Annotated in this window: 184 protein-coding genes, 1 tRNA gene, 1 pseudogene and 1 riboswitch; of the genes and pseudogenes, 45 read left to right on the top strand and 141 right to left on the bottom strand. The window is 69.9% G+C overall.

Annotation, left to right across the window (positions count from 1 at the left end; translation table 11 throughout):
* The 35 genes from VM938_08455 to queA all read right to left on the bottom strand — a co-directional run.
* Positions 1–738: 3-dehydroquinate synthase family protein (locus VM938_08455; protein HVF75067.1), on the bottom strand; the 738-nt coding region annotated here is incomplete at its 3' end.
* A complete protein-coding gene (locus VM938_08450; protein ID HVF75066.1) occupies positions 735–1244 on the bottom strand; it encodes a shikimate kinase in 510 nt (169 codons plus the stop codon). The genes VM938_08450 and VM938_08455, both read right to left, overlap by 4 nt.
* The gene (gene aroC / locus VM938_08445; GenBank protein ID HVF75065.1) at positions 1237–2391 is read right to left on the bottom strand and encodes a chorismate synthase; all 1155 of its coding nucleotides are present in this window, start codon (positions 2389–2391) and stop codon (positions 1237–1239) included. The genes VM938_08450 and aroC overlap by 8 nt, the downstream gene beginning before the upstream one ends.
* Positions 2392–2430: 39 nt before the next feature.
* The gene (locus VM938_08440; GenBank protein ID HVF75064.1) at positions 2431–3648 is read right to left on the bottom strand and encodes a hypothetical protein; all 1218 of its coding nucleotides are present in this window, start codon (positions 3646–3648) and stop codon (positions 2431–2433) included.
* 105 nt (positions 3649–3753) lie between these two features.
* A complete protein-coding gene (locus VM938_08435) occupies positions 3754–4392 on the bottom strand; it encodes a hypothetical protein (protein ID HVF75063.1) in 639 nt (212 codons plus the stop codon).
* A gap of 41 nt (positions 4393–4433) precedes the next feature.
* Positions 4434–5978: a prepilin-type N-terminal cleavage/methylation domain-containing protein gene (locus VM938_08430; protein ID HVF75062.1), complete on the bottom strand. Its 1545-nt coding sequence runs from the start codon at positions 5976–5978 to the stop codon at positions 4434–4436.
* Between the two features lie 121 nt (positions 5979–6099).
* On the bottom strand, positions 6100–6792 hold the full coding sequence (locus VM938_08425; protein ID HVF75061.1) for a hypothetical protein: 693 nt from the start codon (positions 6790–6792) through the stop codon (positions 6100–6102).
* Positions 6789–7562, bottom strand: coding sequence for a type 4a pilus biogenesis protein PilO (gene pilO, locus VM938_08420; protein HVF75060.1), 774 nt, complete (start codon positions 7560–7562; stop codon positions 6789–6791). Before pilO ends, VM938_08425 begins: the two co-directional genes overlap by 4 nt.
* Positions 7559–9217 (bottom strand): type IV pilus assembly protein PilM, encoded by a 1659-nt coding sequence (gene pilM, locus VM938_08415; GenBank protein ID HVF75059.1) that lies wholly within the window; start codon positions 9215–9217, stop codon positions 7559–7561. The genes pilO and pilM overlap by 4 nt, the downstream gene beginning before the upstream one ends.
* Positions 9217–9372 (bottom strand): helix-turn-helix domain-containing protein, encoded by a 156-nt coding sequence (locus VM938_08410; GenBank protein ID HVF75058.1) that lies wholly within the window; start codon positions 9370–9372, stop codon positions 9217–9219. Before VM938_08410 ends, pilM begins: the two co-directional genes overlap by 1 nt.
* 140 nt (positions 9373–9512) lie before the next feature.
* Positions 9513–10286, bottom strand: coding sequence for a prepilin peptidase (locus tag VM938_08405; protein ID HVF75057.1), 774 nt, complete (start codon positions 10284–10286; stop codon positions 9513–9515).
* 86 nt (positions 10287–10372) lie between these two features.
* On the bottom strand, positions 10373–10891 hold the full coding sequence (locus VM938_08400) for a prepilin-type N-terminal cleavage/methylation domain-containing protein (protein ID HVF75056.1): 519 nt from the start codon (positions 10889–10891) through the stop codon (positions 10373–10375).
* 91 nt (positions 10892–10982) lie between these two features.
* Positions 10983–11074, bottom strand: a riboswitch (cyclic di-GMP riboswitch).
* A 62-nt stretch (positions 11075–11136) separates the two neighbouring features.
* Complete coding sequence (locus tag VM938_08395) at positions 11137–11667, bottom strand: type II secretion system protein (GenBank protein ID HVF75055.1); 531 nt, start codon at positions 11665–11667, stop codon at positions 11137–11139.
* Positions 11668–11844: 177 nt separating this feature from the next.
* Positions 11845–13062, bottom strand: a complete 1218-nt coding sequence (locus VM938_08390; protein ID HVF75054.1) for a type II secretion system F family protein — start codon at positions 13060–13062, stop codon at positions 11845–11847.
* 12 nt (positions 13063–13074) lie between these two features.
* A complete protein-coding gene (locus tag VM938_08385) occupies positions 13075–14691 on the bottom strand; it encodes a PilT/PilU family type 4a pilus ATPase (GenBank protein ID HVF75053.1) in 1617 nt (538 codons plus the stop codon).
* A gap of 19 nt (positions 14692–14710) precedes the next feature.
* Positions 14711–16387 carry an ATPase, T2SS/T4P/T4SS family gene (locus VM938_08380; GenBank protein ID HVF75052.1) on the bottom strand — a complete coding sequence of 559 codons (1677 nt, stop codon included), beginning with the start codon at positions 16385–16387 and terminating at the stop codon, positions 14711–14713.
* Between the two features lie 83 nt (positions 16388–16470).
* Complete coding sequence (locus tag VM938_08375) at positions 16471–17493, bottom strand: DUF4388 domain-containing protein (protein HVF75051.1); 1023 nt, start codon at positions 17491–17493, stop codon at positions 16471–16473.
* Positions 17494–17547: 54 nt separating this feature from the next.
* A complete protein-coding gene (locus tag VM938_08370) occupies positions 17548–18468 on the bottom strand; it encodes a shikimate dehydrogenase (protein ID HVF75050.1) in 921 nt (306 codons plus the stop codon).
* Complete coding sequence (mltG, locus tag VM938_08365) at positions 18360–19436, bottom strand: endolytic transglycosylase MltG (GenBank protein HVF75049.1); 1077 nt, start codon at positions 19434–19436, stop codon at positions 18360–18362. Before mltG ends, VM938_08370 begins: the two co-directional genes overlap by 109 nt.
* Entirely contained in the window at positions 19433–19849 is a 417-nt protein-coding gene (gene ruvX / locus VM938_08360) for a Holliday junction resolvase RuvX (GenBank protein ID HVF75048.1), read from the bottom strand. The genes mltG and ruvX overlap by 4 nt, the downstream gene beginning before the upstream one ends.
* Positions 19846–22425 carry an alanine--tRNA ligase gene (gene alaS / locus VM938_08355; protein ID HVF75047.1) on the bottom strand — a complete coding sequence of 860 codons (2580 nt, stop codon included), beginning with the start codon at positions 22423–22425 and terminating at the stop codon, positions 19846–19848. Before alaS ends, ruvX begins: the two co-directional genes overlap by 4 nt.
* A gap of 28 nt (positions 22426–22453) precedes the next feature.
* Positions 22454–22693: a hypothetical protein gene (locus VM938_08350; protein ID HVF75046.1), complete on the bottom strand. Its 240-nt coding sequence runs from the start codon at positions 22691–22693 to the stop codon at positions 22454–22456.
* Position 22694: 1 nt separating this feature from the next.
* Positions 22695–23057, bottom strand: a complete 363-nt coding sequence (locus VM938_08345; GenBank protein ID HVF75045.1) for a DUF948 domain-containing protein — start codon at positions 23055–23057, stop codon at positions 22695–22697.
* 70 nt (positions 23058–23127) lie between these two features.
* Complete coding sequence (locus VM938_08340) at positions 23128–24420, bottom strand: replication-associated recombination protein A (GenBank protein HVF75044.1); 1293 nt, start codon at positions 24418–24420, stop codon at positions 23128–23130.
* 10 nt (positions 24421–24430) lie between these two features.
* Positions 24431–25942 carry an ATP-binding protein gene (locus VM938_08335; GenBank protein HVF75043.1) on the bottom strand — a complete coding sequence of 504 codons (1512 nt, stop codon included), beginning with the start codon at positions 25940–25942 and terminating at the stop codon, positions 24431–24433.
* Between the two features lie 36 nt (positions 25943–25978).
* Positions 25979–27703: an aspartate--tRNA ligase gene (aspS, locus tag VM938_08330; protein ID HVF75042.1), complete on the bottom strand. Its 1725-nt coding sequence runs from the start codon at positions 27701–27703 to the stop codon at positions 25979–25981.
* On the bottom strand, positions 27700–28923 hold the full coding sequence (hisS, locus tag VM938_08325; protein ID HVF75041.1) for a histidine--tRNA ligase: 1224 nt from the start codon (positions 28921–28923) through the stop codon (positions 27700–27702). Before hisS ends, aspS begins: the two co-directional genes overlap by 4 nt.
* Positions 28924–28973: 50 nt before the next feature.
* Positions 28974–29372: a hypothetical protein gene (locus VM938_08320; GenBank protein ID HVF75040.1), complete on the bottom strand. Its 399-nt coding sequence runs from the start codon at positions 29370–29372 to the stop codon at positions 28974–28976.
* Positions 29373–29637: 265 nt separating this feature from the next.
* The gene (locus VM938_08315) at positions 29638–31824 is read right to left on the bottom strand and encodes a bifunctional (p)ppGpp synthetase/guanosine-3',5'-bis(diphosphate) 3'-pyrophosphohydrolase (GenBank protein HVF75039.1); all 2187 of its coding nucleotides are present in this window, start codon (positions 31822–31824) and stop codon (positions 29638–29640) included.
* A gap of 6 nt (positions 31825–31830) precedes the next feature.
* Positions 31831–32361, bottom strand: a complete 531-nt coding sequence (locus VM938_08310) for an adenine phosphoribosyltransferase (protein ID HVF75038.1) — start codon at positions 32359–32361, stop codon at positions 31831–31833.
* 22 nt (positions 32362–32383) lie between these two features.
* Positions 32384–33475 carry a protein translocase subunit SecF gene (gene secF, locus VM938_08305; protein ID HVF75037.1) on the bottom strand — a complete coding sequence of 364 codons (1092 nt, stop codon included), beginning with the start codon at positions 33473–33475 and terminating at the stop codon, positions 32384–32386.
* On the bottom strand, positions 33472–34905 hold the full coding sequence (secD, locus tag VM938_08300) for a protein translocase subunit SecD (protein HVF75036.1): 1434 nt from the start codon (positions 34903–34905) through the stop codon (positions 33472–33474). The genes secF and secD overlap by 4 nt, the downstream gene beginning before the upstream one ends.
* Complete coding sequence (yajC, locus tag VM938_08295; protein HVF75035.1) at positions 34905–35186, bottom strand: preprotein translocase subunit YajC; 282 nt, start codon at positions 35184–35186, stop codon at positions 34905–34907. The genes secD and yajC overlap by 1 nt, the downstream gene beginning before the upstream one ends.
* A gap of 33 nt (positions 35187–35219) precedes the next feature.
* Positions 35220–36329 (bottom strand): tRNA guanosine(34) transglycosylase Tgt, encoded by a 1110-nt coding sequence (gene tgt, locus VM938_08290; GenBank protein HVF75034.1) that lies wholly within the window; start codon positions 36327–36329, stop codon positions 35220–35222.
* Positions 36326–37324, bottom strand: coding sequence for a tRNA preQ1(34) S-adenosylmethionine ribosyltransferase-isomerase QueA (gene queA / locus VM938_08285; GenBank protein ID HVF75033.1), 999 nt, complete (start codon positions 37322–37324; stop codon positions 36326–36328). Before queA ends, tgt begins: the two co-directional genes overlap by 4 nt.
* A gap of 90 nt (positions 37325–37414) precedes the next feature.
* Here queA and VM938_08280 point away from each other — a divergent pair, with 90 nt between their 5' ends.
* The gene (locus VM938_08280; protein HVF75032.1) at positions 37415–38509 is read left to right on the top strand and encodes an RNA polymerase sigma factor; all 1095 of its coding nucleotides are present in this window, start codon (positions 37415–37417) and stop codon (positions 38507–38509) included.
* A complete protein-coding gene (locus VM938_08275) occupies positions 38506–38715 on the top strand; it encodes a hypothetical protein (GenBank protein HVF75031.1) in 210 nt (69 codons plus the stop codon). The genes VM938_08280 and VM938_08275 overlap by 4 nt, the downstream gene beginning before the upstream one ends.
* Before the next feature lies 1 nt (position 38716).
* Here VM938_08275 and ruvB read toward each other — a convergent pair whose 3' ends face one another.
* From ruvB to VM938_08220, 11 genes are read right to left on the bottom strand one after another with little or no spacing between them, the layout of a single operon-like run.
* Positions 38717–39757, bottom strand: coding sequence for a Holliday junction branch migration DNA helicase RuvB (gene ruvB / locus VM938_08270; protein HVF75030.1), 1041 nt, complete (start codon positions 39755–39757; stop codon positions 38717–38719).
* On the bottom strand, positions 39754–40347 hold the full coding sequence (gene ruvA / locus VM938_08265; protein HVF75029.1) for a Holliday junction branch migration protein RuvA: 594 nt from the start codon (positions 40345–40347) through the stop codon (positions 39754–39756). The genes ruvB and ruvA overlap by 4 nt, the downstream gene beginning before the upstream one ends.
* On the bottom strand, positions 40344–40850 hold the full coding sequence (gene ruvC / locus VM938_08260) for a crossover junction endodeoxyribonuclease RuvC (protein HVF75028.1): 507 nt from the start codon (positions 40848–40850) through the stop codon (positions 40344–40346). The genes ruvA and ruvC overlap by 4 nt, the downstream gene beginning before the upstream one ends.
* A 42-nt stretch (positions 40851–40892) precedes the next feature.
* Positions 40893–41360 (bottom strand): peroxiredoxin, encoded by a 468-nt coding sequence (locus VM938_08255; GenBank protein HVF75027.1) that lies wholly within the window; start codon positions 41358–41360, stop codon positions 40893–40895.
* A 5-nt stretch (positions 41361–41365) separates the two neighbouring features.
* Positions 41366–42115 (bottom strand): YebC/PmpR family DNA-binding transcriptional regulator, encoded by a 750-nt coding sequence (locus tag VM938_08250; GenBank protein HVF75026.1) that lies wholly within the window; start codon positions 42113–42115, stop codon positions 41366–41368.
* Positions 42116–42117: 2 nt separating this feature from the next.
* A complete protein-coding gene (gene pdxT / locus VM938_08245) occupies positions 42118–42693 on the bottom strand; it encodes a pyridoxal 5'-phosphate synthase glutaminase subunit PdxT (GenBank protein HVF75025.1) in 576 nt (191 codons plus the stop codon).
* A gap of 41 nt (positions 42694–42734) precedes the next feature.
* Positions 42735–43619 carry a pyridoxal 5'-phosphate synthase lyase subunit PdxS gene (pdxS, locus tag VM938_08240; GenBank protein ID HVF75024.1) on the bottom strand — a complete coding sequence of 295 codons (885 nt, stop codon included), beginning with the start codon at positions 43617–43619 and terminating at the stop codon, positions 42735–42737.
* A 27-nt stretch (positions 43620–43646) separates the two neighbouring features.
* On the bottom strand, positions 43647–44675 hold the full coding sequence (locus VM938_08235; protein ID HVF75023.1) for a DUF3048 domain-containing protein: 1029 nt from the start codon (positions 44673–44675) through the stop codon (positions 43647–43649).
* A 13-nt stretch (positions 44676–44688) separates the two neighbouring features.
* Entirely contained in the window at positions 44689–45717 is a 1029-nt protein-coding gene (locus VM938_08230) for a DUF3048 domain-containing protein (protein HVF75022.1), read from the bottom strand.
* Entirely contained in the window at positions 45717–46631 is a 915-nt protein-coding gene (locus VM938_08225) for a M48 family metalloprotease (GenBank protein HVF75021.1), read from the bottom strand. The genes VM938_08230 and VM938_08225 overlap by 1 nt, the downstream gene beginning before the upstream one ends.
* 5 nt (positions 46632–46636) lie before the next feature.
* A complete protein-coding gene (locus tag VM938_08220) occupies positions 46637–47188 on the bottom strand; it encodes a LemA family protein (protein HVF75020.1) in 552 nt (183 codons plus the stop codon).
* A gap of 152 nt (positions 47189–47340) precedes the next feature.
* Between VM938_08220 and VM938_08215 the strand changes: the two genes are divergently transcribed.
* Together VM938_08215 and VM938_08210 are read left to right on the top strand one after the other, a co-directional pair.
* Positions 47341–49053, top strand: coding sequence for a hypothetical protein (locus tag VM938_08215; protein HVF75019.1), 1713 nt, complete (start codon positions 47341–47343; stop codon positions 49051–49053).
* 97 nt (positions 49054–49150) lie between these two features.
* Positions 49151–49750 (top strand): hypothetical protein, encoded by a 600-nt coding sequence (locus VM938_08210; GenBank protein HVF75018.1) that lies wholly within the window; start codon positions 49151–49153, stop codon positions 49748–49750.
* Here the strand turns inward: VM938_08210 and VM938_08205 are convergent.
* The 5 genes from VM938_08205 to VM938_08185 form a co-directional block, all read right to left on the bottom strand.
* Positions 49716–50810 (bottom strand): glycosyltransferase family 4 protein, encoded by a 1095-nt coding sequence (locus VM938_08205; GenBank protein ID HVF75017.1) that lies wholly within the window; start codon positions 50808–50810, stop codon positions 49716–49718. The two genes, VM938_08210 and VM938_08205, sit on opposite strands and share 35 nt — an antisense overlap.
* Before the next feature lie 76 nt (positions 50811–50886).
* Positions 50887–51213: a hypothetical protein gene (locus VM938_08200; GenBank protein ID HVF75016.1), complete on the bottom strand. Its 327-nt coding sequence runs from the start codon at positions 51211–51213 to the stop codon at positions 50887–50889.
* A complete protein-coding gene (locus VM938_08195; protein HVF75015.1) occupies positions 51213–51533 on the bottom strand; it encodes a hypothetical protein in 321 nt (106 codons plus the stop codon). The genes VM938_08200 and VM938_08195 overlap by 1 nt, the downstream gene beginning before the upstream one ends.
* Positions 51534–51627: 94 nt before the next feature.
* Positions 51628–52497: a phosphatidylinositol mannoside acyltransferase gene (locus VM938_08190; protein HVF75014.1), complete on the bottom strand. Its 870-nt coding sequence runs from the start codon at positions 52495–52497 to the stop codon at positions 51628–51630.
* Positions 52498–52509: 12 nt separating this feature from the next.
* Positions 52510–53142: a CDP-alcohol phosphatidyltransferase family protein gene (locus VM938_08185; GenBank protein HVF75013.1), complete on the bottom strand. Its 633-nt coding sequence runs from the start codon at positions 53140–53142 to the stop codon at positions 52510–52512.
* A 149-nt stretch (positions 53143–53291) separates the two neighbouring features.
* Between VM938_08185 and fusA the strand changes: the two genes are divergently transcribed.
* On the top strand, positions 53292–55349 hold the full coding sequence (fusA, locus tag VM938_08180) for an elongation factor G (protein ID HVF75012.1): 2058 nt from the start codon (positions 53292–53294) through the stop codon (positions 55347–55349).
* Here fusA and VM938_08175 read toward each other — a convergent pair.
* The 4 genes from VM938_08175 to VM938_08160 all read right to left on the bottom strand — a co-directional run bounded on the left by VM938_08175 (position 55346) and on the right by VM938_08160 (position 59816).
* Positions 55346–55666 carry an STAS domain-containing protein gene (locus VM938_08175; protein ID HVF75011.1) on the bottom strand — a complete coding sequence of 107 codons (321 nt, stop codon included), beginning with the start codon at positions 55664–55666 and terminating at the stop codon, positions 55346–55348. The genes fusA and VM938_08175 overlap by 4 nt on opposite strands.
* A gap of 77 nt (positions 55667–55743) precedes the next feature.
* On the bottom strand, positions 55744–57174 hold the full coding sequence (locus VM938_08170; GenBank protein HVF75010.1) for an NAD(P)/FAD-dependent oxidoreductase: 1431 nt from the start codon (positions 57172–57174) through the stop codon (positions 55744–55746).
* Between the two features lie 30 nt (positions 57175–57204).
* Positions 57205–58311 carry a hypothetical protein gene (locus VM938_08165; GenBank protein ID HVF75009.1) on the bottom strand — a complete coding sequence of 369 codons (1107 nt, stop codon included), beginning with the start codon at positions 58309–58311 and terminating at the stop codon, positions 57205–57207.
* Positions 58308–59816, bottom strand: a complete 1509-nt coding sequence (locus VM938_08160) for a glycosyltransferase family 39 protein (protein HVF75008.1) — start codon at positions 59814–59816, stop codon at positions 58308–58310. The genes VM938_08165 and VM938_08160 overlap by 4 nt, the downstream gene beginning before the upstream one ends.
* Before the next feature lie 30 nt (positions 59817–59846).
* Between VM938_08160 and VM938_08155 the strand changes: the two genes are divergently transcribed.
* A complete protein-coding gene (locus tag VM938_08155) occupies positions 59847–60692 on the top strand; it encodes a pyridoxamine 5'-phosphate oxidase family protein (GenBank protein HVF75007.1) in 846 nt (281 codons plus the stop codon).
* Between the two features lie 21 nt (positions 60693–60713).
* Here the strand turns inward: VM938_08155 and cysC are convergent, their stop codons facing one another.
* On the bottom strand, positions 60714–61295 hold the full coding sequence (cysC, locus tag VM938_08150; protein HVF75006.1) for an adenylyl-sulfate kinase: 582 nt from the start codon (positions 61293–61295) through the stop codon (positions 60714–60716).
* Between the two features lie 152 nt (positions 61296–61447).
* Here cysC and VM938_08145 point away from each other — a divergent pair, with 152 nt between their 5' ends.
* Genes VM938_08145 through VM938_08115 form a run of 7 tightly spaced genes read left to right on the top strand, consistent with a single transcriptional unit; the run spans position 61448 to position 68190 of the window.
* The gene (locus VM938_08145) at positions 61448–62140 is read left to right on the top strand and encodes a 2OG-Fe dioxygenase family protein (protein HVF75005.1); all 693 of its coding nucleotides are present in this window, start codon (positions 61448–61450) and stop codon (positions 62138–62140) included.
* The gene (locus VM938_08140; GenBank protein HVF75004.1) at positions 62137–63450 is read left to right on the top strand and encodes a hypothetical protein; all 1314 of its coding nucleotides are present in this window, start codon (positions 62137–62139) and stop codon (positions 63448–63450) included. The genes VM938_08145 and VM938_08140 overlap by 4 nt, the downstream gene beginning before the upstream one ends.
* Positions 63447–64175 (top strand): hypothetical protein, encoded by a 729-nt coding sequence (locus tag VM938_08135; GenBank protein ID HVF75003.1) that lies wholly within the window; start codon positions 63447–63449, stop codon positions 64173–64175. Before VM938_08140 ends, VM938_08135 begins: the two co-directional genes overlap by 4 nt.
* Entirely contained in the window at positions 64132–65049 is a 918-nt protein-coding gene (locus VM938_08130) for an N-acetyltransferase (GenBank protein ID HVF75002.1), read from the top strand. The genes VM938_08135 and VM938_08130 overlap by 44 nt, the downstream gene beginning before the upstream one ends.
* A complete protein-coding gene (locus tag VM938_08125; GenBank protein ID HVF75001.1) occupies positions 65046–66428 on the top strand; it encodes an amidase in 1383 nt (460 codons plus the stop codon). Before VM938_08130 ends, VM938_08125 begins: the two co-directional genes overlap by 4 nt.
* On the top strand, positions 66425–67369 hold the full coding sequence (locus VM938_08120; protein HVF75000.1) for an ABC transporter ATP-binding protein: 945 nt from the start codon (positions 66425–66427) through the stop codon (positions 67367–67369). Before VM938_08125 ends, VM938_08120 begins: the two co-directional genes overlap by 4 nt.
* Positions 67366–68190 carry an ABC transporter permease gene (locus VM938_08115; GenBank protein ID HVF74999.1) on the top strand — a complete coding sequence of 275 codons (825 nt, stop codon included), beginning with the start codon at positions 67366–67368 and terminating at the stop codon, positions 68188–68190. Before VM938_08120 ends, VM938_08115 begins: the two co-directional genes overlap by 4 nt.
* Positions 68191–68261: 71 nt before the next feature.
* Here the strand turns inward: VM938_08115 and VM938_08110 are convergent, their stop codons facing one another.
* Positions 68262–68723: an Lrp/AsnC family transcriptional regulator gene (locus VM938_08110; GenBank protein HVF74998.1), complete on the bottom strand. Its 462-nt coding sequence runs from the start codon at positions 68721–68723 to the stop codon at positions 68262–68264.
* On the bottom strand, positions 68699–69571 hold the full coding sequence (locus VM938_08105; GenBank protein ID HVF74997.1) for a phenylalanine 4-monooxygenase: 873 nt from the start codon (positions 69569–69571) through the stop codon (positions 68699–68701). Before VM938_08105 ends, VM938_08110 begins: the two co-directional genes overlap by 25 nt.
* A gap of 118 nt (positions 69572–69689) precedes the next feature.
* On the opposite strand from VM938_08105, the gene hppD reads away from it, so the two are divergent.
* From hppD to VM938_08090, 3 genes are read left to right on the top strand one after another with little or no spacing between them, the layout of a single operon-like run.
* Positions 69690–70802: a 4-hydroxyphenylpyruvate dioxygenase gene (hppD, locus tag VM938_08100; protein ID HVF74996.1), complete on the top strand. Its 1113-nt coding sequence runs from the start codon at positions 69690–69692 to the stop codon at positions 70800–70802.
* A gap of 4 nt (positions 70803–70806) precedes the next feature.
* Positions 70807–72288, top strand: a complete 1482-nt coding sequence (locus VM938_08095; protein ID HVF74995.1) for a histidinol-phosphate transaminase — start codon at positions 70807–70809, stop codon at positions 72286–72288.
* Complete coding sequence (locus tag VM938_08090) at positions 72278–73378, top strand: fumarylacetoacetate hydrolase family protein (GenBank protein HVF74994.1); 1101 nt, start codon at positions 72278–72280, stop codon at positions 73376–73378. Before VM938_08095 ends, VM938_08090 begins: the two co-directional genes overlap by 11 nt.
* On the opposite strand, the gene VM938_08085 is transcribed toward VM938_08090, so the two are convergent.
* Positions 73323–74129, bottom strand: coding sequence for an MEDS domain-containing protein (locus VM938_08085; GenBank protein ID HVF74993.1), 807 nt, complete (start codon positions 74127–74129; stop codon positions 73323–73325). The genes VM938_08090 and VM938_08085 overlap by 56 nt on opposite strands.
* Before the next feature lie 449 nt (positions 74130–74578).
* Here VM938_08085 and VM938_08080 point away from each other — a divergent pair, with 449 nt between their 5' ends.
* A complete protein-coding gene (locus tag VM938_08080; protein HVF74992.1) occupies positions 74579–75253 on the top strand; it encodes a TetR/AcrR family transcriptional regulator in 675 nt (224 codons plus the stop codon).
* Here VM938_08080 and VM938_08075 read toward each other — a convergent pair.
* Positions 75250–75879 carry a TetR/AcrR family transcriptional regulator gene (locus VM938_08075; GenBank protein HVF74991.1) on the bottom strand — a complete coding sequence of 210 codons (630 nt, stop codon included), beginning with the start codon at positions 75877–75879 and terminating at the stop codon, positions 75250–75252. The two genes, VM938_08080 and VM938_08075, sit on opposite strands and share 4 nt — an antisense overlap.
* An 89-nt stretch (positions 75880–75968) precedes the next feature.
* Here VM938_08075 and menC point away from each other — a divergent pair, with 89 nt between their 5' ends.
* Both menC and VM938_08065 read left to right on the top strand, forming a co-directional pair.
* Entirely contained in the window at positions 75969–77051 is a 1083-nt protein-coding gene (menC, locus tag VM938_08070) for an o-succinylbenzoate synthase (GenBank protein ID HVF74990.1), read from the top strand.
* Between the two features lie 73 nt (positions 77052–77124).
* A complete protein-coding gene (locus VM938_08065; GenBank protein HVF74989.1) occupies positions 77125–78249 on the top strand; it encodes a DUF222 domain-containing protein in 1125 nt (374 codons plus the stop codon).
* 15 nt (positions 78250–78264) lie between these two features.
* Here the strand turns inward: VM938_08065 and VM938_08060 are convergent, their stop codons facing one another.
* Positions 78265–78912 (bottom strand): hypothetical protein, encoded by a 648-nt coding sequence (locus VM938_08060; GenBank protein HVF74988.1) that lies wholly within the window; start codon positions 78910–78912, stop codon positions 78265–78267.
* A gap of 42 nt (positions 78913–78954) precedes the next feature.
* Here VM938_08060 and VM938_08055 point away from each other — a divergent pair, with 42 nt between their 5' ends.
* Positions 78955–79527, top strand: coding sequence for a TIGR03086 family metal-binding protein (locus VM938_08055; GenBank protein ID HVF74987.1), 573 nt, complete (start codon positions 78955–78957; stop codon positions 79525–79527).
* Between the two features lie 2 nt (positions 79528–79529).
* Here the strand turns inward: VM938_08055 and VM938_08050 are convergent, their stop codons facing one another.
* The 5 genes from VM938_08050 to VM938_08030 are packed head-to-tail and all read right to left on the bottom strand — an operon-like array spanning position 79530 to position 84870.
* Positions 79530–80486: a sensor histidine kinase gene (locus VM938_08050; GenBank protein HVF74986.1), complete on the bottom strand. Its 957-nt coding sequence runs from the start codon at positions 80484–80486 to the stop codon at positions 79530–79532.
* Positions 80483–81310: an MEDS domain-containing protein gene (locus VM938_08045; GenBank protein HVF74985.1), complete on the bottom strand. Its 828-nt coding sequence runs from the start codon at positions 81308–81310 to the stop codon at positions 80483–80485. Before VM938_08045 ends, VM938_08050 begins: the two co-directional genes overlap by 4 nt.
* Positions 81307–83553 carry an FdhF/YdeP family oxidoreductase gene (locus tag VM938_08040; protein ID HVF74984.1) on the bottom strand — a complete coding sequence of 749 codons (2247 nt, stop codon included), beginning with the start codon at positions 83551–83553 and terminating at the stop codon, positions 81307–81309. Before VM938_08040 ends, VM938_08045 begins: the two co-directional genes overlap by 4 nt.
* A gap of 7 nt (positions 83554–83560) precedes the next feature.
* The gene (locus VM938_08035) at positions 83561–83707 is read right to left on the bottom strand and encodes a hypothetical protein (protein HVF74983.1); all 147 of its coding nucleotides are present in this window, start codon (positions 83705–83707) and stop codon (positions 83561–83563) included.
* A 20-nt stretch (positions 83708–83727) separates the two neighbouring features.
* Positions 83728–84870 carry a helix-turn-helix domain-containing protein gene (locus VM938_08030; protein HVF74982.1) on the bottom strand — a complete coding sequence of 381 codons (1143 nt, stop codon included), beginning with the start codon at positions 84868–84870 and terminating at the stop codon, positions 83728–83730.
* A 67-nt stretch (positions 84871–84937) separates the two neighbouring features.
* Between VM938_08030 and VM938_08025 the strand changes: the two genes are divergently transcribed.
* Positions 84938–85186, top strand: a complete 249-nt coding sequence (locus VM938_08025) for a DUF2277 domain-containing protein (GenBank protein ID HVF74981.1) — start codon at positions 84938–84940, stop codon at positions 85184–85186.
* Positions 85187–85191: 5 nt separating this feature from the next.
* Here VM938_08025 and VM938_08020 read toward each other — a convergent pair whose 3' ends face one another.
* The 3 genes from VM938_08020 to VM938_08010 form a co-directional block, all read right to left on the bottom strand.
* The gene (locus VM938_08020; GenBank protein ID HVF74980.1) at positions 85192–85707 is read right to left on the bottom strand and encodes a hypothetical protein; all 516 of its coding nucleotides are present in this window, start codon (positions 85705–85707) and stop codon (positions 85192–85194) included.
* A 155-nt stretch (positions 85708–85862) separates the two neighbouring features.
* Positions 85863–87035: a zinc-dependent alcohol dehydrogenase gene (locus tag VM938_08015; GenBank protein HVF74979.1), complete on the bottom strand. Its 1173-nt coding sequence runs from the start codon at positions 87033–87035 to the stop codon at positions 85863–85865.
* Positions 87032–87961, bottom strand: a complete 930-nt coding sequence (locus tag VM938_08010) for an SRPBCC family protein (protein ID HVF74978.1) — start codon at positions 87959–87961, stop codon at positions 87032–87034. Before VM938_08010 ends, VM938_08015 begins: the two co-directional genes overlap by 4 nt.
* A gap of 88 nt (positions 87962–88049) precedes the next feature.
* On the opposite strand from VM938_08010, the gene VM938_08005 reads away from it, so the two are divergent.
* Complete coding sequence (locus tag VM938_08005; protein ID HVF74977.1) at positions 88050–88490, top strand: GAF domain-containing protein; 441 nt, start codon at positions 88050–88052, stop codon at positions 88488–88490.
* Positions 88491–88504: 14 nt separating this feature from the next.
* Here VM938_08005 and VM938_08000 read toward each other — a convergent pair whose 3' ends face one another.
* The gene (locus VM938_08000) at positions 88505–89662 is read right to left on the bottom strand and encodes an acyl-CoA dehydrogenase family protein (GenBank protein ID HVF74976.1); all 1158 of its coding nucleotides are present in this window, start codon (positions 89660–89662) and stop codon (positions 88505–88507) included.
* 20 nt (positions 89663–89682) lie between these two features.
* Here VM938_08000 and VM938_07995 point away from each other — a divergent pair, with 20 nt between their 5' ends.
* A complete protein-coding gene (locus VM938_07995) occupies positions 89683–91557 on the top strand; it encodes a cyclic nucleotide-binding domain-containing protein (GenBank protein ID HVF74975.1) in 1875 nt (624 codons plus the stop codon).
* 195 nt (positions 91558–91752) lie between these two features.
* Here VM938_07995 and VM938_07990 read toward each other — a convergent pair whose 3' ends face one another.
* The 4 genes from VM938_07990 to VM938_07975 are packed head-to-tail and all read right to left on the bottom strand — an operon-like array spanning position 91753 to position 96091.
* Entirely contained in the window at positions 91753–92787 is a 1035-nt protein-coding gene (locus VM938_07990; GenBank protein ID HVF74974.1) for a lanthionine synthetase LanC family protein, read from the bottom strand.
* Between the two features lie 19 nt (positions 92788–92806).
* Positions 92807–92974, bottom strand: coding sequence for a hypothetical protein (locus VM938_07985; GenBank protein HVF74973.1), 168 nt, complete (start codon positions 92972–92974; stop codon positions 92807–92809).
* Entirely contained in the window at positions 92959–93102 is a 144-nt protein-coding gene (locus VM938_07980) for a hypothetical protein (GenBank protein ID HVF74972.1), read from the bottom strand. The genes VM938_07985 and VM938_07980 overlap by 16 nt, the downstream gene beginning before the upstream one ends.
* Positions 93103–93106: 4 nt before the next feature.
* A complete protein-coding gene (locus VM938_07975) occupies positions 93107–96091 on the bottom strand; it encodes a lantibiotic dehydratase (GenBank protein HVF74971.1) in 2985 nt (994 codons plus the stop codon).
* A gap of 289 nt (positions 96092–96380) precedes the next feature.
* On the opposite strand from VM938_07975, the gene VM938_07970 reads away from it, so the two are divergent.
* Positions 96381–96938, top strand: a complete 558-nt coding sequence (locus tag VM938_07970) for a dihydrofolate reductase family protein (protein ID HVF74970.1) — start codon at positions 96381–96383, stop codon at positions 96936–96938.
* A 147-nt stretch (positions 96939–97085) separates the two neighbouring features.
* Here VM938_07970 and VM938_07965 read toward each other — a convergent pair whose 3' ends face one another.
* From VM938_07965 to VM938_07945, 5 genes are read right to left on the bottom strand one after another with little or no spacing between them, the layout of a single operon-like run.
* Positions 97086–97697: a hypothetical protein gene (locus VM938_07965; protein HVF74969.1), complete on the bottom strand. Its 612-nt coding sequence runs from the start codon at positions 97695–97697 to the stop codon at positions 97086–97088.
* Positions 97697–99481, bottom strand: a complete 1785-nt coding sequence (locus VM938_07960) for a hypothetical protein (GenBank protein ID HVF74968.1) — start codon at positions 99479–99481, stop codon at positions 97697–97699. Before VM938_07960 ends, VM938_07965 begins: the two co-directional genes overlap by 1 nt.
* A complete protein-coding gene (locus VM938_07955) occupies positions 99478–100350 on the bottom strand; it encodes an ATP-binding cassette domain-containing protein (protein ID HVF74967.1) in 873 nt (290 codons plus the stop codon). Before VM938_07955 ends, VM938_07960 begins: the two co-directional genes overlap by 4 nt.
* The gene (locus VM938_07950; GenBank protein HVF74966.1) at positions 100347–101192 is read right to left on the bottom strand and encodes a hypothetical protein; all 846 of its coding nucleotides are present in this window, start codon (positions 101190–101192) and stop codon (positions 100347–100349) included. The genes VM938_07955 and VM938_07950 overlap by 4 nt, the downstream gene beginning before the upstream one ends.
* Positions 101189–101719 (bottom strand): RNA polymerase sigma factor, encoded by a 531-nt coding sequence (locus VM938_07945; protein ID HVF74965.1) that lies wholly within the window; start codon positions 101717–101719, stop codon positions 101189–101191. The genes VM938_07950 and VM938_07945 overlap by 4 nt, the downstream gene beginning before the upstream one ends.
* Before the next feature lie 121 nt (positions 101720–101840).
* Between VM938_07945 and VM938_07940 the strand changes: the two genes are divergently transcribed.
* A complete protein-coding gene (locus VM938_07940; protein ID HVF74964.1) occupies positions 101841–102374 on the top strand; it encodes a superoxide dismutase family protein in 534 nt (177 codons plus the stop codon).
* A gap of 504 nt (positions 102375–102878) precedes the next feature.
* Here the strand turns inward: VM938_07940 and VM938_07935 are convergent.
* From VM938_07935 to VM938_07915, 5 genes are all read right to left on the bottom strand, one after another.
* Entirely contained in the window at positions 102879–103715 is an 837-nt protein-coding gene (locus VM938_07935) for a hypothetical protein (protein HVF74963.1), read from the bottom strand.
* Entirely contained in the window at positions 103712–104782 is a 1071-nt protein-coding gene (locus VM938_07930; GenBank protein ID HVF74962.1) for a hypothetical protein, read from the bottom strand. Before VM938_07930 ends, VM938_07935 begins: the two co-directional genes overlap by 4 nt.
* Before the next feature lie 704 nt (positions 104783–105486).
* Positions 105487–105570: transfer RNA gene (locus tag VM938_07925), tRNA-Leu, on the bottom strand.
* A gap of 4 nt (positions 105571–105574) precedes the next feature.
* Positions 105575–107032: an ATP-binding protein gene (locus VM938_07920; protein HVF74961.1), complete on the bottom strand. Its 1458-nt coding sequence runs from the start codon at positions 107030–107032 to the stop codon at positions 105575–105577.
* Positions 107029–107688, bottom strand: a complete 660-nt coding sequence (locus VM938_07915; protein ID HVF74960.1) for a response regulator transcription factor — start codon at positions 107686–107688, stop codon at positions 107029–107031. The genes VM938_07920 and VM938_07915 overlap by 4 nt, the downstream gene beginning before the upstream one ends.
* A gap of 102 nt (positions 107689–107790) precedes the next feature.
* Between VM938_07915 and VM938_07910 the strand changes: the two genes are divergently transcribed.
* From VM938_07910 to VM938_07895, 4 genes and pseudogenes are all read left to right on the top strand, one after another.
* Positions 107791–108252 (top strand): hypothetical protein, encoded by a 462-nt coding sequence (locus VM938_07910; GenBank protein HVF74959.1) that lies wholly within the window; start codon positions 107791–107793, stop codon positions 108250–108252.
* Positions 108242–108757, top strand: coding sequence for a hypothetical protein (locus tag VM938_07905; protein HVF74958.1), 516 nt, complete (start codon positions 108242–108244; stop codon positions 108755–108757). The genes VM938_07910 and VM938_07905 overlap by 11 nt, the downstream gene beginning before the upstream one ends.
* Positions 108747–109505, top strand: a complete 759-nt coding sequence (locus VM938_07900; GenBank protein HVF74957.1) for an FAD:protein FMN transferase — start codon at positions 108747–108749, stop codon at positions 109503–109505. Before VM938_07905 ends, VM938_07900 begins: the two co-directional genes overlap by 11 nt.
* A pseudogene (locus VM938_07895) lies at positions 109502–109894 on the top strand (ferric reductase-like transmembrane domain-containing protein). Before VM938_07900 ends, VM938_07895 begins: the two are co-directional and overlap by 4 nt.
* 114 nt (positions 109895–110008) lie before the next feature.
* On the opposite strand, the gene VM938_07890 reads toward VM938_07895, so the two are convergent.
* From VM938_07890 to VM938_07830, 13 genes are all read right to left on the bottom strand, one after another.
* Positions 110009–111601, bottom strand: a complete 1593-nt coding sequence (locus VM938_07890) for an ABC transporter substrate-binding protein (GenBank protein ID HVF74956.1) — start codon at positions 111599–111601, stop codon at positions 110009–110011.
* Positions 111602–112630, bottom strand: a complete 1029-nt coding sequence (locus tag VM938_07885; GenBank protein ID HVF74955.1) for a dipeptide ABC transporter ATP-binding protein — start codon at positions 112628–112630, stop codon at positions 111602–111604.
* Positions 112627–113676, bottom strand: coding sequence for an ABC transporter ATP-binding protein (locus VM938_07880; GenBank protein HVF74954.1), 1050 nt, complete (start codon positions 113674–113676; stop codon positions 112627–112629). Before VM938_07880 ends, VM938_07885 begins: the two co-directional genes overlap by 4 nt.
* Positions 113677–113678: 2 nt before the next feature.
* Positions 113679–114656, bottom strand: a complete 978-nt coding sequence (locus VM938_07875; protein HVF74953.1) for an ABC transporter permease — start codon at positions 114654–114656, stop codon at positions 113679–113681.
* Positions 114649–115629, bottom strand: a complete 981-nt coding sequence (locus VM938_07870; GenBank protein HVF74952.1) for an ABC transporter permease — start codon at positions 115627–115629, stop codon at positions 114649–114651. The genes VM938_07875 and VM938_07870 overlap by 8 nt, the downstream gene beginning before the upstream one ends.
* A gap of 99 nt (positions 115630–115728) precedes the next feature.
* On the bottom strand, positions 115729–117393 hold the full coding sequence (locus tag VM938_07865) for an ABC transporter family substrate-binding protein (protein ID HVF74951.1): 1665 nt from the start codon (positions 117391–117393) through the stop codon (positions 115729–115731).
* A gap of 63 nt (positions 117394–117456) precedes the next feature.
* Positions 117457–117675: a preprotein translocase subunit SecG gene (secG, locus tag VM938_07860; GenBank protein ID HVF74950.1), complete on the bottom strand. Its 219-nt coding sequence runs from the start codon at positions 117673–117675 to the stop codon at positions 117457–117459.
* A gap of 71 nt (positions 117676–117746) precedes the next feature.
* Positions 117747–118523 (bottom strand): triose-phosphate isomerase, encoded by a 777-nt coding sequence (tpiA, locus tag VM938_07855; GenBank protein ID HVF74949.1) that lies wholly within the window; start codon positions 118521–118523, stop codon positions 117747–117749.
* Positions 118510–119646, bottom strand: coding sequence for a phosphoglycerate kinase (locus tag VM938_07850; protein ID HVF74948.1), 1137 nt, complete (start codon positions 119644–119646; stop codon positions 118510–118512). The genes tpiA and VM938_07850 overlap by 14 nt, the downstream gene beginning before the upstream one ends.
* The gene (gap, locus tag VM938_07845; GenBank protein ID HVF74947.1) at positions 119646–120653 is read right to left on the bottom strand and encodes a type I glyceraldehyde-3-phosphate dehydrogenase; all 1008 of its coding nucleotides are present in this window, start codon (positions 120651–120653) and stop codon (positions 119646–119648) included. The genes VM938_07850 and gap overlap by 1 nt, the downstream gene beginning before the upstream one ends.
* Before the next feature lie 30 nt (positions 120654–120683).
* Positions 120684–121568 (bottom strand): uridine diphosphate-N-acetylglucosamine-binding protein YvcK, encoded by an 885-nt coding sequence (gene yvcK, locus VM938_07840; protein HVF74946.1) that lies wholly within the window; start codon positions 121566–121568, stop codon positions 120684–120686.
* Positions 121565–122419 (bottom strand): RNase adapter RapZ, encoded by an 855-nt coding sequence (gene rapZ, locus VM938_07835; protein HVF74945.1) that lies wholly within the window; start codon positions 122417–122419, stop codon positions 121565–121567. The genes yvcK and rapZ overlap by 4 nt, the downstream gene beginning before the upstream one ends.
* A gap of 28 nt (positions 122420–122447) precedes the next feature.
* Positions 122448–122867, bottom strand: a complete 420-nt coding sequence (locus VM938_07830; protein ID HVF74944.1) for a hypothetical protein — start codon at positions 122865–122867, stop codon at positions 122448–122450.
* A 117-nt stretch (positions 122868–122984) separates the two neighbouring features.
* Between VM938_07830 and VM938_07825 the strand changes: the two genes are divergently transcribed.
* Positions 122985–123263 (top strand): hypothetical protein, encoded by a 279-nt coding sequence (locus tag VM938_07825; protein HVF74943.1) that lies wholly within the window; start codon positions 122985–122987, stop codon positions 123261–123263.
* On the opposite strand, the gene VM938_07820 is transcribed toward VM938_07825, so the two are convergent.
* From VM938_07820 to uvrC, 7 genes are all read right to left on the bottom strand, one after another.
* Entirely contained in the window at positions 123249–124277 is a 1029-nt protein-coding gene (locus tag VM938_07820; protein ID HVF74942.1) for a sigma-70 family RNA polymerase sigma factor, read from the bottom strand. The genes VM938_07825 and VM938_07820 overlap by 15 nt on opposite strands.
* 58 nt (positions 124278–124335) lie before the next feature.
* The gene (locus tag VM938_07815; protein HVF74941.1) at positions 124336–125679 is read right to left on the bottom strand and encodes a helix-turn-helix domain-containing protein; all 1344 of its coding nucleotides are present in this window, start codon (positions 125677–125679) and stop codon (positions 124336–124338) included.
* Between the two features lie 42 nt (positions 125680–125721).
* On the bottom strand, positions 125722–127017 hold the full coding sequence (locus VM938_07810; GenBank protein HVF74940.1) for a helix-turn-helix domain-containing protein: 1296 nt from the start codon (positions 127015–127017) through the stop codon (positions 125722–125724).
* A 114-nt stretch (positions 127018–127131) separates the two neighbouring features.
* The gene (locus tag VM938_07805; GenBank protein HVF74939.1) at positions 127132–127875 is read right to left on the bottom strand and encodes a class I SAM-dependent methyltransferase; all 744 of its coding nucleotides are present in this window, start codon (positions 127873–127875) and stop codon (positions 127132–127134) included.
* A gap of 4 nt (positions 127876–127879) precedes the next feature.
* Entirely contained in the window at positions 127880–128617 is a 738-nt protein-coding gene (locus VM938_07800; protein ID HVF74938.1) for a hypothetical protein, read from the bottom strand.
* A 38-nt stretch (positions 128618–128655) separates the two neighbouring features.
* Positions 128656–129108, bottom strand: a complete 453-nt coding sequence (locus VM938_07795; protein HVF74937.1) for a hypothetical protein — start codon at positions 129106–129108, stop codon at positions 128656–128658.
* Positions 129109–129338: 230 nt separating this feature from the next.
* On the bottom strand, positions 129339–131198 hold the full coding sequence (gene uvrC / locus VM938_07790) for an excinuclease ABC subunit UvrC (GenBank protein HVF74936.1): 1860 nt from the start codon (positions 131196–131198) through the stop codon (positions 129339–129341).
* 155 nt (positions 131199–131353) lie between these two features.
* Between uvrC and nadA the strand changes: the two genes are divergently transcribed.
* Positions 131354–132448, top strand: coding sequence for a quinolinate synthase NadA (gene nadA, locus VM938_07785; protein ID HVF74935.1), 1095 nt, complete (start codon positions 131354–131356; stop codon positions 132446–132448).
* Between the two features lie 10 nt (positions 132449–132458).
* Here the strand turns inward: nadA and VM938_07780 are convergent, their stop codons facing one another.
* Genes VM938_07780 through uvrA form a run of 3 tightly spaced genes read right to left on the bottom strand, consistent with a single transcriptional unit; the run spans position 132459 to position 136584 of the window.
* Positions 132459–132809, bottom strand: a complete 351-nt coding sequence (locus tag VM938_07780; GenBank protein ID HVF74934.1) for a hypothetical protein — start codon at positions 132807–132809, stop codon at positions 132459–132461.
* Positions 132803–133741, bottom strand: coding sequence for an MBL fold metallo-hydrolase (locus tag VM938_07775; protein HVF74933.1), 939 nt, complete (start codon positions 133739–133741; stop codon positions 132803–132805). Before VM938_07775 ends, VM938_07780 begins: the two co-directional genes overlap by 7 nt.
* A complete protein-coding gene (uvrA, locus tag VM938_07770) occupies positions 133738–136584 on the bottom strand; it encodes an excinuclease ABC subunit UvrA (GenBank protein HVF74932.1) in 2847 nt (948 codons plus the stop codon). Before uvrA ends, VM938_07775 begins: the two co-directional genes overlap by 4 nt.
* A 90-nt stretch (positions 136585–136674) precedes the next feature.
* Here uvrA and VM938_07765 point away from each other — a divergent pair, with 90 nt between their 5' ends.
* A complete protein-coding gene (locus tag VM938_07765; GenBank protein ID HVF74931.1) occupies positions 136675–137448 on the top strand; it encodes a VOC family protein in 774 nt (257 codons plus the stop codon).
* A 365-nt stretch (positions 137449–137813) separates the two neighbouring features.
* Here the strand turns inward: VM938_07765 and VM938_07760 are convergent, their stop codons facing one another.
* The 3 genes from VM938_07760 to uvrB form a co-directional block, all read right to left on the bottom strand.
* Complete coding sequence (locus tag VM938_07760; protein ID HVF74930.1) at positions 137814–138473, bottom strand: Crp/Fnr family transcriptional regulator; 660 nt, start codon at positions 138471–138473, stop codon at positions 137814–137816.
* Between the two features lie 441 nt (positions 138474–138914).
* On the bottom strand, positions 138915–139124 hold the full coding sequence (locus VM938_07755) for a hypothetical protein (GenBank protein ID HVF74929.1): 210 nt from the start codon (positions 139122–139124) through the stop codon (positions 138915–138917).
* Complete coding sequence (gene uvrB / locus VM938_07750; protein ID HVF74928.1) at positions 139121–141136, bottom strand: excinuclease ABC subunit UvrB; 2016 nt, start codon at positions 141134–141136, stop codon at positions 139121–139123. The genes VM938_07755 and uvrB overlap by 4 nt, the downstream gene beginning before the upstream one ends.
* A gap of 199 nt (positions 141137–141335) precedes the next feature.
* On the opposite strand from uvrB, the gene VM938_07745 reads away from it, so the two are divergent.
* Positions 141336–142298, top strand: a complete 963-nt coding sequence (locus tag VM938_07745; GenBank protein HVF74927.1) for an endonuclease/exonuclease/phosphatase family protein — start codon at positions 141336–141338, stop codon at positions 142296–142298.
* Positions 142299–142308: 10 nt separating this feature from the next.
* Here VM938_07745 and VM938_07740 read toward each other — a convergent pair whose 3' ends face one another.
* The 11 genes from VM938_07740 to VM938_07690 all read right to left on the bottom strand — a co-directional run bounded on the left by VM938_07740 (position 142309) and on the right by VM938_07690 (position 156350).
* A complete protein-coding gene (locus VM938_07740; GenBank protein HVF74926.1) occupies positions 142309–143121 on the bottom strand; it encodes a methyltransferase domain-containing protein in 813 nt (270 codons plus the stop codon).
* A 28-nt stretch (positions 143122–143149) separates the two neighbouring features.
* Positions 143150–143716 carry a LemA family protein gene (locus VM938_07735; protein HVF74925.1) on the bottom strand — a complete coding sequence of 189 codons (567 nt, stop codon included), beginning with the start codon at positions 143714–143716 and terminating at the stop codon, positions 143150–143152.
* Positions 143713–144420, bottom strand: coding sequence for a DUF3137 domain-containing protein (locus VM938_07730; protein HVF74924.1), 708 nt, complete (start codon positions 144418–144420; stop codon positions 143713–143715). Before VM938_07730 ends, VM938_07735 begins: the two co-directional genes overlap by 4 nt.
* Entirely contained in the window at positions 144402–144971 is a 570-nt protein-coding gene (gene coaE, locus VM938_07725; protein ID HVF74923.1) for a dephospho-CoA kinase, read from the bottom strand. Before coaE ends, VM938_07730 begins: the two co-directional genes overlap by 19 nt.
* A gap of 6 nt (positions 144972–144977) precedes the next feature.
* Positions 144978–146384 (bottom strand): 30S ribosomal protein S1, encoded by a 1407-nt coding sequence (gene rpsA, locus VM938_07720; GenBank protein HVF74922.1) that lies wholly within the window; start codon positions 146382–146384, stop codon positions 144978–144980.
* A gap of 55 nt (positions 146385–146439) precedes the next feature.
* Entirely contained in the window at positions 146440–147153 is a 714-nt protein-coding gene (locus tag VM938_07715) for a methyltransferase domain-containing protein (protein HVF74921.1), read from the bottom strand.
* A 76-nt stretch (positions 147154–147229) separates the two neighbouring features.
* Positions 147230–150694 carry an EAL domain-containing protein gene (locus VM938_07710; protein ID HVF74920.1) on the bottom strand — a complete coding sequence of 1155 codons (3465 nt, stop codon included), beginning with the start codon at positions 150692–150694 and terminating at the stop codon, positions 147230–147232.
* Positions 150691–151140: a response regulator gene (locus VM938_07705; protein HVF74919.1), complete on the bottom strand. Its 450-nt coding sequence runs from the start codon at positions 151138–151140 to the stop codon at positions 150691–150693. Before VM938_07705 ends, VM938_07710 begins: the two co-directional genes overlap by 4 nt.
* Positions 151137–152312 (bottom strand): ATP-binding protein, encoded by a 1176-nt coding sequence (locus tag VM938_07700; GenBank protein ID HVF74918.1) that lies wholly within the window; start codon positions 152310–152312, stop codon positions 151137–151139. Before VM938_07700 ends, VM938_07705 begins: the two co-directional genes overlap by 4 nt.
* Positions 152313–152466: 154 nt before the next feature.
* Positions 152467–155091, bottom strand: coding sequence for a DNA polymerase I (gene polA / locus VM938_07695; protein HVF74917.1), 2625 nt, complete (start codon positions 155089–155091; stop codon positions 152467–152469).
* A complete protein-coding gene (locus VM938_07690) occupies positions 154998–156350 on the bottom strand; it encodes a hypothetical protein (GenBank protein ID HVF74916.1) in 1353 nt (450 codons plus the stop codon). The genes polA and VM938_07690 overlap by 94 nt, the downstream gene beginning before the upstream one ends.
* Positions 156351–156396: 46 nt before the next feature.
* On the opposite strand from VM938_07690, the gene VM938_07685 reads away from it, so the two are divergent.
* Genes VM938_07685 through VM938_07670 form a run of 4 tightly spaced genes read left to right on the top strand, consistent with a single transcriptional unit; the run spans position 156397 to position 159389 of the window.
* The gene (locus VM938_07685) at positions 156397–157056 is read left to right on the top strand and encodes a metal-dependent transcriptional regulator (protein HVF74915.1); all 660 of its coding nucleotides are present in this window, start codon (positions 156397–156399) and stop codon (positions 157054–157056) included.
* A gap of 54 nt (positions 157057–157110) precedes the next feature.
* Complete coding sequence (locus VM938_07680; GenBank protein HVF74914.1) at positions 157111–157617, top strand: sigma-70 family RNA polymerase sigma factor; 507 nt, start codon at positions 157111–157113, stop codon at positions 157615–157617.
* Complete coding sequence (locus tag VM938_07675) at positions 157614–158759, top strand: hypothetical protein (protein HVF74913.1); 1146 nt, start codon at positions 157614–157616, stop codon at positions 158757–158759. Before VM938_07680 ends, VM938_07675 begins: the two co-directional genes overlap by 4 nt.
* Positions 158760–158795: 36 nt before the next feature.
* Positions 158796–159389 (top strand): hypothetical protein, encoded by a 594-nt coding sequence (locus VM938_07670; GenBank protein ID HVF74912.1) that lies wholly within the window; start codon positions 158796–158798, stop codon positions 159387–159389.
* A gap of 7 nt (positions 159390–159396) precedes the next feature.
* Here VM938_07670 and VM938_07665 read toward each other — a convergent pair whose 3' ends face one another.
* The 4 genes from VM938_07665 to VM938_07650 form a co-directional block, all read right to left on the bottom strand.
* Positions 159397–161448 carry an alkaline phosphatase family protein gene (locus VM938_07665; GenBank protein HVF74911.1) on the bottom strand — a complete coding sequence of 684 codons (2052 nt, stop codon included), beginning with the start codon at positions 161446–161448 and terminating at the stop codon, positions 159397–159399.
* A gap of 97 nt (positions 161449–161545) precedes the next feature.
* Entirely contained in the window at positions 161546–162013 is a 468-nt protein-coding gene (locus VM938_07660; GenBank protein HVF74910.1) for a cupredoxin domain-containing protein, read from the bottom strand.
* A 41-nt stretch (positions 162014–162054) separates the two neighbouring features.
* Positions 162055–162630, bottom strand: a complete 576-nt coding sequence (locus tag VM938_07655) for a response regulator (GenBank protein HVF74909.1) — start codon at positions 162628–162630, stop codon at positions 162055–162057.
* A 24-nt stretch (positions 162631–162654) separates the two neighbouring features.
* The gene (locus tag VM938_07650) at positions 162655–162948 is read right to left on the bottom strand and encodes a hypothetical protein (GenBank protein ID HVF74908.1); all 294 of its coding nucleotides are present in this window, start codon (positions 162946–162948) and stop codon (positions 162655–162657) included.
* Positions 162949–163038: 90 nt separating this feature from the next.
* Here VM938_07650 and VM938_07645 point away from each other — a divergent pair, with 90 nt between their 5' ends.
* The gene (locus VM938_07645) at positions 163039–164391 is read left to right on the top strand and encodes an EamA family transporter (protein ID HVF74907.1); all 1353 of its coding nucleotides are present in this window, start codon (positions 163039–163041) and stop codon (positions 164389–164391) included.
* An 8-nt stretch (positions 164392–164399) separates the two neighbouring features.
* Here VM938_07645 and VM938_07640 read toward each other — a convergent pair whose 3' ends face one another.
* From VM938_07640 to VM938_07630, 3 genes are read right to left on the bottom strand one after another with little or no spacing between them, the layout of a single operon-like run.
* Positions 164400–167822 (bottom strand): UvrD-helicase domain-containing protein, encoded by a 3423-nt coding sequence (locus VM938_07640; GenBank protein HVF74906.1) that lies wholly within the window; start codon positions 167820–167822, stop codon positions 164400–164402.
* Positions 167819–170923: a PD-(D/E)XK nuclease family protein gene (locus VM938_07635; protein ID HVF74905.1), complete on the bottom strand. Its 3105-nt coding sequence runs from the start codon at positions 170921–170923 to the stop codon at positions 167819–167821. The genes VM938_07640 and VM938_07635 overlap by 4 nt, the downstream gene beginning before the upstream one ends.
* A 51-nt stretch (positions 170924–170974) precedes the next feature.
* On the bottom strand, positions 170975–171907 hold the full coding sequence (locus VM938_07630) for a mechanosensitive ion channel family protein (protein ID HVF74904.1): 933 nt from the start codon (positions 171905–171907) through the stop codon (positions 170975–170977).
* Here VM938_07630 and VM938_07625 point away from each other — a divergent pair.
* Complete coding sequence (locus VM938_07625) at positions 171906–172958, top strand: patatin-like phospholipase family protein (protein HVF74903.1); 1053 nt, start codon at positions 171906–171908, stop codon at positions 172956–172958. The genes VM938_07630 and VM938_07625 overlap by 2 nt on opposite strands.
* On the opposite strand, the gene VM938_07620 is transcribed toward VM938_07625, so the two are convergent.
* The 8 genes from VM938_07620 to VM938_07585 form a co-directional block, all read right to left on the bottom strand.
* Positions 172955–174058: a type IV pilus twitching motility protein PilT gene (locus VM938_07620; GenBank protein HVF74902.1), complete on the bottom strand. Its 1104-nt coding sequence runs from the start codon at positions 174056–174058 to the stop codon at positions 172955–172957. The genes VM938_07625 and VM938_07620 overlap by 4 nt on opposite strands.
* 199 nt (positions 174059–174257) lie before the next feature.
* A complete protein-coding gene (locus VM938_07615; GenBank protein HVF74901.1) occupies positions 174258–174686 on the bottom strand; it encodes a type II secretion system protein in 429 nt (142 codons plus the stop codon).
* A gap of 110 nt (positions 174687–174796) precedes the next feature.
* A complete protein-coding gene (locus VM938_07610; GenBank protein ID HVF74900.1) occupies positions 174797–176824 on the bottom strand; it encodes a hypothetical protein in 2028 nt (675 codons plus the stop codon).
* Between the two features lies 1 nt (position 176825).
* On the bottom strand, positions 176826–177419 hold the full coding sequence (locus VM938_07605) for a prepilin-type N-terminal cleavage/methylation domain-containing protein (GenBank protein HVF74899.1): 594 nt from the start codon (positions 177417–177419) through the stop codon (positions 176826–176828).
* On the bottom strand, positions 177416–177814 hold the full coding sequence (locus tag VM938_07600) for a prepilin-type N-terminal cleavage/methylation domain-containing protein (protein ID HVF74898.1): 399 nt from the start codon (positions 177812–177814) through the stop codon (positions 177416–177418). Before VM938_07600 ends, VM938_07605 begins: the two co-directional genes overlap by 4 nt.
* Positions 177811–179022 (bottom strand): type II secretion system F family protein, encoded by a 1212-nt coding sequence (locus tag VM938_07595; GenBank protein HVF74897.1) that lies wholly within the window; start codon positions 179020–179022, stop codon positions 177811–177813. Before VM938_07595 ends, VM938_07600 begins: the two co-directional genes overlap by 4 nt.
* Positions 179023–179077: 55 nt before the next feature.
* A complete protein-coding gene (locus VM938_07590) occupies positions 179078–180838 on the bottom strand; it encodes a GspE/PulE family protein (GenBank protein HVF74896.1) in 1761 nt (586 codons plus the stop codon).
* Positions 180839–180875: 37 nt separating this feature from the next.
* Positions 180876–181382 carry a hypothetical protein gene (locus tag VM938_07585; protein HVF74895.1) on the bottom strand — a complete coding sequence of 169 codons (507 nt, stop codon included), beginning with the start codon at positions 181380–181382 and terminating at the stop codon, positions 180876–180878.
* Between the two features lie 25 nt (positions 181383–181407).
* On the opposite strand from VM938_07585, the gene VM938_07580 reads away from it, so the two are divergent.
* Positions 181408–183000 (top strand): FAD-binding oxidoreductase, encoded by a 1593-nt coding sequence (locus VM938_07580; GenBank protein ID HVF74894.1) that lies wholly within the window; start codon positions 181408–181410, stop codon positions 182998–183000.
* Positions 183001–183068: 68 nt separating this feature from the next.
* Here the strand turns inward: VM938_07580 and VM938_07575 are convergent, their stop codons facing one another.
* From VM938_07575 to VM938_07560, 4 genes are read right to left on the bottom strand one after another with little or no spacing between them, the layout of a single operon-like run.
* Positions 183069–183473 carry a TPM domain-containing protein gene (locus VM938_07575; GenBank protein HVF74893.1) on the bottom strand — a complete coding sequence of 135 codons (405 nt, stop codon included), beginning with the start codon at positions 183471–183473 and terminating at the stop codon, positions 183069–183071.
* A complete protein-coding gene (locus VM938_07570; GenBank protein HVF74892.1) occupies positions 183451–184161 on the bottom strand; it encodes a TPM domain-containing protein in 711 nt (236 codons plus the stop codon). The genes VM938_07575 and VM938_07570 overlap by 23 nt, the downstream gene beginning before the upstream one ends.
* Positions 184158–184778 carry a LemA family protein gene (locus VM938_07565; protein ID HVF74891.1) on the bottom strand — a complete coding sequence of 207 codons (621 nt, stop codon included), beginning with the start codon at positions 184776–184778 and terminating at the stop codon, positions 184158–184160. The genes VM938_07570 and VM938_07565 overlap by 4 nt, the downstream gene beginning before the upstream one ends.
* A gap of 55 nt (positions 184779–184833) precedes the next feature.
* The gene (locus VM938_07560; GenBank protein ID HVF74890.1) at positions 184834–185496 is read right to left on the bottom strand and encodes a maleylpyruvate isomerase family mycothiol-dependent enzyme; all 663 of its coding nucleotides are present in this window, start codon (positions 185494–185496) and stop codon (positions 184834–184836) included.
* A 48-nt stretch (positions 185497–185544) separates the two neighbouring features.
* Here VM938_07560 and VM938_07555 point away from each other — a divergent pair, with 48 nt between their 5' ends.
* From VM938_07555 to VM938_07545, 3 genes are read left to right on the top strand one after another with little or no spacing between them, the layout of a single operon-like run.
* Positions 185545–186162 carry a helix-turn-helix domain-containing protein gene (locus VM938_07555; protein HVF74889.1) on the top strand — a complete coding sequence of 206 codons (618 nt, stop codon included), beginning with the start codon at positions 185545–185547 and terminating at the stop codon, positions 186160–186162.
* A 20-nt stretch (positions 186163–186182) separates the two neighbouring features.
* Positions 186183–186395 (top strand): hypothetical protein, encoded by a 213-nt coding sequence (locus tag VM938_07550; GenBank protein HVF74888.1) that lies wholly within the window; start codon positions 186183–186185, stop codon positions 186393–186395.
* Entirely contained in the window at positions 186380–186802 is a 423-nt protein-coding gene (locus tag VM938_07545) for a hypothetical protein (GenBank protein HVF74887.1), read from the top strand. Before VM938_07550 ends, VM938_07545 begins: the two co-directional genes overlap by 16 nt.
* Here the strand turns inward: VM938_07545 and VM938_07540 are convergent.
* Positions 186799–187392, bottom strand: a complete 594-nt coding sequence (locus VM938_07540; GenBank protein HVF74886.1) for a TetR/AcrR family transcriptional regulator — start codon at positions 187390–187392, stop codon at positions 186799–186801. The two genes, VM938_07545 and VM938_07540, sit on opposite strands and share 4 nt — an antisense overlap.
* Positions 187393–187417: 25 nt before the next feature.
* Here VM938_07540 and VM938_07535 point away from each other — a divergent pair, with 25 nt between their 5' ends.
* On the top strand, positions 187418–189790 hold the full coding sequence (locus tag VM938_07535; protein ID HVF74885.1) for an HAD-IB family hydrolase: 2373 nt from the start codon (positions 187418–187420) through the stop codon (positions 189788–189790).
* On the top strand, positions 189787–190389 hold a 603-nt coding region (locus VM938_07530; GenBank protein ID HVF74884.1), incomplete at its 3' end, for an alcohol dehydrogenase catalytic domain-containing protein. The genes VM938_07535 and VM938_07530, both read left to right, overlap by 4 nt.

Here is a 190389-nt window from a genome sequence, read left to right as displayed (position 1 = left end):
GCCGATGGCGACGGCCTCGCCGTGTCGGAGGTCGTACGCATTGGCGGTCTCGAGGGCGTGGGCCAGAGTGTGGCCGTAGTTGAGGAGCGCCCGTTTGCCGCCTTCCCGCTCGTCGCCGGCGACCACTTCCGCCTTGAGGGCGACGCAACGGGCGACCTTCTCCTCGAGGTTGCAGTCGGCGAGGTCCTCGGCACCGAGGAAGTGGTACTTGGCGATCTCCCCGAGGCCGCTGCGGTACTCCCGGGCCGGCAAGGTCTGCAGCGTCTCGGTGTCGCAGAGGACGGCCGCCGGCTGCCAGAAGGCGCCGACGAGGTTCTTGCCCTCGGGGAGGTTCACGCCCGTCTTGCCGCCGATGGCGGCGTCGACCTGTCCGAGCAAGGTGGTCGGCACGTGCACCACCGGCACGCCCCGGTGGTAGACGGCGGCGGCGAAGCCTGCGGTGTCGGTCACCACTCCCCCGCCCACGGCCACCACCACGTCGCCCCGGGTGAGCCCCCAGCGGGCGAAGCCGCGGCACAGCTCCTCCACCGTCTCCATGCACTTGGCGTCCTCACCCTCGTCGACGAGGAACGTGTGGTGCTCGACGCCGGGATCGACGGGCACGCCCACGTTCTCCTGGGTGACGATGGCCGCCCGCTTCACGCCGACGGGCAGGACCTCGAGGAGGCGGTGGCGGGCTCCCGCGCCGACGAGCACGTTGTAGGAGCGGTCGCCCAGAAAGACGGGGACGGTGATCACGGCAGGGCCTCGACGATGCGTTCGACCACTTCCTGCGGGCTCAGGTCGTCGACGTCGACGACCAGGTCGGCCACCTCGCGGTACAGCGGCTCGCGCTCGGGATAGAGGCGGCGGATGGCCGCCTCGGGGTCGTCGCCCAGCAACGGCCGGCCCGCGCCGGTGCCCACGCGGGCGGCCATCGTCTCGACCTCGGCCCGCAGCCACACGGTGAAGCCGTGGTCGCGCAGGCACTTGCGGTTGTCGGGGTCGAGCACCACGCCGCCGCCTGCGGAGACGACAAGCGGGCCTTCACTGGTAGCGCCTTCGATCAAGGCCCGCTTCTCCTCGGCCCGGAAAGCCGACACCCCGTCGGTAGCCATGATCTCGGGCACGGTGCGCCCGGTGTTGCGCACGACCTGTTCGTCGTTGTCGAGGTAGGGACGGCCGAGGCGGCGCGCCAAGAGGCGGCCGACCGTGGTCTTCCCGGCGCCCATCATCCCGACCAAGAAGACCTTCTCGCTAGGCAAGCGAGTCGAGGTAGGAACGGTGGTTGCGGACGAGCTCGCCGACCGAATCGCCGCCGAACTTGCGCAGCACCTCGCCTGCCAGCACGAGGGCCACCATGGTCTCGGCCACCACGCCCATGGCGGGAACGGCGGTGACGTCGGTGCGCTCCTTGAACGAGACCGTCTCCTCTTTCGTCTCGACGTCGACCGTCTTGAGGGTGGGCCGGTTCAGGGTGGCGAGCGGCTTCATGTACGCCTTGCAGGTGAGCAGGGCGCCCGTGGAGATGCCGCCTTCCACGCCACCAGCGAGGTCGGAGTCGCGGCGGTACTCGTTCGACGCCGCGTCCCAACTGATGGGGTCGTGGGCGGCCGAGCCACGACGGCCCGCCACGTCGACGCCTTCGCCGATCTCCACGGCCTTCACCGCCTGGATCGACATGAGCGCCTGGGCCAGCAGGGCGTCGAGCTTGCGGTCCCAGTGCACGTGGCTCCCCAACCCGACGGGCACGCCGTAGGCCAGCACTTCGGCGGCGCCGCCCAGCGAGTCGCCGTCCTTGGCTGCCGCCTTGACCTCGGCCACCATGGCGTCTTCGGCCTCGGCGTCGAAGCAGCGCACGGGCGACTCGTCGATGGCGAGCAGGTCAGCGAAGGTGGGACGCAGGGTCGACTTCGACACCACGGCGCCCATCTGCACGATGTGGCTCAGGATCGAGATGTCGAGCTGCGAGAGCAGCGCCTTGGCGCAGGTGCCCGCCGCCACGCGCGCCGCCGTCTCACGGGCGGACGCTCGTTCCAGCACGTCGCGGGCGTCGGTGAAGCCGTACTTCTGCATGCCTGCCAGGTCGGCGTGGCCAGGGCGGGGCTGGGTGAGGGGCTTCTCGGTGACGCCGGGGGCGGGCGACATCTCCTGCTCCCACTTGGGCCATTCGGTGTTGCCGATCTCGATGGCGACCGGGGACCCGAGCGTGCGGCCGTGGCGCACGCCGCCCAGCAGCGTCACCTCGTCCTGCTCGAAGCGCATACGAGGGCCGCGGCCGTAGCCCAGCCGACGACGGGTGAGTTCCCCCTGCACCTCCTCAACCGTAAGTGGCAGCCCTGCGGGCAGGCCCTCGACGATGACGACGAGGGCACGGCCGTGGGACTCGCCGGCGGTCAGGAAGCGAAGCACGCCCTCATCGTAGTGGGCGCCACTCCGACCTCCCCGGAGCTATTGCAGCGGCTCTTCCCGCCAGTTGCGGCCGAAGAAGCGCCCGGTGGTGAGGCCACCGAGGTTCTCGTCATAGTGCCACTTGGCTTGGACGCCGCCACTGACGCTCTGCGCCACCATGGAGCCGAAGATCTCGTACTGCGCTCCGCCGCCGCCCGACCACGTCGCCGAGCCGCTGGGGGCCTTGATGACGCCCCAGAACACGGAGTGGTTCCCCGAGAACGTCACCGTGCCGTTGCCGATCACGTAGATCTGCAACGCGCCGGGCCATCCCGGGCAATACCAGGCGTTGGCTCCCGCAGCACCATGGGTCGCCCCACATACGGCGGAGGAGTTCGGCGGAGGGTTGATCGCGTTGGTGACTGAGTTGCCGTTGCCGCCCGCAATCGTGAGCGCGGTCGTGTAGATGATGGTGGGACTGGCCATCGACGGGTGCGGGCCCGCGGCGGGGAAGCCGCACCCGACGCCGAGGGTGACGGCGTTGTAGAAGTACGTCTTGCCGGCGACGAGGTTCGGTTGGGTGCACGAGAAGTTGGCGTTGCTCTGCCCGGATGCCGGATAGTCGTAGGTGGTCGGCGGGTCAGGCGTCGCCATCGAGAACTCTGGCGACGCTGTGGTCGTCGTCGCAGGCGGGCACTGCCCAGAGCCGGTTTTCGAGGCGGGGATCGTCGCCGTGCCGTTGATCGAGTAGGCGACACAACCGTCGGGCGGATGCGGGAAGGTCCCGTTCGGATTGTTCTGGCAGTTGTCGGAACTGTTGAGGCCGTTGTTCCCGAAGCTGAACGTGCTTGGGCTGTTGGTCCCGATCACACCCTTCTTCGTGCACCGATTCACCTCGTCCTTGTAGCTGTCGACGCTGAAGCCCGACGAGAAGCTGCCGCTGGCGATGACGTTGATTGCATTGGGGAACAGCGGTTCGGCGACGGCCTCGCTGCGCACGCGCCGCTCCACACCCGTTGCGTCGGTGCCGGTGGCGTCGATGTACCACACGGAGCGGCCGGTGGAGTCCTGGGTCTCCGCCGCGCAATACGTGTAGGCGCCGCTGGCCAGGCTCGCCGTGCGGGTAAAGCCTGCAAGGGCCGGGTACTGCGGGCACGCGCCGACAACGGGCACTGCGTTGCGTACTGACTTGATGGCGTCGTTGATGCCCGCGTCGGCCACCTGCAGTGCGTTGGCCGCATCGCCGGAGCGGCGCGTGACACGCAGGTCGCGCCACACCGTGGTGAGCATGGCGGCGATGACGGCGGTCGCGATGAACGAGACCATGGCAGTGATGACCATGCTCCCCTCTTCGCTTCGTTGGATTCGCATCTCGTTTCGCTCCTAGCGACTGATGTTGTTGCGCAACGCGGCCACGCTCGACGACGACAGCGGCGGCGCTTGCGTGCTGTAGCGGACGGCAACGGCGACGCGTACGGAACTCGCCTTGGGAACATCTGTGGAAGCGGCTGCCGACGTCGTCGGGATGACGCTGCCGTCGCCGCGGAGCCACGTGAACAGCGCGCCGCCTCCGGTCACAACCTTGTCGAGCAGGACGCGGCGAGACGCCTCGACGGTGCCCGGACAGGTGGCGCCTGTCCCTGTTCCTGCGTAACGGGTGCGGTTCTCGACGAGTTGGCCGACGCCGTTGTCCGTCGGTACGAGGGCGAAGACGTGGACGGTCCGCGAGCACGGATCGAGGCCACTCGAGGTGCGCTGAACGGTGAACTGCACACAGTTGTCGTAACCGGCAGGTAGCGACGGGCTGGCAGTGTCGGTGGCGGCGGTGCACGGCGCGCCGACCGGGGTCGCAGCGCGAAGTTCCTGCGTCACCCGTCGCAAAGCCTGCTGCGTCGCGTCTTCGGCGCTGGCGTGCGAGTCGGTGCGGATGGTGAGGATCGACGCCCGATCGAGGAAGTTCAGCGCGCCGGCCATTGCAATACCCAGGATCAGGAGGGCGAGCGAGACCTCGATCACCGTCATGCCCGCCTCGTCGCGGCTCCGGATCACCTTGCGGAGAACCGTCACTGGAACCTCACCTGGACGGGCGGCGCAGCCCCGGTCGATCCGTCGTCGATGGTTGCGGGATCGCCGTCGCTCACTTGCTGGGCGCCGAAGTAGAAGAACTGGTCGCCACTGGGGAAGCGATAGCCCGAATCTCTGGTGATTGTGCCCACCCAGAAGCAGTCGTCCTCGGCCACGGCGGTGGCGGGCGGTGCGCACGGCGCGGTGTCGGGATCTGCGCTGAGGTTGATGGTCACGGAGCCCGCCTGCGTAAGGAAGGTGAGCGTCACGGTGTCCGCCGAGGTGACGTTCTTCGTCGTTGCCCGAACGGTCACGTCGTTCGCCAACGAGCCGCTGGTCCCGATCGACACCGGGCTCGGAGCGGTGATCCCCACGAAGCGCGGCATGGAGATGTCGGCGCAGGTCGGGTCCTCGCTGGGGCAGAACTGGACGGCGGGTGTTGCCACCGCCGACGTCGACTTTCCGTCGGCGGCACGCAAGATGCCGAACGTCACGTATTGCGAGCCGTTGCCGAACACGAAGCCGTCGGCGGCCGACACGGTTGCGGACCAGTACAACGCGGTGGCGGTCTCCGAGGTGAGCGACAACGTCACGGTGGAAGCCTGCGGGCTTCCATTGGCGCCGATGGTGCGGAACATGGCGAAGACTCGGTCGCCCGCAAAGCTCACAGCGGCGCCACTGCTGATCGCGGTGGTGCCCGAGGCTGTGGCTGTCCACGTCGTGCTGCCTGCGCCGGCCACGACCTTGAACGTCTCACCGTTGATCGTCACGGGGAACCCGTTGTAGGTGGGGAAGCCGGCGGCGCTGCTCACCTGCACGTTGACGTTCTGGTTCGGTTGGTGCGTGGGGACGGCGTTGGCAAGCGTGGTCGCCGCAGCACCGTTCAAGTTCTTGTTCGTATATGCCTGGAACGTCAGCGACGACCCCAGCACCCCGCCGTTGAGTGAAACGTTGGACGGCGACACCGTCGGGGCCGGAGTCGCGGCAAACGCCGGCGGGGCCAGCCCGGTGATGGCCGCTTGGTCGGGTGCCCGCAAGGAGCTCTGCTGCGAGACCTGATGACGACCGGTGAGGTCGTCCCACTCGACGAAGACAGCCAACCGCTTCGTCGTCTGCGCGGAATCACTCCAGGCGACGTAGCGCTTCACGGTGTAGGTGACGTTGTTGCGGACGCAGGCGTACTCCTCGTCCGGAACGGTGCCCGTCGCTCCAGAGCAGGGTTCGACGTACGGAACCGCAGCGGGAGGCGTAGGGCAGTTCGAGAGGAAGACCGTGTTGTCGAGCCCCGTCGGGGCCGTGCCCGTCGGAGCAGCGCACAGCCCGAGGTTGTTGAAGGAGAAGCGCTGGAGGTCTTCGATGCCCTGGGTGGCGATCTCGTTGCCCTGCGACCGTGCCTTCGATGCAGCCAGAGCGCGGAGCCCCGACTCGAGCACGCCGGCCAGGGCCACGGCTACCACGGCCATGACGGAAAGCGCGACCACAACCTCGATCAGGGTGAACCCCGCCTCGGGCGCCGCCTCGTCGCGTCGGAATCGCAGTGTCATCCTGAGCTATGTCGGCATTGCGAGCATGCCGACTGAGTCCTTTTTGCCTGCAGTCGCGCCGGACCCCGGACGCGACGAAGGCGGCCGAAGGGCCGCCTTCGTGATCGGTTGTGGCGTGCAGCTACTTGAGAGCTTGCTCGCCCCTGCAGAGCCGGAACGTGTCGTCGCCAAAGGCAAACCGGCCGCAGTCGTCGGACTGCGACAACGACAACACCTTGTAGCTCGTGGCGAACGTGTCACCGACGGCCACCTTGTAGACGGTCTCGTTCACCCGGACGTTGGCGACCACTCGCCCACCCTCGGCAAAGACGTCGACCAGCGTTACCCGGTCGCTTCGGCGGGGCTGGGAGGTGCCTCCCGATGTCGTTCCCCCGGTCGTACCGCCGGACGTTCCACCAGTGGTCCCCCCAGTGCCGCCGGTGGTGCCGCCCGATGTGGTCCCTACGGTCGTGCCCCCGGTGGTGCCCCCGGTGCTACCGCCGGTGGTGCCGCCCGTCGTGCCCCCGGTGGTGCCGCCCGTAGTTCCGCCGGTCGTGCCCCCGGCGGTAGCACCGCCAACTGTCCGGAGCGGCAGGAAGGGGTTCTTCTGCGAGAAGACCTCGAAGCTCTCGACCGGCGCTGTCGGCCGAGCGGTCGTCGACGTGGTGCGGGGAACGGTGGAGGACGTGGAACGAGGCGTGGCGTCCTCATCGTCGCCGCCGCCTCCCACCACCCGCGACAACAGAAAGACGAGAAGCAGCGCAGCAGCACCGGCCCCCAGGATGACGGGGACGCGGCTGCGCTCGGCTGTGGCGATCTCGGTCGGCTGCGTCATGGCCTCACTCCCGCAGTCGTGGTGGTGGCCCCTGCGGCCGTCGTGGTGGTTGCTCCGCCGACGGCCGTCGTCGTGGTGGCGCCACCCGGAGCGGTCGTGGTGGTGGTCGTCGGAGTTGCCACACCCCCGAACTCGGGCGGCACGGCCCGGGTGAACATGCGGGCAGTGAGGGCGACGGTCAGCCTCCCCGTCGCCGATCCGGTGACGTTCAACGAATCGATCACCACGATCCGAGGCATGTCGGTGATTCGGTTCAGGAAATCGAGCACTTGGTAGTACCCGCCCTGGACCTGGAGGGCGAGGCGGATCTCGGCCGGCCCGGAGGCGGGCGCAACGGCCCCGGTGCCGGTGGCACCCACGGCGGTGGTGGCGGTCGTCACGGGCGGAGCCGTCGTTGCCGTCGTCCCGCCAGCAGCGGTGGGCGCCGCCGCGGCAGCGGCAGTCGGCACGCTCGGCGCGACGCTTATGAAGTCGATGGCAGAACGAACGGCGGCGTCGTTCGTGTCGAGGATGAACTGGCCGAGGTCGGGAGAGTCAGGGATGCCCGCCTTCAGGTTCACCAGCCGCGCCCGCTGCGTCGCCTCGCTGCTCGCGGCGGCCTTCAGGCGCTGGATTTCGGTCCGCAGCTGCGTGGCTTGCTCTTCTGCGGCTTCGCGGCGTTCCTTCGCTTCCGAGACCTTGCTGTTGGCCGGGCTCCAGAGCACCATGTACCAGAGCAGCATCAACACGAGGGCCCCGACCACTGCGAGCATGACCACACGCCGGTTCATGACGGTTCGTTCCTCAGTCGGGTGTCGAGACGATTGGATCGGGCGCTGGGAGTCAAGTTCGCCTGTGAGGTGAAGTTCACGATCGTGTTGCGACCAGTGCCGCTCACGGTGGAGTTTGCAACCCACACCCCAGAGAACGACTTGATGTCGGCGGCCCGGAGGAGCCAGCGCGCCGTGGACGTGTGGTCGAAGCCTTGTCCCGTCACGTTGACCGTTCCCGAAGCGCCCTTCTGCCCGACGAAGCTGACGAGCCAGACGTCGTCGGGGATGACGGAGGCCACCTCGTTGAAGATCTTCGTCCAAGCGACGTCGTCGGCCAGCACCTGTCGGAACTGCGCCTCCCGCTGGGTCACCTCGGCCTGCAGGCCGGTCGCGCCGGCATGCTGGGCTCGCTCGCGCTGCAGGTCGACGACCTCGGCCTCGGCATCGTCAGCTTTCTCCTGCTCGTCGTTGCCTTGGGCTGAACGTGCAGCCCACAGCGCCAAGAGAATCACCGCCAACGCCCCGACACCCACGAGCGCAGCACCCGTCTGTCGGCGCTGGACCCGAACTGCGGCGATCTCGCGCGGCAGGAGCGAGATGCGACGTACGCCCTTCTGCACCTCGCCTGCCAGGGCAAGGCCGACAGGCACGGCCAAGAGCGGTTCGAGCTCGGCCAGCTGGGACTCGTCGATGCCAATCGGACCGACCCGCAGGCCTGCCAACGGATGCGCGGGCTCGACCCGAGAGCCCAACTGGGCCTGCAAGCGTTCCATGAGGCCCGGGGTGCGGCTGGCCCCACCGGTGACGAGGACCCGGGTGATGGGGGCCGACTGCGTCTGCGCCGAGTAGTAGTCGATCGAGCCGCGGATCTCCTCGACAAGAGGATTGAGTCGCGACGACACGATTTGGCCGGCCCGGGCAACGGCGTCGTCGCCACCGCCCGCCGCGGCGCGACGCTTCAGGTCCTCGGCGATGTCGAGGTCGACGTTGAGTTCGCGGGCGATGGCCTCGGTGATGTCGTCACCGCCGACCAACAGCACTCGGACAAAACGCGGCACGCCTTGCTCGTGGACGACCACGTTGGTCACTCCGCCGCCGATGCAGACCACTGCTTCGGCGCCGCCGTCGCTCTCGAAGTACGAGGAACCAAGTGTCGCCGATCGCACCAGCGCGAAGGGGATGACGTCGACCGCGGCCGTCGCCAAGCCCGCGCCTTCGACGGCGGCGACGTGCGATCGCACCATGTCGCGCTGCGCAGCAGCGAGCAGCACCCGCATCCGCGGCTCGCCGTCGGCGCCGACGGTGTCGCCGAGGATCTGGAAATCGAGGATGGCGTCCTCGATCGGGATGGGGATGAGCTCCTGGGCCTCGAAGCGCAATGCCGACTCGAGGTCGGCCTCGCTCATGGAGGGGAGTTCCGCTTGGCGGACCACGACGCGCTGGTTGGCCACGCCGACGATGACCCGCTTCGACTTGAACCCGCCTTCGCTCCACAGCCTGCGGATCGACGACGCCACAGCGGCGGCGTCGACTACCTCGCCGTTGCGAACGGCACCGGGTGGCAACGTCACCTGCGCGAAGCGCTCCAACGTGGGCTGGTTGCCACCGAGCGCCAATTCTGCGGCGCGCACGGCATAGCTACCGATGTCGAGGCCCACCACGCGGGTCGCCATCAGGCGGTCCCCCTTGCCAGATACGCCTCCACGTCACGCTCCCTGATCCGGTAGCTGCGGCCCACTCGCATGGCCGACAGTTCTCCGGACTGGATGAGGCGGTACACGGTCATGTTGGACACCCGCATGGCGTCGGCGACCTCTTGTACTCGCAACAGACGATGTTCAGTGTCCAGAGACATGCTCGGCCTCGATCTCCGACGAGCCGCCCCGCTCAACTAACACTCTACGCACAGTTGGCTACATCGTCAACAATTTCAACAGGCTTGAACAGTTTCACCATCAGGCACAGGAGTCACACGCCGTACCAGCGCAGGATCGGCTCTCCGACCAGCAGAGCCAGGAAGGCGCCGACGGCCAGAAACGGACCGAACGGCACCCGGTCCTTCCGCGTCCGGCGCTTGGACGCAATCAGGGCCACGCTCACCACCGACGCCGTGAGGAAGCCGAGGAACAGGCCGAGCAGGACGTGGCCGAGATCGAGCCAACCGAGGGCGACGCCGAGCAGCCCGGCCAGGCGCACGTCACCGAAGCCCATGCCGCGCGGGCTGATCACGTGGATGACGAAGAGGATGCCGAAGCCGAGCACGCCACCGAGGGCGGCCCCTCTGAGCGAGCTCCAGTCGCCGTCGACGACCGCGGCGGCCAGGAACAGAGGGGCCATGAGGAACAGCGTCGGGTAGACGATGCGGTTCGGCACGATGAAGTGCTCGAAGTCGATCAGCGAGATAGCGAGGCACGCAGCGGCCAGGACGAGGAAGGCCGGCAGTGCGGCGGCATCGTCGTGCAGGCGAGCGGCGACCACGGCGAAGAGCACACCCGTGCCGGCTTCCACCAGTGGGTACCGGGGAGCAATCGCTGTGCGGCACGTGCGGCACCGACCGCGAAGCAGCAGCCACGAGAGCACGGGCACGTTGTCGCGCGCTGCGAGCTGGGTGCCGCAGTGCGGGCATCGCGAGCGGGGTGTGGAGACGGACTCCTTCCGCGGGACCCGGTAGATCACCACGTTGAGGAAGGAACCGACGACCAGGCCGAACAGAGCGGCGGTCACAACGAGGAACGCAGTCATCGTGGCGGAGGCTAGAGCGGAACGTGAACGCGAAAGTGGGCGGGGCCGAAGCCCCGCCCACCTCCGCAATGCTCAGGTTCAGCTGGTTACCACTTGGCGGTGCTGGTGCTGGAGCCGAAGTCGTAGTCGGCAGCCACGAAGGTTGCGCTCGTGGTGGCCGTGCACGTGGCGGCTGTCGCCTTCGACTTGGCGTAGGTGGTACCGCCGGATCCGCTCGTGGTGTTGTCCACGATGAAGTAGCAGTAGCCCGCCTTGGAACGGTTGGCCAGGCCCATGATGTTGCCGCTTGTGTCCACTGCGAACGAGATCTGCTCGGGCGTCGTGGAAGCGCCGGTCGTCCAGTCCAGCGAGGGCTCGACACCCTTGAGGAGGAGAACGGTGGCACCGGCGTAGGACTGGTTCTCGGTGAAGAAGGTCTTGGAACCGCTCAGGCCGGACCGCAGGTTCGAGGTCGCAGCCTTGCTCTTCGCATTGTCCTGAGCCTTCAGGAAGGTCGGGACGGCGATGGCGACGAGGATGCCGATGATCAGGACAACGACCATCAGTTCGATGAGGGTGAAGCCCTCTTCGTCCTTGGCCAAGCGCCGACGAATGGCGTCAATCATGTGGAAGCTCTCTTTCCGGTGATGTGCAATGGATTGCGAACCGTGAACCCCTCCCATCGGGCCCGATCCGTAACTCACCGGAATCGGTCCTCCAGGTAGCCCGGCTGGCCTTCCCACCACGCTGTGGGGATCGGCTCCGTGGCATTGCGCCCCCGCCTCCCGACGGGTTTGCCTTTTTCAAGAGCACCTGCTCGCACTAGATGTATCGCCGGATTCGCTGCCCGACTTGAGCGGGTTTTCCAGGCTCAGGCGCTGGGGCCGGTGTTCGGCCACCCGGCGGCCTGCGAACTCTTCCACACCGGGCCTGCGCCGTCGGCTTCGCACGGTGTTGCCGAGCTCACCACGGTCTTCCCGTACGACGTGCCCGCCTCGGGGTTGTCGGGATCGGTGATGTCACGGACGTAGAAGCAGTGGCCGTCGGCAGAGCGCACGGCTACGACGACCTGGGTGGCGGTAGAGGTCCAGCTCACCTCGTCGGACGTGCCGGAGGGACTGCCCATTGTCGCCACCCACTGCAACGAGGGCTCAGCCGCCTGGAGCAGCCCCAGCGTGGTTGTCTCCGTGTCCACCCAGTACGCGTGGTGTTCGACGGGGAGCGTCTTGACTGCACTCAGCGCCGAGCGGACGTTCGACTGCGCAGACGCTTTCTTGGCGCTGCCCTGGGCCCGCAGGAGCGTCGGAACGGCGATCGCACTGAGGATGCCGATGATGGCGACGACTGCCAGTAGTTCGACCAGGGTGAACCCGTCCTCCCCGCCCCTCCGGTTGTGGTCCATCCCCGCACCCCTTTCGCAGTTGTGCGCCAGATCACGCACACGGGAAAGATCGGCAACGGCCACTGGCCGTGTTAATCGTCCATCCGAAAATGACTCTTCGACGACGGCACGAACTAGTCACCGGACGCGCAGCAGCCCGCCTCGGTCGAGGCGGGCTGCTGCGAACGTCCGGGGGGACTACTTGATCAGGTTGATCACGTTGAACATCGGCATGTAGAGGGCGATCACCATGCCGCCGACCGCACCACCAAGGAACATGATGAGCAGCGGCTCGAGGAGTGAGGTCAGCGCGTTGACCGTCGACTCCACTTCCTGCTCGTAGAACTCGCCCACCTTGTCGAGCATGGTGTCGACGGCGCCGGTCTCTTCACCGACGGCGAGCATCTGGGTGACCATGGGCGGGAAGATCTTGTCGTGCTCCGCCATGCGCTTGGCGATCGGCTCGCCCTGCTTGACGCCCTCCTGCATGTCTTTCACAGCCTTGGCGACGACGGTGTTCCCCACGGTCTCGGAGGTGATCTCCAGCGATTCCAGGATCGGCACACCGGAACGCAGCAGGCTGGCCAAGGTGCGGGAGAAGCGGGTGACCGCCGTCTTGTGCACGAGGCCGCCGAACACCGGGACCTTCAGCTTGAAGGCGTCCCAGGCACCACGTCCGGTCTCCGTCTCGATCCACCGCTTGAAGGCGAAGAGTCCGGCGATCTGGGCGACCACCACGAGCGGGAACCACTTCTTCAACGCCTCGGAGACGAGCATGAGGATGCGGGTCGGGAGCGGCAGGGTGCCGCCGAGGTCGCCGTAGATGCCCTTGAAGGTGGGCACCACGAACAGGAGCATCGCGGTGACGATGAGCATGACCAAGGCGAGCACCGCGACCGGGTAGGTCAAGGCCGCCTTGATCTTCTGCTTCAGTTCCACCTGCTTCTCGATGGTGTCGGAAAGCTGCAGCAGCACGGAGTCGAGGACGCCGCCCGTCTCGCCCGCTCGCACCATGGCGACGTAGAGCCGGTTAAACGCCTTCGGGTGTCGGGCCAGCGCCTGCGACAACGACGCGCCCTTCTCGACGTCGGTGCGGACCTCGTGGAGGATCGGCTTGAGCGCCTTGCTCTCCGTCTGCTCCTCCAGGATGCTCAGCGAGCGCAGGAGCGACAGGCCCGAGTTGATCATGGTGGCGAACTGGCGGCTGAAGACCGCAAGGTCCTTCATCTTGACCTTGGGCTTGAAGAGCGAGAGCTCCTTGTTGACGCCGCCCGTGGCCTTCTTGTCGATGGCCAGGGGCACGTAGCCCATCTGCCGCAGCTTGTTGGCGACCAGGGTGGTGCTGTCGGCCTCGATGGAGCCCGACAGCATCTTTCCTGCCTTGTCGCGAACCTTGTAGGTGTAGGTCTCGGCCATCCCCTTGTCCCCTTACTGTCCGCCGCCGATGAGGCGTCGGAGGTCTTGTTCGTTGGCGCACCGCTCCAGCGCGGTCTCCAGTGAGATCTTCCCGGCCTTGACCAGGCCGGCCAGCGACATGTCCATGGTCTGCATGCCGTACTTCCCGCCTGCCTGCATGGCGGAGTAGATCTGGTGCGTCTTGCCCTCACGGATGAGGTTGCGGACCGCCGGCGTGGCCACCAGCACCTCGGAGGCGACGACCCGGCCTCGGCCGGTGGGCGTCGGAACCAGCTGCTGGGTCACGATGCCCTGCAGGGCGGCGGCCAGCTGCACCCGCACCTGCTGCTGCTGGTGCGCCGGGAACACGTCGATCACGCGGTCGACCGACTGCGGGGCGTCCTGGGTGTGGAGGGTGGCGAAGACCAGGTGGCCGGTTTCGGCCGCGGTCAGCGCCGTCGAAATGGTCTCCAGGTCGCGCATTTCACCCACGAGGATCACGTCGGGGTCCTGGCGCAGCACGTGCTTGAGGGCAGCGGCGAACGAGTAGGTGTCCTCGCCGACTTCACGCTGGTTGATGACGGCGGTCTTGTGGTGGTGGAGGAACTCGATGGGGTCCTCGACCGTCATGATGTGGCACGGCTTGCCGGCATTGATGATGTCGACCATCGACGCCAAGGTCGTCGACTTGCCCGAGCCGGTCGGCCCGGTGACCAGGATCAGGCCACGGGGCAACCCGGCGAACTGCTGGGCCGCGGCGGGCAATCCCAGCTGGTCGAAGGGCACGACCTCCGAGGGGATCACGCGCATGACCGAGCCGACCGAGTCGCGCTGCAGGAAGACGTTGACGCGGAAGCGGCCCAGGCCGGGCACCGAGTGCGAGGTGTCGAGCTCGAGGTCGTTCTCGAAGCGCTCCCGCTGCTTCTGGGTGAGGATGGCGTAGATCATCCGGCGGATCTCCGACGGCGTCATCACCGGGAACTCGGTGAGGTGCTTGATCTCGCCGTGCACCCGCACTGCGGGCGGCACGCCTGCGGTCATGTGGAGGTCGGAACCGCCGAGGTCGACGACCCGCTCCAGCAGCTCGTTGACGTGGAGCTCTTGGGCGGCGATCTCGCTGGCCGGGGCCATGGCGGCGGTCGAGCCGCCTGCTTCGTCGACGGCGATCTCGATGTCGCCTGCCACGCCCGCACCGACGGGGCCGGCTGCGCCGGCGGCCGGACCGTACATGGCGTTGACCACCCGCTCCAGCTCGCTGCGCACGGCGATGGCGGGCAGCACGGTCCAGCTCGTCGCCTTCTCGATCTGGCCGATGGCGTCGCGGTCGGACGGGTCGACCATGGCGACCAGGAGGTCGGAGCCTTCGAGGTCGACGGCCACGGCGACATGCGCCCGGGCCAGCTCGGCCGGGATCAGCGAGTCCAGGGTCGGGTTGACGGCGGTGTGGTCGAAGTCGACGAACCGGATGCCCACCTGCGCCGCCACCGCGGCGACCATGTCCTTCTCCCCCACATGTCCGTCGGACATGAGGAGCTTGGACAACGGAACCCGCTCGTTCTGCTCCCTGACGAGGAGCTGTTCGAGCACGTCTCGTGAAAGGACCTTGCGGTCTACGAGGAACTCGCCCAATCGGCGCGATGCGGCCTGCATGAACAGGTGTATCGGCTGGTCAGGCGACGACCCTGAGAATCTCCTCGATCGACGTCATGCCCTCGCGGACATGGACCAGGCCGGCACCACGGAGCGTGAGCATTCCCTGCGCAATGGCCATCTTCTTGATGTCCTCGGAGTGCTCACGGTCGACGATCATGCGCTCGATGTCCTCGGTCACGGTGAGGACCTCGTGGATGGCGAAACGGCCGTGGTAGCCGGTCTTGCCGCACTGGGTGCAGCCCACCGGGCGGTACACGACGGGGGGCTCTTCTTCGCCCTCCATGTCCCAGCCCGCCGTCTGCAGCTCGGCCATGGTCGCCTGGTACGGCTCCTTGCACTTCTCGCACAGGCGTCGGGCCAAGCGCTGGGCCACGATGCAGTCGAGGGCCGAGGCCACCAGGAACGGCTCCACGCCCATCTCCACCAAGCGGGTGGGGGTGGTGGCGGCGTCGTTGGTGTGCAGGGTGGAGAGCACGAGGTGGCCGGTGAGGGCGGCCTCGATGGCGATGGTGGCGGTCTCGCGGTCGCGAATCTCGCCTACCAGCACGATGTCGGGGTCGGAGCGCAGGATCGAGCGCAGGGCAGCGGCAAAGGTCATGCCTGCCTTGTTGTTGACCTGCACCTGGTTGATGCCGGGCAGGCGGTACTCCACCGGGTCCTCGACGGTGATGACGTTCTTCGACTCGTCGTTGAGGATGTTGAGGGTGGCGTACAGGGTGGTCGACTTGCCCGAGCCGGTGGGCCCGGTGACCAGGATGGTGCCGTAGGGCTTGCGGTACGACTTCTCGAAGCGGTCCATGCTCGACGGCAGGAAGCCGAGGTCGCTCAGCTTCAACAGCGCGGTCGACTTGTCGAGGATGCGCATGACGATCTTCTCGCCGTACACGGTGGGCAGGGTCGCCACCCGGAGGTCGACCTGCTTGCCCTGCAGTGTCACCGACACCCGGCCGTCCTGGGGAACCCGGCGCTCGGCGATGTTGATGTCGGCCATGATCTTGAGCCGGGAGATGATCCCCGACTGGATGCTCTTGTGGGGCCGCATCACCTCGTGGAGCACGCCGTCGATGCGGTAGCGCACCCGCACGTCGCGCTCGGTGGGCTCGATGTGGATGTCGGACGCCCGGTCGTTGACCGCCTGGGTGATGAGCAGGTTGACCAGCTTGACGATGGGGGCGTCTTCGACGACCTCCCGCACGTTGGAGATGTCGTCGAGGTCGTCGAACTCGCTGGCCGCCTGGGCCGAGATGTCCTCGGCCTCGCTGTCCATGCGGTGGTACTTGTCGATCGCCGCGTTGACCGACGCAGGCGTGGTGACGACGACCTTGATCTCGCTCTTGGTCATCGTGCGGATGTCGTCGACGGCGAACACGTTGCCGGGATCGGCCATGGCCAGCACCAGGCGGCCGTTGTCCCAGCCGATGGGCAGCGCCTGGTAGCGGCGGGCCAGGGCGTCGCTGATGAGGCCGGCGGCGCTGGCGTCGATCTGGGTCTCGTCGAGGTCGACGAACTCCAGCCCCAGCTGGGCGGCCAGCACCGACACCAGGTCGGACTCCTTCAGGAGCCGGTTGTCGATGAGGATGCGGCCCAGCGACTTGCTGGTGTCGGCTTGCTCGGCGATGGCAGCATCGAGCTGCTCCTGGCTCAGGAGCTTGCTTGCCACGAGGAGTGCGCCGAGCTGGTTCTCTTCAGACATAGGGCTACGTCTCAGATCGGCACGCGCGTGCCGGTTTCAAGAGGGAATTCTCCCACTTGCCACCGGCGGGCAACCGCGATGTCCTAGGTACGCACCGACGAGAGGAACTTGAGCAGGAGGCCGCGGTTGATCGGCTCCTCGGCCTCGGCCGCAGCTGCAGCCGCAGGAACAGGCGTCTCCGCCTCGGGTTCCGGGGCGGGCTGGGGCTCGGGCTCGGCGGCCTGCACCTCGGGTTCGGGCGCCTCGGCGGGCGCTTCCATGGCTGCCACCTGGCGCACGAGCTCGTCGGCTTCGGTGGCGGGCGTCGACTCCAACTGCGCCGCATCGGCGGCAGGCGAGCTGGTCAGGGCCTGGATCTTGGGGCGCTCGCCCGCGGGCGTGGGGTCGAGTTGGACGGGCACGACCGGTGCTTCGGCCACGGGCTCGGGCTCCGGGACGACCTCGGGCTCGGGCTCGGGTTCGGCCGCCACCACAGGCGCAGGCTCAGGTTCCGGCGCAGATTCGGGCTCGACGGCCACGACAGGCGCAGGCTCGGGTTCCGGGGCGGGCGCAGGCGCAGGGGCGGCGGCCCGCTCCTCCACCGTGAGCAGCCCGGCATCGACCAGTTCCTTGAGGGTGCGGCAGGTGTCGAACTCGCCGGTGCCCAGGCGGTCGATGACGGCGCTGACGGTCGGCGACGACGACACGCCGACCAGGGCCCGCCATTGCGGTCCGGTCACCATGACGTGGGGGTGGCTGATGTCGGCAGCCAGCACCACGGCGTGGTCGACCGAGGGGATGATCGCTTCGATCGAACGCCATTCGGCCAGCCGGGCCTGGGCTTCGGCCAGCAGCGGCTCGATGCTCGAAGGCTCAGCGGGGGCGTCGGCCGTCTTCTCGGCGTCGAAGGAGAACTTGCCGGTCTCCAGGCGCAACAGCTCGAAGACGGCATCGACGTAGCCCACGGCTCGGCCCACGTCGGCACCCACCACGGCGCCCGCGTCGAACCACACCCGTCCATCGGTCTTCCCCCCGACCACGCGCAGCTCGCCACTCTTCTTGGTGGCAGCAAGCAGCGCCAGTACGTCGGGGAGAGCAAAGGTTTCCAGCGTTCCGTGCAGTGACACGGGGACCTCCGGCAGCGTTGATCACTGGTTCTTCGGCATTTCCCTTCCCGAACTTCAGCGGGACAGCGCACGAACCGCAGCGGCCGACATGACTTCCAACGGCGGGTCCTCCCCCGTCCACAGCCGGAACGCGTGCGCCGCCTGGTGGATGAGCATGCCCAAGCCGTTGACGGCCACCGCGCCCCGGGCGCGGGCCTCGCTCAGCAGTGGCGTGTGCAGGGGGTGGTACACCAGGTCGGCCACCACCTGGCCTGCCCCCAGGTTGGCGGGGTCGAGCGGCAGGGCGGCGTCGTCGCCCATGCCCACGGGGGTGGCGTTGACCACCAAGTCGGCGCCCGCCGCTTCATCGGCCGTGCCCACCCGGCCGCCCAAGGCGGCGCAGGCGGCCACCCGCTCGGGCGTGCGCCCGACGACCACGACCTCGGCGCCCGCCTCGGCCAGGGCCAGCACCACGGCACGGGCCGCGCCCCCTGCGCCGATCACCAGGCAGCGCTTGCCCGCCGGGTCGAAGCCCTCGTCGAGGCGCAGGGCATCGACGAAGCCGGCTCCGTCGGTGGACTCCCCCACCAGCACCCCGCCCCGCCGTACCACGGTGTTCACCGCGCCGAGGCGTTCGGCCACCGGCGAGAGGCGGTCGACGGCGGCAGCGACGTCCGCTTTGTGGGGCATCGTCACGTTCAGCCCGTCGATGCCGAGGGCTCGCATGCCCTCGACGGCGGCGGCCGCCGACCCCGCGGGCACCTCGAAGGCCAGGTACACCCAGTCGAGGTCCAAGGCCGCGAACGCCGCGTTGTGGAGCGAGGGCGACAGCGAGTGCCGCACGGGGTCGCCGATGACCCCGGCCACCCGAGTGGCCGACGAGACCGTCAGAGGAGCCCCTTGGCCTGGGCCTCGGCCTTGTAGCGGTTGAACTCTGTGATGGTGACGGCGAAGGCGTGGCGGCCGTCGCGGTCGGCCAGGACGTAGAACAGCCACGGCCCCGGCGTCGGGTTGAGCGCCGCTTCCAGCGACGACCGGCCCGGCGAGGCGATCGGCGTGGGCGGCAGGCCCTTGAGCTTGCGGGTGTTGTAGGGGTTGTCGGAGGCCAAGTCGCTCTGGCGCAGCGGCTCCGTGGGACGGTTGAGCCCGTAGCGCAGGGTGGCGTCGATGCCCAGGGTCTCGCCCTTCTTGATGCGGTTGTAGATGACGGTGGCCACCTTGCCCCGCTCCTCGGCGATCTTGGCCTCCTCCTCGATCATGGAGGCGACGATGATCGTCTGGTACGGGGTCAGGCCCACCTTCGACTGCGACTGGTCGAGGCCCAGCTGCGAGGCGGCCGCGTCGAAGGCCTCCACCATGCGGCGCAGGATGACCAGTTCGTCGTCCTTGGGGTCGAACTCGTAGGTTTCCGGCCACAGGAAGCCTTCGAGGTTGGTGCCGTTGTCGGGCTGGAACTGCGAACGCACCTGGCCGCCCTTGGCCAGCTCCAGGAAGCGGTCGCGGCTGCGGCCTTGCAGCTTGCCCACCCGCTCGGCGATCTGGTTGAGGGTGAGCCCCTCGGGGATGGTGAGGCGCACCACCTGCGCCTCGGGGCCTGTGTCGAGGGCGTCGACCACCTTGCTGTAGGGCGAGTTGCGCTGGAGGGTGTAGTCGCCCGCCTTGAAGGGGCCGCCCCCTGTGAAGCGCACGTAGACGGAGAACAGGCGGGCGCTCGACACCACGCCCTTGTCGTCGAGGATGGCGGCGATGCGCTGGGTCGACGAGCCCATGGGGATGCTGACGGCCACGTCCTCGCCGCCGGAGGAGCCGTTGACCTGGTTGAGCACGTAAGCGCCCGCGGCGCCCGCGAGGAGAACAGCGATGACGGCCAAGGCGAGCACCACGCGCAGCACCTTGCGCCCGCCGCCGCGCCGCTCGGGGGGCATGGGCTCGTAGACGGCTTCGTCGTCGTAGAGGGTCGTCATCGGTGGGCGTCCAGCCACGCTTGGAGCAGGATTGCAGCGGCCACCTTGTCGACGACGCGGCGGCGGGCGTCGGCCTTCATGCGCATCTCCATCATCGACCTGTCCGCGCTCACCGTAGTCAGCCGCTCGTCCCAGGTCTCAACCGGCACACCGACGACGGCGGCCAGTTCGTCCACCTCGGCCTCGGCCGCCTGGGCAGCGGGGCCCTTCTCGCCCGACAGCGACAGCGGCAGGCCGACGACGACCCGTTCGGCCTCGGTCTCGGCCACGATGGCCGCGATGGCCCGGTGGTCGGCCTGGCGGTCGCGGCCCTGGCGTTGGAGGACGGTGTAGGGCGAGGCGATGGTGCCGGTGGCGTCGCTGGTGGCCACGCCGATTCGCTTGCTCCCGAGGTCGATTCCGACGACCCTCACCCGATGCCGAGGGCGCTGCGCACGACCTCGAGGGCGCGGTCGATGCCCGAGACGTCCTTGCCACCCGCCACGGCCACGTCGCCCTTGCCACCGCCACCGCCACCGACCGCCTTGGCCGCCTCGGCCAGGAGGGGGCCGGCCTGCAGGCCGGAGTCCTTGGCCGTGGCAGCCACCAATGCCACCCGTTCGCCGTCGGGCGTGCCCACGAGGACGACGGCCCGCACGCCCGGCTGCTCGCGGATGGCGAGGGCGAGGTCGCGCAGTTGGTCCTGGGCCAAGCCGTCGCGCCGTAGCACCACGCACCCGTCGACGGCGTCGGCCGCCAGCGCACCCGATTCGGCCTTGGCCACCTGGGCGCGCAACGCCTTGAGCTCGTCCTCCAGTGACTTCTGGCGCTGGATGGTGCGCAGCACGGCATCGGGCAGCTCTTCGGGCTTGGCCCGGAGCAGGTCGGCCGCCTGTTCGATCAGCCGCTCTTCTTGGCGGAAGTGCTCCAGGGTGGCCTCGCCGGTGAGGGCGAAGATGCGGCGCATGTTGGACCCGATCGAGCTCTCGGAGAGGACCTTGACCGGGCCGATCATGCCCAAGGCGCCGACATGGGTGCCGCCGCACAGTTCCATGGAACGGGTGCCCGCCTCGACGATGCGCACGAAGTCGCCGTACTTGTCGCCGAAGAAGGCGATGGCGCCGAGCTGCTCGGCCTGTTCCTTGGAGGTCTCGTAGGACCGCACCGGCTCGTTGGCCAGGATGCGCTGGTTCACCATGTGCTCGATCTGCGCCAGGTCGTCGTCGCTCACCGGCGAGTGGTGGCTGAAGTCGAAGCGCAGGTAGTCGGGCGCCACCAGCGAGCCCTGCTGCTTCACGTGGCTGCCCAACACCTCGCGTAGCGCCCAGTGCAGGAGGTGGGTGCCGGTGTGGTTGCGGCGGATCGACTCACGGCGCTCGGTGTCGATGCAGGCGGTGGCCTCCTGGCCCGCGGTGATCTCGCCCTCGATCAGTTCGGCGGTGTGGCGGTGGAGGCCGGGCAGGGCGTAGGTGGTGTCGAGCACCCGGGCCGTGCCGGTGGGCGTGGTGACGGTGCCGGTGTCGCCCACCTGGCCGCCGCCTTCGGCGTAGAACGGGGTGCGGTCGAGGAAGACCTCGACTTGGTCGCCGTTGGGGATGACGGCCAGGACGCGGGCCTTCGACTCGTGCTCCGCGTAGCCGGTGAACTCGGTGGTGCCGAACTCCTCCACGATGTCGCGGTAGAGCTCGACGGCCACGTCATTGCCGCCGCCCGCCGCCTTGCGGTCCTCCTTGGCCCGGCGCCGCTGCTCCTGCATCGAGTCCTCGAACCCAGGCAGGTCGACCTCGACGCCCCGCTCCTCGGCGATCTCCTTGGTCAGCTCGATGGGGAAGCCGAAGGTGTCGTGCAGGCGGAAGGCCGCTTCGCCCGAGACCCGGCGGGCCTTGGCGATCTCCTCGTCGAGGATGGCCGAGCCCGACTTCAGGGTCTGACGGAAGCGCTCTTCCTCCCGGGTCACCACGTCGAGCACGAAGTCGTGGTTGCGCGACAGCTCGGGCCACGCCTCGCCCAGGGTGTCGACGGTGGCGTCGACCAGGGTGGGCGTCACCAGCTTGTCGACGCCCAGTTGGAAGGCGTGGCGCACGGCCCGACGGATGATGCGGCGCAGCACGTAGCCCCGGTCCTCGTTGGAGGGGAACACCCCGTCGCTGACCAGGAAGCTCATGGCCCGGGCGTGGTCGCCCATGATGCGCAGGCTGATGTCGGTGCGCTCGTCGTCGCCGTAGCGGCGGCCGGTGATGCCCTCGGCGGCGGCCACCATGGGCCGCATGAGCTCGGTCTCGAACACCGAGTAGCCGCCTTGCAGGATCGGCAGGATGCGCTCGAAGCCTGCGCCGGTGTCGATGTTCTTCTTGGGCAACTCGACCAGGCTCTTGTCGGGCATGCGGTTGTACTGCATGAAGACCAGGTTCCAGATCTCCACGAAGCGGTCTTCGCCGCCGTGGAGGGGGCCGCCGTCGGGGCCGTAGTCGGGGCCGAGGTCGTAGTAGATCTCCGAGCACGGGCCGCACGGGCCGGGGCCGTACTTGTCGCCCATGGCCCACCAGTTGTCCTCGTCGCCGAGGCGCTGGATGCGCTCTTGGGGGACGCCGACCAAGCGGAGCCACATGTCGGCCGCCTCGTCGTCGCTCTCGTGGACGGTGACCCACAGGCGGTCGGGGTGGAAGCCGAGCACCTCGGTCACCAGCTCCCAGGCGAACGGGAGGGCGCCTTCCTTGAAGTAGTCGCCGAAGCTGAAGTTGCCCAGCATCTCGAAGAACGTGCAGTGCCGGGCGGTGGTGCCGATGATGTCGATGTCGAGGGTGCGGAAGCACTTCTGCACGGTGGTGGCCCGAGGGAACGGCGCCGCCTCGTCGCCCAGGAAGTAGGGCTTGAACTGCACCATGCCTGCCACGGTGAACAGCACCGTCTTGTCGTGCGGGATCAGGCTCGACGAGGGGACGTGCGTGTGCCCGCGCTCCACGAAGAAGTCGACGAAGGCCTTGCGGAGGGCGGAGGCGGTGGCGTCCATGGCGAACACCGAGCCTACCGGGGGGTGGTTACCTGTTCGGCTCTATTCGGGCCCGCAGGTCGGCTTCGGCCTCCCGCATGCCCTCCACCGCCTCTGTGGCCGCCGCCCGCAGGTCTGTGCCGAACTCCTTGAGGGCGCTGCCCAGGTCCGCGCTGACCCGCTCCGGGGAGTACCGGTTGACGGTCTCCTTGACGAAGCGGGTGAGCCAGAAGCTGACCCCGAAGCCGAAGCCCGCGCCGACCACCAGCCAGAACAGTCGCTTGAACATTTCAGCGCGGGGTGGTGCGGCGGAGGCGGCGGGCGGCCCGGCCGGTGCCGCTGGCCAGGGCGAGGACCTTGATGACCGGGTTGGAGAAGGCCAGGTAGGCCAGCCTGCTGGCCGAGTCGACGGTGGCGCCCACGGACTCGGCCGTGGTGAGCAGGGAGTCGACCCGGGTGAGTTCGGCGTTGGCCGTGCCCACCGTGGTGCGCAGGTCGTGGAGGACAGGAAGGGTCTCCCGCCGCAGGTCCTCGACCGCGGTGCGCAGGGTGCCCAGGGTGCGGGTCAGCGCCACCAAGGCGAACAGGAGGGCGACGACGGCGACCACCAGTGCCACCGACGCGATAACGGCTGCGACTTCCCCACCGCTCATAGCCGGGTGACACTAATCGCCCGGCGCTGAGCCGCCAGTTGTGCGCGGCGTACCGCGCACAACTGGCAAGTCAGTCGGTGATGCCGCGGCGCTCCTGCCAGCGGCGGGCGATGTCGGCCTCCCGCCCGTGGGGTGACGGCTCGTAGTAGGTGCGGTCGGCCACCTCGTCGGGCCGGTACTCCTGCTCCACCCACCCGCGGGGGTCGTCGTGGGGGTAGCGATAGCCCACGCCGTGGCCGAGCTTCTTGGCGCTCTTGTAGTGGGAGTCGCGCAACTGGGGAGGCACCGGCCCGGCGGGCCGTTCGCGCACGTCGGCCTGGGCGGCGCCCAGGGCGGTGATGACCGAGTTCGACTTGGGCGCCGTGGCCAAGTGGATGACCGCCTGCGCCAGGTTCAGCTGCGCCTCGGGCAGCCCCACGAACTCCACGGCCCGGGCGGCGGCGTCGGCCACCAGCAGCGACATGGGGTCGGCCATGCCCACGTCCTCCGACGCCAGGATCACCAGCCGGCGGGCGATGAACCGGGCGTCCTCACCGGCGGCCAGCATGCGGGCCAGCCAGTAGAGGCCGCCGTCGACGTCGGAGCCGCGGATGCTCTTGATGAAGGCGGAAACGATGTCGTAGTGGTCGTCGCGTTCGTAGCGCAGGGCGCGGGCCGACCGGGCCGCTTCCACGTCGGCCAACGACACGGCGCCGTCGGCCAGGGCCAACGCCACCTCCAGGGTGGTGAGCGCGGCCCGGGCGTCGCCGTCGACCAGGTTCACGATGAAGTCGAGCGCGTCGTCGTCGGCCGTCGCCCCCTCGGCGGCCAGCGCCCGGTCGAGGATCGACCGCAGTGCCTCTGGCGACAGCGGCTCCAGCCGGAACAAGGTCGAGCGGCTCAGCAGCGGGGCGTTCACCTCGAAGTACGGGTTCTCGGTGGTGGCCCCCACCAGCGTCAGCGTGCCGTCCTCCACCGATGGCAGGAGCGCGTCCTGCTGCGACTTGTTGAAGCGGTGGACCTCGTCGAGGAACAAGATCGTGCCCCGTCCGTTCTCGGCCAGGCGGCGACGAGCGGCCTCCACCACCTCGCGCACGTCCTTCACCCCTGCGGTGACCGCCGACAGCGGCACGAACACCCGGCTGGTGGCATCGGCGATGAGCCGGGCCAGGGTGGTCTTGCCGGTGCCCGGCGGGCCCCACAGGATGATCGACGACAGGCGGTCCGACTCGATGAGCGCCCGCAAGGGGGCGCCGGCCCCGAGCAGGTGCTCCTGGCCCGCCACCTCGTCGATCGACCGGGGGCGCATGCGGGCGGCCAGCGGCGCCTGCTGGGCCAGGCGTTCGTCGAGGGCGGCAGCAAAGAGGTCGTCGGGCGCCGTCACGGCGCCGACGCTACGCCTCCTGCGCGGTGCAGGGCAGCAGCACCCGGAAGGCAGCGCCGCCGCCGTCCCGAGGCGTCACCCACACGCGGCCGCCTTGGGCCTCGACCAACGAGCGCACCATGTAGAGGCCGAGCCCCATGCCCGGCGAGAACGCCCCGGGGCCTCGCTTGAAGCGCTCGAAGATGCGCTCGGCGTCGTCGGGGTCGACGCCGCGCCCACGGTCGAGCACCGAGACAAGGGCCGACGGCATGTCGCCGTCGAGCACGGCGGCCACCTCGATGGTCACGTTGCCCCCGCCATGCGTGTGGGCGTTGTCGACCAGGTTGGTGAACACCCGCTCCAGGCTGGGGCGGTCGCCCAGCACCACCAGGTGGGGCACCACGCCGAGGCGGACCTCTCGCTCGGCCGCCGCCTGCACGCGCTGCACCTCTTCGAGCAGGAGCCGCACGTCGAGGGGGACGATGCCGACCTCGTCGACGGCGCCCGCCCGCTGCACGTCGAGCACGTCTTCGATGAGGGCGAGCAGGCGCTGGCCTTGGCGTTCGATCATCTGCAGGAACTCGGCCGTCACTTCGGCGGGCAGTTCCTTGCGCTGCATGGTGCGGGTGCAGCCCATGATCGAGGTCAGCGGCGTGCGCAGTTCGTGGCTGACGGTGGCGATGAACTCCGACTTCATGCGGTCGAGCTCGAGCAGTTCGGCCACGTGCACCCGTTCCGCCTCGTACAGGCGGGCGTTGGCGATGGCGACCGCCGCGTGGTCGGCGAAGAGCGTCAGCGCCCGCAGGTCGTACTCAGTGAACACCCGCTCACGGCTGCCGTTGACGTTGAGCACGCCCAGCAGTTCGTCCCGGTTGAGCAGGGGGACGCTCATGGCGCTCTCCACCGCGATTCGGCGCGACGACTCCACCCGTCCGTTGATCAGCATGGGTTCGCGCAGCAGCGCCACCTGGCCGGAGATGCCGTCGCCCATGGCTACGTGCGCGTCGAAGGCCGACGGGTTGCCCTGCTCGGACACCACTCGCAGCTGGTCGCCGTCGAAGAGCATGACCGAACCGCTGGAGCCTTCGAGCAGCTCGGTGGCGCTCGACAGGATGATCCCGAGCACCTGGTCGAGGTCGAGGACGGAGTTCACCGCCTTGCCCACCTCGCAGAGCATGGCCAGCTCCTTGAGGCGGTTCGACAGGGCGGCAGTCAGCACCCGTTCGTCCATGAGCAGGCGGGTCAGCTTGCGGAGGTGGCGTTCCTTCTCCAGCACGTAGGCGGCGAGCACCACGGTGACGCCGAGCACGGCGACTCGGAAGGCGGGTTGCTTGACGACATCGGCCGCCTCCTTGTTGATGCTCAGGAGGATGACGGCGATGGCCATGCACACCATGGCCAGGAAGGCGACCGTCCACAGTTCGGAGCGGCGGCGCTCGACGGCCTCCAACGAGGGCGTGGTGAAGTTGCGGATGCCGACGATGCGCGCCTCGTGGGCGAAGCGCTCGTCGCGCAGGCGCGTCGCCACCTCGTCGGTTGTCACACAAGGGCTATCGGAACGATGGCCCCTCGCGTTGACCTAGTTCTGCGGCGGGGGCAGCAAGCGGATGCCCAACTCGGTGAGCTGCTTGGGGTCGATCTCGCTGGGCGCGCCGGTAAGGGGGTCGAGGCCCGACTGGGTCTTGGGGAAGGCGATGACCTCCCGGATGTTCTCCTCGCCGCAGAGGATGGCGACCAAGCGGTCGATGCCGAAGGCGAAGCCCGCGTGCGGCGGGGCGCCGTAGCGGAAGGCGTCGAGCAGGAAGCCGAACTTGGCCTGGGCCTCTTCGGCGCCGATGCCCAGTAGGCCGAAGATGCGCTGCTGCACGTCGCCCCGGTGGATCCGCACGCTGCCCGAGCCCAGTTCCCAGCCGTTGACGACGAGGTCGTAGGCCTGGCTGCGCACGGCCAGCGGGTCGGTGTCGAGCTTCTCCATGTCGTCGGGGTGCGGCATGGTGAACGGGTGGTGGGCGGGGACGGGCTTGCCCGTGGCCTCGTCGACGGCCTCGAACAGGGGGAAGTCGGTCACCCAAAGAAAGTGGAAACCGCCTTCGTTGACGGGGGGCTTGCCCAGTTCCAGGCGGAGCAGGCCGAGCACGTGCTGGGCGGTGCGGCGCTCGTCGGCCACCAGCAGCAGGAGGTCGCCGGGCTGGGCTTCAAGGGTCGAGGCGATGCCCTGCAGCTCGTCGTCGCTGAGGAACTTGGCCACCGGCGAGTCGAGGGTGTTGCCGTCGGCCACGCGCATCCAGACCAGGCCCTTGGCGCCGAAGCGCTTGGCCATGTCGGTGAGGGCGTCGAGGCGGTTGCGGGTGGCCTGCCCTTCGCCGGGCACGCGGATGCCCTTGACGCAGGCGGCCTTGAAGGCGTTGAACTCGGTGGCGGCGAAGACCGGCGTGAGCTCGACCAGTTCCATGCCGAAACGCACGTCGGGCTTGTCGCTGCCGAAGCGCTCGGCCGCCTCCGCATGCGTCATGCGGGGCACTTCGGACGGGCGTGTGCCGGTGGCTGCCTCGGTGGCGTCGGCCACCGCCTCGGAGATGGCGGCGAAGACGTCCTCCTGGGTGGCGAAGCTCATTTCGGCGTCGAGCTGCATGAACTCGAACTGCCGATCGGCGCGCAGGTCCTCGTCCCTGAGGCAGCGGGCGATCTGGTAGTACCGATCGATGCCGCCCACCATGCTGAGCTGCTTGAACAGCTGCGGGCTCTGGGGCAGGGCGTAGAAGCTGCCGGGCTTGAGGCGGCTGGGCACCACGAAGTCGCGGGCGCCTTCCGGGGTGGAGGCGATGAGCATGGGCGTCTCGATCTCCACGAAGCCCTGGCGCTCCATGGCCTTGCGGATGGCGCTGTTCACCTTGGCCCGGGTGCGCAGGTTGCGCTGCATGCGGTCGCGGCGCAGGTCGAGGTAGCGGTGGCGCAGGCGGACGGTCTCGTCGGCCTCGATGCGGTCGGTGATGGGGAACGGGGGCGGCTCGGCGGTCGACAGCACCTCGACGTCGCAGTCGCCGACCTCGACCTCGCCGGTGGGCAGGTTGGGGTTGGTGGTGCCTTCGGGGCGGTGGCGGACGGTGCCGGTGACCTTGAGGACGTACTCGTTGCGGATGTCGTGGGCGCCGTCGACCACGCACTGCACGAGGCCGGTGTGATCGCGCAGGTCGACGAAGGCCAGGTGCTCGCCGTGCTCCCGGCGCCGGCCTACCCAGCCGCACAGGGTGACGGTGCGCCCGACGTGCTCGGGAGTCAGGGTGCCGCAGTAGTCGGTCCTCATAGTCGCTTTCTCACGTGGTCGACGACAGTCTCGGCGGTGACGGGCTCGCGCTCGCCGTCGCTGGTGCGCAGGGTCCAGCCGTCGGGCTCGATGTTCAAGGTCAGGGGCGCGCCGCTGCGGGTGGCTGCTTTCATCTGCGACTTCCAGCTGCGGTTGTCGAAGGCGCGGTCGGCCCGGATGCCGTGCTGCCGGAGGGCGGAGGTGGCGTCGCGGGCGGCGTCGCCCCCGGTGGTGTCGACCACGAAGACGTCGAGGGTGGTGGCCGGGGTCGGGAAGACGCCTTCGGCGTCGCAGGCCAGCAGGATGCGCTCGATGCCCGCGCCGAAGCCGATGCCCGGCGTGGGCGGGCCGCCGAGGGATTCGGCCAGGCCGTCATAGCGCCCGCCGCCGCCGACGGCGTCCTGGGCGCTGTCGAGCGCGGTGGCGGCGAACTCGAAGGTGGTGCGGGTGTAGTAGTCGAGGCCTCGCACCAGGCGGGGGTCGGGCGTGTAGGCGATGGCAAGGGCGCTGAGCCCGCGCTGCACTCGGTCGTAGTGGGCCTTGCACGGGTCACACAGGTGGTCGACCTGGAGGGGGGCGTCGGCCGAGGCGGCGCGGCAGGGGTCGCGCTTGCAGTCGAGGATGCGCAGCGGGTTGTCGTCGATGCGGTCCTTGTGCTCGTCGCACAAGGACTGGGTGCGGAAGTGGGCGGCGAGGGCGTCGCGGTAGGCGGGGCGGCAGATGGCGTCGCCCAGGCTGTTCAGCTTGAGGGTGACCTGCTGCAGGCCGAGCCGGGCGTAGAAGCCCGACAGCAGGGCGACGACCTCGACATCGAGGTCGGGGTCCTCGGTGCCAAGGACCTCGACGCCGACTTGGTGGTGCTGGCGGTAGCGGCCCGCCTGCGGGCGCTCGTAGCGGAAGTTGGGGCCGGCGTACCAGGCCTTGAACGGCGGGGTGGGCCGGTGCTGCACGTAGGCCCGCACCACGCTGGCCGTGCCCTCGGGGCGCAAGGCGATGCGGCGGCCGCCTTTGTCGTCGAAGTCGTACATCTCCTTGCGGACGACGTCGGTGGACTCCCCCACCCGCTGGAAGACGCCGATGTCCTCGAACATGGGGCTGACCACGAGGCCGTAGCCCGCCCGGCCGACGTGGTCGGCAAAGGCAGCCACGAGCCGCTCGTAGCGAGCGGACTGGGGCGGCAACACGTCGAAGGTGCCAGGCGGCGCCTGGAAGTCGGGCACGGCCGGAGGTTAGTTGCCCGGCCGTGCCGTCCTTCGTGGGTAAAGCGTCGTTACACGCCGCTGGTCAGCGTCACACAGGGTGCGTCGTACCGGCCGCCGGGGATGTCGCCCGGGTAGTAGGTCATGATCCCGACGCACAGCTCGTAGCCGTGGCTCTGGGTGACGACGAAGCTTCCTGCAGCCGCCGCCGTGCCGCGGTTCTGGAGCGTCGTCAACTGGTAGTGACGGCCGGTGCTCTTGTCGCGGATCGAGCACAGGGGGTCCATCCGGCGAGGTTGGACCTCGATGAGCACCAGTGTTACGTTGCACGTGGCGCTGATCGTCGTAGCGAGCCCGTTTGTGACGTCGGTCTCGACTGCCTCGCCCGCCAGCACGTAGTACGCGCCGATGCCGAGCAGGGTGTTTGTGACTGTCGCTTTGCGCGGGCCTGCCCCGGCATCACTGGCCATGGCCGGAGAGACCAAACCGACTACCGCCGCGAGCGTCGTAGCCGCGACCCCAAGCTTGCGAAACATGTTGAGCCCTTTCATCGCTGTCGTCACGCCGATTGGCTGACGAGCGATACACGCTCCTCGGAGGAAATGATTTCAGGGCTGGGCTTAGGAGCCGAGCCGATAGGCGAGGCGACAAAACGAGCACAGCGCCTGTCTCGGCGGCCGTAGGCCGTCGAGAACGACCTACGGCGAGCGGCGGGCGACCTATCCGCGCAACTCCTTATGCGCCCTTCCCGGGGACGATGCGGTAGGCGTCGTAGACCGAGTCGATGCGCTTGACCGATGTGATCATCGAGTCGAGGTGCGACGGGTCGGCCAGCTCGAAGTCGAAGCGCATGCGGCTCACCCGGTCGGCGCCCACGTGGGTGGACGAACCCAGGATGTTCACGTGGTGCTCGGACAGCACCCTGGTCACATCCGCCAGCAGGCGGGCCCGGTCGAGCGCCTTCACCTCGATCGACGCCACGAACACGCCGCCCCGGTCGCGGTCCCACTCCACCTCGATGATGCGATCGGTCAGCGCCAGCGCGTTGGCGCAGTCGGACCGGTGCACCGACACACCCCGCCCTCGGGTCACGAAGCCGATGATCTCGTCGCCCGGCACCGGGGTGCAGCAGCGCGACAGCCGCACCATCACGTCGTCGAGCCCCTCGACGTGCACGCCCACCGACTTGCGCCGCGACGGCCGGCGGGGCGAGCGCGCCGTCGTGGGCAGCTGTTCTTCGTGGTCGCCGCCCCGCAGCTCGCGAGCGACCCGCTGGGCGATCGACTTGGCCGAGGCGTGGCCGTCGCCGATCGCCGCGTGCAGCGCGTCGATGTCGACGTAGTTCATCGTCTCGGCCAGCTTCAGCAGCACCGGTGACGACGCCAGCTTCTGGACCGGCAATCCTTCCTTGCGCAACGCCTTCGACAGCTCGTCGCGGCCCATCTCGATGGCGTCCTCGCGGCGCTCACGGGAGAACCACTGGCGGATCTTGTTGCGGGCCCGGGGCGTGACGACGATCTTCAACCAGTCGCGCGACGGCCCGGCCGACGGCACCTTGGAGGTGAAGATCTCGACGGTGTCGCCCGAGTGCAGCTTGGAGTCGAGGGGCGCCAGCCGGCCGTTCACCCGGGCGCCGATGCAGCGGTGCCCCACGTCGGTGTGAATGGAGTAGGCGAAGTCGACGGGCGTGGCGCCCGCGGGCATCGTCACCACGTCGCCCTTGGGGGTGAAGACGAAGACCTCGTCCTGCTCCAGGTCGAGCTTCAGCGTCTCCAAGAACTCCGCCGGGTTGTTGGTCTCGGACTGCCAGTCGACGATCCGCTGCAGCCAGGCCACGTCGGCGGGCGCCTGCTCCTTGTAGCCCCAGTGGGCGGCGATGCCGAACTCGGCCCGGTGGTGCATCTCCCGGGTGCGGATCTGCACCTCCAGCGGCTTGCCCTGGGGCCCCACCACCGTGGTGTGCAACGACTGGTAGAGGTTGAACTTGGGCATGGCGATGTAGTCCTTGAACCGCCCCTGCACCGGCTTCCACGTGGCGTGGATGGAGCCCAGCGCGGCGTAACAGTCCTTGACCGAGTCGACCAGCACCCGGATGCCGACGAGGTCGTAGATCTCGTCGAACTCCTTGCCCTTGACGACCATCTTCTCGTAGATGGACCACAGGTGCTTGGGCCGGCCGGTGACTTCCCCGTCGATGCGCAGCTCTGACAGGCGGTCGCGCACCTGCTCCAACACCTGAGCCAGGTAGATCTCGCGCTCCGGCGCCCGCATGGCCACCATCTGCTCGATCTCGGCGTAGCGCTTGGGGTACAGGGCGGCGAAGGCCAGGTCCTCCAACTGCCACTTCATCTCCTGGATGCCGAGGCGGTGCGCCAGCGGCGCGTAGATGTCGATGGTCTCCTGGGCCGTGCGCCGCTGCTTGAACTCCGGCATGGCGGCGATCGTCCGCATGTTGTGGAGGCGGTCGGCCAGCTTGATGATCAGGACTCGCCAGTCCTTGGCCATCGCCACCAGCATCTTGCGCATGGAGGCGGCCTGCTGGGCTTCCTTGGAGTCGAAGCGCACCCGGTCGAGCTTGGTCACGCCGTCGACGATGGCGGCCACCACCGAGCCGAACTCCGCCGACACGTCGTCGACGGTGACGCCGGTGTCCTCCACGGCGTCGTGCAGCAGGGCCGAGGCGATCGTCACGTCGTCGAGGCCGAGCTCGGCCACGATGGTCGCCACCGCGATGGGGTGGTGGATGTAGGGCTCGCCCGACTTGCGCACCTGGGTGGCGTGCGCCCGGTCGGCGGCCTCGAAGGCCCGCAGGATGAGGCTGACGTCGGCCTTGGGGTGACGGGACCGGTAGGCGTGCAGCAGCGGCCCGAGGATGCCTTCGTCGGGGGCCGCCTGTCGGCGCCAGGGCAGGACCGTTGCCACCGCCTGTTACCCGAAATCCATCAGGGACACGATCTCGTGCCCTGCCAGCTTGGACCGGCCGCCGAGGAAGCCCAGTTCGATGGCGAAGCCGAGCCCGACCACCTCGCCGCCCAACTTCTCGACCAGCCGCACAGTGGCCTCGGCGGTGCCGCCGGTGGCCAACACGTCGTCGATGACCAATGCCCGCTCCCCCGGCGCCACGGCGTCGGAGTGGACCTCCAGCGAGTCGGTGCCGTACTCGAGCACGTACTCCTGCTTCTCCACCGACCACGGCAGCTTGCCTGCCTTGCGCACGGGCACGAACCCGGCGCCCAACCGGTAGGCGACGGGGGCGGCGATGATGAAGCCGCGGGCCTCGACGCCGAGCACCTTGTCGACCTGCGACTCGGCAAAGGCGTCGGCCAGCTCGTCGACCGTGGCCTGGAATGCTTCGGCGTCGCCCAGCAGGGGCGTGATGTCCTTGAACACCACGCCGGGCTTGGGGAAATCAGGGATGTCGCGGATGTGCTCCTTGAGCCAGCCGGCGTCGTATCCCATCGCCCCAAGGTACTACCGGCTGCTACCGACGCTTGCCCTTCTTGCGGGGCCGCGGCGGGGTGCGAGGCGCAGCTGTGGTGGGCCGCAAGGGCGTGTCGCCGCCGTCGCCGCCCAAGGCGGCGGCTGCCGCCGCCGGGGTCAACGGCGCACCTGTGCCGCCGCGGGCCAACACCCGCTCCTTGATCGAGGCATACCGCGGCTCGCGCTCCTTGAGCAGGGCCAGCAGCGGCGAAGCGATGAAGATCGACGAGTACGCCGAGGCGGTGAGGCCGATGAGCAGCGCCAGGGCAAAGTCCTGCAGGGTGGTGGCGCCGAGGACGAAGCCGCCCACGACCAGCAACGACAGGATCGGCAGCAAGGCGGTGATCGAGGTGTTGAGCGAGCGCATCAGCACCTGGTTGAGCGACAGGTTCACCATGTCGCCGTAGGTCATGCGGCCCGACGCCGCCAGCCCGCGGGTGTTCTCATCGACCTTGTCGAACACCACGATGCCGTCGTAGATCGAGTAGCCGAGGATGGTCAGGCCCGCGATGACGGTGGCCGGGGTGACCTCGAAGCCCGACAGGGAGTACGCCCCGACGGTGACCAGGATGTCGTGCACGAGCGCGACAAGGGTGGCCACCGCCATCTTCCACTCGAAGCGCAACGAGATGTAGATGGTGATGGCGATGAGGAAGACGATCAGGGCCTGTCGGGCCTTGTTGGTGATCTCCTCGCCCCACGAGGGGCCCACCTCGTTGAGGTTGACCTGGTTGGTCGGGACCTTGGCGAGGTCCGCCAAGGCCTGGGTCACCTGGGCCGACTTGGCCGGGTCGCTGGCGGACTCCTGCACCCGGATCAGGTCGTCGCCGATGATCTGGATCTTGGCGTCGCCCATGCCGACGGGCCGCAGTGCATCGCGAGCCTCCGACACCGACACGCCAGGTGCCCGTACCTCCCAGGCCGTGCCGCCTTCGAAGTCGATGCCGAAGTTGAGCCCGCGGGTGAACAACGAGACCATGCCGATGGCGATGACGGCCAGCGAGAGCAGGAACCACAGCTTCATGCGGCTGACGAAGCGGATGGACGTCTCGCCGTTGTAGAGACGGGACCAGATGCTGCGCTGCTGGCTCACGATGCACCTCCGGCCGGCGTGGCCGCCAAGCCCCGCGCCACCCCGAGCCATCGAGCCTCGGTGAACAGCCGGTTACGGCCGAGCAGGACGACGAGGGGACGGGTGAAGAACCAGGCCACCACCACGTCGAGCAGGGTGGACAGGCCGAGGAAGAAGGCGAAGCCGCGCACCGACCCGACGGTGAGGATGAACAGCAGGGCGGCGCCGATGAACGAGGCGATGTCGGCGGCCAGGATGGTGCGGAAGGCCCGGGAGAACCCACGGTCGACCGACGATCGGATCGTCTTGCCGGAACGGATCTCGTCTTTCAACCGTTCGAAATAGACGACGTAGCTGTCGACGGTCACGCCCACCGAGATGATGATGCCGACGGCGCCCGAAAGGCTCAGCGCCAGGCCACTGGTCTCGCCCAGGAACGACACGATCGTCCACATCAAGGTGCCCCAGATGGTGAGGCCGAACAGCACGACGAGGCCGAGCGCCCGGTAGTACAGGACCATGTAGAGCAGCACCAGGGCCAGGCCCGCCAACCCCGCGATGATGCCCGCCCGCAGGGAGTCCTTGCCCAGGCTGGCCGAGACCCGCTGGGTGGACTGCGGCTCCAATTCGACGGGCAAGGCGCCGTAGCGCAGCACCAGGGCGAGGTCTTTGGCCTCGCGCTCGGTGAAGTCGCCGCTGATCTGGCCCTTGCCGTTGAAGTCGGCCTGCTGGATGACCGGCGCCGACTGCACCACCCCGTCGAGCACGATGGCGATCTGGCGCTGCAGGTACTTGGCGGCCATGGCGTCGAACTGCTCGGCGCCCTCGCCGGTGAGCTCGAAGTCGACCGCCCACTGGCCCGCCTCGGCGGTGAAGTTGGCTCGGGCCGTCGCCACCGCCCGACCGGTCATCTCGGCAGCGCCGAGCTGGTAGCGCCGGACCACGCGGCCCTCGTCGAGCTCGGGCAGGACGACCGGCTTGTCGGGCAGGTCCTCCTCGCGCGTCGTGGTCGGCACTGTGGCCGGGTTCATCGTCGTGGTGGTGGTAGCCGCCGGGTCGGCCGGGGCCGTGCTCGACGTGGTGGGCGGCGGTGCGTTCTCCGGCGGCAGTTCGCCCACCACCGGGCGGAACCGCAGCTCGGCCGTCTGGCCCACGATCTCCAAGGCCCGGTCGGCATCCTTTACGCCGGGGAGCTGCACGACGATGTTGTCGCCCAGGCGGCTGATGTCGGGCTCGGCCACGCCGAGGGCGTCGACCCGGTTGCGAATGATCTCGATCGACTGGTTGAGGACCCCACGGGTGGCCGGGTCCTTGGGCTGGAGCACCACGGAGGTGCCGCCCTGCAGGTCGAGGCCCAACTGCGGCGAGTTACCCACCGCCAGGGTGGCCACGAACGCCCCCAGCGCGATCACCACGATGGCGATCAGCGATCCAACCGTCCCCCGACGCATCAGCCTTCGTCCCCTTCGTAGCCCCGCGTTTCGCCCGCCTCGGCCTTACGGCTCACCGCGGGCCGAACCAGGGTGAGCACCGTACCCGGTGCCACCTCGATGCGGGCCTCTTCCTCGTCGAGCCCGACGATGGTGCCTTTGATGCCGCCGATGGTGACCACGCGGTCGCCCACCGCCAGGGTGGCGACCAGGTCTCGCTGGCGGCGAACTCGCTGCTGTTGCGGCCGGATCAAGAGCAGCCACATCAGCGCGACAAGGATGAGAAGAGGAAGGGCTTCCACGGCGCGGGGCAGGTTAGCAGTGGGGTGTGACAGTTAAGCGGTGGGCGCCGCGTCCCACACGGCGGCGACGCCTGCACGAAATGTCGGGAACGTGCCCGCGACCACGGCATCCCGGGCCGCTCGCACCAGGCCGATGGTCCACGCCAGGTTGTGCACGGTGAGCAGGTGCAGGGCCGTCAGCTCACCCACTTGCAGCAGGTGGCGGAGATAGGCGCGGGACCAGCGGGCGCACACCCGGCACCCGCACGCGGGGTCGAGGGGGCCGTCGTCGCGGGCGAACGCGGCGTTGCGCAACTGCAGCCGCCCGGCCGAGGTCAACACGCTGCCGTGCCGGGCGAGGCGGGTGGGCAGCACGCAGTCGAACATGTCGACGCCCATCCCGATGGCGTCGACCAGGTTCAAGGCGTCCCCCACCCCCATGAGGTAGCGCGGCCGGTCACGCGGCAGCTCGGCCAGGGCGGCATCCAACGCCGGCAGCATCTCCGCCCGGGGCTCCCCCACCGACAACCCGCCGATGCCGTACCCGTCGAAGTCGAGTTCGACCGTGCGCTGGGCGCTCTCGCCCCGCAGCACCGGGTCGACGCCACCCTGCACGATGCCGAACAGCGCCTGCCCTTCGCGGCGAGGCGCGGTGCGGGCCCGGGCCGCCCACGCCGCCGTGCGCTCCACGGCCAGCCGCACCACCCCGGGCGGCGACGGCAACGGCGGGCACACGTCGAGCACCATCTGGATGTCGGCGCCGATCTGCGACTGCACCCGCACTGCGTCCTCCGGGGTGAGCCGGTGCGACGACCCGTCGTACGTCGAGCGGAACGTCACGCCGTCGTCGTCGACCTTGGGCTTGAGGGAGAAGACCTGGAAGCCGCCGGAGTCGGTCAGCGTGTGGCCCGTCCACCCCGAGAAGGCGCCGAGGCCGCCCAGCGACTCCACCAACTCGGCGCCGGGCCGCAGCATGAGGTGGTAGGTGTTGCCCAGCACCACCTCTACGCCGAGGTCGTCGAGGTCGGCCGACGAGACCGCCCGCACCGAGCCCTTGGTGCCCACCGGCATGAAGCACGGGGTGTGGAACGTCCCCCGGGCCGTGGTGACGACGCCCGCCCGGGCCGCGCCGTCGAGCGCCTCGATGTCGATGGCGAGGGTCACGGGCGGCGGCTCACAAGCATGGCGTCGCCGAAGGAGAGGAACCGGTAGCCCTCGGCCAGCGCCTCGTCGTACAGCGTCCGCCACCCGGGGCCGCAGAAGGCCTCGAGCAGGACGAGCAGGGTCGAACGGGGCAGGTGGAAGTTGGTGAGCAGCACGTCGACCACCTTGAACGGGTAGTCGCCCGAGATGAACAGGTCGGTGCGCCCTTCCATCTCGCCCCGGGCGGCGGCCGACTCCAGCGCCCGCACCGACGTGGTGCCCACGGCCACCACCCGCCGAGCCGCGGCGCAGGCGTCCAGAGTCTCGGCGGGCACCGTGTAGCGCTCGGAGTGCATGACGTGGTCCTCGACCGCCTCGGTGGCGATGGGCCGGAAGGTGTCGAGGCCGACCACCAGCTCGACCCGGGCCAGTCCGACCCCCTTGGCCGCGCACCGGTCGAGCACGTCGCGGCTCAGGTGGAGGCCCGCCGTGGGCGCCGCCACCGAGCCCGGCCGGGCGGCGTACACCGTCTGGTAGCGCTCGGGGTCGGCCAACGCCTCGGTGATGTACGGGGGCAGCGGCACGGTGCCGTGGCGGTCGGGGTCGTCGAGCAGGGTGACGAGCCGCCTGCCGTCGTCGCCCACGGGCTCACCCACCTCCACCACAGCAGTGCCGTCGTTGCCGAACAGGCGGGTGCCGGGCGGCAGGCGTCGCCCCGGCCGCACCAGGGCCTCCCACGCCAGCGACGAGGGGCCGGCCGGTTCGAGCAGCAGCACCTCGGCCGCACCGCCGGTCTCCTTGTGCAGGTGGAGGCGGGCCGGGCGCACCCGGGTGTCGTTGACGACGAGCAGGTCGCCGGGCTCCAGCAGGTCGGGCAGGTCGCGCACGTGGCGGTGCTGGGGCGGGGCGCCGGCGTCGAGCGACACCAGTAGGCGCGCCGCATCCCGGGGCTCGACGGGTTGCTGGGCAATTGCCTCCGGGGGCAACTGGTACTCGAAAGCATCGACGCGGGTCACGGCATGAGCGAGACTAGAGAGGAACTACCACCCTCTGCGGCGAACCAAGCTCGCAGGGGTCAGCTCGAGCAGCAGTACTGGGGTGAGGCGATGGCACTTCGCGCCGATGATGTGGACCTCTGCCGCGACCGCGACCTCGTCGTTCGTTCGCAAGCAGGAGACGACGGCGCGTTCGAAGACCTGTACCGCCGGTACTTCGGACGCCTGTACCGCTCCTGCGTGCGCCGACTGCACGACCCGCACGCTGCGGAGGAAGTGGCGCAAGAGGCATTTGCGCGGGCCTACCGAGCGCTGCCTCGCCTGGGGGGCGAGCGCAAGTTCTACCCCTGGCTGAGCGTGATCGCTGCTCGCCTCTGCACCGACGAGTTCCGCCGCCGGGCGCGCAGCGAGCCCGCCGCGGTCATCGACCTGGGCGCCTGGGAGGGCGACCACGACCGGGTTATCCGCGCCGTCGATGCCGAGATGCTCAACCAGGCCATGGCCCGGTTGACGCCGCGCCACCGCGACGTCCTGTCGCTGCGCGAACACCACGGGTGGTCGTACCAGCACATCGCCGAGCACCTCGGCGTGAACCTGGGGACGGTCGAAGCCTTGCTGCACCGGGCCCGCAAGGCCCTCAAACGAGAGTTCGACGTGCTGGCCGGCCCCGACGCCGTGCCCGTGGCTGCCGGTATCGGCCTCGGCTGGTTCGGGCGGAAGATGGCGGCCCTGCGGCTCAAGCTGCGGGTCGACGAGTGGAGCGTGCCGTCGTGGGCGCCCACCGTGGGCAACGCCATGGCGGCTGCTGCCGTGGTGGTGGGGTCGACGACCATGCTCACCGGCGGAGGCAACACGCAGGCGTCTGCCGTGACCATGTCACCGGCGGCCGCCGTCGCCGTCGCCCCCACCGCCGCCTCCTCGCCTGCGGCGGTCCCGTCGGCACCTGCGACGACGTCGCGGGCCGACGTCCCGGCCGCCACGCCCAAGCAACCCGGCAAGGAACGGGGTGGGTCGGCCGTGCCCCCTGTCGGACTGGGCACACAGGACGTCGGTGTCGACAACGGCATCGAACGCACACAGGAACAAGAGGTGAACAACGGCGCCGACGGCGTCGCCTACCTCGGAGCGAACCCCACAGGCGCCGCCGACGAAGTTGTGCTGACGGCAGGCGACTACGTGGACGACCTCAGAAAGGACTCCGAATGACCAAGCGTGTGGTCTTCATCCTGGGCGCCGCCTTCGCCGCCCTTTCCGCAGGCGTGGTGCCCGCTCTGGCCGACACCGCCGGGCGCTCCGGCACAGACTGGGCCTGCGTCGTGGTGGTCGAAGCCGACCTGGGCATCTGCCAGCAGAACCCGCTGCCCGACGAGCTCTCGGTGCCCAAAGAGGCCCGGGTACTGCCGCCCAAGTAGCTCAGTCGTCGAACAGGACGGGGGCGTCGACCGTTCGGGGGGCGGCCAAGCCGAGGTGCTGCCAGGCCGCGGGGGTGGCCACCCGGCCCCGGGGGGTGCGCTTGAGCATGCCCAGTTGCAACAGGAACGGCTCGTAGACGTCTTCGACGGTCTCGGTCTCCTCCCCCACACTGACGGCCAGGGTCGACAGGCCGACAGGTCCGCCGCCGAATCGGCGGCACACCGTGTCGAGGATGGCCCGGTCGACCTTGTCGAGGCCCGCTTCGTCGACGCCGAACAGGGTCAGGCCCTGGGAGGCGATGGCCGCGGTGACCACGCCGTCGCCCCGGACCTCGGCGAAGTCGCGCACCCGCTTCAGCAGGCGGTTGGCGATGCGGGGGGTGCCTCGGCTGCGGCCCGCGATCTCACGGGCACCCTCGCGATCGAGGGTGACACCGAGGATGCGGGCGGCCCGGTGCACGATCTCCTGCAGGTCGTCGACCGGGTAGTGGTCGAGGCGGGCCACGAAGCCGAAGCGGTCGCGCAGCGGCCCCGTCATGAGGCCGGTGCGGGTGGTGGCCGCCACCAGGGTGAACTTGGGCAGGTCGAGGCGGATGGACCGGGCGGCGGGGCCCTTGCCCAGCACGATGTCGAGCTGGAAGTCCTCCATGGCCGGGTAGAGGATTTCTTCGACGGCCCGGCCCAGCCGGTGGATCTCGTCGATGAAGAGGATGTCGCCCTCGTGGAGGTCGGTGAGGATGGCGGCCAGGTCGCCCGCCCGCACCAGGGCGGGGCCTGAGGTGATGCGCAGGCCCACACCCATCTCGGTGGCCACGATGCCCGCCAGGCTGGTCTTGCCCAGGCCGGGCGGGCCGGCGAACAGCAGGTGGTCGGCGGGGTGGCCGCGGCGGCGGGCGGCCTCCAGCACGATGTCGAGGTGCTCCTTGAGCTGGGGCTGGCCCACGAACTCGCTCAGCCGCCGAGGCCGGAGCGTGACCTCCTCGGCCACCTCCACCGGATCGGCCACCGCCGGGCTGGTGAGCACTTCTTCGCGCGGGCTCAACGCACCGTGGCCAGTTGCTTGAGAGCGGACTTGAGCAGGTCCTCGACCGAGCCGTCGTCGGGCAGGTCGCGCACGATGTCGCGCACCTCGTCGGGGCCGTAGCCGAGGCCTGCGAGGGCGGCGCGCACCTCGGAGCGGGTGCTGTCGGTGCCGTTGCCGCCGACCACCGCCAGCTCCAGGTCGGGCAGGTCGAGGCGGGCTTTGAGTTCGATGAGGAGGCGGGCGGCCGTCTTCTTGCCCACGCCGGGGACGGTGGTGAGGGCGTCGACGTCGTCGATGGCGACGGCCCGCTGCAAGGCGTTGGGGCTGAGGGCGGCCAGGATGGCCATGGCCAGGGCAGGGCCGACGCCGTGGGCGCCCAGCAGCGCTTCGAAGCACGCCCGTTCCTGGCGGGTCACGAAGCCGTAGAGGACGAGGGCGTCTTCGCGAACGTGGGTGTGGATGTGGAGGAACGTCGGCCCGTCGAGCTCGACGGTGGCCAGCACCGCGGGCGTGACCGTGACCCGGTAGCCGACCCCGGCCACCTCGACCAACAGCTCGTTGCCGTCGGCCGACCGGTCGAGCACGACGCCCCGCAGCGACCCGATCACTGCGCACCTCCGGCGGCGGCCACCCGGGCCAGCCGGGGGGCGAGCGTGAGGTGGCAGAGCGCCAGCGCCAAGGCGTCGGCGGCGTCGGGCGGGCGGGGCGGCTCGGGCAGGCCGAGCAACGACTGGACCATGCGCTGCACCTGTTCCTTGGTGGCGGCGCCGTACCCGGCCACCGCCAGCTTCACCTCGTTCGACGTGTACTGCGCCACCGTGCAGCCCGCCTCCGAGGCCGCGGCCAAGGCCAGCCCGCTGGCTTGGGCCACCGACATGGCGGTACGCACGTTGGTCTGGAAGAAGACCCGCTCGACCACCACCGCCTCGGGGTTGAACTCGGCGATCAGCGCCCGCAGTTCGCGGTTCAGCGAGGCCAGCCGGTCGGGCAACGGGTCGTCTTTCGGCGTGGTCAGCACGCCCGCGGCGACTGCGGCCATGCCGGCACGGTTGCGGGAGGCGACGCCGTAGCCACACCGGGACACCCCCGGGTCGATGCCCAACACGAACATGCGTTCGAGGGTAACCGGGGTTAGGCCGCCGGTGGTGGACCCTCAGACGGTGGCGGCGGCGGCCTTGACGGCGGCGAGGAGCTCGTCGGTCTTCTTGTAGGTCAGCCCGTGGGCGGATCGGTGGGCGTAGCGGATGACGCCGTCGCCGTCGACCACGAACACCGACCGTTTGTAGAAGCCCAGCGGCCCCACCACGGCATAGGCCCGGCCGACCGACTTGTCGCAGTCGGCCAGCAACGGGAACTTGAACCCGCCCTGCTTGCACGAAAACTGCTCGTGGGAGTCCACGTCCTGGGGGCTGATGCCCAGCACCTGCGCGCCGAGTCCCTCGAACTGGTCGATGTTCGACGAGTAGGTGTTGAGCTGCGTCGTACACACCGGCGTGTTGTCGCCCGGGTAGAACACCAGCAGCACTGGCTGGCCCCGGTAGTCGGACAGCGAGTACGACCGCCCGCCCGTGCCGGGCAAGGTGAAGTCGGGAGCGGCCTCCCCGCTCTTGACGCCGGCCACGGCCGCTACGCCTCGACCAGTTCGATGATGGCGTCGGGGATGTCGAAGTTGGCGTAGACGTTCTGCACGTCGTCGTGGTCCTCCAGCGCGTCGATCAGCTTGAGCACCTTGCGGGCGTCGCCCTCGCTGTCGAGAGGCACCGACGTCGACGCCAGCATGGTCACGTCGGCCGAGTCGAAGGCCATCCCCGCCTCCTCCAGCGCCGTGCGCAGCCCGTTCAGGTCGGTGGGGGCGCACGTGAGCTGCCACGAATCGCCTTGGTCCTGCAAGTCCTCGGCCCCCGCCTCCAGGGCCACGTCCATGAGCTCGTCCTCGGTGACCTTCTTGGGCAGGATCACCACGCCCTTGCGCTCGAACTGCCACGACACGGCGCCAGGCTCGGCCGTCGACCCGCCGTTCTTGGTGAAGATCGAGCGGATGTCGGCACCGGTGCGGTTGCGGTTGTCGGACAGCGTCTCCACGATGACGGCCACGCCGTTGGGGGCGTAGCCCTCGTAGGTGATGGGCTCGTACTTGACGCCCTCCAACTCGCCCGTGCCCCGCTTGATGGCCCGCTCGATGGTGTCGATCGGCACCGAGGCGTCACGGGCCTTGGTGAACATGGTGCGCAGGGTGGCGTTGGCGTTGATGTCGCCCCCGCCCTCCCGGGCCGCCACCTCGACCTGGCGGATCAGCTTGGCGAACAGCTTCCCCCGCGCCTTGTCCTGGGCGCCCTTCTTGTGCTTGATCGTCGCCCATTTGGAGTGACCGCTCATGATTACCAGCCTCCCAGGAACAGCTCGTGCATGCGCAAGTCGCCCGACAGCTCGGGGTGGAACGACGCCACCAGCACGGCGCCGGAACGGCACACCACCGGGTGCCCGTCCACCGCGGCCAGCACCTCGACGCCGTCGGCCACCCGCTCCACGAAGGGCGCCCGGATGAACACCGCGGGCACCGAGCCCACGCCGTCGACGTCGAGCACCGCCTCGAACGAGTCGACCTGGCGACCGAAGGCGTTGCGCCGAACGGCGATGTCGACGGCGCCGAACGTGCGCTGGTCGGGACGGCCGTCGACCACCTCGGACGCCAGCAGGATCATCCCGGCGCACGTGCCGAACGCCGGCATGCCCTCGCGCAAGCGGTCGGCGATGGGCTCGAACAGCCCGGACGACTGCAACAGCAGCGAGATGGTGGTGGACTCGCCACCCGGCAGCACCAGCGCCTCGACCGCCGCCAGGTCTTCCGGCGTGCGCACCTCGACCACATGCGCCCCCAACTCGGACAGCACGGCCGAGTGCTCCCGCACGTCGCCCTGCAACGCCAGCACCCCGACCTTCCGTCCCGAGTACATCGCCGGCGAATTTCGCCGGCTATGTACTCGGGACGCGGGGTCTACCACCCGCGGTCGGCGAGCTTCGTCTCCAACCCGCCGATCTCCAGGCCGCGCATGGCCTCGCCCAGCCCCCGCGAGACCTTGGCCACCATCGAGGCGTCACGGAAGTGGGTGGTGGCCTCCACGATGGCCCGGGCCATGCGGGGCGGGTCGGCCGACTTGAAGATGCCCGACCCCACGAACACCGCCTCGGCGCCCAACTGCATCACCAGCGACGCATCGGCCGGCGTGGCAATGCCCCCGGCGCAGAACATGGGCACCGGCAGCCGCCCCGTCTCGGCGACCTCCTGCACCAGCGACACCGGCGCCTGCAGCTCCTTGGCCCAGCCGTAGAGCTCGGCCGAATCGGCCTGGGTGATCTTGCGGATGTCGCCCAGGATCGAGCGCAGGTGGCGCACTGCCTCCACGATGTTGCCGGTACCCGCCTCGCCCTTCGACCGGATCATCGCCGCCCCCTCCGACAGCCGGCGCAACGCCTCGCCCAGGTTGGTGGCGCCGCACACGAAGGGCGCGGTGAACGCCCACTTGTCGATGTGGTGGGCCTCGTCGGCCGGGGTCAGCACCTCGGACTCGTCGATGTAGTCGACGCCGAGCGACTCCAGCACTTGGGCCTCGGCGAAGTGGCCGATGCGGGCCTTGGCCATCACCGGGATGGTCACGGCCTCCTTGATGCCCTCGATCATCGACGGGTCGCTCATGCGGGCCACGCCGCCGTCGCGCCGGATGTCGGCGGGCACCCGCTCGAGCGCCATCACCGACACCGCACCTGCGTCCTCGGCGATCTTCGCCTGCTCCGGCGTGACGACGTCCATGATCACGCCGCCTCGGAGCATCTCGGCCAAGCCTCGCTTGACGCGTGCGGTTCCCGTTTCCCGTTCAGCCATGGCCGCCATTCTACGGCCCGGCCTCCCCTACCTCACTGTCGTTTGCGCACCGATCGGCGCCAACGCCACCCACGTCGTGCCCGGCGTGAGCTTCACCGGCAGGTTCGACGAATCGGTGTACGACGTGATGGCGGCGGCCGACGCCTTGTCCCACTTGGCCTTCACCAGGCGGCCGTCCGACAGGATCCACGCCTCGCCCTTGCCGATGACCTTGGCCGTCGGCACGGCGAAGCCCGCGGTGTCGCGGGAACCGGTGTCGACGTAGCGCACGAACTGGATGATCACGTTGGTGAACCCCAGCTGCTGGCCGTTGTCGAGCTTGTGCTCGGTGCCGTTGGTGACGCGCCGCCACACGCCGACCCCGTCGTCCCAGTTCCACTCGGCCTTGGTGGGCCCGCCCATCTGGACCGCCAGCGATGTCAGCGGCGAACCGCCCGCCACTGCGAAGGGCTGCCCGGTGGGAAGGAAGGTGAACAGGGGCGGTGGCGGCGTGGCCGCCTTCTTGGCCCCCTTGTAGAGCTCGGTGGTCGACGTGAACAGGTTGTGCGGCGCCGGACGGCCCTTGCGCTGTGTGTAGGCCTTGGGCAGGTCGTCCCAGCCGACCAATGTCACCGGCGCCTTCTTGATGAGCCGCTCGAACTGCGGCGCCCCGCCCGAGGAGGCGAACAAGCCCTTGATCGGGGTGACGATCTCGGGGTCGACGGGACGCACCGACCGCACCGGGCCGACCACGTCGGCGTCCTTGGAGTGGAACACGGCCAGGAAGCGCACGACCCCGCCCTCCACCACTTCCTCGAAGACCACGTCGGCGGCGTCGAGGCCCGCTTGCGGACGGGCGAGTGGCGCGTTGTCGACCTTGATGGTCAGCGCAGGCCGGTCCTGCTTCTTGCCGTCGGGCTGCGGCACCCCGGTGAGGAAGGCAGCCTCGGGCGGGATCGTCGACGTGGTGGCCTGGGGGACGATCGTCGTGGTGGTCGACGCGAGCTTCTGGTCGCCGCCTCCGCAGGCGGTGGTGATCAGCGCGAGGGCGACGACGGCAACGGTGGTACGGCGCATGCCGTCCAGGGTGTCAGCCGAGTGTGGCGTTGCCGGGGATGGGCAGCTCCACCCACGTGCGCCCCGGCGTGAGGCGGATCGGCTGGCCGGCGCCGTCGAGGTACTGGGTGACCTCGCCTGCCGCACCCCGCTTCCAGCGGCCCTTCACCACCTTGCCGTCGGACAGCACCCACGCCTCGCCTTCGCCCACCAGGTCGGCTTCGGGCACCTCGGCGCCTGACTGATCCCGGTAACCGGTGTCGTGGTAGGTGACGAGTTGCACGACGACGTTGTGGGCCGTTACCGGCGCGCCCGCGGCGTCGACGTGGGGGCCACCGTCCTGGCTGCGCTTCCACAGCCCGACACCGGCGTCCCACGCCCACTGCACGGCGGTGACGATCTTGCCCCGGTACTCCATGCGCACCCCGCCCATGGCGTCACCCACAGACGGCTGGCCGGGGTGCCGGTACCAGAACAGCGGCGGCGGCGGGCCGGAACCGGCGGGCGCCAGCCCGTGCAGGCGGGGCGTGGCCGAGAACACGTTGTAGAGGGCGGGGCGGCCCCGCTCCCGGGTGTACTGGGCGGTCTGGGCCTCGTAGCCGACGTCGACCACCGGCGACTCGCGGATGAGCTTGTCGAAGCCTGCGTTGGCGCCGGAGTACGCGAACAGGGGCCGGTTGAGCGGCGCCGCCAGCAACATGTCGGTGGACCGGGCCGAACGCACCGGCCCCACGGGGTCGGCGTCCTGCGAATGGAACATGGTGACGAAACGGGTGACCCCGCCCTCGACCGCCTCCTCCACCACCACGTCGGCCTGGTTCAGCCCGGCCTGCGGACGAGCCTTCGGCGCGTTGTCGATCTTCACGATCAGCAACGGCCGGGCCGTCTTGGCGGCATCGGCAACCAACCCCGTCAGCGGCGCGCCGCCGGGCGGCAACTGGCTCAGCATGGTGGTGGTCGTCGTCTCCACCACGCTCGTCGTCGTGGTAGCAGCTTCCTTCTTGCCGCCGCCGCACGCAGCAGTGGCGAGGACCAGGGCAACAGCCAAGGCAATGCGTCGCATCACAACTCCCTGAGCGCTTGGATCCGCTCCTCCAAGGGTGGGTGGGTGTCGAACAGCCGGCCCAGTTTGGCCAGCTTGCCCTCCGACTCCTCCCGGGGAACGGGAGACTCGATCCAGAGGTGCGCCGTGGCCCGGGAGCCGCTGTGCACCACGGTACGGTCATCGCGCAGCTTTTCCAGCGCGGCGATGAGCCCCGGCGGGTAGCGGGTCAGCGACACGCCGGTGATGTCGGCCAGCGCCTCCCGCCGACGGCTGACGGCGAACTGCATGAGCTTGGCGCTGAGCGGGGCCAGCAGCAGGAAGCCGAAGGCCAGGCCCGCCATGATCCACCCGCCCGCTCCCCCCCCGCCGTCGCTGCTGTCGTCCTTGTGGCGCGGCCCGCCCCACCACAGGAAGCGCAAGCCCCAGTCGCCCAGCAAGGCGACGATGCCCACCATGGTGACGGCGAGCGTCGAGACCAACACGTCGTAGTTCTTGATGTGGCTGAGCTCATGCGCCAGCACGCCTTCGAGCTCCACCCGGTTCAGCTTGGCCAGCAGGCCCGTGGTCACCGCCACGGCGGCGTGCTTGGGGTCGCGGCCGGTGGCGAAGGCGTTGGGGGCGTCGTCCTCCACGATGTAGAGGCGAGGCTTGGGCAGGCCCGCAGCGATGCAGAGCCCCTCGACCAGGTTGTGCAGCCGGGCATGCTCGGCAGGGTCGGCGGGCCGGGCGTGGCTCATGGCCAAGGCGATGGCGTCGGCCTTGAAGTACGCGCCCGCCGACATGCCCAGCACGATGACCGTGGCGATCACCAGTCCGGTGATGCCGCCGCCGATGAGGACGTTGAAGGCCCACCCGGCGGCCGCCACCACCAGGAAGAAGGAGGCGACGAGCAGCGTGGAGCGTCGCTTGTTGTGCGTGATCTGGTCGAACAAGGCGATCAGAACTGCACGGACACCGGCCCGCGGGTGGTGTCGTCGGCCTCGAAGTAGTCGCGGGGCGTGAAGGAGAAGGCGCCGGCCACCAGGTTCCCGGGGAACGACTGGATCTTGGTGTTGTAGTCGCGCACGGCGTCGTTGTAGTACTGGCGGGCGTAGGCGATGCGGCCCTCGGTGCCCGACAGCTCCTCCTGCAGGGCGAGGAAGTTCTGGTTGGCCTTGAGGTCGGGGTAGGCCTCGGCCACCGCGAACAGCGAACGCAGCGCGTTGGTGACGACGTTCTCGGCCTCGGCTTGGGCGGGCACGCCTTGGGCGCCGATGGCCGCGGTGCGGGCCCGGGTCACCTCTTCGAACACCCCTTGTTCGTGCTCGACGTAGCCCTTGACCGTCTCCACCAAGTTGGGGATGAGGTCGTAGCGGCGCTGCAGTTGCACGTCGATCTGGGCCCAGCCCTCGTCGATGCGGTTCCGACGACGGATCAAGCCGTTGTAGACGGCGATCACGTAGATCACGGCGAGGACGAGGACCGCGACGACGATCCAGAGGGCGCTCATCAGGGGGCGATGGTAGGCGATGGGCCGCTGCCCACCCGGTGACTAGTCCTTTCGCGCGGGACTAAATGACCTGATCGGGCGATAGGCGCGGAAGCGTCCGGAGGTCAAAGTGCTCAACAGGTATGAGTCCGACCCGACCTGGGGGAACTTTGATGCGAAACGTCCGAGCGGCAGTCGCCGCAGTCACCACCGTCGTCCTTGTCGGCGCGGCCTCGTCGTTCGGTTCGGCTTCGGCCGCCACCGCCGGCGTAGGCACCGCCGACGTGACCACCACCGTCGTAGGCGTGGCCCTCGGCACCGACGGCTCCGTCCTCGGGGTTCGCCTGTTGGGCGACGACGCCCGGGCCACCATCGACCCCGCCGTCTCGGCCCCTGAAGCGTTCTCCCGCCTGACCGGCGTGGAGGTCTCCTCCGAGCTTGTCGATGCGCTCAACCTGAGCTCCGGCGCCGCCGAGTCGAAGCAGCCCGGCGGTGACGAGTCGGTGACCATCGGCTCGCTCAACCTCTCCGAGCCTGCGACCGGCGTGACAATCCCTGAAGCGGTGCTGTCCGGCACCCTCGGCGCTGCCAGCCTCAGCTCGGCTGCGTCGGCCGCCTCCTCGACGGCAGGCCTCGACGCCGCCCTGACCGACGCCGCCGTCGCCGGTGGCCTGGCCACCCTGGAAGGCGTGACCTCCGACGTCGAGACGGCAGCCACCTCGGCAGCCTCCACCGGCACCCGCGCCGTGAAGATCGACCAAGTGGTCGTGCTCGACCTCGGTTCGTTGCTGGCCGGCCTCAACATCTCGTTGGGCGACCTCCCCCTCGACCTGCTGACCGACCTGCTCGACGAGCTCGGCGTGCCGGTTGGCGACCTCGCCACCGGTGAGGCCGTCGACACCGCCGTCGCTGCGCTCAATGCGCAGATCGACGAGCTGCAGGCCGCAGCCGCTGCCACGACGCCGGCGCTGCCGACCGGCGAGACCGTGCAGACGATCGTCGGGACCGTCAACGGCATCGGCTTGGGCGAAGTCATCAACGACGACGTCGAGACTGCGATCACCGACCTGACCGACGTCACCGCACAGCTCGACACCCTTATCGAGCACGTGCAGGGCACCCTCACCACGCTCATCGACGACGTGCTCGCCGTGCTCGACGGTGTGGCCCTGCTCGAGGTGAACGGCGTCGAAGTAGGCGTCACCACCAAGGCGGCTGACACCGTGGAGAACAGCGTTGCCGAAGTGACCGCCAAGCTGGGCGGCCTGAAGGTCGGCGGCGTGGCAGTCGACGGCATCGACCTCGCTTCGCACCTGGCCGACATCAACGCCGCCGTCAACACGGTCAACGACACCATCGGCGGCGTCCTCGGCGTGGTGCACGCCGACCTGGCCGACCTGGTCGACGTCAAGGTCTTCGAGCGGGCGGCCGACCACGGCGTCACCTCGGCGGGCGGCTACGTCGAGGCAGTCGACGGCATCACCGCCCTGTCGGCCACCATCACGCCTCCTGAGGCACTGGCCGACATCGTCGCCACAGTGACGGGCCTGGCCGGCAGCGTGGAAGAGACCCTCGAAGGCCTGGGTGCCTCCGCAGTCCTCGACGGCCTCGACGCCGCCATGGGCCTGCTCGGCGCCGAGGTGGACGCCACTGAGGCCGGAGCGCTGGCCGACGGCGGCAACGTCACCCTCGCTTCGATCACCAGCACGTCGAACTTCGCCCCGTCGGCGCCGATCATCCCCGGCACCGGCACGGAGAACGACCGCAGCCTGGCCGCCACCGGGACGAACGCAGTCCCCCTGACGGCACTGGCCATGCTTCTCATCGCCCTTGGCCTCGGCTTCCGTGAATGGGTGCGGATGCCGGTGCGCCGGGCGACGAGGTAAGTCCGCCCTCCACCACCACATCACAGCCTGGCGGGCTTGCAATGCAGAAGGGGCCTCTCCCCCAGTGGAGGCCCCTTCTGCGCGCATACTGGCCTTCGTGAAACGCTTCGTCGTGGTCGCTGCGCTCGTCCTGCTCGCCTCGTGCAACCGCGGCGACGACCCCACGGTCGACACCGCTGACGCCTCGACGAGCTCGTCGTCGTCCACCTCGTCGTCGGTGGCGGAGACGACGTCGCCCAGCACGGCGTTCGTGCCCGGCGCCCTGCCCGCGGCGCGGCCCGCGTCGGCCACCCGGGCGTACCTCGCCGCCGTACGGGTTGCGGCCCATGACGGCTTCGACCGGGTGGTGTTCGAGTTCGAAGACGCGGTGCCCGGCTATCGCGTCGACATCACCACGCGGCCGGTGACCGAGGACGGTTCAGGCGACGCCGTCGAGGTGAAGGGCGAGGTGCTCTACGAGGTGCGCTTCGAGAACGCCGCCACCGCCCGCTTCCAGGGCGAGCGCGTCGTGCCCGTCTACCAAGGCGAGCGGCGCATCACCACGCGGGGCGAGGTGGTGGAGGAAGCGGTGCGCACGGGCGACTTCGAGGGTGTCGTCACCTGGGTGATCGGGGCCCGGCCCCGGCCCGAGGGCGTGCGGGTCACCACACTGGCCTCGCCCTTCAGGGTCGTCGTCGACCTGGGCTCGCCGCGATGACCGACTGGTAGAGCTCGACGTAGCGCTCGGCCAGTTGCTCGATGGAGAACTCGGCGGCCCGCGGTTCGCCGGCGGCGACGAGGCGGGCGGCCAGGTCGGTGTCTGTGAGCACTCGTTCGAGCCCCTTGGCCAGGGCCGGCGCGTCACCCGGGGGCACGAGCACGGCGTGTTCGTCGGGGCGAGCCACGTTGCGGTAGCCGGGCAGGTCGCCCGCCACGATGGCCGTGCGTGCGGCCATGGCTTCGAGCAGGACGACGCCGAACGACTCGCCGTGCAAGCTCGGCGCGCAGAACACGTCGGCGCCCCGCAGTCGGGAGGCCACCTCTTGGTCGCCGATCCGACCCAGCCACTCGATGCGGGAGTCGTTGCGGGTGCGTTCCTTCAGTTCCACCGTTTGGGGTCCGTCGCCCGCCACCCACAGGTGCACGTCGGCGGGCAGGTGGGCCATGGCTTCGAGCAGGACGTCGAGGCCCTTGCGGGGCTCGTGGCGACCGAGGAAGAAGATGGTGGGGCCGTTGGTGGGCGTCGGCGTCGCCGTGGCGAACCGCTCCACCTCGATGGCGTTGAACAGCAGGACGTAGTCGCCCGGGTGGGCGTCGGTGGCGGTGCGGCGGGCGTCTGCGGAGACAGCGACCTTGAGGTCGATGCGGTCGGCGATCTGGCGCACGAGAGGCCGGAAGCGTCGGTAGGCCCGGCTGGCGCCGGAGCGGTGGAAGGTGCCGACGATGGGGTGGTCGGCGGCCAGCAGCGCCGTCAGGGTGGGGCCGGGGCAGAGCGGCTCGTGCAGGTGCACGACGTCGAACTCCTCGTCGCGCAAGGCCCGGATGGTGCGCAGCGCGCACGGCAGGTCGAGGGCCAACGGGGCGATGCTGCCGTTGGAGGCGAAGGGGATCGAATTGCCCAGCGGGGTGACGAACCCGTCAGGCGGCGGCCCGTCGCACGGCGCCAACACCCGCGCCTCGTGGCCCTGTCGACGCAGGGCCCGAGCCAGTGAGAGCACTTGCCCCTGCACCCCGCCCGGGACGGTGAGGCTGTAGGGGCACACCAAGCCGATGCGCACCCCGCGAGGCTACCGGCGGCGCGTCGGATGCGTTGACTTCGCAGTTGTGCACACCAGGGGGTGCACTACTGCGAACTCAACGACTGAACAGGTAACCGAGGACGACGAACAGCGGCACCAACGCCAGCGTCATCGCCCCGAGCCGCCGAAGTGTGGCAGAGGCCGGCTCGCCCTGAGGAGCGTGCAGGAACAGCCCGTACACAGCGATTGCGCCCGCACCCAGGCCGCTCAGTGACATGGCGGGCCAGGTGTCTCCGCCGAGACGATCGCTGAGGAATGTCCGAAGCCCGAAGGCGGCCACGATGCCCACCCACCACAGGAGGTGCTCCCACCACGACAGCCGACGAGGCTCCCCGAATGCTGCGCTACGCGAAGCGGACCAGGCGAAGAGGCGCGCCATCATCAGCGGCTCAACAGGTAACCGAAGGCGACCGTCACGACGACGTAGACGGGAAGCGCCCGGAGCAGCCAGCGCGCTGTCGCACCGGCAGGTTCGCCACGCGGCGTCAGTAGCACCACCGTGTAGGAAACCATCGGTGCGGCCCACAACCCTTCGAACGACTCGCCCGCCCACGTGCCTCGGCCGATGACCTGGGCGAGCAACTCACCCACGCCGGCCGCGGCGGCAATCGCTCCCCACCACGCCATCCGTTCGCGCTGCGAAAGCTCTCGTCGGGCGAGTCGACGCCGACTGCGTACCTGCACCTCGGTCCCCCCTCCCACGCCGAACACGCTACCGCCGAAGTTGCGTACCAAATGGCTCGGAAAACGGCGCGATTCCTACGCAACTTCGTAGCGGGGCGGGGCGGGGCAGGGGTCAGGGGCGGTCGGAGGGCCAGTTGGGCTGGAGCAGGTGCCACTGCTCCGGCGCCTGGCGGATGAAGTCCTCCAACTCCCGGGCCAGGGCCTGGGTGACCCGCACCACGTCTTCCCGGAACGAGCCTGTGCGCACGGTGTCGACCGGCGGACGGATCACGCCGCGGTGGCCGTCGCCGTCGAAGTACACGGCGGTGGGCAAGATCGCCGCACCCGTGCGCAACGCCAGCGTGGCCGGCCCCGACGGCAGCGTGGTGCGCTCCCCGAAGAACTCCACCTCCACGCCCGTACCGCCGATGTCGCGGTCGCACACCAGCCCGACGATCCCCCCGTCGCGCAAGATGCGCAGCAACGCCCCCGCGGCCTCCGGTCCCAGCGGCACCACGTCGACCCCCAGCTGCGAGCGGAAGCGGGCGAACCAGTCGAATAGCTCGGGAGGCTCCAGCAGTTCCACCACCACCGTCGTCTTGTAGCCCCGCCCGGCGAACCAGGCACCGCCGAAGTCCCAGCCGCCCAGGTGCGGCATGGCCATGATCACGCCGTGGCCCGCCGCCTTGGCCGCCTCCAGATGTTCGAGGCCTTCGGCCTCCAGCCCCCGCTCCAAGTCGGCGGGCGAGACGTCGGGCAGGCGGAACGACTCCAGCCAGTACCGGGCATACGAGCGGAACACCTCGCGCCCGGCGCCAGGCCTGCCCACCCGGGCCATGTGCCGCTCCACCATGGCCCGCCGCCCCGGCAAGGCGGCGGCAGCAACCACGGCTGCGCCGGAAGCCAACCGCGACGCCACCGGCATGGGCAGCGTGCGCGCCACCTTCGACGCGGCCAGGTAACCGAAGTACGGAGCCCGGCGGCGGAGGTCGTCGAGCAACAAGGCCGAGCGCGCTTAGGGCCGGGTGCGGGCCCGGTCGAACCGCCGGCCCCGGCGGGCCAGCCGCTGGCGGCGCCGCTCGGCCATGCGCATGGCCACCGCGCCGGAACGCCACGGCGTGCGCTCCGGGGGACGGGGCGGGGCGTCGGCCTGCTTCCACACCTTGAAGAACCGCTGCACGGCGGTCAGCGAGGTCAGCGCCAGCATCAGCCACAGCACCGGCACCAACAGCGACGGCACCAACAACCCGAGGCACAGGGCCACGATGCGCTCGGCCCGCTCCATCAGCCCGCCCTTGGCCGAGTAGCCCAGCGACTCCGCCTTGGCCCGCTCGTAGGAGATCAACGTGGAGGTGCCCAGCACCGCCATGGGCAGCAGCATCAGGCGCCCACCAGGATCGGTCGCCGCCAGGTGCCAGGCGATGCCACCGAGGACCAGCGAGTCGGTCACCCGGTCGGCCACCGAGTCGAAGAACGCGCCGCGCTTTGAAGCGGTGCCCGACGCCTTGGCCACGGCACCGTCGAGCAGGTCGGGAACGGCCGAGGCGATCAACAGCACGAACCCCAGGCGCAGGCGCCCCGAACCGATGACGACCGCGGTCACGCCCGCCATGGCAAGGCCCAAGGCGGTGAACTGGTCGGCCGTCACCCCGGAACGTCGTATCGAGGCGCCGACGGGGGCCGTGACTCGGTCAACGCTGGTCCGCCAGCGTCCGTCGAACACCCCGTCAGGGTACCAGTGCCGTTCGCTAATCTGACGAATCCGACACCACCGATGAGTGGAAGTGAGGTTGCCTCGTGAAGAGCTTCCCGCCCGCCAAGATCAGGAACGTCGCCCTGGTGGGGCACGGTGGTGCCGGAAAGACCACGCTGGCCGAGGCCCTCTTGTACTGCGCGGGCGCCATCTCCCGCCAAGGCCGCGTCGAAGACGGCAACACCACCACCGACTTCGACGCCGAAGAGGTCAAGCGCCACATCTCCCTCTCCGCGTCGCTGGCGCCCTTCGAGTTCGAGGGCCACAAGATCAACCTGATCGACTGCCCCGGCTACGCCGATTTCATGGGCGAGGTGGAAGCCGCCCTGCGGGTGGCCGACCTCGCCGTGTTCGTGGTCAGCGCCGTGGAAGGCGTGGAGGTGCAGACCGAGATCGCCTGGAAGCTGGCCGCTTCGCTCGACGTGCCCCGCATGATCTTCGTCAACAAGCTCGACCGGGAACGGGCCGACTTCGAGCGTACCCTCGACCAACTGCGGGACATCTTCGGCGCAGGCGTCGCTCCCCTCGAACTGCCCATCGGGGCCGAGGCCGCCTTCCACGGCGTGGCCGACCTGCTCACCGACACCGCCATCACCTACGACAGCGGCGGCCCTGTCGAAGGCCCCATCCCCGACGAGATGGAGGCGCTGGAGCACCAGGTCCACGACAACCTCGTGGAAGGCATCGTGGTGGCCGACGACGAGCTCACCGAGCGCTACCTCGAAGGCGACATCCCCAGCCCCAAGGAGCTGGAGGACACCCTCGCCCACGGCGTGGCCGCGGCGTCGGTCTTCCCCGTCGTCTGCGGCTCGGCGGCCAAGGGCGTGGCCATCGACCGCCTGGCCAAGTTCATCTGCGAAATCGGCCCCGCACCCACCGACCGACCGCCCGTCGCCGTGGAAGCGGGCGACACCATGGAGGAGGTGGCCTGCGACCCCACAGGCCAGCCGCTGGCCTACGTATTCAAGACGCTGGCCGACCGCCACGTGGGCAAGGTGTCGATGTTCAAGGTGCTGTCGGGCACCATCCGCCCCGACACCGTGCTGGCCAACACCCGCACCCACGGCGACGAGAAGCTGCACTCCCTGTTCACCCTGCGGGGCAAGGAGCAGGACCAGGTGTCCGAGGTGCCCGCGGGCGACATCGCCGCGGTGGCCAAGCTGGGCGACACCCGCACCGGCGACACCCTCGCCCCCAAGAACATGCCGGTGGTCGTGCCTCCGCCGCCCGCCGCCGAGCCGGTGCTGTCGATCGCCATCAGCCCTAAGTCGAAGGGCGACGAGGACAAGCTCATGACCGCCCTGCACAAGCTGCAGGACGAAGACCCTGCGCTGTTCGTGCGCCGCGACGACGAAACGCACCAGACCCTGCTCTCCGGCATGGGTGAGACCCACCTGGCCATCGTCACCGAACGCCTGTCGCGCAAGTTCGGCGTCGAGGTGGAAACCCAGCCGGTCAAGGTCCCCTACCGCGAGACGATCACCGGGTCGGCCGAAGCCGAGGGCAAGTACAAGAAGCAGTCGGGCGGCCACGGCCAGTTCGGCGTGGCCGACATCCGCATCGAGCCGCTGGAGCGGGGCGCGGGCTTCGAGTTCGCCGACCAGATCGTGGGCGGCGCCATCCCCCGCCAGTTCATCCCCGCGGTGGAGAAAGGCATCCGCGAGGCCATGGCCTCAGGCGGCCACTACGGCTTTCCCGTCGTCGACCTCAAGGTCACCCTCTACGACGGCAAGTACCACGCCGTCGACAGCTCGGAGATGAGCTTCAAGATGGCGGGCTCGTTGGCCCTGCAGGAGGCCATGGCCAAGGCAGGCCCGGTCATCCTCGAACCCGTCTCACTGCTCGAAGTCACCGTGCCCGCCGCCTACCAAGGCGACGTCATGGGTGACCTCAACGCCCGCCGCGGCCGGGTCCAAGGCACCGAGAGCGGCAACGACGGCGAGCAGATCGTGGTGGCCCACGTGCCCACCTCCGAGCTTCTGCGCTACGCCATCGACCTGCGCTCGCTCACCGGTGGCCGGGGCCGCTTCACCACCCGCCACGACCACTACGACGTGCTGCCCCAGCAGTTCTACGACAAGGTCGCCACCAAGCAGCACTAGTCGGGTTCGACGCCGAGGATCTCGTTCAGCCCGGCGATCTCGAACAGGCGCCGCACGCTCGCGTCGGCACGCGTCACTTTCAGCGAGGCGCCGTGGCTGCGGGCTTGCTTGGCCCCGCCGATGAGCGCGGCCAGTCCGGAGGAGTCGATGAAGGTCACCTCGGCCACGTCGACCACCACCTCGGATGCGCCGGCCCGCACGACCTCGTCGAGGGCGCGCACCAACTCGGGCGAGGTGTAGGTATCGACATCACCGCCGACGGCGACCGTGGTACAGGTCGCATCGGCGACAGGGCGAACGAAGAATTCGCCTGGCATCCGGCCCCCTGCGAGAAGCAGTGCGGGCCCGCCTACCGCCTTGAAGCGGGCTCCGCCGCAGATGATACGCCGAATCGTCAGGCGCTCTTGGCCTTCTCCTCGTGATACTCCTCTTCCACGTTCACCGACCAGATGTCGTGGGAGGCGCCCAGGATGTTCTCCACCGACAGCATGGCCGTCAGCATGGAGTGGTCCTGGTTGTTGTACTTGTGCATCCCGTTACGGCCGACCGGGAAGACGTTGGGCGTGTTCTGCTGAATCCAGTCGCGGATGACGCCCACGCGAGCCTTGTACTTGTCGTCGTACATGGGGTACGCCTTGGGCATCCGCACCACGTAGCCCGACTCGATCTTCGACGGGTCGACGAGCCCGAGCTTGCCCAGCTCCACCTTGCCCTGCTCGACCAGCTTCTCGTCGGGCCACGACCACATGTCGTCGCTCTCGAAGATGAAGTACTCGAGGCCGAGGCAGGTGCGCCCGTCCTTGACCAGGTACGGCGACCACGACCCGAAGTTCTGGATGCGGCCCACCTTCACGTCGGGCGAGTGGATGTAGATCCAGTTGTCGGGGAAGCCCGCCTCGAGCGGCACCACCAAGGCCACGGTGAGGAAGTCGCGGTAGGCCAGGCCGTTGGCGGCGTCGATGACCTCGGCCGGCGGCTGGGGCTGCATGATCTTGACCAGCGTGGAGATCGGCATCGACGAGACCACGTCGGTGGCCTCGTAGCGGGTGCCGCCCGCGTGCACGGCCACGGCCTTGCCGCCCTCGTGCTCGATGGCCGTCACCGGCGTCTCCATGAGCACCTTGGTGCCCTCGGCCTGCACCAGTTCGGTGCAGCGCTCCCACATCATCCCGGGGCCGTACTTGGGGTACTGGAATTCCTCGATGAGGCTGGTGATGTCCTTCTGGTTGCGCTTGGGCAGCAGCGCGTTGAGCACGGCCTTGAACAGCGACAAGTTCTTGATGCGCTGCGCCGCCCAGTCGGCCTGGATCTCGGTGGCGGGCACGCCCCACACCTTCTCCGTGTAGGTCTTGAAGAAGATTGTGTAGAGGCGCTTGCCGAACCGGGCCGTGGTCCAGCCCTCGAAGGTGGTCTGGTCCTTGGGCGGGCGGATGCGGGCCCAGACGTAGGACACGACGCACAGGAAGGCCTCGATCAGGCCGAGCCCCTTGAGGGCGTTCATGGCCTTCAGGGGGTAGTCGAAGAGCTTGCCCCGGTAGTAGATGCGGCTGAGGCGGGGACGGGTGAGGAAGTCCTCGTCGGGGAGGATCTCGTGCCACAGCTCCTCGACCGCCTTCACCTTGGTGAAGAACCGGTGGCCCCCGATGTCGAAGCGCCAACCGTCACGTTCGGCGGTCTGGCTGATGCCGCCCACCACGTTCTCGGATTCCAGCACCGTGGTGCTCGCCCCATGGCCTGCCTTGGCCAACTGGTAGGCGGCGGTCAGGCCTGCGGGGCCGGCCCCGATGATGGCGACCTGCGGCGACTTCTCGTTCTTGTTCGGCATGTGGCTGCGCGCTCTACCCTCGTCTGTCGTTCACGGCACGTAGGAGCCGAGCAAGGCCAAGACGTTGTACGTCCCCATGGCCGCGGCTCCGACTACCAGCATCGCTCGTTCGCGCCACTTCGTGCGACTCGCGCTCGCCGCCGCCAGCACGATCGGCACCGTGCTGAACACGTAGCGCTCGAACGATCCCCACCAATCGGCGCTCAGCGCCACCACCACGGTAACGGCCGCGAACGCCGCGTAGGGCAGCGGCCAGTGCTTGAAGCAGACGACCACGAGCACGACGGCCACGGCGATCCACGGCAGGTGGCGCACGTTGTCCTGCCATGTGCCGGCGAAGGCGTCGCCGATGGCGGCGGCCAACGGGCCGAGGGGGCTGATCACCGGCCCCCGGAAGTTGTCCTGCTGCTGGATCTGGAACGGGATCATGGGGTCGCCGAAGGCCCGCCACACCCAGGCGCAGTACATCGCCGCGCCCGCCACCGGTGCGAGCAGGGCGGCGGCCATGCGGCCGAGCTGGCGTATGCGGAACTCGCGCAAGGCCACGAGGGCGACCGGCACCATGAAGAGCAGGCCGACCGGGCGGGTCAGGCCGAGGAAAACGCCGATGCCCGCCACCCACCACCACGCCCGCTTCTTGAGGGCGAGGAACCCGGCGGCGGTGAGGGCGCCGGCCAGCGACTCGCTGTAGCCCCATACGAAGACGAAGGCGGCAGGGGCAAGGGCCACGAACCATGTGGCGCGCCGGGCCATGGCGCTGTCGTTGGCCTCGCTGAGGACGAGGCGGTGCATGAGGGCGCCGAAGGCGAGGGCCGAGACGCTGGAGATGACGAGCAGGGCCACGCCGTGGTGGCCGCCGAAGAGGAAGCCGAGGCCGCGGGCCAGCATGGGCAGCAGCGGGAAGAAGCGCAGCTCCTGCTGGGGCAGCGCCTCGTAGCCGAAGCGGGCGATCTGCTCGTAGCGCACGGCGTCCCAGCCGAGGAGGCCCTCCTGCAGGTGGCGCACGCTCCACAGCGGCGGGTCTGTGCGGTCGGCGAACCAGTGGGCGAAGGCGAAGGTGGCGGCGACGACGACCCGGGCGGCGACCCAGCCGGGCAGCGCCGCCCGCAGGTCACGGACGACGTCCTTGCGCTTCACGACCCGGGGAAGCGGTACAGCATCATCTTCTCGAAGTAGCGGCCCATGCGCTTAACGCTGCGTGTCTCGCCCCGCGCCACCAACAGCGTGTCACGCAGTGTCTGGCAGTCCTCGGAAAACGTGCGGTAGCCGTTGGCCCACACCAGCCAGACGGTGTTGTCGCCCGCTTGCCGGAGGACGTCGGCGGCGAACGCCTCGGGCACGGCGGCCCGGTTGCGCTCCCGGTAGTCGACCCAGTCGACGAACTTCGGCGTGCCCTTGGTGGGGTAGACGAGCTGCGTCATGTCGTCGGGCAGGTGGCGGCTGACGGCGGGGCCGAGCTGGTCGGGGCAGTAGACGACGAGGTCGCCGGGCGCCGCTCGCTCGGTGATGGCGCCGGCCACCAGGCGGGCCTGCGAACGGGGGTTGTGCACCAGGGGGATGGCGCCGAGGAAGCCGAGCACGACGCAGACGGCGGCCACAACGGCCTGGGTCTTGGGCGAGGGCAGCTTGCGGATGCCGAAGGCCACGAGGAGGAGGAACGGCACGAGGGCGATGGCTGCGTAGCGGGCGGCGAACCCGCTGCGCAGGAGCACCGATGCCACCACGCCGACGGCAAGGCCGCCGAGGCTGAGGGCGGCCAGCGCGGTGGGGCGGCGTTCGCCGGGCAGGCGCAGGGTGACGGCCTTCGGTCCCGCGGGGCGGCCGAACAGGGCGACCACGGCGAGGCCGAGCATGAGCAGGCTGAGGAAGGCCCCCGTCTGGCTGTAGCCGCCCGCGTAGTCGGTGACGGCGGCCAGGGCCACGTGCAGGCCGGGGGCGGCGGCCCACGGGGTGCCCGTGTGCTTCACCTGGTAGAGGAGGACGGGCAGCCACGGCAGGACGGCGGCGGCGGCGCCCGCCAGGGTGGCGGCGGCCACGCGACGGGCACGGCGGAACAGCAGCACGACGCCCGCGGTGGCCACCAGGACGAACGACGTCCAGTAGTGCGTCATCACCAAGGCGGCGCTGATGGCGGCCAACGGGAGCAGGCGGGCCACGGTGGGACGTTCCAGCGCCCGGTCGACCACGATGATGCCGACGGTCGTGAGCAGCATGATCAGCGCGTACATGCGCGCCTCGGTGGCGAAGCGGATGGCGAACGGCGAGGCGGCCAGCAGGGCCAGGCCGTAGAAGGCGGTGCGGCGGTCGCCCCGGGCCATGCGCAGCCCGGCGACGTAGGCCACGGGCAGGGTGGCGAGGGCGAACACCGTCGACATCGAGCGCACGGCGAGGTCGCTGTCGCCGAACACCCGCATCCACAGGTGCAGGAGGGCGTAGTAGAGCGGCGGCGAGCCGTCGTGGCGAAGCCGGTCGGGCAGGTCGGCCAGCGGCACCGAGGCGATGTTGACGGTGAGGGCTTCGTCGAGCCACAGGGCCGAACCGCTGTGCAGGCGGAAGGCGATGCCCGCCACCAGGGTGGCGACCAGGGCAGGGGCGGCCCAGCGCGGCAGGGCCGCGTCGAGAGAGGGGGGAGCGTCCGACATGCGGGGTGGCAGCATGCCATGTGCCCCCCGATGGGTAGCAATCGCCCCATCGACCCGCTCACTCACCCCCTGGTCGCCGGCGTCCTCGCTGAGGGTCGCCAGGCGTACGTCACCGTGGCTGCTTCCGGCGGTCCCCACGTCACCCCCGAGCTCTACGCCGTCGACGGCGGGCGGCTGTGGTTCTTCGCCGCCGCGGGTACCTTGAAGGCCCGGCTCCTCCCCCGCCGGCCGTCGGTCGCCGTCCTGGTGCGGGCGGGCGGGCGGGCTGTCGCCATGGTCGGGGAGGTCGCCGCCTTCCATCCCGCCGCCCTCCCCCCGATGGCCGACGTGCTGCGGGCGCCCGCCGCCGTGGCCCGGTACTCGTTGCGCAATGCGGTCGACTTGGCGGGCTTCGCCTCCGACCTGGCGCGGGGACGGCTGGGGTGGCGGGTGCCGCAGGTACGAGTGCTGTTCTCTGTGCGGCCCACGGGAGTGGCGCTGCTCGACGGGTTCGCCGTGCGGGAGCAGTGGGGCTCGTGGCCGGGCTCGTGCGGATCGGCGGCGTCGACCGACGTGGCCCAGTCGTCGGCCGCGGTGGGTGCCGTGGTGGCGTTGGGTTGGGGCGACGGGTCGTTGCTGGCATTGCCGGGGCGGTGGCACCAGGACGACAGCCGGGCGCAAGTGCCCACTGACCTGCTGGCGTTGGCAGCCGCGCCCTCTCCGGTGGACGCCGCCGTGGTCGTCGACGACTACGGCGCCCCCGGCCCCGCGGCCAAGCGGGGCGTGATGTTGCGGGGCTCCGCCGTGGTCGAAGACGACGGCTGGTTGACGGTCGACGCCGACCGCACCGTCCTCTGGGACGGCATCGAGACCGGCACCGTCAAGGCCACCGGCTGACCGAGCGCAACACAGGGTTTGTCAGCGACTCTCCGTAGCCCGCGCCTGTCGCATCGTCCCATACGAGGCAAGGGCGTCCACGATGAGGTCGGTACACGCTTCGACCGACTGCTCTTCCGTCGAGACCACGACATCGGGCCGCTCCGGCACTTCGTAAGGATCATCGACGCCGGTCAGGTTGCGCACCTCGCCGATGTCACTTCGCGCGTAGAGGCCTTTCACGTCGCGCTGGCGACACACGAACAGCGACGTCGACACGTAGACCTCGAAGAAGTCACCGCGATGGAGCACTCGTACCTCTTCCCGTGTTGCCGAGTAAGGCGCTATGACGGGGCAGAGCGCGACCACGCCGTTGCGAGCAAGCAACGAGGCGACGAACCCAATACGACGCACGTTCTCAGAGCGTCCGTCATGGTCGAAGCCCAGTTCCTTTCCCAAGTGCCATCGCATCTCGTCGCCGTCGAGAACCTCGACCCGATGTCCGGAGGCCAGCAGCCGAGCTTGAAGCGAGCCTGCCAACGTGCTCTTGCCGGCGGAAGGAAGCCCCGTGAACCACACGGTCAGACCACTGGGGATCAGCAGGGTTCCTGGGGAAGACAGCACGGACGAACAAGGGCTTCGTGACACTGACATCCCCCCAACTGTCGACGCTCCCGAAGGGAGCATTCACTTGCAAGGTGCATTTCGACGTGCGAAGGTAAAACCCTCGCAGTCTGGAGAACTGAGACAGGGGCGGTCTCAGAAGGGGGGCTTCAATGGCATTCGCGAGCGCAGGCTTTCAGATCATCTCGTTGCCGCGTCCGTCGGCCTCCGTACTGGAGGAGTTCGACGCTCTTCCCGTCGATCCTTACTGCGGAGGCAACCACCGCTTCCGAAGGTTTTCTCAGTACAAATTGGAATGGATGGGGCACTCGTGGCTTCTAACGTTGTTGCCCCATCGCCCGTTTATACAGTCAAAGCAGTATAATTCTTTCGCAGGTGGCATTCCCCGCCACCTCGAACCACTGCGAATCGATCCGTTCCCGCAGATCCAGGCTGCCGCCGAGATAATCGACCTTGACCGAACGCGGGCCTGGCAACTGAACGTCCACCAATGCCGAGTCGTTGCTACGGCAGACACGCCGGGCATCTCCGTCCCCGAAGGCCCTCATCGCGACGGCCACGAGATCGGCATGGTCGCGGTCTTTCGAAGGCACAACATCGCAGGCGGCGAGACGCACCTGTTGGCGAACGGCGGCACAGGCGAGCCTTTCTTCACCCATGTGCTACGTGAGAACGAGGCCGTCGTCTACCGCGACGAGGAGATGTTTCACTTCGCCACCGACGTGCGCGCCCTCGACGACACAGGGGGGTACCGCGACCTGTGGATCGTGGCCGTCAACTCGTGGGAGAACCGGCGGTACGGCGATGACTTCGAGGCGGGCGCGTTGGCCAAGGCCTCGCAATGACGGTAGGGACCGCACCTTCTTGGAGCGAACTGGCGGGCCGGTACGGAACGCCGGTCCATGTGCTCGACTTGGCCAAGCTGGCGGACAACGCGTCGGCATTCCGGCGCGCCTGGCAGCGGTGCGTAGCGCCCGTCGACGTCTACTACTCGGTGAAGACGAACTACCTGCCGCTGGTGTGCGCTCGCTTGGCCGCCGACGGCTGGGGCGCCGACGTGGTGGCCGGCCACGAACTGGAGTTGGCGTTGGCCAGCGGGTTCGAGCCGTCTCGGATCGTGTTCAACGGGCCGATGAAGACGGTCGACGAGATCCGGCGGGCGGTCGACCTCGGGATCCGGGTAAACGTCGATTCACCCGCTGATATCACGCTGCTCGAGAAGTTCGCCTCGTCCGAGCGCGTGGGCGTCGGCCTGCGAGTGCACCCGGGCCACAACGTTTACCGAAGCGACGACGCGGCCTATGCGCAGGCGGCCGAGTGGAGAGCGGCCCGCTCAAAGTTCGGTTGGGCACTGGGCGACCCGGCCACCGACGCTCTCACCGCGCGCGTCGCTGCGTCGGACTCGCTCGAATTGCGCGGCGTCCACTGCCACCTCGGCAGTCAGATCACCGACGAAGCCGCGTTCCTCGACGCGTTGCGCCCCGTCATGGCGTTCACCGCCCGCATGCGGCGGGACCACCCGATCGATTCACTCAACATCGGCGGGGGTTTCGGCGTGCCCGGCATAGACCGGCCGAGGGTTTCGAGTGCTGCGCCCGCCGAGGCCTCGGCGCTGCGGCGTCCCGGGCGCAGCTTCGACATGGAGCACTTCGTAGCGGGCGTGAACGACCTCCTCGACGAGCACAGCCTGACGGACCTGCGGCTGGCCTGCGAGCCCGGGCGCTACGTGGTGTCGGACGCCATGGTCCTCCTGAGCACAGTGGTGGGCGTGAAGCGCCAGGCACTCGGCGCCTGGGCTGTCCTCGACGGCGGCCTGAACCTGCTCCCCACCGCGGGGGTCGGGGAGGTGCGAGCGATGACCGTGGTCGGCGAGGCCCGGCCCGCTGCGCCTTACTTCGTCGGCGGGCCTCTCTGCTACGAGGGCGACGTCCTCAGCTATCGGGCCCTGCTCCCAGAAGACCTCTCCGAGGGTGAGTTGGTCGTCCTCCACGACACGGGGGCGTACTCGGTGTCACGGGCAACCAACTTCATCCGCCCTCGCGCCGGCGTGGTAGCCGTACACGGAGATCGCCATGAACTGTGTTGGCGGCCGGAGTCGTACGACGACATCTTCAGTTTCCACTGCACGACCAGCTTCGAGCCGACGGCGCGATGACGAGCCCTCGGATCATCGTCTTGTGGAGCACGCCGAGATCGGTGTCTACGGCCTTCGAGAAGGCGTTCGCCCAGCATCCGCAAGTGACGGTGCTGCACGAACCGTTCACCGACTGTTATTACTTCGGTCCTGCCCGCCGGTCGCGCCGCTACGGCGACTGCCCCGGGCTGGGAACTGCCGAGGGCAAGGACGTCGTCGCGGCCATCGAGGCGACGGCGTCCCCGATCGTGTTCGTCAAGGAGCTGGCCTTCCAAGGGCTCCCCTACGTCGACGACGACTTCCTGGCCCGCATCACGAACACGTTCATCGTGCGACACCCGGCTGCGGTCATCGCATCGTTGTCGCGCCTCAAGCCGGACGCCACCTCCGACGAGTTCGGCTTCCGCCCGTTGAAGCAACTCTTCGATCGCACGACGGGCGATCTTCAACAGGCGCCGATCGTGGTCGACGGCGACCGCTTTCGAGCCGACCCCGCCCGGGTGCTGCGCTCTTTCTGCGCCGTAATCGGCGTGGACTTCTGCGACGACATGCTCACATGGGACACCGGCGCCATACGGCCTTGGCTGCCCCATGAGGCGGAATCGCAGGCGAAGTGGCATCAAACGCTGGAATCGAGCACCCACATCCTTCCCCCCGTCGCTCCCCCCGACATCCCGGCGGAGTACGAGCACCTCCGAGCTGATGGGTTCGCGGCGTACCGCGACCTCGTCGCACACGCCTTGTAGGGAGAGACGAGTGGACCAGGCATCTGTAGATGTGCGTCAGGCGACGCGAGACGATCTCGCATGCGTCATGGCCATAGCTGAGGCTGCGTACAAGAAATACGTCGAGCGCCTCGGTCGACCTCCGGCACCCATGTACGAGGACTACGGCGAGGCCGTGCAGCGCGGCACCTTGCACGTGCTCGTGGCGGACGGCACGACCGTCGGCCTGCTGGAGGTCAAGGTGGCCGACGACCATGTGTACATCGAGAACGCGGCGATCACGCCCACGTACCAGAAGCGGGGGCTGGGCGTGCATTTTCTCATGCACGCAGAGGCGCAGGCGCGGGCTGCCGGCGTGAGCGAGCTTCGACTTCACACCAACGTGCGCATGACAGAGAACATCGCCCTGTATCAAGCAGCTGGTTTCACGGTCTTCGACCAACGCGAAGAGGACGGATTCGAGCGCGTGTACATGCGCAAGCCGGTCTGGGACGAGGATCGTTTCTTAGCCGTGCTCGACACCCACCATCGGTCCGCGATGTTGGCGTTGTTCGAGCACATCCAGGCATGCGGGCTGGACATCGAGTGGTCCTTCAGCGGCGCCGAGATCAGCTTCCGCCATGGTGACATGCCCTTGCCCGTCGGATGGGCCATCCCGCCCGGCACGGTGGGGTGGCTGTACGTCACCGACCTCACGCTGGGCTACGAGGAGGCGATTGCGCAGTCGGCCCCGTCGCTGACCGGCGCGCTCGAGGCCTACGTGGAACGCCTGCTCCGCGTCGAGGGAGGGACCCGGCCGGCGCGGCCGGAGTTCAACGGAGCCACGTTCGCGCCGTCGAGCGTCATCGGTGCGACAACCGCGTTCTTCGATGCGTTCACCCAGCTCGCCCGATGACGCTGCTCGACGAGGTCCAGGGCGCCGACGCCACCGGATTTGCCGAGGCCATCCGGCGCGGCGACCTCGACCCGGTGGAAGCGGTCACCGAAGCAGTCGAGCGGACGCGCGAGGCCCACGAACGGTTCAACTGCCTTTCCGCCGACCTCGGTGACGAAGCCGTCGATGCCGCCCGCCGAAGCGACCGCTCCGGCCCCTTCGCCTGCGTCCCCTTCCTCCTCAAGGACCTGGGGGCGACCCAGGCGGGCATGCCCTTCACCATGGGCAACCGCGTGCTGCGGAACGCGGGCTACCGGTCGCCTGCCGATACGCCGCTCGGGCAGCGCCTACGCGCCAGTGGGCTTATCGCCGTGGGCCGAGGCGCGACGTCTGAGCTGGGGCTCCAGACCACCACCCAGCCACTCGCCAACGGCCCGACCCGCAACCCTTGGGCCCCCGAGCGCTCCCCCGGCGGATCCTCGGGCGGCTCGGCAGTCGCCGTCGCCGTGGGTGCGGTGCCCTTTGCCCACGGCAACGACTTGGCGGGCAGCCTCCGCATCCCCGCCGCTTGGTGTGGCGTGTACGGGCTCAAGCCGTCCCGGGGACGCATGCCGTTGCCCTCCGACTTCGTCGACCCCTATGCGGTCGAGTTCGGCCTTGCCCGCTCGGTGCGCGACATGGGCGGCCTCCTCGACGCGCTGGCCGGAGCCGTGCCGGGCCAGCTCTATCACCCGGCCGCCACGCCGCCCTCGTTCATCGAGGCCGTCACACGCCCGCCGCACACCTTGCGCATCGGCGTGTTGGAAGCCGGCCCCATCGCGCCCTCGTGCGCTGCGGCGGTGGATCGCACCGTCGAAGCGCTCCGCCACGCCGGGCATCGCCTTGACGTGGTCGCCGGCGTGTTCGAGGGGGCACCCCTCGACGCCCTGCGTACTCTTGCCCGGGTCGGTGCACGGGCGCGCATGGCTCGCATCGCCCAGGCACTGGGGCGCGAGCTCGGCGAAGCCGACGTCGAGCCCTACACCTGGGCCTTGGCTGCGCCGACCGAGCCCGTCGGGGCCGAGGCCTACGAAGCAGCCCGCACCCGTGTGCACGTCTGGGGTGCAGCCGTGATCGAGCGTCAGGGTGACATCGACATCCTCCTCACGCCCACCGTGCCGGAGCCGGCGGTGCCGTTGGCCGACTACGACCCCCCGCCGGGCGACCCGCTCGCCGTGACCCGCCTGGTGGCACGCCACATCGCGTTCACCCAGCCCTTCAACGTCACCGGCCAACCCGCCCTCAGCATGCCCGCAGGCAGAGATGCCACGGGCTTGCCGGTAGGTGTGCAACTGGTGGGCCCGCCGGGCCGCGAAGACCTCTTGCTGTCTCTCGCCGCGTCGATCGAGGGGGCGCTGTGAACGACTACGTCATCGAGGCGGCGGCGTTGACCAAGGTGTACTCCAACGGGCTTCGAGCCGTGGACTCACTCGACCTCGCCGTGCGACGAGGGTGCATCTTCGGCTTGCTCGGCCCCAACGGCGCGGGGAAGACGACGACGGCAGGCATGCTGACCACCCGGGTGGCACCGACGTCGGGAACCGTGTCGATCTGCGGGATCGACACCGCCCGTCGGCCCGCCGAGGTGCGACGACGCATCGGCGTGGTACCCCAGGAGAACACCCTCGACCGCTCGCTGAACGTGCGCGACAACCTCGTGTTCCATGGCAGGTACTTCGGCATGGGCCGACGCGACTCGCAGCGGGCGGCCGACCGGTTGCTGGAGCAGTTCAAGCTGACCGAACGGGCGGGCGGCGACGTGCACCTCCTGTCCGGCGGCATGGTGCAACGGCTGATGATCGCCCGGGCTGCGTTGCACGACCCCGAGGTCCTGTTCCTCGACGAGCCGACGGCCGGGCTCGACCCGCAGAGCAGGCTGGCCTTGTGGGACGTCCTGCAGACTCTTCGCTCGGAAGGCCACACGATCGTCCTGACCACCCATTACATGGAGGAAGCCGACCTGCTCTGTGACGAAGTGGCCATCATCGACGCAGGCCGGATACTCGTACGGGGGACGCCGTCGGAGCTGAAGGACGGCGGCGGCCGCGTCGAGGCTCGTGTGGCGGTAGAAGGCGACGCCGACCTGTTCGCCTCCGTACTGGGCGACGATCCTCGGGTGGCCGCGGCGTCCTCGGTGAACGGCAGCAGCGTGGTGTTCTCCTTCGTCCGCGATGGTTCGCCTCTCGCCTTGGTGGGCGCCGTGGCAGAGCGCACGGCAACGGTCGTCACCGACTTCTCCGTGGTCGAGCGAACGCTGGAAAGCGTCTTTGTCGAACTGACGGGAAGGGAGTTGCGGGAGTGATCCTCTTGAGCCCGGAGCCTCGACGGGCGGGATTGCCGACCTACGCCCGGTCGTGCGCAGCCCTGTTCGCTCGCGACCTGTTCGTCGTGCGGCGCACGTTCGTCCCCTTCCTGCTGCGCACGGTGATGCAGCCGCTCATGCTCATGTTCGTGTTCACCTACCTGTTCCCGCGGATCGGGCAGGCAGTCGGGGGCGCGGCGGGAGCAGAGGCGTTCTCGGCCATGCTTCTGTCCGGAGTCGTCGGGCTGGCCATGGTCATGCAAGGCATTCAGTCCGTCGCCCTCCAACTGGTTCAGGAGATCGGCTTCACCCGGGAGATCGACGACCGGGCCATGGCGCCGGTGCCGCTGACCGGGGTCGTCGTGGCGCGTGCCCTGTCGGGGGCGTCGCAGTCGCTTATCGCCGCCCTCGTGGTCTTTCCCCTGGCATACGTCGTGCCCGCTACGCCGGTGCACCTCGACGTCGACTTCGCGTTGCTCGTTCCCACGCTGCTGCTGGGATCGCTCCTGGCCGCCTCCCTGGGGCTGGCCATCGGGACGATGTTCGACGCCCGGCACGTGATGCTGTTCTTCACCATCATCGTGTTGCCGCTGACGTTCCTGGGCGCCGTGTTCTACACCTGGAGCTCGCTGTCGACCGTCAGGTGGGTCCAGTTGCTCGTGCTCCTCAACCCGCTCATGTACCTGAACGAAGGCCTGCGGGCATCACTTACGGACGTCCCCCACCTCTCGCCCGCCGCCGTCTTCCCGGCGTTGGCCGCCATGTTGGTCGTCTCCTTGGTCGCCGGGGCCCGCGGCTTCGCCCGCCACGTCCGCTCCTAGCTGCGAAGCCGCCCGCTCTGGCACCCCGTTTTGCTGCGCAGGCGCCGCAAAACGGGGTGCCAGAACGAGGGTCAGGGGTCGGCGGTGGCTTGGATGGCGGGGAGCGTGCGGGTGGGGATGGGGGTCGACAGGGCCAGCAGCGTCGTCGTGCGGTTGATGCCGGCGATCTCCAGGATGCGGTTGATCACCCGGGCCAGGTCTTCGTTCGACCGGGCCACCACCCGCAAGAACAGGTCGCCCATGCCCGTGACCATGTGGGCCTCGACCACCTCGGGGATGTCGCGCAGGTGGTCGAGCACGTCGGGCGTACGGCCTTGGGCGATCTCCAGCGTGACAAAGGCCAGCACGTCGTAGCCGACCGCCTTGAGCGACACGTCGGGCCCGAAGCCGGTGATGATCCCCCGGGCCACCAGCTTGTCGAGCCGGGCTTGCACGGTGTTGCGGTTCACGCCCATCATCCGCGCCAGCGTGAGCACCCCCGCCCGGGGCTGCGCCGCCAGCGTGGCGATCAGGCGGCGGTCGAGGTCGTCCACCGCAACGCCGTCTCGTCGTCGAAGCCTTCGAGGAACCCCCGCAGCTCCTCCACCAACGCCGGGATCGACGGCGCCGCGAACAGCACCGGCTGGTAGTGGGTGATGTCGTAGTCGAGTGTCCCCATGGCGCCCCAGTCGAGGGGCCGGATCTCGGCCTTGCGGAAGTTGTCGAGCTCGCCGTACGACGACAGGACCCCCGCCCCGTACGTCCGCAGCTCGCTCCCCTCCCACGCCACGCCGAACTCGAAGGTGAACCAGAACACCTTCGACAGGAACAGCAGCGCCTCGGGCGTCTCCAGCCGCCGCACCACCTGCCCCACCACCCGACACAACGCCGCGAACTCAGGGTGGGCCAACTGGTTGGCGTGGCCCAGCACCTCGTGCACGATGTCGGGCTCGGGCGTGTAGAGCGGGACCGAGTGGTGGCGGATGTACTGCGTGGAGTGGAAGGTGCCGTCGGCGAACGAGCCGTAGAAGTCGCACAGCGGGGCCAACCCGGCCACGGGCAGGTACTTCCACCCGGTGAGCGGCGCCAGCCGCTCGGTCACCTCGTGCAACTGGGGAATGCGGTCTCGGGGCAAGGCCAGCGCCTCGACCGCCTCCAGGAACTCCCGGTTGGCGTACTCCCGGTGCTTGACCGCCAGCTCCCGGCTGACGATGCGCCACACCTCGTGCTCCGTCTCGGTGTAGGTCGGCGTGGGGATGGGGTCGCCGGGCTGGTAGTCGAGGGCCAACGCCGCCAGGTCGTCGCGCCGGCGCCGATAGGCCGGATCGGCAAAGCCGGGGTGGTCCTCGCTGAGCTCGACCCGCACTGCTCCGTCGAGCGCCGTCACCGGCGAGTAGGCCATAGCCCTGTCGTACCCCGACGGACGCAGTTCGTCTACCTCTCTCGGGAGAACTGGGCAATCTGCCTAACGAACGGCGGCTGATGTTGACAGTTCGGGGATCGAGGGGCATACCGGAGACATGACGCTCACCGCTGCGACTGTCGCCCCCGCAGAGTTGCTGACGGGATGGGACGCCGTCGAGATGTGGGTGGGCAACGCCCGAGCCTCCGCCCACTGGTTGGCCACCGGCTTCGGCTTCGACGTCGTCGGCTACGCAGGCCCCGAGACCGGCGTGCGCGACCGCACCAGCTGGCTCCTCCAGCAGGGCGACATCCGTTTCGTCGTCACCGCCGGCCTCACGCCCGACTCCGAGGTCATGGCCCACGTGCGCACCCACGGCGACGGCGTGAAGCGCCTGTGCTTCGAGGTGCCCGACGTGGAGCACGCCTTCCGGGCCGCCGTCGAGCGGGGCGCCGAGCCGGTCACGCCGCCGCACGAGCACCGGGGCGACGGCGGCATCGTGGTCACCGCCGAGGTCGCCACTTACGGCGACACCGTGCACGCCTTCGTCGACCGAAGCGCCTACGACGGCTTCGGCCCCGGCTTCACCACCGAGCGGCTGTTCGAGCCCCGCATCGGCGACCCGGCGCGGCTGCGCACCATCGACCACATCGTCGGCAACGTGGAAGAGGGCGTGCTGGAGGGGTGGGTGCGCTTCTACGAGGACACCTTCGGGTTCCGGCAGATGACGCACTTCGATCGCGACCAGATCTCGACGGAGTACTCGGCCTTGCGCTCGACCGTGGTACACAACGGCGGCCGCATCGTCATGCCCATCAACGAGCCTGCCGAGGGCCGGCGCAAGAGCCAGATTCAGGAGTACCTCGACGCCTACGGCGGCCCCGGCGTGCAGCACATCGCCATGGCCACCGACGACATCGTGGGCTCGGTGGCGTCGTTGCGCGACCGGGGCGTGCGCTTCCTCACTCCCCCGCCCAGCTACTACGAGGACGCCCGCCGCCGCCTCGACGGCATCGACCTCCCGTGGCACGACCTGTCGCGCCTCGGCATCCTCGTCGACCGCGAGTCGGGCGGCTACCTGCTCCAGGTCTTCACCGAGACGTTCGGCGACCGGCCCACGTTGTTCTTCGAGGTCATCCAGCGCGAAGGCGCCGGCGGCTTCGGCGAGGGCAACTTCAAGGCCTTGTTCGAAGCCATCGAGCGCGAGCAGGAGCGCCGCGGCAATCTCTGAGGCCATGCCTCGCCCCGCCATCGCCGACCTCCCCTCGTACCGGCCCGGCCGGAGCGTCGAGGGCTCGGCCAAGCTCTCGTCGAACGAGCAGCCCTTCGACCCGCTGCCGTCGGTGCGAGCCGCCCTGGCCGACGCCGGCGCCCGCATCAACCGGTACCCCGACCACCACGCCACCGCCGTGCGCGAAGCAGTGGCGGCGCGGCTGCACGTGCCGGCGGAGTGCATTGCGGTGGGGTGCGGCAGCGTGGGTCTGCTGCAACAGCTGTGCCTGGCCTACGCCGGCCCCGGTGACGAGGTCGCCTTCGGGTGGCGGTCGTTCGAGGCGTACCCGATCATGACGACGATCGCCGGGGCCGAGGCGGTGACCGCGCCGCTGGTGCGAGACACCATCGACGTCGGTGCGCTGCGCATCACCGAGCGGACCAAGCTGGTGCTGCTGGCCAACCCCAACAACCCGACCGGCACGGCGCTCGACGACAGCGGGCTCACCGCCTTCCTGGGCGACGTGCCGCCCACGTGCCTGGTCGTGCTCGACGAGGCCTACCGCGAGTTCGTCACCCGCGACGACGTCGTCGACGGCCTCGCCCGGGTGAAGGCACATCCCAACGTCGTCGTCCTGCGCACCTTCTCCAAGGCCTACGGACTGGCCGGACTGCGCATCGGCTACATGGTTGCCGACCCCGAAGTGGTGGCCGTGGTCGACAAGGTGCTGATCCCCTTCGCCGTCAACGCCGTGGCGCAGGCCGCCGCCCTGGCCTCGCTCGCGGCCGACGACGAGCTGCACGAGCGGGTGGCCGCCGTGGTGGCCGAACGCACTCGGGTGCGGCGGGCGCTGTTCGAGCTGGGCTACGCCACGCCCGACTCGCAGGCCAACTTCGTGTGGATGCCCACTGTGGACGTGCCCGGCGTGGTGACCCGCCCGTTCCCGGAAGGCATGCGCGTCACCATCGGCACGCCCGAGGAGAACGACCGCTTCCTGGCCGGCTTGCCGCCGGCCGACGACCCCACGCACGCCTCCCGGGTGGCGGCCGTGCTCGACCGCATCGACGGCGTGCGGGCGCGCTTGCCGCGCTTGGCCGACACTCCCCGGCGGGGGCTGACCGATCCCGACCCAGGCGGCACCGAACGGTGGGACGAGGGGCAGGCGTGGGCGCACATCGGCGAGTTCGGCCGCTACTGGTTGGTCGAGCTCGACAAGGTGCTGGCGTCCGACGGGGCGCCGTTCGGCCGGGTGAAGTCCGACCCAGCGCGGGTGCGATGGATCGACGGGCACCGACACGACGAGCGGCGGGCGCACCTGACGGCGGCCATGCGCGCGCTCGACCGCTTGGCCCACGTGGTGTCGTCGTTGTCGCCCGAGGACTGGCGGCGCCACGGCGTGCACTCGAAGCTGGGCGCCATGGACGTGCCCCGCATCCTCGACGAGTTCCTCGTCGGCCACTACGAAGAGCACGCCGACCAGTTGGAGAAGCTCGATGCGGGTTAGCTCCTACGGGGTCACCCGCACAACAGGTTGCGTCGGGCGCGTCGGCGACCACGTGGTCGACCTGGCCCGAGCGCTCGACGACCCCGTGTTCGCCGAGCCCGCCCTCAACGCCTTCATGGCCGCAGGCCCCACGGCGTGGCGGGAGGCCTACAACCGCCTGGCCGACATGGAGCCACGCGAGGAACTGCTGACGCCGCTGGCCGAAGTGACACTCGTGCTCCCGTGGCGGCCCGCCGACTACGTCGACTTCTACGCCTCGGAGTCGCACGCCACCAACCTGGGTCGCATGTTCCGGCCCGACAGCGAGCCGCTGCTCCCCAACTGGCGCCACCTGCCGGTCGGCTACCACGGCCGGGCTGCCACCCTGGTCGTCAGCGGCGAGCCTGTCTACCGCCCACAGGGACTAACGGTACGACCGGGCGACGAACGCCCGACGCTGCGGCCCACCGCCATGCTCGACGTCGAGGTCGAACTGGGGGTGATCGTGGGTGTGGGCTCCGAACGCGGGCACCCGGTTCCCACAGAGCAGGCCTGGGACCACATCTTCGGCTTCGTCGTCGTGAACGACTGGTCGGCCCGCGACATCCAGTCGTTCGAGTACCAGCCGCTCGGGCCGCACCTGGGCAAGTCGTTCGCCACGTCGGTCTCGGCGTGGGTCACCCCCGCCGCAGCAGTCCCCTTGGTAGAGGGGCCGCCCCAGGACGTCGACCCCTACCTGCGCGTCGACGGCCCGCGGGTGCCCGACCTCGACCTCGCCCTGGAGCTCAACGGCACCGTGGTCTCTCGCACCAACGCCCGCGAGCTGACGTGGGGCCCAGCCCAGCTGGTCGCCAATGCCACCGTCAACGGCGCCGCCATGCGCACCGGCGACCTCTACGCCAGCGGCACCATCTCGGGCTGGGAGCCCGACTCGTTCGGCAGCCTCATCGAACTGACGTGGCGGGGCGAGCGGCCGCTGACGCTCGACGACGGCTCCACCCGCACGTTCCTCCAGGACGGCGACGTGGCCACCATCCGCTCCTCGATCGGCGAGGTCAGCGGGCGAGTCGAACCTCTGCCCGAAGCTGCGGGGTGGCGCCCCAGCCGGTGAGGGCCAACAGCCGCTCGACCACGGGCGGCACGTTGCGCAGCACCAGGGCGGCACCGGCGGGCAGGCGGCGCGCCGCCGATACGAGGGCGCGCACGGCTGCGATGTCGACGAAGGCGACGTCGGCCAGGTCGACGTCGAGGTCGCCGGCGGCGATGCAGGCGGCCAGGACGTCGCTGTCGTTGAAGTCGACCTCGCCCGCCACGCGCATGGTGCCGTTGCGCCGACTGGCGACGAAGCCCGCCGAGCCGCACACCTCGTGATGACACGCCAGCGCCACCGCGGCGCTGTCGAAGACACGACGGTCGTACTGGCACAAGCCGACCAGGGAGCCTTCGTCGAACAGCGCGTTGACGTCGCGCTCGTACTCGTCCAAGCGCTCGGTGCCGGGCGCGCCGCGGGTCGCCCAACCCATCTCGGCGGTGACCCGCAAGCCGGCGTAGCCCGCAGCCAAGGCGTCGTGCACCCGTACGCGCACCAGGTCCTTGACGTCGTCGGGGTCGAAGGTGCCCCCCGCCAGGTACGCGGTCGCAGCCGGCTCCACGGCCAAGCCACCGGAGCGCAGCAAGGCGGCGCTGTCGATGCCACGGGCGTCGAGCAGGCGGGCCACGACCTCGGGCGCCGTGCCGTCGGAGAGGTACAGCAGCCGCTGATGCCGAGCCACGCCGTCGGCCAGGAACTGCCCCACGACGACGTCGCGCTGAGCGTCGTCGTCGTAGTAGCAGCAAGCGTGACGCCCGTCGTCGACCTGCATCGTGCCCACCGACCTTTCGCCCCCGCGGCCGCGTCCGAAGGGAGGATACCTTCTGTCTTCATGCGAAGAAATGGGGTACCGCCTGCGTAGACCGCAAAACAGCGTTACCGTTACCAGGAGAAGAGCGACGCGACCCCCGGGCGATTGGGGTGCGCGGTTCGCGGGCAAAGATATGATAGAAGTGTCTCAAAGCAGAGTGTCCCGATCAGAATTTCCTTCTTGATTGGACATGAACGGTCGTGAGACGTAGTATTCAACTAACTTGAGTTCCAAGCTTCCGAGCTTGGTGCTCGGACAGGTTTCTGCGACGTGCCCCCCGCGTCGCAGAAATAGGCCGGTCGGCGTCGCTTCCCGCGTAGCCGGCGTCGACCGGCCGCCTTTTTCGGCTGCCGTAGAGCGCCCCCTCCGTAGTACCCTGCCTTCGTCGCAATCGACGAAGGCAGGTTCTATTGACCAGCACCGACGCGGGCACCGGTGCAGACGATGCAGCTGAAAACCGGTGGCCACGAGCGTCGGCCGCCCGAGCTACTCGGGAGCGGGGGCGCCGCACCCTGGTGAAGCTGCTCGATGCTGCTGTAGCCGAGCTCACGGCCTACGGGTACGCCGGGGCGCGAGTGGCGCGGGTCGCCAAACGAGCAGGCACCTCGCACGGGACGTTCTACGTGTACTTCGAGGACAAGGACGACCTGCTCGTCGCCATCCTCCAAGAGATCGAGGTCGAGGTGAACTCGGTGCTCACTTCGGTCCCCGCCTTCGAACCTGGCCCCGAAGGCGCGGCCGCCGTGCGCCAGTGGGTCGAGCAGGTGTGCAGCGTCTTGCAACGCCACGGGCCTGTGCTCGCCGCCATCACCGACGCCATGACGAGCCTCGACAACCCCAAGGTGGCGTCGTTCGCCATGAGCAACCTGGGAGCGTGGACGACGTCACTGGCCGACCGCATTCGGGCGGCGAGGCCGGAGGGCGTCGACCCCAACGTGGCCGCCCTGGCCGTGCACGCCATGATCGAGGCGGCCAACCGGGCCGTGTTCATCGGCGACCTCATGGTCGGCTTCGACGAACTGGTCAACGGGCTGAGCGAGTTCCTCTATCGGTCGCTGTTCGGCGCTGCGGCCGAATCGTCCTAACGCCGGCCGACGCGGAGGCGGGTGGTGGGAGCCTCTGGTGTGGCGCCGTAGTAGGCCCGGTGCACCATGGCCGCCAGCGTCGAGGGCAGCCGGCCGGGGTCGATCGTGGAGTACCGGGATGTGGCGTACTCGAACGAGCGGCTCAGCAAGAGGAAGAGCATGGCCGCCTGCAGCTCGGGGTCGACGGCCGACGGCGCGGCGTTCTCCTTGATGGAAGCGGCCACGGCCTCGACGAAGGAGCCGAGCACGTTGGCCGCCTCGGCTTGCAGCGGGGAGTCGGGCTCCACCCGTCGTTCGAAGTAGGCCCGGATGACACCGCCGTGGCGGGCGAACACTTCCCCAAAACGGGCGAACAGCTCTTCGAGCGCCCGGCGCCCGTCGGGGCCGGCATCGACGGTGCGCAGCTCGCCGATCACCGTCTTGAGATCAGCGAAACAGGAGCCGGTGAGCACCCAGAACAAGTCTTCCTTGCTCTTGAAGTAGCGGTAGAACGTGGCACGGGAGGCAGCGGCGCGGTCGATGATGTCGTCGACGGTGGCGGCTGCGTAGCCGACATCGGCGAACACCGATCGGCCTGCGTCGAGAAGCCGATCCCGAAGCGTGGGCTGCTGCGTGTCTACGGTCATGACGTTCGTGTCGCATGATAGGAGCCGATGACGCCACTCCTTTGCATCACGTTGCTTTTCCTGTCATCGCGAGCCTCCATAGAGGCGCCGTGAGGGTCGAGGAAGTCGAACTGCGCCGCGTCGCGCTCCCGTTGGCGACCCCGTTCCGCACCGCGGCGGGCACGACGTCGGTGCGCGACCTGTTACTGGTGCGGGTGGGCACCGACGAAGGCGACGGGTGGGGCGAGTGCGCAGCGTTGGGCGAGCCCGGTTATACGGCCGAGTACGTCGAGGGTGCGCACGCGGTGATCGAGCGCTACTTCGCGCCTGCGTTGCTGGCGGGCGCTGCGGGCGTGCGGGTCGTGGGCCACCACATGGCCAGGGCGGCAGTGGAGGGCGCCGTGCTCGACGTGTCGTTGCGGGCCGAGGGGCGGTCGCTGGCCGAGTTCTTGGGAGCGACCCAGCAGCGGGTGGCAGTGGGGGCGGCCATCGGGTTCACGGGGTCGGTGCCCGACCTGCTCGACCGGATGGGCACCGCGGTGGCCTCGGGGTACCGGCGGGTGAAGCTGAAGATCGAGCCGGGGTGGGACGTCGAGCCGTTGGCGGCCGTGCGCGACCGCTTCGGTGACGGGGTTCAGGTGCAGGTCGACGCCAACGGGTCGTACACCCGTGACCACGTCGAGCACCTGGCGAGCCTCGACCGCTTCGGGCTGGTGCTGGTCGAACAGCCCCTGCCCGCTCGTGACCTGCTGGGGCACGCCGCGCTGGCGCGGCGCATAGCGACGCCGGTGTGCCTCGACGAGTCGATCGAGTCGGCCGACGACGCGTTGGTGGCCTTGGAGTTGGGCGCGTGCTCGGTGGTGAACATCAAGCCCGGTCGGGTCGGTGGCTACCGGGAGGCCCGGCGGGTGCACGACGTGTGCGTGGAGCGGGGGGTGCCCGCGTGGTGCGGCGGGATGCTGGAGAGCGGCATCGGGCGGGCGGCGGCGCTGGCCGTGGCCGCGCTCCCCGGCTTCACGTTGCCTGCCGACCTGGCGGCGTCGGACCGCTATTACGCCGAGGACCTCACCGAGCCGTTCGTGCTCGATGCCGAAGGGAACTTGGCGGTGCCGACGGGGCCGGGCATCGGGGTCACGCCGCGGCTCGACGTGCTCGATGCGGTGACGACGTCTGTGGTGCGCATCCAGCCCTAAAGACGGGCAGAATTCCCTTTGTTTACAAGGGTTTTTGCTTGATTTGCTGATCGAACGTGTGTACGATCAGAGCGTGGTTGGAGAACTGCGGGACGTCGTCGAAAAGCTGGAAGTTCCGCTCGACGGCGACGCCCTGGCAGAGGTCTTGAAGGTGGCGGACCTGCTCAACGCGAAGCTGGCGGCGGCGGTCGGCGAGTTCGACGCCGAGGCGATGTGGGAGCTCGACGGAGCGACGTCGATGACGGCCTGGCTGCGGCACCACGCGGGCATGACGTCGAGCACCGCCAAGTCAGCGGCGTCCACTGCGAAGAAGCTCCGCACCCTGCCGATGACGGCGGCGTGCTGGTTGTCAGGGGCTCTGTCGGGCGGCCAAGTGCAAGCGATCGTGCGCAACGCCACGCCGGAGTTCGCAGAGCACGAGGCGGCGGTCGTGCCCGCGTTGGTCGACCTGTCGGTGGCCGACACGGCGGTGGCCATGCAGCAGTGGAAGGCGACGCTCGACATCGAGCCCACGTTCGACCAAGGCGTGCACCTCTCGCAGACCTTGGACGGCCAGTGGGACCTCACGGGTTCGTTGGACCCGCTGGGCGGCGAGACGGTGGCCACGGCGTTGCGCTTGGCAATGGTCGACGACCCCGACGTGCTGCCGTCGCAGCGGCGGGCGGACGCGCTGGTCGATGTCTGCAGGTTCTTCCTCGACCACCAGAGCGGTCGGCGCGGTGGCAGGCACCGGCCGCACCTCAACGTGGTGGTCGACTACGACGCCCTGGTGCGGGGCAAGGGCGGCAGCTTCGTCGGCGGCGGGCTGCTCGACGCCTCGGCGGTGCAGGCGCTGGCGTGCGACGCAGCGATCCACCGAGTGGTGACCGACGGCCGGAGCACGATCCTCGACTACGGCACCTCCACCCGCACGATCCCGGCCCCGCTGTGGTCGGCGCTGGTCCTGCGTGATCGGCACTGCCGCTTCGAGGGGTGCGACCGCCCGTCGCAGTGGTGCGAGGCCCATCACGTGGTCCCGTGGCACGACGGCGGCACCACCAGCCTCGACAACCTGGTGCTCAAGTGCAGCAGGCACCACCACCTCGGCCACCAGCCGGGTTGGTCCGAAAAGCTCAAGCCCGACGGCACCCTGGTGATCACCGACCCACGGGGCCGAACCCGCACCACCCGACCACCGGGCACGTTGACTTCGCGGTAGCTACACGTCGCACTCTCAGCCGGTGGTGGTGGTCTGGTGTTCGGCGCGGGCGCGTTGGCTGGCGCGGTAGGCGGCGTCGCGGAGGCGGTTCAGGGGGCCGACGGGCTCGATGCCGCCACCGCTGTTGGCGGGGTTGAAGTGCAGTTCCTGCGACACCTCGTCGGGCAGCGGGTCGTGCAGCTCGACGAAACCGGCCGCGCGCCACGGGCCGGTGGCCGTGGCCGCCGTCAAGCGGAACGTGCGCTCCTCGGTCAGCTCGCCGCCGAACACGACCGTCTCGCAGCCGGCCCGGAAGAACAGGATCGACGAGTACGGCCGGGCGCAGGCGTCGGCCGCGGGCCACAGCAGGTGGCGGGCGCCGGGGGCGCTGCCAGAGGTGACGAGCAGGAAGTCCTGCTCGGGCTCGAGGATCTTCACGGCGAAGCCGAGCACGTCGGGCAGGCGGCCGGGCAACCCGATCCCTTTCGACATGCGCACCACCGCCCGCCGGGGCTCGCCGTCGGCGAACAACGGGGCGTCGAAGGCACCGGCCACCGGGTTGAACGTCGCCTCGAAGCCGCCGCCGACCGGGTGGAAGACTCGCTTGCGCCTGCCTGCGGTCAGTGCGCCGAACAGCGCGGCGGCGCCCGCCCGCGCCACGGCACCAGGAAGAGACGTCGACATGGGCCTCGCTGTACCCCGCGACGCCCAAAGTACGCTCCGCCCATGGACTTCTTCGAGGCTCTCGACCGGTCGGCGGCGGACTTCGAACGGCGCCTGCGGGCGGTGCGGGCCGACCAGTGGGAGGCGCCGACGCCGTGTGAGCAGTGGTCGGTGCGCGCCCTCGTCAACCACGTGGTCGGGGCCAACCGCATGTCGGTCGCCCTCCTGCACGGGGCCACGTCCGAAGAGGTCGTGGCCGCGTGGGGCAGCGACTTCCTCGGCGACAACCCTTTGGCCTCGTTCCTCGACAGCGTGGCCGCACAACGGGCGGCCTTCGCCGAAGACGGCGCCCTCGAGCGCACGTGCGCCCACCCCACCGCAGGCCCTATCCCCGGCTTCCAGCTCTTCGGCTTCCGCATCGCCGACCAGGCGCTGCACGCATGGGACCTGGCCCGCGCCATCGGCGCCGGCGAGCAACTCGATGCCGAGGTCGTGGAACTGCTCTACGGCGGCATGGAACCGATGGCCGACGACCTGGCCACAGGCGGCATCTTCGGCAAGGGTCGCAGCGGCACCGTGCCCGACGACGCGCCCCTCCAGGCCAAGCTGCTCGACCTGGCGGGTCGACGCCCCTAGAACTAGACGTTCATGCGGAGGCGGACGATGCTGCCCGCCGCCGAAGACCGCACCTGCACGAGGTCGCAGAGCTGGTTCACCAGCCACAGGCCGCGGCCGCCCTCTTGCTCTGCGGCAGGACGGTAACGGCCGATCATGGGCTCGTTGATCACGCCGGTGTCGCGCACCTCGCACACCACGGCGCTGCCGTCGCGCCACAAGCGCACGGTGCCCTCGCCGCCGCCGTGGCGGAGGCTGTTGGTGGCCAACTCGTGCACAGCCAGCACCAGGTCGTCGATGCGCAGCGGTGCGAGGCCGCAGGCCATGGCGTGGCGCGACACGAACCCGCGCACCTCGTCGAGGCGCCGCGGTTGGAACGACAGTTCCTGCGGCGTGAACGGCGGCTCGGGCAAAGGCTGGGCCAGCGAGTGCAGCGTGCCCTCGGTGTCGAAGCAGTCGCTGCCTGCGCATGTGCCGCCCGACATCACGTAGGGATGGGTGCGACGGGCGTCGGCCACCACCGCGGGGTCGAGCGTGGTCGTGTCGTACGGGCACAAGAGCCACCAGCCGGGGCTCTCGGCGAACGCCACGTTCAGCAGCGACTCGTGGCTGCGGCATTCGACCATCTCGTCGGCCGTGCGTTCGGCATAGGCGGGCTCGCCTACGCCACGCATGGGGCGGCCCTCGCCGCCGTGGGTGGCCACGAAGTCGCGCCACACGGGGATGATACGAGCGGGGTTCTGGCCGACGTCGGCCATGTCGGCGAACTGCACGCCTGCGGCCTTGGGGCCGAGGGCGGCGGTGAGCATGGCCACCTTGGCCGCATTCACCACGACCAGCACCGGCTCGCCCGCATCGACGCCTTCGCCGATGAACTCGACCATGCGGTCACGGAACTCGTCGAGGCCTGCGTAGAACAGCGCCTCGTGCCGGAAGGCGCTCTCGTAGCCGGTGGATCCCAGCGCGGACGTCGTCGTCATCGGACCACTTCCACGACCGGCGCCAGGGCGTCGTAGCCGAGCAGCGTCCAGCACCGCACGAACGTTTCCGACGGGCCTTCGAGTTGGATGCGAACGGTCGGGACCGACGCGGCGGCGGTGGCGATGGCACGCATGCCCGCCACGTCGATGAAGGCCAAGCCCGTGAGCCGCACCCGGACGGGGCCGGACGCAGCCGCCGAGGCCAAGGCGAAGCCGAAGGCGTCGGCATTGAAGCAGTCGACCTCGCCGGCGACGTCCCAGCATTGCGGGCCGCCACTCCAGACGCGGAAGCCGAGGTTGTCGGGGGGTCGGCCGAACTCCTGCGGGTGCACGGTGTTCACCTGCGCGACCTCCTCGGCCGAGTACGTAGTGGTGCGGTAGGCACAGATCACGACGGCACCGAGTTGGTGGACGACGGCGTCGAGGTTCAATTCGAAAGCAGTCAGCTCTTCAGGGGTGACCCGCCTGGCCACCCAGTCCATGTCGGCGACAACTCGAAGGGCCCGATAGCCCTCCTTGGCCGCCGAGGCGGCTTCACGATGGAACATCTCCAGCATGACGCTGGGCACCAGCGCGCCGCCACCCAGGACGGTGACGGCCGGGTCGAGGGCCGCTGTGGCTGCGGCAGGCCCGGGCGAGGCCGCCAACGTCGCTTCGGGCCCGAAATAGAAGACCTTGTCGCCGTCGTTCGTGCCTGCAGCCATGCACGAGGTCGCCAGCCGGTGGTAGTCGTCGTCGGTGTCGACCGCCCAGCACACGTGCTCGCCGGGAGCGAGCGCGCCGATATCGGCCACCGCGCCGGTCGTCCTCGTCCCACTGGTCATCGAACAAATGGTACGTGGCCCGAGGGCTCAAGCCGAACGACGACCGACTTCGACGTCGGCGTGTTGCTGCCCTCGGCGGTGCTGTCGAGGGGCACCAGCACGTTGGCTTCGGGGAAGTAGGCCGCGCAGGTGCCCGGCGTCACCGGGTAGGACACGATGCGGAAGCGCTCGGCCCGGCGCTCGCCGTCGTGGTGCTCCCCCACCAGGTCCACCACGGTGCCGTCGGACAAGCCGAGCGGGCGGAGGTCGTCGGGGCTGACGAACACCACGCGGCGGTCGTTGCGGATGCCGCGGTAGCGGTCGTCGAGGCCGTAGATGGTGGTGTTGAACTGGTCGTGCGACCGGACGGTCATGAGCATGAGGCGCCCTGGCGGCGCACTGGCCACGGTGAGCGGGTTGACGCTGAAGCGGGCTCGCCCAGTCGGCGTGTCGAACCGGCGGGCGTCGCGAGGGCCGTTGGGGAGGGCGAAGCCGCCCGGTTCGCGCACCCGATGGTTGAAGTCGTCGAAGCCGGGCACCACCCGGGCGACGGCGTCGCGCACGGCGTCGTAGTCGGCTTCGAAGCGGGTCCAGTCGACAGTGGAGCGGCCGCCGAGGGTGCGGGCCGCCAGTCGGGCCACGATCGCCACTTCGGAGAGCAGGTGCGGCGAGGCGGGGGCCAGCCGTCCCGTCGATGCGTGCACCAAGCCCATGGAGTCCTCGACGGTGACGAACTGGCCGCGGTCGCGTTCGGTGCGACCGAGGCACGGCAGGATCAGGGCCTCCTCGCCGGTGACGAGGTGCGAGCGGTTCAACTTGGTGGAGACGTGCACGGTGAGGCGGCACCGGCGCAGGGCCGCGGTGGTCGCCGCGGTGTCGGGCGCGGCGGCCACGAAGTTGCCGCCCAGGCCGAAGAACACCTTGGCGCGGCCCTCGGCCATGGCGTTAATGGCGTCGACCGTGTCGAAGCCCGAGCGGGTGGGCGGGTCGAAGGCGAACTCTGTCCTCAGCGCCGCGAGGAAGGCGGGGCCAGGTTGCTCGGTGATGCCCATGGTGCGGTCGCCTTGCACGTTGGAGTGGCCTCGCACCGGGCACAGCCCGGCGCCCGGACGGCCGATGTTTCCCCGCAGGAGGCAGAAGTTCACGAGCTCGCGGATGGTGGCCACCGAGTTGCGGTGCTGGGTCAGGCCCATGGCCCAGCACACGATCACCTTGTCGGCGGCCAGCACCTCGTCGCGCAAGGCTTCGACGTCGGCCCGCCCGATGCCCGACGCCGCCTCCAGTTCGGCCCAGTCGAGCTCTTTGAGGGCGGCGGCGTAGTCGTCGAAGCCGGTGGTGTGCTGGTCGACGAAGGCGCGGTCGACGGCATCGGCTTCGATCAGCAGCCGATTGAGCCCGAGGAACAACGCCAGGTCGCCGTTGACCCGAACCTGCACGAAGCGGTCGGCCAGTTGCGTGCCCTTGCCGATCCAGCCCCGGGCTTTTTGCGGGTTCCGGAAACGGGTGAGGCCTGCCTCGGGGAGGGGGTTGACGGCCACGATGCGGCCGCCGTTGCGCTTGGTGCCTTCGAGGGCGCCGAGCATGCGGGGGTGGTTGGTGCCGGGGTTCTGGCCCACCACGAGCACGAGGTCGGCGACGGCGAAGTCGGCCAGGGTGACGGTGCCTTTGCCGATCCCGATGGTCTCGCCCAAGGCGACGCCGCTCGACTCGTGGCACATGTTGGAGCAGTCGGGCAGGTTGTTGGTGCCGAACTGGCGCACGAAGAGTTGGTAGAGGAAGGCCGCCTCGTTGTTGGTGCGGCCCGACGTGTAGAAGACGGCTTCGTCGGGCGACGCCAACTCGTTGAGTCGGTCGGCCACCAAGGCGAAGGCGTCGTCCCAGCCGATGGGCTCGTAGCGTTCGCTGCCTGCCCGCCGGACCATGGGCTCGGTCAGGCGGCCCTGTTGGCCCAGCCAGAAGTCGTCATGGGCCGACAGGTCGGCGACGGTGTGTGCGGCGAAGAACTCCGGCCCGATGCGCTTGGTGGTCGCTTCCTCGGCCAGCGCCTTGGCCCCGTTCTCACAGAACTCCGCATGGCTGCGCTCGCCCGGCGGCGGCTCGGGCCACGCGCAGCCCGGGCAGTCGAAGCCGTCAGGCTGGTTGATGCGCAGCATGGTGGCCGCCGTGCGCCGCACCCCCATGGCAGGCAGCGCGTGGCGCAGGGCAGACACGACCGCCGTCGGCCCCGCCGCTTCGTCCTCGGGCCCGGTCTGCCGCCCTGTCATACGACGATCAAACCGTGGCGGCGGCCAGCCGTCCACTCACGAGGGGCACCCGGGCGGTCAGCGGTCGCTCCAACGTGTAAGGCCGCACCCCGTAGGACGGGCCACTCGTCGTCGTCGGGTGGCCGATGACGACGAGGCCGCAGCAGGCGACCATCGCCAAACTCTCGGCCCATGTCATCGAGGTAGAGCCCGGCCACGTTGTAGCCAATTTCCGCCGGGGGCGAGCGGGCCACATGCAACGTCGTGTGGAAGGCGCCGGGTTCCTTCCGCTCCACGAGCCGAGGCGACAGATGGACCCTCGGTTGTGTCATCGATGCGAGTTCTGCACGTCGAGCGGCGTGGGCCGCGCATGAAGTCGCCGCGGTTGCGGCGACGGGTGTTGTAGCGGTGGACCCAGCCCTGGAGCTGGCCGTCGAGCTGGGCCGCAGTGTCGAAGCGCTGCCGGTGGAACGCAGGCCGGTAGAACTCCTCGAGCACCGTGCCCTGGAATCGCTCGCACACTGCGTTGTGGTTGAGCGAACGGGGCGGGATGCGGTGGTGGTCGAGGCCACGGTCGGCCATGGCGTGGCGGAAGGCGAGACCGAAGAACTCCGGCCCGTTGTCGCTGAGGACGCGGTGCAGTTCGACGCCGACGGCCGCCAGGCGCTCCACGACGTGGTCGACGAAGGCGACGGCGCGCTCGGCGGTCTTATCACCCACGAAGAGATGCACGACGGCCCAGCGCGTGGCGGTGTCGACGGCGGTGAGCTGCCACACCTGGCCTACGCCCTTCAGGCGCCCCACGTAGAAGGTGTCGAGGGCCACGGGGTCGCCCGGGCGGGCAGCGAAAGGGCAGAAGCCGAACGGCCCCGAGCGGGCGTCGTCGGTCATTAGGCCGCTGTCCGCCGCGGTGATCTGGGCCAGCGCCCGCACCCGCTGGGCCCGGCGCCCCAGGCAGTGGCGCACGAGCAGCTTCTGCACGCCCGAGGCCGACAGCACGATGCCGCGCTCGGCCAGGTGCTCGACGAGGCGACCCGCGCCGAGCGTCGGCCGCGCCACCGCCTCGGCCAGCACCGCCTCCACGACGTCGGGCGGCGTGGCGTTGGGCATCACGGGCGGGCGGCGGTCCTTGGGCATCAGCCCGGCGAGGCCGTAGCGGCGGGCACGGCCTGCCCAGCGGTAGTAGGTCGTGCGGCTGATGCCGTGGTCGCGGCAGACCTCGGCCACGGGCTTGTGGCCCGCCTGGTGCAGGACGACAAGGCGTCGATGGTGGATGATCTGTTCCGGCGTCACGGCGGTGGGCTCCTCTGTCTCTGTGGAAGGAAACAAAGGGTCCACCGCCGGGACCGCTCGATGGCGGACCTGCAACGTCAACCCGTGAAGTGGAAGGCCTAGCGTGGGCGCCATGTGCCGCAATATCACGACCCTTCGAGGGCTGGCGCCTGCGGCGACGGCCGAAGAGATCGAGGCCGCTGCTCGGCAGTATGTGCGCAAGGTAAGCGGCGTGCAAAGTGTCTCGCCTCGCACGGTCGAGCCATTCGAACGAGCCGTTCGCCAGGTGGCCGAGGCCACGACTGCGTTGCTGACGGAGCTCCCGCCCCGCCAGCAAGCACCCCGCACGGTGCCGCCCCTGCGACGGCGCCGTTCAGGCTGACATCGCTACGCCAGCGGCCAGCATGTCTCGACGTAGACCCCGACGCCATTGATTGTCTGCTCGCGGAATACGTACGCATAACCGGGTGGACAAGGGGGATCTTTCGTGAACACCGCCCCGACGACGAACCGCCTGGCGCTTCCAGTCGTGCAGGAGCCTGCATCAGTCGGATCCTCGACGACCGTCATGACTCCCGTCACGCGGCCGGTCAGCACGACGACTGCCCCCATGCTCGTGAGCGCGAACCGCTGCCCGAAGTTCGAGATGCCACTGCCTGTGAAGTGACCGCAGGCCCCTGTCAGCGTGCCGGAGGCTGCAAACCCGAGACCGAGGGCACACGTGCCAGCGGTGAAAGTGATTGAGAACGTGGTGGTGACTTGCGTGGGTAGCTCGCCAAGCCCAGATCCCGTGGACATGTTTCCGGTGCCGGTGCACACGTCCTCCTGGGCCGACGCGGGCTGCACTCCAAGGCTGGCGAGTGCAATCAGGATTGGCAATACCAGTACGGCTGGACGCTTCATCTACGGTTTCCCTTTCGATTAAGAAGCGGGCGCGAGCGCGCTCCGCTGGATGCACGAAAGGCCGAGATCCCCCCCCAAGGGAGCGCCGTTGCGTGGTGTGTGTACCTCTCGGTGTTGCGGTCACGAACGTAGTCGCGTGGCGCCGCTGCCGCGGCTCAAGCGCTGAGCACGACCTTGACGCAGTCCTCCTGCTTCTTCTTGAAGATCTGGTAGCCGTGCGCCGCCTCCGCCAGCGGGAGGCGGTGGGTGATCACGAAGGTGGGGTCGATCTCGCCCTTCTCGATGCGCTCCAGCAGCGGCCGCATGTAGCGGTGCACGTGGCACTGGCCGGCCTTGATGGTGAGTCCCCTGTTCACCACCGCACCCATCGGGAACTTGTCGACCATCCCGCCGTAGACCCCGATGACCGACACGATGCCGCCGTTGCGGCAACAGGTGATGGCCTGGCGCAAAGCGTGGGCCCGCTCCGTCTCCATGCGGGCCGCCTGCTTCACCCGGTCGTAGGCATGGATGGGGGCGAAGCCGTGGTGGGCTTCGAGGCCCACGGCGTCGATGCAGGCGTCGGGGCCGCGGCCGCCGGTCATGTCCTTCAGCGCCTCGTTGACGTCGACCTGGTCGTAGTTGATCGTCTCGGCTCCGGCCTTCTCACGCGCCATTTCGAGGCGGTAGTCGAAACGGTCGATGGCGATGACCTGCGACGCCCCCAGCAGGTGGGCCGAGACCATGGCGAAGAGGCCCACAGGCCCCGCGCCCCACACGGCGATGACGTCGCCGGGCTTGATGTCGCAGAACTCGGCGCCCATGTAGCCCGTGGGGAGGATGTCGGAGAGGAACAGCACCTGCTCGTCGGTGAGGTCGCTCTCGATCTTCAGAGGCCCCACGTCGGCGAACGGCACCCGCACGTACTCGGCCTGGCCGCCTGCGTAGCCGCCGGTGAGGTGCGAGTAGCCGAAGATGCCCGCCGAGGGATGCCCGAACAGCTTCTCGGCCATGCCCGCGTTGGGGTTGGAGTTCTCACACGCGGCGTACAGCCCCTTCTCGCACATGAGGCAGGCGCCGCAGGCGATGGGGAACGGCACCACCACCCGGTCGCCCTCGCGCAGGTTGTCGACGCCGGAACCCACCTCGACCACCTCGCCCATGAACTCGTGGCCGAGGATGTCGCCCTTCTCCATGGTCGGCACGTAACCGTCGTAGAGGTGGAGGTCGGAGCCGCAGATGGCCGTGGACGTGACACGCACGACGGCGTCACGGCGGTTGAGGATCTTGGGGTCGTCGACCTCACGCACCTCGACGCGGTTGATCCCCATCCAGCAGTTCGCCTTCATCGGGCCTCCCCTGGCTGGGCGTCGCGCTGGCGCACCTGGTTGAGGGTCTTGGTGCCGTCGCGGCTGGCGTCCGACACCACGATCTCGCCCGTCTCCATGATCTGCTTGAAGCGCCGGAGGTCGTCGGCGATCTGCTGGTCGGGGTGCTCGCCGAAGAGCTTGGCCGCCACCGCGCCGAGCGGCCCGCCGGGCGGCTCGAAAGCCAGTTCCACCAGCACCTCGGTGCCGCGCCCGCCTGGGGCGTCGCGGAAGCCGACCACGCCGCGGTTGTCGACGTCGGAGCCGGGCAGCGCCCGCCAGGCGATGTGCTGCTCGGGGATGTCCTCCACGATCTCGGCGTCCCACTCGACGGTGCGGCCGAAGGGCGCCTTGGCCTTCCAGTGCGACCGCCCGTCGGCGTGTTCGTCGACCGCCTCGAGGTGGTGCATGAACTGCGGCAGGTTCTCGAACTGCCGCCAGAACTTGTAGACCTCGGCCCGGGGCCGGTTCACGGTCACCGCGCTACGGGCCCGTGTGGTAGCCGTCGCCCCTTCCGCCTTGGCAGCACGATTGCGCTGGAGCCCGGCCACGATGTCGAGGGCGGTGATGCCCACCACGGCAGCCGTCGCCGGCGTCAGGCGACGAGGGGATGTGCCTGCGCCCCGCAGCGCCCGGCCCAGCAGGGCCAGGTCCATGGCATCACCCGCCACCCGAGCCCACAGCCAGGCGCCCTGCTTGGGCTTGCTCAGAAGCCCGGCGGCGGCGCCGAGCTCACGGACGCCCACCAACCGCACCAGCGAGGCGCTCGCCGTCCCGGGGTGCACCCCGGCCAGCCGCAGGACCTTTTTGGGCGTGACGAGCTGGGGGACGGCCAGCGCCAGGCTCGCCCACCCGAGCACGCGGGCCATGCCCTCGCCTTGTTCGTCTGGTTGCGTCGTCGCCGTCATCGGCGCCACCGTGCCCGGCCGGCAGGGCCGACAAACGTCCGCTCCACCCGGGCAGAACAAACGGTTGCGCGAGTGCAAGACTGGACGAATGTCGGTCGACCTGACGGCACTGCTCACCTCGGTCACCGAGGTCGCCCGCACCGCCTTCGGCGCGACCACGTCGTCGCTCGTGGTCCTCGTCGGCGACGAACTCGTGTTCCGCGGCGTGTCGGGTGTCGGTGCCGACGTGCTGATCGGCACCCGCATGCCGCGAGAGGAAGGGATCCTCGGACGGGCCGCAGCCACCCGCCAGACGTTGGTGGTGACCGGCGCGGTACGCGAGCCCGGCTACAGCCACGGGACGGCGGCGCGGGCCGGCTACAGTCCCGACGTGATCCTGGCTGCGCCGATCGTGCACGAAGGCGAGGTGCTCGGCACCCTGGCTGTGCTCGACCCCACGCGTACCGCGACCGACCACCAACGCGGCGTCGACCTGCTCGAACGGCTGGCCGACCACGCCGCGCTCGTCCTCGCCGCCTTCGACGGCTGACCGCAATGCGCGGGCTACACGAACAGGGCCTCGGGCTCCAACCCGAGCAGGGCACGGCCGAAGGCGGCGGTGTTCTTGCGCTGCAGCACGATGTGCTGGCACGCCGTGGTCACGTCGCGCAGGCATCGGTCGAAGATGCCCGGCTTGTAGACGGCGCCACCCCCCGCCAGTTCGTAGACGAGGCCGGCCACGTCCTTCGACGTGTGGGCAGCGTGGGTGACGGCCATGCGCAGGCGGCCTCGCAGCGCCAACGAGGGCTGCTCCCCTGTCGACACTGCGGCGTACACCTCGCCGGTCACCTGCCGCAGCCACGCCCGCGCCGCGCCCAAGCGGGCGTCGGCGTCGGCCACGGAGACCTGCACGAAGGGCTCGTCGCGCAGGTGGTTCATGGCGGGCATCTGCACCTTGGTGCCCGCCAAGGTGACGAACTCCTCCAAGGCCCGGCGGGCGATGCCGAGGGGCACGGCCCCCATCTTGGAGAGGAAGAAGTTCCCGACGGCGTACAGCGGCTCGCTGCGCTGCGACGTACCTCGCAGGTCGCAGGTGCGTTCCTGGGCCACGAACACGCCGTCGAGGGTGAAGTCGTTGCTGGCGGTGCCGGCCAGCCCGGTGGTGTGCCAGGTGTCGACGGTTGTCGACTCCGCCACGGGCACGAAGGCGATGCGCCACACGGGCATGCCGTCGTCGCCGAGCACGAAACCCCCGTCGGCCCCGGTGACGAGGAAGCCCGCTCCCACCACGTCGCAATGGGCCCGGCCGCTGCCGAAGGGCCACCGCCCGCTCACCCGGTAGCCGCCGTCGACGGCCACGCCCGTGCCGCCGGGCGCCAGCACGATGGCGCTCGGTCCCAACGGGTTGTCGGCCCACAGGCCGTCGGCCGCGTCGTCGGAGACCCACGCCGACCAGTAGCCGGTGTCGCAGCCGATCATCAGGCACCACCCGGTCGAGCCGTCGGAGAACGCCACCTCCTCGATCACGTCGATCTGGCCCACCGGGTCGAGCTCGGGGCCACCACGCGCTGCAGCCACGGCCATGCCGAACAGGCCGGCCTCGGTCATGGCCTGCACCACCTCGGCGGGCAGGCACCGCTGCTGCTCGGTCTGCTCGGCCGCCGCCCGAATGGTGGGCCCCAGGCCCCGAGCGGCTGCCAACAGGGGGTTCTCCGTCGCCATGGCGGAACGGTAACGCAGCCGTGAACGCGACGACGTGCCGGATCGTGCGCTTCGTGCCCGGACGGCGGCCCACCGACGAAGCCATGCACCCAGGGCTCGGTTCCAGCGACTGCGCAGCGTTGGTGACGGGCGCGGCCGACGGCTCGAACCAGGCCATCGTCCTCTTCGACGTGGCCGGGTTGGCGTCGGGCGACGACGTCGACGCCACCGTGGAAGTGGGCGGCAGGCCAGTGCCCGGCTGGCACCACCGGCCGCTCGCCGTCGACAGCGACGGACGCCATCGCCTCACGGTGGCGCCCGACGACGACATGGCCGGCGTCGACCTCGGCTTCTCAGTGGGCTTTCTGCAACAGGTGCATGTGCGAGTGCGCGTCGTCCGCGACGGCCACGAGGTGGCAGCCGACGCCACCGCGCTCGACCTGTGCGAGGTGAGCCGGCTGGGGCTGCTGTACGAACGCATCATCGAGCGGCTGCTGACCGCCGACACCGCCCGCCAAGCCGCCGCCGCGGGCGTGGACGACCCGGGCGTGGAGTACCACCCGTGGTTCCCCGTCCTGCGCATCGGGGGCGACAAGGCCGCGCTCTACACCCGCGCCCTCGTCGCCGACATCGTCGGCAAGCAGCGCCACCTCACCGACCCCGCCTGGTTGTTGCGGGTGGGCGTTTACCTCGAACTGCTCACGTGCCTCGGCGTGTTCGAAGCGGTGCGCGACGAAGCAGGCGACCTGCTCGACCCCGCCGAGCGCGCCGCCTTCGAGACGAACGAGGCGTACCGCGACATCCGAGGCCGCCTCGACCCCGACGCCTGGCGGCGCGTGTGGGCGTTGCGCACCATCGAGTTCCCCCGGATGGGCCGACCGCGCACGGGACCGGTGTCGGCCATGAACCTGCTCCAGAAGAAGCGGGCGACGTTGCAGTTCCTCCACGTGCACCACGACGACCTCAAGCACGCCATCGAACTGGCGGGGGCCAACCACCACAACGCCCAGGAGACCTGGCAACGGGTGTTCCGCGACGCCGAGCGGGCCGTGCTGCGCCAAACGGCGGCCGCCTTCCCCGAGCTCGGCTTCTTCCCCCGTTCGGTGCGCGAGCGGGTCCTGTGGCAGCGGTGGTCGGTCGCCGGCCACGAGGGGCTCTACGCCACCGCGTGCCACCAGTACCGGGCGTCGATGAACGCGGTGGCGGAGTGGGCCAAAGTCCGTGGCCTCATGGACCACGCGGGCGATGAGAGCGTGCCCGTGCAGGTGAGCCTGCTGGAGGCCCACATGCACCGCCCCGAGGGCGTTGCCGTCCTGCAGCGGCGCGACGGCTACAGCGAGCGCCTCGACGTGACGGAGCCCGTCGACCAGACGACGCCCACCACTGCGGAGATCGAGGCGCTGCTCACCGAGGTGGCCATCCTGCGCATGCTCTCCCCTGACGACTTGCGCGACCTGGCCGCCGCCGTGCGGCCCTTGTTGCTGGGCCCGACCGAGCGGTTTGTGGTGCAAGGCGACGCGGGCGACTCGCTGTTCGTCGTCGGCGACGGCGAGGTCGAGATCCTCCTGCGGCGCGACGACGGCGACGACGTGCTGGTGGAGACGATGGGGCGCGGCGCGGTGGTGGGCGAGATGTCGTTGCTGACCGGCGAACGGCGCAGCGCCACCGTGCGCGCCGTCGGCGGGGCACTGGTGCTGGAGATCGGCTTCCGCCAGTACCAGCCGCTTCTGCAGGCGCACCCGGAGTGGCTCGACGAGTTGGCGACGATCATGGAAGAGCGGCTGCAGCGGCGAGAGGTGCGACTAGCGGCGCACGACGCCGCCCGCACCGGTGGTCCTCTGCGCGAGCGCATCCGACGGCGGTTCTTCGGCAGCGAGGGACCGGCCGTCAGGTGGTCACCGTCGCCCGCCGTGTAGGTCAGCCCGCAGGCAGCGGCTCCAGCCGAGCGGTGAAATGGCGCAGCCACGGTGCCTGCTCCACAAATGCGGAAGCCCCGCAGCTTGTCGGCCTCCGTGTAGACCCGCCGAGGCCGGGCCAGGCGCACCACCTCGGCTCGACGGCTTTGATGCGGAACGGCTCGATAATCGTGCGGAACGCCATCGGCGCCGTGCCTACGAGGACGGCCTGAGGCTGCGGTACAGCGGCAGTGCCGCTGCGTCGGGGTAGGCGAGCTCGACGGCCAGGAGCGACGCACCGAGGGTCCCACCCCACAGGCTGTGCTCAGGGAACCGATCGCCGGCCGGTTCGACCGCAGCCCGCTCGGCAGCGCGGTGGGCCTGCGCCAACCACGCCCGCTCCCCGGTGGCCCGGTAGACGGCGAGGGCGGCGTAGGCATGGCCGCCGGCGCCGCAGCACAGGCTCGCTCCTCCGCCGCCGTGGGCGAGCGCGTAGGCGGCGGCTCGTTCGGCGGGTGCCACGAACGAGTCGTCACCGGTGACCTCGGCGGCCAAGGTCCACAGCTGTGCCCACCCGGCGCTGCCGTGGCACCACCCGGGCCATGCCTCGTCGGTGTCGGAGCGGCGGGGCCATCGTCCTTTGCCCACCTCGGCGGCCAACAGCCGGCCGAGCTCGTCGCGCACGTGCTCGTCGGGTTGCGCCCCCGTCGCCTGGCACCACCGCAACCGGGCGTGGACGATGCCCGCCCGCCCGTGGGCGGCGCCCAGCAACGGCAAGGTGGGTGCCGGCGCCAACCGAACCACCAGTCGTTCGCCTGCCGATCGAGCCGCGGGCGCGTGGAGCTGCTCCACGAGGAGGGCGAGCCCGAGGAGGAGCCCGGCGGCGCCGCCGACCACGTCGACGGACTGCTCGGGACAGCGCTCGGCGATGTCGACGAAGCGCTCGACGCCGCCGGCTCCGAGCAAGGCGGAAACGCACCACACGCCGGCCTCGCCGAAGTACAACGACGTCGTCAACGGGAACGCCCCGTCGGGGAAGACCGGGGGCGGGCCGACAAAGGCGTCGGGCTCGTGCACGGCCGACTGCGCTTCGGCCGCCCAGGCGAGGGCGGCCCGCCCTGCGTCGTCGTCGCCCGTCAGCGTGGCGCAGCGCCACAACGCGTAGGCCACGCCTGCCGCCCCGTGGCCGAACGAACGCAAAGGCGGGCGCCCCAACCCGGCGAGGTGCTGGTAGGGCTCGACTACCTCCACGCCGGCGACGCCGGGGCGTTCACCAGGTGCCGGCGTAACAGCCGCCGCCAGGCGTGGTGGCACCGCCGGCGACGTCGTCGCCCTCGTCCGGCGAGACCGTCAGGTCCTTGAGCGCATCAGGCACGAGGTCGCGGTCGAGGTCGCCGGTCCCCTCCGGCGAGTCGCCGCCCATCAAGCCGTCCCGCACTCGCAGTTTCTCCCGGGGGTGGCGGCGCCCCCGCGCACGTCGTCCTCGCCCGGCACCGTCAGGTCCTTCAATGCGTCGGGCACCAGGTCGAGATCGTCGGCCTCGTCGATGTTCCGGTCGTCGCTCATAGGGTCAGTATGAACCGGTTTTCGGCGGCGTGCTCGTGTTGCGGGCCATCCGGGCGAGCAGGGCATAGGTGACGTATTCGTGGAACCGGTTCTGCGAGCGGCACAGGCGATCGAGCCACATGTGCACGAACGATTCCGCCAGTTGCTCGACGGGCGCGCCGAGGGCGTGCAACTGGGCCGCCAACGGGGCGATGCGGCTCGATCGTTCCGCCACTACGGCGATGCCCGGGGCCAACGCATGCTCGCTGTCGGGCGTGGCGGCCAGCAGCAGGGTGACGGCGTTGCGTTCGGCTCGCGCTCGGGCGGACACAGCGGTGCGCAGTGCGGCGTCGGCTCTGAACTCGTGCTCGAACGCCTTCTCCATGCGACGGGCGAAACGGGTGCGGGCGGCAGCGTCGAGGCCGAAGTCGCGCAACAACATGTCGGTGCCGAACACACCGATCCGCCAACGGGCGTCGTGGCCAGGGGCGCCCGGCTCGAACAAGGCGAGCAGGTCGACGGCGGCGTCGGAGTCGGCGTGGAAGACCTGTTCGGCGATGGCGATGCCCTCGGGCCCGCCGTAGCGCTCGACCTCGCGCCGGTACGTCGCCACCTCGGCGTCGGAGGCCAGCCCTTCTTCGACGGCCCGAGTGGCGAGCGGTTCCAAGGACGCACCCCGTGCACGCACGCGCAGCTGGTTGTCATAGCGCACGAAGAACCAGCAGTCGGCCTGCCCCGATGTCATCAGGTCGCGCACGAACGGACGCACGTGGTCGCGCAGCAGGCGGTCGGCCGTGGCCGGACCGGTGTGCAGCTTCACGTAGCTCCATTCCGAGCCCGGCGGGAACACCCGGCGCACGGGTGCCGCAGGCCGCGACACGGGGGCCGGGACGACGGGCTGCGACTGCACCAAGGGGATCACCAGTTCCACGGCGCGATCGCCGTCGGCTGCCGTTGCCACCAACTCGTCGGGGCCGGGGAACAGCTCCTCGAAGGTGGCGGTGGCGCGGCGGCGTGCGGCGCGCACCAACACGTCGACGCTCAGCGCGTTGTCGAGGTCGAAGGGCAACACGTTGTCGCCCTCGATCAGGCAGGCCCAGCGAGGAAGTCGCCGCTCGGCCCGCCACGCCTGCACCGCCTCCCACCCGTCGAGCGCCTGCAACTCGCCGCCGGTGGCCGACCACCGCGCTCGGGCCAGGACGACCTGGCCCCACCTGACCCTGGGCGTGAACGGCGCGCCCCCGAAGGGCTGCCACGACCAGTTGGTCCACTCGGCCACGCCGTCGGCCTGGAGCGCGGCGAGGAACCGGTAGACGCCGGGCGACCGGCGATGGACGTTGTGGGCATTGGTGAGCCGCGGCACGACCCGGCAGTCGAGCGAGCGCGAGCGCAGCACGAAGCGGCCGCCGCGCAAGGACAGCAGCAAGTCGGCAGCGGCCAGGCGACGTTCGGGCGGCGCGCCGGAACGACCGAGCCACTCGACCTCGTAGGCACGCAGCACGGGCCGAGCCGACACGTTGAGCATGCGCCCCGACGGCAGGTGCACGATCTCGGCGAACACGGCGTCGGGGTCGAGCGCTTCTTCGTCGGCCACATGGGCGCGCACGTGCGCTTCGAGCGCGGGATCGGCGTGGCAGAAGCGGCCGAGCAGGCGCGCACCCGACGGGCCGACCGCAGCATGCAGCACGTACTGCACGCCGCCGTCGACGCGGGCGGGCACGACGACTGCGGCCAGTGCGGCGGGCAGCGGGAGGGCGTCGGGGCGGGCCATGGCCTCGACGTCGTCAGGGCCGAGCGTCACCTCCAAGGCGCCGGTTGCCCAGGCGCGGTGCAACAGCGCCAACAAGGTTTCCTCACGAGCGCCGTAGGCGACCGACGGTTTCGGCGACGGCGGGAGACGGAGGTCGCGCAACAACGGCGCCGGGTCGGCATCGGCGCCGAAGCCGATGCCCGTCTCCTCGTCGAGGGCGTCGAGCAGCGGCACCTCGGCTTCTTCGTACCGTTCGGCGAACGCCTCCTTGAAGCGGTCGAACGCAGTGGCGGCGGGTACCGGCGCGATGCGTCGCAACACCTCGACGGCGCGTGCGATCTCGTCGACGGCGGCACGAGGCAGCACCGCTTCGTCGGCGGGGGTGACGGTGTCGACTTGGATCGAGCGGGCGGAGACGCTGGGGTCGTCGGCCAGGCTCCGCACGGTGGCGGCCGTCTCGGCGTCGCCCAGTGCTTCGAGGTCGTCGGCCAGGGTGGCGGCCGGGTCGCCCCCGGTGACGCGCACCGCCAACTCGGCGACGACGACCTGCGCGTCGAGCAGTTGGTCGACGTAACGCGCCGCCCGGTCGCGTTCCACCCCGCCGCCGACGACCGCGTCGACCACGGCGTCGAGCGGTGCGCCGTGGCGGCAGGCATCCAGGGCGCGCCTGAGGTGGTCGGAGTCGGCCACCTCCACCAGGGTGAAGCTGCGTTCGTCGCCGTCGGGCCGCGTGCTCACGTACCGCCACCGACCGACGTCGGCATGGAGGCTGTCGTTGGGGCGCACGGTGATACGGGGGCGCAGGGCCTCGACCCGCGACCGCGCCAACGCGTCGAGGTAGTCGCCGTCGAGCCGGCGATGCTGCTGCCACGAGTCGGGCGCAGCCAACCGCACCGCCAGGCGGTCGCCCACCACTCCGACTCCGCATCCCGCGAATGCGCCGAAGGGCGTGCAGCGGGCGGCCATGCGCGCCAGGTACCGCACGAAGGCAGCGATCGTGCCGGGGTCGTCGGGCCGATGGCGAACGGCGTCCATGAGGTCGGGGGAGGCCAAGGCCACGGCGTCGGCGATCTCCGGCCGTTGGGCCAGTGCGGCCAAGCGCCCCCGCAGCAGGGCGCGGTCGCGCTCGAGGGCGGCAGCGAGATCGCCAGGAGCGGCCGTGGGTGCCTGTACGCCGTCGGCCCAGTCGACGAGGGTCGACAACGGCAGCGCCGGAGCGCGGAAGGCGAAGAAGCCGCTCGGCCGCAGCGCACTGCCCATCGGGCAATGATCGCTGAAATGCCGGCGGGCGGCGGCTACCGCGCCGAGGACGCCGCTCGGTGGAGCCACCTCACCGCTTCGAGTGCCACCGCGGTGGCGAGCGCGCCGGTGCTGTTGGCCAACAGGTCCCAGGGGCCGTCGGCGCTGGACAACGTCGAAGACGACGACGCCGATCCCTTCGAGGATCTTCTATTCATACCGTTCGTCAAAGATGCGGGGCCGAGCGAGCCGACTACTACCGTCGGACGACAAGCTCGTCGAGTGAGTCGGTGGAGACTGGGAGCATACGATGGCCAAGCTGATCTACGCGTCGAACATGTCGCTCGACGGCTGGACCGAAGACGCACGGGGTGCTTTCGACTGGGCGCCCCGCGACAACGAGGTGTTCGTGTCGATCACCGAAATCATGCGCTCGGCGGGCACGTACCTCTACGGGCGGCGCATGTACGAGACCATGGCCGTCTGGGAGACCGACCCGGCCCTGGCTGCGCAGTCCGACATGACGAGGGAGTTCGCCGACGCCTGGCAGGCCGCGGACAAAGTCGTCTACTCCACCACCCTGTCGACCGTACCCACCGCCAACAGCCGGTTGGAGCGCCACTTCGACGCCGGCGCGGTGCTCGACTTGAAGGCAGAGGCGGGCCGTGACCTCCTCGTGGGCGGCCCGAACCTGGCGGCCCAGGCGTTCAAGGCCGGGCTGGTCGACGAGTGCCACCTCTTCGTCTGGCCCGTCGTCCTCGGTGGGCGCAACCCGGCGCTCCAGGCCGACACGCGCGCCGACCTCGTCCTCCTCGACGAGCACCGATTCAGCAGCGGCGTCGTACGCCTCCGCTACCGCGCGCTGTAGGCGTCGTCCCCAGTGTGGGCGAAGGTGACAATCGCTACCGTGCCTCACCACCTTTCGCACGATGAGCATGGTCCGCCTCGACCTGACCGACGAGCACGAGCCGTTCCCGCACTTCGCGGTTGCGGCCACGCAACGGGCGTGACGCCCCTAGCGACGGGCGGGATCTCGTCCACTGCGCGTGACCACCACCACTCCGGCGGCAGCGAGAAGCCACCAACGACTGTGCAGCGGCCCGGAGCCGAACGTGGGAAACGAGCTCGGCCATCGCATGGCGAGCGCGGCAACTGCGACGGGGACGAGCAGCCCCACGCTCACGCCGGTGGCGCCGGATGTCCTCTCGCCGCGCCGAGCGGCAGCGAATGCCACCGCCAGGGCGATGGCCGCGGCGGCCGTGCCCTCGGGCACGCGATCGGCGAGGTCGGAGGGAAGGCCGGGGCCGGCAGCGACGACGCCGAGTCCGGCGCCGGTGACGAGCGCGGCGACGACAGCGGCGGCGAGCACCCGCACCGCGGCGCGAACGGGCGCGCTCACGGGCATGGCGATCAGCGAGTCGCGGCCCGCATCGTCGACGGCCCACGCCAGGCTGGCACCGGCTCCGAGCACGAGGGCCACGACGGCGGTTCCCACCTCGGTGCCGCCACGTCCGACCGTCACCACCGCAGGCAAGGCGGCCAGGGCGACGGTGGCGGCTGTGGAGCCGAGGTGCGCCGCCTTCGCAGTCGGCCACGCGGCGCGAGCCAGGACCGACACGCTCGGCATCAGCAGTGGCTCTCGGTTCGGCTGGTGATCCTCGAGGCCGGGCCGACCGTCGGGAGGCCGAGCGCAGCCAGCAAGTCGTCGGTCGTGGTCGTGGGCTGCGACCAGCGGGCGAACCCGGCATCGACGATCGCCGCGACCTCGGCCTCGGGGGCGCGCATCAGCGCCCGGGCCGCGGCAAGGTCCTGTGGCGCCCACACGACGGGACCGCACATCTCGGGCCAGGCCAGGCCCAGTTCGAACGCGTCCGATCCTGCGCCCCCGCGGAGGTTGTTGTCGGAGACGCCGGGTTGCTCGACCGTGGCAAGGCCGACGGCGTCGCCCGGGTCGAGGCCGCGGGCGGCGAGCCACAAGGCGACGACCCCCCGCGCTTCGCCGGCGATCACCAACGGCCCGTGGTCGAGGGCGTCGCTCCGTAAGCGAAGGCCAAGCGCGGCAAACGCCACGAGCAACCGGTACTCGAGAAGGGCGTTGTCGGCAGAGGCAAAGCCGATTTCAACCTCGCCCTCGCCGGGCGAAGGCACCCCGGCCGGGAGCAGACGGCGGACCTCGACGGGCAGGTCGCCTTCGGTGCCCCCGAAGCCCTGACGCAGCGTGATCGGCTGCGCCCGAGCGGGGAGCGCCCGGGCCACGGGAGCGACCGCCGCCACGATGCTCGCATGCAGCTCGTTGTAGTCGCGGTACGTGCAGACGTCGACGAGCGCACCGACCCGGTCGCACGCCTGATGCGACGCGGGCCGGGCGATGAGGTCGGCGACATGCCGAGCCGTCTCGGCGTCGGGGCCGGCCGTGCCGAACAAAGCGGCCACCATGGCCACCACGACGCCCACGGCGGCGGCGAGGCGAACCGGCCGGTCGAGTCGATAGCGCGCCATCGCCACCACGGCGACGAGCGCGACAAGCGCCACCAGCCACAGCAGGTACCACCAGGTGGGCGACAGGGAATGGAGCAGTGGCGAGCCGCTGTCGGGGCCGAAGGTCGACAACGCCGACGAGCCGTTCCACCCCGGATCGCCCGCCGTGGCCAGCTTGAGGGAGAGCAGGCCGACACCGACGACGGCGACGACCGGCGCCAGCCCGAACCGCACCCACAACCCCAGCGCGACGCCAAGGCCCACCGCGCCCGCCACGAGCACAGGCCCGGCCAGCAGGAGAGGCAGCGTGTTGATCGAGACGGGGCCGTGGAGGTTGGGGCTGCCCACCACGACAGCGACCCCGTAGACGACGAGGAAGCCGACGAAGATCGTGACCGGCACGATCGCAGTGCGCAGGAGTCCCATGGCGCGCACGACAGGCTCGGTCGGGCACGACTTGAACAGCTCGTCCGACCCGTCTCGCACAGGCCGCGTCACCGCCCGGTGTACGGCGAGGATGGTCATCCCGGCGACGGGGTGGGCGAACCACGGCGTCATGGCGGCCGCCTGATGCCAGACGTCGCCGTTTTCACCGGCGTAGACGACACCGAACATCACGAGGAAGATGGCGAGGAAACCGAGTGCGACGCCGAACCACGGGCTGACGGCGAGTTGGCGCGACTCGGCGCGGCCGAGGGCGGCCGCCACCTGCCATGAGCTACCGGGCGTGCAGAGCACCGGCGCGGCGACCACCGGCGGCGACCACGGCAGCTCGGCGACCGCCGACCGGCGGCCGGAGATGGCGGCGTACAAGAGGAGCGCCCCGATCGGTCCGACGGAGACGAGCGGGAGCACCAGTGAACCGGTGAGGACGCCGCCGACGACCGTCGTCGCCAACACGCCCGCCAGCACGGGAACGAGGCGTTGGGTCACGCCGCGCTTGCTTGCTCGATGGCGCTCCGGCCCGCCAACAGCAGGTAACCGTCTTCGACCGTGGGTTCGACGAGCTGCGCCCCTGCCGGTGGGTCGCCGATGTGGCGAACCTGTCCGTCGGCGGCGATCCACGCCAACTGTGCACCGGCGTCTCGATCTCGTGCGAGCCACACCCGCCCTTCGGCCATCGCTGCCAGTCCTGTCGGGGCACCGGCGTAGCGGATCTTTCCTTCGAGGAGCACGACCACTCGCTGGCAGAGGGCGGCGACATCGTCGGTCTGATGCGTCGACAGCAACACCGTGGCCCCCGCCGCTTGGGTCCCGAGCAGCTCCCGGAAGCGGAGTCGCTGCTCGGGGTCGAGCCCGGCGGTGGGCTCGTCCAGGACCAAGAGCTTCGGGCACCCGATGAACGACTGGGCGATTGCCAAGCGTCGGCGCATGCCTCCCGAAAGCTCGCGGATGCGCTTGTGCATGACCGCGTCGAGGCCGACGAGGGAGAGGACTCGACGCACCTCGTCGTGTCGGGCCTTGCGGTCGGCCCACTCCTTGAGGATGGCGACGTAGTCCACGAACTCGAAGGCGGTGAAGTGATCGTGGAACCCGGGTTCCTGCGGGAGGTACCCGAGCTGCCGCCGCAGCGCCAAGCGATCGTTCCCTGTCGACGGGTCGAGGCCGAACGCATCGACGGTCCCGCCGTCGGCGCGCAGGACGGTGGCGAGGATGCGCAGCAGCGTGGTCTTCCCGGCGCCGTTGGGGCCGAGCAGGCCGTTGACCCCAGGGGCGAAGGCGGCGTCGACGCCGTCGAGGGCGACGGTGGAGCCGAAGCGCTTGCGCAACCCGGTCACGGACACGCCGAGAGATGCGTTCACAGCCTTGCCTCCAAGGTCGAATAACGATCGGCCCGGGCGGCCAAGACGATGCCTGCCCCCACGGTGAGGGCGAGGGCGATCACCTGCCCGGCCGGGGTGAAGAACACTGTGTCGGCGAAGGGGCGGTCGAAGCCGTCGATGTAGCGGACGGCGCCCACCCCGAGCACCCAGGTGGCGGCAAGCGCGCCCACGGCCGCTTCGAGGCGAACCCACGTGCCGAGGGCAAGGCTGCCGAGGGCGACGGCGCAGGCCGGAAGGACCCATCCGAGCGGCGCCGACCCCAACGAGGGCACCGCAATTGCTCCGATGGCGAGGACGGTGAAGGCCAGGACGAGGACGGCCGTGGCCCGACGTAGCGCCAGGCCGGCACCGTGCATGGCGGTGGCCAGTCCGCTCTCGCCCGCGGGGTCGGCGGCGGCGGCAAAGGTGAGGACGACGCCGGCGAGCGGGGCGAGCGGGGCCAGCATGAGGAAGGGGCCTCCGGCGTCGAGGTGGCGGGCGGCCGTCACCGCGAGAGCAGTAAGCCCCACGACTGCCGTGAGGCCGGAGAGGCGAAGTCCGGGCGTCGCCGCCGCCAGCCGGGCCGGGCCGCTCTGGAAGCCGAGAAGCTGGAGGACCGCTTGCAGCAGGGGGACCCGCGGCCGGTCGATGCGATCGGCCACCGCGTCCCAGCTTGCTGCCGTCGACGCCGGCTCGGCGAGGCGCGCCACCTCGGCCCGGCAGCGATCGCAGGAGAGGAGGTGGACCTCGACCGATGCCGCGGTTGCGTCGTCGACGGCGGTTGGATCGTTGGCGAACCGGGCCAGTACCGCGGGGGTGGCGTGCCAGGTGGCGTTGGTCATGCGAGCGCTCCTCGAAGCTCGGCGCGGGCGCGCATCATGCGCGTCTTCACGGTTCCTTGGGGGATGCCCAGGAGGCGGGCGGCCTCGCGGGTCGACAGTCCGTCGAGGACCGTTGCCTGTACGACCACCCGTAGCTCGGGCGACAGGCGCAGCAGGGCTCCCCCGAGATCGCCGTGCTCCACGCCGTACAACACCTGCTCTTCGGCCGCTACGACGACCTCGTCGGACCGGGCGCCGAGCGGCCTGCGGGGCCGGGACCACCGTTGGCGGGTGCGCAACACGGCGACGAGGCGGCGGATGGCGATGCCCCACATCCAGGCCGCGGGCTCGCCTCGCCCGTCCCACCTCGACGCGCCTTTCCATATGGCGACGAAGGTGTCCTGCACGGCCTCGGCGATCACCTCATGATCGGCACAGCGGCGGGCGAGGCGCGAAGTCACCCAGGGGACGTGGCGGTCGTGCAGCTCCCGAAACGCGCCGCGGTCGTTGTCGGCGACCGCCAGCAGGAGTTCCGCGTCCGTCCTCATCACCCTCACTGTCGCGCCGGGCGGCCTCAGCGGTTCTCCCATGGGCGGAGAACCGTTCGGGTGGGAGGACGCGACAGCACCGGTGACCGATCGAAAACCGACCCGGAGGACCGACTACCCAATGGCATCCAACCCGCTGATCCGAACCGCATCGTGCATCGTTGCGGTCGCCGCTGCGATCTTCGTCACCGCAGCATCACCGAGTGGCGCCCTGGCGCCCACCAGCGCCCGCGCCGCGGGCGAGCTCCGCGACCTGCAGACCGCGACTGCCCAGCCCACCGACAACGCCACCGCGCAGGTCACCGCCACCGAGTCCGCCGGGTCGACGACCGTCACCCTCAAGGTGCAGGGCATCGACCACGCCGCAGCAGGCAGCGTCCTCGGCGCGCACGTGCATAGCGGTACGTGCATCGAAGGCAACGGCGCAGCCGCCGGGCCCCACTACAACACCACCGGTGGCCAAGACATCTCCGACGAGACCGAGGTCTGGCTCGACATCACCGTGCAGCCGAACGGCACCGGCTACGCCTCGGCCACCGTGCCGTTCACCATCCCGTCGGGAGCCGCCGGCTCAGTCGTCATCCACGCATTGCACACCGACCACGTCACCGGTGCCGCCGGATCACGCTGGGCCTGCCTCCCCGTCGCCTTCTGAAAACATCGGCGAGGGGTCGCGCCCGGAGCCGCCGCGACCCCTCGCGACATCCGGGCGCAGTCACACCCGACCCCGAACCGAAGTCACCGCGCTTCGACATCGCCTGCAATTCCCACTCTCTTTCCCTGCCCGGGTCGGCCATGACCGCTCACGAGCGCGGCGCATGGGGCGTATGCCACGTCCTGTCCACGGCCAGCGCCCGGTAGGGGATGTCATTACCAACGCCACGCTTTGCCGGTGTCGAGGACTTTCTCATACGCATCTTCGATCGTACGACCGCGAGCATCAGACTCGGCACGGGCGGCCGCCACCGTCGCGTCCTCGGCGGTAGTGCGCCGGTGGCCGCGTCAGCGAGCGGGATAGCGCGAAAGGGGGGTGCTTCGTCGCTGTCGCGGTCCGGCCATGGTTACGCCTTGCCTAAACCTGAGAACAGACAGAAGGACACGCCGGCATACGACCTCGACCAGGCTCACTGGTCAGTGAATCGGGGCGTCCCGTCACCGCCTACGACAGGCTTGCGATGAAGTTGACGCAGACAGCGCGAACGCGTTCCTCCGGAACGCCAAGGCGGAGCGCGCGGACGGCCATCACCACGCCTGGCGCGCGCCGCGCGCCGAACTGGGCCCGCAGGAACTCGAGCCCTCGCTGTGCCGACCCTGCGACCCGTCGGTCGTCGCGCAGCGTCGCTGCGACTTCGTTGATCCGCTCCGCCGGCGTGGTCAGCATGAGGCGGTAGACATCGGAGGCGTCCTTGTCGATCAGCCGGTCCGGTCTCGTCGACTGCTCGAGGCGATCCTGGATCTTGTGCGCCTTTGCGATCAAGAGTGCGGTCGGTCCGGCAACTCGGCTGTCGATGGCCCGGGCATCCTTCGGCTCTAGTGCCTTTATCGTGAGCACGTCGTTGTCGAGGATCGCCGCTTCGAGACCCACCGCCTTGCGCGCTGCCCGCTTGCCGTGGAGCCCGAGGCGCGCCCCTCGGCTGCCTCCGGGCGGCGCGATGCCCTCGGGAACGATGAGGTCGACGGGGATGTCGATCACCTCGCCGTCGACTTCCACGGTTCGAGTCCAGACGCCGGGCTGCTCTACTCCCATCGGCCCCAGCGCGTGACCGAACCGAACCCCCATGACGTCTTCGAGCAGCGGAATGTCGGTGAGGCGATCGCTGTCGACGGCCAGGTCGCCGTCGGTCGTGTACTCCGCAACGCCGACGTTCGTTGCCCCGGATCGGAGATAGACAGCTTGCGCGCCGACGACGACGATCGCATCGCGGTGCTCAGCGAGGTCTTCAAGAGCGTCGAGCAACACTCGCCGGGCCGCGACGTAATAGGGATCGGCACTCATCGGCGACGCTCCCGGTAGGCCGCCAGCGAGGGATACTGCCAGGCGTCGGTGTTCGCCTGCATCCACTCAAGCAGCGCGTCGCCTTCAGACGGCATCCGTCCGCTCCCCCCGAGGCAGTCGACAGCGAGCTGCGGCAGGTTGACGAACTGAACGCCGTCGGCGGCCCACGTGTCCTCGACGACTCGATCGTTGGACGGCCAGAGCAATGCGACTTCGGCGGCTTCGTCGGCGGGGAGCAGCCCCAGTTCCTTCTCGATGTCTTCGAACTTCGGAAGCGCCCCGCCCGGGACGAGGTACATCACGAGTAGCGCAGGGGCGGCGATCGGTGCCTTTCGGACGGCAGCGAATGATCCGGTGACAACGACCGTGTTGCCAACCGTCGAGCGAGGCAGCGACTCGAACACGGCCCGGGCACCGTTCGGAGCGAAATACGTCCGGGTAGTGTTTGCGCGGAACAAGTCGACCGACTGGCCCCGCTGTCGCAGCATCGCCAGCCACTCGACCGCTTCGACCGGTCCTCGCGGGTCCCGGCGGATCAGCGCCTCGTCAGCGAGGCGGTCAAGGACCCGGCTCACGTAACCACGACTGATCCCGGTCGCCTCCTCGATGTCGTTGACGCCATAGGGCGGGACCACCTCGGCGACGAAGCGGACGACTCGACCGACCTTCACGCCGGAGAGCCCTACGACCCGCTTGGACGTCTTGTCCGACGGCCGTCGATCCGCGCCCGCCGTCTCCACGAAAATCGGTGGCTGCTGCATCACGAGGCGAATGTTGCCGGTGAGGTCGAGGTAGCTGATGTCCTCCTCAGCCAGCCGCTGGCGGGTTCGGGGTGAGAGGAAGTCGCTGACGAGCAGGATGGCGCGGGAGCCAGCTGCTTCTCGGAGCCGGCGGGTCAGGCCCCCGAGCAGACGCTCGACATCGGCTGCAGCGAAGCCGGGTTTGGCCTCGACGATGGCGCTGCCCATCCCCATCCCGCCTTGGGTGCTGAACGCGAACAGGGCGTCGCCTTCCCCCGTGCCCGCGCCCTGGCCCGCAGCGCGCTCAACCGTCCAGCCCGGCGGCAAGCGCGAGGCCAGTAGTTTCAGGGCCGCTTCAACTAGGTCGGCTGCTTGTCTCACAACCACGCTCTGAGTTTACAGGCAACTCAGATGAGTTTCGCAAGATTCTTAGTTTCCCGCTTTGAGAAAGTGGCCGTCCTGCGAAACAACAGCGGTCCGGCCACCACGAAGTACGCCACCACCAATCGGCAGGCACCCGAAGACGGTCGACGTGCGTGAAGACGTGATCCTCGACAGTGCAGCCCTGGCTGGAGAGGATGTTCGATGCAGACCACATCGACACCACGCTGGCCGCGCTCGTGGCTGCGATTGAGGAGGGCAGCGACGACTAGCAGGACGCGGAGGCCGATCAGCGGGCGCGGGACACCATCGACCGCTGCAACGCGCGGCTGGTGAGCTACAAGGCCGCGTGAGACGAGGGTGGGGACGCAGCCGTCATCGGCAAGTGGATCGCGGAACGTCGGCGGAACGGGCCATCGCCACCCAATTGCTCGCCGCTGTAGTCGGACGGCCCGCTCGTAGCGACCTGTCCGCAGCGGGCGAAGCCGGTAGCCCTGATCGGTCATTGCGGGCTGCTGCGGCCGCCTTGGGGGGATGCTGACGCCGCAGAGCGCAACCGCCTGCTGGAGCAACTTGGCATCCACATGCGGTTCGATCCCGACGCCAGGTGCGTGCGGGTTACAGGCGAGGTTCCATGTAGGAAACCGTCGTGTCGGAGGGGGGACTTGAACCCCCACGCCCTTGCGGGCACTAGCCCCTCAAGCTAGCGCGTCTGCCTATTCCGCCACTCCGACGTGGTCACACCGGCGGACCGGCGCGGTCGGTCACTTTAGCGCGGTCGGCTTCGTCCTCTGCTGGCGTCGGGCGCTTCGCCGAACGGCGGGCGGGGCGCAGTCGAACGCAGGCGTCGAGGCCGCCGCCGGGCGCCTCCAAGAGTTCCACCTCTCCCCCGTCGGCCACCACCAGTTGCCGCACGATCGCCAACCCGATGCCGAAGCCGCCGATCGACGAACCGGCGTCGCCAGCTGCGTGCCAGAACCGGTCGAACGCCGCCGCCCGCCGCTCGGGCGCCATGCCGGGGCCTTCGTCGACCACGTGCACCTCGATCCACTCGTCGACAACCTTTGCCGTCAGCGTCACCGTCCGGCCCGCGGGTGAGACCTCGACGGCGTTGGCGATCAGGTTGTCGAGCACCTGCTCCAGGTTGCCCGGCGCTGCCGAGGCGACGACGCCGTCGGCGGCTCGGTCGACCAGCGACACCTCCCGCTCCTCGGCCAACGGCGCCCAGGTTGTGCGCCGGTCGTGGAGCACGCCAGCCACATCGACAGGCACGCAGTTCGACGGCCGGTGCTCGGCTCGGGCCAACTCCAACAATCCGTTCACCAACCTCGACAGCCGGTGCACCTCCGCCAACGCGCCCTCGACGTCCTCGCGTGCCCGTTCCGGCACATCCCCTTGCAACACCTCCAACCGCAACCGCAACGCGGCCAGCGGCGTGCGCAACTGGTGCGACGCGTCGGCCACGAACGCCCGCTGGGCATCGACCAAGCGTTCCAACTTGGCCGCGGTGGCGTTGAACTCCTCGGCCAACAACCGCAGCTCCGACGGCCCGTCGGGCACCGGTGCCCGGGCGTCGAGCTCGCCCTCCCCCAAGCGCGACGCCGCCGCTTCGAGCTCTCGCAACGGCTGGGTCACCGCCCGCGCCAACCGCAACGACAACAAGGTTACGAACCCCAACACCACCAGCCCCACGCCCGCCAACACTGCCCACGTGCGCACGATGCGCTGCTGCATCACCGACGCCGGGTACGTGATGCGGACCACGCCACGCAGCTCGTTGCCGCTGACCACCGGCACGGCGACGTACAGCAGCTCGGTGTCGAGCGTGTCGGACCGTCGGAACCCCCGCACCTGCTTGCCTTCCAACGCCCCGGCCACCTCCGGCCTGCCGGCGAAGTCACGGGGACCGGGTGCGAGCGGGTCGGAGTCGGCCAGCAGGGTGCCTTGGCGGTCGACCACCACCGCCCGCCCACCGGTCGTCGCCTCGTAGCGGTCGACCACCCCTTGCAACTCGGCGTGGCGCCCCTCCTCCAACGACTCCTCCACGTGCAGGGCGATCGTCAGCGCGTCGCGTTCCACACCGGCGATGAGGTTGCTGCGCTCGAAGCGGGCGAAGGTGGCGCCCAGCGGCACCTCGAGGATCACCAGCATGAAGGCGGTGACCGACAGGTAGCCGATCAGCAGGCGCCGGGTCACGGCACCGCTTGCAGCCGGAAGCCCACGCCCCGCACCGTCTCGATCCAGCGCGGGTCACCGAGCTTCTTGCGGATGGCGGCCACGTGCACGTCGAGCGTCTTCGTCGGCCCGTAAGACGGCTGGCCCCACACCTGCTCCATGATCTGCTGACGCTCGTACAACGCCCCCGGGTCCTGGGCCAGCAACGACACCAGGTCGTATTCCTTGGGCGTGAGGTCGACGACCTCGCCGTTCACGGCGATGCGCCGGGTGCGCCGGTCGATCGTCATCGACCCGATCGACATCGGCCCGTCGGCGCGCTCGCGCGGCGCCCGCCGTCGGGTGACCGCTCGCATCCGGGCCACGAGCTCACGGAACCCGAAGGGCTTGACCACGTAGTCATCCGCGCCGAGCTCCAGCCCCACCACCCGATCCACCTCTTCCGATCGAGCCGTCAGCACGATGATCGGCACGTCGGACCGCGCCCGCATGCGCCGGCACACCTCGTAGCCGTCGATGTCGGGCAGCCCGAGGTCGAGCAGCACGACATCGGGCTCCTCGGCGTCCAGCGCCGCGCCGCCGGTGGCCACCCGCTCGACCGAAAAACCCTCTCGTTCGAGGCCCTTTGCCAACGGTTCGGCAATGGCGTCGTCGTCTTCGACGATGAGCACCCGCACCTCACTACGGTCGCACATCCCGACGGGGGTGCCGTGCGACCTTTGCCAAGGCTTTGCCGTTCCTTGGTTCCATTTCCCCGGCGAGAAGCCGACGATGAAGCCATGACTCGCGAACGGCCCCTCAACCGCCGGACCGCACTGGCGACTGCCGGTGCCGTCGCGGCAACGGCGCTGACTGCCGCCCTGGCCGTGGGCGCCAACTTCGGGCTCTTCGGCATGGCAGGCAACAGCGACAACGTCGGCACCTTCACGCCGCTCTCGTCGGAGGACACCACCTCGACCACCGAGCCCGAGGTCGAAGTCGAGACACGGGTCGTCGAAGTCGGCGAGTCGACGGCGACCACCACCCTGACGCCGACCACGATCGACGACGGCAACGGCGCAGGCACGACGCCGACCACCGCGCCACGCCGCACGAGGACGACGACGTCGACCACCATCGACGACCACGGCGGTGACGACGCCCGCAGCGACAACTCCGGGCCCGGCAGCACGAACAGCGGCCGCAGGAGCGGAGACGACGACCGCAGCGGCTCGGGCGGCGGCGGGTCGGATGACGACTGACGACGTCGAACGGCAACGCCCGTCGGCCGAAGACCGGCGGGCACAATTGGCTCGGCTGCGGGCGGAGCGGGCCGAGCCGACACCCACCGGCGCTGAGACGAATTCCGCCGACGATGTCGCAGAAGTCGCGCGCCGCCGCGCGACTTCTGCGAAACCGACGAAGCGGCGGCATGCCGCGGCGGCGGCGCGGATCGTGGTGGCGGGAGCCAGCGCGTCGGCGACGTTCGGGTTGATGACGGCGATGGCCGCCGCCGAGCGTCCCCAGCAGGAAGTGCACCTGGTGGAGGCGGAACCTGCCCCGGCACCGGCGCCGCCGCCCCGCCGCAAGATCGTCGAGATCGTGATCGTGCAACGCACACAAGTGCCGTCGGCCGCCGCTGCTCCCGCCACGACGGCGCGGCCGGCGGCGCGGCCGTCCGCTTCGGCACCCGCCAAAACGGCCGCCGCGCCCAAGCCCAAGCCTGCCCCCAAGCCCAAGGCGGTCACTCGTTCCGGTGGTAGCTGAACGCACCTTCCGCGCCATGGGCACGACCTGCCACGTGATCGTCCGCTCCGGCGGCGAGCGCCACCTCGACCGCGCCCAGCAGCACATCGAAGACCTGGAAGCCAAGTGGAGCCGCTTCCGGCCCACCAGCGAGCTCTGCCGCCTCAACGCCAACGCGGGCCGCACCTGCGTCGTCTCCAAAGCGACCCGCGACGTCGTCGCCAAGGCCGTCAACGCGTGGCACATCACGGACGGCCTCTACGACCCCACCGTGCTCCCCGCCCTCCGCGCCGCGGGCTACACCCGCTCGTTCGACCCCGGCCTCCCCGCCCCCGACTACGAACCCACGCCCTCGCCCGGTTGCGCCGACATCGCCGTCGGCACCACAACCGTCACCCTCCCCCCGCACGTCGCCCTCGACCTCGGCGGCATCGGCAAGGGCTATGCCGCCGACCTCGTGGCCGCCGACTTCGACGACGACTGCTGCATCAACATCGGCGGCGACATCCGCGTACGAGGTACCGACTGGGTCGTCGCCGTCGAAGACCCCGACGACCTGAGCAACGACCTCACCACCGTCACCCTCGACGACAACGCCGTCGCCACCACCAGCCGGGCCAAGCGGCACTGGGGCGACGGCACGCGGCACCACCTCATCGATCCCCGTACCGGCGCGCCCGCGGCAACCGACACCGTGGCGGTCACCGTCACCGCACCGGAAGCGTGGCAAGCCGAGACACAGGCGAAAGCGGCCTTCCTTCGATCATGAACGACAAGCTCTGGTGGTACGTCGCCCGCGCCGGCGGGCTCACCTCGTGGTGGTTGCTCACCGCGGCCATTCTGTGGGGACTGCTCCTGTCCACTCGCATCACCACGGGCAAGCCGACCAAGCCGTGGCTGCTCGACCTCCACCGCTTCCTCGGCGCCCTCTCGCTCGTCTTCACCGGCGTGCACGTGCTCGGCCTGGTGGCCGACAGTTGGGCGCAGTTCGGCTGGGCCGAGACGTTCGTGCCCATGGCCTCGCAGTGGCGGCCGGGGCCGGTGGCCTGGGGTGTGGCCAGCCTCTACGTGCTCGTCGCCGTCGAAGTCACCAGCCTGTTCATGCGCCGCATCCCCCGCCGGTGGTGGCGGCGCATCCACGCCACCAGCTTCCTGCTGTTCGTCACGGCGACCATCCACGTCTTCACCGCGGGCACCGAGGCCCGCAACCCCGCCGTGCAAGGCACCGGCCTGCTCATCGCCGCCTGCTTCGTCTTCCTCGCCGTCTACCGACTACTCGGGCCGCGCCAGCCACACCGCGGCGCCGTCGAACGTGCCGGCCGCGGTGAGCGCCAGCCCCCGCACCCGCGACGAGACGACCGTGTGCAAGTGGAACTGGGCCACGGGGATGACGGGCAGCGTCTCCATCACGGCGCGCTCGGCGGCCCGGAACAACTCGGCGCGCCGAGCGGCGTCGGGCTCGGCCCGAGCGGCCCGCAGCTGCTCGTCGACGGCGGGGACGGAGAACCCGGTGAGGTTGTTGGGCGACCCGCTGAGGAACAGCGGCGGCAGGAAGTCGTCGGCTGAGGGGTAGCGGGCGATCCACCCCAAGCGGAACAGCTCCTGCTGCCCGCTCACGGCGTAGTCCTTGTAGTCCTTGAGCGACTTGGGGGCCAACACCAGGTTGATGCCGATCTCGGCCAGCCCCGCCTGCATGGCCTTGGCCACCGCCGCCTGGGCCTCGTCCTCGTCGTAGCCCAGTTGCACTTCGGGCGGCGGCGCCTCACCGAAGACCTCTGTGACCAACGCCTTGGCTCGGGTGGGGTTGTACTTGCACCGCTCGCCGCAGGCGTCCTCCTGCGAGCCCGCCACCCCGGCCACCACCACGCCCTCGGTCGGCGTCACCGTCGAGCCGTACACCGCCCGCACGATCGAGCGCCGGTCGATGCCTCGTACGATCGCCTCACGGAAGCGGGGGTCGGCCAGCTTGGGCGACTTGAGGTTGAACCCGTAGAACAACTCGGCCAGGTAAGGACGGAAGGCGTCTCGGCCGTAGCGCCGGGCCGCGGTGTCGACCTGCTCGGGCGGGACTGACGCCACGTCGAGCTCGCCGTCGACGAAGTCGCTGTAGCCGCCCGCCACGTCGGGCACCTGCACGAAGTCGATGCCGTCCAACAAGGCCCGCCCGCCCGGCACCGCAGCCAACGACACCACGTCGTCGCGCCGTGCCTTCATGGCGAAGGGGCCGCTGCCCACGGGCGCATCGGCGAACGCTGGCGCGGGCGCGGGCGCTTCCACCGCTTCCCTGGGCACCACGCCGAACACCGGGCTGCTCAACACCAGCGGCAACGCCGACCACGGCTGGTCGAGCGAGATGTGCACCACGTCGGCCGCCGGTGCCGTCACGCCGGCCAACTCGGGCGTGGTGGCCTGCACGGCAAACGCCGAGTAGCCGGTCACCAACGACAACAGGTCGGAGCCGGGGGAACCTGAGCCCGGCTTGGCGATGCGCTCCAACGTGTACTTCACGTCGGCTGCCGTCAGCGCCCGTCCGTTGGCGAACGTGGCACCCGGTCGCAGGAAGAAGTCCCACTGGCGCAGGTCGGCCGATGCCTGCCAGCGGGCGGCCAAGGCAGGAGCCGCATCCGTGGTGGCGGGGTCGAACACGGTGAGGCTGTCGAAGAGCTGGTCGGCCACCAGGAGCTGGTCGACCGAGCGGGCCTGGGCCGGGTCGAGCGATCCCAGCGTGGCCACGCCGACCCGCAGCACGCCCCCACGCTGGGGCGGTGCAGGAACGTCAGGCCCCGAGCCGCCCTTGTCGTCGTCGCCCGTGCACGCACCCGACACCAGCACAGCCGCCAACACGGCGGCGACCCACGTTCGCACCTAGACGACTTGGGCGATCTCGGCGAAGTGGCACGCGGACGGGTGCCCTTGCCCGCGGTCGACCAGCGGCGGCTCTTCCACGGCACAGATCTCCTGCGCCTTCCAGCACCGGGTGCGGAACCGGCAGCCCGACGGCGGATCGACCGGGCTCGGCACGTCGCCCTGCAACACGATGCGCTTGCGCCGCCGTTCCGCCTTGGGGTCGGGCAGCGGCACGGCGGAAAGCAGTGCCTGGGTGTAGGGGTGCGAGGGCCGTTCGTAGATGTCTTCGCGGGTGCCGATCTCCATGACCTTGCCCAGGTACATGACCGCCACCCGGTCGGAGATGTGGCGCACCACGGAGAGGTCGTGGGCGATGAACAGGTAGGCCAGACCCAGCCGCCCCTGCAGCTCTTCGAGCAGGTTGACCACGCCCGCCTGGATCGACACGTCGAGCGCGGAAACCGGCTCGTCGAGCACGATCACCTTGGGCTCCAAGGCCAGGGCGCGAGCCACGCCCACGCGCTGGCGCTGGCCACCGGAGAACTCGTGCGGGTAGCGGTTGCCGTGCTCGGGGTTGAGGCCCACCAGCCCCAGCAGGTCGCGCACCTTGGCGGCCCGGTTGCCCTTGTGCAGCCCGTGGATCACCAGCGGCTCGGCCACGATGTCGTTGACCGTCATGCGCGGATTGAGCGAGGCGTAGGGATCCTGGAAGACAATCTGGATGTCGCGGCGCGCCCGGCGCAGGTCACGGGCCGACATCGCGGCCATGTCGGTGCCCTGGAAGCGAACGGTGCCCGACGTCGGGTCGTGGAGGCGGAGGATGGCCCGGCCCGTGGTGGACTTGCCGCACCCCGACTCGCCCACGATGCCCAACGTCTCGCCCGGGTAGAGGTCGAACGACACCCCGCACACGGCGTGCACCTGGCCGGTGACGCGGCGCAGGATGCCCCTGCTCGTCACCGGGAAGTGCTTGACCAGGTCGCGCACCTCGAGGATGGGCTCGCCCGTGCGAGCCTCGCCCGACGATGCCGCTTCGGTGGCAGTCATGCGCCCTCACTCGAGCCGGTGACCACGTCGTCGACGGTGGCGACCTCGAACACGGAGTCGGCCCGCACGTCGCCCGCCAGTTCCTCGGCGTAGTGGCAGGCCGCCCGATGGCCTGCACCCTCGATCGGCCGCAGCAGGGGCTCCACGTCGTCGCAGTTGGCCCGGGCCATGGGGCAGCGCGGCGTGAACGGGCAGCCCGGCGGCAGGTTGATCAACGACGGCGGCGCCCCCTTGATCGGCGTCAAGGTGTCGCCCTCCACGTCGAGGCGGGGCAACGAACCCAACAGGCCGAGCGTGTAGGGCATGCGCGGCGAGTAGTAGATGTCGTCGACGGTGCCGATCTCGACGGGCTTGCCCGCGTACATCACCAGCACTTCGTCGGCCATGCCCGCCACGACGCCGAGGTCGTGGGTGATGAGCACGATGGCGGCGCCCGTCTCGTCCTGCGCCTTTTCCAACGTCTCCAAGATCTGCGCCTGCACGGTCACGTCGAGGGCGGTGGTGGGCTCGTCGGCGATGATCACGTCGGGGTCGTTGGCCATGGCCATGGCGATGACGGCCCGCTGGCGCATGCCGCCCGAGAACTCGTGCGGGTAGTTGTCGACCCGTTCCTTGGCGTTGGGGATGCCCACCAGTTGCAACAGGTCGACGGCACGGTCCCTGGCCGCCTGCTTGTCGACGTCGTGGTGGGCCCGGACCGCCTCGGCCAGCTGCCACCCCACCGTGTAGACCGGGTTGAGCGACGTCATGGGGTCTTGGAAGATCATGGCGATCTCCTTGCCCCGCACCGACGTGAGGTCCTTGTCGCGCAGGCCCAGCAGCTCCTTGCCCTTGTAACGGACCGAGCCGCCAATGCGGGCCGTCTTGGGCAGGAGGCCCATGACGGCAAGGGAGGTGACGGACTTGCCCGAGCCCGACTCCCCCACGATGGCCAGCACTTCGCCGGGGTCGAGCTCGAAGGTCACGCCGCGCACGGCCTGCACCACCCCGTCGTGGGTGGCGAACTCGACGGTGAGGTCCTCGACCTCCAGAACGGGGGTGGTCACGGCTAGGCCCGCACTTGGTTCTGCGTCGGGTCGAAGGCATCACGAAGGCCGTCACCGACGAAGTTCACGGTGAGGGCGATGATGATGATGAACAAGCCCGGGAAGTAGAACAGCCACGGCCGGGTCTCGGCCGCCTGCGCGCCTTCCGACACCAACAGGCCCAGCGACGTGTCGGGCAGGCGTACGCCGAGGCCGAGGTACGACAGCGCCGTCTCGGTGAGGATGGCCAAGGCGACCGAGATGGTGGCGTTGACGATGATCGGCCCCACCGCGTTGGGCAGCAGGTGGCGGAAGATGATGCGCCGGTTCCCCGCCCCCAGCGCCCGCGCCGCTTCCACGAACTCCTTCTCCCGCAACGACAAGAACACGCCGCGCACCACCCGGGCTATCTGGGTCCACACCAGCCCGGCGATGACGATGGAGAGGAACACCCAGCCGTTGGCCCGGTTGGCGAAGCGGTTCGACAGCAGGGCGTAGATGGCGAACGACGGCACGGTGAGCACCAGGTCGGTGAAGCGCATGAGCACGTTGTCGACCAGGCCGCCGTAGTAGCCCGCGATGGCCCCCATGAGGGTGCCGAAGGTGGTGGAGAGGAAGGCGACCAACAAGGCGATCGTCACCGAGCGCTGGGCTCCGCGCAGCACCTGGGCGAAGGTGTCGTGGCCGATGCCGTCGGTGCCGAACGGGTGCTTCCACGACGGCGCCGAGGAGTACTCGTCGCTGATCTCGGCGAACCCGTAGGTCCAGAACCGGCCGCCGAACAACGACAGCAGGATCACGAAGACCAGCACCAAGAGGCTGGCCACGGCCAGCTTGTGCGAGAGGAAGCGGCGCAAGACCATCTTCCACTGGCTGCGGGCTTCGACGGTGAACTCGCGCTCGGGCCTCGCCGTGGGCTGCACCCCGCCGCCCACGCCGGCCGGGGCGGGAACGCCGCCGCCGAGGCCCTCGCCCGTGGTGACGTCGGAAGCGTCAGGCATATCGAATCCTCGGGTCGAGGACGCCGTAGAGCACGTCGGCGATCAGGTTGAACAACACGACCGCCACCGCCGTGACCATGAGCCAGGCCAGCACGATGTTGGGGTCGTAGGTGCGGATGCCTTCGATGAGCATGTCGCCCATGCCCTTCCAGGCGAAGACCTCTTCGGTGATCACCGCCCCGCCGATGAGCTGGCCGAAGTCGATGGCCACGACGGTGGTGATGGGGATCAGGGCGTTGCGCAAGGCATGCCGGACCATGACCCGGCGGGGCCGCAACCCCTTGGCCCGGGCCAAGCGCAGGTAGTCGCTGTTGAGCACGTCGAGCATCGACGAGCGCTGGAAACGGGACCAGCCGGCGAAGTAGATCAGCGCCAGGGTCAGCACGGGCAGGACCATGTGCCCGGCCGAGTCGCTGAGGCGGTCGAAGAAGTTGCCCTGCAGGTTCGGCGTCTCGTGCCCCACCGTGTAGATGTAGGTGTCGCCGAGGAGCCGGTTGAGCCGGATGGCCAGGAACAGCTTCAGTAGCAAGGCCAACCAGAACACGGGCATGGATAAGAAAAGGAACCCCGTGAAGGTCGCTGCGTAATCACCCGCCGAGTACTGCTTCACGGCGCTGAACACGCCCACGGTGATGGCGAGGACCAGCGCCAGCGCGATGGCCGCCAGGACCATGCGCAGGGTGATCTTCAGCCGGTCCCACAGCATGGGGCGCACTTCGCGACCGTCGATGGCCCGGCCCATGTCGCCCTTGACGAAGCCCTTGAGCCAGATGGTGTAGCGCTCCGGCGCGGATTTGTGGAGGTTGAGCTGTGTGCGGCGCAACTCGATGACCTCGGGCGGGGGCGGAGGGTTGCGCCCCTGGAGGTCGGACAACGGGTTGCCTGAGTTGGCCACCAGCGTGAAGACGATCACGGACGACAGTGCAAGGACGAGCACCGAGCCCAACAGCCGTCGAACTACGAATCCGAGCATCTGCACCCCGAGTGTAGGCACTCACGGACGAAACGAGGGGCCGGCGAACCGGCCCCTCGTTCAGCTTGCTTCAGTGCTGTGCTACGACCCGTCCGGAGACTAGGCCGCCTGCTTCTTGCCGATTTCGACGGCGTTCCAGAGCGGACCCTCGGTCGTCGCGTTGTCGCGAATGTTGCCGTAGGTATCGCGGTAGGGCAGGAACGTCGGCTTGGCGTACAGCGGGATGGTGGCCAGGTCGGCCCACACCTGCTTGTCGATCTCCTGCGACAACCGGATGCTCTCCTTCGAGTCCGGGGTCGAGATCGCCTTGTTGAACATCTCGCCGACCTGGGCGTTCTCGTACTTGCCGTAGTTGGAGTCGCCACCAGGCGAGAAGATCGCCTTGTTGGAGCTCACGGTGAACGGCGTGCCGACCCAGGCGAACAGCGCGATGTCGAAGTTGCCGGCCGAGATCTCGTCGAACACCGCCGAGCCGGGGACGTTGGCAATTGTGATGTCGATGCCGACTTCCTTCAGCTGGGCCTGGATCAACTGCTCGGTCTGCTCACGGAGGGCGTTGCCGCCGGTGGTCGAGATCCGCAGGGACAGCTTCTTGCCGCCCTTTGCGTAGATCCCGTCCGTACCCTTGGTGTAGCCCGCCTTCTCTAGGGCCCCGGTGGCCTTGGTGACGTCACGCTTGTGGTACTCCTGGCCGTGGGCCTCGTAGTCCGGCTGGCCGGTGAGCCAGATGCGGTTGTCGAGGCGCTGGCCCCGCTCGTCGAACTGCTTGACGGTGCGGGTCACGATGTCGTCGCGGTTGAGGCCCCAGGCGATGGCCTGGCGCACTTCCTTGACGCCCAGGTGCTCGTTCTTGAAGTTGAAGTCGATGTGCTCGTAGCTCAGGCCGTAGTTGATCTCGCTCTTGATGCCGGGGATGGCCTTCACCCGCTGCACGAGGTCGATCTGCGGCTGCGGATAGGCGAGGTCGATCTCCTTGTTCTCCAGCGCCTGCGGCACGGTGGCGGCGGTGAGGCCGAATCGCACGAGGATGCTGTCGAGGTTCGGCTTCGGGCCCCACCACTTCTCGTTGGGCACGAGCGTCAGGCTCTGGTCCTTTGTGTAGGACGCGATCTTGAAGGGACCGCCCGACCAGGTCGGGGGGTTGGCCAGGCCGGTGTTCCAACCACCGGGGACCGTCTTCATGATGTGAGCCGGAAGCATGTTGGCGAACAGCGACTTCCACTCGGCAAAGGGTGTGGTGAACACGACGGTGACGGTCTTGCCGCCGTCGGAGCCGGTGACCGACTCGACGTTCTCGTAGCCCGTCTTCGACGCGATGTCGATTGTGGCGTCCTTGCCGTTCTGGTTCTGCCACATGTAGATGAAGTCGTCGGCCGAGATCGGGGTGCCGTCGGACCACACGGCTTCCTTCTTGATCTTGTAGACGACCGTCTGCGGCGTGTCCTTGGTCTGCTCGGCGGAATCGAGCAGGTTCTTGTCCATCACCACTTCGAAGTTCGGCAGGGCGCGGAAGGCCTGCGGGTACACGTTGATCACGATGTACTGCAGCGACGCCTTGTTGTCCTTCGAGGTGAGGTTGTTGAATCCGCCCACCTGCTGGTCGGACGCGTAGGTGATCGTGCCGCCCTTCACGACCTCGGCTTGATCACCGCCGCCCTGCCCCGCGCCGTTGTCGTCGTCGTCGCCCCCGCCACAGGCCGCTGCGACCAGGGCCAGACAGCTGACCAGGACGAGCAGCCGGGCTTTCGCTCCTCTGCGTTGCACGAGTGGAACCTCCTTGTCCCGGGGGCTTGGGTCCCTACCGGGTGGGTGTAGTCGCCGATGTGGTCATTGCAGCCGTATCGCCAGTAGCACGGTGGTGAAAGCGAAGATGACAGCGGTTGCCACCGTGATCCGGTCGAGGTTGCGTTCCACCACGGTGGAGCCGGCCGCAGCACTTCCGACCCCGCCGCCGAACATGTCGGACAAGCCGCCGCCTCGCCCGCTGTGAAGCAGGATCAAGAGGATCAGCAGCAAAGACACGATGACATGGATGACGACGATCACAGCCGTAAGCACTAGGTCCGCTCTCCTTCCCCTGGCGGGACCGGTCGGAATGTAGCAGCAGCGACGCGCGATTAGGCGTCGCGGTACTGCACGATTGGTGCGAACTCCGCGGGATCGAGGCTGGCGCCGCCCACCAAAGCGCCGTCGATGTCGGGCTGCGCCATCAGTTCGGCGATGTTGGAGGGCTTCACGGAACCGCCGTACTGCACCCGCACGGCGGCCGCCGCAGCGTCGCCGAAGGCCCCCTGCACGACCGTGCGAACCCGGGCGCACATGGCCTGGGCGTCCTCCGCCGTGGCCGTGCGGCCGGTGCCGATGGCCCAGATGGGCTCGTAGGCCACCACGAGCCCGGCCACCTGGTCGGCCGACAGCCCGGCCAGGCCCGCTTCCACCTGCGCCGCGACCTTCTCCTCGGCGCCGCCTGCCTCGCGTTCTTCCAACGTCTCGCCTACGCAGAGGATGGGCGTCATGCCGTTGGCCAGGACCGCCTTCACCTTCTTGTTGGCCGTCTCGTCGGTCTCGCCGAAGAGCTGGCGCCGTTCGGAGTGGCCCACGATGACGAGCACCACGTTGAGCTTGGCCAACATGCCCGGGCTGACCTCGCCGGTGAAGGCGCCCTTGTCTTCCCAGTGGCAGGTCTGGGCGCCCAGCAGGACGGGGATGCGATCGGCGTCGAGCACCGTCTGCACCGAGCGGATGTCGGTGAACGGCGGGTGCACCGACACGTCGACCGCTTCGTAGTCGTCCTTGGTCAAGGCGTACGACAGCTTCTGCACCATCTGGATGGCTTCGAAGTGGTTGTGGTGCATCTTCCAGTTGCCGCTGATGATCGGCTTACGACCGGGCATTGGGTGCTCCTCGCAGTGCGGCCAGGCCGGGCAGGTCGCCCTGCTCCAGGAACTCCAGCGACGCGCCGCCGCCGGTCGACACGTGGCCCACTTCGTCGTCGAGGCCGAACTTGGCCAGCGCCGCCGCGCTGTCGCCGCCGCCCACGATGGTGAAGCCCGAGCAGTCGGCCACCGCTTGGGCCACCGCCGCGGTGCCCGCCGCGAAGCGGGGATCTTCGAACACGCCCATGGGCCCGTTCCAGAACACCGTGCGCGCCTCGTTGACCTCGTCGCCGAACTCCGCCGCGGTACCCGGGCCGATGTCGAGGGCCTTCCACCCGGCCGGGATGGAGCGGCCGAACTGGCGCACCTCGCCGCCTGCGCCGGGGTTGCCGATCTCGCCGCCGGGGCCGAGGGCCACCACGTCGGACGGCAGCAGGATGCGAGCGCCCGTGTCGAGCAGCTTGCGGCACGTCTCGACCTGGTCCTCTTCGAGCAGCGAGTCGCCCACCTCGTGGCCCAGGGCCTTGAGGAAGGTGAAGCACATGCCGCCGCCGATGACGAGGGCGTCGCAGCGTTCGAGCAGGGCCGTGATCACCCCGAGCTTGTCGGACACCTTGGAGCCGCCGAGCACGGTGACGAACGGGCGCTTGGGGTTGTCGAGCAGGCCGCCGAGGATCTCGACTTCTTTGGCCAACAGGCGCCCGGCCGCGCTGGGCAAGCGGGCGGGCGGGCCGACGATCGAGGCATGCGCCCGGTGGGCGGCGCCGAAGGCATCGTCGACGTAGGCGTCCATGCCTTCGCAGAGCGTGTCGACGAAGGCGGGGTCGTTGCCCTCTTCGCCGGCGTCGAAGCGCAGGTTCTCCACGAGCTCCACGCCCGGGGCCAGCTCGGCCAAGCGAGCGCGCACCGGGTCTATGGCGTACTTGGGATTGGCTGTGCCCTTGGGACGGCCCAGGTGGCTGCACGCCGTGACCTGTGCCCCGCGCTCCTGCAGCCATGTGATGGTCGGCAGGGCAGCGCGGATGCGCAGGTCGTCGTCGATGCGCCCGTCGGTCAGCGGGACGTTGAAGTCGGCCCGGAGGAGGACTCGCTTGCCGCTGACGTCGGGAAGGTCTTCGAGTTGCGGGACCGGGGCGACCACTACTTGTTGGCGCCGCCGACGATCACGGCGAGGTCGACCAAGCGGTTGGAGTAGCCCCACTCGTTGTCGTACCAGCCGAAGACCTTGACCATGTTGCCCAACGCCATTGTGAGCTTGGCGTCGTAGGTGCAGCTGGCGGGCGAGCCCACGATGTCGGAGCTGACGATCTCGTCCTCGGTGTAGACGAGCACCTTGGAGAGCGGCCCGTCGGCGGCCGCGGCCCGGAAGGCCTCGTTGACCTCGTCGACGGTGACCTCGCGGCCGAGGATGCCGGTGAAGTCGGTGATCGACCCGTCCTGCACGGGCACCCGCAACGACTGGCCGTCGAGGCGGCCCTTCATGGCTTCGAGCACCAGGCTGGTGGCGCGCGCCGCGCCGGTGGAGCTGGGCACGATGTTCGCCGCGCTGGCCCGGGCCCGGCGCAGGTCCTTGTGGGCCAGGTCGAGCAGGTTCTGGTCGTTGGTGTAGGCGTGCACCGTCGTCATCAGGCCCTTCTCCACGCCGAAGGCGTCGTCGAGGACCTTGACCATGGGCACGAAGCAGTTCGTCGTGCACGAAGCGTTGGAGACGATCTTCATGTCGGCGTTGAAGGCGTCGTCGTTCACGCCGACCACGAAGGTGCCGTCGACGTTGGTGGCCGGGGCGCTGATGATCACACGGGGGGCACCGGCGTCGATGTGGGCCACGGCCTTGGCGCCGTCGGTGAAGATGCCGGTCGACTCGATGACCACGTCGACGCCGAGGTCGCCCCACGGCAGGGCCTTGGGGTCGCGCTCGGCGAACACCTTGAACTCGTCGCCGCCGACGGCGATGCCGTCGCCCGTCACGCGCACGTCCTCTTCGAGGCGGCCGTGGGTCGAGTCGTACTTCAGGAGGTGCGCATTGGTCTCGGGCGAGGTGAGGTCGTTGACGGCGACCAGGTCGATGTCGGCCCCTGCCTTCTTCGCCGCTCGGTAGAAGTTGCGCCCGATGCGACCGAACCCGTTGATCCCGACGCGTACCGCCATGAATGGCCTCCTCGTAATCCTTCGACAGTCCTATCCGACCAGATCGGTCGGCAGCCCTGCCAGTTCCGACAGTGCGGCGGCCAGGGCCGCCGGGTCGTGCCCGGGGCCGTCGCGGCGGGCCAGCAGCCGCTCGATGCACGGTGTGCGCATGGCCCCGACGGCCAGTTCGGTGGGGTCGCAGACGACCACGTCGACCTCCACCCCGTGCGCCGTCAGCGCCTCCACGTGGGCGGCCACGTCGTAGCCCGCCGTCTCGGGAACCTGGGGCCGCAGGTTGCAGACGTAGACCTTGCGGGCTGGGGTCGCCTGCAGGGCGTCGCGGATGCCGGGCACAACGACGGCGGCCAGGATGCTGGTGAACAACGAACCGGGGCCGAGCACCACCTGGTCGGCCTCGGCGATGGCCTCGAGCGCCTCGTCGGGCGGGCGGGGGTCGGGAGGGACCAAGCCGACGCGGGAGATGCGGCCCGACTGCGCCACGTTCACCTGCCCCTGCACCTCGCCGCCCGCCGCTTCGGCCTTGAGCACGACGGGGGCGGTGGTGGCGGGCAGCACCCGGCCCACGGCGCCGATGGCCCGGCCCGCCTCGGCCAACGCCGAGGTGAAGTCGCCGGTCGCCGCCGCCAGTCCTGCGATCACCAGGTTGCCCACGGCGTGGCCCTGCAGCTCGCCCGCCTCGAAGCGGTGCTCGAAGGCCTTGGCCCACACCGACTCCGGTTCGCTCAGGGCGACCAGGCAGCGGCGGATGTCGCCAGGGGCGGAGATGCCCAGGGCCTCGCGCAAGCGACCCGACGAGCCGCCGTCGTCGGCCACCGACACGATGGCCGTGATGTCGGAGGCGTAGCGGCGCACGGCTTGGAGGGTGGCCGCCAGCCCGTGCCCGCCTCCCAGGGCCACGACGCGCACGGCGCTCACCGGTTCACGTCCCGGTGCGAGACAGAGGGCTTGAACCCGTGGGCTTCCACCCGCTTGGCCAGTTCCTCGGCCAGCACCACGCTGCGATGGCGGCCCCCCGTGCAGCCCACGGCTATCGACAGGTAGGCCTTGCCCTCCTTGCGGTAGGCGGGCAGCAGGAGCTCCAGCAGGTGGTCGAGCCGTTCGAGGAAGTCGTCGGTCTCGGGTTGGCCGAGCACGTAGTCGCGCACCGGCTCGTCGAGGCCGGTCAACGGGCGCAGCTCGTCGACCCAGTGCGGGTTGGGCAGGAAGCGGCAGTCGAACACGAGGTCCACGTCGAGGGGCAGGCCGTGCTTGTAGCCGAACGACACCACCGAGGTCTGCATGCCGAGGCCGCGCTCGTCGCGCTCGAACAGGTCGAGCAACCGGTCACGCAGTTGGTGGACGTTGAGGTCGCTGGTGTCGACCACGATGTCGGCCTGGGTCTTGATGGCCTCCAGCACTTCGCGCTCTTTGGTGATGCCTGCGAACACGCCCTCGGTGGCCAGCGGGTGGCGGCGCCTGGTGTTCTCGAAGCGCCGCACCAGCACGTCGTCGGCGGCGTCGAGGAACAGCACCCGCACGATGGCCCCCGACTCGCGCAGGTGGCCGACGGCTTCCGACAGCTCGGCCACGTACTCGCCGCCGCCCCGCCCGCTGACCAGCGCCACCCGCTCGGTCTCGGAGTCGGGCCGCCCCACGAGCTCGGCCACCTTGCCGATGAGCGACGGCGGCAGGTTGTCGATGACGAACCAGCCCGCGTCCTCCAGGGTGTCGGCTGCCGTCGAACGCCCCGCGCCCGACATGCCGGTGATGACGACGTATTCGCTCATGGCCGTCGCCATTCTCACACCTGCCGCGCTACCGGCTCGGGCAGACCTCCACCTGCGTGGCCAGCAGGCGCCGGATGCGCGGGTAGTGCACGAGCTCGTCGGGCGGGAAGTACAGGGTGAGCACCTGGTCGTACACGGCGCTGAACGTGTCGAGCGTGCCCAGCAGGACGCCGAAGAGGCGGTCGGGCGTCCCTTCGAAGCGGATGTGGGGGTCGAACCCGTACGAGCCCGCCAGCTCCACGTGGCCCGCCGCCGTGAACACCAGGCGATAGGTGTGCCGCCGCTCGCCGACGATGACGACCTCTACGCGCAGCGACCGCCCGTCGAGCACCGTGGCAATGTCGCCGCGCCGGTTGCGGAGCGCGCTGAGGAAGGGCAACACCATCCCGTCAGGCGCCCGGCGCAACTCTTCGATGAGCAGCCGAAGGCTGCCGTCCTTCTCTTCCACCTCGACCTGTGAACCTCCGTCGCGTTCTCGGGCTGTATATCGCTGAATGGCCTCTGTTCCTTCCGGTGGGCAAGACCTATTTTCCGAGGCCTTGTCGGCTGGGAAGGGGTCCCCGTAATGAACCGAATTGCCTTGACATGGCGCGTCGCCCTCGGCGTCGTCGTGCTGCTTGCTGCGCTCGCGCCGAGCAGTCCGGCGGCGGCCGACTGCGTGACTGCGGAGGTCGCCGTGCACCGCGCCGGCCAGTCGAACATCACCGTGGTGCCCGCGGGCACCTGCGTGGTTCCGACGCCGTGGCCGCAGGTGCTCGGCCTCGGCGGCGACCACACCCGCCATGAAGCACCCAACGGCGCCCCCAACGGCGTCACCGTGCGGGTCTGGCTACCTGTTCCCTGACGGGACCTCGCGGTAGAGCGGGCATGTCGGCGCCAGGAGGCCGCTGCGCGAGCACTTGAAGGTCACTGTGGCCCGGGTCGTGCTGGGACCAGTGGCATCGGCGGTGTCGACGGTGAGGTCGACGGCGCTCTCGTCGGGCGCCAGCGTCACGTCGGCACCCGCCTCGACGGCGGGTGCCGGGCGTTCGGGCGTGCCCGGGCCGGGCTTCGGTGCCGTCGCCCCTGGAGCGGGCCGCGCGGCCAAGGCTGCGGGGGCGGGGGCGGGCGCGGGCGCGGCGGCGCCATCGGTCGCCGTCGCTGCGGCAGGAGGCGAGGCGGCCGCCACCGTGGCCCGCCCGCCGCTCGGGGCCAACGAGGCCACCGCCACCAAGCCGATGGCCACCGAGGTGCCCGCCAATTCGGCGAGCGGCAGGTGCCCGAGCATCGCGTGGGTGCGGGCCACGCGCATGCGGAGCCGGGTGCCGAGGCCGGCGAAGACGGCGAGCCCGCCGCGTTCGTAGGCCTGCATGCCGGCCCGGAGGCGTTCTCGGGCCCGGTTCAATGCCGAGGTCAAGGCCTCGGGCGTGACCCCTTCGGACCGGGCCATCTCGTCGTAGGTGAGCTCGTGCACGCCGCGCAGGACCAGCAGGCGCCGGTGCCGGGGCGACAGGCGCGAGAAGGCCCAGCGCACGGCTTGGCGCGACGCCAGCGCGGCCACGTGCTCGTCGGACCCGGGCACCTCGCCGTTGTCGGCCGCCGCCCACTCGGCCACCAACGACAGCGGGTCGACCTCGGGGCCGGGGGGCGGCTCGCGCCGGTAGACGTCGACCGAGGCCCGCCGGGCCAGGGCGCGCAGCCACTTGCCGTCGGGCTCGTACGGCGAGCGAATGGCCCGGAGGTAGGTCTCCTGCAGTGCGTCGTCGACCAAGTGCCGGTTCGCCATGCGCCGGCCGATGAAACGGCGAAGCGCAGGCTCGTGCTGTTCGACGATGTCGTGCCAGTCGTCGCCAGCACCCTCAGCCGTTGTGATGCTCACAGAAATCCCCCCACTGCGTCCGCCGTTTGCCTGTAAGGGTAACCCCGGGCCGGGCGGTTCAAGCAGGCCGGGCGCGCACCCGCGGCGGGGGGCCGTCGTCGAGGGTGGCCAGTTCCGCCTTGGCCACCCACCGCAGCCGCATGGCGAGCTCGAGGTGCATGCGTTCGGCAGGCACGTCGAGGCGCAGCCCGGTCAACTGCTCGATGCGGTTGAGCCGGTAGCGGATGGAGTTCTGGTGCAGGTGCAGGTCGCCTGCGGCCTCGGCGATACGGCCGCGGCGGCGGTACACGACGTCGAGCGTCTCGAGCAGTTCGTGGGCCTTGTGGGGAGGCAGGTCGAGGACGGGGCCGAGCATGTCGCGCACGAACTCCAACCGCTCGGCCAGGGGAATGCCCGCCAGGACGGCGTAGAGCCGCAGGTCTTTCACGGTGACGACGCCGCTCTCCGCGCCCGCCGAGTGGGCCAGCGACAGGTAGCGCTGGGCGCGCCGGTAGAGGTGGGCGAGGGCGTTGGTGTGCGGCGTGGGGTCGACGGGCACGACCACCAGCCGGTGGCGCACGGCCACCTCGGTCACCGTGGCCATGGCCGCTGTCCACGCCGTGGTGGAGGCAACGGGCAGGACCGTCACCACGTGCAGGACAGGCAGGGTGCGCATGGGGCCTTCCACGGCACCGGGCACGCTCGCCGCCAGGTCGGACGCCGCGGCGCGCAGGCCCTCGGTGTCGGACGGGCCGCCGGGCAGGAGCATGAGGAGGCCGCACAGTCGCCCCAAGTCGTGGCCGAGGGCGCCCGCCTGCGAACGGATCTCGGCGTCGGCCTCCCACTGCCCCTCGAGCAGGCGGTCGACAAAGGCGGCTTGAGCCCGGACCTGGCCACTCACCCGCTGCTCGCGTTCGGTGGCGTAGCCGGTCTCCAGCGCGTCGAGCACGTCGTGCATGAACTGCATGTGCCGCAGCGACAGGTCGCGCACGAGGGCCAGGCCGGCGTCGTCGTCGTCGGCCGCCAGGTCGAGGAGGCGCTCCCATGCCACTCGCAGGGCGGCGCGCACACGGTCGACCATGTGGTCGGCAGGCACGCCTTGGCGGGCTCGTTGGGCGCCGATGACGTGGACGGTGACGAGCTCGTCGGGACGAAGGTCACGGCGTTCTTCGAGCACGCGGACGAACAGAGCGGCCACTCGGCGGAAGTCGGCTCGGACCTCGGCCAAGTCGGGGCGGCCGTAGGAGGGCCATCGCTCCTCGGCGGCCGCGTGCATGTCGTCGACGAGGTCGGACAGCACGTCGCCCAATCGTTCGACGACGGACGTCACCAGCACGGCACTTCGGTGCTGCTGCAACGGCTGCTCCTCCGGTACGGGGGGACGGTGGGTGCCGCCGGCGCCGCCCCGGGGAGGACGACGCATCGGCGTCACTTTGGCAAGAACCGGCGCCCGTTACCAGTGGGCTCAGGCATTCCCTGCTTCATCGGGCTGCGCTTCGTCGTCGTAGACGGCCAGTTCTTGGCGCATGAGCTCGTACAGCGCCAGCGCAACTTCCACCCGGAGACGGTCGGCCGCGTCGCGGAAGTTCAGCCCCAACAGGGCCTGTGTGCGGTCGAGGCGATAGCGCACCGAGTTGCGGTGGAGCTGGAGGTCGGCGGCCCGCTCGTCGAGGCGGCCCGCCGCTCGGCCCCGGAAGTAGGCCTGCATGGTGGCGACGGCGTCGCGGGCTTTGCCGCTGGGGAGGTCGAGCACCGGCCCCAGGACGCGGCGTGTGTAGCCCATGCGAGCCTCGAGCGGCAGCTCGCGTAGGAGTCGGAAGAGCTCGGTCTCGCCCGTGGTGACGACTGCGCCCGGTCCCCTGCCCAAGGCCCGGGCGGGGGCGACCTCCGCCTCCAGGGTTCGCGCCGCAGCAGCCAACCCTCGGTGGTCGTGCGTCGACTGGTCGACCAGCACCAGCACGTCGAGCCCGGCGGCGATCTCCGCCACCCTGGCGCGGGCGGCGGCCGGGTCGACGTGGGAGGCGATGACGGGCACGTACCGGAAGGCCTCACCGCGAAGCCGCCCGGCGCACGCGTTGGGCACGGCGGCCGCCACCTGCCGGGCCGCTTCGTCAAGGCAGCGGTAGCCGTCGGGGCTCACGGGGACGACGAACAGCAGGGCGAGCGGGTCGCTCACCTCCACCCCGAGGGCGTCGGCCGTGCGCAGCACGTCGCGGCGGTTCACCCACCGGCCGTCGACGAGCATGTCGACGATGTCGGCGACGCCGTAGATGCGGCCGATCTCCCCGTGGCGCCGCTCGAGGGCGAAGCCGGAGAGCACGGCGTCGCGTACGGCCGCCGCGAAGGTGTGGGCCTGGCTGCCGATGTCGGCCACCACGGCGGCAGCGATCGGCGGGACGGGGGGCTGCTGGACGACTTCGCGGACGAAGCGCCACAGCACCTCCATGGTGATGTCGACGGTGTCGCTGACGGCCTCCAGCGACACGCCGTGGCGCGCCCGTTCCGCACCCATCCGGTGCAGCGCTTCGCGTTCGGCCCCGCTCAGCGGGGTGCCGTTGGCGATGAAGCCGATGAAGCCGTCCACTGTGCCTCGGATGCGGGCGCGCAGCTTCTCGACGTCGGCGAACCCTGCGGCTTCGTGCAGGGCGCCGACTTCGGCGTACAGGTTCGACGTGATGGCGTCCACCGATTCGTCTGCTCGCGCCCGCAAGCGGGACGCCAGCTCAGATCGGAAGGCGACGATGGAAAGCAGCTCAGCCATGACCACGTTGTGGGTTCTCCTCCGTTCCGTGAGCGCGTAGGCATAACCAAATAACGTGCGACTAGGCACCACGTCGCGTTATTTCTTTAAAAAGCTTTCCCCGAAGGGCGCGTTTCAGTCTGATTTGTGCGCGCGCACGAAGAGAAGGCGAGGTATAGCTGCCGCCTGTTCGTACTCTGCCGCCCGCGCCAAGAAGCCGGGCGGCGGGGCGGGCTCGTCCATGCGGACGATCGACAGGCCGTTCTCGGCGAGGGCGTTCACGTACCGCGACAGCGGGCGGTGGATGAAGGGGATGAAGACGCCCTTCTCGACCTCTTCGACCGTCTTGTCCTCGTGGAGGTAGAGGCCGATGCGCCAGTACTGCTCCTCCAGAATGCGATCGTCGATCCAGCCACTTCCAGGCGTCTGGAGCAGGGGGTGGTTGAGGAAGAACAGGAAGCGGCCGCCCGGTTGCAGGACGCGGGCCACCTCGGCGATGGCTTGGTCGACGTCGTCGATGTGCTCGAAGACGAGGCAGGCCACGACGGCGTCGAACGACTGGGCTGCGAACGGGAGCTGGGCGGCGCCGGCGCGGGCGTAGTCGGGGCCGTGGGCGCGTTGCTTGGCCGTCGCGATCTGGGCCCAGGTGGGGTCGACGCCCACGACGGTGGTGGCGTCGGCCCGGTTGACGGCGAGGCGGGCGATCTGGCCCTCACCGGTGCCGACGTCGAGGACCCGGGTGGTCCCTGCCAGGTGGGCGGCCGCCATGGGGAGGATCTGCTCCTCGTACTCGGCGTCGGCTCCTTCGGTGAAGCCTGCTTGCCACCAGTCGGCGTGGCTCTCCCAGAGGTCGTCGGTGTCGGGTGCGTCGTCGGTCACCCGGTCAACGATTGCGGACCGGCTGCACCTGCTCCACTCGGAGGGTCAACGTGCTGCCCGTCTGCAGGTCGTCGAGGGTGCCGCCCGGGCTGCCTCCGCCTGCCGTCCAGGTGGCCGACCACCGTTGCGTGACCCGGATGGTGACGGCCGTGGTGGCGCGGTCGTAGACGTGGGTGACGTCGCCGTCGGGCCAAGCGCCGCCCTGCGAGGTGGTCGTCGTCGGCGGGCTGCCGTCGCCCCAGTCGACGACGTAGCGAGAGGTGGCGTTGATGTCGACGGCGGGGCCGAGCGGGTTGTCGACGTGGAAGGTTGTCGCCTTGGCGCCGGCGATCTGGAGGAACACCCGCTTGCCCGCCACCGCGTAGTCGGGGGTGACGTCGAGCGTGGGAGCCGGGAGTTGCCGACTGGCCCAGAAGTCACGAGCCAGTTGCTCAGGGGTCGGCGGCGCCGGCGCCCCCGCCCCAGTGGGGCAGGGCGGCAGGGATGCGAGGCCGTCTCCTGCCACTGCGTTAGGGCTGTAGACGGAGTTGTAAGCCGCCGCTTCGGCCGCGTCGGTGGTCGAGTGGTATGCCCAGCACAGCCCGTCGGGGCCGACATCGACGGAGCGATACGAGTACCACTGCTCACTACTCCCACCGCCGCCGCCTCCCCCTCCTGAAGCGCCAGGTGCGCTGTCTGTAACAGCAATTCCTCCGGAGCCGTAGTTATCTGCCACCGGCAATGCTGCGGCAACTCCAGGCATCAACAAGGTGCCTAAGCAGGCCGCCTTTACCACAGTGATCAGTTTGCGGAACATGGCTCGCTTGGCTCGACACCGGTTGAGGTCCACCCGTCATAAGATAAGACCCATGGCGTCGGATTTAATCCGTTAGTGGCGCCACCTTTCGGGATGAGTGCAATATATCGCTGAGGCGTCGTTGCAGGGATTCCATTGCGTACGAGGCTAAAGTCTCGAATGACGGCCGCGATAACACACTCTCGATCGTGTTTCACTAGTGATGTGACCGTCACCGTGGGGTCACCTGGCGTAGACGCCAGGGTCGCGAAGCCGTCGAGTGCCTCCCGGCTCCAAGACTGCTGCGCTAGTCGGAAGAAGCGATCGCCGTAGATGGCGGCGAGGCGATCCAGGAAGTCCTGGGTGATCTTTCGTTCGCGGGCGAGGATGCGGATGGCGTCGCCGTAGACGTGGTCGAGGGCGGCCATCACCTTCTCCACGTAGGCCGCGTCGATCACGGCAGGCACCGAATAGTCAGGCAGCGTGGAGGCCGTCGTGGAGACGCGCGGCGGCAAGGTCGTGTTGGCACCACTTCCCCCTCCCCCGTCGCACGCCCCCAGCAGCAGAGCGGCTACGAGGGCCACCCTCGCACCCCGCATGGCGCCATCCAAACGCGCCATGTCATCTCATGTCAAGCGGTTCTGTGTGCAGAAAGTGTCGCCAGGCGACCTTTTTTGCACAGAGAAGGTCAGGTGGGGCCGTGAAGCTTGGCATGCACGGCGTCGGCGACGGCGTCGGGGAGCCAGGGCAGCGCTCGCAGCGTCTCCAGCGACGCCGCCTTGACGGCGCCGACCCCGCCGAGCTCCTTGAGCAGCCGCTTCCGCCGGGTCGGTCCCAGCCCGGGGATGTCGTCGAGCACCGATGTCGTCATGCGCTTGCCCCGCAGCTGCCGGTGGTACGAGATGGCGAACCGGTGGGCCTCGTCGCGCACCCGTTGCAACAGGTACAGGGCCTCCGACTGGCGAGGGATGCGCACCGGGTCGGCCCGCCCCGGCAGGTACACCTCCTCGAACTGCTTGGCCAGGGCGGCCACGGGGATCTCGTCCTCCAACCCCAGCTCCTCCACCACCTTGAGGGCCACCCCCAACTGGCCCTTGCCCCCGTCGACCAGCAACAACTGCGGCGGGTAGGCGAACTTTCGAGGCCGTTCCGACAGCGGGTTGTCGCGCTCGGCCAACAGCGCAGTGAGACGCCGAGTCAGCACCTCTTCCATGGCCGCGTAGTCGTCGTTCCCGGCCACCGCTTTCACCTTGAACCGGCGGTACTCCGACTTCTTCGCCAACCCGTCTTCCATGACGACCATGGATCCCACATAGTCGGTGCCTTGGATATGCGACATGTCAAAGCACTCAATTCGTAGCGGAGCTTCCGGCAGTCCAAGCGCCTCTTGCAGCGCATTCAATGCACGGGCCCGGGCGTTGTGGTCGGCCGACCGACGCAGGCGATGCCGTGTGAACTCCTCGGCCGCATTTCGGGTGACCGTCTCGTGCAGCGCCCGCTTGTCGCCCCGCTGCGGCACCCGCACCGTCACCCGCGACCCCCGCAGCGACGACAGCCACGACTCGTAGAACCCGGGGTCGTCGGGCAGGTCGGGCACCAGCACCTCCCGGGGGATGCCCAACGTGGGGTCGCCTGCGTAGAGCTGCTCAAGGATCTCGGCCACCAACTGCGGCCGGTCGAGGTCCTCCACCTTGTCGATCACGAACCCCTTGCGGCCGCTCACCCGCCCCTTGCGCACCCAGAAGACCTGGACGGCCGCCTCCAGCTCGTCCTCCACCAGCCCGATGACGTCGATGTCCTCCGACCGGTCGAGCACCATCTGCTGCTTCTCGATGGCCCGGCGCACGGTGGTGAGCCGGTCGCGCAGCCGGGCCGCCCGTTCGAACTCCAGCTCGCTCGCCGCCTCCCGCATCGACGATTCAAGCCGCTGCACCACCTCGGCGGTGTCGCCGTCGAGGAACGAGATGAGCTCGCCCACCAGCCGGTCGTACTCCTCCCGCCCCACCTCCCCCACGCACGGCCCGCTGCACTTCTCGATGTGGAACAGCAGGCACGGCCGGCCCTGGCGCTCGTGGCGCCCGAACTTGTTGTCGGAACACGTGCGCACCGGAAACGTGCGCAGCAGCAGGTCGAGCGTCTCGCGGATGGCGTAGGCGTGGGCGTAGGGGCCGAAGTACCGCACCCCCTTGCGCTTCTGCCCCCGCATGACCATGGCCCGGGGCCACTCGTCGTCGAGGGTGACGGCCAGGAACGGGTAGCTCTTGTCGTCGCGCAGCCGCACGTTGAAGCGGGGTTGGTGCTGCTGGATGAGGTTGTACTCCAGGTGCAGCGCCTCGACCTCGTTGCGCACCTCGATCCACTCGACGGAGGCGGCGGCGGCCACCATCTGGGCCGTTCGGGGCGGCAGCGACGTCTGGAAGTAGTTCGACAGGCGGGACCGCAGCGACTTGGCCTTGCCCACGTAGACCACGCGCCCGTCCCGGTCCTTGAACTGGTAGGACCCAGGGCAGTCGGGGATGGTCCCGGCGGGGGGGCGGACAACGGCCACCTGTCAGGAATAGCAGCCCGGCGCGTACACTTGTACTCAGTGCCGGCCTGGTATCCGGCGACATATCGAGCTCCGAGGCCGACAACCCCGCGGATGGGCGACCAGGCTGTCCCCGCCGGCCGTTAATCGGAGCTGTTCCCACGAAGGGACTCAACATGCTCCGGCTCCAGACGCCCCTCCCCGAGGGGTTCACCGACGCAACCGAAGACGACCTTGCCCGACGCATCGCCGCGGCCAAGGAAACCCTGGGTGACCGCCTGCTCGTGCTCGGCCACCACTACCAGCGCGACGAGGTCATGCGCTGGGCCGACCTGCGAGGCGACTCCTTCGGCCTCAGCCGGATGGCCGCCGACAACCGGGCCGCCGAGTACATCGTGTTCTGCGGCGTGCATTTCATGGCCGAGTCGGCCGACATCCTCACCGCCGACCACCAGCAGGTCGTCCTCCCCGACCTCAACGCCGGGTGCTCGATGGCCGACATGGCCGACCTGGAGTCGGTGGAAGAGGCGTGGGACGCCCTGGCCGACGTCACCGACGTCGAGCGCATCGTGCCCATCACCTACATGAACTCGTCGGCGGCGCTCAAGGCGTTCGTGGGCCGCAAGGGCGGGGCGGTGTGCACGTCGTCGAACGCCCGCGCCGTGCTCACCTGGGCGCTCGAGCGGGGTGACAAGGTGCTGTTCTTCCCCGACCAGCACCTGGGGCGCAACACCGGCTACCAGCTGGGCTTCACCGAGGCCGACATGCGGGTGTGGAACCCCCGCCTCGACCTGGGCGGCCTGGCCGAGAAGGACGTCAAGGAAGCCACCTTCCTGCTGTGGAAGGGGCACTGCTCGGTGCACCAGCGCTTCCGGCCCGAGCACGTGGCCGCCTTCCGCGCCGAACACCCCGACGGCATCGTGCTGGCCCACCCCGAGTGCGCCCGCGACGTGGTGGAGCTGGCCGACGAGGTGGGCTCGACCGACGCCATCATCAAGGCCGTGGCCGCCGCCCCGGTGGGCTCGACCATCGCCGTGGCCACCGAGATCCACCTGGTGCAGCGCCTCGCCGCCGACACGCCCGACAAGACCGTGGTGTCGCTCGACCCGCTCATCTGCCCGTGCTCGACCATGTTCCGCATCGACGCCGCCCACCTGGCCTGGGTGCTGGAGAACCTGGTCGAGGGACGAGTGGTGAACCGCATCACCGTCGACCCCGACACCACCGAGTGGGCCAAGGTGGCGCTGGAGCGAATGCTGTCGATCGTCTGACGAGGGCTCGTCAGGGGCCCGTTGGATTGAGGCCGCACCACTTCCAGGTCGTGCCCTCGCGAACGATGACCGCTTCGTATGTGTGCGTCTGCCCGCCGCGGGTGGCGTCGAACACCACCCGGCCGTCCCGGTTGTCGAGTGTGGTCGTGCGCACGATCCGATAGCCGTCCACGCCGCTGAAGTCGTCGGGCGAGGTGGAGAGCTGCTTGCACGTGGCCGGCGTCTCGCCCCGGCGCACGGCGTCGAGGTAGGTGCTCACCGCGGCGCCGGGGTCGACCCTGGGCTCGAACAGGCGGTTGACGAACACGCCCACCACCACGAGGGCCAGGACGACGCCGACGACGCGCAGGAACTTCAGCAACAGCCGCCGGCGATGCGACGTTGCTGTGCCGCAGTGGCCATGGCACCGAACGCGGTGAAGGCGTCGACGCCCGGCTCTTCGCCGTCGATCTCCTTGTAGACGGCGAGCAGGTTGAGGGCGGTGCGTTCGTAGTCGACCCACGTGGTGTAGCGGCCCAGATCGAGGCGGGCGTAGGCCTCCTCCACCGGAAGGCCCTCGTCGTGCAGGGCCTGGCCTTGGTCGGTAAGTGCCCGGAAGTAGCCGGCCATCTCGCGCAGCGCCTCGGGGCCGGCGACGGGGCCGTGCCCGGGCACCACCACGGCGGGGTCGAGCGACAGCATGTCGTCGAGGGCGGCCAACCACGTGGTGATGGTGCCGTCCCACACCAGCGGGCACACCCGGTAGAACACCAGGTCGCCGGTGAACAGCACCCGTTCGTCGGGCACCCACGCCACGCAGTCGCCCAAGGTGTGGGCGGGGCCGTAGTGGCGCAGCACCGCCTGGCGGCCACCGACGTCGACGGCCTGTTCGGCCTCGAACGTCTCGGTGGGCGGCGTGAGCGTGATGCCGTTGAAGTCGAAGGGCGCGAAGGCGCGCTGGAGGTACTCGATCGTCGGGTCGCCTCCGCTGTCGCCCTCGACGATCCCGGCCAGGAAGGCGGGCGACGGGCCGTTGACCATCTGGTCGCGGCACATGGCGTGGGAGACGAGGCGGGCGTCGGCCACCAACTCGTTGCCCCAGCAGTGATCGCCGTTGAAGTGGGTGTTGACCACGACGGTCGGCCGCTGCGGCAGGGCGTCGAGCAGCGCCCGGGTGCGAGGCAGGTCGAAGAAGGTGTCGACCAAGAGGGCCTGGCCGTCGTCGCCCACCACCAGTCCGGCGTTGCTGAGCCCCCATCCCCCGTCGCCTTGCACGTAGGCGTAGGTGCGGGGCGCGACCTCAGACAGGCTCATGAGATCCCGAGCAGCGGGGCCAGGAACCGGCCCGTATGGCTGTCGGGCGTCTTGGCCACCTGCTCCGGCGTTCCTTCGACCACCACGCGTCCTCCCCCGTCGCCGCCTTCCGGCCCCATGTCGACGATCCAGTCTGCCGTCTTGATGACGTCGAGGTTGTGTTCGATGACCAAGACGGTGTTGCCCTGGTCGACCAGGCGCGACAACACGTTGAGCAGCTTGCGGATGTCCTCGAAGTGCAGGCCCGTGGTGGGCTCGTCGAGGATGTAGATGGTGTGGCCGGTGGAGCGCTTCGACAATTCGGAAGCCAGCTTCACCCGCTGGGCCTCGCCGCCGCTGAGGGTCGGCGCGGGCTGGCCCAGGCGCACGTAGCCGAGGCCGACGTCGACCAGCGTCTGCATGTGGCGGGCGATCGACGGCTGGTTGGCGAAGAACTCCAACGCCTCCTCGCACGGCATGTCGAGGACCTCGGAGATGTTCTTGCCCTTGAACTCGATGTCGAGGGTGTCGCGGTTGTAGCGGGCGCCCTTGCACACCTCGCACGGCACGTAGACGTCGGGCAGGAAGTGCATCTCGATCTTGATGGTGCCGTCGCCTGCGCACGCCTCGCACCGGCCGCCCTTGACGTTGAAGGAGAAGCGGCCGGGCAGGTACCCCCGGACCTTGGCCTCCTGCGTCTGGCTGAACAGCTTGCGGATGGAGTCGAACACGCCGGTGTAGGTGGCGGCGTTGGAGCGGGGCGTGCGGCCGATGGGCGACTGGTCGATGTTGATGACCTTGTCGAGGTACTCCCCGCCCTCGATCTTGGTGTGGCGGCCGGGCACCATCTTCGAGCGGTAGATGCGCTGCATCAGCGACCGGTAGAGGATGTCGTTGACGAGGGTCGACTTGCCGCTGCCCGACACGCCGGTGACGGTGACGAAGCAGCCCAGCGGGAACTCCACGTCGATGCCCTTGAGGTTGTGCTCGCGGGCGCCCCGCACGGTGAGCCACTCGTTGCCCGGTTGGCGGCGGATGGCGGGCACGGGGATCGACCGCTTGCCCGACACGTACTGGCCGGTGAGCGACTTGCGGCTCTTGAGCAGTCCTGCGAGCGCGCCGGAGTAGACGACCTCGCCGCCGTGCTCGCCCGCCCCGGGGCCGATGTCGACGATGTGGTCGGCGATGCGGATGGTGTCCTCGTCGTGTTCGACGACGATGACGGTGTTGCCCAGTTCCCGCAGGCGGATGAGGGTGTCGATGAGGCGGCGGTTGTCGCGCTGGTGGAGGCCGATAGACGGCTCGTCGAGCACGTAGAGCACGCCGACCAGGCCGCTGCCGATCTGGCTGGCCAGGCGGATGCGCTGGGCCTCGCCGCCCGCCAGGGTGCCCGCGCTGCGGTTGAGGGTGAGGTAGTCGAGGCCGACGTCGAGCAGGAACTGCATGCGGGCCCGGATCTCGCGCAGCACCCGCTCGGCGATGAGCGAGTCGCGCTCCGACAGCTCCATCTCGTTGAGGACCTTGGCCGCCTTGCCGATCGACAGGTCGCACAGCTCGAAGATGTTGCGGCCGTCGACCGTCACCGCCAACGACTCGGGCTTGAGCCGGGCACCGCCGCACGTGGGGCACGGCACCTCGCGCATGTAGCCCTCGATCTGCTCGCGCATGAAGTCGGACTCGGCCTCGCTGTGCCGGCGCTGCAGGTAAGGGACGACGCCTTCGTAGTGGGTGAAGTAGGAGCGGGTGCGGCCGTAGCGGTTGCGGTACTGGACGTGCACCTGCTTGGTGCCCGAGCCGTACAGCAGGACTTTCTGGTCGGCCTTCTTGAGCTTCTGCCACGGGGTGGTGGTCTTGAAGCCGAAGGTGTCGGCCACCGCGCTCAGCACGCGGCCGAAGTATTCGGTGCGGTTTCCCGACCAGGGGGCGATGGCGCCGTCGTCGATGGTGAGCTCGGGGTTGGGCACGACGAGGTCGGGGTCGACCTCGTACTTGGTGCCGAGGCCGACGCAGGCGGGGCAGGCGCCGTAGGGCGAGTTGAAGCTGAAGTTGCGGGGAGCCAGCTCGTCGAAGCTGAGGCCGCAGTTGGGGCAGGCCAGGTGCTGGCTGAAGGTGAGGATCTCGTCCTCGTTGCGCTCGTCCTCGTCCCTGGGGACGAGCTGCACCTCGGCCACGCCTTCGGCCAGCCGAAGCGCCGTCTCCAGGGAGTCGGTGAGGCGGCGCTCGATGCCGTCGCGTTTGACCAAGCGGTCGACGACGACCTCGATGGTGTGCTGCTCGTAGCGGGCCAGCTTGGGGGGGTCGGCCAGCTCGTGGATCTCGCCGTCGATGCGGGCCCGGACATAACCCGACTTGGCCAGTTCCTCCAGCAGGCCCTCGTACTCGCCCTTGCGGCCCCGCACCACGGGGGCGAGGACCTGGAAGCGGGTGCCCTCCGGGAGCTCGAGGATGCGGTCGACGATCTGCTGGGGGGTCTGGCGGCTGACGGCGGCGCCGCAGTTGGGGCAGTGGGGCTGGCCGATGCGCGCCCACAAGAGGCGGAGGTAGTCGTAGACCTCGGTGATGGTGCCGACGGTCGAACGGGGGTTGCGGGAGGCCGACTTCTGGTCGATGGAGATGGCGGGGCTGAGGCCCTCGATGAAGTCGACGTCGGGCTTGTCCATCTGCCCGAGGAACTGGCGGGCGTAGGCGCTCAGCGACTCGACGTAGCGGCGCTGGCCCTCGGCGTAGATGGTGTCGAAGGCGAGGGAGGACTTCCCCGAGCCGGACAACCCCGTGAACACGATGAGCTTGTCACGAGGCAGATCCAGCGAGACGTTCTTGAGGTTGTGCTCCCGGGCGCCGCGGATGACCAGGCGGTCGGACATTGCCTCCCAGGATATCCGCGATATCCCTTGATCGAACGCACGTTCGAGGATTAGGGTCTGGCCGTTGCTCGAAAAAGGGGAGGAAATCCAATGCCTGCGTTCACCGAGTACGCCCCGGGTACGCCCTCGTGGGTTGACCTGGCCAGCACCGACCTGCCGGGGTCGATCGCCTTCTACGGCGCGCTGTTCGGGTGGGAAGCGGCCGACCAGGGGCCGGAGGCGGGGGGCTACACCATCTTCATGAAGGACGGGAAGGCGGTGGCCGGGTTGGGGCCGCAGTTTGCCGAGGGGGCGCCGCCCAACTGGGCCACCTACGTGTCGGTGGCTGATGTCGAGGCCGCCGTGGGGTTGGTACGCGAGGCGGGCGGCACGGTGTTCGTGGAGCCGATGGACGTGCTCGATGCCGGGCGCATGGCGGTGTGCGCGGACCCCACCGGAGCCGGGTTCTCGTTGTGGCAGCCGGGGGCGCACATTGGGGCGGAGCTGGCCAACGAGCCGGGGGCGTTTTGCTGGAACGAGCTCAACACCCGCGACTCGGAGACGGCGGCGGCCTTCTACGGGGCGGTCTTCGGGTGGAAGGGCAAGACAAGCGAGGGCGGGGGCGGCTACACCGAGCTCCAGCTCGAGGGGAAGTCGATCGCCGGGATGGTCGACATCACCGAGCGGGTACCGGCCGAGGTGCCTGCGCACTGGATGACCTACTTCGGCGTCGAGTCGTGCGACGCCGCCGTGGCCACGGTGCAGGAGCTGGGCGGGTCGTTGACGGTGGGGCCGATCGACATGGCCGGCGTGGGCCGCTTCGCGGTGGTCACCGACCCGCAGGGGGCGCACTTCGCCGTGTTCGAGATGCCACCGGGCGGCTGAGGTCCGGCGGTCGGGCGGGGGGCGCCGGGTTTCCGTGAGCCGTTGTGCCCGCTGAGCGGGCGTTTCGGCTCACGGAAACCTGCCCCGGGCGCGCCGAAGGCGCCGACCACGCTGTCGGCGCCTTCGGTTACAGCCCCCTGGTGCCCCACTGGATGGGGATCAGATGGACACGACGCTCAGCGCCGGGTGCTCCCGTTGTCGCCCCAGCTGACTCCTGCCCGGGCTGCGGTCGTCGTGTCCATATCTCTGACGGTACGGACAGAGGGCCGCGGCGTCCGTCACGCAGGCGACGCTCGAACTGTCACGGGCGTGACAGTTCGCCGGCGGGTTCTGGTCCGGATCACGGCATGGCGCTGGGCCGTTGGTCAGCGGGCGCGGCGGGCGAGGACGCCGTCGTCGACGACGGTGATTCGGCCGCGGCTGACGGCGAGAGCGCCTGCCTGCTCCAACTCCCCTACCACTCGGTTCGCCGTGGCACGCGACGTTCCCGCCAGCGACGCCAGGTCTTCTTGGGTGACGGTGATCTCGGTGCCCTCGCTTGAGCCGTCCTCGTAGACCGCGGTGAGGTCGACCAGCCTGCGCGCCACCCGCTTGTCGGCCGGCACGTACAGCGCTTCGACCAAGAGCCCCGACAGCCGCGCCACTTGGGCCGACAACGCCGCCACCAGCAGCCCCTCGACGGAGGGGTGCTTGCGCCGCAGTTCCTCGAACTCGTCGCGGTGCACGGCCAACGTCTCGGTCTTCTCCAACGCCACTGCGCTGGCCGTGCGGCGGCCACCGCCTCCGACCAAGGCCAACTCGCCAAAGACGTCGCCCGGGCCGAGCACGACCATCGTCGCCACCTCGCCCAACGGGGTGGTAATGCGCACGGCCACCCGCCCCGAGTCGATGAGGTGCAACGTGTCGCCTGGGTCGCCCTCGTGGAACACGACCTCACGCCGGCCGTAGCGCCGGCGCTGCGCCGCCGACAACACCCGACGGCGGTCGTCGTCGGACAAACCGCTCAAAAGCTCCCACTTGGCCACGCCGCAGAAACTACCGGCCCGCCCTGGCGCCCGTCTCGCATGGCGGACCGCTGCTGCCACTGGCCACGCCGGACGGCGCCGTGGACTGCGGCTGCGGCGGCGCAGTCGCTCGGGACAGCGGTCGGGCAGGCCGACCGCACGTGCGCACACCGCCTACAGAGCACCCTCGGCATGGGTGAGCGACCGACTGAGGGGCGGCATGTGCGGCGGCCACCCGGCGCCCGCATGCGGGCGGACCAACGCGCGGCGTCTGCGCACGCCACGCGCGACGGGCTGCGGCATCGCCGTGCGCGAGGGCCTTTCACCGGGATGCGGGCAGATTTGGCGCGGCGCGCTCGCACCGCCCGCGTGGCGGCTGTCTCGGCATCGGCCGTGCGCGAGCGCCGCTCGGCGCTCGCCCTGCGGCGGGCAATCGCCGTGCATGTGTGCCGGGTCGGCTGCTCACTCCCTGCCCAAGAGCACCCCCCATGTGGTGCGGCGCCAAGCGCCCATCCCGATCCAGTAGGCGGCGAACAGCCCCGCTACGCCGCTGAGCGCCTGCAACACGTCGCCTCGGCCCCCGGCAGCGACGACGCCGACCACGTTGCCCACGAGGGCGACGGCCATGACGGCGGCAAGGGCACCCCACCCGACATCGCGCGCCCCGGTCACACCACCTCCCGTAGCTCTCGTTTCAAGTCGTTGATCTCGTCGCGCAGGCGGGCGGCGTACTCGAAGCGGAGGTCGCCGGCCGCTTCGTGCATCTCCTCCTCCAGGGTGCGGATGAGCCTGCCCAGTTCGTCGCGGGGAAGCTCGGCGAAGTCGCTGCGGTCCTTGTCGCGCTTGCGGGAGCGCTTGTCGGAGCCCGGCACCGGCGCCCCCTGGGCCGGGCGCAGGTGGGCGAGGATGTCGGTGACCGCCTTGCGGATCGTCTCCGGGTTGATCCCGTGCTCGGCGTTGTAGGCGATCTGCAGCTTGCGGCGCCGGTGGGTCTCCGAGATGGCCCGCTGCATGGAGTCGGTCACCTTGTCGGCGTACATGACCACTTGGCCGTCGACGTTGCGGGCCGCTCGTCCGATCGTCTGGATGAGCGACGTCTCGCTGCGCAGGAAGCCTTCCTTGTCGGCGTCGAGGATGGCCACCAGCGACACCTCGGGCAGGTCGAGCCCCTCCCGCAGCAAGTTGATGCCGACGAGCACGTCGAACTCACCCAGCCGCAGGTCGCGCAGGATCTCGATGCGCTGGATGGTGTCGATGTTGGAGTGCAGGTAGCGCACCCGCAGCCCCATCTCCAGCAGGTAGTCGGTCAGGTCCTCGGCCATCTTCTTGGTCAACGTGGTGACCAGCACCCGGTCGCCCTTGGCGATGCGGGCGTTGACTTCCTCGATGAGGTCGTCGATCTGCCCCTTGGTGGGCTTCACCACGATCTCGGGGTCGACCAGCCCGGTCGGCCGCACGATCTGCTCGACCACCTGCGCAGACTGGGAGATCTCGTACTTGGACGGGGTCGCCGACAGGAACACGCACTGGTTGACCTTCTCGTAGAACTCGTCGAAGCGCAGCGGCCGGTTGTCCTTGGCCGACGGCAGCCGGAAGCCGTGGTCGACCAACGTCTCCTTGCGCGACCGGTCGCCCTCGTACTGGCCGTGGAGCTGCGGCACGGTCACATGCGACTCGTCGAGGATGAGCAGGTAGTCCTTGGGGAAGTAGTCGAGCAACGTGTAGGGCGCCTCGCCGGGGGCCCGGCCGTCGAGGTGGCGGGAGTAGTTCTCGATGCCGTTGCAGTAGCCCAGCTCCTGCATCATCTCCAGGTCGTACTGCGTGCGCATGCGCAGCCGTTGTGCTTCGAGGAGCTTGCCCTCCTTCTCGAACCACGCCAGCCGCTCTTGCAGCTCCTGCTCGATGGTTGTGATGGCCTTGCGCATGCGGTCTTCGCCGGTCACGTAGTGGGTGGCCGAGAAGATCGTCAGGTCGTCGATGTCGCCCAGGTGCTCGCCCGTGAGCGTGTCGATACGGGAGATGCGCTCGACGTCGTCGCCGAACAGTTCGACTCGCACCGCATGTTCCTCGTAAGCCGGATGCACCTCGATGGTGTCGCCCCGCACCCGGAACTTCCCCCGCACCAGGTTCATGTCGTTGCGCTCGTAGCGCATGTCGACCAGCTTGGACAGGATGTAGCGCTGGTCGTGGCGCGCCCCGGTCTTGAGCCGCAGGATCTGGCGCTCGTACTCCTCGGGCGAGCCCAAGCCGTAGATGCACGACACCGAGGCGACCACGATCACGTCGCGCCTGCCCAGCAGCGCCGAGGTGGCCGAGTGGCGCAGCCGGTCGATCTCGTCGTTGACGGAGCTGTCCTTCTCGATGTAGGTGTCGCTGGCGGCCATGTAGGCCTCGGGCTGGTAGTAGTCGTAGTAGGAGACGAAGTACTCGACCCGGTTCTCGGGGAAGAACTCGCGGAACTCGTTGGCCAGCTGGGCGGCCAGCGACTTGTTGGGGGCGATGACCAGGGTGGGCCGCTGCACCTCCTGAATGGTCCACGCCATGGTCGCCGACTTCCCCGAGCCGGTGATGCCGAGCAGCGTCTGGAACCGGTCGCCGCGGCGGATGCCATGGGCCAACTGCTCGATGGCCTTGGGTTGGTCGCCTGCGGGGGCGAAATCGGATACGACCTTGAACGGCGGCACGGGGACCAGGCTACCGAGGGGGTGCGACAATTTCGGAGGGTGCCGCCGGGTGGTGGGCCGGCCGCCGAACTTGCCCTGAAAACGTTGCGGATTCCGCAACGTTTCGGGCGCAACTTCGGTGCGGGGGACGGGCGGGCGACAGGAGATTCACCCGGATGGAGGTCGCACGGCGCTCGGCCCCGTCCGTACCGTCCGAGCCGTGCCCGAGCCCTTCGACCTGTCGCGCCCGCCCAAGGCGGTCACCGACGACGTGGCCCGCCTGGGCGCCGCCCTCGACGAGAAGGTCCCCCGCAAGCGACTCGACCACAACCTGCTGATCGCCACCTGGAACATCAGGGCCTTCGGTGACCTCACCGAGGCCTGGCAGGCCCCGCCCGACGCCAGCCCCAAGCGCGACTACCACGCCTTGGCGTGCATCGCCGAAATCGTCTCGCGCTTCGACGTCATCGGCATCCAGGAGGTGCGCGGCAACCTCAAGGCGCTGCGCCACCTGCTGAAGCTGCTCGGCCCCGACTGGTCGTTCGTGCTCACCGACGTCACCCGCGGCAAGCCCGGCAACGACGAGCGCATGGCCTTCCTTTTCGACACACGGCGAGCGCGCATGTCGGGGCTGGCCTGCGAACTGGTGCTGCCCGCCGACTACGCCGAGGGCGTCGAGCAGTTCGCCCGCACCCCGTACGCCGTCAGCTTCCTGTCGGCAGGCCGCGACTTCAAGGCCACCTTCATCCTCGTCACGCTCCACGTCCTCTACGGCAAGCGCAAACAGGACCGCACGCCGGAGTTGGCTGCCATCGCCAAGTGGGTGGAGGACATGGCCCTCGACGTCAACGCCTACGACCAGAACCTGCTGGTGCTCGGCGACTTCAACACCGACCGCCGCGACGACCCCAACTACCAGGCGCTGATGTCGACCGACCTCTGGGTGCCGCCCGAGCTGCACGAGGTGCCTCGCACCATCTCGTCGAACGACCCGACAGCCAACCACTACGACCAGATCGCCTGGTTCAACGGCGAGGGCAAGGCGCCCGCGCTCTCGCTCACCTACGCAGGCCAGGCCGGCTGCGTGAACTTCGTCGACGTGGTCTTCGCCGACCTCGACACCAACGACCTGTCGTGGAAGATGTCGGACCACCTTCCCCTGTGGGTCGAGTTCCTCGTCTGAGGTCCGAGGGCTACGGGAAGGCGTGGACGACGATGCGGTAGTTCAACTTCTTCAGCATCGGGTTGCCCTTGGCCAGTCGCTTGGCCTGCGTGCGGGGGCCGATGTGGGGCGGGCCGATGGTGGTCTCCACCCGTGAGAACCCGGCGGCCCGGCACAAGCCGTGCAGTGCCCTCTCGTTGGGCACGTACCAGTTGCCGAAGTCGTTGTTGAGCTCGGTGCCCGGATAGAAGAGCATCAGCTCGGTGTCCTCGAGCCCTCGCAGCCACACCGCCTCGGTCTCGATGACGGCCACCTCGCGGGTCACCTTGCGCACCCGCTCCATGGCGGTCAGGGGTTCCTTGATGTGGTACAGCACCCCGAGGTAGAGCACGACGTCGAACACGCCCAACTCGTCGAGGTCGATTTTCATGAAGTCGCCCACCTTGGGCTCGACCTTGCTGCCCAGCACCTCACGGGCCAGGTTGAAGCCGGACTGGCCCGGCAGGTCGGGCAGCCAGAAGTCGGTGTCGTCACGGTCGTGCTCGGGCAGCGTGCCTTGCGCCCGGCACTGGTCCCAGTAGACGTCGCGAGCCTTGAGGTCGACGCCCCAGGCGTAGTGGTCGAGCGCAGTGATCGACGTGGCGCCGCCCCGCTCGGCAGCGAAGGAGTAGTAGCCGTCCCACGCACCGATGTCGAGCACGCTGCGCTCGCTGAAATCGGGCAGTGTGCCGAGCGGCATCCCTGCCGCCAGCCCCGCCCTGCCGGGGGTGACGATGCCGTTGCCCAAGTCGATGGCGTGATGCCACGTGATGGCGTTGACGCGCTCGCGCAGTGCTTCTTCCACGAGGAGGAGACGCTAGTCGGCGTGCTGCCTAGAACTCGATCCGGGGCGGTCGGGCCACGTCGTCGCGCACGGCCGCCTCGATCTCGAAGTATTGCGCCTCGGTAAAGCCGAACTGGCGGGCGATGAGGTTCGACGGGAACGCCTGCACCCGCCGGTTCAGCTCCTGCACGTTGGCGTTGTAGAAGCGCCTGGCCGCTTGCAACCGGTCCTCGGTGACGGCCAGCTCCTGCTGCAGTTGCACGAAGTTCTCGTTGGCCCGCAGTGCCGGGTACGCCTCGGCCACTGCGAACAGTTGGCGCAGCGCCCCCACCAACGGCCCTTCCGCCGCGGCCTGTTGCGCGGGCGGCCCTTCCGTCGCCTGCGCGGTGGCCCGTGCGCGCACCACGGCGTCGAGCGTCTCGCGCTCGTGGCCCGCGTAGCCCTTGACCGTCTCCACCAAGTTGGGCACCAGGTCGTAGCGGCGTTGCAACTCGGTGTCGATGTTGGCCCACGAACTGCGGACCAGGTTCCGCTGGCTCACGAAGCGGTTGTAGGAGACGACCACCGCCAGCACGAGGACGACGATGGCCCCGAGGACGACCCACACTCCGGTCACGACGACGCCTTTCCGTAGTCGGCCCACACGAGCCGAGGGATGTGCGAGACGAACGCCTGCGCCGACGACAGCAGTGTCGGCACCTGCTCGACTGGCAACTGCTCGCTGTAAGCAAGCAACCAGGGCCCGCTCACCTCGTAGCAATGCTTGTGCGTGGCCGCCAGCAGCCACTCGATGAACCGTGCGTCGAGCAGCTTGAAGGCGAACTGCCGGTCGTCGGCCCGCACGTCGAAGCGGCGGTTGAAGTCCTCCGACTCGAACTCGATATCGCGAAAGCCCACGTGGTCTGCCAACCGGGAGAACGCCGTCTCGCGCTCGATGCGCACATGGGGGACCATTGCGTCGATGCGCAACAGCACCACGGAGAAGCGCCGGTAGTTGCGTGACCGGCCGCCCTTGCTGTCGCTCGACTCCTCGTAGAACCAGTAGTCGGCGACGTGGACGTCGAAGCCCTCCCATGTGCCGGATGCGACGTTGTCGCACCCTCGCCCGTCGCCCCGTTCGAACAGGGCGAAGTCGAACCGGGTGGGCATCGACTTGTCGACGGGCACGAACGTCATCGCCCGGGTCAGGGCCCAGGTGGCCAGGGCTTCGCGCCGGCGGTTCTTGGCCTGCCACTGGTGCACGGCGACAGCGATGACGAGCGCGAAGACGCCGGCGACCACGAAGAAGAAGGCGAACGGGGTCAGAGCGAACGGATCCATGCCCAACACCGATCGACCTCGGCCCGCAGCTCGTCGAGCGATCCCCTGTTGTCGATCACGAAGTCGGCGGCGGCCAGCCGCTGTTCCCGCGTGGCCTGGGCCGCCATGCGTGCCCGGGCATCGGCTTCGTCCATGCCCCGCTGCTGCACCAGCCGCTGCACCGCCACGTCAGGCGGCACGTCGACCACGATCAACCCCGCGACCGGATAGGGGTTGATCGACTCGACCAGCAGCGGCACGTCGAGCACGACGACATGGTCGGTGTCGGCCTCGGCCGCCAACCGCTCGACGATCACCTCGCCGATGGCGGGGTGCGTCAGCGCGTTGAGGTCGCGCAGGGCGTCGGGGTCGTTGAACACGATGGCGGCCAAGGCGGGTCGGTCGACGGTCCCGAAACGGCCGAGGACCGCGTCGTGGACGCGGCCCCCGGGTGCCATGTTCTCTCGATGGACGGCGTCGGCGTCGATGATCACCGCGCCGCGCTCGGCCAGCAGCGCCGAGACCGTCGACTTGCCGGAACCGATGCCGCCGGTAAGCCCGACGACGAGCACCGCCTGCTACTCGGCCGGCGTGGCTTCGCCGCCCTCCTCGACGGGCGCCTCCGCGGGTGCCTCGGCCGACGCCTCGGCGGGCGCCTCGGCGGCAGCCGTGCCTTCCAGCGCCTCGCCCGTCTTGGGGTCGAGCCCGTACTCCGCCGCATAGTCGGCCCAGGCCGCCTGCGCCTCGTTGTCGGGCGTGAACTCGGTGACGCCGATGTAGTTGCCCTGCTCGTCGTAGGCGTGCTCGCCGAAGTGCTCGCGGTACTCGGCGGCCACTTCACCGCCTTCGGCGGCCTGCTTGATCGATAGGCTGATGCGGCGGCGGGCCAGGTCGATGTCGATGATCTTGACCCACAGCTCTTCGCCGGGGGTGACGACCTGCTCGGGGAGGTCGACGTGGTGCACGGCCATCTCGGAGATGTGCACGAGGCCCTCGATCCCTTCGCCCACCTGGACGAAGGCGCCGAACGGCACCAGCTTGGTGACCCGGCCGTAGACCAGTTCGCCGACGCGGTGGGCGTTGGCGAACTCCTGCCACGGGTCTTGCTGGGTGGCCTTGAGCGAGAGGGAGATGCGCTCCTTGTCGAGGTCGACGTCGAGCACCTGCACGTCGATCTCGTCGCCCACGTTGACGACCGACGAGGGGTGGTCGACGTGCTTCCACGACAGCTCGGAGACGTGCACGAGGCCGTCCATGCCGCCGAGGTCGACGAAGGCGCCGAAGTTCACCACCGAGCTCACCACGCCGCGGCGAACCTCGCCGGGCTTGAGGTTGGTGAGGAAGTCCTCGCGCTGTTCCTTCTGCGTCTCTTCCAGCCACGCCCGGCGGCTGAGCACGACGTTGTTGCGGTTCTTGTCGAGCTCGATGATCTTGGCCTCGAGCGTCTTGCCCACATAGGGCTGGAGGTCGCGCACCCGGCGCAGCTCGACCAGCGACGCGGGGAGGAAGCCGCGCAGGCCGATGTCGAGGATGAGGCCGCCCTTGACGACCTCGATGACCGGGCCTGTGACGACGCCGTCGTTTTCCTTGATCTGCTCGATCGTGCCCCAGGCCCGCTCGTACTGGGCCCGCTTCTTGGACAGGACGAGGCGGCCTTCCTTGTCCTCCTTCTGGAGGACGAGCGCCTCGATCTCCTCGCCCATGCTGACGATCTCTGAGGGATCGACGTCGTGGCGGATCGACAGCTCACGGGCGGGGATCACGCCCTCGGACTTGAAGCCGATGTCGAGCAGGACCTCGTCCTTGTCGACTTTGACCACGGTGCCCTTGACGATGTCGCCGTCGTCGAACTCGACGATGGTGCCGGCGATGGCGTCTTCGAGGGACATGCCCCCAAGGTCGTCCTCGGTGATCTGCTTGGGGACGTACTCGTCTGCGTCGTCGACAGCAGTGGGCACTTCGGTGGTCTGGGTGACGTCGGACATGGAGGTAGGTCGCTTTCGGTTCGGACAGGAATCGCGTCGACCTGGTGCCGACGGCTCAAGAAAGGGTACTACCGCCGGCTTTACGAGCCACCACGAGCCACTCGGGATGGTCGAGGTCGGGCTGGTTGCGGCCGTAGGCGCCGGGGGTGACGGCCCACAGGTGCTCGACGGCAAGGCCGCTGCGGGCGCACAGAAAGCGGAGCTCTCGCGGGGTGAAGCACGAGGTCCACAGGTCGAACTTGGCCTCTTCCCCCGCCTCGTTCTTCACCGTCGTGTGCTCGTGGTTGACGCCCGCGGCGGCGTCGAAGCTGTCGGTCTCTTCGAGGAAGCGCACGGCGAAGTAGGCGGAGAACGCCGAGAGGGCGACGACATCGCGGGTGGCGCGGGCCATGCCGTCGAGCACGGCAGGGTCGTCCTCCCCCACCAGGCCGAAGCCGCCCTGGCACAAGGAGATGACCGCGTCGAAGTCGCCGTCGTAGGGCAGGGCGCGGGCGTCGCCCACCTCGAAGGTGGCGCCGGTCGGCGCGTCGCGCCGGGCCAGTTCCACGAAACGCTCGGAGATGTCGACGCCGTGGGCCTCGATGCCCCGGCGGGCCAGCGCGTGCGCGTGGCGTCCCGGGCCGCAGCCCACGTCGAGCACGCGGGCACCGGGGCGCAGGCCGAGCGCCTCGACGAGGAAGTCGATCTCCTGCTCGGTCCCTTTGGTGAACGAGTACCGCAAGTACGCCTCGCCCAGGTGGTCGGCCACCGGCTCGAACCAATGCCGCATGGCTGAATCCTGCCGGCGCCCGACAACACGAGTACATGGCCGGCGAATTTCACCGGCTATGTACTCGGGACGGGGGTCACCGTCTGAGGGCGGCTTCGGCTTCTTCCACCATCACCGGCAGCAGGCGGATCAGGTGCATGCGGGCCACGGAGAACGAGTCGCACGCAGGCAGCAGGGGCTCGCCCAACCCGAACGACAGATCGACCGGGATGGCTCGCGGATCGCCGGCCGAGGCCTTGACCACGGTGCCGCCCAGGTTGTGCACCAGCGCGGACAGCGCGGCGACGGCGTCGGCCTTGGTGCGGGCCGATGCCAGGGCGGCGCGGGCCTCGCCTGCCGCTTGCAGCACCGAAGCTTCCGACCCCGCCGCGGCGGCCAGCGTGCGGGCTCGCGAGTTGTCGTGGCCGAGGGCGCCGGGCGTGGCCCACGAGGTGCCGTTGGCGCTCATCCACTGTTCGAACTCGGAGGCGGGCAGCGGCGCGCTCCAGTGGAAGCCTTGGGCCAGGTCGCACTCGGTGGCCCGCAGGGCAGCAAGTTGCTCGGGCCGCTCCACCCCTTCGGCCACCGCCTCCAGCCCCAAGGCATGGGCCAGGCTGACCACGCCCGCCACGATGGCGGCGTCGTCGGGGTCGTGGCCCAAGCCGTCCACGAAACGACGGTCGACCTTCAACCGCCGCACCGGGAACCGCTTCAGGTACACGAGCGACGAATAGCCGGTGCCGAAGTCGTCGACGGCCACGCGCACGCCGAGGCGGCGCAAGGCGTCGAGGGCCACCGACACCACTTCGACGTCGTCCATGAGGACGGTCTCGGTGATCTCCAAGCACAGGGCCGCGGGCGGCACGCCGTGACGAGCGAGTACGGCGGCCACTTGTTCGGGCAGCTCGCTCCCGGCCAACTGGCGGGCCGAGATGTTGACGGAGATGCCGAGCGCCGGCCACTCCGGATGGGCGTCGGTCCACGCCCGCCGTTGCCGACAGGCCTCCTCCAGCACCCACATGCCGAGCGGCACGATGAGCCCGGTCTCTTCGGCCACGGGGATGAACGCCCCCGGCAGCAGCAGCCCCTGTTCCGGGTGCTGCCAGCGCACCAGCCCTTCGGCTCCCGTCACCACGCCGGTTATGAGGTCGACCTCGGGCTGGTAGTGCACCCGCAGCTCGTTGCCGTCGACGGCGCGTCGCAGGGCGTTCTCGATGTCGAGGCGCCGCATGGCCTGGGTGCGCAACGCCTGGTCGAACACCTCGTAACGAGCGCGGCCGCGGTCCTTGGCGCGGTACATGGCGGCGTCGGCGTCACGCAGCAACGACTCGGGCGTGGCGTCCGGGTCGGTGGCCAAGGCGATGCCGATGCTGCCGCTCACGTGTACTTCGGCCCCGTCGATGACGAACGACTGGTCGAGCACCCGCTGCACGCGGTTGGCCACTTCGGCCACCTGCCGTTGGTCGGAGAGGTCTTCGCACAGCACGGCGAACTCGTCGCCGCCGAGGCGGGCGATGGTGTCGCCCGGCCGAAGGACCCGCCGCAACCGTTCGCCCACCTGTTGCAGGAGGGTGTCGCCCGCAGCGTGGCCCAGGCTGTCGTTGACCACCTTGAACCGGTCGAGGTCGAGGAACAACACCGCCGTGGCCACGCCGCCGCGCACGCCGCGCGCCAGCGCGTTGCGCAACCGGTCCATGAACAACGTGCGGTTGGGAAGCGCCGTCAGCGCGTCGTGCAGGGCTTGGTGGACCAGCCTCTCCTCGAAGCGCGTCCTTTCGACGGCGATGGCCACCAGGCGAGCGCCGAGCTCGGCGCGGGCCATGACCACCGACGACGGTGCTTCGTCGCCGGCGTGGCGGACGGTGATGGCGCCCAGCACACGGTTCTCGCGTTCGCCGCGCACAGCCACCGACCAACCGGTGCCGTCGCCCTCGTCGGCCGTGCGGCCTTCGTCGTCGAGCGTGATCTCGCATGTGTACTCCGACAGCTCGCCTTCGACGATGCCGATGACCGCGTCGAGCGTCTCGCGCAACGGCCGGCCCTGGGCCACCATGGCGAGGACTTCGGTCTGCACGGCGAGCGCCGTCATGGCCCGCTTGCGTTCGGTGATGTCGCGGGCGATGACGGAGACGCCGACCAAGGTGCCGTCGGCGTCGCGGGTGGGCGATGCGGTGATCGACGCGTCGAGCTTGCGGCCGTCACTACGCAACTGCACGGTCTCGAGGTGCTCGACGCTGCGGCCCCGCCGCACTTCGCTGAGCACGTAGTCGAGCTCGTGGGCCCGCTCCGGCGGAATGATGGCCTGCACGGAGCGGCCGATCATGGCATCGGCCTCGAAGCCGAAGGTGCGCTCCGCAGCCGAGTTCCAGCTCAGCACGTTGCCGTCGAGGTCGAGGCTCAAGATGGCGTCGTTGGAGTGCTCCACGATGGCCGCCAGCCGGCGCAGCCCTTGCTCGGCCTGCCGGCGCGCGGTGATGTCGGAGACCATGGCGAGGATGCCGGTCCGCTCCCCCGCTTCGTCGTAGGTGGGACTGGTAGCCAGGAACGCCCACACCTCTTCGCCGTCGCCGCGCATCAGGCGGGCTTCGACGCGTTGTTCGTCCCAGCCGATCGTGGCCGAACCCAGGTACTCGGCGGCCGGCGTGCCCACGATCTCGGACGGGTCGCGGCCGAGGATGAGCGCCATGGTCGTGTTGACGAAGGTGGTGACGCCTTGGTTGTCGAGCAGCCAGATGCCTTCCTCGGCGGTCTCCACGATGGTGCGGTAGCGGGCCTCGCTGGCGCGCAATGCGTCTTCCACTTGCAGGCGAGCCGTGACGTCGGAGAACGACACCACGGCGCCCTTGATGCTGCCGTTGTCGGCCAGCGGCGCGCAGGAGAGCTCGGCCTCGAACGGCGGCCCGTCCTTGGGGTAGAGCAGCTCGTGGTCGATGCGCAATTCCTGGCCGTCGAGCATGGCCTGGTGGATGCGGCACTCCCCGCGCGGGTACGGCGTGCCATCGCGTTTGGTGTGATGCACCAGGTCGTGAAGGGAGCGCCCGAGGATCTCCGCAGGCTTGTAGCCGAGCATGTCGCAGGCGGCCCGGTTCACGAACGTGCAGACGCCATCGATGTCGGTGGCGAAGACGCCCTCGCCTGCCGAGTCGAGCAGCAGTTGCAATTCGCGTCCCAACCGGTGCCGCTCGACGGCGTACTCGACGGCGCGCACGACGAGGGCAGGCGACACCTGGCCTTTGACGAGGTAGTCCTGGGCGCCCGCGGCCACGGCCGCGTGGCCTGCCGCTTCGTCGTCGTTGCCGGTGAGCACGACGACCGGGGTGTCGACCGCGGCAGACAGCGCCACGTCGAGCGCTTCGACGCCTGTGCCGTCGGGCAAGCCGAGGTCGAGCAGGACGCACGACCACGGCGCGGTGTGCAGCAGGGCGTCGGCTTGGGCCAGCGTCGGTACCCAACGCAGGTAGGCGTGCGGGGCTCCTTCGGCCAATGCCGCTTTTACCAAGGCGGCATCCCCCGGCGAATCCTCTACGAGAAGGACGCGCAAGGCTTCCGGAGCGGCGTTCACAACTCGTCCTTCGGCAGTCGCACGATCGAGAGCCAGAAGCCTTCGATGGACTGCACGACGCCGAGGAACTCGGTGAAGTCCACGGGCTTGCTGATGTAGCAGTTGGCGTGCAGGTCGTAGCTCTTGAGGATGTCGACCTCGGCCGTCGAGGTGGTCAACACGACTACCGGGATGCGGCGGAGCGCTTCGTCCGACTTGATCTCGGCCAGCACCTCGCGCCCGTCCTTGCGGGGCAGGTTGAGGTCGAGCAGCACGAGGTCGGGGCGCGGCGACTCGGCGTAGTCGCCCTCGCCTCGCAAAAAGGCGATGGCTGACTCGCCGTCGCCCACGACGTGCAGGTCGTTGGCGATGCGGGCGTCGCGCAACGCCTCGGTGGTGAGGGCGACGTCGCCCGGGCTGTCCTCTACCAAGAGGATCTGGATGGGGCTGATGGCCGCGGTGGTCATCCGAAAACCTTTCGTGAAGCCGGCAGGGTGAAAACGAGGGTGGCGCCACCGCCGGGCGTGTCTTCCACCTCGATGCGACCGCCGTGGCGCTCGACGATGCGCCGGCAGATGGCGAGGCCGATGCCGGTGCCTTCGTAGTCCTCACGGGCATGGAGTCGCTGGAACATTCGGAAGATGCGCTCGCGGTGCCGCTCGGGCACGCCGATGCCGTGGTCCGCAACGGCGAAACGTACGTAGCGGCCGTCGGGGACCCCGGCGACGGTGACCACCGGCACCTCGCCGGGCACCGTGAACTTCACGGCGTTGGCGACGAGGTTGGCGAACAGCTCCCGGAGTTGGCCGGGGTCGCCGTGCACCTCGGGAAGCACGCCCACCTGCACGTCGGCGCCGCCGTCGGCGATGGCCGACGACAGCCCGATCATCACCTCGTCCATCACCCGGTTGCAGTCGACGTCCTTGGTCGCCAGCGGCGACTGGCCCACCCGCGCGTACTCCAGCAGGTCTTTGATCAACGACTGCATGCGGTTGCACCCGTCGACGGCGAAGGCGATGTAACGGTCGGCGTCGTCGCCCAGCTTGCCTTCGTAACGGCGGGCCAGGAGCTGCACGTGGCCGGAGATGACCCGGAGCGGCTCCGACAAGTCGTGGGATGCCACGTAGGCGAACTCCACCAAGTCGGCGTTGGAGCGTCGCAGGTCCTCGTTGGCCGCTTCGAGCTCCCGGTTGTAGCGGGCGAGCTCGTGCTGCACGGCGGCCACGCGGTCTTCGAGCTGGCGGCGTCGGATCTGGCTGCCGAGGTGGGCGGTCACCAAGGCCACGACGTCGACCATGGCGTCGTCGTGCACGGTGCGCACGCCGACGTTGAAGCAGAACACGGCGACAAGCTCGTCGGCCGCCAGCACCGGCACAGCCACGTTGTTGTAGCCCCACGCCACACGGTTGTGGCGCCATGCCGTCGTGGCCACGTCCACGTCGAGGGCACCGACGTCACCACTGGGCAGCAGGGCGTCGGCCTCGCAGAGCCAGGCGGCAGCAGCCAGCCACCCGGTGCGCTGCATCACCAGGTGCAGGACGTCGCGCAAAGCGTCCGCCAGGTCGCCCGCATTGGCCACTGCGCTGGTTGCCCGCCGCAGCAGGAGCAACTCCTCCGGCACGCCCGTACTACCCGTCACGGCCTGCGTGTCCGTTTCCCCCGTCATATCCCCCTCATCGGTCATAGAACAGACGATCAAAGCCGATAGCAAGGACCTGGGGGCAGGATGATGCTTTCAGGTAGTCATGTACATAGTCCGCGGGTGACGCGAAACGCACGCAGCGGGAGCTTTGTCAGCCCTTGGCGTCGGCCCAGCTTTTGCCCCACGACAGGTTGACTTCGAGGTCGACGCGAAGCTCGCACGCTCCCCGCATGGCGGCGAGGGTCAATTCGGCGGCCTTGTCGTGCTCTTCGGGCGGCACTTCGAGGATTACCTCGTCGTGTACCTGGAGGATCAATCGACTGCGCAGTTGCTCTCGTTCCAACGCATCGTCGAGGCGCACCAACGCCACCTTGAAGATGTCGGCCGCCAAGCCTTGGATGCCTGCGTTCATGGCCTGGCGTTCACCTGCTTGGCGGATGCGGAAGTTCGACGACGACAGCTCGGGGATGAGGCGGCGGCGGCCGAACAAGGTCTCGGTGTAGCCCTTCTTGCGGGCTTCCTGCACCGTCCGCTCCATGTAGGCCTTCACGTTGGGGAAGGCAACGAAGTAGGCGTTGAGGATCTCGGCCGCTTCGTCGACGGGGATGCCGAGTCGCTGGGCCAATCCGTACGACTCCATGCCGTAGGCCAAGCCGTACGAGACCATCTTGGCCTTCGAACGCTGCGCCATGGTCACCTCGCCCGGGTCGACGGCGAAGATCCGCGAGGCGGTCGCATTGTGGATGTCGCTCTTCGACGTGAAGGCCTCGATGAGCCCCGGGTCTTCGGCCAAATGGGCGATGACTCGCAGCTCGATCTGGTTGTAATCGGCCACCAACAGGTCCCAACCCTCTTCGGGGATGAAGGCCCGGCGGAACTGGCGCCCTTCCTCGGTTCGGATTGGGATGTTGTGGAGGTTGGGCCGGTCCGACGACAGTCGGCCGGTGCGGGCCACCGTCTGCTGGAAGGTGGCGTGAATGCGGCCGTCGGCGGGGTCGACTTCGTTGAGCAGGCTTTCGCCGTAGGTGGAGCGCAGCTTCTCCACTTCCCGATAGCGCAACAGCTTGTCGACAATGGGATGGACGCCCTTCAACTTCTCAAGGGTGGCGGCGTCGGTGGAGAACCCCGTCTTGGTCTTCTTCTGCGGCTGGAGGCCGAGCTCGTCGTAGAGGACTGTGCGCAGTTGCTTGGTGGAGTTCACCACGAACGGGTGGCCCGCCAGCTCTTGGATCTCGGTGTCGAGGGCACGGGCTTCCTCGGTCAGCGTGGCCACCAGGCTGCGCAGGTAGTCGGCATCGACGCGGACGCCGATGTCCTCCATGCGGGCCAAGGCGCGCACCAGGGGGCGTTCGATGTCGTCGTAGAGCGGGCGCAGGGCGCGGGCTTCCAACGCCGCGGTGAGCGGCGGGACCAGGCGGGCGATCGCCGCGGCGCGGCGCCCTGCTTCTTCGGCCGGGTCGGTGGCGGTGCCGTCGAGGTCGAGCTGGCCCGCGGGCGGGGCGTCGGGCGATCGGACCTCGATCTGGGCATAGCGGGTGCAGAGCTCTTCCAGCAGGTACTGGGTCTCGGCCGGGTCGACCAGGTAGGCGGCGATGGCGGTGTCGACCTCCAGCGTGCGCACGTCGATGCCGTGCTGGCGGCGCAGCGCACGCATCAGCTCCTTGGCCTGGTGGGCGTGCACGGGCCGGTCGAGCAGCGCGGCGGTGATCTCCTCGGCCGACACCCAGGCCGCCACCTCGCCGTCGGAAAGGGCGACGCCGGCCAAGGGCGAACGCCCCTCGATGCCGGTCCACGCCGCGGTGACGGCCACCGGGCCGTCGGCCAGTTCGTCCACTGCGGCGGCCCCTCGGCGCACCTCGACCTCGAAGGCCTCGACGGCGATCTCTTCGCCCGGTGCGGGGGCGGTGCCCACCGCTTCGAGCAAGCGGTCCCACAGCGTGCGGAACTCGAGGAAGTTGAAGAGGTTGCGCACCTCCTCGGTGTCCCAGCCGCCCATCTTCAACTGGTCGATGTCGCAGTCGATGGCGATGTCGCGCATCAGCGGCGTGGCCCGGGCGTTGAGGCGCACCCGTTCCTCGTAGGCACCCAGGTTCTCCCGCAGCTTCGGCGTGCACTTGGCCAGGTTGGCGAACACGCCGTCGAGGTTGCCGTAGTCGTTGAGCAGCTTGGCCGCCGTCTTCTCCCCCACCCCGGGCACGCCGGGCAGGTTGTCGGACGGGTCGCCCCGCAGCGCCGCGTACTCCGGGTACATGGCCGGGGTGACGCCGGTGCGCTCCTTGATGCCGGCTTCGTCGTAGAGCACGTAGTCGCTCACGCCGCGCCGGTTGTAGAGGACCTTCACGTGCGGGTCCTCGACGAGCTGGTAGGCATCGCGGTCGCCGGTGACGACGATGACGTCGTCGCCCCGGTCGCGGGCCTGGGTGGCCAGGGTGGCGATGATGTCGTCGGCTTCGACGCCGGGCTGCTCCAGCAGGGGAATGCGCAGGGCTTCCACCACTTGGCGCACCAGGCCCATCTGCTGTCGCAGGATGTCGGGGGCTTCGGCTCGGCCCGCTTTGTAGTCGGGCACCATCTCGTGGCGGAAGGTGGGCTCGGGCCGGTCGAAAGCCACGGCGATGCTGTCGGGCCGGTGGTCCTTCAGCAGGTTGACGAGCATGGAGGTGAACCCGAAGACGGCGTTGGTCACCTGGCCCGAAGCGGTCGCCATATCGGTGGGAAGGGCGAAGAAGGCCCGGTAGGCGAGGGAGTTGCCGTCGAGGAGGAGGAGCTTCGCCACAGCAGCATCGTAAGCGCCGCGCCCCAGGCAATCGTGAGGGTGACCTGGCGGGCACCGAAGGCCCGGAAGTCGGGGAACACCTGGTGCGGCGGGAGCGGGAAGCCCACTGTGAACGGGTCGACGGCCAAGCGGATGGCTTCTGTGTGGGCGGCTAGGGCGACGGCGGCGGCGACGGCCAGCGACCAAGCGGCGAGCACGGCGGCGGTGCGGGGCAGGCGGGCGGCGCCGTGGGCGATCAGCACCACGAGCACGGGCAGGCCGGCGATGAGCATGCGGCCCGGGAACCACCACCCCATGATGGTGATCGACACGAACGTGCCCATGAGCACGCACACGGCGAGGGGTGCCAGGTACGCCGCCGTGCGGCGGGTGATGCCCCACAGGGCGAGCGGGGCAAGGGGCAGCCAGCGGAAGAGGCCGAAGCGGGCGTCGAGGAACAGGCCGTAGAGGCGATAGGAACGGCCGCCCCAGTCGACGTGGTCGGCCAGGATCGAACTGTCGCCTTCGCCCGACCACACGATGTTGGTGGAGTACGGGGTGAGGCCGCCAAAGGTGTGCTGGTGCCACCACACGAAGTGCACCGCGCCCAGGGCCAGCAGGGCCACCGCTCGCCTGTCGACGGGATGGCGGCGGGCGTAGCCGACGGCGAGCACCGTGCCGAGGGGCACGTACTTCACGCCCAACCAGGCGAGGGCGAACAACACCGCGGCGAAGAGGAACGGGCGAGCCCGCTCGTCGGTGACCAGCAACAGGGCGAGGCTGAGGAGCAGCGCGGCGGTGGCCTCGGGGTAGACCTGCGAGCCGTAGACCAGGCCGGGCACGCCCGCCCCCACGGCCACGGCGGCGAGCACGGCCGCCCACTGCGGGGCCTTGGTGCGCAGGGCGACGACGGCCATGGCCGCCATGGCCAGCGCCCACAGCAACACGAGGAACCGCTGCACGCCGCGCAGCCCTCCGAGCGCGTAGGCGGGCACCAGCAGCAACGGCAGGCCCGGGTCGTGCGGCGCCAGCAATCGCCCGTCGGGTGCGGGCGTCATCTGCTTCCACAACGGGACGGTGCCGTCCCAGAAGGAGCGCATCTCTTCGTTGGCGTACTCGTCGCGCAGGTCGAGGTCGCCGTCGCTCACCAGCGACTGCACGGTCAAGAGGTAGAAGGGCTCGTCGCCGGTTGTGGCCGCCGTGCGCGAGGCCCGCATCCCCACTGCGGCCTGCCCGGCCAGGAACACGACGAGGAAGACGACGAGGGCGGGCCGGCGCATGGTCGGGCCGATGTTAGGCGCACCTAAGGGCGTAGACTTCGACGCTATGTCCGACGGGTTCCACCCTCCGCTCGAGGAGTACCTCGAAGCCATCCACGAGTTGGAGGAGGAAGGCACGCAGGTCATCCAGGCGCGCTTGGCGGAACGGCTCGGGCACTCGGCGCCCTCGGTCTCGGAGATGATCCGGCGCCTGCGGGGCGAGGGCTACCTCGACGTGCGTGACCGGGCCGTCACCCTCACCGACAAGGGGCGCACGCTGGCCGAGAGCGTGGTGCGCAAGCACCGCCTGGCCGAACGGCTGTTGACCGACGTCATCGGCCTGCCGTGGCACAAGGCCCATGTGGAAGCGTGCCGCTGGGAGCACGTCATCTCCGACGAGGTGGAAGAGCGCTTGGTGGCGCTGCTCGGCAACCCCAGCACCTGCCCCCACGGCAACCCCATCCCCGGCACAGCGGGCGTGGCCCCCGACGTGGTGCCGCTGTCGGACGCCGAGCCCGGTGCGCAGGTGCGCCTGGAGCGGGTCATGGAACAGGTCGAGCTCGACTTGGAGACGCTGACCTACCTGTCGACCCACGGCTTCACGCCCGGCGCCGACGCCAAGGTGCGCTCGAAGGCGCCCGACGGCACGCTCACCTTGGAGCTGTCCGACGGCACCATCGCCCTCGGCCCCTCGCTGGCCGAGCAGCTGTACGTCTCCAGCACCTAGAAATACCCGCCGGCCCCTGTCACTCAAACCGCCAGCCCGCTCGTTGAGCGGGAGATGGTTGTCACCGCCGCCGATCTCCGAGCGATCGCCCCACCAGTGGTGGTGGCCGCCGACTTCGACGAGGCCTTCCGGCCGCTGTTCCTGCTGGCCTTCCGCGCCGCCCATCGCATCCTGCGTGACACCGCGGCGGCCGAAGACGTGGCCGCCGACGTGCTCGGCCGCCTCCACGACCGCTGGGGCCGGCTCGGTTCGGCGGCGCACCGCGACGCCTGGGTGGTGCGGGTAGCGACCAACCGAGCCCTCGACGTCGTGCGCCGAGGACCGGCGCCCGCCCCCGCCGCGCCGCCGAGCTCGTTCGAGGACGAGGTGGCGTCGCGCCTGGTGCTCACCTCGGCGTTGCGGCGCCTTTCGAGGCGCCAGCGGGAAGCCGTCGCCTTGCGCTTCCTGCTCGGCCTCCCCGAACACGAGGTCGCCCGCGTGCTCGGCATCGCCGAGGGCAGCGTGCGCCGTCATGTCGACCGGGGGCTTCGCCGACTACGGGCCGGCATGGAGGAACGATGATCGACAGCCTCGTCCTGCCCGAACGGCCGTTTGCCGACTTGCACGACGACGTGCTGCGGCGCTCGGCCCGCCTGCGCAGTGCGCGTCGGCGACGGTTCGGACTGGCGACGACTGCGCTTGCTTCGGCGGTGGCCGTGGCGGTCGCCATGGCCGGCGGGCCGATCGGGTACGACGTCTCGACTCCCGCTGGCCCGGCGGTTGAAGGCTCTCCGGTCGACACCAGCGTTGTCGCAACGCCGCCGCCGCCCACAGCGGGGGGCGCCACCGTCGTCGCACCACAGGCGCCCCGCCTGTCGGATTCCGTTCCGGGCGTACGGCCACTGGCTCCGGCCTTCGCGCCACGCACGTGGGTGCTCGTCAACGACGGCGGCCTCTCCGAGGTCGACGGGCTGGATCGCACCGTGCGCCCTGTGGAGTCCCCCACCGGCATGGAGATGCGGTGGTCGCCCGACGGCACGTCGTTGGTGCGCGGCGACGACGACGACCTGTGGGTGGCCGACCGGCGCATCTTCGACGGTTCCGACCGCGATGCCGCCGCTGCCCCGGTGTGGCTGCCCGACAACCGCACGGTCGTGTTCGTGCGCAGGCAGGGATTGGTGGAGCCCACGCACGCGTTGTGGGCGGTCGACGTCCGCGCCGGGGCGCTCAAGCGGGTGCGCGACCTCGACGGCGGTGGCGTCACCCCCACGGTGGCCCCCGACGGGCGCATCGCCTACCAGTGCGCGGCAGGCGGCTATGCCCGCGTGTGCCTGACCGACCGCACCGGAGCCGACCTCGGCGTCGTCCCCGGGAGCGACTGGTACGGGCACCTCTCGTGGTCACCCGACGGGGCCTGGATCGCCGTCACCGTCGGGTTCGGGGGGCCGTCGTCCGGCGTCATGCTGCTGCGTCCCGACGGCTCGGCTCGCCATGCCGTCGTGCGCGAGCGGGTCACACGTCGACCGGTGTGGTTCGCCGACAGCACCCGCCTCGTCGTCGACCTGCTCCCGCCCGACTCGGTGTTGCCCGACAACCAGCCGTGCACGCAGGCGCCCTGCCCCGACGACACCGGCATCTGGTCGGTGGCCCTCGACGGGAGCGATGCCCGACTGGTGGTCGACGCCCACCTCGGCGCCCTGCTCGATGCCCGATCGGGCACCTGACTCGCACCAACGCGAACCCCAACCAGGAGGAACACCATGTTGCCCATCAAGACCCTTGCCGCCGTTGCCGCCATTGCCGCGGCCCTCGCCCCCGGCATTGCCCATGCCGACGACCCCCTCATCTCCGACACCGCAGGCGACGCCACCCCACTGGCCGTCTGCGTCACCTGGGCCGAGCAAGGCATCGACACATGTGGGGCTCGGCCGCTGTCGGACCCCACGCTCGACATCGTGTCGGGTGACCTCGACACCACCGGCAGCAAGCTGGTGTGGTCGACGACACTGCTCGACCTCGACGACACCGCGGGGCGCACGTACGGCATGTCGGCGCGCAGCGGCGGCGCCGACCTGGGCGTCCGCTTGGCCGCCGACGGAACCGCCTTGGTCGAGGTGTACAAGATGCACGTCGGCTATGCCTCCGCGCCGGCCGACGTCGTCGTCGACACGGCCACCGACACCGTGACGTGGTCGGTCCCCCTCGCCACGCTCGACGCGCTGCGGGCCCAGGCCTGCCCGGCGTGCGCGCCGATCGGCAGGGGCTCGGTGCTGGGCGACGTCGCCGCTTCCACGTCGGACGGCCGCTGGGGCGACGGTGCCACCGCCGGCCGGACCTACACCATCGGCGGGTAGTCGAAACTCAGCGGGTGCGGGCGGCCCGCACCATGGCAGGCAGCACCCGGCGCACGTACCGGCCCAGCGTGACAAAGCTGCGGCCGGTACGGCGCCGTTCGTAGGTGATCGGGACTTCGCGGTAGCGGAAGCCCTTGCGCAACAGGTCGAGGGTGAGGACCTGGGCGTAGTTGTAGTCGTGGTTGATGCGGGCGACGGCGAGGGCATCGGCGCCGAGCGCTCGCATCCCCGACTGGCCGTCGCTGATGCGGTGCCGGGCCACCGCGGCGGTGAGCAGGGTGAGCAACCGGTTGCCCAGGCGGCGGTGCGGGAGCATCGAGCGGATGGTGCCGTTGAAGCGGGAACCGACCACGTAGTCCGCCTCGCCGTCGATGATGGGCCGGGCCAGCGTCGGCAGTTCGGCGGGGTCGTACTCGCCGTCGGCGTCGAGGAAGGCGGCCACCGAGGCACCCATGGCATGCGCCGTTTCCAGGCCGGTGCGCACGGCGGCGCCGAGGCCCAGGTTGCGGTCGTGGGCCACGACCTTGGCGCCCGCGGCGACAGCGATCGCCGCGCTGTCGTCAGTGGAGCCGTCGTCGACCACCACGGTCTCCCAGTCGGCAGGGACGCGCTCGATGACCGAGGCCACGGTGGCTGCTTCGTTGCGCACGGGAAGGATCGCCACCTTTGGCCCGGTGGCCGGGGTGGGATCGGCGTTGCAGAGCAGGCACGTGCCCACCGAACGCTCGGGGGTGCGCACGCCCATGCGGTGGGCCAACGTGGCGGTGACGTCGAGCAGCGACACCTCGTCGCGCAGCGGTCGCGGCGGCACCCCGGCGCCCCACCAGATGCAGGGCACGTAGCGCTCGGTCGGGGTCCAGTGGCCGTGGCCGCCGATGCCGATGCCTTGGCCGTGGTCGGAGAGCACGCCGATGGTCACGCCATCGAGGCCGCCCCACCGGTCCGCCAGCCAGTCGACCAGGCGCTCCAGTTCTGTGTCGGTCGACTCGATGTGGGCCAGGTACTCGTCGTAGTAGGAGCCCCGGAAGTGGCCGGTCTGGTCGACGCTGAGGGTCTGCACCACCAGCAAATCGGGGTCGTCGGCCTCCACCACTTCACGGGCCTTGTTGCACAGGGCCCAGTCGATCTCGTCGTTGGGCATGACCGCGGTGACCGTGCTCACGTCGTCGCCGAAGGCGTCGACCAGGTGGGCGATGCCGACCATGTGGGCGCTGGGCACGACGTCGAAGATCGACTCGCATTTCACGCCCAGCGAGGGCACGAAGTTGGAGTGCATGCCGTGGACTGCTGGGGGCGCGCCGGTGAGGATCGAACTGAAGCAGGTGACGGTGCGAGCCGGGTAGACGGTCTCGCAGGTGTGGTAGCGGATGCCCTCGGCGGCCAAGCGGTCGAGGAACGGCGTATGGGCTTCGTCGAAACGGTCGTTGCGGCAGCCGTCGATGACCAGCAGCAGGACCTTGCGGCTGGGCGGGCCGCACTCGGCGACGCCTGCGTTGCGGGGGCGCCGGTCGGCGGCGTGGTCGCCGGTGGCCCGGCCGGGCACCCAGGTGACGAGGTGGCGGTGCACCACAGCACCCACGGCCCAGGCGGCAATGCCCGCGGCCAGCAGGGTGGCGGTCGGGCGGGTCGAGTGGCCGACGGCCAGGAGGGCGGCCACCTTGGGCACCTGTTCGAGGAAGTTGCCCGAGGTGGGGTCGGGGTTCTCCAGCACCAGGCGCCAGAAGCGCACGAAGTTGGTGAGGGGCGCGCCCAGCCGGAGGTGGTAGTAGACGGTACCCCACAACACGATGGTGAAGGTGAGGTACAGGCCGAGGGCCAAGGCGGCGGCGCCGAGGGGGAGGCCGCCGGCGACGACGACCACGGCGGCGGCCACCGCCCACAGGATGGCCCGCAGGTGCAGGGGGTAGGCGTGGCGGAACCAGGCCAGGGCGAGGGGCGCGCAGGCGGCGATGCCTGCGAGAGGGGCGCCGGTGACGAGCAGGAGGAAGCCGACGAAGACGAGGGTGAAGGGCTTGCCCTCGTTGAGCACGTTCCAGGCCCGTGCCGCAGCCTCCTCCATCGGCCCGGCCGAGCGGCTGGTGCCCGAGGTGTTGCGATGGAGGATCGAAGTGTGCGGAGTTCCCGCGCAGGACGCGCCGGAACCCCGCACAGTTCGTTTACTCAACGGTGAAGTTCTGGACCATCCCGAGGTTGTCGTGGCGGCCGCCGCCCGAGCCGATCAGGCACTTGGCGGTGTAGCGGCCCGCGGGGATGTCGACGGCGAGCTCACCGCTCTTGCCCGCGTCGACGCCGTGGACCTCGGCCAGCTCCTTGGTGCCCTGCATGATGACGAACTCGTGCTCGGTGGGGCCCTCGTTCTTCACCCGGAAGAGGACCTTGCCCGCCTTGACGGTGGTGGGCATCTCGAACTTGAAGTCGCGCATCACGACGTCGACGGTGGTGGTGGCCTCGGCTGCGGGCACCGTCTTGAGCGTGGTCTCGTGGGCGTGGCTGCCCGAACCCGAGCCGCTGCCGCTGGCCGAGCCCGCGCTGCCCGGACGGTCCTCGCCGCCGCCGCACGCGCCGAGCGCCAACGTGGCCAGGAGGAGGACGGATGCTGCTGCTTTCTTAGGTTGTCCTAACACGTTGGGAAACCTACGACGGGTCAGCGCACTACGACAAGTTCTTACGGCTGCAGGTCGCCGTCGAGCACGCGCTGGGCGATGGTCTTCATCGTCTCCCGCTCGTGCATGGCCGTCTTCTGGATGAACGAGAAGGCGTCGGACTCGGTCATGCCGTGGCGGTCCATGAGCATGCCCTTGGCCCGGTCGACGATCTTGCGGATCTCCAGTTGCTCTTCCAGCGACTTGGTCTGGCTGTCGAGCGCCTTCAGCTCGGCGAAGCGGCCCAAGGCCACTTCGATGGCGGGCAGCAGCTCGCTCTTCTGGAAGGGCTTCACCAGGTAGGCCAGGGCGCCCGCGTCGCGGGCCTCCTCGATGAGGTTGCGCTGGCTGAAGGCGGTGAGGATGAGCACGGCGGCCCGGCGCTCGCCGGCGATCTCCCGGGCGGCGGCCAGGCCGTCGAGGCCCGGCATCTTGATGTCGAGGATGGCGAGGTCGGGGTTGTGCTCGCGGACGAGAGTCACGGCCTCGTCGCCGCGGCCGGTCTCGCCGACGACTTCATAGCCCTCTTCTTCGAGGATTTCTTTGAGATCGAGGCGGACAATGGCCTCGTCTTCAGCGACGACGACTCGGACGGCCACGTGGGTCGCTCCTTGGCTCGGGGGTTAGCGGGGTTCGACCACCAAGCGGTCGAGCAGCTCTCCTTGGAGGCGCTCGAGCTCGGTGATCGTGGCGAGGGCGGCTGCCCGGCTCCGGAGCATGGCGTCGGCGTGCTTCTGGGCCTCGCGGTGCTCCTTGTCGGCCAGCGGTGTCTCCGACACCAACGCCCGGATGCGGGCGTCGTCGGCGGCGTCGTTGAAGACGGCCGACTGCTCGTCGAGCACGGCCAACTCCTCACGGGCGCGGCGAAGGCGCTCGTTCACCTCGAGGAGGCGGCGCTCGATGAGAGACCGGGACATGGCGCGGCCAGTGTAGGCCGGAGGGTCTCCAGGGGGCTCCTTGGAGAATGCGTTTCCGGGTAGCGGCCGGGGCGTCGGTAGGGTCGGGCGGTGCGGCGCGTGCTCCTCCTGGCCTTCATCTGGGGCTGGTCGTTCCTGTTCATCAAGGTGGGCCTGCGGGCCATGACGCCGGGCACCGTGGCCTTCGGGCGCATCGCCATCGGGTTCGTCGTCATCACCTTCGTGATGCGGCGGCGGGGGCTGTCGCTGCCCCGCGACGCCGTCATGTGGCGGCACTTCGTGGTCATGGGGCTCTGTTACGGGGCAGTGCCGTTCACCTTGCTGGCGTGGGGGCAGCAGCACATCGACTCGGCGCTGGCATCGGTGATGAACGCGGGCACGCCGATGTTCGCCGCCATCGCCGCGGCGATCGGGCTGCACGAACGGTTGCGGCTCCCGCAGGTGACGGGGCTGGCGCTGGGCTTCGTGGGCGTGGCGGTGGCGGCGGGGGTTGGCGGCGACAGCCTGGGGTCGTCGTCGTTGGTCGGCGCGGGCGCGGCCCTGGGTGCGGCGGCCTGTTACGGGTTCGGCTACGCCTACACGCAGCGCTACGTGGTGGGGGTGGCGTCGTTGGTGGCAGTGGGCGGGCAGTTGGCGGCGGCCACGGTGCTGACGGCGCCGCAGGCGGTGGTGGGCATCGCCACCCGGGGCGTCGACCTGGAGTGGCGGTCGTTGCTCAGCCTGCTGCTGCTCGGGGTGTTCGCCAGCGGGTTGGCCTACGTCCTCAACTACGAGGCCATCACCGAGGTGGGGCCGACGCGGGCGTCTACCGTCACCTATGTGATCCCGGTCGTCGCCATCACGCTGGGGGTGGTGTTCCTCGACGAGCCGTTCCGGCTGTCGCTGCTGGTCGGCGCGGCGTTGGTGGCATTGGGCATCGCCCTGTTGCAGGACCGGCTGCGCAACCTGCGGCGGGTGCCTGCGGCCAGCGTCTTGCTGGTGGTGGCCATGCTGTTCGTCGGCTGCCGTGACGACGACGGGATGGCTCCGGCTGGTGGACGGGCGTGCGCGGGCGTGGTCGAGGAGCCGCTCGACCCGGGCAGCACCCATCACCTGTTCGCCGGCGGGCCGGAGACCGTGTACGTGACCGACCCGCCCACCTCGGGGCCACACCGCACGGGCGGGCTGCCCACGGGCGCGGTCGACGAGCCCCTCCCCCGCCCGGTGCAGGTGGGCGTGCTCGAAGAGGGACGGGTGCTCGTGCAGTACCGCGACCCGGCCGACCGGGCTGCGGTAGTGGGGCTGGCGGGCGAGCAGGTGGTGGTGGCGCCCAACCCGACGCTGCCCGCTCGCGTCGTGGCCACGGCCTGGCGCCACAAGATGACGTGCACCGACGTGGATACCGACGCCCTGCGCCGCTTTGCCGACCAGCGGGCCGGCCACGGCCCCGGCGACGAGCACTAGGCACCGCGCTACCTCGCAGCCACTGCCTCGGCCACCAGGGCTTTGGTGGCGGCCAGATGGGCGACCGTGCGCTGCTGCGGGCCGTCGCCCGCGGTGAACACCAACTCGCAGCGCACCACGGGGCGCTGCAGGGTGCGCTCCAGCGCCACGGCGTAGGCCGCGGCCTGCGCCCGGTACCGGGCCACGGCGGCGTCGAGGTCGGCGGCGGAGCGGACGGCGTCGGTCTTCCAGTCGACAACCACCAAGCCTTCGGGGGCTTCGTAGAGGAGGTCGACGAAGCCTTCGAGCACGGTGCCATCGAGGTCGGCGGCGACGTAGACCTCCCGCCACGAGCGGCCGGCGGCGGCCTCCTGGGCGGCAGGCGACCGCAGCGCGTTGCGCACGGCCCGGGCCACGTCGGCGGCGCGGTCGGGAATGCCCTCGGCCGCGGCTTGGGCGGCCGCGGCCCCGTCGGCCCCCTCACCGGTGCGCAGGTCGACGGTCTGCAGCACGGCGTGTACGGCCCGCCCGAAGGCGGTGCCCGCCCGCCCCCGCTGCCACGGCGGCGCCTCGGCTTCGGGTTCGTCCTTCTCGGGCTCGTCGTCGACTGCTACCCCCGCCACCTTCTTGGCCACGTCGGTGGCGGCCATCGACGGGAAACGGGCATGGCGCTCGACCAGGGCCGCCCGCTCCGTTTCCCACTGCGCCACCAGGTCGGCGGGCGGCGGGGTCGGCGTTAAGGAGTTGCGCGGATCGGTCACCCGCCGCACGCCGTCGTTCGTTCTCGACGGCCTGCTGCCGTCGAGACGGGCGCTGTGCTCATTGGTCGCCTCGCCTATCGGCTCGGCTCCCAAGTCGAGCCCGTCGGCCGTGGTCACGTCGGGCGGCACCAGCCCTTCGAGGTACACGGCCAGGTGCGGCGCCGACTGCGACTGCTGCCACACCTCGGCCGCCGGGCAACGGGGGCCGTTGTGGTGCACGCCCACCACCAGGTGGTCACGGGCCCGGGTGGCAGCGACGTAGAGCAGCCGCACGTCTTCCAGCGCTTGCAGGACGTCTTCGGTGGCGGCCACCGACTCGAAGCCTGCGGTCTCGAAGCGGGCGCCTTCCCGCCCGGCCCGCACGTGGGCGGTGCCGTCGTCGTCCCACACCACCTGCGTGCCTGCCCCCGGGGCCCCCGCCGAGTGGAGCCCGGCCAGCACCACGATGGGGAACTCCAGCCCCTTGGCTGCGTGCACGGTCATGACTCGCACGGCGTCGTCGTCGGACTCCGGCACCACGCTCTCGATCACCGCCGAGCGCTCGTCGGCCTGCTGCTCGGCCCAGTCGAGGAACCCCCGCAAGGTCGCCCCGCCCGCCTCGACATAGGCACGGGCCTGGTCGACGACGAAACGCAGCCGGTGCCACGCCTCCCGCTGGCGGCGGGAGGCGAACGCGAGCTCCAGCAAGCGCAGTTCGCGCACGGCCTCCTCGACTACCGCGCTGACGCTGGCCCACCACCGCCGCTCCCAGAACCCTCGCAAGGTGGCCATGCCTGCCAGGACGGGGTGGTCGGCCGGGAGCGAGTCGGCGCCGGGGTGGCGGTGGTCCCACCTCCCGCCCGCCAGGACGAAGGCGAGGAGGTCGTCGTCGCCGCACGCCAGCGCGGGCGAGCGCAGGGCAGTGAGAAGGGCCACTTCGTCGGTGGGGTCGTCGACGGCCCGCAGGAGCCCGAGCAGGTCGCGCACCTCGGCCGTGGACCAGACCAGCGACCGGCTCTCCACCCGGTAGGGCACGCCCGCCCCCTCCAGTGCCCGTTCCAGGGCGGGGAGCGACGTGCGCGTCGGCAGCAGCACGGCCATGTCGCGGTACTGCGCGGGACGGTGCACGCGCTGCCCGCCGTCGTCGCGGTCGGCGACGAGCCAACCGTCGGCTTTGGCCCGGGCCACCACCGTGGCCACGTCGGCCGCCTCTGCTTCGCGCACGGTGTGGATGTCGGGCGCGTCGGTGGGACCGCCGACCAAGGCGACGCTCGGACCGGTGGCAGTGGCGGGCCACGTGGCGTCGAGCGGCATGTAAACGGGCTGGCCCGCCGTGGTGCCGTCGCCCATGAGGCCGGTGAAGGCGTGGTTGACCCAGGCCAGGACAGGCTCGGTTGAACGGAAGTTCTGCTGCAGCCGCACGACGGCGTCACGTCCGAAACGGGCCTGCACCTGCTGATAGAGGAGGATGTCGGCCCGCCGGAACCGGTAGATCGACTGCTTGGGGTCGCCCACGAAGAACAGCCGCCCGGGCTCCACGGCCACGTCACCCCACGGCGGGAGCGGCCCACCCCCGTCGCCCGCCGCGGCCAGCGCCACGGCGATCTCGATCTGGAGCGGGTCGGTGTCCTGGAACTCGTCGATGAGCAGGTGGTCGAGCTCGCCGCGAACGGCGAGGCGAACCTCCCCGTTGGCCCGCAGCAGGTCGCGGGCCAGCACGAGCAGGTCGTGGAACTCCAGGCGACCGTCGACCCGACGCCGCTCGGCGCCCGCCAGGGTGAAGCGGCGCAGCCGTTCGAGCAACGGGGGGAACACCTCACGTTTGACCCGCGTGACGAGTCGGGCCCGTGCGTCGTCGGCCGCGCTGCACCGGTCGGCGGCCTCTGCCTTGGTCACGCCTCCGCACCAGTTGGGCGCCTTGCCGAACCGGCAGGTCAGCTTCCGGGGGTCGGCCAACACGGCGAGCACCTCGGACTCGTCGCCCGTGGCCACCATGCGCGCCAGCAGGTCGCGATAGGGCCGCACCTGTTGGTCGAGGTGGATGTAGAGCTTGTCGTCGGGGTCGGCGCACGACGACAGCGCGGCCACGGCATTGTCGAGGGCGTCGAGCACGGGGCCGGCATCGACGGGCCGGCGCTCAACCGCATCGGGGCCGAACGGTGCGTGGAGCCGGTCCCAGTTGCGGTGCAGCTCCCACGCCACCAAACGCAGGTGGGCGGGCGTGAGGCCCAAGGCGAAGGCGGGCGCCACCACCGGCTCCAAGGCAGGGTCGGCCAGCATGCGGTCGAGTTGCTCGGACCACCGGTCGGAAAACGAGACCGACGACTCGGTCTCGGTGACGACCTCGAACCCCGGCGGCAGGCCCGCGTCGAGCGGGTGCGCCGCCAGAATGCGCTGGGCGAAGGCATGGAGCGTCTGGATGGCGGCTTCGTCGACCTCGGCCACGGCTGCCGCGCAGCGATCGTCGCCCGCCGCTGCGGCACGCTCGAGTTCGATGCGGATGCGGTCGCGCAGTTCGGCCGCTGCCTTTTCGGTGAACGTGATGGCGGCGATGCGTGCCATCGAGCCGCCTGCGCGGACCAGGTTGACCACCCGCCGCACGAGCTCGGTGGTCTTGCCCGTGCCCGCACCCGCCTCGACGAACAAGGTGGCGTCGAGCCGCGAACGGATGGCCTCCCGAGCCGCTTCGTCGCTGGGCTGCACCTCGATCACGGCTCTCCTCCCTCGTCGGCACCCGACAGCCGGCGGTAGGGCGCCAGCGACGGGTCGAACTGCACCCGCTCCCACGCTGCTTGGCGGTCGCCCGGGCACACTCGGTCGTAGGGGCAGTACGTGCAGTTGGCGAAGCCCGAGCGCCCGCCTCGGCCGCCGGGGTTGGCCGGGAAGATGCCGCGCTCCACGCCGTCACCGATGGCGTCGAGCACGTCGTGCAACCGCGCCGTGGTGCGGTCGTCGAGCACGACAGGCACCCGCCGGTAGTCGACGGCCGCGCCCACGAACCAGTACGCCGCTTCGACGTGGGCCGCGGGATAGCGCTGCTGCGCGGCCAGCGCGTAGAGCGGGAGCTGGAGCAACCGGCCGGCCTTCACGGGGTCGGCGTCGAGGCCGCCGTATGTCTGTGGGGAACCGGTCTTGTAGTCGAGCACGACCAAACGGCTGCCGTCGGGCGCCAGGTCGACACGGTCGATGCGTCCCCGGAAGGCGACCTTGCGGCCGCTGGGCGTCACCACCTCCACGGCGGGAAGCCCCTCGGGGTCGAGGCCGAAGGCCAACTCCCCCGCTACAGGTACGACGCCGGCCTGGGCACGGAGCTCTTCGTCACGGTCGAGGAGGCCGAGCACGTCGCGGCGGATGCGGCGGCGCTGGCCGCGCCACAGCAAGGGACGGCCGGTGACGCCCCTGCGTTCGGCATCGACGAACAGCTCGTCGAGGATGCGCTCCAAATGCCCTCGCTCGTCGGCCGACCACGGCTGGGCAGGCGACGAGCGGCGCGGCACCTCGTCGAGGAACCGTTCAAGCACGGCGTGGATGAGGTTGCCGCGCTCGACGGGCGTCATGTCGAGCTCTTCTTCGGGCACCAGGGTCTCGGCCACCCGCAGCACGCGTTCGAACAGGAAGCGGCGAGGACACACGGCCCACGACTGCACGCCCGTGGGCGACTGCACGGCGTCGAACACCCCGGCATGGCCGGCGGCAGGCCCGACCATGCCGTTCCAACGCGACAGCCGCGTCGAGCGACGGGCAGCGACCGCCTCCAACCCCAGCGCCAGCCGCGGCTCGCTGCCCAAGAGCGGGTGGTCGACCGCCCGCCCTCCTGCACCCGTCCAGCGGAGCAGCGAACCGAGCCGCACCTCTTGCGACGACCCTGCCACCGCGGGCGAACCGAGCACGGCGGAGAACGAGGCCACCCGATCCAGCCACGGTGCCGGTGGGTGGGCGGCCAGGTCTTCCGAATAGAGCCGACGGCTCGCCAACGACGACGCTGCGTCGAGCAGCCAACGCGACGGCAGGCGCTCGCGTTGGCCTCGGGAGTCGGCCTGTGGGTACGACAGCACCCGTTCGGCCGCGCCCGCCGTGGCCCACAGCAGGTCGCGTCGCTCCTCGGCCCGGCGCAGCGGCGCCTGGTTGTCGTCGCGCAAGACGGCGTCGGGCCGATGGCGCTCGGGGAACGAGCCTTCGGCCATGCCCAGGACGAACACGGTGTCGAGGTCGAGGCAGGCGGCGTCGGCCACCCTGCCCACGAACACCCCGTCGCCGAAGCGGCCGTGGCGCCCGAACGGCGCCCGCAACTGCTCTTCCAGCACCGCCGCAAAGGCAGCCGCGTCGGGCGCAGGCGACACCGCGTCGAGCGCCCCCAGCCCGTCGAGGGCCGACTGCACGGCACGCACCGCTTCGATCTCCTCGTCGGGCCAGCCGGTGCGGTGGCCTTCGCCCCCGAGATAACGGTCCAAGCGACCGCGCGCCCATTCGGCACAAGCCGTCCACGACAGCCGAGCGGGCGGCGAGGCATTGCCAACCAGCTCGGCCATGAAGGCGTCGAGGCGTTCGACATGGTCGAGCTCCACCCGCAGGCCGCGCGCCACCCCGTCGTCGTCGCCTTCGGCGTCGAGCCGTTGCAACCGGTGCTCAGCCATCCACCGGTGGCGAGCCAGCGCGTCGCGCCACGCCGTCGCGCCCGCCACGACGCCGACAGCGCGGGAGAGGGCGTCCCATCGAGGCGCCGGTGCCCGGTCGCCGCCGGGCGTCGCCAGAACCGGCCCGCTGCTGAGCCAGGCCATGACCGCGCTGCGGGAGAACCGTTCGGCCGGAAGGCCGAGCAGCCCCAGCAGCACTCGGCCCGCAGCCGTCTGCGCCAGCGTGCGCAGCGCCGGGCCGCTGTGGGGGATGCCGGCTGCGGCCAACTGCTCGTGGAGGATCAGCGCGTACGGCCGGGGCGAGCGGTACACCACGGCCATGCGGTGCAAGGGCCGACCGTTGCCCAGCCGGGCGGCGACGGCCCGCACGACGGCGCGCACCTCGACCTCCGAGTCGGGGGCCACCAGCACTCGTTCGGCCAGCGGCGGTGGCCCGCCCGCGGGCGGAGGCGGCAGGTCGAGGCGTTCGGCCAGCAGGCGCGCAGGCTCGTCGGCCATGGCGTCGCCGGTGGTGCCCAACAGGACGGTGAGGCGACCGGCGGCGGTTAATGCCCCCACCAGCTGCTCTTCGGCGGCGGTCATGCGGCGCGGCAGGTGGAGCACGACGTGGCCCACATCGGCCAAGGCCGCAGGTGAGCCCCGTGCCACCTCGGCCGCCGAGAGGAACAGGTCGTGGTCGTCGTAACAATCGGCGGTTGCGTCGAGCACCCTGCGCACCAGGCCCGCGAGGTGGCGCCCTCGTTCGTCACGGCGGGCCAAGGCGGCGATGGCCGCCGGCCCGGCCCGGCGGAGCTCGACGAAGGCCTGCTCCACCGACCGCACCGTGGCCGGATGGAGGGCCACGTCGCCGAACGGGCCTGGGTCGTCGGCCAAGGCCCGGCGCACGGCCTCGGCCCGGATGGCCCGGGTGAGCGGGCGCCGTCCCATGCTCGCCAACCGGGGCGCCCCGAGCAGCTCGGCCACCCGAGCAGGGACCAGGAAGCGCACGTTGACCAGCCCGCCCAACAGGGCCGCCAGCACCCGCCGCAGGGCCAAGCCAGCGAAAACCGAAGGCACGGCAACGGTCACCGGTGCCAAGGGGTCGCCGCCCTTGGCCTCGACCACCGCGGCGGCCAACGCTTCCTGCGCAGGCCTGCCCACTTCGACCCATCGAGCCCTCGGGCCCGCTCCCAACGTCATGTGGAACGAGGGTACGCCGGGGGTGAGACAGTTAAACGGGACCGCCTGGCGTCAGCCCGTGGCAGGGGGCGGCGGAGGCGGCGTGCCCTGGTCGAGCTGCCCGGCGCTCACCAGCACGGCATGCGTCGGCCCCCGCACGCCCTCCCGCCGCAGCCGGGCGCTGATCCGCGCTCGTAGCTCGCGGGCCACGGGGTACTGCTCTCGAGGCGCGGTCTTCACCACCATGCGGATGGTGAGGCCGTCGGGGCCCATCGACTGCACGCCCCACACTTCCGGGGGCTCGAGCACCGACTCCTGCCACGCCGCTTCCTCGGCCATGGCGGCCGCTTCCTCACCAATGGCCCGGCTCACGGTGGCCACGTCGACGTCGTACGGGAGCACCACGTCGATGACGGCCCGGCTCCACTCCATCGAGGAGTTGCCGACCGCCCGGATCTCGCCGTTGGGCACGAACCAGACGGTTCCGTCAACGCCCCGGATGCGGGTCACCCGCAGGCTCACGTCCTCCACGGTCCCCTTGGCGTTGGTGCCCACGTCGACCACGTCGCCCACGCCGTACTGGTCCTCCAGAAGGATGAACAAGCCGGAGATGAAGTCCTTGACGAGCGTCTGGGCGCCGAAGCCGAGGGCCACGCCCGCGATGCCTGCGCCTGCGATGAGCGGGGCCAGGTTCACGCCGATCTGGTCGAGCACCAGCAGGGCGGCCACCACCCACAGCACGACCCGGACGAGCCCGGCCAGCGCGTCGCCCACGGTGACGGCCCGCTGCTCGGCGCGGACGGAGTTGGCCAGCATCGGCGTGCGGGTGTGGACGCTGCGGGCGAAACGGCGCAGGGCACGGGCGCCCAGGCGGGACAGGACCATCATGGCCACGACGATGAGGACGATCTTGAGGGGGCGGACGAGCAGGAACTCGCCCGTGCTCGCCCCGAAGTCGTTGAGGCCGATCTTGCGCAGCAGCTGGTAGATGTAGCCGTGCTCCATGCCCCCCAGTCTCGGCCATGGACGGCGCCGCGGCGGCGACCCTCGGCACCGGGTGCTACGCATGGCCATGGCGAGAGTCGGCTTGGTCCTCGGCGCAGGCGGGGTGGTGGGATCGGCCTTCCACGCCGGGGTGCTGAGCGCGCTGGCCGACCACACCGGCTGGGACGCGCGCCGGGCCGAGGTGATCGTGGGCACCTCGGCGGGTTCAGGGACGGGCGCCCTGCTTCGGGCCGGGATGCCCGCCGCCGACCTCGCCGCCGAGGCACTGGGCACGCGGCTGTCGCCGGAAGGCGCTCGGGTCATGGCCCGCGCGGCCGCCGCCGCGGCGCGGGCGGAGGCCCGGGCCGTGCCCCTGCGCCCGCTGCTCGCCCGGGTGCCGCTGCGACCGCAGGTGACGGCGCCGGGCATGCTGGCCCGCGCCGCCCGCCGCCCGTGGGACGCCCGCTTCGGCTTGCTGGCCAGCGCGCTGCTCCCGGCGGGCACGGTGCCCACCGAGATGATCTCCGCGGGCATGGTGCCGCTGTTCCCGGAGGGATGGCCATCGGCTGAGCTGTGGGTCGTGGCCGTGCGGCTGTCGACCGGCGAACGAGTGGTGTTCGGGACACCGTCGGCGCCGCCCGCCCGTGTCGCCGACGCCGTGGCCGCGTCGTGCGCCATCCCCGGGTTCTTCGAACCGGTGGTGATCGAGGGCCACCGCTACGTCGACGGCGGCGCCCACTCCCCCACCAACGCCGACCTGGTGGCCGACGGCGCCTACGACGTGGTGGTGGTGTCGTCGCCCATGTCACGGGCGGGGCGGACGATGAGCGCCCGCATCAGCCCGGTTCGACAGTGGGCGCGACGCGAACTCGACCGCGAGGTCCGCCGGGTCACCCGCGCAGGCGCCGCCGTGGTCGCCTTCCAGCCCACGAGTGCGGACTTGGCGGTCATGGGGTTCAACGCCATGGACACGGGACGACGGGCAGCCGTCACCGCGCAGGCGCAGGACTCGACCCGTCGATGGCTGGACGACCCGCGCAACGCAGGCGCCGCCGCGCTCCTGCGGGCTTAACGGCGGCGGCTGCCGTTGGGGACGACTGCAGGCGGCGTCGGGCGGCGCACCTCGTTGGCGACGAGGGCGTGGCCGAGGGCCTCTTCGTAATCGACCAGCCCGCGGGCGACGAGGTCGTTGAGCGACATCTCCAGCGTCTGCATGCCGTCGTTCTGGCCCGCCACCAACATGTTGCGGATCTGGCGGCTCTTGCCTTCGCGCACGAGGTTGCGGATGGCGTGGTTGGCGACGAGCACCTCGAAGGCGGCGACACGGCCACCGTCCTTCTTGGGCACGAGCCGCTGGTGCACGACCGCGGCCAGGGTGTTGGCCAACTGCACCCGGATCTGGTCCTGGCGGTCGCCGGGGAAGACGTCGACGATGCGGTCGAGCGCTTGGGCCGTGTCGTTGGTGTGCAGGGTGGCGAACACCAGGTGGCCGGTCTCGGCGATCGTGAGCGCGATCTGAATGGACTCCAGGTCGCGCATCTCGCCGACCAGGAGGACGTCGGGGTCTTCCCGCAGGGCGCTGCGCAGGGCCCGCTCGAACGAGTCGGTGTCGTCGCCCACCTCTCGCTGGTTGACGGCCGAGCGCTTGTGGCTGTGCACGTATTCGATGGGGTCTTCGATGGTGAGGATGTGGCACTGGCGGTGCTCGTTGATCCAGTCGAGCATGGCGGCCAAGGTGGTCGACTTGCCCGCGCCGGTGGGACCGGTGACGAGCACCAGGCCCTGCTGCAGGTTCACCAGGCGCTCGGCGACGGCGGGCAGGCCGAGCTCTTCGAAGCTGGGGATGGCGAAGGGGATGAGGCGGACGGCCAGCGCCACCGTGCGGCGCTGGTGGAAGGCGTTGGCCCGGAAGCGGGCCTTGCCCTCCCAACTGAAGGAGAAGTCGACCTCCCTGCCGGTGCGAAAACGCTCGTGGTGCTCCTGGGGCATGACGCCCGCCGTCAGCTTCTCGATGGTCGCGCCGTCGAGCGGCTCGGTGCCGGGGATGGGGGCCAGGGCGCCGTCCACTCGGGCCAGCGGCGGTGCGCCCGCGGTGAGCAACAGGTCGGAGCCGCTGTTGTCCCAGAGGTAGGCCAGGTACTTGTCGAGGGTGGCCGCCGCACGCGTGGTCATTGGACCAGTGTCCGGGTTCGGAGGTTCGGGCGGTACATCAGAATTGATGATTCAGGAGTCAGCCGACAGGCGAGGCGACCAATGAGCACAGTGCCTACGGCGCGTGGCGAGGTGACCTATCTGGGCAACTCCTCAGACGCGACGAAGGGCCCGGCCGCAGCCGAGCCCTTCGTGGGTGTCCCGCCCCGAAATTGTTTAACTAGGTGAGGCCGCTGCAACCTGCCGAGACGGCGACGCCGTCCTTGTCGAGCACGCCCACCGAGAAGGCCGAACCGTCAGCCGAGGTGTACGACAGCTTGTAGTCGCTGCTGGTCGGATAGCTCTTGAGCAGGGCGCCCGACTGCGGGACGACGAGCGCATTGGTGGAGTCGCCCACCGGAGCCTTCGCCGCTGCGTCCCAGACGGTTGCGGTCAGCGGGTACTTGCCGCTCTTCACCTTGACCGCCTCCGCCGACAGCTCGACCGACTTCTGGTTCGTGGTGCAGGAGCTGACAACGGAGTCCTTGCGGGTGGAACCCACGGCGAAGACGACGATGGCGGCGAGAATGCCGAGGATGACGATCACGATGAGAAGTTCCACCAGGGTGAAACCGTCATCACCGCGACGCTTGCGAATCTGCTCGATCATTGCGTGGTCCCTTTCCGAGAGCCTTCCGAGGAGAGGGGACCAAGTTCCCCTGCTCTCCTACGAGTGTGCGACGCCCGCGGTGCCCGAGGCGTCATCAGAATTGATGGTTTTCAGGGCTCGTTGACCACGTTCCACGACTGCACCGTCGGCGCCGCCGCGCCGTTGAAGCGCACCAACGACCGCAGCCGGGTCACGCCCGCCACCTTCACCGTGAACAGCACGCGCTCGGCCGCCGACACCACACCCCTCGGGAGTTGGAACGGGTAGCACCGGTCCTCGTCGGGCGGCGGTACCGCGTTGCACGCGCCGACCGACGACGTGATGTTGCTGCGCAACGAACGCACGACAAGGCCGCGCCCGAACACCTGGTACGACGTGCCCACCAGTTGGATGTCGAGTGCTGCGGCAGGCGCGTAGATCGTGCCTTTCACGGCAAGCGACGCGTTGCTTCCTGCGGTCGTGATGAGCGCACACGGGCTGGTGGCGGCGATCGGCAGCGACGGGTCGCCCGTGGGCGGGTCGTAGGGCGCTTTCGTGATGCACCCGCTCTCCGCCCGGAAGCGGGGCACGGCGGCGACCACCGGCGTGTACGTCACCGCCAAGCTGACGCCGTCGAGCGACGCCGAGAACGCCCCGCCGGTCGACGTCGCCTTGTAGGCGACGTTCATGGCCGCCAGGCCTGCCTTGGTGCGGAATGACGCGGGCAGCGTCAGCACGTCGTCGCGCGGGTCGGTGGACTTGTTCAGGGTCGTCGTGCAGTTGGGGGCGTTGCCGCACGAGCTCGTCTGCACGGTCGACGTCAGCGCGCCCGACATCGCCGTCGCTTGCAGATCGAGTTTTGCCAAGTTGGGCTGCCCGCGAGTCGGAGGCGGTGACTCGTTCTCCACATGACGAACGGTGATGGTGGCGCTGGTGATCACCGCCGTGTCGGGGATCGAGGAGACGTTGAACCCGGCCACCGAGATCGCTGACATCTGTTTGTCGGGGACGGTGGCCACGGCCATGGAGCCGTCGTTGGGCATGTACGCCCCGGACGACGGTGTGAACGGGGAGCCCGCCGCCGCAGTGGTGGCGTTCACGGCCAGAGTCTGCGGCGTCGGTGCCGCGGGCGGTGAGTCGGTCGTGCGGACGCCGTAGACGGCGACGCGCGGTGTCGAGCTGGTCGGGTCGCTGTGGGGCGCGCACAGCTCGAGGGCGCCTTTGACGACGACCCGGCTGCCACCCCCGAACAGCCACTGCACGCCCTCGGCGTCCTGGTCGCACCGTCCACCCGGGAGTGTCTCGACAGCGCCCACCGTCGCGCCCGTGACCCCGCTGGGGAAGGTGCCGCCGACGACGGTGTAGCCCTGCGGGATCGTCCACGCCCCGTCGTCGGTGAAGTCGAAGTAGTAGACGCCGGGACTGCCGATGCCGCCTGCGGCCGGGAAGTGGTAGGTGCGCCGGGCGCAGGTCGCCATGAACGCCTCCAAGGCCAGGCGATCGGTGTAGGTACCCGGTGCGAAGGTGACCGGTTCCGTCGCCGGGCACGACGGCACCGACGCGAAGGGCGGAGCAGACGCAACCGCCGTCGGGTACCCCGGGTCGTTGCCCGGCACGTACGGACCCGTGACGGTCTCGCACGCCGCCGGGCCGACAGTTCCTCCCCCGGTGCAGCCGAGCCGGGTCACGATGCGATCGGGCGATGCCGCGTAGAGGTTGGCGCCGCTCGTGGTGTTGATCCCGGTGTTGGAGTACACGCCACCACGAACAGAGGCAACAGCACCGCCGACGATGTTGATGCCGACCTCGGGCGCCACGGCCTGCGCGCTGACGGCAAGAGCAGGTTGGTTCAACGGCGTCACCGCTGTGCCGCCCCCGCTCGTTTCGCACGACACCGCGGGGGTGACGTCGTTGACCTCTTGGACCACGCCGCGCTCCGGCGTTGCGCAGGTGCCGGTCGACCAGTAGGAGTTGATGGCGGCGTCGAGCGCGGCGTCGGCCGCGTAGACGAGCTTGCGGTCGTCGCGCACAGCAACCGTGTGACGGAAGTCGACGTCTGCCAACCCGAGCGTCGATGCAACCACGATCGACATGACGCTGAGGAAGATCAACGCCAAGATCAGCGACGAGCCTTCTTCGTCTCGCTGTACCCGAGCCATGTCAGAACCGCCTGGCGCCGGTGAGCGTGGCGGTGACGTCACCGTCCCGACAGGTGCCGTCGGCGTTGGCAGTGCAGATGTGCAGCGGCAGGCTGACGGTGGCGAGGGCGCCGCACCCGGTCGGGCCGCACGTAGCCGTGGGCACGAACGCCGGGTTCCCGGAGTTCACGAACGACATCGTCGCCACGGGCGTCGACGAGCCCCGGCATTCCGATCGTTCGAGAACGAACTGCTTCTGAGTGGACGTCGCCACCGTGCGGTACGAGTACGACACTCCGACGAAGACATCGTCGGCGACGGAGGCCAGGTCACTGCCCGCCTCGCTGGCCGAGAAGCCGACCACCAACGTCGACCCCGCAGGGACCGAGCATGCCGCCGGGTCCGTCAACTGCACGCTGGATGCTCGTTGCACGTCGGCCGCGAACCGAGTGGCGGCCACCTGGAACTGGGGCGTCTCGCCCAGACGGTTGGCGGTGGCGTCGGCCGTGCGGATGTAGGTGAACACGCCCATGCCGAGGGCAGCCACCAGCATCGTGCTCAGCGTCACCGCAATGAGGAGCTCGATCAGCGTGAACCCGTCGTCGGTCCGCGTCATGAGCGCTTCGACACTTCGACGGTCTCTGTGACGTCGCCCCCGTCGGACGCCACCGACAACGTCAGCAGTTGGACGACCTTGGGCTCGTCGCACGGCGCCACGTGCCCCTGTCCGTTCCTGCAGACGGCGGGCGTAGGCATCGACGCACTGAACCCGGCGGGCGCCGTGTACGCGCCGGCGTAGGTGCCGCTCGCCTCGTAGGGACGCTGCTTCACCAGCTCCGCGAACCTGCGGACCTCGACTTCCACCTTGGCCTGCTTCTCGTGCAAGCCCGAGGAGAGCACGGAGGTGCCCATGCCGCCGAGGAGGACGGTGAAGGCGATGCCCATGATCATGACCGTGACGAGCACCTCGACGAGGGTGAGCCCGCTCTCGTCGCGCGCGGCGCGAATCACCGCAGATTGCTCGTCTGGCGGAAGATGCCGTACATCGCCGAGACGCAGGCAATGGCGACGAAGCCGACCACCAGGCCCATGACGATGATCACGGCGGGCTCGAAGAGCGTCGTCATCCGCTTGACCTTGTAGTCGAGCTCCTGTTCGAAGTAGGTGGCAGCCGACTGCAACTGGTCGTCGAGGGAGCCGGTGTCCTCGCCCACCCGGAACATCTGCACGGCAGCGATCGGGAACAGGTTGGTAGCGGCGATGGGGCGGGCGATGCCTTCGCCGCGCATCATGGCGCCGCGCGCGCCGCCCAGCGCCTTCTGGAAGACAGCGTTGTTGGCACTGTCGCCCGCCACGACCATGGCATCGGGCAACGGGACACCGGCGCGCACCATCGACGCCATCACTCGGCAGAACCGTTCGATCACCGCGAACCGGACCGTCTCGCCGATGACCGGTACCTTCAGCAGCAACGAGTCCCAACGGGCTCGGCCCGATGCCGTGCGCCGATGGAGGAACACGGCGAGCACGACGGCGGCAGCCCCGGCACCCAGCGCCCACCACCACACGCCGAGGAAGTCGGTGGCGGCCAGCATGATCCGCGTCGGCAACGGCAGCTCGGCGTCGAGCGAGGCGAAGAACGACTTGAAGCGAGGCAGCACGAACACGGTCAGGATGGCCACCGTCACGATCGACATCACGAAGATGACGATGGGATAAGCGAGGGCCGACTTGATCTTGCGCCGGGCCTCCAGGTCGCGCTCGATGTAGTGGGAGAGCTGGTCGAGCACGGAGTCGAGTTGGCCGGTGAGCTCGGCGGCGCCGATCATGCCCCGGTAGAAGTCGGGGAAGACCTCGGGGTGCTCACCGATGGCGGCCAGGAAGGTCGACCCGCCACGCAACGACTCGCCGATGTCGCCGAGCACGCGCCGCAGGGTGCGGTTGGGGGCGCCGTCGCGCAGCACCTCGATGGCTTCGAGGATGGGGATGCCCGCCCGAAGGAATGCTGCCAACTGACGCGAAAGGTGCATCAGCTCGGCCCGGGGCACCCGTTCCTTGGTGATCTCGATGTTGAGCTTCGAGTGCTTCTCTTCCAGCGTGTCGGCGTCGAGGCCCTTGCCCAGCAGGGCGTTGCGCGCGCCGCCGATGGTGTCGGACTTCACGACACCGGTGACGACGGTGCCGTCGTCGCGCGTGGCTTCGTACTTGAACTTGGTCATCCCATCCGAACCGTACGACCGAGCCCGCCGGGGCGAACTCCCCAATATTGATGAATCACAGGGTGTAGACGGTGCGCATGACCTCGTCGACGGTGGTGACGTCCTCCTCCACCAGTCGGATGGCCTCTTGGCGCAGCGTGCGCATGCCTTCCTCGATAGCCAGGCCGCGGATCTGGTCGTGGCCTGCCCCCGCCAGCACCAGCGACTTCATGCGTTCGGTGACCCGCAGCAACTCGTAGACCCCGATGCGGTCGAGGTAGCCCGTCTTGGCGCAGAAGTTGCAGCCTTCGCCGCGCCAGAAGCGCTTCTTGGCCGTGCCGCCCGACGCCTCGTAGAAGGCGAGCTCTTCGGCCGTCGGCGTTGCCTCCACCGCGCACGACGTGCAGATGCGGCGCAGCAGCCGCTGGCCCACGATGGCCCGCAGCGACGACGAGATCAGGAACGGCTCGATGCCCATGTCGATGAAGCGGTGCAACGCCGCAGACGCATCGGTGGCGTGGATCGACGACAGCACGAAGTGCCCGGTCAAGGCCGACTGCACGGCGATGCGCGCCGTCTCCACGTCGCGCATCTCGCCCACCAGGATGATGTCGGGGTCCTGGCGCAGGATCGAGCGCAGCCCGCCCGCGAAGGTGATGCCCGCCTGCTCGTTGATCTGGATTTGGTTGATCGACGGGAACACGTACTCGACGGGGTCCTCGATGGTGACGATGTTCTTCCGCGGGTCGTTGATCTCGGCCAACGTCGCGTAGAGCGTCGTGGTCTTGCCGCTGCCGGTGGGGCCGCTGCACACCACCATGCCGAACGGCGAGTGCACCAGCTTGCTGTAGGTGTCGGCCGTGTCGTCGGGCATGCCGAGGTCCTGCACCCGGTAGAGGGTGCGGCTCTTGTCGAGCAGGCGCAGCACGGCCTTTTCGCCCCAGATGGTGGCCGTGGTCGACACCCGGATGTCGAGGTCGCGACCGTCGACGTCCATGGCGATCTGGCCGTCCTGGGAGCGTCGCTTCTCCACGATGTTCATGCCCGCCATGATCTTGATGCGGCTGACCAGCGCCGGGCCGATGTTGGCGGGCAGGGCCAACACGTCGTGCAGCGCCCCGTCGATGCGGTAACGGATGCGCACCCGCCGGTCCTGCGGCTCGATGTGGATGTCGGACGCCCGGTCGCGCAAGCCCTGCGTGATCATGAGGTTCACGACCTTGACCACGGGGGCGTCGTCGCCCGCCAACGACTGCTGGAACTCCAGGGGCGCGGCGGCCCGGCGCAGTGAGTCGGTGGCTTCGAAGGCCTGGATCTGCTCGTCGACGCCCGCCAGGGCTCGATAGCTGTTGTCGACGGCCCAACGGATGTCGGACGCCGGCGCGATGCACAGCCGCACAGCCGAGTTGGCGGCGTCGGACAGCAGCTTGGCGAAGTGGTCGGAAGGATCGGCCACGGCGATCTCGATGACGTCGCCGTCGACCCGGATGGGAACGGCGTTGACGTTGCGGGCCACCGTCTCCGGCAGGCGCTTCACGGCCTCGGGGTCGGGGATGTCGGTGCGCAGGTCGACCAGCGGCACGCCCATCTGCTCGGCCAACAGCTCGGCCAACGCCCGCTCGTCGAGGGCGCCCAGCTCCACCAGCAGGGCGCCGATGCGCTTGCCCGACGCCGACTGCTGCAGCAACGCCTCGATGAGCTGGGTCTTGGTGACGACGTTGCGCGCCACCAGCAGCTCGCCCAAACGTTGGCCGCCGGAGTCGACGTGGAACTCGTCGTCGATCGCTGCCGGAGCAGCGGCGGGGCGCGCGACCTTCTCGGCGCGTCTCAGTGCCATGTCGGTCCCATCGGCAGGTACGGAGCGAACATGACCTTCACGAACGACGACCGAGGCGACGAGCCGCTCGGGCCGCCCACGACGGCCGGGCTTCCGGCGCCGTCTCGGTAGCAGGTGCGGCCTCCGCCTCCGGCGTGGGTGACGGTCCCGACGGCGGCGCCTGCGCCCCCCGGGGCCGGCGCGTCGCCTTCACGAACGCCTTGGCTCCCGGCTCCAGGTACCGGAACCCCTGCATCCAGCGGGCGGCCACACCGTCGGGATCGGCGATGTTGTCGAGGTCGCGATTGGCCCGCTTGCCGTCGCTGACGACCAACGCCCACCCAGCCTCTTCGTCGTCGGCGGTGCCGGGCAGCGCGCCGCGGAGTTCGAGGAAGTCGTCGATGCGATAGCTGTAGATGAGCTTGCGCTCCTTGCACAACCACACCCGCGAGCCGGGTTCGGCCGCCTGCGGTCGCTGGTGCACATAGAGGTGGGTGCGGTCGCGCCAATCCTTCAACTCGGACCACGAGGGGATCAGCAGCGCCACGTCGCAAGCCTGCTGCATGTGTGGCCACGGTAGCCTCCCCGCCATGGGGGAGCGCCGACGCTCGTGGTGGGGATGGGGCTGGGAGGACGAAGCGGTCCCGGCCGAACAAGCCGAGAAGCTGGCGGCGGCCGTCGCCTCCCGGCTGCAACTCGACGACGTGCGGGTAGCGCCACCACCCGACCTCGACGACGTGGCGCTGCCTGCGTCCCGCCTCGCACCGCCCGACTCCCTGGCCGCCGTGTGCTCGTCGGCGCCCTACGACCGGGCAGGCCACACCTACGGCAAGTCGTTCCGCGACATCGTGCGGGGCTTTTCCGGCGAACTGCGCAATCCGCCCGACGTGGTCGCCTTCCCGCGCACCGAAGCCGAGGTGGTCGACATCCTCGACTGGTGCGCCGCAGCCGGCGCGGCAGCCGTCCCCTACGGCGGCGGCTCGTCGGTGGTGGGTGGGGTCGAGTGCGAGGTGGGAGACGGCTACCGAGGCGCGGTGTCGATCGACCTCACACGGCTCGACCGGGTGCTCGAGGTCGACACCACCAGCCGGGCCGCCCGCATCCAAGGCGGCACCTTGGGCCCCGTGCTCGAGGAGCAGCTCAAGCCGCACGGCTACACGCTGCGCCACTTCCCGCAGAGCTTCGAGTTCTCCACGCTCGGCGGCTGGCTCGCCACCAGATCGGGCGGCCACTACGCCAGCGTCTACACGCACATCGACGACATGGTGGAGTCGATCCGCACCGTCACCCCCGCAGGGGTCATGGAGTCGCGTCGGCTGCCCGGCTCCGGCGCCGGGCCGTCGCCCGACCGGCTGGTGCTGGGTTCGGAAGGAACGCTCGGCGTCATCACCGAGGCGTGGATGCGGGTGCAGTCGCGCCCGCAGTTCCGGGCATCGGCGGGCGTGCACTTCGCTTCCTACGACGACGGCGTCGCCGCCGTGCGGGCGGTGTCGCAGTCGGGCCTGTTCCCCACCAACTGCCGCCTGCTCGACGTGGGCGAGGCACTGCTGGCGGGCACTGCTGTCGACGGGGCCCTGCTGGTCCTCGGCTTCGAGTCGGCCGACCATCCCGTCGACGCCTGGATAGCCCGGGCGGTCGAGTTGTGCCACGACCACGGCGGCACCGCGCCCGACGGCGTGAGCACCTCGTCGCGTGAAGGCTCGGTCGGGGCCTGGCGCAACGCCTTCGTACGGGCTCCCTACACGCGTGACGCGCTGGTGGCCATGGGGATGATCGCCGAGACCTTCGAGACGGCGTGCACGTGGTCGGCCTTCCCCGACCTGCACGCGGGCGTGACCGCTGCGGTCGAGAAGGCGCTGGCCGACATCTGCGGCGGCGGCTGGGTGACGTGCCGGTTCACCCACGTCTACCCGGACGGACCGGCGCCGTACTTCTCGGTGGTGGCGCCGTCGAAGCGGGGTTCGCAGATCGCCATGTGGGACGAGGTCAAGGCGGCGGCGGGCGAGGCCCTGCTGGCCCACGGGGGCACCATCACCCACCACCACGCCGTGGGGCGCGACCACCGGCCTTGGTACGACCGCCAGCGCCCCGACCTGTTCGCCGCTGCCCTGCGGGCGGCCAAGACAGCGCTCGACCCCGACGGCATCCTCAACCCGGGCGTGCTCCTCGACCCGCCTCGCTGAAGTTGCGTACGGATCGCGCTGCAAAACGGCGCGATTCCTCCGCAACTTCGCTCGACGCGGCGGTCAGTTCACTCGAAGACGTCGGGGAGGTCGACGGCGCCCTCGGGCGCTACCCCTGCGCCCGCCACCGTGGCCAGGTATTCGATGCCGTTGACGATGCCCCGGTCGAACCGCTTGCGCCGGAAGTCCTCGACCATGACGTCGATGGCGGCTCGGCAGGCCTCGTCGGGCACCCGCTCGGCGGCCGCGGGCGAAGTGACGATCTCCACCCGGTGCTCCTTGGGCGCCACCAGCAGGAGCACGCCGGGCCGGTCGGCCAGGCCCCGCTCCACGAACATGGCTTCGGCCGCGGCGTGGGCGTCGTCGCCCCGCAGGGGACCGAGGTAGACACAGAACTGGATGCCGGTGGCCGCCTCCGCGGCTCGCACCGCCTCACCGACTTTGGCCTTCCTACCAACTGCCACTGGCGCCACCTCCGCTGAACCCGCCGCCACCGCCGCCGCCGCTGAACCCGCCGCCGCCACCACCGCCGCCGCCGCCTCCGAAGCCGCCGCCACCCCAGAAGATCGGCACGCCGCCACCGAAGCTCCGCCGCCTTTGTCCGCCGACCATCGAAAGGGCGAACAGCCCGATGACCAACAGCGGGAACACCGGTGTGGCGCCGCCGTCGTCGCCTTCGGTGTTCTCGGCCACAGGAGGCAAGGTGCCGACCTGGTCGTCGCCCAGCGCCTCCCGCACGGCGCGTGTGCCCAGGCGAACCGCTTCACCGACATCGCCGCCCGCCAGCAGCGGGACCATGCGGTCGCGCACGATCCGCCCTGCCTCGGCGTCGGTCAGGTCACCCTGCAGCCCGTCGCCGACCTCGATGCGGGCCCGTCGGTCGTCGAGGGCGATGACCACGACCACGCCGTTGTCGCGGCCGCCGCTGCCCGGCTTCCACTCCTCACCGAGGTCGTTGGCGTAGTCCTCGATGGAGGCGTTGCCGGTGGTGGCGATCACCGCGACCGCCACTTCGTTGCCGGTGCGGCGCTCGTAGTCGATGAGCTCGGCCGACACCGAGCGTTCCACGTCGTCGGGCACCCGGCGGGCTTCGTCGACCACGGGCGCGGTGAAGGCAGGCAGCGCCAACGCCAGCCCGAACAGTGCGGCGAGGACGCTCAACGGGTGGTCGTCGTGGTGCTGTTGCCGAGGTCGACTGTGGGTGCCGTGCGCGCCGCGGGCTCGGCGGTGAACAGGTCACGCTTGTCGAACCCGAACAAGCCGGCGAAGATGCTGCGGGGGAAGCGACGGATTGTGCGATTGAAGTCGCCCGCCTGGCCGTTGTAGTCACGACGGGCCTGGGCGATCCGGTTCTCGGTGCCTTCCAACTGCACCTGCAGGTCGCGGATGTTCTGGTTGCTCTGGAGCTGCGGGTAGGCCTCCATGATCACCAGCAGCCGGCCCAGGGCACCCGACACCTCGCCGGCCGCCGCGTCCTTTTGTTGCGGGGACTGGGCCCCTGCGTAGTTCTGGCGGGCGCGGGCGATCTCACCGAACACGGCGAGCTCCTGGTTGAGGGCACCTCGCACGGCACCGACCAGGTTGGGAATGAGGTCGTTGCGCCGTTGGAGCTGGGCGTCCAGGTCGGCAAAGGTGCGGTCGACCTGAGCCTCCTTGTCGACCATGCCGTTGTACGAACCGACCAACGGGAGGATCAGCAGGAGGACGATGCCGCCGATGACGGCCACGGGGATGAGCCAACGGGGGCGCGATCGGGCGCCGGACGTGAGTGCTTCCATGCCCCCTGCCTACCCCAAACCGCGCCGGTTGCACGAGGCAACCGGCGCGGGAAGGTCAATCGGCGTAGATGTTGGGCACGTCGTTGAAGGGCGCGCCGTCGGCCCGGCCGGTGGCGGCGAGCACGAACTGCCAGGCGTCGCCCGTCACGCGAGAGCCTTCACCGCTGCCCACCGGGAACTCCTCCACGCCCTCGAGGGCGAGGGTGGCAGGGCCCCAATTGCGCTTCTCCAACTCGATGGCCACGTGCGAGACGGCGGCCCGGATGCCGGGTCCGGGCTGCGACGACCGGCCGACGGCGGTGCGGATGTCGTCGGCGTGCACGACGGTGTCGTACCAAAGCGCTTCGACGCCCCAGCCGAGGGTGCCCTCGACGCCGGGAGGCGCGGGCATCTCCCACAGTTCGTCGCTGAAGCTGCCCACCATGTCGGCGGCCACCTTGCCGGAGGCCTCGAGCTCCTCGGCCAACTGCTCCGGCGAACGGCCCCGGCGTTCCTCGACCTGGCGGGCGATGGTCTCGGGCGTGCCGAGGTCGGCCAGGTTGCCGTTGACGACATCGGTCAGGGTGCCGATCACGTGGGCGGCCACGTCACCGGTCGACCACCCCTCGCACCGGGTCGGCGTGCGCCATTCCTCGTCGCTCAGCGAACGGATCAGGTCGGCGAACGCCTGGTATTCCTGCTGGAGCCCAGGACCGACCTCGGACAATGACAACGTCATGACTTCCCCCTTACATGCAGGCTGCATGCATCTATACTCTGGCCGGCGATGCCCGTCAACCGTGACAAAGGACACAAGCGCACCCAGGCCGAGCGATCCGCGTCCACGCGTGCTGCCCTGCTGGCGGCCGGACGCGAGCTGTTCACCGAGCGGGGATTCGCAGGTGCGGCCCGTGAGGAGATCGTCGAACGGGCCGGGGTGACCAGGGGTGCGCTCTACCACCATTTCACCAACAAGGAAGACCTGTTCCGGGCCGTGCTCTTCGAGGTTGAAGCCGAGATCGGCAACCGGGTGGCCGCCGCCGCCCTGCAGGGCACGGACCCGCTCGACGCCCTGCGCCGCGGGTGCCAGGCCTTCCTCGACTCGGCCATGGACGACGCCGCCGTGCGCCGCATCGTGCTGCTCGACGCCCCCGCCGTCTTGGGCTGGCAGGCGTGGCGCGACATCGAAGCCGAGCACGGCATCAAGCTCATGAAGGAAGGCCTGGAAGCGTGCGTCACGGCGGGCGTGGTGCCGGCGGCGCCCCTTGAGCCCTTGGCCCACATGCTGCTGGCCGCCCTCAACGAGGCGGCGCTCTTGGTGGCCAATGCCAAGAACCGGCGCAAGGCCCGGGCCGAGGTGGGTGCCACCGTCGACGGCCTGCTCGCCCGTCTGGCTAGCGCCTGAGCACCGATATCTTGGGCAGCGTGATGTGGCAGCAGCAGACGGCAGCCGGCGCGGTCTTCACCGCCATGTCGCTCGGCGTCCGCCATGCTGTCGACGACGGCGACGACGAGGTCGCCATCGTCAAGGAGATCGACCTGCCCCCGTTCGACCCCACCGTCGCCATCGAGCTGCACCTGGAGCCGCGACGGCCCGACGACTCCTGGGTGGTGATCCGGCCGTGGCTGCTGCCGTAGTCCTCGACGACCGACAGCAGCGCTGGGCCTATCTCGGCGCCGCCGTCGCTGCCGCCGCCTTCGTGGGCGGGCGAGCCACGCAGTTCCCCGAGACGGTGGCCTTCGTGGCCTCGGCCATCGGCCTGGTGCTGGCGGGCTTCCTGTGGTTCGCCGCCCGCCGCCGCAGCGTGGTGATGACCGGGCTGGCCTCGTTCCTCATCTCGTTCGGACCGTGGACGCCGCTGACCTGGATGCTGGGCGCCGTCTACATCGCCGCGGGCGGCCTGCTCATGTACCGGGCGTCGAAGCAGGCGGCGGCCACACGAGCGCCGCGCGAACCCCGCAGGCCCCGCAAGGAAGTTCCGGAGGCACCGGCGGCCAAGCGCGCCCCGGAGCCGTCGAAGCGCTACACGCCGCCGAAGCGTTAACGCACTTCGAGCAACGCCGAGCGCAGGAACTGCAGGAGCTCGTTGCGCCGGCGCACCAGGGAACGGGCCGTCGGCTCCTCCCCCATGGCCCGGTACACCTCGACCTCGGTGGCCACGCCGACGACTGCTGAATAGGCGGCCAGCAGCACCAGGCGGGGGTCGTTGCGGCGCATGCGTCCCGCCTCCATCTCCTCTTCGAGGAAACCGGTGGCCCGGGCCAGCAGCGGGTCGAGGGCGTCGGACAGCCGAGTCGAGGCGGGCGGCCCGAGGCGGCCCATCTCCCGCAACAGGCCCAGGAGTTCGGGCCGGCGGGCGGCCAGGCGGAACACCGACCGCACCAGCGCCTCCACTCGCTCCCACCCCCGGCCCGCCCGGCTCAGCGTGCGCTCCAAGGCGGCCGACAGCTCTGCGGCGCTGTAGTCGATCACCGCGTCGAGCAGCACCTCCTTGCTGGGGTACCAGTAGAGGATCGTCTGCTTGCGGATTCCCAGGGTGGCGGCGAGGGCGTCGAGGGAGGTGGCTTCGTAGCCGCGGGTGCCGAACGACAGCAGGGCCGCCTGCAGGATGCGGTCGGCGGTCGTCTCGGCCATCTACCAGATGGTAGACAGGTGCCCGATGATCGAGCAGGCGTTGGCGGGACGACGCGTCGGGATCACCGGCTCCACCGGGTTCCTCGGCACCGCGCTGGTGGAACGGCTGCTGCGCTCGGTCCCCGACTGCACGCTCGTCCTGCTGGTGCGAGGCGGCCGGCGCGGCGCTGCCGAGCGGGTGCGCCGGGAGATCTTGCGCAACGACTGCTTCGACCGCTTGCGCGGCGAGTGGGGCGAACGCTTCGACGCCGAGGTGGCGCGCCGGGTGGCCGTCGTCGACGGCGACGTCGGCACCGACGGGCTGGGGCTGTCCGACGACGACCGTGCCTTGTTCACGTCGTGCGACGTGGTCGTGCACTCGGCGGCGGCCGTGAGCTTCGACTCCCCCCTCGACAGCGCCGTCGAGGTGAACCTGCTCGGCCCCACCCGGGTGGCCCGTGTGCTGGGGGCCGACACACACCTGGTGGCGGTGTCGACCGCCTACGTGGCGGGCACCCGCCGGGGCGACGCCCCCGAAGCCCTGCTGCCTGATACGCCCTTCGCCACCGAGGTCGACTGGCGGGCCGAAGTCGACGCCGCCCGTCGTGCCCGGGCCGACGCCGATGCCGACAGCAGGCGCCCGGAACGCCTGGCCCGCTTCACCAAGCAGGCCCGCTCCGAGCTCGGTGCCGCAGGCTCGCCCCTGTTGGCCGAACGCTCCGAGAAGTTGCGCCTGGAGTGGATCGCCGACCACATGGTCGAAGCAGGCCGGGCCCGCGCCCAGGCCCTCGGCTGGCCCGACGCCTACGCCTACACCAAGGCGCTGGGTGAGCGAGCGCTGTTGCAGGAGCGCGGCGACACCCCCGTCACCACCGTGCGCCCCTCGATCATCGAGTCCGCCTTGGCCGAGCCCCGCCCGGGCTGGATCCGGGGCTTCCGCATGGCCGAGCCGGTGATCATCTCCTACGGACGTGGCCTGCTGAAGGAGTTCCCCGGCATCCCCGAAGGCGTGGTCGACGTGATCCCCGTCGACCTGGTGGTGGCCGCCATCATCGCCGTAGCCGCCCGCGGTCCGGAAGACACGCCGTCGGTGTACCAGGTGGCGTCCGGCAGCCGGAACCCGCTGCGCTACCGGCAGTTGGTCGACCTGGTTCGCGAGTGGTTCACCGCCAACCCGCTCTACGACACCGAGGGCCAGCCCATCGTGGTGCCCGAGTGGTCGTTCCCCGGGCGCGGCCGGGTGCAGCGCCAGTTGGAACGGGCCACCAAGGTGCTGGCGCAGGCCGAGAAGGTCGTCTCCGCCCTGCCGGTGCGCGGTCGCAAGGCCGAGCTGTCGGCGCAGTTCGAAGAACGGCGGGGGCAGGCCGAACGCGCCCTCGGCTACGTGCAGCTGTACGGCGCGTACACCGAAACCGAGGCGTTGTTCCGCGTCGACCGGCTGATCACATTGTGGGATGAGATTCCCATCTCAGATCGTGAGACGTTCTGTTTCGACCCGGCGGCTGTCGACTGGCGCACCTACGTGCACGACATCCACCTGCCGTCGATCGTCGTGCACGCCCGGGTGCGCACGACGGCTGGCCGCAAGGAAGGGCCAAGCCGTTCGGAGCGGGGACGGCGAGCGGTGCTGTCGCCGGACCGCCACCTGGCCGCCTTCGACCTGGAGAACACGCTCATCGCGTCGAATGTGGTGGAGTCGTACTCGTGGTTGGCGACGCGCCGGCTCGACGTCGACGAACGGGTGCGCTTCACGTTGCGGACGTTGCGCGAGGCGCCCGCGCTGTTGGCCCTCGACCGCCGCGACCGGGGCGACTTCCTGCGCCACTTCTACCGCCGGTACGAAGGTGCGCCCGCCGAGACGCTCCGCGGCGACGCCTGGGAACTGTTCAGCGGGCTGATCCTCACCAAGTCGTTCCCGGCGGGCCTGCGCCGGGTGCGCGAGCACCGGGCGCTCGGGCACCGTACGGTGCTCATCACCGGCGCCCTCGACTTCGTGGTCGAGCCGCTGCGGCCACTGTTCGACGAGATCGTGTGCGCCCGCTTGGGCGAGACGGTCGACGGGCGGTTGACCGGCGAACTCTTGGCGGGGCCACCCACCGGCGAGGCCCGAGCCCTCGTCTTGCGTGACTACGCCGAGGCCGAAGGGCTGCGACTGGAGGAGTCGGTCGCCTATGCCGATTCGGCCAGCGACCTGCCCATGCTGGAGGCCGTCGGCCACCCGGTTGCCGTGAACCCCGAGGCCAAGCTGGCCGCCATCGCCCGCAAGCGGGGCTGGCACGTGGAGCAGTGGTCGAAGGCGCCCGGCGGCCCCCGTCCCCTCCTCCCCATGGGCCGCGTCGCCAGCCGTGGTTCTGGCCTGTCATTCGCGCCGCCTGCGGCGCGAATGACAGGCCAGAACGTCGGGGAGGCGGGGCGATGAAGGCGTTGGTGTTCGAGCGCTCGCTGCCCAAGTACGGCGCGGCGATGGTCGCGGGCCGGCTCAAGCCCGGCAGCGGCGCCCGCGTCGGGCCGCTGCGCCTGGCCGAGGTCGACGAACCGGAGCTGCCCGGTCCGGGCTGGCACCGGGTGCGACCCCGCTTGGCAGGCATCTGCGGGTCCGACCTGGCCACCATCGACGGCAAGTCGTCCCGCTACTTCCAGCCGATCGTCTCGTTCCCGTTCGTGCCCGGACACGAGATCGTGGCCGACGCCGGGGACGGCGGCCGGGTGGTCGTCGAGGCGGTCCTGGGCTGCGTCCCCCGGGGGATCGAGCCGCCGTGCCCGTTCTGCGCCGCGGGTTCGGCCGGGAGCTGCCAGAACGTCGCCCTGGGCGACCTCGAGCCCGGCCTGCAGATCGGCTACTGCGCCGACACCGGCGGCGGGTGGTCGACCGCCCTGGTGGCCCACGAGACCCAGCTCCACCCTGTCCCCGAGGCCATGAGCGACGAGGGCGCAGTCATGGTGGAGCCCGCCGCCTGCGCCGTCCACGCCGTGCTGCGGGCGGGGCTCGAACAGCCCGGGACGGTCGTCGTGCTCGGC

Source organism: Acidimicrobiales bacterium, from assembly GCA_035536915.1.
In the GTDB taxonomy this organism is placed as follows: Bacteria; Actinomycetota; Acidimicrobiia; order Acidimicrobiales; family JAHWLA01; genus JAHWLA01.
This window is presented reverse-complemented; position numbering and strand designations above follow the sequence as displayed.

Bases quoted from the DNA above. Each gene is read 5' to 3' on its own strand.
- VM938_08435 (HVF75063.1), bottom strand. From the start codon at position 4,392: ATGACGGTGATCGAGGTCTCGCTCGCCCTCCTGATCCTGGGTATTGCA.
- VM938_08430 (HVF75062.1), bottom strand. From the start codon at position 5,978: ATGACACTGCGATTCCGACGCGACGAGGCGGCGCCCGAGGCGGGGTTC.
- VM938_08425 (HVF75061.1), bottom strand. From the start codon at position 6,792: ATGACGCAGCCGACCGAGATCGCCACAGCCGAGCGCAGCCGCGTCCCC.
- pilO (HVF75060.1), bottom strand. From the start codon at position 7,562: ATGAACCGGCGTGTGGTCATGCTCGCAGTGGTCGGGGCCCTCGTGTTG.
- pilM (HVF75059.1), bottom strand. From the start codon at position 9,217: ATGGCGACCCGCGTGGTGGGCCTCGACATCGGTAGCTATGCCGTGCGC.
- VM938_08405 (HVF75057.1), bottom strand. From the start codon at position 10,286: ATGACTGCGTTCCTCGTTGTGACCGCCGCTCTGTTCGGCCTGGTCGTC.
- VM938_08400 (HVF75056.1), bottom strand. From the start codon at position 10,891: ATGATTGACGCCATTCGTCGGCGCTTGGCCAAGGACGAAGAGGGCTTC.
- VM938_08395 (HVF75055.1), bottom strand. From the start codon at position 11,667: ATGGACCACAACCGGAGGGGCGGGGAGGACGGGTTCACCCTGGTCGAA.
- VM938_08390 (HVF75054.1), bottom strand. From the start codon at position 13,062: ATGGCCGAGACCTACACCTACAAGGTTCGCGACAAGGCAGGAAAGATG.
- VM938_08385 (HVF75053.1), bottom strand. From the start codon at position 14,691: ATGCAGGCCGCATCGCGCCGATTGGGCGAGTTCCTCGTAGACCGCAAG.
- VM938_08380 (HVF75052.1), bottom strand. From the start codon at position 16,387: ATGTCTGAAGAGAACCAGCTCGGCGCACTCCTCGTGGCAAGCAAGCTC.
- mltG (HVF75049.1), bottom strand. From the start codon at position 19,436: ATGACGACCCTCTACGACGACGAAGCCGTCTACGAGCCCATGCCCCCC.
- alaS (HVF75047.1), bottom strand. From the start codon at position 22,425: ATGGACGCCACCGCCTCCGCCCTCCGCAAGGCCTTCGTCGACTTCTTC.
- VM938_08350 (HVF75046.1), bottom strand. From the start codon at position 22,693: ATGTTCAAGCGACTGTTCTGGCTGGTGGTCGGCGCGGGCTTCGGCTTC.
- VM938_08345 (HVF75045.1), bottom strand. From the start codon at position 23,057: ATGAGCGGTGGGGAAGTCGCAGCCGTTATCGCGTCGGTGGCACTGGTG.
- aspS (HVF75042.1), bottom strand. From the start codon at position 27,703: ATGAGGACCGACTACTGCGGCACCCTGACTCCCGAGCACGTCGGGCGC.
- VM938_08320 (HVF75040.1), bottom strand. From the start codon at position 29,372: ATGGCCAGTGATGCCGGGGCAGGCCCGCGCAAAGCGACAGTCACAAAC.
- VM938_08310 (HVF75038.1), bottom strand. From the start codon at position 32,361: ATGGGATACGACGCCGGCTGGCTCAAGGAGCACATCCGCGACATCCCT.
- secD (HVF75036.1), bottom strand. From the start codon at position 34,905: ATGCGTCGGGGGACGGTTGGATCGCTGATCGCCATCGTGGTGATCGCG.
- VM938_08280 (HVF75032.1), top strand. From the start codon at position 37,415: ATGGCACTTCGCGCCGATGATGTGGACCTCTGCCGCGACCGCGACCTC.
- VM938_08275 (HVF75031.1), top strand. From the start codon at position 38,506: ATGACCAAGCGTGTGGTCTTCATCCTGGGCGCCGCCTTCGCCGCCCTT.
- ruvC (HVF75028.1), bottom strand. From the start codon at position 40,850: ATGTTCGTGTTGGGCATCGACCCGGGGGTGTCCCGGTGTGGCTACGGC.
- VM938_08250 (HVF75026.1), bottom strand. From the start codon at position 42,115: ATGAGCGGTCACTCCAAATGGGCGACGATCAAGCACAAGAAGGGCGCC.
- pdxT (HVF75025.1), bottom strand. From the start codon at position 42,693: ATGTACTCGGGACGGAAGGTCGGGGTGCTGGCGTTGCAGGGCGACGTG.
- pdxS (HVF75024.1), bottom strand. From the start codon at position 43,619: ATGGCTGAACGGGAAACGGGAACCGCACGCGTCAAGCGAGGCTTGGCC.
- VM938_08235 (HVF75023.1), bottom strand. From the start codon at position 44,675: ATGCGCCGTACCACCGTTGCCGTCGTCGCCCTCGCGCTGATCACCACC.
- VM938_08230 (HVF75022.1), bottom strand. From the start codon at position 45,717: ATGCGACGCATTGCCTTGGCTGTTGCCCTGGTCCTCGCCACTGCTGCG.
- VM938_08220 (HVF75020.1), bottom strand. From the start codon at position 47,188: ATGAGCGCCCTCTGGATCGTCGTCGCGGTCCTCGTCCTCGCCGTGATC.
- VM938_08215 (HVF75019.1), top strand. From the start codon at position 47,341: ATGCGAAACGTCCGAGCGGCAGTCGCCGCAGTCACCACCGTCGTCCTT.
- VM938_08200 (HVF75016.1), bottom strand. From the start codon at position 51,213: ATGATGGCGCGCCTCTTCGCCTGGTCCGCTTCGCGTAGCGCAGCATTC.
- VM938_08175 (HVF75011.1), bottom strand. From the start codon at position 55,666: ATGCCAGGCGAATTCTTCGTTCGCCCTGTCGCCGATGCGACCTGTACC.
- VM938_08170 (HVF75010.1), bottom strand. From the start codon at position 57,174: ATGCCGAACAAGAACGAGAAGTCGCCGCAGGTCGCCATCATCGGGGCC.
- VM938_08160 (HVF75008.1), bottom strand. From the start codon at position 59,816: ATGTCGGACGCTCCCCCCTCTCTCGACGCGGCCCTGCCGCGCTGGGCC.
- VM938_08155 (HVF75007.1), top strand. From the start codon at position 59,847: ATGGGTAGCAATCGCCCCATCGACCCGCTCACTCACCCCCTGGTCGCC.
- VM938_08145 (HVF75005.1), top strand. From the start codon at position 61,448: ATGGCATTCGCGAGCGCAGGCTTTCAGATCATCTCGTTGCCGCGTCCG.
- VM938_08140 (HVF75004.1), top strand. From the start codon at position 62,137: ATGACGGTAGGGACCGCACCTTCTTGGAGCGAACTGGCGGGCCGGTAC.
- VM938_08135 (HVF75003.1), top strand. From the start codon at position 63,447: ATGACGAGCCCTCGGATCATCGTCTTGTGGAGCACGCCGAGATCGGTG.
- VM938_08130 (HVF75002.1), top strand. From the start codon at position 64,132: ATGGGTTCGCGGCGTACCGCGACCTCGTCGCACACGCCTTGTAGGGAG.
- VM938_08125 (HVF75001.1), top strand. From the start codon at position 65,046: ATGACGCTGCTCGACGAGGTCCAGGGCGCCGACGCCACCGGATTTGCC.
- VM938_08105 (HVF74997.1), bottom strand. From the start codon at position 69,571: ATGGCCTACTCGCCGGTGACGGCGCTCGACGGAGCAGTGCGGGTCGAG.
- hppD (HVF74996.1), top strand. From the start codon at position 69,690: ATGACGCTCACCGCTGCGACTGTCGCCCCCGCAGAGTTGCTGACGGGA.
- VM938_08095 (HVF74995.1), top strand. From the start codon at position 70,807: ATGCCTCGCCCCGCCATCGCCGACCTCCCCTCGTACCGGCCCGGCCGG.
- VM938_08090 (HVF74994.1), top strand. From the start codon at position 72,278: ATGCGGGTTAGCTCCTACGGGGTCACCCGCACAACAGGTTGCGTCGGG.
- VM938_08085 (HVF74993.1), bottom strand. From the start codon at position 74,129: ATGCAGGTCGACGACGGGCGTCACGCTTGCTGCTACTACGACGACGAC.
- VM938_08075 (HVF74991.1), bottom strand. From the start codon at position 75,879: ATGACCGTAGACACGCAGCAGCCCACGCTTCGGGATCGGCTTCTCGAC.
- VM938_08060 (HVF74988.1), bottom strand. From the start codon at position 78,912: ATGTCGACGTCTCTTCCTGGTGCCGTGGCGCGGGCGGGCGCCGCCGCG.
- VM938_08055 (HVF74987.1), top strand. From the start codon at position 78,955: ATGGACTTCTTCGAGGCTCTCGACCGGTCGGCGGCGGACTTCGAACGG.
- VM938_08050 (HVF74986.1), bottom strand. From the start codon at position 80,486: ATGACGACGACGTCCGCGCTGGGATCCACCGGCTACGAGAGCGCCTTC.
- VM938_08045 (HVF74985.1), bottom strand. From the start codon at position 81,310: ATGACCAGTGGGACGAGGACGACCGGCGCGGTGGCCGATATCGGCGCG.
- VM938_08040 (HVF74984.1), bottom strand. From the start codon at position 83,553: ATGACAGGGCGGCAGACCGGGCCCGAGGACGAAGCGGCGGGGCCGACG.
- VM938_08035 (HVF74983.1), bottom strand. From the start codon at position 83,707: ATGGTCGCCTGCTGCGGCCTCGTCGTCATCGGCCACCCGACGACGACG.
- VM938_08025 (HVF74981.1), top strand. From the start codon at position 84,938: ATGTGCCGCAATATCACGACCCTTCGAGGGCTGGCGCCTGCGGCGACG.
- VM938_08020 (HVF74980.1), bottom strand. From the start codon at position 85,707: ATGAAGCGTCCAGCCGTACTGGTATTGCCAATCCTGATTGCACTCGCC.
- VM938_08015 (HVF74979.1), bottom strand. From the start codon at position 87,035: ATGAAGGCGAACTGCTGGATGGGGATCAACCGCGTCGAGGTGCGTGAG.
- VM938_08010 (HVF74978.1), bottom strand. From the start codon at position 87,961: ATGACGGCGACGACGCAACCAGACGAACAAGGCGAGGGCATGGCCCGC.
- VM938_08005 (HVF74977.1), top strand. From the start codon at position 88,050: ATGTCGGTCGACCTGACGGCACTGCTCACCTCGGTCACCGAGGTCGCC.
- VM938_08000 (HVF74976.1), bottom strand. From the start codon at position 89,662: ATGGCGACGGAGAACCCCCTGTTGGCAGCCGCTCGGGGCCTGGGGCCC.
- VM938_07980 (HVF74972.1), bottom strand. From the start codon at position 93,102: ATGAGCGACGACCGGAACATCGACGAGGCCGACGATCTCGACCTGGTG.
- VM938_07975 (HVF74971.1), bottom strand. From the start codon at position 96,091: ATGGGCAGTGCGCTGCGGCCGAGCGGCTTCTTCGCCTTCCGCGCTCCG.
- VM938_07970 (HVF74970.1), top strand. From the start codon at position 96,381: ATGGCCAAGCTGATCTACGCGTCGAACATGTCGCTCGACGGCTGGACC.
- VM938_07965 (HVF74969.1), bottom strand. From the start codon at position 97,697: ATGCCGAGCGTGTCGGTCCTGGCTCGCGCCGCGTGGCCGACTGCGAAG.
- VM938_07950 (HVF74966.1), bottom strand. From the start codon at position 101,192: ATGACCAACGCCACCTGGCACGCCACCCCCGCGGTACTGGCCCGGTTC.
- VM938_07945 (HVF74965.1), bottom strand. From the start codon at position 101,719: ATGAGGACGGACGCGGAACTCCTGCTGGCGGTCGCCGACAACGACCGC.
- VM938_07940 (HVF74964.1), top strand. From the start codon at position 101,841: ATGGCATCCAACCCGCTGATCCGAACCGCATCGTGCATCGTTGCGGTC.
- VM938_07935 (HVF74963.1), bottom strand. From the start codon at position 103,715: ATGAGTGCCGATCCCTATTACGTCGCGGCCCGGCGAGTGTTGCTCGAC.
- VM938_07910 (HVF74959.1), top strand. From the start codon at position 107,791: ATGACTCGCGAACGGCCCCTCAACCGCCGGACCGCACTGGCGACTGCC.
- VM938_07905 (HVF74958.1), top strand. From the start codon at position 108,242: ATGACGACTGACGACGTCGAACGGCAACGCCCGTCGGCCGAAGACCGG.
- VM938_07885 (HVF74955.1), bottom strand. From the start codon at position 112,630: ATGACTGCCACCGAAGCGGCATCGTCGGGCGAGGCTCGCACGGGCGAG.
- VM938_07875 (HVF74953.1), bottom strand. From the start codon at position 114,656: ATGCCTGACGCTTCCGACGTCACCACGGGCGAGGGCCTCGGCGGCGGC.
- VM938_07870 (HVF74952.1), bottom strand. From the start codon at position 115,629: ATGCTCGGATTCGTAGTTCGACGGCTGTTGGGCTCGGTGCTCGTCCTT.
- tpiA (HVF74949.1), bottom strand. From the start codon at position 118,523: ATGCCCGGTCGTAAGCCGATCATCAGCGGCAACTGGAAGATGCACCAC.
- gap (HVF74947.1), bottom strand. From the start codon at position 120,653: ATGGCGGTACGCGTCGGGATCAACGGGTTCGGTCGCATCGGGCGCAAC.
- rapZ (HVF74945.1), bottom strand. From the start codon at position 122,419: ATGAGCGAATACGTCGTCATCACCGGCATGTCGGGCGCGGGGCGTTCG.
- VM938_07825 (HVF74943.1), top strand. From the start codon at position 122,985: ATGAACCGAATTGCCTTGACATGGCGCGTCGCCCTCGGCGTCGTCGTG.
- VM938_07815 (HVF74941.1), bottom strand. From the start codon at position 125,679: ATGCGTCGTCCTCCCCGGGGCGGCGCCGGCGGCACCCACCGTCCCCCC.
- VM938_07810 (HVF74940.1), bottom strand. From the start codon at position 127,017: ATGGCTGAGCTGCTTTCCATCGTCGCCTTCCGATCTGAGCTGGCGTCC.
- VM938_07800 (HVF74938.1), bottom strand. From the start codon at position 128,617: ATGCCTGGAGTTGCCGCAGCATTGCCGGTGGCAGATAACTACGGCTCC.
- nadA (HVF74935.1), top strand. From the start codon at position 131,354: ATGCTCCGGCTCCAGACGCCCCTCCCCGAGGGGTTCACCGACGCAACC.
- VM938_07775 (HVF74933.1), bottom strand. From the start codon at position 133,741: ATGAGCCTGTCTGAGGTCGCGCCCCGCACCTACGCCTACGTGCAAGGC.
- uvrA (HVF74932.1), bottom strand. From the start codon at position 136,584: ATGTCCGACCGCCTGGTCATCCGCGGCGCCCGGGAGCACAACCTCAAG.
- VM938_07765 (HVF74931.1), top strand. From the start codon at position 136,675: ATGCCTGCGTTCACCGAGTACGCCCCGGGTACGCCCTCGTGGGTTGAC.
- VM938_07730 (HVF74924.1), bottom strand. From the start codon at position 144,420: ATGGATCCGTTCGCTCTGACCCCGTTCGCCTTCTTCTTCGTGGTCGCC.
- rpsA (HVF74922.1), bottom strand. From the start codon at position 146,384: ATGTCCGACGTCACCCAGACCACCGAAGTGCCCACTGCTGTCGACGAC.
- VM938_07715 (HVF74921.1), bottom strand. From the start codon at position 147,153: ATGCGGCATTGGTTCGAGCCGGTGGCCGACCACCTGGGCGAGGCGTAC.
- VM938_07705 (HVF74919.1), bottom strand. From the start codon at position 151,140: ATGACCACCGCGGCCATCAGCCCCATCCAGATCCTCTTGGTAGAGGAC.
- VM938_07690 (HVF74916.1), bottom strand. From the start codon at position 156,350: ATGCGCCGGCCCGCCCTCGTCGTCTTCCTCGTCGTGTTCCTGGCCGGG.
- VM938_07685 (HVF74915.1), top strand. From the start codon at position 156,397: ATGTCCGACGGGTTCCACCCTCCGCTCGAGGAGTACCTCGAAGCCATC.
- VM938_07680 (HVF74914.1), top strand. From the start codon at position 157,111: ATGGTTGTCACCGCCGCCGATCTCCGAGCGATCGCCCCACCAGTGGTG.
- VM938_07675 (HVF74913.1), top strand. From the start codon at position 157,614: ATGATCGACAGCCTCGTCCTGCCCGAACGGCCGTTTGCCGACTTGCAC.
- VM938_07670 (HVF74912.1), top strand. From the start codon at position 158,796: ATGTTGCCCATCAAGACCCTTGCCGCCGTTGCCGCCATTGCCGCGGCC.
- VM938_07665 (HVF74911.1), bottom strand. From the start codon at position 161,448: ATGGAGGAGGCTGCGGCACGGGCCTGGAACGTGCTCAACGAGGGCAAG.
- VM938_07650 (HVF74908.1), bottom strand. From the start codon at position 162,948: ATGTCCCGGTCTCTCATCGAGCGCCGCCTCCTCGAGGTGAACGAGCGC.
- VM938_07635 (HVF74905.1), bottom strand. From the start codon at position 170,923: ATGACGTTGGGAGCGGGCCCGAGGGCTCGATGGGTCGAAGTGGGCAGG.
- VM938_07625 (HVF74903.1), top strand. From the start codon at position 171,906: ATGCCCCCCAGTCTCGGCCATGGACGGCGCCGCGGCGGCGACCCTCGG.
- VM938_07630 (HVF74904.1), bottom strand. From the start codon at position 171,907: ATGGAGCACGGCTACATCTACCAGCTGCTGCGCAAGATCGGCCTCAAC.
- VM938_07620 (HVF74902.1), bottom strand. From the start codon at position 174,058: ATGACCACGCGTGCGGCGGCCACCCTCGACAAGTACCTGGCCTACCTC.
- VM938_07615 (HVF74901.1), bottom strand. From the start codon at position 174,686: ATGATCGAGCAGATTCGCAAGCGTCGCGGTGATGACGGTTTCACCCTG.
- VM938_07610 (HVF74900.1), bottom strand. From the start codon at position 176,824: ATGGCTCGGGTACAGCGAGACGAAGAAGGCTCGTCGCTGATCTTGGCG.
- VM938_07605 (HVF74899.1), bottom strand. From the start codon at position 177,419: ATGACGCGGACCGACGACGGGTTCACGCTGATCGAGCTCCTCATTGCG.
- VM938_07595 (HVF74897.1), bottom strand. From the start codon at position 179,022: ATGACCAAGTTCAAGTACGAAGCCACGCGCGACGACGGCACCGTCGTC.
- VM938_07590 (HVF74896.1), bottom strand. From the start codon at position 180,838: ATGGCACTGAGACGCGCCGAGAAGGTCGCGCGCCCCGCCGCTGCTCCG.
- VM938_07585 (HVF74895.1), bottom strand. From the start codon at position 181,382: ATGCAGCAGGCTTGCGACGTGGCGCTGCTGATCCCCTCGTGGTCCGAG.
- VM938_07580 (HVF74894.1), top strand. From the start codon at position 181,408: ATGGGGGAGCGCCGACGCTCGTGGTGGGGATGGGGCTGGGAGGACGAA.
- VM938_07565 (HVF74891.1), bottom strand. From the start codon at position 184,778: ATGGAAGCACTCACGTCCGGCGCCCGATCGCGCCCCCGTTGGCTCATC.
- VM938_07560 (HVF74890.1), bottom strand. From the start codon at position 185,496: ATGACGTTGTCATTGTCCGAGGTCGGTCCTGGGCTCCAGCAGGAATAC.
- VM938_07555 (HVF74889.1), top strand. From the start codon at position 185,545: ATGCCCGTCAACCGTGACAAAGGACACAAGCGCACCCAGGCCGAGCGA.
- VM938_07540 (HVF74886.1), bottom strand. From the start codon at position 187,392: ATGGCCGAGACGACCGCCGACCGCATCCTGCAGGCGGCCCTGCTGTCG.
- VM938_07535 (HVF74885.1), top strand. From the start codon at position 187,418: ATGATCGAGCAGGCGTTGGCGGGACGACGCGTCGGGATCACCGGCTCC.